This is a genomic window from Paenibacillus sp. p3-SID1389, assembly GCF_025151705.1.
Lineage (GTDB): Bacteria > Bacillota > Bacilli > Paenibacillales > Paenibacillaceae > Fontibacillus > Fontibacillus phoenicis.
In genome coordinates this window covers 1-198,931 of record NZ_JALXVO010000002.1, presented here as the reverse complement: position 1 = coordinate 198,931, position 198,931 = coordinate 1, and the positions used below count along the sequence as shown (strand labels likewise).

182 protein-coding genes, 5 tRNA genes, 5 pseudogenes and 4 riboswitches are annotated in these 198,931 nt (G+C 53.5%); of the genes and pseudogenes, 126 read left to right on the top strand and 66 right to left on the bottom strand.

Translation table 11 applies throughout. From position 1 onward, the window contains the following. Window positions 1-13: 13 nt before the first annotated feature. A complete protein-coding gene (locus tag M3G15_RS01850) occupies window positions 14-493 on the bottom strand; it encodes a bactofilin family protein (RefSeq protein ID WP_260069902.1) in 480 nt (159 codons plus the stop codon). Beyond that, a complete protein-coding gene (locus tag M3G15_RS01845; RefSeq protein WP_260069901.1) occupies window positions 490-1,515 on the bottom strand; it encodes a M23 family metallopeptidase in 1,026 nt (341 codons plus the stop codon). Before M3G15_RS01845 ends, M3G15_RS01850 begins: the two co-directional genes overlap by 4 nt. Before the next feature lie 220 nt (window positions 1,516-1,735). Here M3G15_RS01845 and M3G15_RS01840 point away from each other — a divergent pair, with 220 nt between their 5' ends. The 4 genes and pseudogenes from M3G15_RS01840 to M3G15_RS01825 form a co-directional block, all read left to right on the top strand. Further along, a complete protein-coding gene (locus tag M3G15_RS01840) occupies window positions 1,736-2,830 on the top strand; it encodes a ParM/StbA family protein (RefSeq protein WP_157273502.1) in 1,095 nt (364 codons plus the stop codon). Between the two features lie 291 nt (window positions 2,831-3,121). Continuing rightward, window positions 3,122-3,350 (top strand): annotated as a pseudogene (locus M3G15_RS01835) (pyridoxamine 5'-phosphate oxidase family protein); the annotation flags it as partial. A gap of 38 nt (window positions 3,351-3,388) precedes the next feature. Next, a complete protein-coding gene (locus M3G15_RS01830; RefSeq protein ID WP_036646140.1) occupies window positions 3,389-4,195 on the top strand; it encodes an AAC(3) family N-acetyltransferase in 807 nt (268 codons plus the stop codon). Window positions 4,196-4,200: 5 nt separating this feature from the next. Then, window positions 4,201-4,287, top strand: a pseudogene (locus M3G15_RS01825) (NAD(P)H-dependent oxidoreductase); the annotation flags it as partial. A gap of 199 nt (window positions 4,288-4,486) precedes the next feature. Here the strand turns inward: M3G15_RS01825 and M3G15_RS01820 are convergent. From M3G15_RS01820 to M3G15_RS01805, 4 genes are all read right to left on the bottom strand, one after another. Next, window positions 4,487-4,837: a rhodanese-like domain-containing protein gene (locus tag M3G15_RS01820; RefSeq protein WP_036646112.1), complete on the bottom strand. Its 351-nt coding sequence runs from the start codon at window positions 4,835-4,837 to the stop codon at window positions 4,487-4,489. Window positions 4,838-4,887: 50 nt separating this feature from the next. Then, window positions 4,888-5,832 (bottom strand): cysteine synthase A, encoded by a 945-nt coding sequence (cysK, locus tag M3G15_RS01815; protein ID WP_009226283.1) that lies wholly within the window; start codon window positions 5,830-5,832, stop codon window positions 4,888-4,890. 164 nt (window positions 5,833-5,996) lie between these two features. Then, window positions 5,997-6,878: a hypothetical protein gene (locus M3G15_RS01810; RefSeq protein WP_009226284.1), complete on the bottom strand. Its 882-nt coding sequence runs from the start codon at window positions 6,876-6,878 to the stop codon at window positions 5,997-5,999. A gap of 548 nt (window positions 6,879-7,426) precedes the next feature. After that, a complete protein-coding gene (locus M3G15_RS01805) occupies window positions 7,427-9,394 on the bottom strand; it encodes an ABC-F family ATP-binding cassette domain-containing protein (RefSeq protein WP_009226285.1) in 1,968 nt (655 codons plus the stop codon). Window positions 9,395-9,658: 264 nt separating this feature from the next. On the opposite strand from M3G15_RS01805, the gene M3G15_RS01800 reads away from it, so the two are divergent. From M3G15_RS01800 to M3G15_RS01730, 15 genes and pseudogenes are all read left to right on the top strand, one after another. Further along, a complete protein-coding gene (locus M3G15_RS01800) occupies window positions 9,659-10,336 on the top strand; it encodes a 5-formyltetrahydrofolate cyclo-ligase (RefSeq protein ID WP_009226286.1) in 678 nt (225 codons plus the stop codon). After that, window positions 10,323-10,787, top strand: a complete 465-nt coding sequence (moaC, locus tag M3G15_RS01795) for a cyclic pyranopterin monophosphate synthase MoaC (RefSeq protein WP_260069900.1) — start codon at window positions 10,323-10,325, stop codon at window positions 10,785-10,787. Before M3G15_RS01800 ends, moaC begins: the two co-directional genes overlap by 14 nt. A gap of 134 nt (window positions 10,788-10,921) precedes the next feature. Further along, window positions 10,922-11,407 (top strand): MogA/MoaB family molybdenum cofactor biosynthesis protein, encoded by a 486-nt coding sequence (locus M3G15_RS01790; RefSeq protein ID WP_009226288.1) that lies wholly within the window; start codon window positions 10,922-10,924, stop codon window positions 11,405-11,407. A 164-nt stretch (window positions 11,408-11,571) separates the two neighbouring features. Then, the gene (locus M3G15_RS01785; RefSeq protein ID WP_036646116.1) at window positions 11,572-11,793 is read left to right on the top strand and encodes a twin-arginine translocase TatA/TatE family subunit; all 222 of its coding nucleotides are present in this window, start codon (window positions 11,572-11,574) and stop codon (window positions 11,791-11,793) included. Window positions 11,794-11,900: 107 nt separating this feature from the next. After that, window positions 11,901-12,659, top strand: coding sequence for a twin-arginine translocase subunit TatC (gene tatC / locus M3G15_RS01780; RefSeq protein WP_260069899.1), 759 nt, complete (start codon window positions 11,901-11,903; stop codon window positions 12,657-12,659). 1,297 nt (window positions 12,660-13,956) lie between these two features. Further along, window positions 13,957-14,238, top strand: a complete 282-nt coding sequence (groES, locus tag M3G15_RS01775; RefSeq protein ID WP_016313170.1) for a co-chaperone GroES — start codon at window positions 13,957-13,959, stop codon at window positions 14,236-14,238. Window positions 14,239-14,295: 57 nt separating this feature from the next. Then, window positions 14,296-15,915 (top strand): chaperonin GroEL, encoded by a 1,620-nt coding sequence (gene groL / locus M3G15_RS01770; RefSeq protein ID WP_260069898.1) that lies wholly within the window; start codon window positions 14,296-14,298, stop codon window positions 15,913-15,915. A gap of 214 nt (window positions 15,916-16,129) precedes the next feature. Continuing rightward, complete coding sequence (locus M3G15_RS01765; RefSeq protein ID WP_260069897.1) at window positions 16,130-17,122, top strand: helix-turn-helix transcriptional regulator; 993 nt, start codon at window positions 16,130-16,132, stop codon at window positions 17,120-17,122. A gap of 135 nt (window positions 17,123-17,257) precedes the next feature. Beyond that, entirely contained in the window at window positions 17,258-17,851 is a 594-nt protein-coding gene (locus M3G15_RS01760) for a hypothetical protein (protein WP_260069896.1), read from the top strand. A gap of 2 nt (window positions 17,852-17,853) precedes the next feature. Then, window positions 17,854-18,258: a hypothetical protein gene (locus M3G15_RS01755; protein WP_260069895.1), complete on the top strand. Its 405-nt coding sequence runs from the start codon at window positions 17,854-17,856 to the stop codon at window positions 18,256-18,258. Between the two features lie 17 nt (window positions 18,259-18,275). Then, a complete protein-coding gene (locus M3G15_RS01750) occupies window positions 18,276-19,334 on the top strand; it encodes an SIR2 family NAD-dependent protein deacylase (protein ID WP_260069894.1) in 1,059 nt (352 codons plus the stop codon). A gap of 405 nt (window positions 19,335-19,739) precedes the next feature. Next, window positions 19,740-20,729 carry a Gfo/Idh/MocA family protein gene (locus M3G15_RS01745; protein WP_260069893.1) on the top strand — a complete coding sequence of 330 codons (990 nt, stop codon included), beginning with the start codon at window positions 19,740-19,742 and terminating at the stop codon, window positions 20,727-20,729. Between the two features lie 35 nt (window positions 20,730-20,764). Continuing rightward, window positions 20,765-21,799 carry an AraC family transcriptional regulator gene (locus M3G15_RS01740; RefSeq protein WP_009226294.1) on the top strand — a complete coding sequence of 345 codons (1,035 nt, stop codon included), beginning with the start codon at window positions 20,765-20,767 and terminating at the stop codon, window positions 21,797-21,799. After that, complete coding sequence (locus M3G15_RS01735; RefSeq protein WP_009226295.1) at window positions 21,796-22,884, top strand: Gfo/Idh/MocA family protein; 1,089 nt, start codon at window positions 21,796-21,798, stop codon at window positions 22,882-22,884. Before M3G15_RS01740 ends, M3G15_RS01735 begins: the two co-directional genes overlap by 4 nt. A gap of 317 nt (window positions 22,885-23,201) precedes the next feature. Beyond that, window positions 23,202-24,151, top strand: a pseudogene (locus tag M3G15_RS01730) (ABC transporter permease). On the opposite strand, the gene M3G15_RS01720 reads toward M3G15_RS01730, so the two are convergent. Both M3G15_RS01720 and M3G15_RS01715 read right to left on the bottom strand, forming a co-directional pair. Beyond that, window positions 24,152-25,774 (bottom strand): response regulator, encoded by a 1,623-nt coding sequence (locus M3G15_RS01720; protein WP_260069891.1) that lies wholly within the window; start codon window positions 25,772-25,774, stop codon window positions 24,152-24,154. A 53-nt stretch (window positions 25,775-25,827) separates the two neighbouring features. After that, a complete protein-coding gene (locus M3G15_RS01715) occupies window positions 25,828-27,549 on the bottom strand; it encodes a cache domain-containing sensor histidine kinase (RefSeq protein ID WP_260069890.1) in 1,722 nt (573 codons plus the stop codon). A gap of 325 nt (window positions 27,550-27,874) precedes the next feature. On the opposite strand from M3G15_RS01715, the gene M3G15_RS01710 reads away from it, so the two are divergent. The 6 genes from M3G15_RS01710 to M3G15_RS01685 all read left to right on the top strand — a co-directional run bounded on the left by M3G15_RS01710 (window position 27,875) and on the right by M3G15_RS01685 (window position 36,058). Further along, window positions 27,875-29,218 carry an ABC transporter substrate-binding protein gene (locus tag M3G15_RS01710; RefSeq protein ID WP_260069912.1) on the top strand — a complete coding sequence of 448 codons (1,344 nt, stop codon included), beginning with the start codon at window positions 27,875-27,877 and terminating at the stop codon, window positions 29,216-29,218. A gap of 101 nt (window positions 29,219-29,319) precedes the next feature. Continuing rightward, window positions 29,320-30,258 carry a carbohydrate ABC transporter permease gene (locus M3G15_RS01705; RefSeq protein ID WP_260069889.1) on the top strand — a complete coding sequence of 313 codons (939 nt, stop codon included), beginning with the start codon at window positions 29,320-29,322 and terminating at the stop codon, window positions 30,256-30,258. A gap of 12 nt (window positions 30,259-30,270) precedes the next feature. After that, window positions 30,271-31,110, top strand: coding sequence for a carbohydrate ABC transporter permease (locus tag M3G15_RS01700; RefSeq protein ID WP_009226435.1), 840 nt, complete (start codon window positions 30,271-30,273; stop codon window positions 31,108-31,110). 35 nt (window positions 31,111-31,145) lie between these two features. Next, complete coding sequence (locus tag M3G15_RS01695; protein WP_260069888.1) at window positions 31,146-33,029, top strand: DUF2264 domain-containing protein; 1,884 nt, start codon at window positions 31,146-31,148, stop codon at window positions 33,027-33,029. Window positions 33,030-33,071: 42 nt separating this feature from the next. Beyond that, entirely contained in the window at window positions 33,072-34,892 is a 1,821-nt protein-coding gene (locus tag M3G15_RS01690; protein ID WP_260069887.1) for a heparinase II/III-family protein, read from the top strand. Window positions 34,893-34,921: 29 nt separating this feature from the next. Then, window positions 34,922-36,058 (top strand): glycoside hydrolase family 88 protein, encoded by a 1,137-nt coding sequence (locus M3G15_RS01685; RefSeq protein WP_260069886.1) that lies wholly within the window; start codon window positions 34,922-34,924, stop codon window positions 36,056-36,058. A gap of 82 nt (window positions 36,059-36,140) precedes the next feature. Here the strand turns inward: M3G15_RS01685 and M3G15_RS01680 are convergent, their stop codons facing one another. Beyond that, complete coding sequence (locus tag M3G15_RS01680; protein ID WP_260069885.1) at window positions 36,141-37,049, bottom strand: ArsR/SmtB family transcription factor; 909 nt, start codon at window positions 37,047-37,049, stop codon at window positions 36,141-36,143. Between the two features lie 188 nt (window positions 37,050-37,237). Here M3G15_RS01680 and M3G15_RS01675 point away from each other — a divergent pair, with 188 nt between their 5' ends. Together M3G15_RS01675 and M3G15_RS01670 are read left to right on the top strand one after the other, a co-directional pair. Continuing rightward, window positions 37,238-38,734, top strand: coding sequence for an alpha-N-arabinofuranosidase (locus M3G15_RS01675; RefSeq protein WP_260069884.1), 1,497 nt, complete (start codon window positions 37,238-37,240; stop codon window positions 38,732-38,734). Window positions 38,735-38,740: 6 nt separating this feature from the next. Further along, complete coding sequence (locus tag M3G15_RS01670) at window positions 38,741-39,013, top strand: DUF6171 family protein (protein ID WP_260069883.1); 273 nt, start codon at window positions 38,741-38,743, stop codon at window positions 39,011-39,013. Window positions 39,014-39,123: 110 nt separating this feature from the next. Here M3G15_RS01670 and M3G15_RS01665 read toward each other — a convergent pair whose 3' ends face one another. Next, entirely contained in the window at window positions 39,124-39,795 is a 672-nt protein-coding gene (locus tag M3G15_RS01665) for an SOS response-associated peptidase (RefSeq protein WP_009226442.1), read from the bottom strand. Between the two features lie 215 nt (window positions 39,796-40,010). Here M3G15_RS01665 and M3G15_RS01660 point away from each other — a divergent pair, with 215 nt between their 5' ends. Beyond that, window positions 40,011-40,808 carry a patatin-like phospholipase family protein gene (locus tag M3G15_RS01660; RefSeq protein WP_009226443.1) on the top strand — a complete coding sequence of 266 codons (798 nt, stop codon included), beginning with the start codon at window positions 40,011-40,013 and terminating at the stop codon, window positions 40,806-40,808. Window positions 40,809-41,300: 492 nt separating this feature from the next. Here the strand turns inward: M3G15_RS01660 and M3G15_RS01655 are convergent, their stop codons facing one another. From M3G15_RS01655 to M3G15_RS01645, 3 genes and pseudogenes are all read right to left on the bottom strand, one after another. Then, a complete protein-coding gene (locus tag M3G15_RS01655) occupies window positions 41,301-42,245 on the bottom strand; it encodes a glycine betaine ABC transporter substrate-binding protein (protein ID WP_009226444.1) in 945 nt (314 codons plus the stop codon). Window positions 42,246-42,260: 15 nt separating this feature from the next. Beyond that, a pseudogene (locus M3G15_RS01650) lies at window positions 42,261-43,092 on the bottom strand (ABC transporter permease); the annotation flags it as partial. Further along, on the bottom strand, window positions 43,052-44,299 hold the full coding sequence (locus tag M3G15_RS01645) for a quaternary amine ABC transporter ATP-binding protein (protein ID WP_260069882.1): 1,248 nt from the start codon (window positions 44,297-44,299) through the stop codon (window positions 43,052-43,054). The gene M3G15_RS01645 and the pseudogene M3G15_RS01650, both read right to left, overlap by 41 nt. Before the next feature lie 346 nt (window positions 44,300-44,645). On the opposite strand from M3G15_RS01645, the gene M3G15_RS01640 reads away from it, so the two are divergent. Further along, the gene (locus M3G15_RS01640) at window positions 44,646-45,203 is read left to right on the top strand and encodes a GbsR/MarR family transcriptional regulator (protein ID WP_016313133.1); all 558 of its coding nucleotides are present in this window, start codon (window positions 44,646-44,648) and stop codon (window positions 45,201-45,203) included. 74 nt (window positions 45,204-45,277) lie between these two features. On the opposite strand, the gene M3G15_RS01635 is transcribed toward M3G15_RS01640, so the two are convergent. Then, window positions 45,278-47,764: an alpha/beta hydrolase family protein gene (locus M3G15_RS01635; RefSeq protein ID WP_260069881.1), complete on the bottom strand. Its 2,487-nt coding sequence runs from the start codon at window positions 47,762-47,764 to the stop codon at window positions 45,278-45,280. Window positions 47,765-47,951: 187 nt separating this feature from the next. After that, window positions 47,952-49,304 carry an amino acid permease gene (locus M3G15_RS01630; protein ID WP_260069880.1) on the bottom strand — a complete coding sequence of 451 codons (1,353 nt, stop codon included), beginning with the start codon at window positions 49,302-49,304 and terminating at the stop codon, window positions 47,952-47,954. 211 nt (window positions 49,305-49,515) lie between these two features. Here M3G15_RS01630 and M3G15_RS01625 point away from each other — a divergent pair, with 211 nt between their 5' ends. The 6 genes from M3G15_RS01625 (at window position 49,516) to M3G15_RS01600 (ending at window position 57,342) form a co-directional block, all read left to right on the top strand. Further along, window positions 49,516-50,496 (top strand): ABC transporter permease, encoded by a 981-nt coding sequence (locus tag M3G15_RS01625; protein WP_397376577.1) that lies wholly within the window; start codon window positions 49,516-49,518, stop codon window positions 50,494-50,496. 19 nt (window positions 50,497-50,515) lie between these two features. After that, on the top strand, window positions 50,516-51,409 hold the full coding sequence (locus tag M3G15_RS01620; protein ID WP_260069879.1) for a carbohydrate ABC transporter permease: 894 nt from the start codon (window positions 50,516-50,518) through the stop codon (window positions 51,407-51,409). Between the two features lie 82 nt (window positions 51,410-51,491). Beyond that, window positions 51,492-53,183, top strand: coding sequence for an extracellular solute-binding protein (locus M3G15_RS01615; RefSeq protein WP_260069878.1), 1,692 nt, complete (start codon window positions 51,492-51,494; stop codon window positions 53,181-53,183). 181 nt (window positions 53,184-53,364) lie between these two features. Further along, window positions 53,365-54,195 carry a response regulator transcription factor gene (locus M3G15_RS01610; protein WP_260069877.1) on the top strand — a complete coding sequence of 277 codons (831 nt, stop codon included), beginning with the start codon at window positions 53,365-53,367 and terminating at the stop codon, window positions 54,193-54,195. A gap of 10 nt (window positions 54,196-54,205) precedes the next feature. Then, entirely contained in the window at window positions 54,206-56,020 is a 1,815-nt protein-coding gene (locus M3G15_RS01605) for a cache domain-containing sensor histidine kinase (RefSeq protein ID WP_260069876.1), read from the top strand. Between the two features lie 71 nt (window positions 56,021-56,091). After that, window positions 56,092-57,342, top strand: coding sequence for an MDR family MFS transporter (locus tag M3G15_RS01600; protein WP_260069875.1), 1,251 nt, complete (start codon window positions 56,092-56,094; stop codon window positions 57,340-57,342). 321 nt (window positions 57,343-57,663) lie between these two features. Here M3G15_RS01600 and M3G15_RS01595 read toward each other — a convergent pair. Next, a pseudogene (locus M3G15_RS01595) lies at window positions 57,664-58,216 on the bottom strand (hypothetical protein). Between the two features lie 121 nt (window positions 58,217-58,337). On the opposite strand from M3G15_RS01595, the gene M3G15_RS01590 reads away from it, so the two are divergent. The 6 genes from M3G15_RS01590 (at window position 58,338) to M3G15_RS01565 (ending at window position 62,937) form a co-directional block, all read left to right on the top strand. After that, entirely contained in the window at window positions 58,338-58,937 is a 600-nt protein-coding gene (locus M3G15_RS01590) for a TetR/AcrR family transcriptional regulator (protein WP_260069874.1), read from the top strand. Window positions 58,938-59,080: 143 nt separating this feature from the next. Beyond that, complete coding sequence (locus M3G15_RS01585) at window positions 59,081-60,202, top strand: LolA family protein (protein WP_260069873.1); 1,122 nt, start codon at window positions 59,081-59,083, stop codon at window positions 60,200-60,202. 209 nt (window positions 60,203-60,411) lie between these two features. Next, on the top strand, window positions 60,412-61,593 hold the full coding sequence (alr, locus tag M3G15_RS01580; RefSeq protein ID WP_260069872.1) for an alanine racemase: 1,182 nt from the start codon (window positions 60,412-60,414) through the stop codon (window positions 61,591-61,593). A gap of 247 nt (window positions 61,594-61,840) precedes the next feature. Continuing rightward, window positions 61,841-62,122, top strand: a complete 282-nt coding sequence (locus M3G15_RS01575; protein ID WP_016313120.1) for a CopG family ribbon-helix-helix protein — start codon at window positions 61,841-61,843, stop codon at window positions 62,120-62,122. Between the two features lie 3 nt (window positions 62,123-62,125). Continuing rightward, window positions 62,126-62,476, top strand: coding sequence for a type II toxin-antitoxin system PemK/MazF family toxin (locus M3G15_RS01570; protein ID WP_009226461.1), 351 nt, complete (start codon window positions 62,126-62,128; stop codon window positions 62,474-62,476). A 173-nt stretch (window positions 62,477-62,649) separates the two neighbouring features. Beyond that, complete coding sequence (locus tag M3G15_RS01565; RefSeq protein ID WP_009226462.1) at window positions 62,650-62,937, top strand: hypothetical protein; 288 nt, start codon at window positions 62,650-62,652, stop codon at window positions 62,935-62,937. Window positions 62,938-63,250: 313 nt separating this feature from the next. Here the strand turns inward: M3G15_RS01565 and M3G15_RS01560 are convergent, their stop codons facing one another. From M3G15_RS01560 to M3G15_RS01550, 3 genes are read right to left on the bottom strand one after another with little or no spacing between them, the layout of a single operon-like run. After that, window positions 63,251-64,423 carry an ABC transporter permease gene (locus M3G15_RS01560; protein WP_260069871.1) on the bottom strand — a complete coding sequence of 391 codons (1,173 nt, stop codon included), beginning with the start codon at window positions 64,421-64,423 and terminating at the stop codon, window positions 63,251-63,253. Further along, window positions 64,420-65,121, bottom strand: a complete 702-nt coding sequence (locus M3G15_RS01555; RefSeq protein WP_260069870.1) for an ABC transporter ATP-binding protein — start codon at window positions 65,119-65,121, stop codon at window positions 64,420-64,422. Before M3G15_RS01555 ends, M3G15_RS01560 begins: the two co-directional genes overlap by 4 nt. Beyond that, on the bottom strand, window positions 65,121-66,545 hold the full coding sequence (locus M3G15_RS01550; protein WP_260069869.1) for an efflux RND transporter periplasmic adaptor subunit: 1,425 nt from the start codon (window positions 66,543-66,545) through the stop codon (window positions 65,121-65,123). Before M3G15_RS01550 ends, M3G15_RS01555 begins: the two co-directional genes overlap by 1 nt. A gap of 229 nt (window positions 66,546-66,774) precedes the next feature. Between M3G15_RS01550 and M3G15_RS01545 the strand changes: the two genes are divergently transcribed. Further along, window positions 66,775-67,128 (top strand): DUF4190 domain-containing protein, encoded by a 354-nt coding sequence (locus M3G15_RS01545; RefSeq protein WP_036646263.1) that lies wholly within the window; start codon window positions 66,775-66,777, stop codon window positions 67,126-67,128. Window positions 67,129-67,277: 149 nt separating this feature from the next. Further along, a complete protein-coding gene (locus M3G15_RS01540) occupies window positions 67,278-69,512 on the top strand; it encodes a Tex family protein (RefSeq protein ID WP_311202243.1) in 2,235 nt (744 codons plus the stop codon). Between the two features lie 119 nt (window positions 69,513-69,631). On the opposite strand, the gene cmpA is transcribed toward M3G15_RS01540, so the two are convergent. Both cmpA and M3G15_RS01530 read right to left on the bottom strand, forming a co-directional pair. After that, complete coding sequence (gene cmpA, locus M3G15_RS01535) at window positions 69,632-69,772, bottom strand: cortex morphogenetic protein CmpA (RefSeq protein ID WP_260069868.1); 141 nt, start codon at window positions 69,770-69,772, stop codon at window positions 69,632-69,634. Between the two features lie 580 nt (window positions 69,773-70,352). Continuing rightward, entirely contained in the window at window positions 70,353-70,703 is a 351-nt protein-coding gene (locus M3G15_RS01530) for a hypothetical protein (RefSeq protein WP_009226473.1), read from the bottom strand. Window positions 70,704-70,824: 121 nt separating this feature from the next. Between M3G15_RS01530 and M3G15_RS01525 the strand changes: the two genes are divergently transcribed. Continuing rightward, on the top strand, window positions 70,825-71,295 hold the full coding sequence (locus M3G15_RS01525; RefSeq protein WP_260069867.1) for a SprT family protein: 471 nt from the start codon (window positions 70,825-70,827) through the stop codon (window positions 71,293-71,295). A 236-nt stretch (window positions 71,296-71,531) separates the two neighbouring features. On the opposite strand, the gene M3G15_RS01515 is transcribed toward M3G15_RS01525, so the two are convergent. Together M3G15_RS01515 and M3G15_RS01510 are read right to left on the bottom strand one after the other, a co-directional pair. Beyond that, on the bottom strand, window positions 71,532-72,089 hold the full coding sequence (locus tag M3G15_RS01515) for an ArsR/SmtB family transcription factor (RefSeq protein ID WP_036646271.1): 558 nt from the start codon (window positions 72,087-72,089) through the stop codon (window positions 71,532-71,534). A gap of 89 nt (window positions 72,090-72,178) precedes the next feature. After that, a complete protein-coding gene (locus M3G15_RS01510; protein WP_009226476.1) occupies window positions 72,179-73,462 on the bottom strand; it encodes an MFS transporter in 1,284 nt (427 codons plus the stop codon). A gap of 255 nt (window positions 73,463-73,717) precedes the next feature. Here M3G15_RS01510 and M3G15_RS01505 point away from each other — a divergent pair. From M3G15_RS01505 to M3G15_RS01490, 4 genes are all read left to right on the top strand, one after another. Next, a tRNA-Asn gene (locus M3G15_RS01505) sits at window positions 73,718-73,793 on the top strand. Between the two features lie 7 nt (window positions 73,794-73,800). Beyond that, window positions 73,801-73,889: transfer RNA gene (locus M3G15_RS01500), tRNA-Ser, on the top strand. A gap of 161 nt (window positions 73,890-74,050) precedes the next feature. After that, window positions 74,051-74,125 (top strand) — tRNA-Glu (locus M3G15_RS01495). Between the two features lie 30 nt (window positions 74,126-74,155). Further along, window positions 74,156-74,238, top strand: a tRNA-Leu gene (locus M3G15_RS01490). 70 nt (window positions 74,239-74,308) lie between these two features. Here M3G15_RS01490 and M3G15_RS01485 read toward each other — a convergent pair. Next, window positions 74,309-75,160, bottom strand: a complete 852-nt coding sequence (locus M3G15_RS01485) for a Cof-type HAD-IIB family hydrolase (protein ID WP_260069865.1) — start codon at window positions 75,158-75,160, stop codon at window positions 74,309-74,311. Window positions 75,161-75,258: 98 nt separating this feature from the next. On the opposite strand from M3G15_RS01485, the gene M3G15_RS01480 reads away from it, so the two are divergent. Both M3G15_RS01480 and M3G15_RS01475 read left to right on the top strand, forming a co-directional pair. Beyond that, window positions 75,259-75,579, top strand: a complete 321-nt coding sequence (locus M3G15_RS01480) for an AzlD domain-containing protein (protein WP_036646274.1) — start codon at window positions 75,259-75,261, stop codon at window positions 75,577-75,579. A gap of 38 nt (window positions 75,580-75,617) precedes the next feature. Beyond that, the gene (locus M3G15_RS01475) at window positions 75,618-76,358 is read left to right on the top strand and encodes an AzlC family ABC transporter permease (protein ID WP_009226479.1); all 741 of its coding nucleotides are present in this window, start codon (window positions 75,618-75,620) and stop codon (window positions 76,356-76,358) included. Window positions 76,359-76,377: 19 nt separating this feature from the next. On the opposite strand, the gene M3G15_RS01470 is transcribed toward M3G15_RS01475, so the two are convergent. Beyond that, window positions 76,378-77,010 (bottom strand): nitrogen regulation protein NR(II), encoded by a 633-nt coding sequence (locus M3G15_RS01470; RefSeq protein WP_009226480.1) that lies wholly within the window; start codon window positions 77,008-77,010, stop codon window positions 76,378-76,380. A gap of 230 nt (window positions 77,011-77,240) precedes the next feature. Between M3G15_RS01470 and M3G15_RS01465 the strand changes: the two genes are divergently transcribed. The 16 genes from M3G15_RS01465 (at window position 77,241) to M3G15_RS01390 (ending at window position 91,579) form a co-directional block, all read left to right on the top strand. Further along, window positions 77,241-77,558, top strand: a complete 318-nt coding sequence (locus M3G15_RS01465) for a helix-turn-helix domain-containing protein (protein ID WP_050769818.1) — start codon at window positions 77,241-77,243, stop codon at window positions 77,556-77,558. Between the two features lie 68 nt (window positions 77,559-77,626). Next, window positions 77,627-77,709, top strand: a tRNA-Leu gene (locus M3G15_RS01460). A gap of 242 nt (window positions 77,710-77,951) precedes the next feature. Beyond that, window positions 77,952-78,227: a hypothetical protein gene (locus tag M3G15_RS01455; protein ID WP_260069864.1), complete on the top strand. Its 276-nt coding sequence runs from the start codon at window positions 77,952-77,954 to the stop codon at window positions 78,225-78,227. Window positions 78,228-78,341: 114 nt separating this feature from the next. Further along, window positions 78,342-78,767: a thiol-disulfide oxidoreductase DCC family protein gene (locus M3G15_RS01450; RefSeq protein WP_009226483.1), complete on the top strand. Its 426-nt coding sequence runs from the start codon at window positions 78,342-78,344 to the stop codon at window positions 78,765-78,767. Between the two features lie 133 nt (window positions 78,768-78,900). Beyond that, window positions 78,901-80,118: a nucleotide-binding protein gene (locus tag M3G15_RS01445; RefSeq protein WP_260069863.1), complete on the top strand. Its 1,218-nt coding sequence runs from the start codon at window positions 78,901-78,903 to the stop codon at window positions 80,116-80,118. Next, on the top strand, window positions 80,087-81,307 hold the full coding sequence (locus M3G15_RS01440; protein WP_260069909.1) for a TadA family conjugal transfer-associated ATPase: 1,221 nt from the start codon (window positions 80,087-80,089) through the stop codon (window positions 81,305-81,307). Before M3G15_RS01445 ends, M3G15_RS01440 begins: the two co-directional genes overlap by 32 nt. A 24-nt stretch (window positions 81,308-81,331) precedes the next feature. After that, window positions 81,332-82,144, top strand: a complete 813-nt coding sequence (locus M3G15_RS01435; protein WP_009225755.1) for a type II secretion system F family protein — start codon at window positions 81,332-81,334, stop codon at window positions 82,142-82,144. 15 nt (window positions 82,145-82,159) lie between these two features. Next, window positions 82,160-83,035 carry a type II secretion system F family protein gene (locus M3G15_RS01430; RefSeq protein ID WP_260069862.1) on the top strand — a complete coding sequence of 292 codons (876 nt, stop codon included), beginning with the start codon at window positions 82,160-82,162 and terminating at the stop codon, window positions 83,033-83,035. Window positions 83,036-83,057: 22 nt separating this feature from the next. Then, on the top strand, window positions 83,058-83,252 hold the full coding sequence (locus M3G15_RS01425) for a Flp1 family type IVb pilin (protein ID WP_009226011.1): 195 nt from the start codon (window positions 83,058-83,060) through the stop codon (window positions 83,250-83,252). A gap of 2 nt (window positions 83,253-83,254) precedes the next feature. Beyond that, window positions 83,255-83,917, top strand: coding sequence for a TadE/TadG family type IV pilus assembly protein (locus M3G15_RS01420; protein ID WP_260069861.1), 663 nt, complete (start codon window positions 83,255-83,257; stop codon window positions 83,915-83,917). Between the two features lie 22 nt (window positions 83,918-83,939). Then, window positions 83,940-86,153, top strand: a complete 2,214-nt coding sequence (locus M3G15_RS01415) for a hypothetical protein (RefSeq protein WP_260069860.1) — start codon at window positions 83,940-83,942, stop codon at window positions 86,151-86,153. Continuing rightward, entirely contained in the window at window positions 86,122-87,198 is a 1,077-nt protein-coding gene (locus M3G15_RS01410; protein ID WP_260069859.1) for a pilus assembly protein, read from the top strand. Before M3G15_RS01415 ends, M3G15_RS01410 begins: the two co-directional genes overlap by 32 nt. A 19-nt stretch (window positions 87,199-87,217) precedes the next feature. Next, window positions 87,218-87,721, top strand: coding sequence for an A24 family peptidase (locus M3G15_RS01405; RefSeq protein WP_009226015.1), 504 nt, complete (start codon window positions 87,218-87,220; stop codon window positions 87,719-87,721). Between the two features lie 20 nt (window positions 87,722-87,741). Next, window positions 87,742-89,388: a DUF6382 domain-containing protein gene (locus M3G15_RS01400; protein ID WP_260069858.1), complete on the top strand. Its 1,647-nt coding sequence runs from the start codon at window positions 87,742-87,744 to the stop codon at window positions 89,386-89,388. A 122-nt stretch (window positions 89,389-89,510) separates the two neighbouring features. After that, window positions 89,511-90,548 carry a FecCD family ABC transporter permease gene (locus M3G15_RS01395; RefSeq protein ID WP_260069857.1) on the top strand — a complete coding sequence of 346 codons (1,038 nt, stop codon included), beginning with the start codon at window positions 89,511-89,513 and terminating at the stop codon, window positions 90,546-90,548. Next, complete coding sequence (locus tag M3G15_RS01390) at window positions 90,545-91,579, top strand: FecCD family ABC transporter permease (protein WP_009226018.1); 1,035 nt, start codon at window positions 90,545-90,547, stop codon at window positions 91,577-91,579. The genes M3G15_RS01395 and M3G15_RS01390 overlap by 4 nt, the downstream gene beginning before the upstream one ends. Window positions 91,580-91,654: 75 nt before the next feature. Here the strand turns inward: M3G15_RS01390 and M3G15_RS01385 are convergent, their stop codons facing one another. After that, window positions 91,655-92,578 carry a TIGR01777 family oxidoreductase gene (locus M3G15_RS01385; protein WP_260069856.1) on the bottom strand — a complete coding sequence of 308 codons (924 nt, stop codon included), beginning with the start codon at window positions 92,576-92,578 and terminating at the stop codon, window positions 91,655-91,657. Window positions 92,579-92,661: 83 nt separating this feature from the next. Continuing rightward, window positions 92,662-93,135 (bottom strand): DUF2621 domain-containing protein, encoded by a 474-nt coding sequence (locus M3G15_RS01380; protein WP_260069908.1) that lies wholly within the window; start codon window positions 93,133-93,135, stop codon window positions 92,662-92,664. Between the two features lie 176 nt (window positions 93,136-93,311). On the opposite strand from M3G15_RS01380, the gene M3G15_RS01375 reads away from it, so the two are divergent. The 4 genes from M3G15_RS01375 to ppnP all read left to right on the top strand — a co-directional run bounded on the left by M3G15_RS01375 (window position 93,312) and on the right by ppnP (window position 98,111). Beyond that, a complete protein-coding gene (locus tag M3G15_RS01375) occupies window positions 93,312-94,424 on the top strand; it encodes a deoxyribonuclease IV (protein ID WP_009226021.1) in 1,113 nt (370 codons plus the stop codon). Window positions 94,425-94,463: 39 nt separating this feature from the next. Next, on the top strand, window positions 94,464-95,363 hold the full coding sequence (gene purU / locus M3G15_RS01370) for a formyltetrahydrofolate deformylase (protein WP_009226022.1): 900 nt from the start codon (window positions 94,464-94,466) through the stop codon (window positions 95,361-95,363). A gap of 312 nt (window positions 95,364-95,675) precedes the next feature. Next, window positions 95,676-97,700 carry a transketolase gene (tkt, locus tag M3G15_RS01365; RefSeq protein WP_260069855.1) on the top strand — a complete coding sequence of 675 codons (2,025 nt, stop codon included), beginning with the start codon at window positions 95,676-95,678 and terminating at the stop codon, window positions 97,698-97,700. An 81-nt stretch (window positions 97,701-97,781) separates the two neighbouring features. Beyond that, entirely contained in the window at window positions 97,782-98,111 is a 330-nt protein-coding gene (ppnP, locus tag M3G15_RS01360; RefSeq protein ID WP_009226024.1) for a pyrimidine/purine nucleoside phosphorylase, read from the top strand. A gap of 99 nt (window positions 98,112-98,210) precedes the next feature. Here ppnP and M3G15_RS01355 read toward each other — a convergent pair whose 3' ends face one another. Continuing rightward, on the bottom strand, window positions 98,211-99,098 hold the full coding sequence (locus M3G15_RS01355; RefSeq protein WP_260069854.1) for an NAD(P)-dependent oxidoreductase: 888 nt from the start codon (window positions 99,096-99,098) through the stop codon (window positions 98,211-98,213). A gap of 238 nt (window positions 99,099-99,336) precedes the next feature. Here M3G15_RS01355 and M3G15_RS01350 point away from each other — a divergent pair, with 238 nt between their 5' ends. From M3G15_RS01350 to M3G15_RS01335, 4 genes are all read left to right on the top strand, one after another. Continuing rightward, the gene (locus M3G15_RS01350) at window positions 99,337-100,692 is read left to right on the top strand and encodes a glucose-6-phosphate isomerase (protein WP_260069853.1); all 1,356 of its coding nucleotides are present in this window, start codon (window positions 99,337-99,339) and stop codon (window positions 100,690-100,692) included. 99 nt (window positions 100,693-100,791) lie between these two features. Continuing rightward, window positions 100,792-101,424 carry a YigZ family protein gene (locus tag M3G15_RS01345; protein ID WP_009226027.1) on the top strand — a complete coding sequence of 211 codons (633 nt, stop codon included), beginning with the start codon at window positions 100,792-100,794 and terminating at the stop codon, window positions 101,422-101,424. Window positions 101,425-101,429: 5 nt separating this feature from the next. Then, entirely contained in the window at window positions 101,430-102,026 is a 597-nt protein-coding gene (locus M3G15_RS01340; protein ID WP_009226028.1) for a TetR/AcrR family transcriptional regulator, read from the top strand. 335 nt (window positions 102,027-102,361) lie between these two features. After that, window positions 102,362-103,426, top strand: a complete 1,065-nt coding sequence (locus tag M3G15_RS01335) for a sulfate/molybdate ABC transporter ATP-binding protein (RefSeq protein ID WP_009226029.1) — start codon at window positions 102,362-102,364, stop codon at window positions 103,424-103,426. 60 nt (window positions 103,427-103,486) lie between these two features. Here M3G15_RS01335 and M3G15_RS01330 read toward each other — a convergent pair whose 3' ends face one another. The 3 genes from M3G15_RS01330 to M3G15_RS01320 form a co-directional block, all read right to left on the bottom strand. Next, a complete protein-coding gene (locus tag M3G15_RS01330) occupies window positions 103,487-104,317 on the bottom strand; it encodes a carbohydrate ABC transporter permease (protein WP_009226030.1) in 831 nt (276 codons plus the stop codon). A 24-nt stretch (window positions 104,318-104,341) separates the two neighbouring features. Beyond that, window positions 104,342-105,229: a carbohydrate ABC transporter permease gene (locus tag M3G15_RS01325; protein ID WP_260069852.1), complete on the bottom strand. Its 888-nt coding sequence runs from the start codon at window positions 105,227-105,229 to the stop codon at window positions 104,342-104,344. A gap of 107 nt (window positions 105,230-105,336) precedes the next feature. Further along, window positions 105,337-106,614 carry a sugar ABC transporter substrate-binding protein gene (locus tag M3G15_RS01320; RefSeq protein WP_260069851.1) on the bottom strand — a complete coding sequence of 426 codons (1,278 nt, stop codon included), beginning with the start codon at window positions 106,612-106,614 and terminating at the stop codon, window positions 105,337-105,339. 474 nt (window positions 106,615-107,088) lie between these two features. Between M3G15_RS01320 and bglX the strand changes: the two genes are divergently transcribed. From bglX to M3G15_RS01305, 3 genes are all read left to right on the top strand, one after another. Beyond that, window positions 107,089-109,254 carry a beta-glucosidase BglX gene (gene bglX, locus M3G15_RS01315; protein ID WP_260069850.1) on the top strand — a complete coding sequence of 722 codons (2,166 nt, stop codon included), beginning with the start codon at window positions 107,089-107,091 and terminating at the stop codon, window positions 109,252-109,254. A gap of 29 nt (window positions 109,255-109,283) precedes the next feature. Further along, window positions 109,284-112,637: a GH36-type glycosyl hydrolase domain-containing protein gene (locus M3G15_RS01310; protein ID WP_260069849.1), complete on the top strand. Its 3,354-nt coding sequence runs from the start codon at window positions 109,284-109,286 to the stop codon at window positions 112,635-112,637. A 504-nt stretch (window positions 112,638-113,141) separates the two neighbouring features. Then, complete coding sequence (locus tag M3G15_RS01305) at window positions 113,142-114,107, top strand: LacI family DNA-binding transcriptional regulator (protein ID WP_009226035.1); 966 nt, start codon at window positions 113,142-113,144, stop codon at window positions 114,105-114,107. 277 nt (window positions 114,108-114,384) lie between these two features. Here the strand turns inward: M3G15_RS01305 and M3G15_RS01300 are convergent, their stop codons facing one another. The 3 genes from M3G15_RS01300 to M3G15_RS01290 are packed head-to-tail and all read right to left on the bottom strand — an operon-like array spanning window position 114,385 to window position 117,653. Beyond that, window positions 114,385-115,482, bottom strand: coding sequence for an ABC transporter permease (locus M3G15_RS01300; RefSeq protein ID WP_009226036.1), 1,098 nt, complete (start codon window positions 115,480-115,482; stop codon window positions 114,385-114,387). Next, window positions 115,479-116,492, bottom strand: coding sequence for an ABC transporter ATP-binding protein (locus tag M3G15_RS01295; protein ID WP_009226037.1), 1,014 nt, complete (start codon window positions 116,490-116,492; stop codon window positions 115,479-115,481). Before M3G15_RS01295 ends, M3G15_RS01300 begins: the two co-directional genes overlap by 4 nt. A gap of 3 nt (window positions 116,493-116,495) precedes the next feature. Beyond that, on the bottom strand, window positions 116,496-117,653 hold the full coding sequence (locus M3G15_RS01290) for a COG1470 family protein (protein ID WP_009226038.1): 1,158 nt from the start codon (window positions 117,651-117,653) through the stop codon (window positions 116,496-116,498). Between the two features lie 162 nt (window positions 117,654-117,815). On the opposite strand from M3G15_RS01290, the gene M3G15_RS01285 reads away from it, so the two are divergent. The 3 genes from M3G15_RS01285 to M3G15_RS01275 all read left to right on the top strand — a co-directional run bounded on the left by M3G15_RS01285 (window position 117,816) and on the right by M3G15_RS01275 (window position 120,310). Beyond that, entirely contained in the window at window positions 117,816-118,424 is a 609-nt protein-coding gene (locus M3G15_RS01285; RefSeq protein WP_036645957.1) for an RNA polymerase sigma factor, read from the top strand. Then, on the top strand, window positions 118,402-119,397 hold the full coding sequence (locus M3G15_RS01280; RefSeq protein ID WP_260069848.1) for an anti-sigma factor: 996 nt from the start codon (window positions 118,402-118,404) through the stop codon (window positions 119,395-119,397). Before M3G15_RS01285 ends, M3G15_RS01280 begins: the two co-directional genes overlap by 23 nt. A gap of 130 nt (window positions 119,398-119,527) precedes the next feature. After that, the gene (locus M3G15_RS01275; protein WP_260069847.1) at window positions 119,528-120,310 is read left to right on the top strand and encodes an MBL fold metallo-hydrolase; all 783 of its coding nucleotides are present in this window, start codon (window positions 119,528-119,530) and stop codon (window positions 120,308-120,310) included. Window positions 120,311-120,760: 450 nt separating this feature from the next. Here the strand turns inward: M3G15_RS01275 and M3G15_RS01270 are convergent, their stop codons facing one another. From M3G15_RS01270 to lplA, 3 genes are read right to left on the bottom strand one after another with little or no spacing between them, the layout of a single operon-like run. After that, window positions 120,761-121,564: a Cof-type HAD-IIB family hydrolase gene (locus M3G15_RS01270; protein ID WP_009226042.1), complete on the bottom strand. Its 804-nt coding sequence runs from the start codon at window positions 121,562-121,564 to the stop codon at window positions 120,761-120,763. Window positions 121,565-121,591: 27 nt separating this feature from the next. Next, window positions 121,592-122,563: a DMT family transporter gene (locus M3G15_RS01265; protein WP_260069846.1), complete on the bottom strand. Its 972-nt coding sequence runs from the start codon at window positions 122,561-122,563 to the stop codon at window positions 121,592-121,594. Continuing rightward, window positions 122,553-123,557, bottom strand: a complete 1,005-nt coding sequence (gene lplA / locus M3G15_RS01260) for a lipoate--protein ligase (protein WP_016313063.1) — start codon at window positions 123,555-123,557, stop codon at window positions 122,553-122,555. Before lplA ends, M3G15_RS01265 begins: the two co-directional genes overlap by 11 nt. Before the next feature lie 228 nt (window positions 123,558-123,785). Here lplA and cobD point away from each other — a divergent pair, with 228 nt between their 5' ends. From cobD to M3G15_RS01165, 19 genes are all read left to right on the top strand, one after another. Beyond that, a complete protein-coding gene (gene cobD / locus M3G15_RS01255; protein ID WP_260069845.1) occupies window positions 123,786-124,877 on the top strand; it encodes a threonine-phosphate decarboxylase CobD in 1,092 nt (363 codons plus the stop codon). Between the two features lie 136 nt (window positions 124,878-125,013). Continuing rightward, entirely contained in the window at window positions 125,014-125,757 is a 744-nt protein-coding gene (locus M3G15_RS01250) for an adenosylcobinamide amidohydrolase (RefSeq protein WP_311202242.1), read from the top strand. After that, window positions 125,757-126,725 (top strand): adenosylcobinamide-phosphate synthase CbiB, encoded by a 969-nt coding sequence (cbiB, locus tag M3G15_RS01245; RefSeq protein WP_260069906.1) that lies wholly within the window; start codon window positions 125,757-125,759, stop codon window positions 126,723-126,725. The genes M3G15_RS01250 and cbiB overlap by 1 nt, the downstream gene beginning before the upstream one ends. Window positions 126,726-126,761: 36 nt before the next feature. After that, window positions 126,762-127,448: a histidine phosphatase family protein gene (locus M3G15_RS01240; RefSeq protein WP_260069844.1), complete on the top strand. Its 687-nt coding sequence runs from the start codon at window positions 126,762-126,764 to the stop codon at window positions 127,446-127,448. Then, window positions 127,445-128,350, top strand: coding sequence for an MsnO8 family LLM class oxidoreductase (locus M3G15_RS01235; protein WP_157273485.1), 906 nt, complete (start codon window positions 127,445-127,447; stop codon window positions 128,348-128,350). The genes M3G15_RS01240 and M3G15_RS01235 overlap by 4 nt, the downstream gene beginning before the upstream one ends. Window positions 128,351-128,580: 230 nt before the next feature. Beyond that, the gene (locus M3G15_RS01230; protein WP_260069843.1) at window positions 128,581-129,933 is read left to right on the top strand and encodes a sugar ABC transporter substrate-binding protein; all 1,353 of its coding nucleotides are present in this window, start codon (window positions 128,581-128,583) and stop codon (window positions 129,931-129,933) included. A 127-nt stretch (window positions 129,934-130,060) separates the two neighbouring features. Continuing rightward, entirely contained in the window at window positions 130,061-130,951 is an 891-nt protein-coding gene (locus M3G15_RS01225; RefSeq protein WP_016313056.1) for a carbohydrate ABC transporter permease, read from the top strand. A 17-nt stretch (window positions 130,952-130,968) separates the two neighbouring features. Further along, on the top strand, window positions 130,969-131,793 hold the full coding sequence (locus M3G15_RS01220) for a carbohydrate ABC transporter permease (RefSeq protein ID WP_009226052.1): 825 nt from the start codon (window positions 130,969-130,971) through the stop codon (window positions 131,791-131,793). Window positions 131,794-131,870: 77 nt separating this feature from the next. Further along, on the top strand, window positions 131,871-133,643 hold the full coding sequence (locus M3G15_RS01215; protein ID WP_009226053.1) for a sensor histidine kinase: 1,773 nt from the start codon (window positions 131,871-131,873) through the stop codon (window positions 133,641-133,643). Continuing rightward, window positions 133,640-134,851: a response regulator gene (locus M3G15_RS01210; protein WP_009226054.1), complete on the top strand. Its 1,212-nt coding sequence runs from the start codon at window positions 133,640-133,642 to the stop codon at window positions 134,849-134,851. The genes M3G15_RS01215 and M3G15_RS01210 overlap by 4 nt, the downstream gene beginning before the upstream one ends. 258 nt (window positions 134,852-135,109) lie before the next feature. Further along, a complete protein-coding gene (locus tag M3G15_RS01205; protein ID WP_127576432.1) occupies window positions 135,110-136,690 on the top strand; it encodes a methyl-accepting chemotaxis protein in 1,581 nt (526 codons plus the stop codon). 80 nt (window positions 136,691-136,770) lie between these two features. After that, a riboswitch (cobalamin riboswitch) is annotated at window positions 136,771-136,981 on the top strand. Window positions 136,982-137,227: 246 nt separating this feature from the next. Next, window positions 137,228-138,238 carry an ABC transporter substrate-binding protein gene (locus M3G15_RS01200; protein ID WP_260069842.1) on the top strand — a complete coding sequence of 337 codons (1,011 nt, stop codon included), beginning with the start codon at window positions 137,228-137,230 and terminating at the stop codon, window positions 138,236-138,238. Next, the gene (locus M3G15_RS01195; protein ID WP_260069841.1) at window positions 138,235-139,284 is read left to right on the top strand and encodes a FecCD family ABC transporter permease; all 1,050 of its coding nucleotides are present in this window, start codon (window positions 138,235-138,237) and stop codon (window positions 139,282-139,284) included. The genes M3G15_RS01200 and M3G15_RS01195 overlap by 4 nt, the downstream gene beginning before the upstream one ends. Then, window positions 139,281-140,072: an ABC transporter ATP-binding protein gene (locus tag M3G15_RS01190; protein WP_036645964.1), complete on the top strand. Its 792-nt coding sequence runs from the start codon at window positions 139,281-139,283 to the stop codon at window positions 140,070-140,072. The genes M3G15_RS01195 and M3G15_RS01190 overlap by 4 nt, the downstream gene beginning before the upstream one ends. Window positions 140,073-140,110: 38 nt before the next feature. Continuing rightward, window positions 140,111-141,190, top strand: coding sequence for a nicotinate-nucleotide--dimethylbenzimidazole phosphoribosyltransferase (gene cobT, locus M3G15_RS01185; protein ID WP_009226059.1), 1,080 nt, complete (start codon window positions 140,111-140,113; stop codon window positions 141,188-141,190). Further along, a complete protein-coding gene (gene cobU, locus M3G15_RS01180) occupies window positions 141,190-141,780 on the top strand; it encodes a bifunctional adenosylcobinamide kinase/adenosylcobinamide-phosphate guanylyltransferase (RefSeq protein ID WP_016313048.1) in 591 nt (196 codons plus the stop codon). Before cobT ends, cobU begins: the two co-directional genes overlap by 1 nt. After that, on the top strand, window positions 141,777-142,637 hold the full coding sequence (gene cobS, locus M3G15_RS01175) for an adenosylcobinamide-GDP ribazoletransferase (protein WP_009226061.1): 861 nt from the start codon (window positions 141,777-141,779) through the stop codon (window positions 142,635-142,637). The genes cobU and cobS overlap by 4 nt, the downstream gene beginning before the upstream one ends. A 319-nt stretch (window positions 142,638-142,956) precedes the next feature. Continuing rightward, complete coding sequence (locus tag M3G15_RS01170) at window positions 142,957-144,612, top strand: cobyric acid synthase (RefSeq protein WP_397376576.1); 1,656 nt, start codon at window positions 142,957-142,959, stop codon at window positions 144,610-144,612. A 23-nt stretch (window positions 144,613-144,635) separates the two neighbouring features. Beyond that, a riboswitch (cyclic di-AMP (ydaO/yuaA leader) is annotated at window positions 144,636-144,778 on the top strand. A 161-nt stretch (window positions 144,779-144,939) separates the two neighbouring features. Next, complete coding sequence (locus M3G15_RS01165; RefSeq protein ID WP_260069840.1) at window positions 144,940-146,109, top strand: KamA family radical SAM protein; 1,170 nt, start codon at window positions 144,940-144,942, stop codon at window positions 146,107-146,109. Between the two features lie 64 nt (window positions 146,110-146,173). Here M3G15_RS01165 and M3G15_RS01160 read toward each other — a convergent pair whose 3' ends face one another. Beyond that, entirely contained in the window at window positions 146,174-147,865 is a 1,692-nt protein-coding gene (locus tag M3G15_RS01160; protein ID WP_260069839.1) for a methyl-accepting chemotaxis protein, read from the bottom strand. A gap of 258 nt (window positions 147,866-148,123) precedes the next feature. Beyond that, window positions 148,124-149,209, bottom strand: a complete 1,086-nt coding sequence (locus M3G15_RS01155) for a M24 family metallopeptidase (protein WP_009226065.1) — start codon at window positions 149,207-149,209, stop codon at window positions 148,124-148,126. Between the two features lie 202 nt (window positions 149,210-149,411). Here M3G15_RS01155 and M3G15_RS01150 point away from each other — a divergent pair, with 202 nt between their 5' ends. Together M3G15_RS01150 and M3G15_RS01145 are read left to right on the top strand one after the other, a co-directional pair. Beyond that, window positions 149,412-150,935 (top strand): MDR family MFS transporter, encoded by a 1,524-nt coding sequence (locus tag M3G15_RS01150; RefSeq protein ID WP_260069838.1) that lies wholly within the window; start codon window positions 149,412-149,414, stop codon window positions 150,933-150,935. 6 nt (window positions 150,936-150,941) lie between these two features. Next, window positions 150,942-151,523, top strand: coding sequence for a PadR family transcriptional regulator (locus M3G15_RS01145; protein WP_260069837.1), 582 nt, complete (start codon window positions 150,942-150,944; stop codon window positions 151,521-151,523). Between the two features lie 62 nt (window positions 151,524-151,585). On the opposite strand, the gene M3G15_RS01140 is transcribed toward M3G15_RS01145, so the two are convergent. The 7 genes from M3G15_RS01140 to M3G15_RS01110 all read right to left on the bottom strand — a co-directional run bounded on the left by M3G15_RS01140 (window position 151,586) and on the right by M3G15_RS01110 (window position 157,413). Continuing rightward, window positions 151,586-152,584 (bottom strand): 2-hydroxyacid dehydrogenase, encoded by a 999-nt coding sequence (locus M3G15_RS01140; RefSeq protein WP_260069836.1) that lies wholly within the window; start codon window positions 152,582-152,584, stop codon window positions 151,586-151,588. Between the two features lie 59 nt (window positions 152,585-152,643). After that, entirely contained in the window at window positions 152,644-153,141 is a 498-nt protein-coding gene (queF, locus tag M3G15_RS01135) for a preQ(1) synthase (RefSeq protein WP_009226069.1), read from the bottom strand. A gap of 501 nt (window positions 153,142-153,642) precedes the next feature. Continuing rightward, window positions 153,643-154,404 carry a 7-carboxy-7-deazaguanine synthase QueE gene (queE, locus tag M3G15_RS01130; protein WP_260069904.1) on the bottom strand — a complete coding sequence of 254 codons (762 nt, stop codon included), beginning with the start codon at window positions 154,402-154,404 and terminating at the stop codon, window positions 153,643-153,645. Then, a complete protein-coding gene (gene queD, locus M3G15_RS01125; protein ID WP_009226071.1) occupies window positions 154,397-154,891 on the bottom strand; it encodes a 6-carboxytetrahydropterin synthase QueD in 495 nt (164 codons plus the stop codon). Before queD ends, queE begins: the two co-directional genes overlap by 8 nt. After that, a complete protein-coding gene (gene queC / locus M3G15_RS01120) occupies window positions 154,888-155,556 on the bottom strand; it encodes a 7-cyano-7-deazaguanine synthase QueC (protein WP_009226072.1) in 669 nt (222 codons plus the stop codon). Before queC ends, queD begins: the two co-directional genes overlap by 4 nt. A gap of 199 nt (window positions 155,557-155,755) precedes the next feature. Next, a riboswitch (PreQ1 riboswitch) is annotated at window positions 155,756-155,799 on the bottom strand. A 465-nt stretch (window positions 155,800-156,264) separates the two neighbouring features. Then, window positions 156,265-156,738, bottom strand: coding sequence for a DinB family protein (locus M3G15_RS01115; protein WP_009226073.1), 474 nt, complete (start codon window positions 156,736-156,738; stop codon window positions 156,265-156,267). A gap of 129 nt (window positions 156,739-156,867) precedes the next feature. Further along, entirely contained in the window at window positions 156,868-157,413 is a 546-nt protein-coding gene (locus M3G15_RS01110; RefSeq protein WP_260069835.1) for a hypothetical protein, read from the bottom strand. A gap of 59 nt (window positions 157,414-157,472) precedes the next feature. Here M3G15_RS01110 and M3G15_RS01105 point away from each other — a divergent pair, with 59 nt between their 5' ends. The 4 genes from M3G15_RS01105 to M3G15_RS01090 all read left to right on the top strand — a co-directional run bounded on the left by M3G15_RS01105 (window position 157,473) and on the right by M3G15_RS01090 (window position 160,749). Further along, entirely contained in the window at window positions 157,473-158,153 is a 681-nt protein-coding gene (locus tag M3G15_RS01105; RefSeq protein WP_260069834.1) for a hypothetical protein, read from the top strand. 57 nt (window positions 158,154-158,210) lie between these two features. After that, window positions 158,211-158,894 carry a copper amine oxidase N-terminal domain-containing protein gene (locus tag M3G15_RS01100; protein WP_260069833.1) on the top strand — a complete coding sequence of 228 codons (684 nt, stop codon included), beginning with the start codon at window positions 158,211-158,213 and terminating at the stop codon, window positions 158,892-158,894. A gap of 153 nt (window positions 158,895-159,047) precedes the next feature. After that, window positions 159,048-160,079, top strand: a complete 1,032-nt coding sequence (locus tag M3G15_RS01095; protein WP_260069832.1) for an ABC transporter substrate-binding protein — start codon at window positions 159,048-159,050, stop codon at window positions 160,077-160,079. 262 nt (window positions 160,080-160,341) lie between these two features. Next, window positions 160,342-160,749 (top strand): NusG domain II-containing protein, encoded by a 408-nt coding sequence (locus M3G15_RS01090; RefSeq protein WP_260069831.1) that lies wholly within the window; start codon window positions 160,342-160,344, stop codon window positions 160,747-160,749. A 176-nt stretch (window positions 160,750-160,925) separates the two neighbouring features. Here the strand turns inward: M3G15_RS01090 and M3G15_RS01085 are convergent, their stop codons facing one another. After that, the gene (locus M3G15_RS01085; protein WP_009226080.1) at window positions 160,926-161,153 is read right to left on the bottom strand and encodes a hypothetical protein; all 228 of its coding nucleotides are present in this window, start codon (window positions 161,151-161,153) and stop codon (window positions 160,926-160,928) included. 216 nt (window positions 161,154-161,369) lie between these two features. Here M3G15_RS01085 and M3G15_RS01080 point away from each other — a divergent pair, with 216 nt between their 5' ends. The 5 genes from M3G15_RS01080 (at window position 161,370) to M3G15_RS01060 (ending at window position 165,556) form a co-directional block, all read left to right on the top strand. Further along, window positions 161,370-162,590 carry a GTP-binding protein gene (locus M3G15_RS01080; RefSeq protein ID WP_260069830.1) on the top strand — a complete coding sequence of 407 codons (1,221 nt, stop codon included), beginning with the start codon at window positions 161,370-161,372 and terminating at the stop codon, window positions 162,588-162,590. Between the two features lie 26 nt (window positions 162,591-162,616). Then, the gene (rpmG, locus tag M3G15_RS01075) at window positions 162,617-162,766 is read left to right on the top strand and encodes a 50S ribosomal protein L33 (protein WP_009226082.1); all 150 of its coding nucleotides are present in this window, start codon (window positions 162,617-162,619) and stop codon (window positions 162,764-162,766) included. An 87-nt stretch (window positions 162,767-162,853) separates the two neighbouring features. Then, on the top strand, window positions 162,854-163,561 hold the full coding sequence (locus tag M3G15_RS01070) for a metal ABC transporter ATP-binding protein (protein WP_009226083.1): 708 nt from the start codon (window positions 162,854-162,856) through the stop codon (window positions 163,559-163,561). Further along, the gene (locus tag M3G15_RS01065) at window positions 163,507-164,400 is read left to right on the top strand and encodes a metal ABC transporter permease (RefSeq protein ID WP_260069829.1); all 894 of its coding nucleotides are present in this window, start codon (window positions 163,507-163,509) and stop codon (window positions 164,398-164,400) included. Before M3G15_RS01070 ends, M3G15_RS01065 begins: the two co-directional genes overlap by 55 nt. A gap of 25 nt (window positions 164,401-164,425) precedes the next feature. Then, a complete protein-coding gene (locus M3G15_RS01060; RefSeq protein WP_260069828.1) occupies window positions 164,426-165,556 on the top strand; it encodes a metal ABC transporter substrate-binding protein in 1,131 nt (376 codons plus the stop codon). A gap of 69 nt (window positions 165,557-165,625) precedes the next feature. Here the strand turns inward: M3G15_RS01060 and speD are convergent, their stop codons facing one another. Then, window positions 165,626-166,432 (bottom strand): adenosylmethionine decarboxylase, encoded by an 807-nt coding sequence (gene speD, locus M3G15_RS01055; RefSeq protein WP_009226086.1) that lies wholly within the window; start codon window positions 166,430-166,432, stop codon window positions 165,626-165,628. 239 nt (window positions 166,433-166,671) lie between these two features. After that, window positions 166,672-166,854, top strand: a riboswitch (Lysine riboswitch). A 119-nt stretch (window positions 166,855-166,973) separates the two neighbouring features. Here speD and M3G15_RS01050 point away from each other — a divergent pair. The 3 genes from M3G15_RS01050 (at window position 166,974) to M3G15_RS01040 (ending at window position 169,344) form a co-directional block, all read left to right on the top strand. Continuing rightward, the gene (locus tag M3G15_RS01050; protein ID WP_260069827.1) at window positions 166,974-167,798 is read left to right on the top strand and encodes a transporter substrate-binding domain-containing protein; all 825 of its coding nucleotides are present in this window, start codon (window positions 166,974-166,976) and stop codon (window positions 167,796-167,798) included. A 70-nt stretch (window positions 167,799-167,868) separates the two neighbouring features. Then, window positions 167,869-168,582, top strand: coding sequence for an amino acid ABC transporter permease (locus tag M3G15_RS01045; protein ID WP_036645970.1), 714 nt, complete (start codon window positions 167,869-167,871; stop codon window positions 168,580-168,582). Between the two features lie 18 nt (window positions 168,583-168,600). Beyond that, a complete protein-coding gene (locus tag M3G15_RS01040) occupies window positions 168,601-169,344 on the top strand; it encodes an amino acid ABC transporter ATP-binding protein (RefSeq protein ID WP_009226089.1) in 744 nt (247 codons plus the stop codon). 83 nt (window positions 169,345-169,427) lie between these two features. Here M3G15_RS01040 and M3G15_RS01035 read toward each other — a convergent pair whose 3' ends face one another. Next, a complete protein-coding gene (locus M3G15_RS01035) occupies window positions 169,428-170,099 on the bottom strand; it encodes a LysM peptidoglycan-binding domain-containing protein (protein ID WP_260069826.1) in 672 nt (223 codons plus the stop codon). 158 nt (window positions 170,100-170,257) lie between these two features. Then, window positions 170,258-170,932, bottom strand: a complete 675-nt coding sequence (locus M3G15_RS01030; RefSeq protein ID WP_009226091.1) for a uracil-DNA glycosylase — start codon at window positions 170,930-170,932, stop codon at window positions 170,258-170,260. Window positions 170,933-171,089: 157 nt separating this feature from the next. On the opposite strand from M3G15_RS01030, the gene M3G15_RS01025 reads away from it, so the two are divergent. Both M3G15_RS01025 and M3G15_RS01020 read left to right on the top strand, forming a co-directional pair. Further along, window positions 171,090-171,572: a MarR family winged helix-turn-helix transcriptional regulator gene (locus M3G15_RS01025; protein WP_009226092.1), complete on the top strand. Its 483-nt coding sequence runs from the start codon at window positions 171,090-171,092 to the stop codon at window positions 171,570-171,572. Window positions 171,573-171,729: 157 nt separating this feature from the next. After that, the gene (locus M3G15_RS01020; RefSeq protein ID WP_260069825.1) at window positions 171,730-173,148 is read left to right on the top strand and encodes a DHA2 family efflux MFS transporter permease subunit; all 1,419 of its coding nucleotides are present in this window, start codon (window positions 171,730-171,732) and stop codon (window positions 173,146-173,148) included. A gap of 40 nt (window positions 173,149-173,188) precedes the next feature. Here M3G15_RS01020 and gndA read toward each other — a convergent pair whose 3' ends face one another. The 3 genes from gndA to zwf form a co-directional block, all read right to left on the bottom strand. Beyond that, window positions 173,189-174,601: an NADP-dependent phosphogluconate dehydrogenase gene (gndA, locus tag M3G15_RS01015; RefSeq protein ID WP_260069824.1), complete on the bottom strand. Its 1,413-nt coding sequence runs from the start codon at window positions 174,599-174,601 to the stop codon at window positions 173,189-173,191. Window positions 174,602-174,649: 48 nt separating this feature from the next. Continuing rightward, window positions 174,650-175,315 (bottom strand): fructose-6-phosphate aldolase, encoded by a 666-nt coding sequence (fsa, locus tag M3G15_RS01010; protein ID WP_260069823.1) that lies wholly within the window; start codon window positions 175,313-175,315, stop codon window positions 174,650-174,652. Window positions 175,316-175,382: 67 nt separating this feature from the next. Further along, on the bottom strand, window positions 175,383-176,915 hold the full coding sequence (zwf, locus tag M3G15_RS01005; protein ID WP_260069822.1) for a glucose-6-phosphate dehydrogenase: 1,533 nt from the start codon (window positions 176,913-176,915) through the stop codon (window positions 175,383-175,385). Between the two features lie 189 nt (window positions 176,916-177,104). Between zwf and M3G15_RS01000 the strand changes: the two genes are divergently transcribed. After that, window positions 177,105-177,995 carry a LysR family transcriptional regulator gene (locus tag M3G15_RS01000; protein ID WP_260069821.1) on the top strand — a complete coding sequence of 297 codons (891 nt, stop codon included), beginning with the start codon at window positions 177,105-177,107 and terminating at the stop codon, window positions 177,993-177,995. A gap of 51 nt (window positions 177,996-178,046) precedes the next feature. Here M3G15_RS01000 and M3G15_RS00995 read toward each other — a convergent pair whose 3' ends face one another. After that, entirely contained in the window at window positions 178,047-178,496 is a 450-nt protein-coding gene (locus tag M3G15_RS00995; RefSeq protein WP_260069820.1) for a MarR family winged helix-turn-helix transcriptional regulator, read from the bottom strand. Window positions 178,497-178,646: 150 nt separating this feature from the next. Here M3G15_RS00995 and M3G15_RS00990 point away from each other — a divergent pair, with 150 nt between their 5' ends. Beyond that, the gene (locus M3G15_RS00990; RefSeq protein ID WP_009226099.1) at window positions 178,647-179,150 is read left to right on the top strand and encodes a CarD family transcriptional regulator; all 504 of its coding nucleotides are present in this window, start codon (window positions 178,647-178,649) and stop codon (window positions 179,148-179,150) included. 81 nt (window positions 179,151-179,231) lie between these two features. Here the strand turns inward: M3G15_RS00990 and M3G15_RS00985 are convergent, their stop codons facing one another. Both M3G15_RS00985 and M3G15_RS00980 read right to left on the bottom strand, forming a co-directional pair. Continuing rightward, window positions 179,232-179,801 carry a DUF4256 domain-containing protein gene (locus M3G15_RS00985; protein WP_397376575.1) on the bottom strand — a complete coding sequence of 190 codons (570 nt, stop codon included), beginning with the start codon at window positions 179,799-179,801 and terminating at the stop codon, window positions 179,232-179,234. Between the two features lie 34 nt (window positions 179,802-179,835). Continuing rightward, entirely contained in the window at window positions 179,836-181,005 is a 1,170-nt protein-coding gene (locus tag M3G15_RS00980; protein ID WP_260069819.1) for a DUF4317 domain-containing protein, read from the bottom strand. 180 nt (window positions 181,006-181,185) lie between these two features. Here M3G15_RS00980 and M3G15_RS00975 point away from each other — a divergent pair, with 180 nt between their 5' ends. The 4 genes from M3G15_RS00975 (at window position 181,186) to M3G15_RS00960 (ending at window position 182,848) form a co-directional block, all read left to right on the top strand. Next, window positions 181,186-181,584: a helix-turn-helix domain-containing protein gene (locus tag M3G15_RS00975; protein ID WP_260069818.1), complete on the top strand. Its 399-nt coding sequence runs from the start codon at window positions 181,186-181,188 to the stop codon at window positions 181,582-181,584. Next, a complete protein-coding gene (locus M3G15_RS00970) occupies window positions 181,581-181,889 on the top strand; it encodes an IS3 family transposase (RefSeq protein ID WP_260069817.1) in 309 nt (102 codons plus the stop codon). The genes M3G15_RS00975 and M3G15_RS00970 overlap by 4 nt, the downstream gene beginning before the upstream one ends. Before the next feature lie 22 nt (window positions 181,890-181,911). After that, window positions 181,912-182,286, top strand: coding sequence for an IS3 family transposase (locus M3G15_RS21585; RefSeq protein ID WP_397376574.1), 375 nt, complete (start codon window positions 181,912-181,914; stop codon window positions 182,284-182,286). A gap of 289 nt (window positions 182,287-182,575) precedes the next feature. Continuing rightward, a complete protein-coding gene (locus M3G15_RS00960) occupies window positions 182,576-182,848 on the top strand; it encodes a hypothetical protein (RefSeq protein WP_009226103.1) in 273 nt (90 codons plus the stop codon). A 220-nt stretch (window positions 182,849-183,068) separates the two neighbouring features. Here the strand turns inward: M3G15_RS00960 and M3G15_RS00955 are convergent, their stop codons facing one another. Continuing rightward, window positions 183,069-183,254 carry a helix-turn-helix domain-containing protein gene (locus M3G15_RS00955; protein ID WP_050769797.1) on the bottom strand — a complete coding sequence of 62 codons (186 nt, stop codon included), beginning with the start codon at window positions 183,252-183,254 and terminating at the stop codon, window positions 183,069-183,071. 31 nt (window positions 183,255-183,285) lie between these two features. Here M3G15_RS00955 and M3G15_RS00950 point away from each other — a divergent pair, with 31 nt between their 5' ends. Then, window positions 183,286-184,119 carry an HD-GYP domain-containing protein gene (locus tag M3G15_RS00950; protein ID WP_232282332.1) on the top strand — a complete coding sequence of 278 codons (834 nt, stop codon included), beginning with the start codon at window positions 183,286-183,288 and terminating at the stop codon, window positions 184,117-184,119. A 711-nt stretch (window positions 184,120-184,830) separates the two neighbouring features. On the opposite strand, the gene rlmD is transcribed toward M3G15_RS00950, so the two are convergent. From rlmD to M3G15_RS00935, 3 genes are all read right to left on the bottom strand, one after another. Beyond that, entirely contained in the window at window positions 184,831-186,282 is a 1,452-nt protein-coding gene (rlmD, locus tag M3G15_RS00945) for a 23S rRNA (uracil(1939)-C(5))-methyltransferase RlmD (protein ID WP_009226105.1), read from the bottom strand. Beyond that, window positions 186,269-186,580 (bottom strand): CLC_0170 family protein, encoded by a 312-nt coding sequence (locus tag M3G15_RS00940; protein ID WP_009226106.1) that lies wholly within the window; start codon window positions 186,578-186,580, stop codon window positions 186,269-186,271. The genes rlmD and M3G15_RS00940 overlap by 14 nt, the downstream gene beginning before the upstream one ends. A gap of 222 nt (window positions 186,581-186,802) precedes the next feature. Next, the gene (locus tag M3G15_RS00935; RefSeq protein WP_260069816.1) at window positions 186,803-187,060 is read right to left on the bottom strand and encodes a spore germination protein; all 258 of its coding nucleotides are present in this window, start codon (window positions 187,058-187,060) and stop codon (window positions 186,803-186,805) included. Window positions 187,061-187,249: 189 nt separating this feature from the next. On the opposite strand from M3G15_RS00935, the gene recQ reads away from it, so the two are divergent. Both recQ and M3G15_RS00925 read left to right on the top strand, forming a co-directional pair. Continuing rightward, a complete protein-coding gene (gene recQ / locus M3G15_RS00930; RefSeq protein WP_009226108.1) occupies window positions 187,250-189,082 on the top strand; it encodes a DNA helicase RecQ in 1,833 nt (610 codons plus the stop codon). Between the two features lie 12 nt (window positions 189,083-189,094). Then, window positions 189,095-190,906: a B12-binding domain-containing radical SAM protein gene (locus M3G15_RS00925; protein WP_260069815.1), complete on the top strand. Its 1,812-nt coding sequence runs from the start codon at window positions 189,095-189,097 to the stop codon at window positions 190,904-190,906. Window positions 190,907-190,987: 81 nt separating this feature from the next. Here M3G15_RS00925 and M3G15_RS00920 read toward each other — a convergent pair whose 3' ends face one another. From M3G15_RS00920 to mnmL, 4 genes are read right to left on the bottom strand one after another with little or no spacing between them, the layout of a single operon-like run. After that, the gene (locus M3G15_RS00920; RefSeq protein ID WP_260069814.1) at window positions 190,988-191,938 is read right to left on the bottom strand and encodes an alpha/beta hydrolase; all 951 of its coding nucleotides are present in this window, start codon (window positions 191,936-191,938) and stop codon (window positions 190,988-190,990) included. A gap of 36 nt (window positions 191,939-191,974) precedes the next feature. Next, complete coding sequence (locus M3G15_RS00915; protein ID WP_260069813.1) at window positions 191,975-192,373, bottom strand: VOC family protein; 399 nt, start codon at window positions 192,371-192,373, stop codon at window positions 191,975-191,977. A gap of 16 nt (window positions 192,374-192,389) precedes the next feature. Further along, window positions 192,390-192,986 (bottom strand): tRNA 5-(aminomethyl)-2-thiouridylate-methyltransferase MnmM, encoded by a 597-nt coding sequence (mnmM, locus tag M3G15_RS00910; RefSeq protein ID WP_260069812.1) that lies wholly within the window; start codon window positions 192,984-192,986, stop codon window positions 192,390-192,392. 6 nt (window positions 192,987-192,992) lie between these two features. Then, window positions 192,993-193,946 carry a tRNA modification radical SAM protein MnmL/YtqA gene (gene mnmL, locus M3G15_RS00905; RefSeq protein ID WP_009226113.1) on the bottom strand — a complete coding sequence of 318 codons (954 nt, stop codon included), beginning with the start codon at window positions 193,944-193,946 and terminating at the stop codon, window positions 192,993-192,995. A gap of 334 nt (window positions 193,947-194,280) precedes the next feature. Between mnmL and trmB the strand changes: the two genes are divergently transcribed. Beyond that, the gene (gene trmB / locus M3G15_RS00900; RefSeq protein WP_260069811.1) at window positions 194,281-194,991 is read left to right on the top strand and encodes a tRNA (guanosine(46)-N7)-methyltransferase TrmB; all 711 of its coding nucleotides are present in this window, start codon (window positions 194,281-194,283) and stop codon (window positions 194,989-194,991) included. A gap of 67 nt (window positions 194,992-195,058) precedes the next feature. On the opposite strand, the gene M3G15_RS00895 is transcribed toward trmB, so the two are convergent. Next, a complete protein-coding gene (locus tag M3G15_RS00895) occupies window positions 195,059-196,198 on the bottom strand; it encodes an MGDG synthase family glycosyltransferase (RefSeq protein WP_260069810.1) in 1,140 nt (379 codons plus the stop codon). Window positions 196,199-196,248: 50 nt separating this feature from the next. Continuing rightward, a complete protein-coding gene (locus tag M3G15_RS00890; RefSeq protein ID WP_036645980.1) occupies window positions 196,249-196,776 on the bottom strand; it encodes a phosphatase PAP2 family protein in 528 nt (175 codons plus the stop codon). 620 nt (window positions 196,777-197,396) lie between these two features. On the opposite strand from M3G15_RS00890, the gene M3G15_RS00885 reads away from it, so the two are divergent. Next, window positions 197,397-198,638, top strand: coding sequence for a glycosyltransferase family 2 protein (locus M3G15_RS00885; RefSeq protein ID WP_260069809.1), 1,242 nt, complete (start codon window positions 197,397-197,399; stop codon window positions 198,636-198,638). Window positions 198,639-198,931: the final 293 nt, after the last annotated feature.

Here is a 198,931-nt window from a genome sequence, read left to right as displayed (position 1 = left end):
TCGATTCCTGGTATCACCAGGTTTTATAAACGTCGTCGTTTTCCTGCTTGGCGTTATTTTTGGCAGGAGGGGTTATGTCGGAAGCAGCAACTGCAGCCGCAGTTTCTTTCAATGCCTCGTTGTCGACCTTGTCCGATCCGCCCATTTTACTGGTCCCTTCAAACACGCTGCCTTCTTCAATGGAAAGGGAAGAGGCGACCATGTTCCCGAACAGCTTGCCTTTGGATGTGATCGATAGCTTGTTTTTCGCATGAACGTTGCCGTTGACGGTGCCGGCGATGATGATATTGCGGGCCAAAATATTAGAATGGACCACGCCCTTCTCCCCAACCGTCACATCGCCTTCGCATTCGATGTCGCCGGTGATTTGCCCTTCGATGCGCACACCGGCGTCCGAGCGGATTTTTCCTTCAAAAATGCTGCCTTCCCCGATCAAAGTATCTGTCGTGTTCGGGTCCAGCTTCACGGATTTTGCATTATTCCTTAATTTCATGGATCACTCTTCCTCTCCGGGTTTTCTAAGTAATTGGCCGGATCGACCGTACTGCCGTTCTTGACGACCTCAAAGTGCAGATGGGGTCCGGTGCTGCGGCCGGTGGAGCCTAGCTCCGCAATGATCTCGCCTTGTTTGACGGTGGCGCCAACCTTGGTCAAAATTTTGCTCAAATGCATATAGTTCGTTTTCAATCCCGAGGGATGGGAAATCGTGACATAGTTGCCGCGAGCGCTGGTGCGTCCGGTTTCGATGACCTTGCCGTTGGCTGCAGCATAAATGGGGTCGCCGATGCTCCCCCCGATATCCATTCCGGCATGCTTCGTTAACCGCCCGGTAAATGGATCTTCCCGTTCACCGTAATCGGAAGTGACCCGGGTGGAATCTGTAGGCCAATAGGTTGGCAAGATCGCCATCAGCGCCTTGTATTCCTCGACGGCCACTTTGGTCTGCTCCAGCCGCTGCTGTAAACCGGGCATCTCCTTCAGCGAGGTAGTAATGCTCTCCTTCGTCTCCTGAACCCAATTCGCGATGTCCTGATCGGTCAGCGGAATCGATTCTCCGCCAACTCCGCCTTCGTCAGCGAGGGAGGCCTTCGCCGGAGTGCTGGTAGCGGCTGCTGTTTTGTCCTTCGCTTTGCCGGCCCCACTGTTCGTTAGCGATTGAAGCTCGGCTTCCAATTGCTCCAGTTCGCTCATTTTCGATTCGATCGTTTTCGATTTTTCCGACAGTTCCATCAGCTCATTTAACAGCCGGTCAATCTCCTGCTCCTTGTTGACGACGGTGTTCCTGAACTGGTTCGACGAATCCGACAGCTGGGCTTCAAGCGTCCCAATCCGGTTCGTGTGGGTGCGGTTCATCGCATATAGGACCAATACCGAAGTGAGCAGCGCAGCTGCAGCGACCAGAATGGCCAATAAGTAGAAAAAGCGAAATTTTAAACGGAACACGGGGCTGGTACCTTCCGGTACAATGAGCAGTGTGTAGCGCCGGTTCACGTTTTTTTTGAATCGAAACTTCATTTCTTCCTCCTGATCATCTTGAGTTGAGCCTGTCATTATGTAGGACCAAGATCATATCTTTCTAATGCCAATACAACTATTTCGGCAAATTGTGGCAAATCCCTTTTTCATTTAAAAAAATTTTGTAACTATTTTCACGGGTAAAGCAGGAATTTGTCGAAGGGAAGCGAAATGAGAAATGATTGGAAATGTCTTATTTCCTAGATGTGAGGAGGTAATTATGATCAGAATTGCCGGAATCGACGTTGGCAATGACAGCGTTAAGGTAGTAGTTGACGGTTCGCAACGACCGATCATTATTCCGAGTATCGTTTCTCCCGGATATGATAGACATGTGCTGCAAGAAGAGGACTCTCCGCTGAAGGCGCTGGATGTTCGAGTCTATAGCCCTAAATTAAAGAGAAATAACCAGCGGTATTTCGTAGGCCTATTAGCGATGGAGGACCAGGACAACTCCGAACTGGAGGAAACGGACAACAAAGCGACCAGCGATCAGTCTCTGGTCGTGGCGCTGACGGCGTTAGCCTATGCGGCCCTTGCCGGACAAACCTATCCGACCACGGGAACCGGGATCGAAGAGGTGGAATACATTCTTGGTACCGGGTTGCCGGTACGCACTTATGTGGCCTTTCACAAAGCGTTCGAGGAGCGGTTAACCGGGGAGCACGAAGTGACGTTCCTGTCCACGCCGGAGCTGCGCGGGCGTACGGTGCGCATTAACATCCGCCGTACGATCGTTTCGGTCGAGGGGGCGGCTGCCCTGTTCCATTTGGCCACAAACGATACGCTACAAGTACGGAACGAAGAACTGCATAACGGCTGCATCGGGATTTGCGAGATCGGCGCCTTGACCACCGATTTCCCGGTGGTGAAGCGGATGAATATCGATAATCAGTTCAGTACCGGTGAGCAGTTTGGCCTCGCTACATATCTGGATTCGATTATCCGCGATGTTGAGGATCAGTTCGGTTATCGCTTCCCGAGCCGTACGAAGCTGATCGGGCGCATCCGCAACCGTGAGTTCATCATCCAAAGAGTAGGGGAAGGACAAGCGGACATCCGGCCAATTGTTGACATGTATTTTAGCCGGGCGGCCCAGAAGCTGGTCGATCTGATCCGCAAGCGGTGGAAGAAATACCCCGATATCGAATGCTTCTACGTGCTTGGCGGCGGCGCGGCAGCGCTGAAATCGTACCTGATCGAAGCGGCTGGCCCGATGCGTTTGCGGTTTGAAGAGAATAGCGAGATTCTGAACGTGCAGGGTTACTTGAAGCTGGCCAAGAACAAGGCAGGGCAACAACCTAACCCGGCGTAAAACTCCTAGTCATTGTCCCGGCGGTGTGTGTACCGCCGGATTTTTTTTGGTTTTGAAGCTCCTGGAACCGGTGATATTCTTTAAATTTAATCCTTCAGGTATAATAAGGAAAAACCGAAGGAGGCTGGGAGCCGTGAGCTACTAAAATACCTTTATTCGCTTGTCGGCTGATTGCCCCGTGGACGCGGGATCGTCCCGATGTCGACGAGAGCTGCGAAACCAGCCCATCTCATTCAATATGAGCTGCAAGCTGGTTTGGATATACACAAGAGTCCTGATGGAGGGATCACAATGGGGAAAATGTTTGATTCGTTGTTGCCGGAGCATGAAGCGTTTTATTCGCCGGCAGCATCTCTTTTTTGTGGTCTCAGCACCGCTAAGTGCCGAGGGGCATGTTAATCTGTCGCCCAAAGGGGAAGATGCGCTTCGGATTCTGTTGCCTAACGAGGTTGCTTACTTGGATTTGACAGGCAGCGCGAACGAAACGGCAGCCCGTCAGCCTGGACGGCTTGCCGTCGTCGTTCGCTGAGTAGAGCAATATAGGAGAGATGAAACATGATGGAGGAAATTCAAGGGGAATTGTACACGGTGGAGACGATGCAGGCGGATTTGAGGGCTCTAGGCGTGAAGGAAGGAGTTACGCTGCTCGTCCATTCCTCGTTTAAAGCGTTAGGAAAGTGGGTGTGCGGCGGTCCTGCGGCGGTCGTCCTTGCTTTGGAGGCGGCGCTGGGCGAGCAAGGCACCTTGGTGATGCCAACCCATTCGAGCGACCTTGGGGATCCGGCCCGCTGGCAGAATCCGCCGGTGCCTCAGGCGTGGTGGGATACGATTCGCGAGCAGATGCCGGCCTACGATCCTGACCTGACCCCGCTATGGTATATGGGCGTCATCCCAGACACGTTTCGCCGGCAGAAGGGCACGATTCGCAGCGGTCATCCGCAGGTGTCGTTTGCAGCCAGAGGCCGAGAGGCCCTGAAGATCACGGCAGATCACGGCTTGGAGTTCGGGCTGGGTGAGCGCTCGCCGCTCGCGCGGATTTACGAGCTGCGCGGAGAGGTTTTGCTGCTTGGAGTAGGGCACGAGAACAATACGTCGATCCATTTGGCGGAGTGCCGGGCGAACTATCCAGGGAAGCAGACCTACACGGCCAAGGCGCCGTTGCTGGTGAATGGGGAAAGACGTTGGGTAGAATTTACCGAGCTGGAGTACGATTCAGAGGATTTTGAGCGGCTGGGCGCCGACTTTGCGCGGGACACCGGGTTGGTGAAGCAGGGACAAGTAGCCGGGGCCACCGCGCTGCTGATGCCCCAACGGGAATTGGTAGATTATGCGGTAGGATGGTTGGAGCGCCACCGGGTTTCATAGGATACCGGATTGTGTTCCAGTTCCCATTTTATTGGTATAGCTGCCCACCTCTGCTGAAGAAGTGGTTTGACGATGTCCTGACTTTCGGCTTTCGTTGCTTACAGTGTCAAACATGCGAGTGAGGCGGATCTGGCACATGAAGCAGAAAAGGATGGGGAATTTATCCGGTCGCCAAGAGCCGTACTCGTCCATTGATTCTAAAATAAAGGGACAGCCTCGTAGAGCTTGGAAGCTCTCTCGGGACTGTCCCTATTGTATTGCTCGATGATGATGTTCCGCTGGATTCTGCGGTTAACGTGCTGCATCCTCGTCGAATCCGTACTCGACCTCAAGGTCCCAACCAAGCATCCCGCCCAGAAAATTGTGAACCCGTTCAAAGCCCTGCGCCTGCAAGTAACGAGCTACCTCGTAGCTGCGTGAACCGCTGCGGCACACAAACACATATTCCTGCTTCGGATCGAGCTCATCCAGCCGGTCCGGAATTTCACCCATTGGGATTAATGGAATCCCGGGAATATGACCGGCTTCGTATTCAAACGGCTCGCGCACGTCGATTACGATCGTTTCGTTGGCGGGATCCTGAAGCAAGGCGTGCAGTTCGTCCTTATCGATATGGGAGATGCCTCCGATCATTTGGGGCATGGTATCAGTCCTCTTTTCCATAGAGTAGGATAGTAGATTACTTCTTTCGTTTAACCTTCGGCGCCTGTCGGCTCGTTAAAAATCCCCATGCTCAAGTATCTCTCCCCGGTATCCGGTGCGATGCATAATACGCGTTTGCCAGGGCCTAACCGTCTGGCTAATTGGATTCCTGCCCACACCGAAGCTCCGGACGACGGCCCAACTAAGATGCCCTCGCGAGCGGCCAAGCGCCGCGTCGTCTCCAGTGCATCTTCATCGCTGACTTGGACGATCTCGTCATAGATGGCGGTATTCAGCACCGGCGGGATAAACCCGGGGCTGGTTCCCACCAGCTTGTGCGGCCCCGGCTCTCCGCCGGACAGCACTGGCGAGCCTTGCGGCTCAACAACGGTGATATGGAGGTTTGGGATCTTACTTCGCAAATATTCCCCGGTCCCGGTAATCGTGCCGCCCGTGCCAGCCGTTGCGACAAACCCGTCGAGCCGGCCTTCCATTTGCTGCACGATCTCCGGCCCGGTGGTAAGCCGGTGAATTTCCGGATTCGCAGGGTTCTGGAACTGCTGCGGCATAAAGCTGCCGGGGATTTGGGCCAGCAGTTCTTTGGCTTTGGCGATCGCACCGGGCATCCGCTGCGCTGCAGGCGTCAACACGACTTCAGCTCCGTAAGCCTGCAGCAGGCGAATCCGTTCCTTCGTCATGTTGTCCGGCATGACCAGAATGATCCGATACCCTTTGGCTGCGGCGTTCATAGCCAGCCCAATGCCCGTATTCCCGCTGGTCGGCTCGATGATCGTGGCGCCGGGAGTGAGCAGACCTGCTTGTTCGGCCGTCCTGAGCATGTGGGCAGCCGCCCGGTCCTTGACGCTTCCGCTTGGATTGGCAAACTCCAGCTTGACGTATACGTCCGCATCCTGCGGTGAGACGAGCCGGTTTAATTTGACGACCGGAGTCTCGCCGATCAAGTCGGTGACGTTACGGACCGTTTTACGAGTCATGGCGGTTTGGCCCCTCTCTCTTAAATTTAAAGTTATTTTATTATTCTACTCGGGAACCTCTTATGGTTTCAAGCAAGCGCCCCTTGGAGAGCAGAATAAAGCCGGGCAACCCAACGCGTGGGGCCCGGCAGAATAGGATCGAGCTGGATTTTCAGACCTTTGCGTTACCAAGTGGATAAAGCGGTCCGTTTCCAGGTGTCTTTCGCAACGCAGACGTAAATATAGTTCTCATCCCAGGCGATATCTCCGGGGTTCCCTGGAGCCTTGGAGGAAGCCGGCGTGCGGGACTCGCGAATACGGATGCCGTCCCCCTGGATATCCAGTGCACTTTGCGGATCCTCTGTGCCGATACCAACTTGGCCGTTCTCGCGTTTGACCGTAAGCGCACTGTCGATCGCTTCTCCTTTATCCGAATAACGGATCAGGTTAAAATCCGCTCCGGCGTTGTTGCCGCTGAGCTCAGCGCTGTTGGCGCGCAGGCTCCAGAGCGGAGCCGTGGCATTATCCTTGCCGGTGACGGCGAATTGTACATCCCGATTACCTTCGCCAGCTACCCGCAAAATGCCGTCCATGACGTTGAAGTTGGACGAATGGGTGCGAATCTCTGCGACGTCGGTATCATAAGGGATTTCCAGGCGGGTAAACAGCTGATCCTTATATTCCCCAGTCGGCGACATCGTGGTTTCGATCGAAATATGCTTATGATCATGTTGTTCCGGATTGTTCGCTTTATCATGCGAGATAATCGCCGTTTTGTCTTTGCCTTCCTCATCGGCCCAAGCGATTGCCGGTTTGGCGCGGTCTCCTGTCCATTGCAGACGGATCAGGTCGGACAGATGGCCTTCACTTTCGATCCATTGCTTATTCGTTGACAGATGGAGCCGTTCGTTTTCCGGAAGGGCCAGACCTCCGCCAGGCAGCTTGGATTCCGTAAAAGGGGAAGTCGTGGAAGAAGCGCCTTTGGATGTGCCAAGCATTTGGCATCCTCCCACAAAGATGAGGCTGACGCCCAGTGCGGCGATTGAAGCGCATTTGACAAATTTCATTCCATTCTCTCCTTTTCGGTGAATATTTGACGGCGAATGTGTTTTTTCGGCCGCAACTCTACTAGAGATCATAAAGATTTTAAAATACGCAGGGCAATAGGCATTTCGAATGGTTTCAAGAGGCGCAGCTGAGAGATCATCACGAAATGAAAGAAAAATGGGAAGGAAGCATCAGAAGCTTGGGATGGTTGTGAAGCAAAACATCAGCTTGGAGAAAGTTGAGGAGATAGACCTAAGACGAAAGTTTTGTCAAGTTGTGGACAAGCTTATCCACAACTTGTTAGCTATCTTTGTGAAAAAAGGATGAAAGCTTGGTGTACCAGTGAATTGAGCAGGTTTCAGAAAATGATTTGTTGTGTTTTCAGAAAACTGTGGATATTGTGAATAATTTAGTGGATAAAACTAGCATGCGACAAAAAACGACGATATCCCCGCGAAAAAACGGCCCAGCGGGCCGTCTTGAAGTTTTGTTGATTCTGCATAATGGGGATAAAGTTGTGAATAACTTGAACGAGAAAAAATGAACAATTGTTTAAAAAATTGTGACCTTACCCCTCGGCCAGCGCTTCCCATTCTTCATAGGCGGAGGAGAGCTGTTCTTTCCTACGGTCGATCCCGTCTTGCCGTTCTTGAACCGCCGTATAATCCTGATACACCTCGGGGAGGGCCAGTTCGTTTTCGAGCTCGGCGATTTCTTCCTCCAGCTTGGAGATCAGCGCCTCCAGCTGCTCGATGCGGCGTTGGCGGTTTCGCTCCTCCCGTTTGGCCTGCTTATCGGCTTCATAGGAAGCGGCGCCGGACTTGGCGGCAGGTGCCTCCGGCTCGGCTTGTTTTTGAGCGGAATTTACGGATGCTTTCGCGGTCCCGGCGTTCGTCTGATCGGCGGCGAGTTCGGCAAGCTCCTGTTTTTTTGCCAAATAATCATCATAATTACCCAAGAAATGTTCTGCACCGTTCGGATGCAGTTCGACAATCCGCTCGGCCATCTTGTTCAGGAAGTAACGGTCATGGGAAATGAACAGCAGCGTCCCGTCGTATTCGATTAATGCGGACTCCAGCACTTCCTTACTGAATAGGTCCAAATGGTTGGTCGGTTCGTCCAGGATCAGCACGTTGGCCTTTAACAGCATCAGCTTGGCCAGCGCAACCCGAGCTTTCTCACCGCCGCTTAACGCCGCTACCTTCTTGAGCACGTCGTCGCCGCTGAACAGGAAATTGCCCAGTACGCTGCGAATCCGGGCTTCTTCGATGTGGGGAAATGCGCCCCACACTTCCTCCAGCACGGTGTTGGCCGGGTTCAGATGCGTTTGTTCCTGGTCGTAATAACCGATCTTGACCTTAGCTCCCCAGGTGATGGTCCCATCCGTTGGCTGCAACTCGCCGGTCAGGATTTTCAGTAAAGTCGACTTCCCGATCCCGTTAGGTCCGATCAAGGCAACCGTTTCACCGCGGTACAGGTCGAAGTTAACGTTTTGGAATAACGGTTTGGATTTGTCCGCAAACGCGTAGGACAGGCTGTTGACGTGCAGCACTTCCTTGCCGGTCATCACTTCGGCCTCGAAGGAGAAGCTTGCGCGTTTCGGATCGCCGAGCGGTCGGTCCAGGATTTCCATCTTCTCCAACGCTTTGCGCCGGCTTTGCGCCCGCTTCGTTGTGGAAGCCCGAACGATGTTCTTCTGAATAAATGCCTCCATCCGGGCGATTTCATCCTGCTGTTTCTCATATTGCTTCAGCTGGCTTTCGTATTCCGCCGCCTTCAGCTCGATATACCGGCTGTAGTTGCCCGTGTAGCGGCGCGATTGATGGCGTTCAATCTCTACGATAGCCGTGACAAGCCGGTCTAAGAAATAGCGGTCATGCGAAACGACCAGCAGGGCGCCGGAATAATTGCGCAAATAATCCTCGAGCCAGGTTAACGTTTCGATATCGAGATGGTTGGTTGGTTCGTCCAGCATTAGCAGGTCAGGAGCTTGGAGCAAAATCCGGGCAAGAGCGAGCCGGGTCTTCTGCCCGCCGCTTAACGTTGCGATAGGGGTGTCCGGCGCAAAATCGCCAAATCCCATGCCGTGCAGCACCATCCGGATGCGGGTTTCCATTTCATAGCCGCCGTGGTCTTTGAACCAATCGGATTTCAGCGCATAGCGGTCGAGCAATTCCTGGTGCGCTTTCTCATCCCGGGCCAGTTCCGGATCGGCAATCTGCTCCTCCATCCGGCGCAGCTCGCGTTCCGTTTCGATCAGCGGGGCGAACACGGCCAGCATCTCTTCCCAGATGGTGCGGTCCGATTGCAATCCGCTGTTTTGCGCCAAGTACCCGATCGTTGTCTCTTTGGCTTTGAAAATTTGTCCTCCGTCATAAGAGAGTTCGCCCGCCAAAATTTGCAGAAACGTCGATTTGCCCGCGCCGTTGACGCCTACGAGACCGATCCGGTCCCGTTCGAGCACCTGCAGGTTAATGCCTTCCAGCACGGGGGTCACGCCGTACAATTTCGTAATGTTCGAAGCTTGAAGCAGCATAACGGTTTCGATCCTCCAAAAAAAGATTTGCAGTCTGTGCATGATAAATAGAACAGATTCGGTGAAACACGTACCTTCAGTGTACATGAAACCAACGCGAAATGCATCGCTGATTGCTTGAAAGTTCAGCTTTTGCAAAGTGGATGCTTTAGTTTTCATTTTGATATAACAATGATACACTAAGGAAGAGATCAGCCGGGTTCGTCCAAGCCTCTTGAACGAGGGCCGGCTAACGTGAGCCGGGAACGGAAAGGGAGGTTACACATGGAGCCAGCGGATGCCAAAAAGGAGCTGCGCCAGCAAATGCTGGCGGTTCGCGCTCAAATCCCGGACGCTTCCCGGTCAGAACAATCACTGGCTGCCAGCCGGATCGCGGAGCTGGAGGTGCTAAAGCCCTTGCGGGCACGGCGCGGCGGGAAGCTGAACGTGTTCTGCTATGTTTCTTTCCGGGACGAGCCGGATACTCGGCCTTTACTGGCCAGCTGCCAGGCCCAAGGGGACCGGTTGCTTGTGCCGAAGATTGGTGCACAGCGGAGCCTAACCTTGCATGAGTTGACGGGGATGGCTGACTTAGTACCTGGCACCTGGGGAATTCCGGAGCCGGCAGCGCATACGGCCATTTGGCCTCCCGAGCGCTACCCCGAGATCGACGTCATTGTGGTTCCGGGGCTGGCTTTTGACCCGAAGGGGGGGCGCATTGGATTTGGCGGCGGGTATTACGATCGCCTGATCGACGAATTGTCCCGTCGCAGCGGCGGCTTAAGTCAGGTCGTCCTAGGCGCCCTCGCCTTGGAGGAGCTGATCCTGCCGGAGGCGATTCCGATGGAATCGCATGACTTCCGTTTGGATCTGCTGTTTACGGCAAAAGGAACGATATATATGAAGGAAAGTAGTGATAAGCTTGGCAAACTCGGAATCAGGGCAAGGCATGACGCATTTTAATGAACAAGGACGCGCCCGCATGGTGGACATTTCCGGGAAATCGGCGACCGTCCGCGAAGCCGTGGCGGAGACGAAAATCTCCATGCTTCCATCAACCCTCGAGGCAATTAAGGAAGGGCGGATCGGCAAAGGGGATGTGCTGGCCGTAGCCCAGGTCGCGGGGATTCAAGGGGCCAAGCGGACGTCCGATTGGATTCCGATGTGTCACCCGCTTGCGCTCACCGGCGTCAACATTACGTTTGACGATAACGGCCGGGACGAGCTGTATATTGAAGCCACGGTGAAGACGGAAGGTAAAACCGGCGTGGAGATGGAGGCGCTCACCGCAGTGTCTGCCGCGGCGCTGACCGTGTATGACATGTGCAAAGCGCTGCAAAAGGACATGGTCATCGGTCCGACGCTGCTGCGCTCGAAGTCAGGCGGCAAAAGCGGGGATTACGTGCGTTCGTAATATTTGCGGCGGCTGCTGGATTTTGATATAGATAAAGAAGATAGTTTGCAGTTGGAAATCAGCATGAATCGACATGATCCGGCATTACGTTGGACTTCAAAGGGAGTTCCTATATGGATGAGGAGGGTGACTTCATGGTTTGGAAAACAGCGATCCTTACCGCCAGCGACAAAGGAGCAAGGGGAGAACGTGAAGATACGAGCGCCCAAGTAATCCGTGAGCTGGTGGAGGAGGAATTGGGCGGCGAGATCGTGGAATATCGGATCGTCCCCGATGAACCGGATGAAATTATCGCCGCACTGATTGAAATGACCGATTATTTTCACGCTGATTTGGTGCTGACAACGGGGGGGACGGAGCTGGCGATTCGGGACGTGACGCCGGAAGCCACAAGGCGGGTGATCGAACGTGAAGTGCCCGGGATGGCGGAGGCCATGAGGTACCGGTTGATGCAGAAGAACCCTGCGGCGATGCTGTTTCGGGGAATCGTCGGCATTCGCGGACGGACGCTGATCGTGAATTTGCCGGGAACGCCCAAAGGCGTGCACGAAAATTTGGCAGCGATCATGGATCAACTGCCGGAAGCGTTGCTGATGGTGACGGGGCAATTCCGTTTATAATTCGATTTTCGTTTACACATTTACGGGCTTTATTTTTCTACTACTTCGCGAAGTTGTTAAAGAAATAGACTGTAACTGTGATATTCGTTATGGTATGATGTGGGCGAGTGATTTTATCGGAAGACCTTGTCGATTTCTATGCCGTAACGAAAGGAGAATTACCCATGAGCGCAGGCGGATTTTTGTTGATTGTGATCGCGGCGTTGCTGCTATTTGGTCCAAATAAATTACCTGATCTGGGGCGGGCGGTTGGACGCACGTTCCGTGAATTCAAAGAGGCGACCCGGGATATTGTGGATGATCAGCCGGAAGCCAGAAGAGCGGAACCCGCACCGCAACCGCAGGCAGAGGGCCCCAAACCGGACGACCGCCGTCTTCCCGAATAACCGGGAGCAGCAAGTCAGTTGCATAGGCGTAACCTTGATCCCTTCCTTAGCGGAGGGATTTTGCTTGAGATGGGACGGGAAGCCCGGCGGGGAAAGGAGAACCTGAGATGTCGGAGAAAGACAAAGCGCAAAGTCTCGTAGATCATTTGACAGAACTGCGTCGGCGATTGGTAGCGGTTTGCATCGTGTTTGTCGTGGTGCTGGTGGCGGCATTTTTCGTCGTCGATCCGATCTACCACTTTTTGACGAGAAACGCCATATCCGGCGTGACCATCGAATTAAACGCTTTTTCGTTCTGGGACGGCGTTGGCGTGTATATGAAAATTGCGATGCTGGTTGCATTTGGGATCACGCTGCCCTTTACGTTATACCAGGTGTGGGCGTTTGTCAGCCCTGGCCTGAAGCCCCAGGAACGCAGAGCGACCGCGAAGTACATCCCTTATGTGTTCGTCTTTTTCCTGGCGGGCCTAGCCTTTGGTTATTACGTGGTGTTCCCGCTGGCGATGACGTTTACCGGTTCGCTGAACAAGGAGCTGGGACTCGTCGAGACCTACGGAATGGCTGACTATTTCAAATTTCTGACCAACATCGTGTTGCCGATTTCGTTGTTGTTCGAGCTGCCGTTGATCATTTTGTTTCTAACGCAGCTGCGAATCTTAACGCCGCTTCGGCTGAAGAAGATGCGCCGGGTCGCGTATTTCGCGCTGGTGGTCATCTCGGTGATGATCACGCCGGCGGACTTGTTCTCCGCCTTCCTGGTGCTGATCCCGCTCATTCTGCTTTATGAGCTGAGCGTGCTCTTGTCCAAGCGGGTTTATGCGAAGCAGCAGGCGGTGGATGCGGTACGGGCGGAAATCTATAAATGAGAGAACGCGCCTTCGCATAAGCGGGGCGCGTTTTTCTTTTGCCCGCTGGGGGCTTTGGCGCTGGGGTTCGTGTGGGCCGCAGTTGTAGAGGTGGAGTCGCCGCTCAGCCGCTGTTGTCCGCTCTTTGCCCTGATTGGAGCGAAGAGAAGGTGGTAGCAAATGGCTCCCAAAGCACTAGCGTTGCAATAAAACGCGTTACAAAGTCATGTCAGTCCCGGTGCGGGTTTGCTGTTGCGGTGAGCGAGTGCTGTCACGTGAGCAAGCCACTGTAACTTGAGCGAGCCACTGCCATGTGAGCGAGTCGATCTCGCGGTGAGGGGGTCGCTGACTCGGTGAGGGAACTTGTGTGCGTTGATGGGCTCCGGCGAACACCGTTGAGGCGAACCTGCGCTCTAACGCTTGCCAGCAACGCTATTGGGCCCAAAACGGCAGCGTAGAGAATCTAACGCTTATGAGAGAGCTTATTTGCCCGTTTCGCCCTCGAAACGGGGCCCTTTGGCGCAAATAAGCTCGCTGACAAGCGTTAGAATTGAAATCCCCCTCATTTGGTCCAAATAAGCGCTGTGGCAAGCGTTAGCCGGAACTGTTCACGTCGCCCGGTGGGTTAGGAGCAGGAGCGCAGTTAGGCGCAATGCAATGAAGAGGAGACGTAGTATTAAGAGCAGTTAGAAGTAGTTAGGAGTAACTATGAACAGTTAAAAGTAACTTGCGCGACGGCAGCGTCAATAGTTGGCAACAGGGAACTCGCGGAGTAACTAAATTAGCGACCCCAGAGTCACTTGCGGAACAACAACAGTAGAACTGCAGCAGTAGTGACAGTAGTGACTGTGGCAACAACAGCAGCGACAGCCGAGACACCTGCAGCAACAGCGAACCTGCGCTCTAACGCTTGCCAGCAACGCTATTGGGCCCAAAACGGGGGCGTTGTGAATCTAACGCTTATGGGGGCTACAAACTCGACCTTTTCGCCGCCCAAACTCCCAAAGGCGGACGTAAACGCTGCTCGGCGACTTCCCCACTTTTTATGCGGCCCCAAGCCCCGGCACCAGGCCGCCGTAATCCTGCGGGCCATGCTCGTCCATTCCTTCGGAATATTTATCCAAGCTCAAGGATACAATGAGGAAGGCGCGCACTTCATCCCATGAAACAAAGAAAAAAATTTGTACAAAGGAACTTGAAATCTATTCGCAACTTGAGTAATATAAAAGTGGTTGTTAGCACTTAGGATGATTGAGTGCTAACATATATAACAACATCTACACATAACACCACATATTTAAAAGGAGGCTGTTTTTTCATGATCAAACCTTTAGGTGAACGCGTTCTCGTGCAACCGATCGAGCAAGAGGAGACAACGGCATTTGGCATCGTGCTTCCAGACACAGCCAAAGAAAAACCGCAGGAAGGTAAAGTCATCGCCGTTGGCAGCGGAACTTTGAAAGATGGCGTCCGCGTTCCGTTGGAAGTTAAAGAAGGTGACCGCGTTATTTTCTCCAAATATGCTGGCACTGAAGTGAAATATGAAGGCAAAGAATATTTGATTATGAAAGAAAGCGACATCCACGCGATCATCGGCTAATCCGCCGATTCGTATCCGAACGAATATCTACACAACTATATGGGAGGTAATTGAACAATGGCAAAAGAGATTAAATTCAGTGAAGACGCCCGCCACGCGATGCTCCGTGGGGTTGACGCTTTGGCAAACGCAGTAAAAGTAACGCTCGGTCCGAAAGGCCGCAACGTTGTGCTGGAAAAGAAATTCGGCAGCCCGCTCATCACCAATGACGGCGTAACGATCGCAAAAGAAATCGAACTGGACAACGCCTTCGAAAACATGGGCGCTCAGCTCGTCAAAGAAGTTGCGACGAAAACAAATGACGTAGCCGGTGACGGTACGACAACGGCAACGGTTCTGGCGCAAGCGCTGATCCGTGAAGGTCTGAAGAACGTTACTGCCGGCGCTAGCCCAATCGGCCTGCGTAAAGGGATCGACAAAGCGGTTCGCGCTGCAGTCGAAGAACTGAAGAAGATCTCCAAAACGATCGAAGGCAAACAATCGATCGCTCAAGTTGCTGCAATCTCCGCTGCTGACGAAGAAGTTGGCGAACTGATCGCTGAAGCCATGGAGAAAGTAGGTAAAGACGGCGTAATCACGGTTGAAGAATCCCGTGGGTTCGCAACCGAGCTTGAAGTGGTTGAAGGGATGCAATTTGACCGCGGTTATGTATCTCCTTACATGATTACGGATACGGACAAAATGGAAGCCGTACTTGAAAATCCATACATCCTGATCACCGACAAGAAGATCAGCAGCACGCAAGAAATCTTGCCAATTCTGGAGAAAATCGTACAACAATCCAGACCGCTGCTCATCATTGCCGAGGACATCGAAGGCGAAGCTCAAGCCATGCTGATCGTGAACAAACTGCGCGGTACGTTCAACGCGGTAGCTGTTAAAGCTCCTGGCTTCGGCGACCGTCGCGAAGCGATGCTGCAAGATATCGCTGCTCTGACTGGTGCCCAAGTGATCACTGAGAAACTGGGTCTGGATCTGAAGAGCACGACGATTGAGCAACTGGGTAACGCACGTCAAGTTATCGTTACGAAAGAAAATACGACGATCGTGGACGGCAGCGGCGACAAAGCCGACATCCAAGCTCGCGTCAACCAAATCCGTGCGCAACTGGAAGAAACCACTTCCGAGTTCGACAAAGAAAAACTGCAAGAACGTCTGGCTAAACTGGCTGGCGGCGTAGCCGTTATCAAAGTTGGTGCAGCTACGGAAACTGAACTGAAAGAACGCAAACTGCGCATCGAAGACGCACTGAACGCTACGCGTGCAGCTGTTGAAGAAGGTATCGTATCCGGCGGCGGTGTTGCCCTCGTGAACGTATACAACGCAGTAGCTGCGGTTGAAGCAACTGGCGACGAAAAAACGGGTGTCAACATCGTGCTTCGCGCTCTGGAAGAGCCGGTTCGTACGATCGCTGCAAACGCTGGCGAAGAAGGCTCCGTTATCGTGGATCGCCTGAAGAAAGAACCAGTCGGCATCGGCTACAACGCGGCTACTGGCGAATGGGTGAACATGATCGAAGCAGGTATCGTTGACCCTGCGAAAGTTACTCGTTCCGCATTGCAACACGCAGCTTCCGTTGCAGGCCTGTTCCTGACAACTGAAGCGGTGATCGCTGACAAACCAGAACCAGAAAAACCAGCTGCTCCAGACATGGGCGGTATGGGCGGCATGATGTAAGATAGGCTGTAGAGCCTTGTAGGGCAAGGGTTTCTTTTCGGAGAAACCCAGATTGCCCACATTTTGCCCCATGCGTAAAAGAAGACATCTTAGAGAATACGGGTCATACATCCGTGATTAGCTAAGATGTCTTTTTTTATGCGAGTAGCGATCTGTTGAGCGAGCTCTTCAAGTAACATTTTATTAATTTCACTGAGTTGGGGTGAGTAATCTGATGAAGAAAATACCTCCTGCTCTAAGATTATTAGCAATTCAAGAACTCTTTAGAAAATACACGGATGAAGATAACGAAATCACGATTCAGGAATTAATTGGATTGTTGATGCAGAAATTTCCGAATCACAGTACTCCTAGCTTAAATACAATTGAATCGGACATTACACATTTAAATGAGGCAGGATTTAAAATCCAAATTCGGCGTGGGGCGCATAATCAATTTTTTTATAAATATGTTCCTGATATAACCAGCTCTGAGTTAAGAATGATCATAGATTCAATAGCATCCGCTAAGATACTAACGGTTGATCAAACGGATAAATTAGTCAAGAAGGTCAGAGGGTTGAGTAGCCTATACTTCCAGAATGAACTTTCGAATACTGTGAAGTATGAAAATCGGATTAAAAGTACGGATGAAGGGATCATGTACCATATCATATCTCTTCATAAAGCAATAATTGAATCTAAAAAAGTACTTATCACATATGGTAGATTTAATGTCGCCAAACATTTCGTTCACTCCAACAAGGGAGAACCGTATTTGATCGAACCGTATGAATTGTATTGGAATAGCGATTACTATTATCTGATCTGCAAATATAAAGGAAGTTGGCGGCATTTTCGATTGGATAGAATTGTGGATGTAACTGTTATGTCTGAAAAATTTAAACGTGACCCTAATTTTTCGGTTGAAGAATATACTCATACCCTTTTTAACATGTATCCTGGAGACGTTAGAATAGTCGAAATTCGGTTTGAATCGCATTTAATAAATGCCGTACTGGATCGGTTCGGACTGCAAGCGGATATACAAAAAGATGGTGATAACCATTTTATCTTAAAGTTTCGGGGCGCAATTAGTGAAGGGTTGAAAAGGTGGATTCTAATTTGGGGCAGTGATGCTGAAGTTTTGTACCCGAATGATTTGAGAACTGCAATGCAAGAAGAAGCGGACAAATTTTATAAAACTTATCATAAACAACAACTTTGAAGATTATCTGTTCAAAAAGTTGTTGTTTTGTTTTTCCAGTCTCCAGATCCATTGAATTTTGAGATCAAGCGAATTTCTTTGCCTTAATAACATGATATGCTTTGATTAGCATGAATTATTTGGAGGGATGTATTAATGGGAAAACCGGTTGTATTTGGTGAATTTGTTGAGAAAAATGGTCTTACTTTGCGAAAATCCACTTACATAAAATTCGGGGAAAGCAATCGGTCCATTGGATCAGCGTTGCTTCTCAATCCCGGTTCTGCTTCTTACAGCGATGCTCAGAAGAAGGAAATTAAGCCTGATCCAACGATGCACCAGCTTATTAAAATTATTCATGGTATTTATGGTGAAAACATAACCGGCAGGTTCAATATCTATAATTTGTTTACTATCCAACAAGCCCGATCCGATCAGGCGATTGAGGAACTCGAAAAGCATGTAGAACTAAAGCGATATGATATCTATGAAGCTATTCCCTCTCTTGATGAGCTAAAAAGTCAACCCTGGATACTTATTGGGTGGGGGGTAGATCACCTAAAGCGTTGGACAACTCTGTCAACAGCAAAAAATCTTTGGAAACAGGCGATTTCTGAAGCAGGTATTCCCAGTTTCGGATTAATCCATCCCAAAAAAAAGGAATATCGCCATCCATGCCCTCATTTGGTGCAACAAAGAGAAGAATACCTTTGTGAAATCCTGAAGGAATACGATAGTAAAGTGAAGTGATCATGTCGCTATTAAACTTGATTGAAAAATTATTGCTGAGATGGGGAGCGTATAAAACCGAAAAATACAGCACTTATAAGCCTGATCCATTGAAGGGTTATTGGTTTAATAAAGGAACGGTATATAACGAGGAATGGGAATGGGTAGAATCAAATGTCACGACTCCATCCGTTAAGTATGTCGCCGTTTCGGAGTTAGTAAAAGGGAAGTATTTGATTTGTATCGTCTGCAAAGAAGATATAGAAGTAAGATCTTCCAGTTTCATTGAGTATGTAGATTGTAAAAGGGAAAAGGAATGTTACTGGGCAATAACTATGTACAAAGCGTATTATGACATTCTAGGCAAAGTTGAGACGGATGAAGAATGTGAGAAAATAATTCAACAGTTCGATGCGAATGTAAATTAATATAAGGGAGTACCTCGATGAGTGATGAACTGATCTTATCTGTAGCTGGTGAAGGTGGAGGTTATCGGTTATTTGGAACACGGGACGAAGACAGCTGGCGTTTTTTCTCAAAAAGAAATGAATCAGTAATGGGTGAGCTTTTGGATGAAGAAGATAATGATTTGCAGCCATTTTTAGAAACACAGTCTTCAGATATGGATGCTGATTTATTTGGTGCGCTTGAACAAATCAGGGGGAATTGGTATCGATTAAATCCCAAATTTATTCATCCGTTATTTGCACTGGATATATTACATTTTTTACATAGGAAAAATGGGGTCGACCTAGAGAAATGGAGATCTGCAATATTTAATCATAATCCGATAATCGAAGCAGCAAAGCAAATTAAACAATCCAAACGTCTCGTTGTTGTAACTGGTGCTGGAATGTCGGTCGATTCAGGAGTGAACGACTTCCGTTCCCGTTCGGGTTGGTGGAGACAGATCGATCCCCAAACAATAGCAAATGTTGAAGCATTAGAAAATAATTATGAGTTATTTCATGCTTTTTATAAAATGCGCATTGAACAGCTGGAACTCATAAAACCGCATGCAGGGCACGACGTTTTATGGAAGTGGGAAAAAGAAGGTAAGCTCAAGCTTATCTCAACCCAGAATGTTGACGGATTACACCAACGAGCCGGCAATCGATTTGTTGAGGAGCTTCATGGTTCAATCTTGTCTTATCGCTGTTATCAATGTGGAAAAGGCGCCTCAAAAAGTCAATTCTTAGATCGAGAGGTTTGTTCCTGCGGTGGTTTCCTGCGGCCCAATGTCGTTCTATTTGGAGAATCCCTGCCTCAACAGGCTTGGGAGAACTCATTGAGATTCATTGAAGAGGCAGATGTGGTATTGGTAATCGGCACAAGCCTGCAAGTTTATCCGGCAAGCCAACTTCCAACATTAACGAAAGGAAGGACAATTCTGCTTAACCATGAAATGATAGAGGCACAAAACCGGTTCGATACAGTGATTATAGGAAGAGCATTGGATTGTATCGTGGAAATTGATCGCTGGATGAATGCAGATGATTTGTAGATAACAAATAAGGCCGACTGGAGATGTATAATATTCACCCCCAATCCGTAATTTTTAAACATCAAACTTCTGGGAGGCCTCTTTTTTCACCAATCTTCATTTCTTTGATCTCATCCGAAAAAATTGAACCCACCAAAGACAACATCCGTTTGGCGTAAAAAATACCCAATTTTCAAGTTGACCTCGATTTGCAAATTCTAACCTAATCCCTCACCCGAAGTGATAACTCCTAATCCAATCATATTCCTTCTGATAAATAAAACATAGGCTAGTCTATGTTTTATTTCATGTCGTCAATTTATAGTTCAAATGGCACGAAAACTCATTATAATGGCTATAAAAGTTGTGTAATCTGTGTATGTTGTCGTATATTTTAAGTCAAATACCAAGGAGGCTTACTACCGAATGATTCGCATTGGCAAAATCAGCTATTGGCACGTTCATGCAGAAGATTACACGAAGCAGGCACTAGAGCATCCCGAGACGGAGCTGGCCGCGATCTGGGATGAACTTCCCGAACGCGGGCAGGCCAAAGCGGCGCAGTACGGAGTACCGTATTATGCCTCGCTGGATGAGATGCTCGCGCAGGACGACATCGATGCGGTCATCGTGGATGCACCAACGAATATGCATCGCGAGGTCATGGTGAAGGCGGCGGAGGCGGGCAAGCATATTTTCACGGAGAAAGTGATCGCTCCTACGGCGAAGGAAGTATCGGACATTCTTGCTGCGGTTCGAAAAGCAGGGGTGAAGCTGATGGTTTCCCTGCCGCGCCTGTACGACGGCTATACGCAGACGATTGACCGCGTGCTTCAAGGCGGCAAGCTCGGCAAGCTAACCATGGCGCGAGTGCGGCTGTCGCATAACGGCGCGACCGCGAACTGGCTGCCCGAGCACTTCTTCTCGAAGGAGCAGTGCGGCGGCGGCGCCCTCATTGACTTGGGTTGCCATCCGATGTACCTGGTACGGCGTTTTTTGGGTATGCCCGAAAGTGTAAGTGCGAATTTCGGTTATGTGACGGGCAAGGAAGTCGAAGACAATGCCGTAGCCATCCTGCGTTATGCGGAAGGCGCGCTTGGCATCGCCGAAGCGGGCTTCGTGAACAGCCACTCGCCGTTCTCCATCGAGCTTCACGGAACGGAAGGCACGCTGCTGTACGGGTTCCCGGATGAGGTTCCTGTCGTTCGTTACAACGGCGGGAGCGGACAATGGGAGAAGCTGGCGCTGGAGGACCGATTACCTTATGCGTTCAGCCAATGGGTGGAACATATCAAGCAAGGCACCGAGGCGACGGAAAACATCGCAGCGGCTGTCGATCTGACCAAACTCATGGAAGCTGCGAATCGCTCAGTGGCGGAAGGCCGCCCGATCCGGATCGACGAGCTGGCGGAATAATAACGGATTATCATCGAAGGAAAAGAGGGATCAAGATGCGGGCAGATCATCGCGAATCGACAGGGAAGAAGCCGGTTGACCGTAAAGCGGCGGGGAGCGCAAGTCCTTTTCCGTACGCCAGAATGGCGGAAAGGCAGGATGCACTCGACCGGCTGGAGCTGCAATTCCGCTGGGGTGGTTACGGAATTCGCGTGCTGCGCTGCCATCTGGCCTCGTTTCCTCCTGGACATATCATTCAATTTCATAAGCACTCGGGCTATGAATTCCATTATATTCCGAAAGGCAAGGGCAAAGTGATTCTCGTTGACCAGACTTATGATCTCCACGAGGGGCTATTCTATTTGACCGGACCGGATCTGGTGCATTACCAGGAATCGGACCCGGAAGATCCGATGTATGAGCTTTGTCTTCATTTGGAGATCGAGCCGCTGGAGGCGGACGCCCAGCCCGGCGGCTGGGGAGACGAGTTGGAGGCAGCGGAGGCGGAGGAGTGCATCACCTCGTTGGATCGTTTGCCCATCGCACCGGTCGTTGACCGGTTCCATGCGATGAGCGGTTTTCTGGAGGCGTACCGTATTTTGGAGGAGCAGCCGATCGGCTTCTACACGCTGCTGAAGCAGGAAATCGTGCAGATTTTGCTGCGCACCGTTCGCGTGCTGGACCGGGCCGACGACAGAAGGGGAATTCCAGAACGGGATATGAGCTTCCATCGCTACAAGTTGGCCACGCAATACATTCAGGACAACGAGAGCATGCCGATCTCGCTGGAGCAGGTTGCGGAGGCAATCGGGATCAGCCCGCGGCAGCTTCAGCGGATCTTCCGCAGTGAAGGGAGAACGACGTTCCGCGATTATTTGGAGCATACCCGGCTGACTGCGATCTGTTCGGATCTGCTCCTTACGGACAAAGCGATTGAGGAGATCGCCATTGCCCACGGTTTCGCGAATCCCAATTATCTGTATCCGGTGTTCAAGAGCAAGTACGAAGTGACGCCAAGCGCGTACCGCAAAATGCATGCGGGCGAGCATTCGGCGCCCCATTCCAAACGAGAGAAGGAAGCGAGCATATGAGTAAACAATTGCGTATCGGCATTATTGGAAGCGGCGGAATTGCCAAAGCCCACGTAGCGGCTTACCGGAAGCTTCCGTTCGTAGAGATCGTGGCAGTCGCCGACGTGATTCCGGGCAAAGCCGCGGATTTCGTGGAGGCGCTGCAATTGGTTGGCGCAGCAGCCTATGACGGCCATCGCAAGCTGCTCGAGCAAGAGTTGGATGCCGTCAGCATCTGTACGCCAAACGTCTCGCACCATGAGACAACGGTCGATTCGCTGAAGGCGGGCAAGCAAGTGCTGCTGGAGAAGCCGATGTCCGTCACGTTGGCGGAGGCGCTGGAAATGACCCAGGTTGCGCGCGACACCGGCAACATGTTGTCCATCGGGTTCCAGCCCCGCTATGACCCGAATATGAAGCTGCTGCAGGAAATTGTGCAATCCGGGCGTTTAGGCAAGGTCTACTACGCCGAGACGGGCGGCGGCCGTCGGCGTGGCATGCCGGGAGGCACGTTTATCAGCAAGAAGCTGGCGGGAGCCGGGGCGATGGCAGACATCGGCTGCTATTCGCTGGACATGGCGCTGAATACGCTGGGGTATCCTCGTCCGCTTTCGGTATCTGCTTTTACGTCGAACCATTTTGGCCGTAACCCGCTCTATCATCCTGAAGCGTCCAGATTCGAGGTAGAGGACTTTGGCGTGGCGATGGTTCGCTTCGAGAACGATCTTGTGTTGCAGTTCAAAATCTCTTGGGCGATGCACATGGACACGTTAGGCGCAACGATGTTCCTTGGTACCGATGCGGGGCTCAAAATCACGCCGGCAGGCAGCGGTCCATGGTCCGGCGTATGGGACGGCTCGGTAGGTTCAGTTACGCTGTACCACGACGAATACGGCCGTAACACCCAGACCCCGATTCCACTCATCGAGCACAAATTGAACCTGTTCGACGAGAAGGTCCGAGACTTCGCAGAAGCGGTTCGCGACGGTCGTCCTGCGCCGATCCCCGGCGAGCAAATTTTGATCCAACAGGCGATTATCGACGGCGTGCTGCGTTCCGCTGAATTGGGCCGCGAGGTGTCTGTAGAACTGCCGCGAAATGATTAATCTATCATCGATATAAAGCATATCTCAACAGTCCCTGCGCTTCTTGGCAGGGGCTGTTTATGTTATGTCCCAGAAATGAGGGGGGAGGCAGGATTCAAGAGACTTCTTGTCGAACTATAGAACTATATAAGGGATTTTATGGAAAAGGAGGGATATATATGATTGCAAATCGATCTTTTATCTAACATATCGTGAAAACTATGAAAATTTAACATTCGATTTACAATGATATAAGCCATCTTTCATTTCATCTATGTTAGAATAAGTGACAAATTAGGGGTTCAGGAGGATGCGGATGTGGACTTATCTGATTCGCCGTGCCATTTTATTCGGTGATTGTGTTATTTATCGTCATGAGCGTATGTTTTTGTGCGATGCGCCTGATGCCAGGGAATATGTGGACCCTTAGCATTGGGATGACCGAAGAGCAAATTCAATATGCGAACGAACAGAAGCATCTCTTTGGTCTGGACTTGCCGATCTACCAGCAATATTTCCGGTGGATCAATGACCTTCTGCGTGGAAACTTTGGTCTGGATTATTATCACACACCGATTAGTAGTTATATCTGGGGATATTTCTGGAATAGCTTTTACTTATTGGGTACGTCATTTCTCATTGCTTTGATGATCGCTATTCCGTGGGGAATCTATAACAGCAGACGGCAGGATGGGCTATCGGATAAACTTGGCCTGATCCTAAGCCTGGTTGGGTACAGCATTCCCGCGTTTGTGCTGGGGCATTGGCTGCAGGAGATTTTTGCCTTCAAATTGTTTTGGTTCCCGCCAAGCAGCATGCATACCCCGAACAAAAAAGGAGAGCTGGACGACCTCATCTACCACATGGTACTCCCGGTTGCTACAGTCACGATCGGATTGATTGCTTATTATATGAAAATGGTCCGCACCAGCCTGATCGAGGTGCTGCCTTCTGAATTTCTGAATCTGGCTCGCGCCAAAGGGGCTTCGGAACGAAGAGTCACCTATCGACATGCGTTAAGAGTTGGTTTAATCCCCGTCATTACCATCATCATGCTGGATTTACCGACCCTGATTTCGGGTGCCGCGGTGGTAGAGAACGTTTTAACTGGGAGGGTCTAGGAAGCTTGGCGGTCTATTCTGCGCAATCCCGGAATTATCCCTTGCTTCTTGTGATCATCCTGATTATCTCCGCCTTTGTAGTGGTCGCCAACTTTCTGGCGGACTTGCTCTACACGATCGTTGATCCTCGGGTGAAGATCCATCGAAAGGGCATCCTGCGGCAATGATCAGCCGGAAGGCAACGAGCTGTTCAAGCGCTGCATGAACTCCCGCGGCGATATGCCCTCTACTTTTTTGAACACTTTGCTAAAATAAAACGCACTTTCATATCCCAGCTTTTGCGAGATTTCATAGATCCGGCCTTCCCCGCGAACCATCATTTCCTTGGCCGCCGCAATTTTCGTCTCCGTGACGTATTCCACGAAATTGATTTTGGTCGTTTTGGAGAACAGATGGCTTAAGTAATTGGGGCTGAAGTTAAAAACGTCCGCCACCTGATTTAAGGACAGCTTGCTGCTCAAATTCCGTTTCACATAGTCCTGCACGTTTCGGACGATTTGTTCTTTGTAGCTCTGCTTGCGGGAAGACAGGATTTCGCAGCAACCGTCCCGGAATTGCACGAGCCAATCGATCACACCTTGGGTGGTTTGCTTTTTATAGATCGCGCGGTACCCCTCCGGCTCGTTCTCGAAAATTTGCTCGACTACGTTCTCACCGTCTGCCAGCAAAGAGGTGGCCATATATAAAATATTGCAAGCCGCATCGGTAGCAGGCACAAGCAGCTCGGGCCGGCCGTTAAACCGGTCGATGAGATTCGTGATCATAGTATGCAATGCGTGGGTATCCAGCTCCTCAAAGGCGCGGCGGATCTCCGAGCGAGAGATGATGGCGTCTACTCCTGGGGAAGCCAGATGGGCCGCTTCGCTTTGGGTGAAGAAAACAAACGATTGCTGGTCAAGGGCAAAAGGCAGCGCCCGGCGGGCAGCCAGGTAGCTCTCGTGCAGCATGTACGGGTCCTCCACGGCATTCCCAACCGCGCCGATAATTTTCACGTTGAAATAGGAATGAAGAACCTCTGCCATATGGTGCAGGAGCTCCTCTACCTCCGGCATCCAACGCTGCGGGTCTGGATCCGAGAGGAGCAGCACAATCGCGAAGTTCCGTAAATCCAGGCTGGTCACGAAGCAGGGTCGCGACGACGCGAGCGTATCCTTGGCCATCTGCACCGTGCTGGAGCACAAAGCGACCAGCTTATCCCCGCGCGGGGGAACGCTCTCCGGCCCCTGAATCCGGCAAGAGCAGACGAGGTAGGCAGGAGCGGATAAATCCAGTTCGAGATCGTCTCTTTGCAGAAGGAACTGATTTTTGTTCTCGAACAGCTGATTAAACAGGCGGATAAAAAATTTATCACGCAGCGCATGCAAATTGCTGCGGTACAGCATACTGGGGTAGCTCTCTGCGGTTTTATATTCCCCCAGTATGGCTACGGCCTTCTGGACGGATTCGGCCAGGATCTGCGGGGTCAGCTCCAGCTTGACCAAATAATCCGCCGCCTGCAGATGAATGGCGCGACGCGCATATTCGAATTCCTCATAGCTCGTTAAGAAGATGAAGAGCGGAATCCGGCCATTTTTGCTGCGCACGGATTCGGCGACCTGCAGACCGGTTTTGACCGGCATCTTAATGTCGGAAATCACAAGGTCGGGACGCAGCGACTCGATCATCTCCTCAGCCTGGGCGCCGTTGTGGGCGATACCAACGATTTCGATCTGATAATCTTCCCATTTGAGCATGGACTGCAGGCCGATGCAGACAAGCGCCTCATCATCGGCAATCAGCAATTTAATCATACGATCACTTCCTTCCGGGGCTTACGATAACGACAAGTTGTAAAAGACGGAGGTCACGACTTCCGGTAAGGCAACAGCAAGTGCATTCTGGTAAATTCGTTTAGCTTGCTTTCGATGGAGAGACCGTATCGATCCCCAAAGGTCAGACGCAGACGGTCGTGTACGCTGCGGAGTCCGATATTTTCAAACAGGCCTTTGGAGCCGGGTTCTTCTTGCTTGGACAAGATCGCATCAATTTGGGCTTCACTCATCCCCACGCCGTTATCCTCAATCGTAATCCGCACGTCGTACCCGGTTTTGGCTACCATCACCGTAATGTTACCGCGTCCCTTCGGCTCGATCCCATGAAAAATCGCATTCTCCACCAGCGGCTGCAGCGTAAAGCGGGGAACTAGACTGGAAAGGAGCTCCTCGTCTTCAACAATCTGTTCCATTGTAATCGTACCGCCGTAGCGATATTTTTGAATGAGGAAATAGTCGTTCATCAAGCTAAGCTCTTCCCGCAGCGGAACCAGCTTGCGTTGATCCTTGGCGATGCTGCGCAGCAGCCGCGATAAGGAGGTGACCATTTCCGCGATTCCCGTAGCGTTCTGAATTGTAGCCATCCATCTGATCGAATTAAGTGTATTATAGAGAAAATGAGGGCTGATCTGGCTTTGCAGCATCCGATATTCCAGCTCCTGCTTCTGCTTCTCGTCCGCTACTCGGGATTCCATCAGCATCAAAATGTCTTGGGACAACCGGTTGATGCCGCGTCCCACATCCCCCAGCTCGCTGTTCCATTCGATATTCCGGTCGATAAAGAAATTGCCTTGCGCGATCTTATCGATCCGTTTCCGCAGCTTTTCCACGGGCAGGCTGATCGTGCGAGTTAAATACAACATTATAAAACCGCTTAATGCGATCACCAGCACGGATGCGCCAATCATCAGCAGCAGCCAAGCGTTCAGCTGCGGAGCAAATTGCTTCTTGTCCAGCGTCTGGGACAGCATAACGCCTTCCCGGACCGGATAGGACACGGAGATTTGACGTTCTCCGTCCTGCTCCATCCATTCGAGCTTGGTGAGCGCCCCGGTGGCCTCGCTTTTGTCGTACGGCAACACGGTGTAAGGGCTTTCGAGCGGCTGCACTTTGTCCCCTTCAATGCGGTATGTTTGGCTGCCGAGGGTAAGCAGCAATTCAGAGCCCTCCGGCAGACTGTATCCTTTTAGCTTATCGGTGATCACGGAGGTGTTAGCCAGAAGATAGACCGTCCCAATGCGTGCAGCCCGTTCACCGTAAATCGGCAGCACGATCGGGATGCCGCTGGAGCGGGAGAATGGGTCCTGGATCACGCGTTCCCAAGCTTCCTTCGCATCTGCGGACAGGCCGGGCAACTGGGTAATATTATGGATATTCAGCGGAACTGAAGCGCTTCCAGAATTGTCAACCTGAATAAACTTGTCTTGGTGATCCGTGATGATCAGGCGACGCACGTAGCTGTTGGACCGGTTAACCCGGAAGTCCTCCTGCATCGATAAGAAGACATTCAGCCTGTCTTTGGCGCTGGCGTCCGGCGAGATGAAATAGTTCTGAATCAGTTGATTGGTAGGCGAGTTCGTGCTGCTGGTTAAAGCCAAGGTGTTCAAGTTATTGAGATCTTGATCGATGATGTGAGAGACGAGCTGCAGGTTGAATTCCGTCGCCTGAATGGTCGTTTTACGCTGAAAATACGAGATCAGCTCATAGCTGAAAAAAGACAGAATCCCTGCGATCAGCAAGGCAAACATGGTCATGATCAGGATGATCCGGCTTTTGATAGTGGCTTTTCTTGCGCGCGTGTCGATCACCTCGTCCGGAGTAAGATCACTGCGAGTTTTTACCGATATAAACTACAATAACATGAGTTGACTTCATCAGCAGCGGCCCGGATCATAAACAACCATTTTTACATCTTTTGAGTATGATTTTACAGCTTTTCATCCGTTTCTTGAAGAAGCGAATAGAAAAGTGTAGGAAATGAACGCAAAAATGTATGCCCTTACATTTCGAATTTCGATACCATGTACCTAAGGATTCGGCGTTGCCGATCTGGAAAACAGGAGGAAAAGGGGTTTGAAGATGAGACGAAAGAAAGTATTCGGTATTACCTTGGCGGCCGTTCTCCTTATGGGTCTGCTGGCAGGCTGTTCCGGCAACAACGGAAACTCGGGCAAAGCGAATACCACAGAGCCTCAAACGAACAATTCTGCAAGCGTTTCCAATGAGACGGGCGACAAGCCGGTCACGCTGAAATGGGCGCTGTGGGACTGGGAGGCAACCGCTTACTACCAGCCTTTGATCGACGCTTATAAGAAAGACCATCCGAACGTAACGATCGAATATGTTGACCTTGGCTCTACCGACTACATGACGATGCTCAGCACACAGCTCTCTGGCGGTGCAGCCCTGGATATTCTGACCATCAAGGACATACCGGGCTACGTCAACCTGGTGAAGCAGAACCACCTAGAGCCGCTCAAGAGCTTCATTGACACCCAAGGCATTGATACTTCCCTCTACGGCGGAACGGTTGAGCAAATTCAAATGAACGGCGATGTGTACGCGCTGCCTTTCCGCAGTGACTTCTGGGTCGTTTATTATAACAAGGACCTGTTTGATAAAGCCGGAGTTCCTTATCCAACCAACGATATGACGCTGGATCAATACGACGAGTTGGCCCGTAAATTGACGTCCGGCAGCGGCTCGGAAAAAGTATACGGCGCGCATTACCACACTTGGCGCAGTGCAGTTCAGTTGTTTGGCATCCTGGACGGAAAGAACACCATCGTGGATGGCAACTATCAATTCTTGAAACCGATTTACGAACGGATTCTGAAACAGCAAGACGACGGCATCGTGATGGACTACGCTACGTTAAAGACCTCCAGCACTCACTATTCCGGCGTATTCTACAATAATTCCGTTGCGATGATGAACATGGGCAGCTGGTTTATCGCTACGCAAATCGACAAGGTGAAGAGCGGTGAATCCCAGGCTACAAACTGGGGGATCGTGAAATATCCGCATCCGGACGGCGTACCCGCCGGGACAACGCTGGGAACGATTACTTCCCTGGCCGTGAACCAAAAGTCCGCCAACAAAGAAGCGGCTTTAGAATTCCTGAAATTCGTCACCGGTGAAGAAGGCGCAGCGGTGATCGCATCCACGGGTACGATTCCGGCGATCAAAAACGATGAAGTGGTCAACTCCATCGCTTCCATGGACGGCTTCCCGACGGACGAGAACAGCAAAGAAGCTTTGACGACCGAAAGAACCTATCTGGAAATGCCGCTGCATGAGAAGAGTGCGGACATCGATGTCATCCTGAACGAAGCACACGACAACATCATGACGAAAAATGCGACCATCGACGAAGGGTTGGCAGATATGGAGAAACGGGTGCAAGAGGTACTCAATAACTAATCGCTGATCTCGCAGGAGATTTTGATGCTGCCAGGGGCGGGCTTGAAAGCCCGCCTTTTTTTACCAAATGCTCTAGCACAAGTTGGTTTGGAGGAGAAATCATGCAGAATGAACCCGTGTTAGGAACCAAAGTGGTTAAAAGAAGCGCGTTATCCAAGAACGTCAAAGATCATTTGGTGGCGTACAGCTTTATTGCCCCCAACTTCATCGGCTTTGCCGTGTTTACGCTGGTGCCGATGGTTTATGCGTTTGTGCTCGCCTTTGTGAAATGGGACGGGGCCAACCCGATGGAGTACGTGGGGCTGCGCAATTTTTCCCGGTTGCTAAATGACAGCACCTTTCACAAAGCTTTCTGGAACACCATTATTTATACGATTGGCGTTGTGCCGTTAACGATGGTCTGTGCGCTGGCGCTGGCGATCCTGCTGAATCAGAAGCTGTTCGGCCGCAACTTTATGCGGACCGTGTTCTTCTTCCCCTATGTCGCTTCGCTGGTTGCCGTGGCAGCCGTTTGGAATTTCGTGTTCAGCCCTACGATGGGGCCGGTGAACAATCTGCTGCACGCGATCACCGGGATCCCGATTGAGGATTTGCCCCGCTGGGCCGCAGATAAAGATTGGGCGATGTTTACGGTCATTCTTTTTACAGTGTGGAAAAATATGGGTTACTACATGGTCATTTATTTGGCAGGTTTGCAGGGAGTAAATCCCGAGCTGTATGAAGCTGCCGAGCTGGACGGGGCGGGACCATGGAAAAGATTTGTCAACGTGACAATCCCGCAGCTGGCACCTACCACGTTCTTTGTACTGATGATCCTGATCATCAATTCGTTTAAAGTGTACGACATCTTTATCAACCTGTTTGCCGGTGCTGATAATCAGCTGAACAACTCGACCCGGGTACTTGTCTATCAAATCTATAATACCGCGTTCCGCTCGCTGGATTACGGGTACGCCAGCGCTATGGCGATCGTGCTGTTCCTGCTCGTTCTGGGGATCACCTTGATTCAATTTCAGGGCGAGAAGAAGTACGGACAATAGGAGGATGCAAAAATGACAGGAGCTAACAAACAAGTCAAAGTCGTTGCCAAGATTTTTGCGTACCTGGTGCTCGCGGTCGTTGTGCTGTGCATGCTTGTTCCCTATGCGTGGATGCTGTCTTCCTCGCTTAAATTAAATAAGGATGTGTTCTCGTTCCCGATGCAGTGGATCCCGGATGCTCCAAGGTGGCAGAACTACGTGGAAATCTGGACGCGGATCCCGCTCGGCCGGTTTATATACAACACGGCGAAGCTGTCGGTGATCGTTACTTTGCTTCAGCTGCTGACTTCCAGCTTTGCGGCGTATGCTTTCTCGAAGCTGCGGTTCAAAGGGAGACATGCGCTGTTTCTTGGCTATATTGCCACCATCGCCATTCCGTGGCAAGCGTATATGGTTCCGCAGTTTATCATGATGCGTTCCATGGGGCTAAACAACACCCATCTTGCGATTATTTTTCTGCAGGCGTTCTCGGCCTTTGGCGTGTTCTTGATGCGCCAGTTCTATCAAGGCATCCCGGATGAGCTCTGCGAAGCGGCGCGCATTGACGGATTAAACGAATACGGGATCTGGGCGAAAATCATGCTTCCGCTCTCGAAGCCGGCGCTGTCCACGCTGACGATCTTCACGTTCGTCAATACGTGGAACGATTTCCTCGGGCCGATGATTTACCTGACCAAGACGGAACTCAAAACGATCCAAATCGGGCTGCGGATGTTCATTACGCAGTATTCCGCTGAATATGGCTTAATTATGGCCGCCAGCGTCATTTCTATCATTCCGGTGCTGATCGTCTTCCTGGCGCTGCAAAAATATTTCGTGCAGGGCGTGGCCTCGTCCGGTATTAAGGGGTAATAGATCATGGTCCCGGATAAAAAGGAGTTGAGGAAATGAAAGTAACGGTTAATGCTCCGCTCCAAACGCGCAGCGATATGGTGAACGTTTTGGAAGAGCTGGTGCGTCCCCTTCGGCCGTTCTATAGCGAAGGCGGCGCCCGGCTTGTGCTTGGCAAGAGCGGGGTGTCCTACCCGGCGGCTGTAGCGGAGATGGAAGGGTTCTCCCGGGTGCTGTGGGGATTGGTGCCGCTGCTTGCCGGCGGCGGCAGCAGTGAGTTATGGGACGTCGTCCTGGACGGCATTCGCTGCGGCACGAACCCGGAGCATCAGGAGTATTGGGGCGAGGTTGGCGATTATGATCAACGGCTCGTGGAGATGGCGGTTTTTGGATTTGCACTGGCGTTGATCCCGGAACACATCTGGGAACCGCTTCGCCCGGAAGAGCGTGACCGGCTGTACAGCTGGCTGAATCAGATGAACCAGCATCCTTGTTACGATTGCAATTGGTTGTTCTTTAACGTACTGGTGAATGTGGGCTTCCGCAAAGCCGGCTTGCCTTACGATACGGAGCAGCTGGAGCGGAATTTGGACCGGCTGGACGCGTTTTATCTGGAGGACGGCTGGTACAGCGACGGTGTCGGGGGACACAGCGACTATTACGTCCCGTTTGCCTTTCACTATTACGGGCTGCTCTATGCGCGTATCATGGAAGAGGAAGATCCGCAGCGTTCGCAAGTGTATAAAGAGCGGGCCGCGTTGTTCGCCGACGATTTTCTCGCTTGGTTCGCCCCAGACGGGGCAGCGCTGCCGTACGGACGCAGCTTAACCTACCGTTTCGCCCAATCCGCTTTCTGGAGCGCACTGGCTTATGCCGGTGTGGACGTGTTGCCAATGGGGGTATTAAAGGGGCTGGTGCTGCGCAATTTGCGCTGGTGGTTAAGCCAGCCCATTCGCAGTTCCGAGGGGCTGCTTACGGTGGGTTACGCTTATCCAAACCTGGTGATGGCGGAGAACTACAATTCGCCCGGTTCGCCGTATTGGGCGCTGAAAGCGTTTCTGCCGCTGGCATTGCCGGAGGACCATCCGTTCTGGACGGCGGAGGAGCTGCCGCTGCCGGAGCTGCCGGCGCTGAAGGTCCAGCGCCCGGCGCATCTTGTGCTGGCCCGCGATCCTGCGACCGGTCATGTAGCGGCCTTCAACACCGGCCATCGCGGCACGAACGAGCACACCCATACCTCGGCCAAATACGAGAAACTTGTGTATTCCACCGGGTTCGGGTTTAGTGTGCCGCGCGCGGAGTGGGGCTTGTCCCAAGGCGCGTTTGACTCCATGCTGGCGCTCAGCGAAAAGGGAGATAACCTGTACCGGGTAAGACGCCGGAACTTGGACACGTCAATTCAGGATAACGTGCTGTATGCGTTATGGAAACCTTGGTCTGACGTAGAGGTGCGCTCCTGGATCGTTGCCGGACTCCCCTGGCATGTGCGGATTCATCGCATCGAGACGAAACGACCGCTCGACATCGCGGAGGGAGGATTCGCGCTGGGGGTGGAAACGGAGTTGACGGAGTGGATCGAGGGGACGGAACGGACAGGGCTGGCGGAGCTAAAAGAGAAGAGTGGAGAGGGCCGGATCGCTGCGGGAGCAGCAAGCCCCTTTGGAGCCAGCGGGGTGCAAAGCTTGCTTGGCTTCGAATCGGTCGAGCTGATTCGCCCGAACGCCAATACCAATGTTCTGTATCCTCGCACCGTTCTTCCCACGCTCCTCGCTTCCCTGGAACCGGGGGTACACCTGCTCGCGTCGGCGGTTTACGGCGATCCGTCGCCGGGAGCCTCATGGCAACCAATTACGCTTGATGCGTTAAACCTCGCGATAGGAGAGCGGGAGATCGTGATAACGACCTGCTCGGGGAACGAAATCCGTATTGAGCTGGCTTAGTCAACGCCGCTGTTTTGGGCTGCGGTGGAAGGAGGAATGCTGATGAACGTTCGCGAGGGCTGGGAGCAGCTGGCCGAAAGCCTGATCCCTTTGAAGGCTGATGATTACTATCCGCACGGCAGCGGGCTGGCGTTTTGGGAATCGCTGCGCGAGGCGCCGGAGGCCCGGGCCGAGCTTGAAGTGATCCGGAGTGAGGGGGAGCGGCTGCTGAAGTCCCCAGCGGAAGAGCTGACCTATTCGTTGTTTTCTTTATTTGCCGTTCAGGGTTCGCGGCTGGAGTATGAGCGGGTGTATTTTGAGAAGCGGCGGCGGCTGAACACCTTCGCCTTTCTGTCGCTGCTTGAACCGGAGTCGGCGGCGTACGAAGCGGCGCTGCGGGATGCCATCTGGGCGATCTGCAGCGAGTTTACCTGGTGCTTGCCCGCGCATGTGGATGCGAAGCGTCCGGTCTCGGAGACCATCGACCTGTTCTCGGCGGAGACGGGGTTTGCGCTAGCCGAGTTATCTTTGCTGCTAGGCACGCGTCTACCGGAGCTGCTGCGGGTGCGGATCGCCGAACTGGTGGATGAACGGTTGTTCCGGCCATTCCTTGAGAAAGGCCCTTACCATTGGGAGGAGCTGACGAACAACTGGTCGGCGGTTTGCGCTGGCTCGATTGGTTCGGCTGCGCTGCTGCTGATGACAGAACAGCGCGACCACGCCCGGCTGGCTCAGATTTTGGAGAAAACCGAGCGCAGCATGGGCTTCTATTTGCAAGGCTTCGGCGAGGATGGCGGTTGTCCGGAAGGGCTGGGATACTGGAACTACGGGTTTGGCTACTTTGTGTATTATGCCGACCTGCTGCTTAAGCGAAGCCGGGGGCAACGGGATTGGTTCAACGAGGACAAGGTACGGCGAATTGCCGAGTTCCAGCAAAAATGCTTTCTGGGCGGCCGGCTGGTCGCTAACTTCTCCGACGCGCAGCCATATGGGAGCGTCCAGCCCGGGCTGTCGCATTACCTTGCGAAGCGGTACGCGGAGGTGGAAGCTCCGCCTGCCTTGCTCCATGCGGATTACCGCGAGGATCACTGCAGCCGCTGGGCGCCGGCGCTGCGCAACCTGATTTGGCGGGACTGCAAGGCGGCAGGCACGGCGGAGTGGAGAGACGGCGACTTTGTGTTTGAGGACGCCGGCTGGTTGATCTCGCGCTTTACAACCGCAGGGGATACGTTTGGTTTTGCCGCAAAAGGCGGGCACAACGGTGAATCGCATAACCACAACGACCTGGGCCATTTCATGTTGGCGGGCGGAGGCGCGTTTTTCCTGTCCGATCTCGGGTGCGGGGAGTATACACGGGATTATTTTGGCGAGGGCAGGTATCGTTATGACTGTAACGGCTCACAGGGGCATTCCGTGCCGATCATCAACGGCTGCTTGCAGCGGGAGGGACGGGAAAGAGCAGCTTCGATGATTCGCTGCGACACGTCTGCGGAAGCGTGCGAGTTCACCTTGGAGCTGTCCGGCGCCTATGAGGACGAAAATCTGCAGTCCTTCAACCGAAGTTGGGTTTGGAACAAGACGGAGCTGCCTAGCTTGGCGCTTCGGGACGACTTCCGGTTTACGGAAGCGCCGGACAGTCTGACAGAGCGGTTTGTGAGCCCGATTCAGCCGGAGATGGCCAGCCCGGGGCTGCTTCGTTTCGTTCGAGGCCGGCTGGCGCTGGAGCTGTATTACGACCCGAATCAGCTGGAGGCGGAGATTAAGGCACGAACCTACCGGGATCATTACGGGAAGGATGCGGTTTGGTACGCGTTAGATTTTCGGGTCAAGCAGCCGGAAGCGGGTTTTGGCGTGGAGCTTCTGTTTAAATTCGCCCGGCAATAAGGAGAATGGAGGAACGAGGTCATATGCATATGGGAAACGAAAGGGCATGGGTGGAAGAGGCCTGGACGAAGTCGCTGGACAAAACGCTGCGGAACACGGCGAGAATTGGCTCCGGGTTTCCGCACGCCAGCAAAGGCGGGGTTTATGATCTGGCTGAGCCGGCCTGGTGGACAGCGGGCTTCTGGCCGGGTTTGCTGTGGCTGCTGTATGAGGGAAGCGGCCGGGAGGAATTGAAAGCGCTGGCACAAGAATGCGAGACCAAGCTGGATGAGGTGCTGGACGGCTACGTGCGGCTTGATCACGATCTGGGGTTTATGTGGACGCTGACCAGCATCGCTTCCTATAAGCTGACGGGGAGTGAAACCTCACGGCTGCGGGCACTGAAGGCGGCGAACTATTTGGCGGCGCGCTTTAATCTGAAGGGGCGCTATATTCGGGCCTGGAATCCGTGGAAGGAAGGGGAGCGGAATGAAGGCTGGGCGATCATCGATTGCTGCATGAACCTGCCGCTGTTATTCTGGGCGTCCCGGGAGAGCGGCGATCCCCGATTCGCGCATGTCGCTGAAGCGCATTTGGACACCGTGCTCCATCATTTTGTTCGCGACGACGGCTCGGTCTATCATATCGTGGTCTTTGACCCGGTCACAGGCGAGCGGGTTGGGCCGCAAGGCGGCCAAGGCTACGCGCCGGAGTCGGCCTGGTCGCGCGGGGCTGCCTGGGCGATCTACGGCTTGACGCTGGGCTTCCACCACACCGGTAAGCCGGAGTATCTGTCCGCTGCGCAGCGGGTCGCGGATTTCTTCCTTGATCAACTGCCGGATGATCAGGTGCCGGCTTGGGATTTCCGCGCACCGGAAGAGCTGCGTGAGCTGCGGGACTCGTCAGCCGGTGCTTGTGCGGCCAGCGGGCTGTTGCTGCTGGCAGAGAAGCTTGGCGGTGAAGGAACAGCTGCCGCAAAGTATCGTGAAGCCGGTGAACGCATCCTGAAGTCGCTGTACGAAAATTACGGCGCATGGGACGACCCGGGGGAAGAAGGGTTGATCCTGCACGGGACGAGCAACTATCCGCAAGGGACAAACATCGATGTTCCGCTGATCTACGGCGATTATTTCTTTGTGGAAGGGCTCGCCCGGCTGAAGAGCGGCGGGCCGACGTATTGGGAATGAGGCGGACGCAGATATGAAAACAGGGTTGCTATACAATCGCATCTGATAGCGATTGGAGCAACCCTGTTTATTTTTTCTATGCCTATTTCTCCACATAAAACACTTCCGCGCTTGGATGCTCACCATAGTTCCCGAAGCCCTTGCCGAATAACGTCAAACCGCCTGGATAACGGGCGTCCGGCTCCACGGATAGACGCAGCGTCCATTGCTTCTGCCGAATGTCAATGTCGTGAAGGGTGACGTCGGACATCTTCAAGCCGTCCATATACGTCCCGTCCAACGTAATTCGTAGACGTTTCAGCAGGCCATATTGATTCGCCTGTCTTGGCCACCACTCAGGGGTATATTTTCCAGGCAGCTCTCCGTAATCGCCAGGGCTCGTCCAGATGCCCAAAAGCTTGCCGTTTAAGGTAAACGTAATATCCGATGGATAATCGTCCTTCGTTCCCGGGGCTTCGGACGCGATTTCCATCGTAAAGACCAGCTCCTCGGGCTTCTGGGAGGACAGCAAGTAATTGGGGGATTTGTATTCGATATATCCCGTACCAAACCATAGAATCGCAGCATGAATCCGTTCCGGGTCCCAGAAGTACCGGGGATCGTCAAAGCTGCCGATGATTTTGTCAGTTGTTGCAATGCCGCAGGTTGGCTCGATGTGAAAATCGGAGTAATGGCCAACCGGGATTTCAACCCGGTGGCTTTTGCGCTCGACTGCCGTTTGGGCAGGAAACTGAATTTCTGCGCCGGAGACAGCGAGTGAACAAATCTTCTGCAAACCGCTCTTGCCAGGCGCCATATGGGTGGCGACGAGACCGCATTCAGACAGCTTGCGCACATGCATGGTCATGATCGCGCTGGACAGCCCGACCGCAGCGGCTAACTCCTTAATGTTCATCGGGCGGTTGGCTAACAGACGCAGAATGTGCAGACGAACCGGGCTCGCCAGCGCCTCATACACGGGCAGCGATTGTTCAGATAAATCAAGTTTCATGATGCCTCCACCTCACCCGAATTTTAGTTAATCATTATATTAACGAAAAGTTATAAGTTTGACAAGCATCTTCCATGTCATTGATTAATCTTGGAAGTTTCATTGACGAGTTTGTGGTCAGACGCCTATAATATTAGTCGAATAGTTATTTAATTAATATTTATATTAACTAAGGAGTGAAATGACGGATGCCACTGCAAGGAGTGTTAAACGCCGATTCCGGCAAAGGAACGATTAACCGCAATATTTACGGTCATTTCTCTGAACATTTAGGCCGCTGTATTTACGAGGGGATTTGGGTTGGCGAGGATTCCCCGATTCCAAATACCCATGGCATTCGCAACGATGTTGTGGAAGCGCTTAAGCAAATCCGGATTCCGGTGTTGCGCTGGCCGGGCGGCTGCTTTGCCGATGAATATCACTGGAAGGACGGCATCGGTCCGAAGAAAGCGCGCAAGCGGATGGTGAATACCCATTGGGGCGGCGTGGTGGAAAATAACCATTTCGGGACCCACGAGTTTATGGAGCTTTGCCGGCAGCTGAGCTGCGAGCCCTACATCAACGGCAACCTTGGCAGCGGAACGGTCCAGGAAATGTCGGAGTGGGTAGAATATCTGACCTTTGACGGCGTATCGCCGATGGCGGAGCTGCGGGAGCAAAACGGACGCAAGGAGCCGTGGAAGGTGACTTATTTTGGCGTTGGCAACGAGAACTGGGGCTGCGGCGGCAATATGCGCCCGGAATATTATGCTGACGAGTACCGCCGGTATCAGACGTACGTCCGCAACTATGGGGATAATCGGATTCACCGGATCGCTTGCGGTCCAAACTCAGACGATTATAACTGGATGGACGTGCTGATGCGGGAAGCCGGACGGTTTATGGATTCCATCACGCTGCACTACTATACGCTGCCAACCGATAATTGGCAGGATAAAGGGCCGGCGACCGGGTTCGACGAGTCCGCCTGGTTTGCCACGCTGCAAAAAGCGCTTCGCATGGATGAGCTGATTACCCGCCACCGCACGATCATGGATAAATACGATCCGGAAGGCCGGGTCGGATTGATTGTGGATGAATGGGGCACCTGGTACAATGTGGAGCCGGGGACCAATCCGGGATTTTTGTATCAGCAAAATACGATGCGTGATGCGCTTGTCGCCGGGCTTACGCTGAACATTTTCCACAAACATAACGAGCGCGTGCGGATGGCAAATATCGCCCAGACCGTCAACGTGCTTCAGGCCGTCATCCTGACGGAAGGCGAGAAAATGATCTTGACCCCAACGTACCATGTATTCGATATGTATAAGGTTCACCAGGACGCCGAGCTGCTGGATCTGTCGCTGGAAACAGGCAGCTACAAGCTGGAGGGCAGCGAGATTCCGGCGGTGACCGCCACTGCGTCGCGGGATGCCGAAGGGAAGATCCATCTCAGCTTCTGTAACCTGCAGCCTCATGCGAATACACAGGTGACGATCGACATTCGGGGCTTGGCAGGCAGCAGCTTGGCGGTGACCGGCACCACGTTGACCGGCGATTCGATCGATGCCCATAATACGTTTGCGCAGCCGGAGGCCGTAAAGCCGCAGCCGTTTGAGTCGTTTCAACTGGATGGCGGCAAGCTGACGGTTGATTTGCCGGCTAAATCGGTGACGACGCTAGAACTGGCGGCGAGGGATTAACGTCGGATGGCGGATACGTCATGCAGAGTGTGCCGGGACGATTTCCGGGTGACGGAGGAGCAGATCCAACGTTTGTTGAAGACGACGGCGTTTGCGCCCGAGCGCAGGGTAAGCGAGGAGCAGTATCAGGATAGGCTGCGCGTTTGCGAAGCGTGTCCAAAGCTGATGGACGGGATGACCTGCACGGTCTGCGGTTGTATCATCCCGGTGGTCGCCTGGCTGAAGGAGCGGCATTGCCCGCTGCCGGGCGGCGGATTGTGGGCGAGCATCGAGGCATAACATGAAAGAGGCTTCGACTTTATGGCAGCAGGGTAGAACCTTGCTTGCGCGTAAAGGCGAAGCCCTTTTTTCGGATGGAGAGATATCGGTATGGGGGAGTTCAGGTCAGGCTATTTCGCCTCCTCCAACAGTTCCTTCGTATTGTTGCGCACGTTCCCAACGGCTGGGGATACGGGGTAAGCCCGCATTTTTGCGGCATCGTAAGGTTGAAGCAGCTTTAGCAGCGATCCCGTATCCGTGTTGTCCCGGGCCAGCCACTCGGCTTCATGTTCAGGTTGCAGGATCACGGGCATCCGGTTATGGATCTCAGCCATCAGCGAGTTGGGCTCCGTGGTGATGATCGTGCAGGTTGCCAGCTTGTTTCCTTGCGGATCGCTCCAGATGTCGTACAGGCCGGCAAAGGCGAAGGGGCTCCCGTCCTTCATGACGATCCGATAGGGCTGCTTGCCTCCGGCCCGCTGTTGCCATTCGTAGAATCCGTCAGCGGGGATGAGGCAGCGCCGGGTTGTCAGCAGCTTCCGAAACGCCGGTTTGTCCGGGAGCGACTCGGCGCGGGCGTTGATCATGCTGGCGCCGATCTTATCCTCCTTCGCCCAGAACGGCACCAGGCCCCAGCGCAGCTCGCCCAGCCGATTGCCCTGCTTGCCCGCAATGACGGCGGGGATGAATTGCATCGGCGCTACATTATAGTTCGGGGCGAATTTCGCCAGCCGGTTTTCCATGATGAGATACCGGACTATCAGTTCGTCCAGAGGAAGCGTAATCGTAAAACGGCCGCACATGGGGAGACCTCCATTGTATGGATCTATTCGTGGTATTCGTGATTCGTGGATTCACATTTTGTTGTATCCATTGTAATCGATTTGCTTACAGGCCTGCCAGCCCCGGGTCGATGTCTCTATCGATTCGGGGCTGCTTTGTTTAGCCGGAAGGAACTTCCGCCTAAGCTAAAGAATATGTATTTTTAGTAAAAAGACGACAAGCGGGGAGATCATCCATGGAACAAGTAGGTTTGGTGTTAGGCGGCGGGGCCGTACGGGGACTCGCTCATTTGGGCGTGTTGAAGGCGTTCGAACGGCACGGAATCCCGGTGGACGCGATCGTTGGTACAAGCATGGGCGGTGCGATCGGAGGCTTGTATGCTGCAGGCATTCCAGCAGAGGACATCGAGGACTTGCTGTATCACACGCCAAAATACCGGCTGATGGATCTAGGAATTCGCCAACGCGGGCTGATCGGCGGGAACAAAATCTACCAAACCGTCAACGATCTCTTGAGGCAACATGGGAAGGATGGGCTGAAGATTGAGGATTTCCCCATTCGGTTTAAGGCGGTTGCCGTGGATTTGATGCAAGGCAAACAGGTGATTTTGGATAAGGGCGATTTGGGAACGGCGCTGCGGGCAACGACGGCGTTTCCGGGGGTATTTGCTCCGCTGGTACGGGACGATCAGGTGCTGGTCGACGGCGGGGTGCTAAACAACTTGCCCGTCCAGGAGCTGAAGCGGAAGGATGTGGGACTGATAATTGCGGTGGATGTGACGCGCGAGCATGAGAAGAAGCCGCCCCGCAATATGATTGAGGTCGTTTACCGCTCTTACAGTTTGATGACCGCCGAACGGAAGCATACCAGCCTGCGGTTAGCGGATATCGTCATCCGACCGGATGTCGGTCATGTGTCCGCGTTTGATTTTTCCAAAATGGCCGATTGCATCAAGGCAGGGGAGGAAGCGGCTGAGGGCATGATGGATGAGCTCAAGGCTGAGGTGAAGCGGGTGAAGCCGGATTTCCTCTGAAGGAAGCTGGTGAATTCCGAATATTTGTTTTGACCGATTTAGAAGAACAAAAATGGGGGAGTTCCATGCGCTGCATCCGATACGACAACCATGGGCGACGCTGATTGCGATTGGGGCCAAACGGTTGGAAACGAGGAGCTGGAGAATTTTTAAGCTGATCTTCAGGTTTCTGTAATGTTCCTTTAAGAAACCGATGCTATTCTTTAGATACTCCCTCTTCTTTAATTGATATAGATATGAAGAAGCCACTCCGTACCAGGGGTGGCTTCTTCCATTTCCTTAGGCGTAAAAAAGCTAACGGAACGAGGAGACCTTATTTCTATTCCTACCAGGCTTAAAACAGATGTAACGGAACCAGATGACCTTATTTGGGCTATAGGCAGCGAATTCGCTGGTATTAGCATCAAATAAGGTCTTTAAGTTCCGTTACAGCGGGAAATCACCGGGAAATAGTACAATAAGGTCTCTGAGTTCCGTTACGGGTAAAGGTGATTACTTCAAATCCTCGATCGAGTTAATGTCCATGTAAACTGGAACGACCAGGCCGGTTTTGACGCCAGTCATGTTCGCGCCGAGATCCTCAACTTGTTCGCCGTATTTATCCCAATAATCCGCATGGGTGAGCGGCAGCCATGCGGCTGCAGTTGCATCAACGTCACCGCTGGCGACACCGGTCCACATTGGACCCGCTTCGACTTGGAGGGACTCGACGTCATAACCCAGCTTGCTTTCGAGTACATATTCCAGCAGGTTGGTGCTGGCGATTTCCGAATCCCATGCCACATAGCTCAGCTTGAGTTTGTCGCCGTTCACCGGTGTCAAGCCTTCGGTCCAGCTGTCCACGCGGTCGGCATGGCTGTCTGCCCAGGCTTTGGCGGCTTCCGCCGGGTCCTGACCTTCCTGAATCGCCGTCATAATCTCGCCCATTTCATCCGAAGTCCACTCGAAGCGGTTGAGGAACTCATAGGCGGTCGGATGGTCTTCCTTCAAGCCTTTCCGCGCCAACGTGTGAATTTCTTCGGCTTCCCCGTAAACCTTCTGCGGATCCTCCAAATATTTCAGATCGTATTTGGAGAACATCCAGTGCGGGGTCCAGCCGGTAACAATGATCGGTTTTTCGGATTTCACCGCTTTGTCCAGCATCGCCGTCATGGCTGCGCCGGAGCCCTCAATCAGCTTCCAGCCGTCCAAGCCGTAGGTTTCGATCGCTTGACTTGTCGCCTTCATAATTCCAGCACCAGGGTCAATCCCGATGATTTCGTAGTTGACTTGCTCGCCGACGGCTCCGGCTGAGGTGTTGCCTCCGTTCGCCGAAGCATCCGGCGTGTTGTTGGCACCGCCGGCCGAAGGATTGTTCGCTTGCCCGCAGGCGGACAACGCCAACATGCTCACTAATCCTGCCAGTACCATCAACTTCCTCGTCTTCTTCAATTTCATCTCAATCTCCCCTTTGTGTTTTGGATTTAAACAGGTTTTGCGTAAAGCGGTCGAGCACGATGGCTAGGACAACCACGGCCAAACCGGCTTCAAAGCCTTGCCCGATCTTCAGTTGGGTGACCGCCCGGTAGACGGTGGCCCCGATGCCCTGCGCGCCGATCATGGAGGCGATGACGACCATCGAGAGCGACAGCATGATCGTTTGGTTAACCCCGGCCATCAACGTTGGCATGGCGAGCGGAAGCTCGACTTTAAACAGCTTCTGCCAGACCGTGGAGCCAAAGGCGTTCGCCGCTTCCGTCAACTCGCCGTTCACCTGCTTGATCCCAAGATAGGTGAGCCGGATCGTCGGCGGGATCGCGAAGATCACCGATGCGATAACCCCAGGGACCACCCCCAGGCTAAAAAAGGTTACAGCCGGCAGCAGATAAACGAATGCCGGCATCGTCTGCATAAAATCAAGTAGTGGCGAGATGACCCGATGGACCATTTTGCTGTAGGCGCTCCAGATGCCGATCGGAATCCCGAACAGGATCGAGATCAAGCCGGAGGTAATGACCAGGCCTAAGGTGTTCATGGTCTCGGTCCAATAGCCAAGGTTATCGATCAGCAGAAAACCGATTACGGTGAACAAGGTCAGCTGCCATTTTCCAATCAAATAAGCGATGATTCCGACGATGGCAATAAACAGCAGCGGATGCGGCAGCAGGAACAATCCGGCGAAAAAGTTAACGATGGTCTCAATCGTCATGGACAATCCGTCGAAAAATCCTCCAAGCGACCGCTCCATGGCGTCAACCAGCGATTCAATCCACTCGGCCAGCGGCAATTTCGGGATGAATTCCATCTGGGTTCACCTCCTCCTTCAGTTCATGATGTTCTCCGGCGAGGGCTCCCAGTACGGCGCCGCGTACGATAACGCCCAGCAAACGCTCCTGCTGGTCAACGACGGCCAGCGGAACCTTGGATGAGCTCATGACTTCAAATAGGTCACTCAGCACGGTATCCGGGGCCACGCGAGGGCCGTCCGTAATCAGAATTTCCTCCAGGCCGATGCCGGACTTGGCGGCACGGGATGCGTCTTCGGCTGTAATGACGCCCAGCAGGCGTTTGCCCCAGCCGATGACGAACAGGTTGGAGATGCCCCGTTCACGCATTAGTTCGAGGGCGACGCGAGGACCCTTATCCAACGTAACGGTTTCCGGCCGGCGCATGACGCGGGCTGCGGTCAGCACCTTGGACAGGTCCACGTCCTCGATGAACCGTTCTACATATCGGTTGGCCGGGTTCATCAGCATTTCTTCCGGCGTGCCGATTTGGACGAGCGCGCCATCCTTCATCAGGGCGATCCGGTCGCCAAGACGCAGAGCCTCATCCAAATCATGTGTAATGAAGACGATCGTCTTCTTCATCTTCTCCTGCAGCTCAAGCAGCTCATCTTGCATGTCACGACGAATGAGCGGGTCGAGAGCACTGAACGCTTCGTCCATCAACAGGATTTTCGGGTCATTGGCCAGCGCCCGGGCCAGGCCAACCCGCTGCTGCATACCGCCGCTCAGCTGATCCGGCATCTTCTGCTCCCAGCCTTGTAAGCCGACGAGCTCGAGGGCCTGCATCGCTTTGTCGCGGCGTTCTTTTTTGGCCACTTTCTGAATTTCCAGTCCGTATTCCACATTCTGCAGGACCGTGCGATGCGGGAATAAAGCAAACTTCTGGAACACCATGCTGATCGATTTACGCCGTACTTCGCGCAGTTCAGCTTTGTTCATTTTGCGGAGATCCCGTCCATGCAGCAGAATTTCCCCCGCAGTAGGTTCGATCAAACGATTCAACATCCGAACCAGTGTCGATTTGCCGCTCCCCGACAAGCCCATAATGACGAAAATTTCACCTTCATGGATGTCCAAGCTGACTTGGCCAACGCCGACAGTTACGCCTTTTTCCTTGAGCAGACGTTCTTTGGTATAGCCCTGCTTCAGCAATGGAATGGCCTGCTCAGCATGGGGACCAAATAACTTGCTAACATCTCGGACTTGTAATATTGGTTGATTCATAGATTCACTCCTTTTCTATAGCTTGAAGTTCCCCCTTCGATCTCGGCTTCGCTTAGAAAAATGCCCAGCGAGGCAATATCGCCATCAATCCGTGAGGTAAGTGTAACAAATGGAATGAAAATTACGCAAAGATGAAAACCGTACGTAAGGAACGTACAGAAAAAACTGAACATAACGAATCAACAGATAGCTCCGATATCCTCCCAAATGCTCCCTAAGCTGCTTCTTTACTTTTGGGGTTGACTTTCTTAAGATAGAATAAGCGTTGAGCCGCAAAGAGCTTAAGCTGTGCGGGCGACGCGTTACAGCGGAGGTTGTTTTTGCATATGAATAGGAGGTTGCAAGCATGAGCTTGGACCAGCTCACCGATGAGCAACAGGCTTTATTAATGAAGGTACGCAAACGCGTAATTGAGGCGATCGGCCGAAACATGGACTTGTACGGGATCTCTTTGTCTACAGGGCACTTGTACGGGCTGCTGTTCTTTGCTGACAAGCCGATGACTTTGGACGAGATGGGCAAGGAAATGAAAATGAGCAAAACCAGCATGAGTACGGGCGTCCGCACGTTGCTGGATCTCAAAATGGTCAATAAAGTGTGGGAGAAAGGCTCCCGCAAGGACTTATATGAAGTGGAATATGACTGGTACCAGACGTTTACGGACTTCTTCGCGATTAAATGGAGAAAAGCGGTGGAGAGCAATATCCTTGTGCTGCGTAGGTCCATTGATGAATTAACGAAGGTGATGGCGGTGGAGGAGGACGAGCCGCTTCGCAACGTATTGGAAGAAGACATCCGTAAGATGAAAGAATCTGTGAAATATTACGAATGGCTGGACCGTCTGATCGACGCGATGGAAAGCGGAGAGATCTATAAGCTGGTCCCCAAGGAAACCGAATCCTGATAAAAAGTATAACGCTTATTCCCAAGCACGTTGGCATTTGCGCAGCCTGGGAAATAAGCGTTTTTTTTGGCGTATCAATAGACTCCGATGTCATCCAGCATCAGCTTGGCGGCGCCGCCGCTGAGAAGGAAGGTCAGCCGCTGGATTCCGGTGTCCGGATTGAAGCTGGGGTTGGCGGCCGCAAAGTCTGCCAAAGCTAGACGATACGTCTGATATACCGCTTCCGTCGGATGCTTGTATTTGCCGCCCGACAGGTGGCGCTCCAGCCAGGGGTGGATCGTAAACGAGGTGACGGGCAGCGGTTCGACCTCCATAAACCTCGTGAGCGGCAGACGGACGGAGGTACCGTTGCCGTCGGTAAGCTCTACCTCAACTGTGACGGAACCCGCAGCCAAAGCCGCATCGGGCGTATTGTCATCCTGCAGCTCGAAGCTGCGGTCCGTGAGCGAAAAGGCGAGCTCCTCCAGCTGGCCGCTGGACGGGAGGGGAGCACCTTGCTCCCAGCTTAACGTATAAGTGGACGGCTCATTGCCGCTAGGCTTACGCTCCAGCACGATTCCCCGGGACGGCTTGGTGCCGTTTTGCCGGTTCTTTGCCTCTTCCTCCTTCCAGGTGAGGTTGCTGCCCGCTGCTTTCCCTCCCCCAGGGAGACTCAACCGGTTCAAATCTTCATCGTAGCGGGCCCAAGCAGTAAACGTGCTGCTCTCGAAACGATTGTAATACACTGTGTCCGGGAGCCAGGCTAAGCCAGTTCGGTAATCCTGCAACAGCGGAAGATAGCGGCCGAGCTTGGCGCTGGTGTTCGTTACCGAAGCGGAGCCGGACACAGCGTGGAGAGTGGTTGTTGCTCCGTTATTCCCCGCTCCCGCACCATGCAGCGTTTCCTCAAAGAAAGCCGAGATGTACACCTTCGCGATGCTCCGTTGTTCGGAAGGCGACAGCATCCCGTTCCGGCTGAGCAGGATGCCCTTCGGATAACTGACGTCCCGACCGCCCCAGCTGCTATTGAACTGGCTATGGTTGGCGTCTCCGATGTACAGCGAGGCTTTGAACCGATCTTTGCCTGACGAAAAACTTGTGCGCATGTACTGGCGGTCGCCTTCGAAGTCGCTGACGTCGCCATCCCGCGCGCCTTGCAGTGTCAAATAGCTGACATCCTTAAGCTGTGTGTATTTTCCGTCCACCTTTTTGTCGGTGGGGGCGATGGCGGCAACGGCTTGGATCTTGTAGTCTTCTAAGCTCGACATGAGCTCCGCGTCGTCCGCGAACCAATCCTTGTAACCCGCGGCCATCGCTACTGCTTGCCCGCCGCGGGAATGACCAACCAGTCCGATGCGGGTAAAGTCGATTTTTTCGTATAACGGATTATCCGGTTCTGCGGCAAATGTGCCGATCTGTTGCAAATGCTTCAGCAAAATCCAGGCTCGAACCTTCATATCGTTATCGGGAATTCCCGTCCATAGAGAGTAATTCAAGAAATTCTCATCGACGGATACGGCGGTGAATCCACGGCTGGCCAGCAGCTCTCCAAGATAAGCGTATCCGTCATCGGAGAAATCCTCCATCAGGTGGTTGCCGTGAACGATCAGCACGAGCGGGTAGCGGGTTTGGCTTTCGTCAGTGCTGTCCCCCGGGGCAGCACTTTCCTCTTCCGCTGCGACGGGCATCCAGACTCTTCCGTTCAGCGGAAGTGCCCGCTGATTAAATCCCCAATAGGCGGTCCGGTAGACGGACCACTTTTTAATATAGGCGGAGGCATCCACCGTTTCGGAGGTGATGTCGACCGCTTCCCCGTATTCGGGCTGCCAAGCGTCGTTCCCGCTGCCGTAGGTGAAGGTCGACACCTCATACGGCCCGGGTTCGGCGGGGCTGTCCAGCAGATCGGCCAAGCTTGGCACGGCCGCTGAACCGACGGCGGCGTCGCTGCTTGCGCCATCGCGCGCCTTGTCATCTTCGGCTTCGCCGGCTTTCCATATCCCGGCGCTTTGCACGCCTTGATAGGCCGGTACGGCGGAGCCGCCCCCTGGTCCCGCCGCGAACGGCCAGATCGCGGCGGCGGCCACCAGCAGCGCCGCCATCAGGGCGGCTGCCGCTTTATGGCGCAGCCGCAGCCTCCGGCTGGCGAGCGCCCCATAAAGCAGCCCGGCGGCGATTCCCGCCAGGCTGATCACCGCGGCCACGACCGCAGCCGCGGGCATCGCTACTTCGTTATAGTAGAAAATAACGAAGGCTGCGACAAAATCGAACAGGACCGCCCCCGTAAACAGGCGGGGGATCGGCAGGCCGATCAAAGCCAGCAGCAGCGCGGTGATGTGGGCGGTCAGGTACAGGCCCAGCGTTCCCGCGAGCAGGAACAGCAGCAGATCGACCGGACTCCCCAGCCCGGTCGGCATCCCGAGCGCCAGTAGGCCAAACGCGAACATGCCGGCCCCCCAGGGGCCGGCAATGGCGGATCGCCAAAAGGCGGTATCGTATCGGTAAGCATTCCGGATGCGGCGAGCGATCCGGTAACGCAGCGTCGGCTTGCTCATCAAAAGTTCAGTAACCACCTGAAGTTCCATGGCTTCCCCCAAAATCGTAGTCTCTCCTCTTCCCTTATTGTAACATGGGCCAAGGACCGGGAGAAACAGGGGAATACAGGGGCCGACCCAGCTGACCGAACGGGATAATCATGTAAAAGCGTCTGCTGCAGCACCATCAGCCGGCTGAGTCAGCGGGATAATCCCGTAAAAGCCAGCTCCAACACCTCTACCGACTCTGGCCGGGGCGCGGGCGGAAACGGACCCACGACCAGACGATCAGCAGGAGCAGCACCGCCAGGCAGGTCCCGATACTGATGCGGTTCTGCGCGTCGAACAAGAACAGCAGCGCAATGACAACGAGGCTGATCACGGTCAGCACCGTAATATACGGGAAGCCCCAGACTTTAAAGCTAGGTGCCGCCGGATAACGCTGGCGCAGCTTTAACTGGGACAAGCAGATGGTGATCCAGACGAGCAGCACGACAAAGCCGGGTACCGCCATCAATAGACGGAACAAGCCTGCCTGATTAAAGACGGCCAACATGGAGCCGAGGATCAGAACAACCCCGCAAAGAATTAAGCTGTTGACCGGAACGCCCTTGGCGGAGATCCGCGCCAGCTTCGCCGGGGCTTCCCCGCCGGCGGCCATCGAGTGGAGCATCCGGGTCGCGCCATAGATGCCGGAATTGGCAGCGGACAAGACCGCCGTAATCAGAATGAAGTTCATCAGATGCGCCGCCCCCTGCAAACCAACCGAGGACAGCACCTGCACGAACGGGCTGGTCTGCTCACTGAGACTGTTCCACGGTATCAGCCCGCAAATGATCAGAATCGGTAACGTGTAAAACAGCACCACGCGCAAAATAAAGCTTTTGACCACCCGAGGCAACACTTTTTCCGCATCCTTGGCCTCCGACAAGGTCAGTCCGATCAGCTCGGAGCCGCCGTAGGAGAACATGACGACCAGCAGCGCCGAGAAGATTGCCGTCCATCCGTTCGGGAACAAGCCGCCGTAATCCCGGTAATTGTGCGGGAACGGAGCGCTCGCCCCAGGGATCAGGCCAAACAGCATGGCCGCGCCCAGGAGAATAAAGACAATGATCATCGCGATTTTAATCCCGGCCAGCCAAAACTCAAACTCGCCGTAACCGGCTACGCTCATTCGATTGATGGCCAAGATAAAGGCGGCACTGGCTAGGCTAAGCACCCAGAGCGGCACGTCCGGCAACCAGAACTGCAGGAAACTGCCGGCGGCAATCACCTCAATGACGCATACGGCCAGCCACATGAAGCAGTACATCCACCCCAGAATGAAGGAGATGCGCTCGCCAAACGCCTCCCGGATGAAGTCCTTCATGTTGCGGCCAGGATACACTGTCGCCATCTCGGCAATAGCGCCCATGACGACCAGCAGCAGCAATCCGGCAAAGGCATAAGAAAAAATCACGCCAGGCCCGGCCAGGCTGACGGTCTCGGAGCTCCCTTTGAAGATCCCGGTGCCGATAACGCCGCCCATGGCCATGAAGCTGATGTGGCGGGGCAGCAATTTTTTCTGCAAAGTTGAGGAATCGGATTTCACGTAAATAAAGCCCCCTAAATCTGAGTTGTATCCATTGGAAGTTGGATAAGCAATACGGACTTTATCTTACACTAATTCGCCCGCGGGAGGAAATGAAATCATACCCGGTTGATTAGTATCACATTTCGTTGATTGGTCAGATAGGCAAGGGCCCGGCGGCCAATATACAATAACTTTCAAGATCAAAAAAGCGTAAAGGGGAGAAGCGTTTATGGCCCGATTATCCACGGATCGGGAAATGCAACCCGAACCCGCCATGCCGCACATGCCTTATAAAAGAAGGAAGAGCGGGATCGAGCGTTTTTTTCGGCAAATCGACCTGCAGTTGATGGTTCTCCCGGCGCTTGCCCTCATCTTCGTGTTTAGTTATATCCCGATGTATGGTGTCTTGATCGCCTTTCAGGACTACAAGATCGGGCACAGCTTTACGGGAAGTCCGTGGGTGGGCTGGAAGCATTTTGCTTACTTCTTTAACTCCCCGGATTTTTACACGGTTATGCGTAATACGATCGTCATCAGCCTGCTGAAGTTTGTCATCGGGTTTCCGGCGCCGATTCTGCTGGCTTTAATGCTCAACGAAGTGCGGAAAATGGTGTTCAAGCGAGTCGTTCAGACGATTACGTATTTACCGCATTTTATGTCCTGGGTCATTCTCGGCGGCTTGGTCGCTTCGCTGCTCGCCACGGATAACGGCAGCTTAAACATGCTGCTGGAACGGCTGAATCTGATTCAGGAGCCGATTAATTTTCTGTCGCTCCCGGAATACTTCTGGACCATTCTGATCACGACCAACGTCTGGAAGGAAATCGGCTTTGGCTCGATCGTCTACCTGGCGGCGATCGCCGGGGTGGATCCCCATACGTATGAGGCCGCTTCGATTGACGGGGCCAGCCGTTTTAAGCAGATTTATTTGATAACGCTTCCATCGATTATGCCGGTGATTTCGATTTTTATGATTCTGGCCATCGGCAATTTGCTGAGCGCCGGCTTCGAGGATATCCTCGTGTTGGCCGTGAACCCGGCGCTGCGCGATGTATCCGACGTCATCGATACGTACGTGATCCGGGTCGGGATCAACAATTACCGCTATTCCTACGCTACCTCCGTCGGGTTGTTTAAAGCGGTTGTAAGTGTCGGACTGTTGACCCTCGCTAACTATGTAGCCCGCCGATCCGGCAACAGCTTATGGTAATCAGGAGGAGGTGCTCGCGATGTATAGCAGCAGAGGCGACCGGGTCATGGTTGCTTTCATCTACGTCTTCTTAACCATTTTTTCCCTCTCCACGTTATATCCGTTCCTGAATGCCATTGCTATCTCGCTGAACGAAGGGCTGGATACCGCAAAAGGCGGGATTACCCTCTGGCCGCGCTCCTTTACCCTGGAAAATTACGAGGTCGTCTTCCAGGATGAACGGCTGATGTCGGGATTTATCATCTCCGTTCTTCGGACCGTCGTCGGCACGGTCAGCGCCATCTTGGCCACGGCGATCTTCGCTTACGGGATGACCAAGCGCGAGCTGATGGGACGTAAATTTTATATGCTGATGTGTATTTTTACGATGTATTTTTCCGGCGGATTGATTCCAACGTTTCTGTTGATCCGGAACCTGGGGATGTTTAACTCCTTCTGGGTATATATCATTCCTTCGCTCATTGGGGTCTGGAATATGATCATCTTTCGTACCTTCTTCCAAGGGCTGCCCCAAGGCTTAGAGGAATCGGCCAAAATCGACGGCTGCGGCAATTGGGGCACCTTGTTCCGCATCGTGCTGCCGCTGTCGGGACCGGTTATCGCAACGTTGTCGCTGTTTACCGCGGTTGGGCACTGGAACGAGTGGTTCATCGCCAGCATCTACATTTCGAAGGAGGAGCTGCTGCCGATTCAGACCATTCTGAAGCAGATTCTCGCGTCCAATATCGTCTCCGAGCAGACGGCTAACCTGGATGCAGCGGCGCAAGCCCATATGGCGCAGGCCAAAACCGTCACCAGCAAATCGCTGTCGATGGCCACCATGATGGTCGCAACGATCCCGATCGTCCTGGTGTATCCGTTTGTGCAGAAGTATTTTGTCAAAGGGGTGCTGGTCGGGTCCTTGAAGGAGTAGTTGAAGGAACAACTGGCGGCGTTTAAGGCAGATCGTTCTGCTTTGAACATAAAAATGAAAGGCGAAAGGGGATAACAGTCGTATGAAAAAGCGGGGAACACGGTTAAGCCAACTGTTGATCATCATCATGGCGATTGCCGTCATCCTGGCCGGATGCTCCGGCGGCGGGGGCAACAGCGCGAGTGGCGGTAATCCTGCCGAAGCGCCGAAGGAGAACGGCAGCAATGCGGAGACGAACCAGGCGGAGTCTGCGGAACCGCAGCTTTTCGAGCTGGGGAAGGAGCCGCTGGAATTCACGCTTTACGGCAACTATGACTGGTACACCATGCCCAAATGGGGCGCCGACGAAACGACAGCTTGGGTGAAAGAGAACAAGAAGGTGAACATCACAGAAATTCCAAACGGCGGAAATACGGTGCAAAAGCTAAACACGATGATTGCCTCCGGCGATCTGCCGGACGTCATTTGGGGGGAGCGGGGTGCGGACGTCGAACGGCTGCGCGAAGCAGGTTTGCTGGTGCCATTGGACGATTATATCGAGAAGTATCCGAATTTGAAAAAATGGCTGGATCCGAAGGCAATGAACATGTTGCGATCCCCTGACGGCAAGCTGTATCAATTCCCGAACTGGTACACGAACCGTCCGAACGGCAATGCCGGATGGGTGGTCAACAAGAAGATTTATAAAGAGCTCGGTTCGCCTAAACTGGAAACAACCGATGATTTGTATGCTTACCTGAAGCTGGTGAAGGAGAAATATCCGGACGTCATCCCGCTGGAGACGGATTTGGCCAGCGAAGGTCACGGTCTTGATCAGATTTACTCCGCGTTTAAGGAGAACAATTTGAGTTTTCCGCGTTATTTTGCCGTACCCAACGGGGATAAAATGACTTCGATTTACAAGGACGAACCGTTCCGGGAATCGGTGGTCTACGCAGCGAAGCTGTTCCGCGAGAAGTTGATGACGCAGGACGCCATGACGCAGACCAGAGACCAGGTGCAGGAAAAGCTGATGAACGGCCGGGTGGCGGTGTACACTTCCTCCAATCCGACCTTGTATGCGATGCAGGCCCACGCAGCCTTGACCCAAAAGGATCCGGACGCCGGATATTTCATGATCTGGCCGATTCACAAGGAAGGGCTGGACAAAAACAAAATTTATCCCGGCACTTATAACATGCTCGGTTGGAACGCAGCGGTCATTACGACCAGCGCCAAGAATCCGGAAGCGATCTTCGCTTTCTTGGATTGGTGGACCGGTCCTGAGGGGATGACCCTGCAGATGTGGGGGGTTGAAGGCGAGTTCTGGCAAGGACGGGAAGCGGACGGCATCACGCCGAAGTTCACGGAGAAATATACGAAGGAAAAAGAAAAGCTCGCCGATTATCAAGCGAAGATGGACCCGTTGATGTGGGTTGGCAATACCGTGTACGTTGACGATATTAAAGGGAGATTCGAAGCAACGCTGCCGGAGAGCGAACGGAACTGGTCAACCTATTGGCAGTACGAAATTACATGGAAAACGCAGGGCGACGCTACGGAATTCATCAATTTGTTCCCGCTGCCGGATACCGAGGAGGGCATCACCTTCCAAAGCGGCAAGGACATTTGGCAGAAAGCGAGAGCGCAAGCGCTGTATGCGAAGACGGACGAGGAAGCGTTGGAGATCCTCGACAAAGCGCATGAGGACACGATGGCCATTGGGTTCGAGAAGCTGCTGGATTACTATACTCAGCGCTGGCATGAGAATTTGAAGATGATCCAAGGCAATTAACCGAGACAGGCAAGCTATTTGGCAAGGGGGCCCGATTCATTAGGCTCCCTTTTCCTGTAGCGCAGGGCGGGGAGGATTAGAGGATTTTCTCCGTTCTCAACGAACAGGGAGGCCGGGTATACTTAGGGGAAACGGAGCTGAAACCGAACTTCCGCAAGGAAAAAAGGGGGCTGACACGATCGTGTACAAGGTACTGCTTGCTGATGACGAGCATCTTGACCTGGAGGGCATGAGGACGTTTATTCCCTGGTCCGAGCTGGGGATGGAGGTGGTGGGCGCCGTTAGCAACGGCTTCTCGGCCTGCGAGCTGATGGAACGGCAGGCGATCGACATTCTGGTCACGGACGTCAATATGCCGCATATGTCCGGGCTGGAGCTGGCACGCCGGGCGATGGACCGGAAGCCGGACGTCCGCGTCGTGTTTGTCAGCGGACACCAGGATTTTCATTATGTCAAGCAGGCGCTCTCGCTCAAAGCCTGCAGCTATGTGCTGAAGCCGATGGACGACGACGAGTTGGTCGCCTCGCTCCGGCAAATTACGCTGGAGCTGGAACATGAAGCGAATCGGAAGCGGACGGAGGAGCAGTATCTGAAAATGATGCAGGCGTTGCAAGCGCAAGGCGTTGAGAAGCTGGAGGACGAGCAGGAGCGGCAAGCTGCGGCGCGGTTGACCGAGGCGCGCCCTGCGCCGGGTTGCAGCCGGCTGATCCGGGAAATCATCGCGACGATGCAGGCGCGCCTCCACGAGAATCTCACCTTAAAGAACATCGCTCAGCAATTCGCCTTTTCGCCGAACTATCTAGGGCATCTTTTTAAGGAGGAAACCGGCCAAGGCTTCAGCGAAATGCTGACTGAACTGCGAATGGAACGGGCACGTAAGCTGCTCAAAGACCCGAAGGTGAAAATTTACGAGGTCGCCGGTCAAGTAGGTTACCGCTATATCCCTTACTTTAGCCGGCAATTTAAGGAGACCTTCGGGATGACGCCGATGGAATTCCGCAAACGGGAGTGAGGCCGACTTGATGAAAATCCACCGCGTGACGCCGCCCCGAGCGCTGCGTTACCTTCCGTTTGGCTACAAGCTGATGTTGACCTATCTCGTATTTATTTTGATTCCGGTGCTGGCGATCGGCTATTTTTCCCATTCTCTCTATCAGGAATCCATACGCAATCAAACCCGCAGTAATATCCAGGGGACGCTGCTGCAAATCCGGGACAACGTCGAATACAAACTGGCGGATGTCGAGCGCGTCTCCTCGATGCTCTATCACGATTACATGTTGATCACGCAGCTGCGCAGCTATGAGGAGGGCTGGAGCAGTTATGAACGGACGACGATGGTGCTTCAGCCCAAGCTGCATATTGCGATGAATGCGACCGGTCTGAAGCTCGCCATGTACGTTTTTCTGGAGAATGATACGCTGCCCGAGATTTATCACGGTTCCTTTGTGAATGAGAATCCGGATGCGCTTGAAGGCAACTATAATATCTATCATTTAAGCAGGCTTCAGGATAAAGCGTGGTACATAGATTTTCCTGAGGAGCGATACGGAGAGACGCTCGTTTGGCGAAAGGTGGAGAAGGACCGGGAACAGGGCAGAATCTCGCTGCTGCGCCGGTTGGTCGACAGCAACAAGCCGCTGGATTTGCGGGAAATCGGCTTCTTGCGGCTCAGCGTTCGGATCGGCGAGCTGTTCGGGGCGCTGGATTACCGCAAAATCGGCGAAGGCAGCCAGTTGCTCATCCAGGATGGGACGGGGGAGACGTTATACGAGTCCGGTGGGTTTGCAGCATCCTCTGGAACAACCGAGTATTTGACGATCCAAGAGGAGCTTGATGGCCCAGGATGGGTGCTGACGGCCCGGGTTCCGCTCACGATCATGGAACGGGACTCGGCGAAGGTGCGCTGGTTTGTGATCTTGATCTGCCTGTTGTGCCTGATTGTGTTTACGTTTGCCGGCATGTTTATCTCCCGTTATTTCTCGATCCGGGTGACGAAAATCGTCTCGGTCTTAAACGCCTTCCGTGAGGGGGATTTGCATAAACGGATGCGCTATCGGGGGAAAGACGAGTTCTCGCAGATCGCTTCCGCCCTGAATGAGATGGGGCACAATATCAAGCAGTTGATTGAGCAGGTCTATCTGACCCGGCTTGAGAAAAAAGAGGCCGAGCTGGAGACGCTGCAGGCGCAGATTAATCCGCATTTCCTCTATAATACGTTGTCCTCGATCAGTCGGCTGGCCAAATTCGGGGAGACTGACAAGCTGCAGCGCATGGTGCTGGATTTGGCGAAGTTTTACCGCTTGTCGCTCAGCGATGGACGCACGATCATCCCGATCCATAGCGAGCTGGCGCAGGCCGAAGCTTATATTAACATTCAGCGTACGAAGTTCGGAGAGGCGGTGTCCTTCGACTTTGAGGTTGATCCTGCCATCCTGTCTTTGGCTACGGTGAAGCTTGTGTTGCAGCCGTTTATCGAGAATGCGCTGGAGCATGCCTGGTTTGGCGACCCGATCCACGTTCGGATTCAAGGATATACGGAAGGGCGGGAGGTGTGCTTCAAGATTATCGACGACGGGATTGGCATGACGCAGGAACGACAGCGTCAAGTGTTCAACCCGGCCCCCGGAGCAGATGGCGGCTTTGGCATTCGGAATGTCCATAGCCGCATTCAACTGCATTTTGGGTCGGAGTACGGGGTGAAGCTGTATAGCCGCCCCGGCATCGGCACGACGGTGCTGATCCGGTTCCCGGCCGTCCCTGCCGGTGGAGAAACGCCGGGCTCCTCCCGAACCTCTGCCAAAACGTCAAGCATTAGTCCTTCTGACAAGTCTTGACAACTATTGGATTCGCGGTTTTAATAGGGAGATAGTTTTGAACATCTTGTGAACAAAGAAGGCGAAACCAAATGATCGCACAACTCAAGAGCATTCATCCCTTGTCGTGGACCATTATTATTGGGACGATTTTTGGACGTATGGCTTCGTCCATGAGTATTCCGTTCTTATCTATTTACTTGATCAAATCGCTGGGAGCATCTCCCTCCGAAACCGGGATCGTCATTGCGGTCAGTTCGCTGATTGGGGTGTTCGCCAGCTTCTATGGCGGCTACATCTCGGACGTCATCGGACGCAAGCGGGTACTGTACATTTCGATCTTCGGTTGGGTGCTGGTGTTTATCGGCTTTGGGCTGGCGAATCAAGTGTGGCTTTTCTTTATCATGAACGCCCTAAACGGATTATGCCGGGCGCTGTTCGAGCCAACCTCCCGGGCGCTGCTGGCCGATATCACCCCGCAGGAAAGCAAAATGCTGGTATTTAATTTGCGTTACGCCGCGATCAATCTCGGCGTTGTAATTGGGCCGATCCTTGGATTGCAAGTGGGTGCTTCCGAGACGGGACTGGCCTTCTATTTCGCGGGTCTCGTGTATTTGGTGTACGGGTTGGTTCTGGTCTTCCAGTTTATGCTGCACAAGGAAATCGGGATCGCGGGTCATGGAGCAGGCGAGCGTTTGACGTTGAAGGGCGCCATGCAGGTGACCGGCAGGGACCGCACCTTTTTGTACGTGCTGATAGGCATGATTTTCTGCGTGCTCGGGTACGGCCATTTCAGCTCAACGCTGGCACAGTACCTGGAGATGACGCCGGGCATCCAGGACTGGGCCACGCTGTTTGGTTACATGCTGTCGCTGAACGCCATTGTTGTGTTGGCGGTGCAGTTCCCGATCGTCAAGTTTGCCGGTCGCTTCTCGCCGATTGTGCCGCTGGTTGCGGGCAATCTCTTCGTGTCCGGCAGCCTGCTGCTGTTCGGCTCGGTGCATGCGGTCTGGGCGTTCCTGGTGGGCGTAGTGATCTTTACGATCGGCGAAGTGCTGATGTTTACGATGACGGACGTGCTGGTTGACCGGATTGCTCCTGCCTCGCTGCGCGGGACCTATTTCGGCATGTTTGGCTTCAATCAATTAGGCAACGTGCTCGCACCGCTGGTGGGCGGTTTCCTGTTGGATGCCTTTGGCGCCCTGCAGTCTCTGCTCATCTTTGGGATCATCGCGCTGACGACCGCTTGCGGCATGCCGTTCCTGCTGCTGGCGAAGCGTCACTTGACCGCAAAGGAAGCGGCGGTTGGGAAGGCGGAGGCGCAGGCGGGAGTGCCTAGCTGATCAGCTGATAAGGGGAGCCTTTTGCCTTTTGAAGTCTGGCAGAGGGTCTGGCAGAGGATCAGGATCGCCGGACGGGATCGACTAACTGGATTTTCTACCGTTATTTTTGGACATTTTGGGGGAGCGGGGTAATTTAACTGGAAATCCTACTGTTAATTTGCCGGAATCGTCGCTTACAGGCGGTTTCGGGCAAAATTAACGTCAGGATTTCCAGTTAATTTGAACACATCGGGTGTATTTAAAGAAATTAACGGTACTTTTTACAGGTAAGCGTGATATGGGGATGGCAAGTACATACCACGACAAAACGGATCGGGCGATTCAAGCCCGGTCCGTTTTATGTTTCGGCTGCTTGGGCCAGATGAACGCGGAGATCATAATGAGACCATCGATGACGAACACGATACTCCAAACTCGCAGGATCCCGCCCAGCGCTTCGGTCCGACTCGGATCGTTGATGAAGGTGATCATGCCAAAGAGCAGTGCTCCGCCAATCAGGAAAGAGAGGGCATGGCGCAGAAATCCCTTCAGCTCGTGCTTGGCATACTCCAGGCCATAACGTTTGGGCGGTCTAGCGTCCTTCTCCCCGACGAACAGATAACGGTACCAACGATCGGCCCAATCGATCATGCTCTTGCCGAAAGCGATCGAGACCCCGATATATACGGCGGCGATTCCATGGGCTGTCGTTGCTACGGCACCGTTATACAGGTCCACCCCGGTGAGGACGAACAGCAGCAGATCGATCACCGGCGTTAAGGCCAGCAAAGCCATCCTTTGGTCGCTTTAGTCCATAACGAACGGATAATCCTGCAAGAATCACGATCCAAAAGGCGATCTCACAGGCCACAATCATCCAGGCAATAAAGTTCATAATGACCTCCAGTAACAGATGAAATGTAAAAAGGTTGAGTGTATTGTAACATCCTGTTTCAATTAATACAACTGTACTAAATAAATTGTGTGATCCGCCCTGGAGGTGCTAAACTAGAGGCATGCCAAAACTAGTAGATCATGAACAAAGAAAACAGATTATAGCCGAAGCAACCTGGCGGGTGATTTTGAAGCAGGGGATGGAAGGGGCCACCGTTCGCAATATCGCTAAGGAGGCGGGGCTTTCACCGGGGGCGTTGCGCCATGATTTCAACTCGCAGGAGGAGCTGCTGCGCTATGCGATGAACCTGGTGAAGGAGAGAGCGACGGAACGAATTATCGAAATCTCCGCGTTGGATCTACCGCCGCTGGAGAAGGTGCTGAGGATTTTGCAGGAGGTCGTGCCGACCCGTGAGGAGACCCGGGCGGAAGCGGAGGTGTGGATGGCGTTCACGGCCTATTTCAGGCATAAGCCGGGGAAGTTTGATGCGCGCCATGACGGGTTGTACGACTTGATGCAGCGGTTGATCACCACCATGGATCAGCATGGTTTGCTGCAAGCCGGGCTGGATCGGGAGATGGAAACGGTGCGGCTGCACGCGTTGATCGACGGCATCACCTTACATGCCTTGCTTGATCCCTTACGGGTGGATCCAGACAAAATCAACCGCGTTCTGAAGGCTCATCTAGACTCGATTACGAATGCAGCCAAGGATGAATAGCCTGCAATAGCCTACAACCGCAACGGGTTGCCCCGAATCCGGTAACTTGTCTTTTCCCGAGCAGGGCTAGTCTGCATAATCGGCCAAGTTCCCTCATAGACATGTATCAGTTTAGGAAATCAAACTGCAGAGGGGATGATCTCATGCGCCGTTTCACGTGGATGCTGACCATCGTGATAGCCTTAAGCTTCGTGCTGGCTGCATGCGGGAAAAAGGACGCCGACGGCGTCGTCAAGGATTTGGACAAATTGGTTGCCCAGTTGGAGAGTTATCAGGGCTCCGGCACGATGACGCTTTATACGGGTGACAAGCCTCAGGAGTACAAGGTGGAGGTCTGGTACCAAAATCCGTCGTTCTACCGGATCGCGCTCACCAATGCTCAAAAGGACGTTACGCAAATCGTGCTCCGCAACGAACAAGGCGTATTCGTACTGACGCCAAGCCTGAACAAGAGCTTCCGCTTCCAAAGCGACTGGCCGGAGAACCAAGGTCAAGTGTATCTGTATCAAACGCTGGCTCGCAGTATCTTAAGCGACAGCTCGCGGCAATTTGAAAGCGACAAGGATAGCTACATCTTCGATGTTGCGGCTAATTACAACACCCATGCCTTAGTCCGGCAAAAAATCTGGCTGGCCAAGGACAACTATGCGCCGAAGCAAGTTCAGGTATCCGATGCCGAAGCGAAAGTTGTTGTCGAAGTGAAATTCGATAAATTCGACTTTGGCACCAAGTTCGACAAGAACTCGTTTGACATGCAGCATAACCTCGATACAGCTGCCCAGAATTCCCAAGGCACGTTGCTGGAAGTTGACGAGAACGGCATGCTTGTGGAGAAGACGCCAACCGATGAGGCAGCGGGCGCAAACGGCGATGCAGCAACCGATGAAGCCAGTGGCAACACATCTTCGGCTGCACCGGCGTTGACGGAACCCTTTGGCGTAATTATCCCAACATATTTGCCGGATGGGGTCTTGTACCAGGATGACAGAGCCGTGGAAGGTACCGATCGTACGACTGTACTGCTGCGGTATGACGGTACATATCAATTTACGCTGACGGAGACGCGTTCGCCGGACCGCACTGCATCGCTCGTACCGGGTGAATTCATCGATATGGGCTTTACGTGGGGGCTGCTGACCGGCGATACTCTGCGGACACTCACCTGGACAGTGGACGGATTGGAATTCCGGATTACGAGCGAGAATCTGCCGGTGACCGAAATGGTTAAAATTGCCGCTTCGATGCAGGACCAAACCGGTAAGTAACACAAGGAACAGGCGGATTGCGGCTGTGCCGGAGGGGAGGAGCGTTCCCCAGGCCCCGTGGATTCGCCTCTTTCTTCTATAAGGGTGTATTAAGCGCCTCCTCAGGAATTGGGTTCTTTTGCAGAATTGACAGCCGCATTCATGAACATTACCATTAGGATATTGCTCAGATATTTGAACTCTCAATCTTTGGAGAAGGTGACCCGAAAGTGCAAGTGATGTATCGACCAACCCATGCGGAAATTGATTTGGACGCGCTGCGCAGCAATTTCGAAGAATTGCGGAGAAGACAACCGAAGGACATGAAAATGCTGGCATGTGTAAAAGCTAACGCGTATGGGCATGGTGCTGTACCTGTGGCGAAGGAGTTGGAACAGATCGGCGCGGATTATCTCAGCGTCGCCTTTCTGGACGAAGCGCTGGAGCTTCGGAAAGCCGGCATTCAGCTGCCGATTCTCGTGCTAGGATATACGCCGCCACACGGGGTTCGCACCGCTTGGGAGCATGATGTCACGCTAAATGTCTTCAGCAACGAAGTGCTGGAGGCGATTGAAGCGCTGAATCCTGCTGAATTCCCGCATAAGCTGAGAGTCCATATCAAGATCGATTCCGGCATGGGCCGCGTCGGACTGCTGCCTGGAGATGAGGCGGTCGCCTTCGTACGCAAGGCTATGCAAGTGCCGCATGTGGAAGTAGAAGGCTTGTTCACCCACTATGCCACGGCGGACGAGGAAGACAAAAGCTATACATTGGAACAATATCGCCGGTTTCAGGGCGTGGTGGAAGCGCTGCGGGAGCATAATATTCGCATCCCGATCATACATACGGGAAATAGCGCAATCGCCATTGATATGCCGGAACTGTCGGTGCAAATGGTCCGCATTGGCATCGCACTGTACGGCTTGTATCCATCCGACGAGGTGAGACGCGATCAAGTGAAGCTCACCCCGGTTCTCTCGCTGAAAACGGAAACGGTACGGGTGAAGACGTTGCCTGCCCATTCCGCCATTAGTTATGGAGCGAGATACATCACCGAGCAGGAAGAGCGGATTGCCACGCTTCCGATCGGGTATGCCGACGGATATTCACGGATGTTAAACGGCAAGGCGCAGGTACTAATACGCGGCCGCCGTGTCCCTGTAACAGGCGTCATATGCATGGACCAATGTATGGTATCGCTTCAAGCTTTGGCTGAGGAAGCCGAAGAAATTCAAGCCGGCGAAGAGGTTGTGCTCATCGGCCGGCAAGCCGGCGAGGAAATTACCGCCGGGGAGCTGGCTTCCGCCATGGGAACGATCCATTACGAGTTGATTTGCATGCTGGCCCACCGAGTGCCCCGGGTATACAAACGAAAGGGCGAATCGGTCTTATTGCTGAACCCGCTGCTGTGACGGAATTGGCGCAGCAGACAAAATTCAACAAAACTTTCCCTGCGTGAAGGAATTTATGCCAGGTCTATCGAATATTAAACATGGAAATGATCAGGTATGTACGGCACCACTGTTTTTGTTTATAATGAATTGCAGCATACTTGATATACGCTCGGCATATATTTCTTTTGTATAAATTTCCTTGAATAATGCTATACTGATTATCAGGAAACAGGGGCGAGTAGGTTTTGGGGGTGGAAGTTTTAAGATGGCTAATATGCACAACACCAAAAGAATCATGATCAGTTTGCCGGATCAGCTATTGCAGGAAGTTGATGGAATCGTGGCGATGGAGAACTCCAATCGCAGCGAGTTGATCAGGCAGGCCATGAAGCTGTATCTGAACGAGCGGAAGAAACGTTTCATCCGCGAATCGATGCAGCGCGGCTATATGGAGATGGCCAAAATTAATTTGTCCATGGCCTCCGAAGCGTTCCATGCGGAAGAAGATGCAGACATCACTCTGGACCGCCTAGTAAGCGGGGTGTAAACATTGATCGTAAAGCGCGGCGACGTTTTTTTTGCAGATCTCTCCCCTGTGGTAGGTTCTGAGCAGGGCGGGGTCAGACCGGTGCTTATCATCCAGAATGATATCGGAAACCGATTTAGCCCAACGGCCATTGTTGCTGCTATTACGGCACAAATCCAAAAGGCGAAATTGCCGACCCATGTTGAGATTGACGCGGCAACTCACGGATTTGACCGGGATTCCGTCATCTTGCTGGAGCAAATTCGAACGATCGATAAACAAAGACTAACGGATAAAATTACGCATTTGGATGAGGAGACGATGAAGAAAGTGAACGATTCGCTGCTCATCAGTCTCGGTTTAATTGATTTTTGAACATTTATCACTCATGTGTGCGTTTTTAGAATGACTTTTTACGCTCCGGACGTTGTTCCGGGGCGTTGTTTATTATGCGATAAAATTCATAAAGGATCTTATAATTTTCCTATTTGTCGCGAGGGCAATTCGAGTACGATGAGAGTAATCACGGATAAAGGAGAGGTTGCCGTTTGAGCGCTCAATATGAAATCTATGACGATCCCTTCAAAATGTTGATTTTGCTGGCGACGTTCGTGGCCGAGCAGCAAGGCAGCGAGCTGGATTACGAGAACATCGTGCCCTTCGAGAACGACAAATTTTCACTGACGAACGGCCGGTTCCTGTACAAAAAAGATCAGGTCGAGATCACCTGGTACCAGTTCCTTGGACGCGATATCCATTGCAATAAGGATCTGACCCGCCAGGAATACAACCGGATGTTCGTCGATTGCATGGCATCGGTTTACGGAGTGAGCTAGGCTAGCGAAACGAGCAAAAGTGCAAGCGCAAGGGAGTTCCTTGGCGGCTTGCACTTTTTTATTGTTGCTTGGACGGTTGGGTGGTAGGGGGCAGTCTGGTAAGGTGGTGCGGCTCGGCTCGGCGGAATGTATTCGATTTTTCATATAGAATTGTGTTGATTTCGGGGATTAGGGCGGATTCTATTCGATTTTTCATATAAAAAAACGGATTCCGGCACCCGCAGGGCACATTCTGTATGAAATTTCATATATAATTCGCTAAAACCGGTGAATCTGGTGAATTGTATTCGATTTTTCGAACACAATGGTTGACTTAATCGGTCCGCAGCGCGTAAATCGGGCGCAGCTTGGCTGCCTTGTTCGCTGGAATCATCCCAAAGATGATGCCGATGAACAAGGAGAAGCCAAAGGCGATCAGGACGATCGGGAGCGATACGGTGGTCGTTAGCGACGAATAGTGGCCGATCAACGCGCTGGCGCAGTAGCCCAGCCCGATGCCAATCAAGCCGCCGAAGCCGCTAAGTGCCGTCGATTCGACCATGAATTGCATCAGGATGTCACGCTTTTTGGCCCCGATCGCTTTGCGAACGCCGATTTCCCGGGTGCGCTCGCTGACGGAGACGAGCATGATGTTCATGATCCCAATGCCGCCGACGAGCAGCGAAATGCCGGCAATGCCGCCGAGCGCCAGCGACAGTATTTGGGTTGTCGAATTTAGCGTGTCCAGCATCTCCTGGGAGTTAAAGATACTGTAGGCGTTGTCGGCATTTTGGAACTTTTTATCCAAGGTAGCTTCCAGCAACGCTTTGACGGTTTCAATCTGCTTGGTGTCCTCAACCTGTACCGTAATCGAACGCACACCGCGGCTTTGCAGAAAGCGCTCGGCCGTAGCGATTGGGATCAGCAGCTTATTATCGTTGGAGGCGGTCAGGCTGGAACCTTTCGATTCCAACAAGCCAACGATTTTGAAGCTGCTGCCGTTAAGCTGAATCGTTTGTCCAATCGGGTTATCTGTGCCAAAAAAAGTCTCGGCAGCTTCGGTCCCGATCAACGCCACCTTCATGCGGAACTCATTGTCCATATCGATGATGTAACGTCCGGCTTGGACGTGGAAATCCTGGACCTCCTCGTAGGAAGGCGCGATGCCTTCTACCGAAAGACTGTCATTTACCGTTCCTTTCTTGGCCGTTACAGAGCCGTTGATCACGGGGGATACGGCCTTCACCCCTTCGATCTCCCCCAGAGCCATCGCTTCCTCAAAGGAGAGTGAGGTGGAGCTGCCCCGGCCCATGATGTTCACCGTAAGCAGGTCGGTTCCCAAGCCTTCGAGTTGGTCCGTAATCTGCGATGTGGTGCCTTGCCCCACAGATACGAGCGTAATCACCGAGGAGACGCCGATAATGATGCCTAGCATCGTAAGAAAAGAGCGGATCTTCGCTCCGGCGATGCTTTTCCAGGCCATTTTGATGCTTTGCAGAAGATTCATGCCCGGCTCCCCCGATCTTCAACAATTCGTCCGTCCTGGATTCGGATGACCCGTTTGGCTTGCTCAGCGATGGACAGATCGTGGGTGATAATAATGATCGTGTGGCCGAGTGCATTCAGTTCCTTCATCTTATCCATCACTTCGATGCCGGTCTTGCTGTCCAGCGCGCCGGTCGGTTCGTCCGCGAGCAGGAGCGGCGGGGAGCCGGCGATTGCACGGGCGATGGCCACCCGCTGCTGCTGCCCGCCTGACAACTCGGAAGGACGATGGTGCATCCGGTCTTCCAAACCAACGAGACGGAGCGACTCTTCGACTGATTTTTTTCGCTCCTTGTGCGGGACGTTGCGGTAGATGAGCGGCAGCTCAACATTTTCGTAGGCGGTTAATTTGGGCAACAGATTAAACTGTTGAAAAATAAACCCAATCTTCTCATTGCGAATCGTGGCCAGCTTGTTATCGGACAGCTTGCGTATGTCCTGCCCGTCAAGCAAATACGTCCCTTCGTTGGCGACGTCCAGACAGCCCAGCATGTTCATCAGCGTCGACTTCCCGCAGCCGGACGGGCCGATGATGGCGACGAATTCGCCATGCCGGACCTGAAAGCTGATATCGCTGAGCACGGTCATCATCTCTCCGGCCATACGGTAGCCGTGTCCGAGGTTCTGCACGTCGATCAGTGGGGGAGATATTGCCGCCATTATCGGCCACCTCCGCCGCTGAACCCGCCTCTTCCGGATGGAGCCGCACCGCCCCCGCCAGAAGCGGCGCCTCCGGCTCCGCCAAATCCGGCACTGCCTCCGCCGAACCCTCCCTGCATTCTCATTTGCTGTTGGATGGAGGAACTCGAAGAGTTGCTGATGATCGTCGGGATCACAACCTCCTGGCCTTCGGTTAGTCCGCTGACAATCTCGATATACGATTCGTTATGCACGCCAACCTCAACGACCTGGATACGGCCGTTCATGCCGCTGGTGCCTCCGGCAGCACCAGCTGCGGCATCGGGCTGTGCAGTGCGGCCTGTGCTGGGCGTGCTGCCTTCGGCCGGCGCGCTGCCCGTGGTCGGCGCACTGTCAGCGGCCGGTGCGCTGCCCGTGGTCGGCGCACTGTCAGCGGCCGGTGCGCTGCCTGTAGCCGGCCCGCTGCCCGACCCTTGCGGACTGGCTGCGCCACCTGCCGCACTTGTTCCGTCGCTCCCCGTTTCGGGCAGCATGACGAAATACCGGCCGGCCCGCTGCTGAACCGCCTCGATCGGCAGGGTTAAGATATCCTTTTTCTCCTCGGTGATGATCGTTGCTTCCGCTGACATGCCTACCCGCACGCCTTCAGAATTGTTCAGGGCGATCGTGACATCAAATAACGACACACCGCCCGAGGCAACCCCTTCATTCGCGATGTCAGAGACAACACCTTCAAAAGTCTGATCCGGAAAAGCGTCAACTTGAACGTTCGCCTTCATGCCCTTTGTGACGCTGGGGATATCCAGCTCGTCAACCTGAATTTTGACGCTGAGCTTCTGGTAATCGTTAATGACAAACAGCTCGCTACCGCTTTTGGCCTGTTCCCCGGCGGTGATGTTGACTGCGGTGACCGTGCCGTCAATCGGGGAGGTTAACGGATCGGGAGGAACCATTGCCTCCTGCAGCTTAGCGATTTCCGCTTCCGTATTGCTGATGTTTAGCTCTTGCTTGGCAATTGATTTTTTCGTGGCGTTTAGTGTTTGCTCGTCGGCGCCTTCTTGCACTTGACGTTTAAACTGATTTTGCAAATCAACCAGGTCCAGTTTCTGCATTTCCAGGGAGGATTGCTGTTCCTTGATGTTGTCGGTATTATCCGTGCCCTCAAATGTCAGCAGCACCTGGCCTTCTTCCACGACGTCTCCCGTCTTTACAAGAACTTCGCTTACTTTCCCCTCGTCCTTCGTACGTACGCTTTCGCTCTCGGTTGAGACGATCGTACCTGATCCGGACACGCTAACGGTAATGTCGCCCTTGCTGACCCGGGTCGTATTCTGAACGGGCGCCGCCGTCTGATTCTGCTTGTCCGGCAGCTTTAGAACAAGGATGAGGGCAATGGCGATCAGAACCAAGGCTCCGCCCCCAATCCACAACCATTTCTTCTTCATCGAATCCCTCCAACGATGATGTATTCTACCGGCAGACGGCAGTGCTTGTACCGGTTCTCTGCAAATCAAAACCATTTTAGAAGATGAAGATGAGGCGAACCTTAAGTGAAGCTGAAAGTTTTCTGAATGATTTTTCATAAAAAGACCAATTCACGGGAAATAGCCATGGCGCCATTCACAACGATCAAGTACAATGGATGTAACATATTTTGGGGAGGACTTTTTTTTCATGGATCAACGTCCGTCTGAAACATCTTATTCGTATTCCACGTTTAACCAATTTCCGCCGCCACCACCGCCGACGCCGCCCAAAACAAACGGCAAATCCATCGCATCGTTGGTGCTGGGCATTCTCTCGATCGTCATTCCGTATGTCGGCTTTATTTTGGGGATCGTTGCGATTGTGTTCGCCAGCTTGTCGTTTAAGGAGATCAAACGGAAGGGCGAGCAGGGCAAGGGACTTAGCATCGCGGGTCTCGTTTGCGGTATCATCGGTACGGCACTGTACGGTATCATTATTGTGATTGCCATTATTGCGGTATTGGTCTTTGCTTCATCGCCAGACATCTACGGCACGTTTTAAAGAACTGAATGAAAGCACCGTTGCCTTGGGCGCGGTGTTTTTTTTTCGTCAACTCTGACTTCGATGGGTTTGGACATGCTGGAAAAGGCGCGCAAAGTTTGTGATAATAGAAACAATCGCAATTTTTAGAATGAAAGAGGGATTTGGCCATGACGCAAACGGAGACGAACGGAACAGAGGTGCAAAGTATGGCCGATGCGGGGGAACAGGAGCGGATCTTCGCCCAGATCGCGAAGGAGCTGGGACTCTCCCTGAAGCAGGTGCGAACAACGATCGGGCTGCTGGATGAGGGCAATACAATTCCGTTTATCGCCCGTTACCGGAAGGAAATGACCGGGGAGCTGGATGAAAACCAGCTGCGCAATATTGAAGAGCGGACGCAATACCTCCGCAACCTGGAGGAACGGAAACGGGAAGTCGTCCGGATCATCGACGAGCAGGGCAAGCTGACGGACGAGTTGGCGGCCGCGATCGCGAAGGCGGTGAAGCTGCAGGAAGTAGAGGACTTGTATCGACCCTTCCGGCAAAAACGCAAAACCCGCGCGAGCGTAGCGAAGGAAAAGGGTCTGGAGCCGCTGGCGGAGTGGCTGTTGTCGCAGCCGAAGCAAGGCGATCCACTCACGGAAGCCGCGAAGTTCACCCAGGCTGCCGGGAAGGAAGGAGGCGTAGAAACGGCCGAGGAGGCGCTGCAAGGGGCGATGGATATCGTCGCCGAGCAGGTGGCGGATGAAGCGCCGACCCGGGCTTGGGTCCGGAAATATACGATGGACCACGGAATGATGGTGTCCGAAGCGAAGTCACCGGAAGAGGAATCCGTCTACGAAATGTACTACAACTATCGGGAACCGGCCAAAAAAATGCCGCCCCACCGCATCCTCGCCATGAACCGCGGCGAGCGGGAGAACGTGCTGAAGGTGTCGCTGGAGGTAGACGCCGAGGCGATCTGCCGCCACATCGCCGGCCAGGTGATCCGCGGACGTTCCGCAACGGAGGACGTGCTGCGCGCGGCGATCGAGGATGCTTATAAACGCTTGATCGCCCCGTCGATCGAGCGGGAGGTGCGCGGCGAGTTGACGGAAAAAGCCGAAGCCCAGGCGATTTCGATCTTCGCCGGCAATTTGCGCAGCTTGCTGCTGCAGCCGCCGGTACGCGGCAAAACGGTGCTTGGCGTTGACCCAGCCTACCGCACCGGCTGCAAGCTCGCCGTTGTTGACGACACCGGCAAGCTGCTGGAGGTGGCGGTCACCTACCCGACGCCGCCAAACAACAAGAAAAAGGAAGCGGCAATCAAGTTCCACGAGCTGATCGACAAATACGGGATCGAGCTGATCGTGATCGGCAACGGTACGGCCTCGCGGGAGACGGAGCAATTTGTCGCCGAGGTCATCGCCGAGCGCAAGGGCAAGGACCGCGAGCTGGCGTATCTGATCGTCAACGAGGCGGGCGCCAGCGTGTATTCGGCCTCCAAGCTGGCGCAGGAGGAATTTCCGGATTTGGACGTGGCGGAGCGAAGCGCCGTATCCATTGCACGGCGGGTGCAAGACCCGTTGGCGGAGCTGGTTAAAATCGAGCCGAAGGCGATTGGCGTTGGTCAATACCAGCACGACGTGTCGCAGAAGCATCTCGACGAAAGTTTAAAGAACGTGGTAGAGTCGGCGGTAAACCATGTTGGTGTGGACGTCAATACCGCTTCGCCGGCGCTCTTGTCCTACGTATCTGGGGTTAATGCGACGATTGCGAAGAATATCGTTAAGTTCCGCGAGGAGAACGGACGCTTCAAGAGCCGCAAGCAGCTGCAAAAAGTACCGCGACTTGGCGCCAAAACTTTCGAGCAGTGCGTAGGCTTCCTGCGGATCGACGGCGGCGAGAATCCGCTGGACAAGACGCCGATCCACCCGGAATCTTATGACGTGGTGCACCGATTGTTTGCCGAGCTGGGGGTATCGATGGATCAGCTGGGCTCCAAAGAGCTGAATGAGAAGCTGGCTGCGTTGAATCCGGACGAACTGGCGCCTCGCCTCGAGGTGGGCGTTCCAACGCTGCGCGACATTCTCGAAAGTCTGCAGCGCCCGGGGCGTGACCCTCGCGAGGAGCTGCCGCCGCCAATCTTCCGCACCGATGTACTGAAGATCGAGGACTTGGTGCCCGGCATGGAACTGCAGGGGACGGTGCGCAACGTCATCGATTTTGGGGCTTTTGTTGATATTGGCATCAAAAACGACGGGCTCGTACACATCTCCCAACTGAGCAACGGGTACGTCAAGCATCCGATGGACGTCGTCTCGGTCGGCGACAATGTCACCGTCTGGGTGCTGAACGTGGATGTGAAGAAAGGCCGGGTTGGTTTGACGATGCGGGGGCCTTCTGAGGTAAAGGCACAGTAAACTCATAGAGAGCCGGTGATACGGGTGGGCCGTGTAACCCGGCTCTTTTTTACGAGAGCGAGGGCCGTTCTCCAAGCAGATTTGCTGCTGTGGAGCCGGCCCCTTTTTTTGATCAAGTGCTATTGCATGTGGTTGGTGGTTTCGGTCTGTTTTTTTTGGCGGCTATAATAAAAAAACCAACAATCGTTTAACAGCCGAATTTGACGGCGATCTCTCTTGTTAAAGGCATGCATGATCTGATTGCTAAGCCAGTTTGGCAAGCGTATCCCCTCCTCCGGAAACCCATTGGTATGGTTAGGGTATGGGGAATTCCCCCAATCCGTGCAAGTCCCCTGCAAATCGCCGGTAAATTCTGGATTTTGAACACGGTGGGGGAATGGAGAGGCAGGGGTGCGGTTTGGCCTTAACTGACCGGGTGGGGTCTGCCGGGGCTGACGCCACTCCAATGGAAGTCAGAAAAGGTTGGTGCTGCCTCTGCGCTGTTGGGTCTATTCTAACGGAACTCAGAGACGTTATTTGCTCGAAAACGGGCATGATCCGTTTCTAACGGAACCAGGAGACCTTAATTGGTGCGTGGACAGCGAAATGGCCGCAAAAACCGTGCAATAAGGTCTTTCAGTTCCGTTACAGCGGGAAATAGCCGGGAAATAGGCAAATAAGGTCTCTACGTTCCGTTAGAGCAGCGGCGGGGGTGTGACGACGAGCTATGCCCGGAAGAGCGCCGCTGCGGGGTGTGCTAGGCTCCTCCGACCAAAGTGAAAAAGCCGACCAATTCCCTCTACCTTACGGAAAGGGATAATCCTGGCCGGCTTCATTGCTTCCTTGGCAGCAGCCTTAGAGTTACGCGCCTTCTTCTTCGTACCATTGCTCCAGCTGAGCCTGGAGGGCACGGATTTCGGTGAGCAGCGAAATCAGGGGATAATTTTCCTCACGGATCGCGGAGAAAGCGGACTCCAGTCCGTTAATATAATCCAGCCCGCTCGTGATCTGCAGCGATTCCTGCAGGAGCTCGAGCTGGTCGCATTCGGCAATCGCACGCGGCAAGGTCGGAACCTCGGCAGCCGTCAGTTTATCGATTTCCTTGTTCAGCCGCAAATTCAAAGCGCTAAGCTGGTAGGCGTAGTCACGGGGCATTTCAACGAAGATCAGATCCTGGTCCTGCTGTAAAATGACGTATCTCATTAGGGACATGCTTAACGATTCTCCTTTTCTATCCATCCTACTTGACAGTGTAGCGTAAGGAGAAGTTAAAATTCAAGTAACGAATCTAGCAGATTTTCATGCGCTTCTACGAACAGGAAGGGGAGAGACGATGACGGATGAGCAGCTGCAAGCCTGGATCGAGCAAATCTCGCTGCGTTCCTTCGGCGTGCCTTTCCGGCATAGGGCCCGTTTTAACAGCAGGTTAAGAACAACCGGAGGGCGTTATTTTATGAAAACCCATCATATCGAGATCAATCCCGCCCAACTGGCCGCCTATGGGGAAGAGGAAGTCGAGCGTATCATCAAACATGAATTGTGTCACTATCATCTTCATCTGGCGGGACGAGGATACCGGCATCGCGACGCGGACTTTAAGGCCCTGCTCCAAAAAGTTGGCGGCAGCCGCTATTGCAACGCCTTGCCCGGGGCAAAACAGCGCAAAACCTTGCCGCAACGCTATAAGCTGGTATGCGCCGATTGCGGGATGACGTATCTGCGTAAACGTCGAGTAGACCCAAGCCGCTACCGCTGCGGCCGATGTGCGGGGAAGCTGCGGCTCTATGCATTATCCGGCGGTTAAGGTGTGCTATACTTAAATCAAACAACCTAAGGAGGGATGTCAGATGGCCCAATCTCAAGCCAAGAAGCATCGGCAAAAGCTCATCCGAGAAGGCAAACGTAGCCCGGAGCTCAGCCGCAGTCCATTTGCGTTCCAAGATCTGCGAACCCGCAAGACGAAAACAAAGCAGGAACAACTTCATCGGCAAAAATATAAGAACCACGCTTCCATGTATGGAGACGATGGTTCTTATTATTTTAATCCTCGGAATCTATGCTTTTCGATACGGTTAAAAAGATCTCGTACATCGTACTTTCCTCCGACGTTTTGGTCTGGTGCTGCTTGAGAAACGCCGTGACCCAGTCCTGAAATTCCTTCGCCTCCTGCGGGGTCAGATACACGTGATCGGTGGTCAATTGCCCGGAAGACGTTTGCGAGCGGGATGCTTTCAAAAACCGCTTTTTGCTTTCATCATATAAATTGCTTAGCAGCTTCTCGGTTTCTGTCAAAGCAACCTGCCTCATGGAATCATCAAAATAACTCTTCTTAATCTGAATAGCCCCCTCATAGGGCTCATAGTACTTCGCCGTAATGCCGTTGATGATCTTCGTGTCCACGAGCTGCAGCAGGCCGATGCTCTCCAGTTTTTTGGCGTGATAATAGACCTTGGCTGGAACTTCCCCCATCTTATCTGCCACTTCCTTCATCGTTGCCGGACGATTTAATTGCTTAAATGTATCCAGGATTTGAAGGCGATACGGGTCAGAATAGATCCGAATGTCCTCCAGGGTTTTTAATTCCTTCACATTGTCCACCAGTAAGCCCCCCACCCGAACCTTAAACGGTTGTCGTCATTGTTTTAGTATAGCCTGGGTCTATCAAATGCGCAAAGCAGAGGAAGGCGTCAAATTTCCATAAAGCTTCGCTGCTTCAACAAGAGCAGTATCGGGATGAGCAGGAGGCACCCAAAGCTCACATACAAGAGATGGACGGGCATCCATTCCCCTATCACCCCGGCCAGCGCACTGCCCGCAGGGATCGCGCAGGTGCAGACCATGGAGTATAACGCTCCGACGCGGCCAAGCAGTTCCTTGGGGACACTTTCCATAAAGTAGGTCGTGGATGGGGTGTTGCACAATGAGACGGAAAGTCCCATGCCAAAGGAAAATAACGCAGCCAAAACAAGCGGTTGAACCGGAATGACTGCAGGCAGGTACATCAGCGCATAGTTGGCTCCAAGCAGCAGGTAACCGGTGAGGATGAGCCGGCTTTTTTTGTAGGCGGAGCCTTTCTTGCCAATCCATAATCCGCTGACAATAGTCCCGCAGATTAAGCTAAACCCCATCAAGCTTAGGCCGGCAGGACCTGAACCTAAAATTTCATCAACATAGACGGCGTTTAGGACGTTAAACGGGGATAAGCAGAAGTTCACGAATGCCGCAGCCATCACGATGGTTATCAGTAGCTTATTGGATACGAGATATTTTAACCCTGCTTTAAGTTCTTGAACAAAGGAGTTATCTGGTTGTGCAGCTTTGAGGTGAGGTGCAGGCGAAGTTGGGTTGGCGTTTGGGCTGGTGTTACGGATCAGCAGGATGAAGCCGGCCGCAAGGGTGAACGTAATTCCGTCAATCAAAATTGCAGCGGAGATGCCCAAAGTTGCAATAATGCCGCCGACGGTGGCCATGCCCGCTAATTCAGCCGCCCGCGAAGCGGAGGTGCTGAAGGAATTGCCGCTGAGCAGCTTTTCCTTGGGCAGCAGTTGGGGAACCAAAGCCAGTTCGGCAGGAGAGGCAAAGCATTCCAGCGTGGAGGTCAGAAAGGTCAGCATATAGAGATGCCAGGGGGCAAGCCAGCCTTGCCAATAGAGGAAGGCCGTGAAGCAGACGATGAGGCCGCGTCCCAGATAGGTGAACGCCGCGACCTTTTTCTTGGACCAGCGATCCACCAGTGTTCCCGCGAAAAAGCTGAAGGCGATGTTAGGGATGAAATTGAGGGCAAACAAGGTGCCCATCATCAGTGTGGAGCCGGTCAGTCTGTATACCATCCAGCTATAAGCAATCGAGTCAATGGAATCGCCAAAACGGGAAATTACACGAGCGAGCAAAAGGTACATAAACGGTTTATAAGCTGCCAGCTCACCGAACCGGATCAACGGCTGGCTTTTGACGCGCACTTCTTGAGACATGAACACTCCTCCTACACAATAAAAATGTTAATACGTTAAAAATATTTTTACGTCAAGTTTATTTTATCGTTTTTTTGATGGAATGCAAATCTTTTTTTGGCGGGCTTGTCCGACGGGAAGCGGCGGCAAATTCCTCTACCCGTTGTTCCGGTGCGAAACCAGGCAGGAGAAAGAAGGAAGGGCTTACAAAGTGCTTTGATTCTTGACTTTGCTGCGTAACTGTGATAAATTAAATGGTGTTCTCACTAATTTCGTTCCCCGATAGCTCAGTCGGTAGAGCACTCGACTGTTAATCGAGTTGTCACAGGTTCGAGTCCTGTTCGGGGAGCCATTTATATGGAGAGATACCCAAGTGGCTATAAGGGGACCCTCTGCTAAGGGGTTAGACTGCGTAAGCGGTGCGAGGGTTCGAATCCCTCTCTCTCCGTTTTGAGATACATCATGATAAGAGCCTCCGGCGATCCGGAGGCTCTTTGTTGTAAGAAGGATGAGAACTCTCGGATGAATTTTGTTAAATTAGGGCTTGCAAGCCGAAAATCTTTTTGCTATACTCAATTTTGTCGCCGCTTCTAGTGGTGATTAAGCTGTGGCCCGTTGGTCAAGGGGTTAAGACACCTCCCTTTCACGGAGGTAACAGGGGTTCGAATCCCCTACGGGTCACCATCCTATTTCTTTGATTCATCAATTTCATATGCGGTAGTGGTGGAATGGCAGACACGCTATCTTGAGGGGGTAGTGGGCGTACGCCCGTGGAGGTTCGAGTCCTCTCTACCGCATCCTAAGAAAGTGAAGAACCTTGCGTTTAGCAAGGTTCTTTCTTCATATGCCCGAAGGCATAGGCAAGGGCTAGATTTCGAGTAAGGTACGAATCGCATAAGCCACTCCATGTTCGTCATTGGTTCGGGTGACCGATGTGGCCAGGCGCTTGATTTCATCTACGGCATTTCCCATGGCAATTTTGGTTCCTGCGACTTGAAACATGGATATATCATTGTAGCTGTCGCCAATCACGACGGTATTGGTCAAATCCACTCCCAAATGACCGGCGAGAAATTGCAAAGCGTTACCTTTGTCGGTTTCCTTCGCGATGACCTCTACGATATGCTTGGCAGAGGAGGTCGTTTGCACCTGCGGCTGGCCGTTAAAATGCTGCGTGATTTCGTCGAGTTTGTCTTCGTTATAGGTAAACACCAAAAGCTTATACACAGGCCGCTCTTGCTCTATTAGCTGCAGCGGATGGTCGATTCCCTTGAAACCAAATTGAACGAATTGGATTTTGGCGCTCTCCCACAACCGGTCCCGATCGACCTCTGGATTTGCGCTGACCAGCATATCCATTTCAGCCAGCAGCTTTTGCTCGCCGTTTGAAGGGGAATAGATGGCTTCCGGACAAAAGATTTCGAAATAGACGTCCTGTTTCAGCAAATAACGAACGGCTTCCGCGGCAGCGTCCGGGTGAATTGGCGTTTCCCGCAGCAGCTTTCCTTCCCGGTCGAAAACCTCCGCGCCATTGGATGCGATAATGGGGATGGACAGCTCCCCGGTTAAATGTCTGGCGTCAAAGCTTGCTCTACCGGTACAAAGCGTTACGGTATGCCCCTGGTCCACGGCATGTGAAATGGCGTCCAAGCCTTGGGAGCTCGGGCGGCTGTTCGAGGTAAGCAGCGTTCCGTCCAGATCTACAGCGATCAGTTTCATTGTTTGTTTCCTCCTATCCTTCCATCATTGGTGAGGGTTATCTTTTGGTTATGAGTATAAATTATGAAATGCATTTCAGGTCAAGGAGAGATCAAAACGTGGCAACTCAGCTTTGGATAATTGTTCTGATTGGAGCAGGAACCTATTTATTACGGGCAGGTTCCTTGGTATTAGGCAGCCGGATCCGATGGTCTGATTCTACGAAGGAATGGCTGGCGTACGTGTCGCCTGCCGTGCTTGGCGCGCTGATCGGGCCGCTGCTGCTGCTCGAAGATGGAAAGTGGATTCCGCTCTCGGATAACCTGATGCTGTTTGCCGCTATTCCTACGATGATCATCGCCTGGTGGTCACGCCGTCTTCTGTTAACAGTAACCGCCGGCGTGCTGTTTTATGCTGGTTTTCACGCTTGGATTGGCTAAACAGGATAGAAAGATAGATAGAGGGAGAGGAAGCAGTCATGAACCGGTCGAAACGAAGTGAAGAGATTCAAAAGGCGCTGCGGGATGCGTTTCCGATTATGCTGGCTTATTTTCCATTGTCCATGACTTATGGTGTGCTTGCTGCGGCGGGAGGATTGCCCGGGGGAATGGCCGTATTCAGTTCGGTATGGATCTTCTCGGGAGGGGCCCAGTTTATGCTGCTAGGCATGTTAGCATCCGCTGCGGCTCCCGTGACGATCGTAACGACACTGCTGCTGTTAAACATGCGTCATGTCCTTTATGGGGCAACGATGGGGCCTTACCTGGCGACATGGCGGGAGTCCCCGAAATGGCTGGCAGCGATCGGCCTAACCGACGAAGGGTTCGCGGTCACTTCCAGCCGGGCAGCCCAAGGGGAGCCCATTTCGCCTTCTTATTATATAACTTTTGCGCTGGCGATTTATGGATCGTGGATTGCCGGTACAGCGGCAGGCACCGGATTGGGGAGTTTCGTCACCGCAGAGCTGGCTGAAGTCTTAACTTTTGCGCTGCCGGCGCTCTTTATCGCCTTGCTTGCCGGGGGCGAGCGTACTTTGCCATTCCTGGCCGCAGCCGGCTGCGGGGCAGTGCTCGCCACTTTGGCAGGGATGCTTCAGCTTGGGGGGATCGGCCTGATCGCCGGAGGTTTGGCCGGCGCTACACTTGGGCAGCAGCTCAGCCGAATCCTATCACGGCGTTCGAAGGCCGCCCGGGACAAAGCTGAACGTGCGATTCGCTAATGCTAAGCGTTTTGTGTAATTATTCTTGCTTGGGCGGCAAGTCCAGATTTGAGGAATATTTGGGATATAATGCCCGGATGCAATCAGGACAAATGTCGTGCGTAAATTCCGCGTGCGTATGCTTGATCAAGTAAGCTTCGGTGGTGCACCACATGTTGTCTTCATCCTTGATCTTCTTACATACGGCACAAATGGGAAGCAGTCCCCGGAGCGTGCGGATATGTGCGAGTTCATGCTGGATTTGAAGTTGCAGACGCTTCAGCCGGGTGATGTTGGTACAGGTGATCACGATGCCTTGAGGCGAAAAGGGGTTTTCTTCCGCATATGGGGTTAATTCGGCAAGAAACCATAACTCAGCATCTTTGGTAGGGGCCTTGAATTCAAATTCAAACCTCTCGGTTTCCCCGCTTAAGATTTTCGAAAATTGCTCCAACAGCAGATGGGGGTTAAAATAAGTATGATCATGCGGCCCATGCTGAAAAAACTGAAAAACATTTAATCCGGGCCGTGCCCAGCCCGGAGCAACGCCCAAAAAGGCGGCTCGGTTGGCCCAAGTTCGGTTGACAGAGATGATCGTTCCATTTGGTTCTATGATTGCAACGCTCTGATTCAAAGAATGATAGGGTGCCTTCCATTGGGGATTGTCATTCATGGCGGGTACGCTCCTGTCATGAAACTGAGGGCAGTCTTCCGACCTATTAAGTACTTGCCGGCGCTGTGTTAAGATATAGACATAGTTCCAGCATTTCACTTTATTATAAACGTATTTAAGTCGTTTCACAACTTTTAAATTACTTAAAAACGTCATCAAAGCTGTTGAGGAAGGTTGGAGAGAAGTTGTCAATCTACGAACGTATTGAACTGCTGATCAAAAACGCCGGAATGACGAAAAAGGCGTTTTGCCTCGAATTGGGGATCAGTACCGGGAACTTCGGGGATTGGAAGCGGGGAAAGTCCACGCCAAGTACAAATAAATTGATTGAGATCGCTGCTTTCTTCGATGTCAGCCTGGACTGGCTCATGACTGGAAAAGAGAAACAGGCGGAATACGTGCAGGACCAAAGAACGGAATATATCTCCACCGATAAAGACTGGATTTCGTTCATCGGCACGTTAACCGAAGCCGAGCGAGCTTTCGTTCGGGAATATATCGAGTTTGTTCGTTACCGGAGGCGAAAGTCCGGCCGGATGGACAAATAATTCCACTTTACTTTTGAATACTGCGAAGCTATAATAACCATGTTCGTCTGAACCTAGACTTAACATGCGCGGTAGTGGTGGAATGGCAGACACGCTATCTTGAGGGGGTAGTGGGCGTACGCCCGTGGAGGTTCGAGTCCTCTCTACCGCATTACAGAAGAACTTCTCGGAGGGATCCGGGAAGTTCTTTTTTTGCTTCTCATCGATTGGGGTGGGCGTGCGGCGTATGGGATGGTGATTTTTTGCACATTCTAATAAAATCTTGCGCAAAGTGCGTCAAATCAGGCCGTTTGGGCAGGTTTTCAAGTTGACACGCCGATAAAAATTCATTAATATGTCTAAGTACTAAAAGAGCTGCGCTCTGGAACGAAATTTGATAATACGGGTGATAACATGGCTTACAGACCGAATGTTGTAAATGTAACCAAGGCCGGCAGCAACGAAAATGACGGATTGTACGAGTTTATCGTGAATCTGGCCGATGGTACGGCGTGCCGCGTGTTTTACCACCGTAATCCCGAATGGCGGTTAACCAACGTCAGCAGGCTGCAAAAGACACCTTGCCCGGTCTGCCGTAAAGACTTCATTTGCGGATGTATGGAGAAGTTTTCGGATGAAATCAACCGTCAGATGGTAGAGGGACAGTGGCTCGACAAGCTTACGTCCTAGTAAGAACGCTATGGCCAGCTGGCGACAGCAAGCACGGGAAATGTCCCGTGCTTTTTTCATATCTTCTATAGATGAGATTTGCGTTACCCGCAAACAGGAGAGGGGGCCAAGAGCATGTCAGGTCAACCGGATGAACGGAATGAGCATGTGATCTTATTTGACGGCGTCTGCCATTTATGCCAGGGAGCGGTCAAGTTTATCATTAAGCGTGACCCGGCTGGGCGGTTCCGCTTTGCCTCTTTGCAGTCACAGGCCGGGAGCCGGCTGCTGCAAGCTGCAGGAGCGCATGAGGAATCATTGGACAGCGTCGTGTTGATTGAACGCGGAACCTATTATATCCGCTCAGATGCGGCTCTGCGCATTGCTAGAGGCTTACGGTACCCCTGGCCCCTGCTGTACGCGCTGATCGTCGTCCCGAAGGGGCTTCGGGATGCAGTCTATCAATTCATCGCCAAACATCGTTACCGTTGGTTTGGGAAGGACGAAACCTGCCTCGTGCCGACCCGGGAGCTGAAGGAGCGGTTTTTGGAGGATGGGTAGGGTTAAACGGAAACTATGAAAAAGCTCTTGTCTATCATCCATAATTGTGATATTCTTACTGTAAAATTTAGGAATATAGAAACGGAACGGTAGCACCGTCCATTACTCGATTGTTGAATCGGGTTATTGGGCGGTGCTTTTTTTGTTCTCGTTTTCCTTGAAGGAGGGGATTAAGATTCCAATCAAATTGGTGCTGGCCGTGCAAGAGGAGGAGTATATCGAACCATTTTTACAGTATGTACATGCGAGCGAGTTCGATCGGCGTTTGGTGGTGATCGCGTTTAGCCGGAAGGAGGCGTTTGCCCAATATATGCTGGAATCCGGCGGAGAGATCGATGCGGTGTTGGGTGACCCGGCATTCCTTGAGGCGGCGGAAGCCATGAAGCGCCCCGGGCTTTACTTCATTGAACTGGGTGAAGGCGGCGGATCACAGCATTCCGGTAGCTTACGCGTCGACAAGTATCAATCGTTGCATCAGCTGCTTTCTGCGGTGAGCGAGCTCGTTCAGGGAGGCTCGGGCAAGGAGGTGCGCATCGGCGGGAAGCCTTTGGTCATTGGGGTTTATTCGACCGTAGGGGGCTGCGGCAAGACAACGGTGGCCCTGCATTTAGCCCGACAGCTGGCGACTGAAGGGGGAAAGGTGTTTTACCTGAACCTGGAGACGATTGGCAGTGAACCTCCGTTTGCCGGGCAGAGCTCAAAGGAAGAGAAGCCTGGCTTAGCCCGGCTGCTGTACGACTTGAAGGCCGCGGAGGATCGGCGGGAACCGCCCCGTTATCCGATCTCCGCGTATGCCTACAGGCATCCCGTACTGCAAGGGGATACGCTGGCTCCGCCGGATAATCTGAATGAGCTGCTGGAAATGGAGCGCAAAGATACGATGGAGTTAATCGAGTACATCGCCGGCAGCGGCTTGTACGATTCGGTGATCGTGGATATGGACTCCTTTCCGGATGGCCGTACGGAAGCGGTGCTGGAGCGGGCGGACCGCGTCGTTTGGATCGTTACGGATGACTGGGGAGTGATGCGTAAAACCGGGGGATGGCTGAACCATCTGGAACGAACTCGGCCGGATTTTTACCGGTCGCTTCTGAAGAAAACTCGCTTTACGCTGAATCGGCATACAGGCAAGCAGTTGACTGATTTGCCGCGGCCGGAGATGAAATTAAAGGCCACGTTATCGTATATTCCGGCCTGGAGTCAGGGCAGCCGCCAAGGGGAATTGCTGCATTCGCCGCTGTATCAACGCGATATGATTCGGCTTTGCCGCGAGCTCCAGGGCGAGGAACCGTCATTCGCTGATGCGGGAGGGATCCATGATGGAGGAAGCGGACTTCACGGCCCTGCGTAATGAAATTCGCCAGGGGCTGGATGTCACCTCCGTTCTGAACGATGACCAGCTGATGGATTATATTGAGCGGCGCGTGTTGGAGGACCGGAGATTAAGCGGGGCGACGGCGGCTGAGAAGCGCAAATGGGTGCGCAGGCTGTACGATTCGTTTCGCGGGCTGGATGTCCTTCAACCCCTGGTTGAGGATCGCAGCGTCACAGAAATAATGATCAACAGCCATGAGGAAATCTTCGTTGAACGGGAGGGGCAGGTCCAGCGGATTCCCGTCCGCTTCGAGTCTCGGGAGCGCTTGGAGGACATTATCCAGATGATTGTATCCGGCGTTAACCGGGTAGTGAACGAATCGTCGCCCATCGTTGATGCACGCCTGCGGGACGGGTCGCGGGTAAATATCGTGCTGCCACCCATCGCTTTAAAGGGCCCAACGATGACGATTCGCAAATTCCCGGAACGGCCGTTGACCATGGAGCAGTTGGTTGCGATTGGCTCCCTGAGTGAGGAAGCGGCAGAGCTGCTGCAACGGCTCGTGCGAAGCAAATACAACATCTTTATCAGCGGCGGAACAGGCTCGGGGAAAACGACGTTTTTAAACGCCCTGTCCCAGTTCATCCCATCCGATGAGCGGGTGATTACGATCGAGGATTCCGCCGAGCTGCAAATCGTTACGGTCCCTAATCTCGTCTCGCTCGAAACCCGAAATGCGAATACGGAAGGGAAAGGCGAAATTACCGTGCGCGAGCTGATCCGATCCTCGCTGCGTATGCGGCCCAACCGGATTATCGTCGGTGAGGTGCGCGGGGCGGAAGCGCTGGATATGCTGCAGGCGATGAATACCGGCCATGATGGCTCTCTTTCGACTGGGCATGCCAACAGCACAGCGGATATGATCAGCAGGCTGGAGACGATGGTGCTGAGCGGAGCCGAATTACCGCTTCCGGTTGTTCGTCAACAGATCGCTTCGTCGATCGATGTTTTTGTTCATTTGTCGCGGTTGCGCGACCGTTCACGCCGAGTGACGGAAATCTCCGAGGTTGTTGGTCTGAGGGACGGGGAGGTGGTGCTTCAGCCGCTGTTTACGTTCCAGGAAGAAGGGGAGCAGAACGGCCGAATCGTGGGTCACTTGCAAAGCAGCGGCGCAAAGTTAATCCATACGGACAAGCTGCGTATGTCGGGATTACCAGTTGATTAATGCACAGGAAGGAGAGGATGCGGTTTGTTGCTGAAAGCAGGATCCGGTTTGCAGCGTCGGAAGTCCGGGCTGAAACCGACGGCAGACCCAGCAAGTCTTGCGGACTATCGGGTGTATCCTTTGTCTCCGCGACAGAAGGTCATCTGCACGCTGGTTGGAGGAGCAGCTTTCGTTGCATTAGGCTATATTTTCTTCCATGCTCTCCCGTTGGCATTGCTGCTTTCGTTAGGCGGCTTATACACGCCGAAGTATTGGAGCGGTTACCTGCTGCGCCGGAGAAGGGAGAACCTGAGCCTGCATTTTAAGCAAGCGTTGTATTCGCTGTCCTCCTCATTGGCCGCTGGCCGCTCGGTGGAGAACGGTTTTCGCGAGGCGATCGACGATCTAAGGCTGCTGTATCCAGACGGGGATAATGATGTCATGCGAGAGCTTGCGATCATTTGCGCCCGGATGGATTACGGTCAGCCGATCGAGGAGGCGCTGCTGGATTTCAGCCGACGTGCGGCAATGGAGGATATCGACAACTTTGCCGATGTGTTTACGACCTGCAAGCGTTCCGGTGGAGATCTGGTGGAAGTGATCCGGCGGACATCGAACTTGATCGGTGAGAAGCTGGAGATCACACAGGAAATCAGCGTAATGATCGCCCAGAAACGTTTTGAAGCGAAAGCGATGCTGGCGGCACCGGTCTTGTTCTTACTCTTTATGCAATTCACTTCCCCGGATTATATGCGCCCGCTGCATCATGGCGCTGGGTTGCTGATCTCAGGTGTGGCGTTGCTGTTATATGCAATCTGCGCCTGGCTGATGTTAAAGATCATCGATATTCGAGTATAAAGGGGCGTTGGCTGATTGTACCTTGTGGTTTCGGGATTGCTGCTGTTCGTATTAAGCGGAGGCTGGCTATATGCTTACCAGAAATCTCGCTTCCTCTACCGGGGAGATCTGGATTTGCATCTGGAAGGATTAAAGCTTGTTCGCCTCTCGCCGCCAATGTTGCTGCTTTTGGAGCGGATCAAGGTATCTCAGCGATTTCCCGGCTTCTTCTTTAAAGTTCAGCGTGCCGTGCAGAAAATCGGCGGCAGCCGGCGCAGCCGCGAAATGACGCTGCTCTGGCTATCGGAGGCGCTCACGTACAGTTACATTTGTCTCCTGTTCGGGTGTCTGATGACGTTGCTGAGCGACGCCCCTGCCGGCTTAGGGATCGGCGTCCTGTTCGCTGTGTTGGTGCCGATGGCGCTGCTCAATGACCTTCATCGCAAGGTTCAGCGGCGGGAACAGGCTGTCCTGCTGGAGCTGCCGGAGCTGCTGAACAAAATCGTGCTGCTGGTAGGTGCTGGGTCAACCGTCCAGCAGGCGATGAAGTTATGCCTTGAGCGCAAGCGGGAGCAAATCGGACATCCCTTATACCGGGAGCTGCTGCAGATGCAGAAGGAATGGGAAGGGGGGGATTCATTTCAGCAGGCGATGGAAGGATTCAGCAAACGCTGCGGCATTCAGGAGGTGTCGGCTTTTACGACGGCAGTTCTGTTAAATTACCGCCGCGGCGGGGAGGATTTTGCCCTGGCCCTGCGAGACTTGTCCCATTCATTGTGGGAGAAACGCAAAGCCGTCGGCAGAACGCTGGGCGAGCAAGCCTCGTCCAAGCTGGTGTTTCCGATGGTGCTGCTGTTTATGGCAGTACTGATTTTGGTTGGGGCACCGGCCTTTATGATTATGAATTTGTAATGCACACAGAGGAGGAGAAAACATGTTAACGGCAATTCGCAAAGAGATGAGAAGTTTTTGGCGTAATGAAGAGGGGCTTGGAATGCTGGAAATGATCTTGATTATCGCGGTGATCGTTATTATCGCTGCGATCTTCCGCAAACAGTTGAAGGCGATTATTGAGAGCTTGCTCGATAAAGCCAAGACGAAAACGGAAAACTTCATGGACGAGACTTAAGAATGAAGCTGTGGCAGGATCAACGCGGGGTCTTTACGGTTGAAGCTTCTTTGGTGCTTCCGTTGATTTTTTACACGGTGCTGATCCTTCTGTTCTTCTGTCTTTACCTTTACCAACAGGCGTTGTTGGGGCAGGCTGCCATCGTTGCGGCGGAGCGAACCGCTTATACCTGGGATAACAGCTACCGGGACGGCTTAACCGGAGCCTATGCCGATGGGAAGTACGACTCCCTCTACTGGCGCCTGGGGGATGACGGGTTGCTGCAGGCGATTTTTGGCGGGGACGGCGGCGACAGGGCAGTGAAGCTGGCATTGCCTGCGGATGCAGGTGATGGAGAGGCTCAGTCGCTTCCGCTGAAGAAGCTGAATCGGACAGGGGCCAGGCTGCCTGAAGGCATCGACGGGGAGATGCGCTATGACAACCGGCTGCTGCTGCGCAAGGTAAGTGTTGCGCTGGATCGGTTCGTCCCGCTGGCTCCGTTGGAGGCTTGGATTGACGATATCCATCAGCGCAGCCGCGCGGAGTCTTATGTGGTCGAGCCGACGGAATGGATTCGGACCGTTGAGCTTGCGCGATATTATGGCGAGAAGTTCCGAAGCGGCAAAGGTGCAGGAGGAATGGACAAGCAGGAAGCGCAGGAAGCGTTGATACGGTTTGGAAAATAACCGGAAGGAGAAGGAGGCGGAGATGTCGGTGTTTTCACGGAATCGCTCGGAGCAAGGGGCGGTTACGGTATTTTTTATCGTAATTTTTGCCGCGGTGTTTGCGTTTGTCGCCCTGTTTATCGATTTCGCCCGCATGTTCGCTTTGCAAGCACAGGTGGAGACCTTGGCGCATGCGGCTTCGAGATCCGTCCTGTCCGCATATGATCGCGAGTTGGCTGAACGGTACGGCATATTTGCATACGGGCAAACGGACGGGAATTACATCATGTCGAAGGTGCTTCAAGACCAATTTGAGCTGGTCCGGCAAACGGACGGGTTCCCTTTGCTAAACGCAAGGCTGGATTCCTCCACCGCCAGCTTCATGCATCCAATCGGGACTTACCCGGTGTTCGAGCAGCAAATTCGCGAGCAAATGAAGTATCGGGCGCCCATCGACGTTACCATCGAGCTGCTTAATCGCTTTAAACCGATGGCCGGAGTGATGAAGGAAGCCTCTAATACGGTAGATTTGCTGGGGAAGTTGCAGAAGCTTTACGACCAGCGGGAGGCCAAGCTTGATGAGCTCTTGGAGCTGCAGCGCCAAGCCGCCAAGACGGTGGAGTCTTATGCGAAGGTGCTGTCGGGAGGCGGCGGGAGCGGCAGTCTCTCCACGTTGGCCGATGCCACAGCCGAATATCCTGAATTTGTGAGCCAAGTTGAGGCGGATGAGGGCCTGGAGCCGGAGGATCGGATGTATACAGCGGAAATCAGCCGCTACCGTTCTGCAACCAGCGGGTTGTTTGCTGCATTGGATCGCGCTTTGCGTACTGCAGAGCAGAGGCATGCATCGTACCTGCCGCAGGCGAAGTCGCTGCTCGATGAAGCGCGGCGGATCAATGAGCAGATGCGGCAAACGATCGCGGAGGCGGAAAATCGCCCGGAACAAGCGGCCTATAACGAAGTATCCGTCGGAACGAGCACCCGCAGCGGCAGCTCGGATCCGGTTGGCGAGGGAGCGGCAATCACCGAGATCCGGGCTCAAGCCGATTCGTTGCTGCTGTCCGATGAGTTATTCGCCGGCCTAGCCTCAGATATGGATCGGCAGACCGCGGCATTCGCTGAACTCCGGAGCGTGGGAAGCGCGCTGCTGGCGCAAAGCGGCTCCGTATTATCCGCCACAACTCCGCCCAGCTCTTTCTCTTCGAGAGTGAATAGTGCTGTCAGAGTAAGTGATGCCTATCTGCGTCAATTCGTTACTTCCGGCTCAAGCAATGTTTTAGAAGCGAGTGCATGGAGATTGGATGCCCATCGGTCCTCTGACAAGGAGCGGAAGGCCACAGAGCAGGCGGCAAGTGCAACACTGAAGGATGCAGCCAGTTGGATCCGCAAGATCGAACAGCTCAAAAACGGATTAAGTGAACATCAAGCGAAATTCGATCAGCTGAAGGCGAAGATGGAAGCGAACCGTTCGTTGAACCGTTCCGTGGCTGGCGAGGAGGCTGGGTCTACGAGCGTAAACGATGATCCAAGCGAGGCAGGGCGCGCCTCTATGGGGGTTATGGACAACATTTATGGCGGGCTGGCGGGCCTGATGGGCGGCATGTCGGATTCCGTTTATCAAATGGAATACGTTGCGAGTTATTTTCACTTCCTCGATGTCAGTGTCTTAAACGGTCTGTTTGAGGGCAAAGGCCAAACGGACCCGCTGGAAGTGATCCGCAGACAGCTGGCACCGGAAAGTCAAGAGGTCGAGTATATTCTGTACGGCGTGCATAATCCGGCGGGGAATATCGCGGCTGCGTTCGGGGAGATTTTTGCCATGCGGCTGGCCATTCGGACGATGGAGGGCTTAGTGAAAAATGCGGCAAAAGGCAATCCGCTGCTGGTTTTTGCTGCGGCCTTGCTGTACGGAGCGCAACATGCGCTGCAGGACATGATTTCTTTAACCCGGGACGGAAAGATTCAATTAAGCGACTATCTGAAGGTCGATCTGACCTACCGGGATTATCTCAGATTATTTCTGCTGCTCCATGGCCGGAGCGAACAACGATTGTCGCGGATGCTGGCCGTGATCGCGCTTAATACCGGGGTGGATCCGGCGGAACGGTCCACATATGTCCAAGGGAAGGTAACCGTGGCGATGCCGTTATGGTTTTTGCCGGGAGTAAGCAAAGCGCTGGGGAAAGTCGGCATATTGAAAGGTCATGTGGAAGGAAGCCAGTATTATGTGGCCAAGCAAGCGGATTTTTCATATTAAGGGAACGATGTCGCGCCGCTTCCGGAAGAGATTTTCGGAAGGAAGCATCACTCTGGAAGCCGCCCTAGTCGCTCCGGTGTTTGTGCTGGTTGTATTCTGGTTTGTTTTTCTCGTCCATATGACGCTGCTTTACGGACAACTGCATCTGACCGCAGCAAATGCTGTGAAACAGATCTCTGCTCATATTTATCCGGTAGCGCTCGCAGTCCAGGCTCAGCATAGTGAGGGACAAGAGGTGCAAGCTCCAGCCGCAAAGCCGGGTGATGAGAACTCAGGAGTTTCTTCGGCTGGGGGATCCGATGTCCCAGAGATTACAACGGAAAGCGGTCCGTTTTCCTGGAAGATCCCGTCCCTGTCCCTGGAGGAATGGGCGAAGCAATATGCGTCCAACTTGCCGGAGCCGCTGTCGACATGGGTAATGGATGCTGCACTTAAAGGTGACGAACCGCTGCAGGAGCTTAAAACGAAAGTGTCCGAGGCCGTATTGGACCCGTTGGTCAAGCCGATGCTGCGCCCTTTTCTTCGTGGCACCCTGCTGGAAGAAGAACGTCTGCATGTCACCCGCGTTACGGTTCCGGATTTGAAGACGGGGAAGCAACCTTACTTTGGCCTCGAGTTAAGCTATGAGCTGCCTTTAAAGGTACCGCTTATCGGCCGGCAACTGGTGCTGCAGACAAGGGCGGAGGAGCGGTTGTGGATCGGCGACACCGGGGAGCTGGATCCCGGAGCTGGAAGCGGTGAAGATCAAACGGGTCAAGCGGCGGTCGTGATCGCTAAGCCCGACCCGGCGTACGCCGGACACCGAGCGACGGTTCTGGCTCAGGTTGCTCCGGGGTCAACCGCCAAGCTGACCGTGTATTACAAAAGCGGGGTCAGCCAAGCGAAATATTTGGGTGAGGCGACGGCGGATGACCAAGGCCAAATCAGCTGGACTTGGCTGGTCGGAGGAAACACCACGCCGGGGACGTGGAGTTTCGTGATTGAAACGGAGGAAGGCATACGTACGACGGCCACGTTCGAGGTGGTAAGCCCGCGTTCGCAATAGGAAAAGGAGTGAGGAACGGATGATTGAGATTTGGGGTTGTTTGCTGATGTTGCTTGCAGCCTTCGTAACGGATTTAAGAACGATGAAAATTCCTAACGTGATTACGGTTACGGGCATTTTCACCGGACTGTCTTATCACCTGTTAACGGACGGGTGGAAAGGCGCCTGGTTTTCAGCGGCCGGGGCGGCCACCGGGTTTGGGCTGATGTTTGCGCTGTATTTGCTTCGTGCGGTCGGAGGCGGCGATGTCAAGCTGTTTGCAGGAATTGGGGCCTGGACGGGCATCGCTTTAACTTTATCGACGATGATGTATTCGATATTGGCCGCCGGGTGCATCGGTCTGATCCTCTTGATTTGGCGCCGGGAAACCGGGCATCGTCTGCGCCGGATTGCCGGCAGCCTCCTTGGAGCGGCGATGCTGCGCAGCCCAGCCCCCATCCAGGCAGTCGCCAAACACCAACTTCAGTTTCCGTTTATGCTGGCTGTGGTGCCGGGAGCACTACTGGCGATTTACTATATGTAACGTATGGGGAGGGATGGAACATGCCGGAGCTGATTACTGATTTTGTCCGGGACGGCGGTACCTACATGATCCTGCAGACGCAGGAGGGGCTGAGGCCGGAAGATTTGAACCGCGTTCAACGCTCCATGCTGGCCGCGGTAACCGTACCAAATCTGCTGCGGCTTGATATCCGTGAAATCGATTATCAAATCAGCCTGCATTATGATATCACCGGAAAAAGAATGCTTTCCCAGTGCCTTCGCAGCGACAAGATCAGTATGCCGGAGTTTTACGGTTTACTGCTCCAGGTGGTTGCTGTACTGGAGGACAGCAAGAGGTATATGCTGTCTCCATCCGGTTTTTTATTGGATGAGACGTATATTTTTGTGGAGGAGCCGTTGTCCAGCGGGGCCATGTATTTTACATATATCCCTTGGAAGGAAGCGCCGCCCGAACCCCCGCTGTCTCAGTCGCTGCTATCGCTGATAACCCGGATGCTGACCTGTGTCTCCCGGGTCGAGGGGGATGGAATCCCGCAGTTGGTCCGATTATGCGGAGATGAGCTTTTTTCATTGGGAGAACTAAAAAAAATGCTGCTCAATTTATTGTCGGAGGAGCCGGACGCCAAGTCCATGGGCGGTGAGCGGGTTGGGGAGAGGAAATCTATTCTCAACGATCCGTCTCCAAGATTGGCAACGTCATCACCACTTTCGTCCCCCCGTTCTGCCGTCGTTAAGGAATATGTTCCTATTGGGGATCAGGCCGAATCGGGAAAATGGGCCGGGGCCGCTGCATCGAATGCCCATAATGCAACTGATGTAAGTTCAATAAGGGAAGCTTGGCCAGGTCTCGATGACGCGGAGGCAACGGGAGAGACGCGAATTAAACCAACCTACCTTGTACTAGGTCTCATTCTGGTCGATGCTTTAGGTTGGAAGTTTCTCTATCTCGATCGTCCCGGAACATTGGGGTTAGCGCTTGGCGCTATGCTTACCGTATTGTTAGGGGCGGCGGGGGTAGTGTTATGGCGTAAGTTTTGCAGCAGTTCCGCCAGCTTGGAGGAAGAAGAGGCGGAAGTTGATCACGAGGTGGCCTCCGGGCCGCTCGGAACTTCGCATTCGTTGGACTTCACGGACGAACGGCATTTTGGCTCATCATTCTTCGGCAGAAATGCCGCAATGTCGGAACGTTCGGGTTCTGCGGCGGAGGCCTCGATGGAGTCGTTTGTGCCCCGGCTAGGCCTTCCGGACATGATGATGGAGCCCTCCGGTTCCGCCATGCCTGAGCCGGAATCCGAAGCGAGGTTATCGCCGCCTACGGTTCTGCTGAGCCGGACCGGCCTGGCAGGACAGGACAGCCCGGCCCGTGAACGCGTTCCGCGCTATTACTTGGAGCGGTACGAGTCTTTCGGCGGTGCGGCGGAGCGAATTCCACTGACGCCGGGCAGCTTTGTGATTGGCCGCTCCGAAGACATTGCGCAATACGTAGAGAATACTTCTGGTGTCTCCCGTGCCCATGTGGAGATCTTGGTGACTTCGCACGGCTGTACCTTAAAGGATCTCGGTTCAACCAATGGAACCTACCTCAACGGGGAAAATGTGGCACCCTATAAAGAATATCCTTTGCAAGCTGATGACGTGTTCGTGTTGGCGGAAACGAGGTTTAAGTTTGGAGTGGAAGCGGCCTGAACTCAAATTTGAAATGACCGTAGATTCTCACCGGAAAAGCAGGTATAATGAACGAGAATTATTCTCAATTACAACTTACATACACGGCTTACTGGAAAATTGATTAAAGGATGGTTCTCGACATGTCTGCATTAACCCAATCTTCTAAGCCTCGCTTGCGCTCCCGTCCCTTGGCGGCAACGTTGATTCTGATCGGCGGCGCGGCGTTGCTGCTATTTGCGATCAGCCTCTCGATTTCCGTCGGGGCGGCGGATATTAAACTCGCGACCGTCTGGGATGCGTTGTTCCACTTTCAAGCGGAACAAACCCAGCATCAAATTATTATGGAGCTGCGTCTCCCGCGCGCCTTAGCCGCTGCTTTGATCGGTGCGGCGCTTGCGGTAGCCGGTGCGATTATGCAGGGGATGACCCGCAACCCGATGGCCGATTCGGGCTTGCTGGGGCTTAACTCCGGGGCCGGCCTGGCGCTGGCTATTTGCTTCGCATTGATGCCGGGAACTCCGTTCCTGCTGACCATGCTGTACTCGTTTATCGGGGCTGGTCTGGGCGCTGGGCTCGTATTTGGCATCGGCTCTTTGACCAAAGGAGGCCTGTCCCCGGTCCGGCTGACCTTGGCAGGCGCGGCTGTCAGCATGCTGCTGACCGCGATCAGCGAAGGCATCGCCATCTATTTTAAGATTGGACAGGATCTTGCCTTCTGGTACGCCGGTGCGATTGCTGGTGCCAACTGGTTGCAAATCAAGATGGTTTCGCCCTGGGTATTCGCAGGTTTGCTTTGCGCCTTGCTGCTGTCAAGATCCATTACCCTGCTGAGCCTTGGCGAAGAGGTGGCAACCGGTTTGGGTCAAAGAACCGGCTTAATCAAGGTGCTTGGCATGATCATCGTCTTGATCCTTGCCGGCAGCGCAGTTTCAATCGTTGGCGCGATCGGCTTTGTGGGCCTGATGGTTCCGCACGTCGCCCGTTTTCTCGTTGGCGTGGATTACCGCTGGGTTATCCCTTCCTCAGCGCTGCTTGGCAGCTTGCTGATGGTGTTTGCGGATATTTTGGCACGACTGGTTCATCCGCCGCATGAAACGCCGATTGGCGCGCTCATCGCTGTCATTGGGGTACCGTTCTTCCTCTACCTTGCGATGAAGCAGAAGGGGGGATTGGAATGAACCGGATCGAAGCTCCTTTGCATTTGCGGCAAAAAGCCCGCAAAGCTTATATCGTAATGACCGTATTTGCGATACTGATCATTGCGGTGTTCATTTTTAGCATGAACACCGGGTATATCCGGCTGTCGCCAATGGATGTATTTAAGACTTTGTTTGGAATGGGGACGGACAAACAAGAGCTGATTCTCTACGAATTCCGGTTGCCGCGGATCGTCATTTCCGTGCTCATCGGGATGGGCATGGCGGTTGCGGGCTGTATCTTCCAAGGGATTTCCCGGAACCCGCTGGCCGATCCCGGCGTGCTGGGGATTAATGCCGGAGCCGGCCTGGCGGTAACGCTGTTTATTTCTTTTTATCCGACGACGGCCAGTGCGCCCGTCTATTTGATGCCGGTCTTGGCTTTCCTCGGATCGGCCGGGGCAGCCACATTAATTTACGTGCTCTCTTTCAAAAAAAATTACGGGTTGCTCCCGATTCGGATGGTGCTGGTCGGGATCGCGGTAGCCGCTGGCATCAACGCGGCGATGATCGTGCTGCAGCTGCGGCTGCGTCCCGAGAACTTCCAGATGCTGCAGATCTGGTTGGTTGGCAGCATCTGGGGGACGTCTTGGAAGTACGTGCTGGCGCTGCTGCCTTGGCTGATCGTGTTGCTGCCCTACGTGTTCTTGAAGTCCCGCGCGCTGAATGTGCTTAACCTGGGGGATCAAACTGCAACAGGCCTTGGCACTTCGCTGGAGCGCTCCCGATTGGGCCTCCTGGCGGCTGCGGTTGGCTTGACCGGCTCCTGCGTTGCGGTGGGCGGCGGTATCTCCTTCGTTGGGCTGATTGCGCCGCACTTGGCCCGCCGATTGGTCGGGCCCAAGCATGAGTATTTGCTCCCGGCCTCCGCGCTGGCCGGCGGCTTGCTAGTGATCCTGGGCGACACGCTGGGCCGATGGGTCCTGCAGCCGGCCGAGATCCCGACGGGGATTGTGGTGGCGATCATCGGTGCACCGTATTTCTTGTACTTGTTAACGAAGTCTCGAGTGTAATAGATAGAGAGAAGCAAGATAAAGGCCCGGAGAACTGGATGTTCCAGTCCTCCGGGCCGTTTTTTTTCATTTGGATTACTTCAGATCGGCGACGGCGGATTCCAGATCGGGGAAAGCGAAGGTGAATCCTGCGTCCAGCATAGCTTGGGGGATGACCTTCTGCCCCTCGAGCAGCAGCAAGGACATCTCGCCTAAACCCGTTCGGAGCACTGGTGCCGGGAGCGGCAGCCAGAAGGGACGGTGATGCACGCGGCAGACCGTGCGTCCGAATTCCCGGTTCGTCACCGGCTGTGGACTTACCGCGTTAACCGGCCCGTGAATGGACGGATGCGTTGCACAATAATCCATCAGCCTTACCATGTCTCGCAGGTGAATCCATGGGACCCATTGCTTGCCGCTGCCGAGGCTACCTCCAAAGCCCAGCAAATAGGGCAGACGCATCAAGGGGTAAGCGCCGCCATCCCGCCCCAGCACGACTCCGGTGCGCAGCTTAACAAGGCGGACTCCACGGAACTCCCGGTCCGCCGTCTCTTCCCAGGCCGCAGTCACCTCGGCGAGAAAATCGGGAGGCGGCGATGGGATCGCGGTGCTCTCGTCAAACGCTTCGGTGAACGAGAGGCCGTAGATCCCCACAGCGGAGCCTTGCACGACAACCTCGGGCTTTCGCTTCATTCGCTCCACGGCGCGTGCTGCCGCCCGGGTGGACTCCAGGCGGGATTCCAATATCCGCCGTTTCGCCTGCTGTGACCACCGCTGGTTCAGCGTAGCTCCGGCCAGGTTGACGATCGTTGAGGCGCCATCCAGCAACGAGGGGGTCTGCTCAACCTCCGCCCATGTCACCGAGGTAAGCCTCTCATTCCTATAGGTCGCCTCACGCAGCCAGCGATTTCCCTTGGCCGTCCTCCGCGTGACGACCATAACCTCATGTCCAAGGTCCAGCCAATACTCGGCTAAAGCCCGGCCGATAAACCCCGATCCCCCAAAAATGACCGCTTTCATGCGGCAAAACCTCCTTCATGCAAAAACATCCAGCAACCTAGTGCAAAACAAGGTGCCGGATGTGATTTTGCGCGGGTAGATGTTTATTTGTTCATTAGATGTTGGTAAGGGCGATAATCGATCTGATTTTTCTCCAAAAACTTGACGAGGAACTTGTTGTCGCGTTTCGGCGTGGCTATGATATAGCCTCGGATGCAGTGCTCCTGCGTAACCTCGGAGGCGTTCTCCTGCACCGCGATTTTGCCGATCTCGGCGGCAATCGAATGCTTGGCGATATCCCGGAACGGCCCCGGAACCGGCTCAACCAACCGGTCGAGGAATGCCTTGGCCTCGTCGGTCCAGAGATGGCGGCTCTTCTCAACCCAATAGTTCTGCCAATCCAGCTTCGACATGCCGTCCGCCTTCGGGAGCACTTTCAGGAATTTGCGGAACATAAAGTAACCGCCGATCGCCATCATGCCTAGCAGCACGAAGCCCCAAAACGCAATACTGTTCATAAACCAGCGGTTTGGGCCTTGGGCGGTCAATATGTAAACGGTCGTTTGCAGCACATTCATCACCTCGGAACGGATTTCGCTTTTCGCGAAAAATTCAGCTATTATGAATAGTAGAAATTAAATCTTTCAAATCAGAGATAATCAGCTAAAATTATACCTTATTTCTTTATTTATTTCAGCATTCAAGCTAAAATAGGTTTGTTTAGCGATTTAATGTCCAAAAGGGGGAAAACACTTTGCTGAAAATTGGTTCCCATGTTTCGTTCTCGGACAAGGGCCTGCCCAGCGCTACGGCCGAGGCGGTGAGCTACGGCTCCAGCTCGTTCATGATATACACCGGGGCACCGCAAAACACGCGGCGTAAACCGATTGAATCGATGAATATTGAAGAAGGCAAAGCGGCGATGGAGCAAGCCGGGATCGGCGAAATCGTGGTCCATGCGCCTTATATTATCAATTTGGGTTCTTATAAATCCAACACCTATCAGCTCGCAGTTGACTTCCTGCAGGAGGAAATCCGCCGCACGCATGCGCTTGGTGTACGTAACATCGTGCTTCATCCCGGCGCTTTTACGGACAAGGATGCCGAATATGGGGTGAACCGCATTGCAGAGGGACTAAACGAAGTCCTGAACGGAACCAACGAAACGGATGTGTGCATCGCTCTGGAAACGATGGCCGGCAAAGGCACAGAGGTAGGGCGGAGCTTCGAGGAGATCGCGCAGATTATCGACAAAGTCCAACACAACGAGCGGTTAACGATCTGCCTCGATACCTGCCATATCCATGATGCGGGGTACGATATTGTCAACGATTTGGACGGGGTACTGAAGAAGTTCGATGACACGATCGGATTAAAGCGGATTGAAGTCGTTCATATCAATGACAGCAAAAATCCGGTAGGCGCGGCCAAAGACCGTCATGCACCGATTGGCTCCGGCTGGATCGGATTCGAAGCGATCAATCGCGTTGTGCACCACGATGCGCTGCAAGGCCGGCCGTTCATTCTGGAGACGCCTTGGGTCGGGAAGGATGCGAAGACGCAACGTCCGATGTACGAAGTGGAAATCGCGCTGCTGCGGGGGAACGTTGCCGAACGGTTTGGCGATGCCTTCCTGAGCGATGTGGAGCGTTTGGCTGACTTTTTCGCCAAGCAGGACATCCATTCGCGTTCCTTTGTGTTAGACACGTGGAATCTGCTCAAAAACGACGCCAAAGCGAAAAAAGCGGACCCGCGTGAACCGATGGAACGCTTATACGACCTTACCGTGGAAGCAAGCTTATTCCCGGATCTGACGGAAGAGCAGATCAACCATCGCCTGGTGGCCTGGTTCGCCAGCGGTAAATAAGATATAGATAACACAAGAAGCAAGGGGATCGGAAGAACAATGGATACACATGTCAAAACGGGCGGACAACCCGTAAAGCCTTATGAAAGCAATCGTGCGCGCATGCTGATTTCCTGTCCGGACGGACCGGGGATCGTTGCGGCCGTATCCCGCTTCCTGTATGAGCATGGAGCGAATATCGTGCAATCGGACCAATATACGATGGACCCCGAGGGCGGGATGTTTTTTATGCGGATCGAATTTGATTTGGACGGATTGGACGGGCGGATCGACGCGCTCAAAAGCGATTTCGAAGCGATTGCTTCGCAGTTCCGGATGCAGTGGAACATCTATCAGCTCAGCCGCAAGAAGAAGCTGGCCATCTTCGTGTCGAAGGAGGATCATTGCCTCGTCGAGCTGCTCTGGCAGTGGCAGGCCGGCGACCTGGACGCTGAAATCTCTATGGTGGTGAGCAACCATCCGGATATGAAGGAGTACGTCGAGTCGTTTGGGATTCCGTATTACCATATCCCTGTGACGCCGGAGACCAAACACGAAGCGGAGCAAAAGCAACTCGAGATCGTTAGCGGCAAGGTTGACCTGATCGTGCTGGCGAGATACATGCAAATTCTCTCTCCGGCCTTGATCGAGCCGTACCGCAATCGTTTGATCAACATCCACCATTCGTTCCTGCCTGCTTTTGTCGGGGGAAAACCGTACGCCCAAGCGTATAACCGCGGGGTAAAGATCATCGGTGCCACCGCGCATTACGTGACGGAGGAGCTGGATGGCGGCCCAATCATTGAGCAAGACGTGCAGCGTGTCAGCCACCGTGACGATGTGAGCGAGCTGAAGCGCATCGGCCGCACCATCGAACGGGTCGTGTTAGCCCGGGCAGTGAAATGGCATATCGAAGATCGGATTTTGGTGCATCAAAACAAGACGGTTGTGTTTAACTAACCGGCCGTGCAGTTTCCATTCGAGCAAAGAAAAACCGGCATCCCAGACGGCTTGTCATGGGTGCCGGTTTTTTGCTATGATTACGCTCCCCGTAATACATAGTCACCGGCAAAAACGGCGGATGAGTAACTAAATCAACTCAAAATATTTCATTCGCGAGAGAAGGTTTGGGAATAATGGTATGGAAAAGGGGAGAAGGAAGTGCTACAATAGATAAAGTCAAAATGATTTATTCAAAATGATTGTTTTGTAACCGCAGCGTTAAGGTTTCATGAGTTTCAAGATTTTTTCATCATTAAGGAGGAAATACGAATGCCACTTACAGACAACAATTCGATCGATAACCTCTCGATCACCACAATTCGTACGCTGGCGATCGACGCGATCGAAAAAGCGAAATCCGGTCATCCGGGCATGCCGATGGGCTCTGCTCCGATGGGTTATCAATTGTTCGCCAAAACGATGGTCCACAATCCAGACGAACCAACCTGGATCAACCGCGACCGTTTTGTTTTGTCCGCCGGCCACGGTTCCATGCTGCTGTACAGCTTGCTGCACCTGTGCGGTTATGACCTTCCAATGGAAGAAATCAAGCAATTCCGTCAATGGGGCAGTAAAACGCCAGGCCATCCAGAGTATGGTCACACTGCAGGCGTTGATGCAACAACCGGTCCGCTGGGCCAAGGGTTGGCGATGGCTGTAGGGATGGCGCTTGCCGAAACGCAACTGGCTGCGACCTATAATAAAGGCGATCTGAAAGTAATCGACCACTATACGTACGGCATCTGCGGCGACGGCGACCTGATGGAAGGCGTAGCCAGCGAAGCCGCATCGCTTGCCGGCCACCTGAAGCTGGGCAAATTGATCTTCCTGTATGACTCCAACGACATCTCGCTGGACGGTAAGCTGAACCTCAGCTTCTCGGAAAACGTGCGTCAACGCTTTGAAGCTTACGGCTGGCAAACGCTGCGCGTCGAAGACGGCAACGATCTGGCTGCGATCGAAGCGGCGATCGAAGAAGCAAAACGCGACACCGAACGCCCAACGCTGATCGAAGTGAAGACGATTATCGGCTACGGCAGCCCGAACAAGCAAGGGAAAGGCGGGCACGGCGGTACGCACGGCTCCCCGCTGGGACCTGAAGAAGCGAAGCTGACGAAAGAGAACTATAAATGGGTTTACGAAGAAGATTTCTATGTTCCCCAAGAAGTGCGCGAGCATTTTGCCAAAGTCAAAGAACGCGGTATTGCGGCATATCAAGCTTGGCAAGAAACGTTCAAGCAATATAAAGCACAATATCCGGAGCTGGCTGCTCAATTCGAGCGTGCGATCGCTGGTGACCTGCCTTCCGGTTGGGATGCGAAGCTTCCGAAATACAGCCCTTCGGACAAAGCCGTTTCGACTCGCGTCGCTTCCGGTAACGCGCTGAACGGACTGGCTCCGAACGTGCCTCAGCTGCTGGGCGGCTCCGCTGACCTGGAAAGCTCGACGATGACGCATCTGAACGACCTGGCCATGTATACGCCGGAAACCCGCGATGGCCGCAACCTGTACTTCGGCGTGCGCGAGTTCGGCATGGCTGCGGCGATGAACGGCATCATGCTGCACGGCGGCTTGAAAGTATTCGGCGGTACGTTCTTCGTGTTCACCGACTACCTGCGTCCAGCTGTACGCTTGTCCGCTCTGATGAAGCTGCCGGTGACTTACGTGCTGACACATGACAGTATCGCGGTTGGCGAAGACGGCCCAACGCATGAACCGATTGAACAACTAGCTTCCCTGCGCATCATCCCAGGCTTGACGGTAATCCGTCCGGCAGACGCCAACGAAACATCCGCAGCATGGGCTTATGCAGTAGAAAATAAAGCGAATCCGGTGGCCCTGGTGCTGACGCGTCAAAACCTGCCGATCCTGGAAAACACGGCTGAAAAAGCACGCGAAGGCGTGAAGCGCGGCGGTTACGTTGTATCCGATGCGAAGGACGGCAAGCCGGTGGCTCAGATCATTGCTACAGGCTCTGAAGTTCAGCTGGCGATCAAAGCCCAAGCCGCATTGGCTGAAGAGGGCATCCATGTACGCGTCATCAGCTTGCCAAGCTGGGATCTGTTTGACAAGCAAGATCAAGCTTACAAGGACTCCGTCATCCTGCCGGATGTCAAAGCCCGCGTAGCCGTAGAAATGGCGCATCCATTTGGTTGGGAACGTTTTGTCGGCGAGAAAGGCTCGGTCATCGGCATCGACAAGTTCGGGGCATCCGCGCCTGGCGACAGAGTGATCGAAGAGTACGGTTTTACGGTTGAGAACGTCGTTAGCCACGTGAAAGCTCAATTGAAATAATTTTAGTGTAAGTTCAACAAGTCGGGTTAAGGCCGACTTGTTGAACAACCTCTTGTTAGGGGATGGAAGGGAGAGGGGAACGTGACCCAGCAACTGCAAAATGTGACTGTAGATAAGCAAGCCAACATCTATTTCGACGGCAAAGTCACGAGCCGGACCGTATGGCTTCCAGACGGAAGCAAACTGACGCTGGGGATCATGCTCCCCGGGGAGTACGAATTCGGCACGGATTCGCTGGAAGTGATGGACATCTTGTCCGGGGACCTGAAGGTGCTGCTTCCGGGCGAAACGCTGTGGCGCGAAATTAGCGGGCGTGGAACGTTCACCGTTCCCGCCAAGTCTTCCTTCAAGCTGGAGGTGCGCAGCGTCACCGATTACTGCTGCTCCTACGGGGCAGGAGCCGAGGCGTAGCAGCCTCCTGGCGGGATAACCAAAAAGGCAGGTATCAGCGAATGAACGACAACGCTGAACCTGCCTTTATGTTCCTCTCCTGTTGGAGCGGCTTTCTGATTATTCGCCGATTTGCTTGCCAATCCAGGCTTCATACACTTTGACGATGGAGGAGAGGTCCTCATCGCCGAAGCCTTGGGTTTGCCCCGCTTGGAACAGGCTCTTGGCCAGGTTCAGCATCGGGGCCGGGATGCCGGAGCCGTCGGTTAGCGCAGACGCGAGCTTCAAGTCTTTGAGCATCAACGCCAGCGAGAATTGATTCGTAAAATCATGCTCTATGATTTTGCGGCCTTTGAGCTCTGCGGCTTTACTGCCGGCGGAGCCCAGCTGCACGAGCTCCAGGAAGCGGTCGGCCGGCAGACCCGACTTGGCGGCGATCGCAAAGCCTTCGGCCAGCGCCAGGTTGTTGATGCCAACGATGGTGTTGTGGGCCAGCTTGGCGACGGCGCCGCTGCCGTTGTCACCCATGTGCAGCACTTTTTTGCCCATCGTGTCAAACAGATCCGTTACTTGCGCCAGCGTCTCCGCCGAGCCGCCGACCATAAAGACGAGCGTGCCGTCGATCGCTGCCGGCGAGCTCCCGGTGACCGGGGCGTCAAGGAACGCGCCGCCAAGTGCGGCTACCTGTTTAGCCAGACGTTGCACGAGCGCCGGTGAGATGGTGGAGCAGTCGATGACGGTCGTTCCGGGCCGGATTCCGGCTAAGACGCCGTTTTCCCCTTCGTATACTTCAGCGATGGAATCATCGTTGCTGACCATGGTGATGACAACGTCCGCTCCGGCGGCGGCTTCCTTTGGTGAAGGGGCTACGGCGGCACCCAATTCGGCTAACGGCGCTGCTTTAGAGGCGGTCCGGTTAAATACTGTTACAGGATAACCTGCGCGAAGCAGGTTCGAAGCCATCGGTGCACCCATCGTCCCGAGGCCGATAAATCCGATTGTTTTCAAGTTCGTCACCAACTTCCCATAAGAATTGAACATCATTTAATTATTTTAGCACGGGTTGTGGAAACCTGTATATTGTGCCCTTGTCATCGCTGGGAAATTACAGTATCCTAGGTTTAAGTTATTTGAGGCGGCGTTCAGCCGGATATATTTACCAGATTGCAGCTACCAGCAGATATTGAACGTTTCCTCTTGGATAGGGCCAGTTAAGATAAATATTAGACGGAGGAGAGTATCAGCTATGTCCAAAAAAGTGACTTTTGACTACAGTAACGCCCTGCAATTCGTTGGACAACATGAAATCGATTATTTTGCCGAGCCTGTTCGCGTTGCTCATGAGCAATTACATAATGGCACCGGGGCAGGTTCCGACTTCCTGGGTTGGATCAACCTGCCGACCGATTATGATAAAGAAGAGTTCGCCCGCATTAAGAAGGCTGCGGCCAAAATCCAAAGCGATTCCGATGTCCTGATCGTCATCGGGATTGGCGGCTCCTACCTGGGTGCGCGCGCCGCAATCGAATCGCTGTCCCATTCGTTCTATAACCTCTTGCCGAAGGACAAGCGTAAGACGCCGGAGATTTATTTTGCCGGGAACAACATCAGCTCCACTTACGTGAATCACTTGCTTGAACTGATCGAAGGCAAAGACTTCTCCGTGAACGTCATCTCCAAATCGGGGACGACCACGGAGCCGGCGATCGCTTTCCGTATTTTCCGTGCGGCATTAGAGAAGAAGTACGGCAAGGAAGAAGCGCGCAAACGCATTTACGCGACGACCGACAAAGCGAGAGGTGCCTTGAAGAAGCTGGCTACCGAAGAAGGCTACGAAACATTTGTGATTCCGGACGACGTTGGTGGACGTTATTCCGTATTAACTGCGGTTGGCCTGTTGCCGATTGCGACTGCAGGTATTAATATTGAAGAAATGATGCAAGGTGCTGCCGACGCACAGAAGGAATTCAGCAACCCGAACCTGGCTGAGAACGCAAGCTACCAATATGCGGCTGTCCGGAACGCTTTGTACCGGAAAGGGAAAGTCACGGAAATTCTCGTGAACTACGAGCCTTCCCTCCACTACGTATCGGAATGGTGGAAGCAGCTGTACGGTGAAAGTGAAGGTAAGGATTACAAAGGTATCTATCCGGCATCGGTTGATTTCTCCACCGATTTGCACTCCATGGGCCAATTTATCCAAGAGGGCAACCGGAACATCTTTGAAACAGTCATTCAAGTAACTGAGGTGCCTAGCCACATCACGATCGAATCCGATCCGGCGGACTTGGACGGCTTGAACTTCCTGGCCGGCAAAACGCTGGACTTCGTGAACAAGAAGGCGTTCCAAGGTACGCTGTTGGCGCATACGGATGGTCAAGTACCTAACTTGGTTGTCAATGTGCCGGATTTGACACCGTACTCCTTTGGTTACCTGGTGTATTTCTTTGAAAAAGCCTGCGGTATCAGCGGATATCTGCTGGGCGTAAATCCGTTCGACCAACCGGGTGTAGAAGCGTACAAGAAGAACATGTTTGCGCTCCTTGGCAAACCGGGGTACGAGAAGGAAAAGGCCGAACTCGAAGCGCGTCTTTCCAAGTAATATAGGTAATTTCTATTAAATGTTTATCAGCGCCAGAAGCAGTTCACCGGCAAGTTCCGGAGGAGCTGCTTCTTGGCACATTCATAAGGATGGTCTCATATGCTAGAAAAGTACAAGACGGTCAGGCAATCCGGAGAAAAGGAAATCGTCATCAAGAAATCAAGGTTTATCGGGCACGTGAAGCCGGTGGAAACCGAAGCTGAGGCGCTCCAGTTTATCGAGGAAATCAAGAAGAAGCACTGGAACGCTACGCACAACTGTTCCGCTTATATGATCGGGGAACGGGACGAAATCCAGAAGCAATCAGACGACGGAGAGCCAAGCGGTACGGCCGGGAAGCCGATTTTGGAGGTGATCAAAAATCAGGGCCTCAAGAACGTGGCAATCGTCGTAACCCGGTATTTTGGCGGGATTATGCTGGGGGCGGGCGGCCTCATCCGTGCGTACACCGACGGAGCTGTCGCAGCGCTCGAAGCAGGAGAAGTGATCACCCGCGTATTGCATCAAGAAGTGTTTGTTGAACTGGATTACACCTGGCTGGGCAAAGTGGAGAATGAACTGCGGAACCGCGGCATCCGTAAGGGAGAGACGGTGTTTGCGGATAAGGTGACATTATGCTGTCTGCCGCTTCATCCGGAGGCAAGCGCCTTCATGGATTGGATGACCGATTTGACGGGGGGTCAGGCCGTGATGACGGAAGGTGACAAGGTTTATTTTATTGAAGGGGAATAAGGCCTATGGCAAGAAGAGCAGTTGATCAGGAGTTGTCGAGAGAAAGAATTATGGAAGCGGCCCGTCATTTGTTCATTACCAAAGGGTACCGCGGAATATCCATGAGGAGCATCGGTCAGCATTTGGGATACAGCCACGGCTCGCTATATTATCACTTCAAGGAAAAGGCCGAATTGTTTTACGCCATCGTGGTAAAAGATTTCGAGTCGCTTACCCACCTGTGCGAGCAAGTGACAAAACGACCGCCAGCCGACGGGCTCACCAAAGCGGAACAGCTGATGCTGGAGTTTATCAAATTCGGCTTGGAGCATCCGCACCAATACGAAATCATGTTTATGCTCAGGGATGAGGAGATCCTAGCATACTGTCGCAACGAACAAGCTAAATGTTTTAATATGTTCGAGTCGCTCATTCGCAGTTTTCTGCAGGAAGAGAAGCATCCGCTGGAGAAGCATCCGTCTCTTCCGCTCAGTATGTTTTTGGGTATGCATGGATTTATCTCTTACTACATCCAAGATCGGCTGACCTTTGAAGAGATTAAGCCGGCTGCTGTCGCCCACGTAAAGTTGTTAAGCCACAGCGTTTACCGTATAACGTCATAAGGCGTTTTTGTTTTCACTTCGCACTTTATCCAATTACACCAGTATAGCATCAATACTTTATAACACTAATTGACAAAACCGGCCATTCCGAGCTGAAGTTCATCGGGAAGTGCCGGTTTTCGTTTGGGTTTTGGCGAAAAAAAGCCGTACTCCCGCTTGGTTACTACTTTTTTTCAGATTGACGGAATGCCTAGGGTTTGGTAATCTATTCTTAACATTAATCCAAGTAAATTTATCAGAATTCAACGAATGATTGAACGGATTCGGGCAGCATTGAGAGGAACGGCAGCAACTTGACTTGGGCTTTCGAAACTGGAAAGGATGTGGGGTTTGGCATGCATGTAGAAGTGCGGAACTTAAATAAGCATTTTGGCAGCTTCCATGCCGTTCGAGATGTTAGTTTTGGCATCGAAAAGGGGCAATTAATCGGCTTGCTGGGGCCGAGCGGCGGCGGTAAAACGTCGATTCTTCGTATGCTCGCAGGTTTGGAGCAGCCGGATGAAGGGGAGATTCTGTTCCATGGACAGCGGGTCAATGAATTAAAGCCGCAGGATCGCGGAATCGGCTTCGTATTCCAGAGTTATGCCCTCTTCAAGCATATGACCGTATTCGATAATATTGCTTTTGGGTTGCAAGTGAAGAAAGTACCGAAGGCAGAAATACGGAAGCGGGTGATGGAGCTGGTTGAGCTGACCGGGCTGAGCGGATTCGAGCACCGCTACCCGCATCAGCTGTCCGGCGGGCAGCGACAGCGGGTCGCTTTTGCCCGGGCCTTGGCTCCGCAGCCGCAGCTCTTGCTGCTGGATGAGCCGTTTGCGGCGATCGACGCAAAGATCCGCCAGGAGCTGCGGTCGTGGCTGCGCGAGTTGATCGAGCAGGTGGGCATCACCTCCATCTTCGTCACCCATGACCAGGATGAAGCAATTGAGGTTGCCGATGAGATTATGATCATTAATCAAGGTCGGCTGGAGCAGAAAGGGACGCCATGGGATATTTATAAGGAGCCGCAGACCCCGTTTGTCGCCTCGTTTATCGGCCAATCGACGCTGGTGGAGCGCGCCGCCGATCTGAAGGGCTTCGAGGAAGAATGTGGAGGGCTGGCGACGAAAGCCTTGATCCGTCCGGAGTATATTGAAGTGGGCACTGAGCACGAGTTTACGCTGTTATCCGCAACCGCTCCAGGTGTGGTGAAGCATCTTCACTTCCGCGGCAGCGAATGGCTGGTGGAGGTCGAGGTCGGCGGACATACACTGACGACCTTCCGCTCCCTGGAGAAGGAAACGTTGAAGGCAGGACAGGAAGTGCGCGTGCTGGTGCACCGCGCTTATCTCTTTGACGACGAACGAAGCTGGATTCTTGAGAATCCGCTGAAGCGTGAACCGCTCAGCGTGATCATTTAAATCTAAAGGGCTGTATCAAGGAAAGCGTAAACGGCTTTCCACGATACAGCCCTTTAGTTGTTATTTCATACCGGAAATCGAATAGTTTTCGATAATATGTTTTTGGAAGATGATGAAGATGATGATGATCGGAACAACCATAAATGCCGAGCCTGCCATCTGCAAGGCGTAGTCTCCGCCGTACTGGCCTTTAAGCAGCTGCAGGCCAACCGACAGGGTATATAGACTCTCGTCGTTTGCAATGATCAGCGGCCACAGGAAGCTGTTCCAGCCCGCGATAAAGGTCAGGATGCCTTGTACCGCGAGGATCGACTTGGAGATCGGCAAGGCGATCTGTACGAAGATACGGAATTCGCCGGCCCCGTCCAGACGGGTGGCTTCCAACAACTCGTCGGGAATCGTCGACATGAATTGGCGGAACAAGAAAATGCCGAAGGCCCCTACTAAGCCTGGAAGTACAATCCCAATCATCGTGTTGGTTAGGCCCATCATGTTCAGGATCAGATAGACCGGAATCATCGTGACCTGCCCGGGAATCATCATGGTGGCCAAAACGAGATAGAACAGACCATCCCGCCCCTTAAACTTGTACTTCGCGAAAGCAAAGCCGGCCAGGGCGTTCAGGAACAGACCCAGGAAGGAAAAGACAACGATGATCAACGTATTTCGCAAATAAACGCCAAACCGCATATTCTCAAACAGTTCTTGGAAGTTCTCCAGGGTGAACTGGTGGGGCCACAGGGTCGGCGGGATCTGCGCCACTTCGCTTTCCGGTTTAAACGACGACAGGATCATCCAGACGAATGGCAGCAGCATCAGCAGGCCCATCACGCCGAGCAGAATTCCGACCAGCCATTGCAGCGCTTTATCGCCCGAGGTTCTGGTTTGCATGTGTGTACACCTCCCGGGATGACATCAGACATCCGCTTCCTTGTTTTGAAATCTGAATTGGATCAACGTGATCAGGATAATGGCGAAGAACAGAATAAAGGAGCCTGCCGCAGCATATCCGAATTTGCTGAATTGAAAGCCGTTGTTATAAATAAACAAAGCTACGGAGATCGTGCCATCCAGCGGACCGCCTTTGGTCATGACAAAAGGTTCCTCGAAGAACTGCAGCCAGCCGATCATCGTGGTGATGGAGACAAAGAAGATGGCGAAGCGCAGCAGCGGAATCGTAATCGACCAGGTTTGCCGCCAGTTGCTGGCTCCGTCGATTTGCGCCGCTTCATAATACGTTTTCGAGATGCCTTTGATCGCAGCGATGAAAATAATCATGTTTAAGCCAATCGCCCGCCATACGGCCAGGATAATCAGCGAGATTTTCGCCATGACCGGATCTTGCAGCCAAGGGACAGACCCGAACCCCAGCGAGTTCAAAATATAGTTGAGCAGTCCCAGCGACGGGTTGTACAGGTAGCTCCATACGACGGCTACCGCCACGACGTTGGTAACCGACGGCATATAGAAAATGACCCGAAATGCTTTGAAAATACGGGCTTTACCGAAGTTGATCAGCAAGGCGATCAACAGGGAAATGATGATAACGAGCGGTACGCCGATAATAACGTAAAATAACGTGTTAAAAATGGATTTTTGAAACGATGGGTCCAACAGCACTTCCTTATAGTTATCGAAACCTACAAAGCTGATGTTGGAGAGGTCGGCCAACCCGGCTAAATCCATGTCGGTGAAGCTGATCACCAGGGCAATGGCGATCGGAAGCAGCGAAAAGAGCGCCAGCAAAATCAAGGTCGGCGCAATGAACAGGTAGGGTGCATTTTTTTGCGATAAGCCTTTCATCTCGGATCACTTCCTTTATTCAGCGCGTCTAAGCTAACGTCACCACCTCTGCCCGCCGGGGAGCCGGAGCTGCCGGCGGGCTGGAGGCGGTATGGTAAAGCTTTCGCTTACTTACTGAGGATTTTCTCAGCTTCGGCGTTGAAGGCGTCCATTTCTTTTTGGACATCCGCGCCGCCGCGAACGATACGTTCAAAGCTCTTCAAGTAGGTTTGAGCAATTTGCTCCCAAGTGGTGAGCAGTGGCATCGGTTCGGAATGCTCCAGCTGCTCTTGCAGCGCCTGATAGTTCGGATCGTCTTTGAGGGACGGATCTTCCCAAGCTTTCAAGTTGGTCGGCAGCGATTTGGTCAGCTGCATCCACTTGATTTGCGTTTCCGGCTTGCTCATGTATTGAATGAACTTCAAAGCTTCGTCCTGATGTTTCGTATATTGGAATACCGACAGATCGGAGCCGCCCAGCGCGGAAATATTGTTCTTCTTCGCCGGCAGCGGAGCCACCGCCCATTTGCCTTCCAAATCCGGTGCTTGCGTCTTGATGGAGTTAATCATCCAAGGGCCGCTGATGAACATCGGAACAACGCCCTCGCCGCTAAGCCCTTGTACCGGGTCCAATCCGAGGTCAATCGGCGCGGATCCGTCCTTAAAGAATCCGTTCAGATATTCCACCGCTTCAACGAACTCCGGCTGGTTAAACAGCGGCTTGTTCTGTTCGTCGAGCAGCTTGGAGCCGTTCTGGCGGGCGAACATAAACGCCAGCGATTGCTCGTTCATATCGATGCTGATCCCGTATTTCCCTTTGCCACGGTCAGCCAGCTTCTTCGCTGCATCGCGAAGTTCATCCCATGTTTTTGGCGGTTGGTCATAGCCCACTTCCTTCAACAGGTCAGTCCGGTAGAAGAGGACGCGGGTTTCGGTATACCACGGAATCCCCACGATTTTACCGTCATATTTGGTCGTGTTTACGGCGCCCGAATAAAATTGATCCTCTTTAAACTCCGGATACTTGTCCACCACCGAAGTCAGATCCATCAGCGCGCCGGCATTCGCAAACTCCGGAATCCAGGTTGTCCCCATTTGGATGACGTCCGGACCTTTCTTCGAAGCGACTGCGGTCAGCAGCTTGTCATGTGCATTGGACCAAGGCAGGGCTTGGACATCCACCTTGATGTTTGGGTTCTCCTTCATGAAGTCGTCGGCGATTTGCGGTAGCGATTTGGCTTCATCGCCCATCGCCCATACGCTGATTTGCACTTGTTTGTCGCCGCCGTTTGCGGCCCCATTCCCGCTGCCGCCATTCGCCGCGTTATCTTTCGAACCGCAGCCAGCAAGAAGGCTAGCGAGCACCAGTGAGCTGGCAATCAGGGTAGTTGCTGTTTTTTTCCACATAAGGATCGTCCTTTCTGAAAATAATAGCTGTAAGTAATATGAGACATTATTTAGCGATTTTATGCAAAACAGATGAGCCGGCCTTGAGGACAGGCAACACCTCCTTCTCAAGCATAGAAATGGGTCCCCTTGTTTGTACCAAAGATGATGCCGCAGAACAGCGACAATAGACAGGTGAAACGTTTCGATTAAGAAAAATATGAACCTAGTTCCCGGAAAATCAGAACTAAGTGAAACGTTTCGATTCATTATAAAACAGATTGTAATCGTATTCAATATCTTTTTTTCGGATCATAACCCGGAGCTGATTTTGTTAAAACGACTTTATTGAAACGTTTCTACAAATTTTGAAATCGCATTCCATGAAAATTGACGGATTTTTTGATTCGATATATAATCCAACTATTCAAATAATCGAAACGTTTCACCATCATGCTATAACAATAATCTTACATCGAAAAAGGTGGGGAACCCATGACACAACAACCCATAGAGAATTATCTGAAGCAGATGACCCTGGAGGAAAAAATCGACCAGTTGCTGCAGCTCGCCGTCCCGTTCTTTGAAGGAGCCCGGACCGAGGGAGAAATCACTGGTCCGATGCAGGAGCTGGGCGTATCTGAGGAAACAGTGCGTAACACAGGTTCGGTTCTCGGATTATCCGGAGCGCAGGAAGCGATCAACGTGCAGCAGGCTCATTTAAAGAAGAACCGCTTAGGCATTCCGCTGTTGATGATGGCCGATATCATTCACGGCTTTAAAACGATCTTCCCCGTACCGCTGGCCATCGGCTGCTCTTGGGATTTGTCTCTGGCTGAGCGAAGCGCAGAAATTGCTGCCAGAGAAGCCGCAGTGTCAGGGGTTCATGTCACGTTTGCCCCGATGGTCGATCTGGTGCGTGATCCCCGGTGGGGGCGGGTGATGGAGTCGACCGGCGAAGATCCGTATCTGAACAGCGAATTCGCTCGGGCGTTTGTCCGCGGCTTCCAGGGCCGCGATTTGCGGAACGATACAAGCCGGGTGGCTGCCTGTGTAAAGCATTTCGCCGCCTATGGCGCTGCCGAGGGCGGACGGGATTATAACACCGTCGACATGTCGGAATGGCGGTTGCGTGAAACCTATTTGCCGGCTTACAAAGCCGCGTTGGAAGAAGGCTGCGAAATGGTTATGGCCTCGTTTAACACGGTGGACGGCATTCCGGCAACCGGCAATCGGCGCTTATTACGTCAGCTGCTTCGCGAAGAATGGGGCTTTGACGGCGTGATCATCTCAGATTGGGGCGCAGTGAAAGAACTGATTCCGCACGGAGCTGCGGCCGACGAGAAGGAAGCGGCCCGCCGCTCGATCGAAGCGGGCATCGACATCGAGATGATGACCACCTGCTATATGAAGCATTTGGCGGAGCTGGTGAAGACCGGGGTGGTCGAGGAAAAACGGATTGACGAAGCGGTGCTGCGGATCCTGCAACTCAAAGAGAAGCTCGGACTCTTTGACAATCCTTATCGCGGCGCAGATCCAGAGCGGGAAGCGGAGATCGTCTTCTGCGAGGAACACCGGGCCGCCTCCCGCGAGCTGGCAACTAAATCCTGCGTTCTGCTCAAAAACGAAGGCGTACTGCCGCTGCGGCGGGATCAATCGATCGCGTTGATTGGCCCGTTTGCGCAAAGCGGTGACATTCTTGGCCCGTGGTCATGGCAGGGGTCGACGGAAGCGGCGGTTCGCCTTTATGACGGCCTAGTCGCAAAGGCAGGCGCGAGCCGGATCGTTGTTGCGGAGGGCTGCGGCATCGAGGAAGCCGATGACCGCCGGCTTCAGGAAGCTGTGGCCGCAGCGGCTGGCGCCGACGTGATCGTGCTGGCGTTAGGCGAAAGCTCGGAAATGAGCGGTGAGGCGGGCAGCCGGGGAGATATCCGGCTGCCGCAGGCGCAGCTGGCGTTGATCGAACGTCTCGCTGAGCTCGGCAAGCCGATGGCGGCCGTGTTGTTTAACGGCCGGCCGCTGGACCTGCACGGCGTAGCAGATCGTGTTGGTGCCGTGCTTGAAGCCTGGTTCCCAGGCAGCGAAGGCGGCCATGCGATCGCCGACCTGTTGTATGGGGACGTACAGCCGTCGGGACGGCTGTCGATGTCTTTTCCATATGCAGCAGGGCAGATTCCGGTGTACTACAACCACTTCAACACCGGGCGCCCGAAGGGAGCGTCGGACGCTCAGATTAGATACGTTTCGCAATATCTGGACATGCCAAACGAGCCGCTTTTCCCGTTTGGGTTCGGGCTCAGCTACACCACGTTTATGTATAGCGAACCGGAACTGTCGGCAACGGTTATGACACCAGAACAGCCGCTGACAATCAAGGTGAACGTGACGAATACCGGATCGGCAGCCGCTGAGGAGACCGTGCAGCTCTATATCCGCGATATCGCGGGGGACGTGGTTCGGCCGGTCAAGGAGCTGAAGGGATTCCGCAAAATCCTGTTGCAGCCGGGGGAAACTCAGGAAGTCACTTTTGAAATTACCGAGGCGCAGCTGCGATATCACCATAGCGATTTGACTTACAGCAGCGATGCGGGCGAGTTTGTGGCCTTTGTGGGTCCCAACAGCCGGGATGCCGCGGGCGTGCGATTTATTTTGCAAAAATAGAAATCATAAGGATCAAAGGAGTGGAAAGGATGACGACAGCAACGGAGGCGTGGAAAGTTCTTCAGTCGGGGGACTTGACCTTTACGTTATGGAACAGCGGCGATCTGTACGAAATGAAATACCGGGACATCCTGATGAATCAGCTGTTATCCGGCCCGGTGGAGGGTTCGCTGAACAATCTGTATTTACGTCTGCACCTCCCCGAGGGGATTCGGGCCATTCCCTTGCTTGGCATTCGCTCGATCAGCCGGCTGAGCTTCGGGGCGGATACTGCGGTTTGGAAGGGGGAAGCCGAAGGGATTCAGTACGAGGTCGTGTTGAGACTGGATTCCCGGGGCATTTGGTTCTGGGACGTTCGGCTGGAGGGACAAACCTCGGTTGAGATCGACGTTGTCTATGGTCAGGATATCGGGCTTGCCGAACCGGGAGCGGTACGCAGCAATGAAGCGTATATGTCTCAATACATCGACCATACCGTATTCCGGCATGAGCGGCGGGGCACGGTCATTTGCTCGCGGCAAAACCAGCCGCAGCGCGGAAAATTCCCTTATATGCAGCAAGGGGCGCTCACCGGAGCTGCGGGATATTCGACCGATGGCTTTCAATTTTTTGGGTTGTCCTATAAGGAGACGGATCACCCCGAAGCGCTGATGCGCAAGGAGCTGGCGAACGAAGTATATCAATACGAATTTGCGTATGCGGCGCTTCAAACAGGTCGTCAGGTGCTGAATGGGCAAGCGCGGGTTGTCTTCTACGGGCTGGTGCGGGAGGATCATCCGGAAGCGATCGAGACGCTGGAATTCCAGGAGTTGATTGAAGATGCGTGGCGTGAATTCGAGGCCGCCCCTGTAAATGCGGTTGAGGCTGCAGCTCCAGTAACCTTAGCGACGGAATTGGGCGAGCCGCTGTGGGGTTTACCGATGGACGACGCCGAAATCGAGGCGCTATTCCCGCATCGTCAGCATGAGGAGCGGGATGGCGGGCAGCTGCTATCTTTCTTCACGGATACGCACGAGCATGTCGTTTTGAAGGAAAAAGAGCTTCAGGTCGAGCGTCCGCATGGCATCATCTTGATGTCCGGCGGGAACGACCGGGTGGGCAGCGAAGTGATCACGACAACTTCATACATGTACGGCGTATTTAATTCCCAGGTGGTCGTGGGCAACACCTCATTCCACAAGTGGGTTTCCAACGTACGCAATGCGCTGAACGTCTCCAAAGCGTCCGGACAACGGATCTACGTGGAATTGGACGGGGTGTACCGGCTGTTGACGATGCCGTCGATGTTTGAGATGGGCTTTAACTACGCCCGCTGGACCTATAAAATGGCGGAGGATACGATCGTTGTCACCAACTATACCGCAACGGATTCCCCGGAACTTGCGTTGAACATCGTGTCTGCGAACGGCAGAGCGTACCGCTATTTGGTGACAAATCAAATCGTTATGAATGATTTGGAGTTCCAACGTTCTTTTCTCATGGAGCAAAAAGAATCGGTGCTGACGTTCCGGGCCGACCGCGAAGCGCTGTCTGCTTCCGTATATCCGGACCTAGCTTACCGGATGCACGTATCGGGAACAGGCTTTAACGTATATGATGAACGCCGGCTGGCTCCGGGTGCAGCGCCGGGCAGCTCGTCGCTGGTGGTGCTGGAAACGGAGCCTTGCAGCAATTGGACACTCACGGTGCAAGGTTTGCTGCATGGCGGGGAATCGAAGCCTGCGATTCGGGAGGTACAGGAAGAAGCCGTTCGGTACCGTGAGTTTTTGGGCCGGGTGATGAACGGCTTCCGGTTATCGCTGGAGGAAGCGTCAGCGCCTGCAGCTCAGGAACTGCAAAAGCTCAATACGTTGGCTTGGTGGTATACGCACAATATGCTTGTCCATTTCTCGCTGCCCCATGGGCTGGAGCAATATGGCGGGGCCGCTTGGGGCACCCGCGATGTTTGCCAGGGACCGGCGGAATATTTTTTGGCGACGCAAAAATACGGGGTGGTCAAAGACATCCTGAAGACGGTGTATGCTCACCAATATGAGGACGACGGAAACTGGCCGCAATGGTTTATGTTTGATCGTTACTTCCGGATTCAGCAGGAGGAGAGCCATGGCGACATCATCGTCTGGCCGCTGAAGGTGCTGAGTGATTACTTGACGGCGACCGGGGACTATGGGCTGCTGGATGAAGAGGTTCCGTATACGGTCAAAGGAAGCTTTGAACTGTCTGCCACGCCGGCGACGATCCGCGAGCATGCGAAGAAGGAAATCGGCTATATCCGCAGCCATTTCTTGCATGATACTTATTTGTCTTCCTACGGCGACGGGGATTGGGACGATACGCTGCAACCGGCGAATGCCCAGCTCAAGCGCTTTATGAGCAGCAGCTGGACGGTGGCGTTAACGTATCAGACGTTCCGTCAGCTGGCGGAGGCGTTGCCGGAAGAGGAGCAGCATTGGGCAAATGAACTTGCGGAGCTGGCCGAGGGCATCAAGCGTGATTTTAACAAGTATATGCTGGGCACGGAAGTTATCCCCGGTTTCGTCTATATGGAACAACCGGGGCAAGCCGAATTGATGCTGCATCCGACGGATACAAAAACGGGGATCCATTACCGGCTGCTGCCGATGACACGCAGCATGATCGCCGAGCTGCTCACCGCTGAGCAGGCGGAAGCGCATTACGGCGTCATTAAAGAGAAGCTATACCATCCGGATGGCGTGCGCTTGATGGATCGGCCGGCCAAATACCGGGGCGGCGTTAGCACACACTTCAGACGGGCGGAGCAGGCGTCCAACTTCGGGCGTGAGATCGGGCTGCAGTACGTTCATGCCCATATCCGCTTCATCGAAGCGATGGCCAAGCTCGGCAAAGCCGAGGAAGCTTGGAGCGGGCTGCACAAGATTAACCCGGTGGGGCTTAGGGACGTTGTGCCGAATGCGGAGCTGCGGCAAAGCAACGTCTACTTCAGCAGCTCGGACGGCAAGTTCGCCACCCGTTACGATGCGGAGGAACGGTTTGATGAGTTGCGGAGCGGGAACGTGCCGGTGAAAGGCGGCTGGCGTATTTATTCCAGCGGCCCTGGAATCTATATGAACCAGCTGATCTCCAACTGCCTAGGCATCCGAGTGCGAGGGGAGGACCTGATCATTGACCCTGTGTTGCCGCCGCATTTGGATGGGCTGCGGTTTGATTTTGCGTGGATGGGCCTCCCGACCACGTTCATCTACCACATGAACGGCCAAGGCCGCGCAGTGCGGATCAACGGCCAAGAGATTCCGATTCGGGAGAATCCGGGATTTTACCGTAGCGGCGGCGTTCGGATCAGCCGGCAGGATTTTGCGGCGTTCGGGTCGAATGATCATAACGTCGTTGAAATCTGGATGTAAGTTGAATTCAAGATTCGACGTCGAAATTGCATCTGGGGAACACCTCGTGATCGGAAGACCATTTTTTGAACTACCGAATAAGATAGAGGTTCAAAAAGTGGGGTTTCCAGCACCGAGAAGGTTGGATGAAGCTTAGGGACTGAGTAGCGGAGCGTAGGCAAAACCTACGTGAGCAACGGAAGTCCCGGCTGAGTCCAAGATTCGACGTCGAAATTGCATCTGGGGAACACCTCGTGATCGGAAGACCATTTTTTGAACTACCGAATAAGATAGAGGTTCAAAAAGTGGGGTTTCCAGCACCGAGAAGGTTGGATGAAGCTTAGGGATTGAGTAGCGGAGCGTAGGCAAAACCTACGTGAGCAACTGAAATGTTTCCGAAGGAAACATGCATCGGAAGCATACGCTTTCCCGGCTGAGTCCAAGATTCGACGTCGAAATTGCATCTAGGAAACACATCGTGATGGAAAGAACACTTTTTGAACTACCGATAAGGGGAGTAATGTTGTGGTAAGCATTAAGGACATTGCCAAAAAAGCCGGAGTCTCCATCTCCACGGTATCCTACGCACTGAATGGAAGTCCGAAAATTACCGACGAGACGAGCGCAAGAATTTTGGCGATCGCGGAACAACTGAATTATGTGCCCAATGCTGCCGCACGTTCCTTAAAAACCCGTGAGTCGAAGATCATCGGCGTGTATTTGACCGACTTCAGCGGCGCTTTCTACGGCGACCTGTTGCAGGGCGTAAAAGAAGTGCTGAACCAGAAGGGGTACGACATGGTCGTATGCAGCGGCAAGCAGTCCCATCGACTGCTGCCTGAGCGGATGGTAGACGGGGCGATTATTTTGGACGCTACGTTCTCTAGTCAGGAGCTGCTCAAGTACGCCGACATTGGGCATAAAATCGTGGTGCTCGACCGCGAGCTCAACCACCCGAACATCAATCAGGTTCTGTTGGACAACAAGGCGGGAGCGACCTTGGCGGTCGAGCACTTGATCGAGCAGGGGCACCGCAAGCTTTATGTCGTCACGGGGCCCAAGGGCTCCTATGACTCGAAGCAGCGGCTGAAAGCGGTGAAGCAGACGGTCGCCCGTTTCGATGGAGTGGAGCTGACCGAAATCGAAGGAAACTTCAATAAGGATGCCGGAGAACGGGCGGCTGAGCAGATCCTTCGGGACGTGACCACACCGGTGGGCGTATTCTGCCTGAACGACGAGATGGCGATTGGCCTCTACAATGCGGTGAAACGGACCGATTATGTGATCGGCAAAGACATCCATATTATCGGTTTCGATAACATCGAGTTAGCCGAATATACGGTGCCGCGTCTGGCGACGATCGACTATTCTAAGCGGAAGTGGGGAGCGCTGGCATCCGAACAGCTGCTGAAGATCCTGGCCGGGGAACCGGTCGAGCATGAGCGGGTGTACGTGACGCTGGTGAAGGGCAATTCCGTGGGTCAAGTTTAATTCGGACAAAAAGAGGAGAATAAGGGTACAAATTACCCTTATTTTCACGTTGAGCGAATAACCGGGACGAATAACGGTAAAAAATGGCCTTATTCTGCGAAAACGAGCTTGAAATCCCCCTTCTGAGCAACATTTGGCGAAAATAAGACCCTAAAATGGCCTTATTTTCCAGAAACAAGGGGTTAAGGCTGAAATAAGGCCAAAAATTACCACTATTTTGGCGCGACAAAAACACAAAGAAGCCGCTGATCCAACCAATCAGCGGCTTCTTCATATTTTATGCTCTTGACCGTACTTCCTGACGCATGAACAGGACGTAGGACAGGCCAAAGCAGATCATGGTGGCGGCCAGCAAACCGGTCAATTGCGGCCAGATGAGCAATAGGCTTTGGCCCAGTGACAATGGGCTTGCGATCGCCCCGACGAGCTGGTCCATCGTTAGCGGTCCCAAGGCGCGGACGCCGGGGGAGAGCATCGTCGAGATCGTCTCCGAGAACAACTCTGTCGGGGACAGGCGGTTCAGCGTCAGCACGAGGTTCATCTGCCGCAGCTGCGCCTCCGGCGCCGCCATTTGCGAGACGGCCGTCGCGCTGTCGATCATGTTGATGATCATGCCATAGAAGATCGTAAAGAACAGCCAGATGGCGATGGACGACAGTGCCGACGTTGCTGCCTGCCGGAAGCGGATGGAGAACAGAATCGACAAGCAAAGCCAGAAGCCGATGTAGACCACCGCAATCAGCAGGAAGATCAGGATACGGGCGAATTCCTCTGGAGTTGGCGGATATCCGATGGTAAACAACCCCAGTCCCATCACCAGCAGCCCCAGCGAAAAGACCACGACCGCAATGATCACCAAAGCAGAAACGAATTTAGCCTTGATGAAGTCATCGCGGTAGATCGGTTGCGACAGCAGGCGGCCCAACGTTCCTTTATTCCGTTCGGAATTGACGGCGTCGAACCCTAACGTGATTCCAATCAGCGGTCCTAACCAGGAGAGGAAGGTAGAAAAAGAGGGAACCGCCAGTGCAGAACTGGTTAAGGTATACATTTTCAGGAACAGGAACGTATCGCCCGCCCCGCCGCTAGCTGAACTGCTGCCCGAACGAATCGCCGAGACAGCGGAATAGATCGAGCCGATGCAGGCCAGTACGATGATGCCCATTAGGATCCCAAAGCGCCAGCTGCTCAAGTGGTCACCAATCTCCTTCTGGACCATCACCCAAAAAGAGGAAGACGAGCGCTCCCGCGGCGGATTCGCTTCTCCGCCGGGACGGAGCTCTGCCCATAGCTTGCGTGCCCGTTCCCGCCACTCATCCAGGCGCAGCTGCTCTTTGAAAGAACGGCTGCCCACGGTTTTGTTTGGCTGCATCATGACTCACCCCTTTTTTCAAAATAGCGATGGTAGATATCGTCAAGTCCGTATTCCTTGCGGCGGATGTACACAAGCTCCGCATCCTTCTGAATCACGGCTTCGGCGATTTGTGCGGTAAGGTCCCGTTCACAAACCACCGTTGCGGTAACGCCCCGCTCGATCTCGTCGTCCCCTTGCTGCGGGTAACGGATGTCACGGACGCCCTGGATGCTGGAAATGTTACGGGCTAGCTCCTCCGTCCAGCCTTTGGCGCCAACCTCTACATAGACGTTGCCGTCCGCATCCAGCTGTTTGGACAGGGTGCGGATGTCGCCGCAGGCAATCAACCGGCCTTGGACGAATAGACCAACCCGGTCGCATATTTGCTGCACTTGATGCAGATGGTGCGAGGACAGCAGCACCGTCAGCTTCTCGTCGCGGCTGAGCGAAGAGATGAGGGCAAGCAGCTCGCGCACCCCTTCGGGGTCGATCCCGAGCGTTGGCTCGTCGAGGATAATGACCTCCGGATTTTTGATGAGCACGTCCGCCAGACCTAACCGCTGCCGCATCCCGCGGGAGAACGCTCCGACCTTCTTGCCGGCGTTGTCTGCAAGTCCGGTTTTCTCCAGCAGGGCTTTGGCGCGTTGCAAAGCTTCTTGCTCCGATACGCCGTTCAGTCTTGCTGTATACACAAGATTATCCAGCGCCGTCCGATCCTCATAGAACCCGACATCATCGGGCAGATAACCCACCTTCCGCTTCACCTTCAGCGCCTCGCGCGTCGGGTCAAAGCCGCAAATCCGCGCCTGTCCCGAGGTTGGCTCGGCCAACCCGAGCATCATCAGGATCGTTGTGGTTTTTCCTGCACCGTTGGGGCCAAGCAAACCAAAGATTTCCCCGCGGGCGATGCTTAAGTTCAGATGATCAACGGCGGTGGCTTCTCCGTATTTCTTCGTCAGCTGCACGAGTTCAATGACCGGACGTTCGCCAGTAGCCGATGGGGTAGGTGTCTTGCCGGTTTCCGTAACCATGGATTATCTTCTCCCATATTTCCGGAACAGGTAATAGATGCCTCCGCAAACGGCCAGTATGATGAGAACCCCCACCCATCCCCATAATACGGACGATTTTACGGTAACCCGCAGATCAGCGTTCGCGCTTTTGTTCGCGGAGGAGGCAGTCAGACTGACGATGTAGTCCCCTGGGAGCGATTTTTTGCTGGATTTAATGGTGGCTTGAACCTGCTTGCTTTCACCCGGCGCGATCGATGTGATCGAGGAAGGCTCGAAGGACACCTCCCAATCCGTCGGAGCGGCCGAGGAGAAGGAGAGATCTTGCAGCTCAGCGGAGCCGGTATTTTGGACCACGAAGGTCAGTTTGCGTTCGGAACCTGCGCCCACGTCTGTGCTCAGCCGGTCATCCACCGTGGAAAACTTCATGTCGTACGTTCCCGTTACGACCGCTTCGATTTTGGCGTTGGCTGTGGTATCGCCGCTCGTTGCCGAAATCGGGATTTCATAGGTGCCGGCTTTGATTTGCTCCGGCGGCTTCACTTCAATCGTAATCGACTTCTCGGTGTTGGGTTCCACTTCAACCGAAGTGACGCTGTTGCCGTCAGCTTTGAAACGAACGTCCCATCCTTGCTCGGCTTGTGCGTTGAAGGCGTAGGTCTGCTTTTGCGTCGTTCGGTTGCGCAGCACCGCGCTATACGTAAACGTGGAGTCCGAATGGCCTTCCATGTTGGCTTGATCCAAGGTCAGCTCGGTTTTGAAGGTCCCTTGCTCGGAGACGTTAACGACCAGCGGCAGCGTTGCATCATCCGCTTTAAGATTGAACACGTACCGGCCTTTGTTAATTTGCAGCGGGACCTCAAGATCGAGGGTGAAGGATTGCGTTTCACCGGCCTTTACCGCCAGCCGCGATATTTCGCGCCCGCCTGCGGTGAGCTCGTATTTCCAATCCTTGCTTTGCGTCTCTAGCGAGAGATTGGCCGAAGCCGTACTGCTGCCATGGTTGACAAGATCGATCGAATAAGACACAGATTCGCCCGGTGCAGCGGACCATTCCAAATATGGCGTGAAGAGCTCCAATGAGCCCGCCGCCGAGGCTTTGCCGACCCCGGATAAGGCAACGCTTAGGGTCGTGACCAGAATGAGCAGCAAGAACGCCGCTTTTCGATAGGTTTGAAGCATCTCTTGTACCCCCTAAGAAAAATAATGATGTTCATCAAAGGTACGCACGAAACGACGCTTTGGATTTATTCGATTCTAGAAATTTTTTTGGGGTTTTCAAGCGAATTCATTTTTGATAAAACGGGAGGTAAGAAGAGGAGAAATTTTGCGGGAGGGACAAGTATGGACCTGCAAAATGAAGAGATGACCAGGCAGCTGCGTGAGATGTGCAACGGTTCCGTCCGCGCATTTGATGCGTTTTATGCCTGTTATTCTCCTTTTGTCATGCAGGTGGCCGGCCGTCTGGTTGGGGAGCGGATGGAGGCCGAGGATATTTGCCATGAGGTGTTTTTGGAGGTGCTGCGGCGGGGGCAAGACTATGACCCGTCGCGCGGGTCAATCAAAGCCTGGCTGGCGGTGATGACCCGCAGCCGCAGTCTGGACCGATTGCGGCGCAAAGCGCGGCTGAAGTATCCGGGCGATGAGGCGCTGCGCCGGGATGCGGTGGACGAAGACAGCTCCGGCGAGAACCAAGTCTTGTCCCGGCTGGAGCGGGAAGCGCTCCGCACAGCGATCTACGCGCTGCCGGAGACGCAGAAGAAGGCGATTATGGGCTCTTATTTCGCCTTGCAAACTCAACGCGAAATGGCGGAAGCCTGGAGCGTTCCGATTGGCACCGTAAAGTCTTGGGTACGTTACGGGCTGAACAATTTGCGCAAGCAGCTGGAGAAGCAAGGTTGGGGAGAACCGCTGGAAGGAGGGAATGAGCATGAACGGGCAAGACAGCGATAAGGTTCGCAACATCGGCGGGCCAGGCAACGAGAACGTCTGCATTCGGATGTACACCGAGCAGGAGTGGATTGATTGGTTGCTGGGAACGCTGGAGGAACCGCGGCACTCTGAAATGGCGTTGCACCTGGATAGCTGCACGGTCTGCCTGGAGCAGAAAACGTATTGGGAGAGCGTCCTGGGGATCGACGGCGAGGACGGTTCATTGCCGGGGCAGCTGAAGAAAACGGAGCAACCGGGGACGAAGGTGCAGCCAGAGCAAATGGAGCTGCCGGAACTGCCGGGGAGACCGGCTGTTGGCAACCGGGAGCTTACTCCAAACCTGGCGGCTGCCCCAGGACCGTCGCAGCCTCAACTGCATCAGCAGGCCGTTTCTCCTTCCGCGCAGCGCTTGGACCCGTGGGCGGGCGCTACCCCTTCCGAGCGGATACGGCGCAGCCTGCGGAGTCGGGTAAGATGGATCAGCTGGCGACGCCGAGCGTTACGGCTGTTCACCGTTCGTTGGAAGTGGACGGTGTCGCTGGCGGCCGCGCTGATCGTACTGGTCGGCATGAGGGTTGTCATCGATCACCTGAACCAACCCGAAGCCAGCTGGGACCGCTATGTGCAAACCTACGAGCCTGAAGCGCTGCCGGTCCTGTCGAAGCCGGACACGATCTCTTATCCAATCGCCATGGGCCGCATGGAGCCGGAGAACGGCATGGTGTGGTACAATGCAGGTACCCGAGAGGTGCTGATGCTGGTCGGCGGGCTCGTTCCGGATAAAGGGCAGATGGTCCGCGTATGGATCGTGAAGGAAGGGGCGCGCGACAGCTTAGGGTTGCTGCAATACCACAACAACCGGGCGCATCTCTACGTCAAGGACAAGACGCTGAGTTATGGAGACAGCCTAGAGCTGACGATTGAACCCGCTTATGGCGCGCCGGAGATGAACGGGTTTTCTAATTCGATCTCGTTGGATTTGTTGGGGCGATAGTGCCAAGCAAAGCGAGATTTGGGAGGTTTCCTAAATTTCGCTTTTTTACGCGAGAGTTGCAGGATATGGCGAGCGGGGCACGACTCGTAAAACTAAGGCGAGCGGCTCGGCAGGAGGGAGACATTTCGATATGGATCGGCTTGAGTTTATCGGCACCGGGGATGCGATGGGCGTTCCTAGAGTGTATTGTGATTGCGAGGTGTGCGGGGAAGCGCGTAGCTCCGGTGTGAACCGGAGGTATCGCGCTCTGGTGGCGGTGGAAGGTGAAGAGGGCGGCTTCCTAATCGATTGCGGACCGGATTGGCGGTCCGGGTTGGAGCGGCGAGGGCAGCGTTTTGCGGAGCAAATTCTGATCACGCACGCCCATTTCGACCATATTGGCGGACTGCCCGAATGGGCCGATGCCTGCCGCTGGCTGGGTAGACGGGGACAATTGTATGCGCCGCAGGAGGTGTTGGACACGATCCTTCGCCAGTTCCCTTGGCTGGGCAGCCATTTAGATCTGCATGCCGTTGGCGCGGAGGGCACTCGCCTAGCCCGGTGGCAGATTTCCGCGTGGAAGGTCTTCCACGGCAAAAACGGCTTTTCGTACGCCTATCGATTAGAGAAAGATGGCTTCACCTGGGCTTACTGCTCGGATTCCATCGCCTTGCCAGAGGATCAAAAGCAGCCGTTGTTTGGCCTTGATCTGCTGGTGCTGGGCACAAGCTTTTATCACGAAACCGCCGAATTTACGACCCGGTCGGTGTATGACGTGAAGGAGGCACTGGAGCTGTTGAACGAGATTCGGCCGACGCGGACGGTATTCACGCATCTGTCGCATGACATCGATCTGCGACGCGATTATGGACTGCCAGAGGGAGTGGAGTTTGCAGTGACGGGAATGCAAATGTCGCTGCAGAAGGGGAAGTAAAGGCCAAGGGGCTCCGAGGGGATTTCCAAAGGATTTTCAAGGAGATGTCCGAGGGATTTACGAGCAGATGTACAGCTGTGTTCCAACGGATGCACCGGCGGATGTACGGCTTCGTTTCCCAGCGAATGTCCTAGCGGATGTCTGAACTTCGTTGCCAACCGTTGTCCAAGCAGATGTCTGAACTTCGTTGCCAACCGTTGTCCAAGCAGATGTCTGAGCTCCGTTTCCAGTGGGCATGATAATGTATGCGAAAATTCGAATACATTTCACCCACGTGGGGTCATTTTGACCAAATGTATATGAAATTTCATGCTTAATCACCCCATTTTGACGCAAATGCCCTGAATCTATATGAAAAACCGAATAGATTTCGAGTTTTGGGCGTTTAACAGCAAATTATATTCGAAATTTCAGCTATATTAAAAAAAAAAACTAACTGGAAGGATCCAGTTAGTTTTTTGCATTCAGCACAAACTTCTCGATGACATGCTTCACGCCGTCTTCATTGTTGCTTAACGTGACATAGTCGGCGATTTCCTTCAGCGCTGGGATGGCATTACCCATCGCCACGCCTAGGCCGGCGGCTTCGAGCATCTCATGGTCGTTCCAGGAGTCGCCGATAGCGATCGTTTCTGATAAGTCGCAACCAAAATGGGCGGCCAGGAAGCGCAGAGCATGGCCCTTGGTGCCTTCCTCATGCATGATTTCCAGGAAGTTCGGCTTCGACTTGGTGATATGAACGCCGTCCCCGAGCAGCTCGCGCAGCTCCGGCGCGATTTGGTCCAGGTAATCGGGTTCGTCGATGATCAGCATTTTTGGCGTTGGCTGGGCGACCAGCTTGGCAAAATCCGGCTCCACATAATATTGCGTCCGGTTCAGCTTGGTGTAGTCGATCAGCTTCTGGTTCTCCTCGCGGGCGTACAGCTTATCGTCAATGTACGTTTGCAGGTGCAGGTTGCGCTCGATGCAGTATTCGAACAGCTTGCGTGCTGCTTCCATGGGGACGTAACGCTCGTAGAGCACCTTTTCGTCCATCAGGTTTTTGACCAGTGCGCCTTGGTACGTAATAATCGGTACGTTAAGTCCCGTTTGACGGGCGATCGCTTGAGCAGATGCGTAAGCGCGGCCGGTAGCCAGTGTGACGACGACGCCCTTGGCCACCGCTTGCTCCAACGCCTGCTGTGTTGCAGGGGTGACCTCTTTGTCATCATTAATTAAAGTATCATCAATATCGATGGCAATCAGTTTATACATGGTTTCTCTCCTTTAAGGAAGATCTCTCTATCCAACCGATTCGGGGGATTCAGATTCAACTCCACCCGATTTTAATTCCGCGAGCAGCATGCCTCCCAGAATACATAGACAGCCAAGCCCAGTGGCCCAGCCTAATTGCTCGCCGCCAAAAAGCACGCCGGTCGCTGCAGCAAAAACCGGTTCCATGGCGAAGATGACCGCGACCCGGGAAGGACTGGTGAATTTCTGGCATACTGTCTGGATCCAAAACGCAAATGCACTGGTGGGCCCGATGGAAACGAGCAGCGCAAGCCATACTTCCGGCTGCATCAGTTGACCGGCTGTTTCGCTCCAGGAAGCGGTGCGCTCGAACAGCAGCGAACCCGCCGCACTGAGGACGCCCACGACCGCCATCTGCAGCGAAGCTAAGGGCAAGGCCGGATAACGGGGGGCAAATACGCCGGTATAGGCGACGTGCAGACCGAAACCAACCGCGCACAAAAACACGAGCGCATCCCCCAGGTTCAAGACGAGGCCGGAACTGCCGGCGAACGCCAGCAGGTAAAGCCCGGCGGCAGCCAGAATTGCGCTGATCCAGGTGAAACGCGAAATTTGATGTTTTAACAGCCAAAAGGACAAAAAAGGCACGATAACAACAGACAATCCGGTAATAAAACCGGCGTTTGAGGTTGAGGTATACAGCAAGCCAACCGTTTGAAACGTATAGCCTAAAAACAGGAATAACCCTAGCAGCGCAGCATGCCCCATCATGCGCCAGGACAATTGCTTCCATTCTTGCCGGTAGAACATGCTAATGATCAAAGCGAGCAGCAGCGCTGCCCCGATAAAACGGATGCCGTTAAAAGCCAGGGGCGGGAGCACTTGCACCGCATGCTGAACGATCAGAAAGGTACAGCCCCACATGAACGCCACGAACAGCAGCGCCATATCTGCCAGGCGGGTGCGGCTCGCGGCGTTTTTTTGCGTTAGGGTAGAAGTCGGATGATCGTCATTCTTCAAGGAAAATCAGCCCGATGAATTCGTCCAGCTCAATGTTGCCGAAATAGTGCTTCACGTCAACGCCGGTGAGCGCTTCCCGTACAGCCGAATCCTCATATTTTACGCCTCTCAGCTTGTCCTCGATATCAGCGACGTCGCCGACACCAAAGAAATCACCGTAAATCTTGATGTCCTGAATATGTCCGTCCTTGATGTTCATGCGCAAATCGATAATCCCGACAGGGAATTTCTTCGCATGCTTCACATTGCTCTCCGGCGACAAACCGTAATTCCAATCCCAGTTCTTGTAGCGTTGTGCGGAGATTTCATGGATTTTCGCCCAATCCGCTTCCGTCAGTTTATATTGAGGCACTTCGTTTGGTTCCATGCCAAAAATATGCCGCAGCAGCTCTGCGCGGAACTCCTCGATCGTCATTTTGCGATCCAGGAAGTCAATGATGTTGGCCACCCGGCTGCGCACGGATTTGGTGCTCTTGGACTTGAATTTTTCCGGATTGGCGTTCAGTGCGGCTTGGACGTTGTCGAGGTTCAGATTAAACATCAGCGTACCGTGGCTGAACATGCGGCCCCGCGTAGCAAATTGAGCGTTACCGGAAATTTTCTTCTCCCCGACTTGAAGGTCGTTGCGTCCGGTCATTTCCGCATCTACGCCAAGGGATTTGAGCGCAGCGACCACCGGCTCGGTAAACTTGCGGAAGTTATGGAACGACTCGCCGTCATCTTTGGTGATAAAGCTAAAGTTCAAGTTCCCCAGGTCGTGGTAGACCGCACCGCCGCCGGAAAGTCGACGAACGACTTGTACGCCGTTCTCCTTCACGTATTCCTGATTGATCTCCTCGATGGTGTTTTGGTGCTTGCCGATAATGATGGAAGGCGCGTTGATATAAAACAGCAAGTAGCTGTCGTCCTCCAGCGGTAAATGTCTTAAGGCATATTCTTCGATGGCCAAATTGACGGACGCATCGGTAATGCCTTCGTTATCGATAAACAGCATGGTTCTCCATCCTCCTATTTTGCGGCCGGATACCTGATTCTCAGGCCCCGGGATGTAGTCATACAAGCATACGATTTTATTGTAAACCAATTGGTGTCGAAACCAAAGGGGGAGCATCGTTTTTTGCGGAAAAAGAACGCCATGTCCTTCCTTGTTGACGGAAAAAGACGGGACAACGATAATGGGGACACCTGAACTTTTTTGAAGCGAAGAGAGGAATGACACTCTATGGAGTTGGAAGTATACGGACACGGCGGCGATCTGTTGACCGCTTCGGCCCGGTATGGCGTGGCGGCTGGGGAATGGACGGATTTTAGCGCGAACATAAATCCGTTGGGACCTCCGCCTGGACTGCTGGAGGCGCTGCGCGAGGCGTTGCCCGGCATTGTGCGGTATCCGGACCCGGGGCATCGCGGACTGGTCAAGCAGTTGAGCATGCACCTTCAAGTCGAGGAGGACATGCTGGTCATTGGTAACGGGGCGGCGGAAAATATGGCATTGGCGCTGCTTGGACTCACTCCGCAGAAGGTGGGGGTGGTGGAGCCTTGTTTTTCGGAATACCGTACGCTCTCGGAGCAGTTTGGCGCCCGGGTGCAGTCGGTGTTTGGAACGGAAGCGCGGGCGTTTAAAGCCGCACCGGAGGAAGTGGAGGGGTTGATTCAGAAGACGGATTTAGTCTTTATCGGTCAGCCCAACAATCCGAACGGTGTGCAATACAGCTTGGACGAACTGCGGCGGTTTGCTGCGGCCGGAGAGCAGTACGGCACGTATATCGTTATTGACGAAGCGTTTATCGACTTTATTCCGGAACCGGAGCGTCAGACATTGCTGCCGGAGCTTCGGAATAACTCGCATCTGATATTGATTCGGTCGATGACGAAATTTTTTGCGATTCCGGGCCTTCGGCTCGGTTACGCGATCGCCCATCCGGACACGGCCCGGCGCATGAGGGACAAGCAGGTGACCTGGAGCGTCAATTCGTTGGCCTTGCTGGCGGGCGAGGTATGCTTGCGGGCAGATGCTTCGCATGAGCAGGCGACCCTTGAGTTGGTGAAGCGACAGCGTGACCTTATGCACAGCGAGCTGACGCGTCTTGGGTGTCAAACCTGGCCGGGCGAAGCGAACTTCCTGCTTGTGCGGCTGCCAGAGCCGTGGACGGCTGAATCGATGCAAACTGCGCTTGGTCGGCGCGGGGTGCTGGTGCGCAGCTGCGCGATGTATCCGGGGCTGACGAACCGGGATATCCGGCTGGCGGTGAAGGATGAGTCGGCCTGCCGCAAGCTGCTGCGGGAGCTGGAAGCCGTGATGGGGATTCGTTGACGGAAGAGAGTCGATAAAAGGAAGGTTCCTTCAAGGAAGAGGACGAGGAGCGTTGTTTGTGAAAGAACGCTGAATGGCGTTGGTTGAAGCAAGCCTTACTTCTTGGAGCGAGATGTGATGCTGGGAGGATGATAAAGTGAAGATAGAGATGCCATTTATGGAGGCACAGCCAGGAGAGGTCTATGCATCCGAAGCTTGGCCGGGGCTGAAGCTGGCGTATGGAAAACGGCATTTGCTGCTGGAGGCGCCGGAGGAGATGGACGGGCTGAGCAGCGCGGTGTTTGGCGGAGGAGCTGGGCGGCTGCGGCGGATGGTCAACATCTATGTCGACCGCCAATACCGCTGCGACGACCCGGCGCGAGACATTGCGGAGTTGCTGGAGCAATGGGAGTACCCGGCTGCTGGGACAGCGGGGCTGCTGACGGCGGTCCCGATGCGCTACGCCGCGGTGGCGGAGGAATGTGGCGAGGATTTCGCCGTCTTCTGCTGCGCGACGGCGGGGGCGTCGAACGCCGCGCGGGCGGGCGTTCGGCGGACGACGTTCCCGGCCTCATGGACGCCGGGAACGATTAATGTGCTGCTGGCCGTGGATGGGCGGCTGACGCCGGCGGCGATGGTCAACGCCGTAATGACGGCGACGGAGGCCAAGACGGCCGCGCTGGGCGATCTCGGCGTGCAGGACGCCGAGAACGGGCTTGCGGCCACCGGCACCACGACCGACGCGGTCGCGCTTGGCGTGAGTCAGCGGGCCGACTGGCCGCTGCTGCACGCTTACGCGGGCACCGCGACGGACCTGGGCGGCACGGTGGGCCGCCTGGTGTACGCCGCCGTAGGCGAGTCGCTGCGCGCTGCGGCCGCAGGCGCGGGGGCGCGCCGATGATGGCGGCGTGGTGGGTGGTGCCGGTCGCGTATGCGCTCGACCGGCTGCTCGGCGATCCGCGCTGGCTCCCCCATCCGGTGGTGGGGATGGGCAAGGCGATCGCCGCGCTTGAGGCGGCCATCCGCCGCCTCGTCCCGCCCCGCCGCTACCGCGCGGCGGGGGTGCTGCTGCCGCTGGTCGTAGCCGGCGGCAGCTTTGCCCTGACCTGGGCGCTGCTGCGCCTGCTCGCCCAGGTCAGCCCGTGGCTGGCGGCCGCGGTGGAGGCCGCCCTCATCTGGACGACGATCGCCGCCAAAGGCTTGCGGGAAGCGGGCATGGACGTGGCCGGCCACCTGCTGCGCGGTGACCTGCCCGCCGCCCGCCGTGCGCTTGGCATGATCGTCGGACGCGACACGGCGCACCTGGATGCGCCGGAGATCACGCGCGGCGCCGTCGAGACCGTCGCCGAGAACATCGTCGACGCGGTGGTGTCGCCGATCGTTTTTGCGCTGCTGGGCGGCGCCCCGCTGGCGATGGCGTACCGGGCGGTCAACACCCTCGATTCGATGGTCGGCTACAAGAACGACAAATACATCGATCTCGGCTGGGCCTCCGCCCGGCTGGACGACATCGCCAATTTCATCCCCGCCCGGCTGACGGCGCTATTGCTGTTCGCCGCAGCCTGGGCTTTGCGGCTGGATGCCCGCGGCGCGCGGCGAGCGGTACGCCGCGATGCCCCCAAGCATCCGAGCCCGAACAGCGGCTACCCGGAGGCCGCGGTGGCCGGGGCGCTGGGCGTGCGGCTCGGCGGAGAAAATTCCTACCACGGCGTCGTATCGTTCCGCGCTTATATGGGGGAGAAAACCCGCGAGCTGGTGCCCGAGGACGTAGCCAGCACGGCCCGCTTGATGTTCTGGGCCGCCAATGCCACGGTGATCCTGGGAACGGGGATCTGGATTGCGGTCACCGGGAATTGGGGTTGGATATAGTCGGAATCGTGGGCACGCAGGGGAGGTGGAAAGAGGATGAATGTGGAATGGTGGCTGGTTCGCCACGGCCTTACAGCATGGAACACGGAACGCCGATATCAAGGCCACAGCGATCCCCCGTTGCTGCCGGGAGAAGCGTCGGGTTTAACCGAACTGCGCCGGGAACTGGAAGGGGTAAACTTTGCAGCGGTGTATGCCAGCGACTTGCGGCGCTGTTTGGAAACGTTGGCTTGGGCCCGTCCCGATCTGCTGGACAAGGTGCACATCGACCCCCGGCTGCGGGAAATGAACTTTGGCCAGTGGGAAGGCCAAACCTATGAGATGCTCAAGGATGACGAGCGGTACCGAGCCTGGATCGATGACCCGCAGGCGATAACGCCGCCCGGCGGCGAATCGTGGCAGGCTTTTCAATCGCGCGTATCGGAGGTATGCCGGGATCTGCTGGAGCGTTCTGGAGCTGTGAAGGGGACGGTCTCGGGCCCCCTAAGCTGGGCCAGCGACCAACCCGCGGAGCCTCTTTCGCTAGGGCTGGCGCCGCAACCCTCAGCATCAGCGCAAGAACCTTTGCGCTTGCTGATCGTCACCCACGGCGGCGTTATGTCGTTGCTTTGTTCGCTGCTGCAGCCCGGCCTGGGGTTCTGGGATACCCATGTTGGGCCGGGCGGGATTCAACGTTTGTATTTTCAAGGGCAAGAAGAATCAGAAGGGGGGAAAGGAAGTTGAAGCTAAGTCTGCTGGATTTCGTTCCAAGGCTTCCGGGCTATTCGGCGGAGGAGGCGCTCGAACAGGCGATCCGTTTGGCCCGGGAGGCGGAAGCGCTGGGCTATCACCGCTACTGGACGTCGGAGCATCACGGGATGGAAGGACTGGCCAGCGCGGCCCCTGAGGTACTGCTGTCCGCCATTGGAGCGGCGACCCGCCGGATTCGTCTTGGGTCTGGCGCTGTATTGCTACCGCATTACAGTCCGCTGAAGGTTGCGGAAAGCTTCCGGCTGCTGTCGGCCCTGTATCCGGGGCGTGTCGACCTCGGCATCGGGAGAGCTCCCGGCGGTGAGGCGCACGTGACGATGGCTTTAAGCGGCAATTTTCTGGAACGGGTCGGCCGCTATCCGCAGCTGGCCAAGGATCTGGCTGACTTGCTAGCGGATAATTACCGCTACGACGATCATCCGGTGATCGCCCGGCCGATTCCGCGGCTTCCGCTGGAGTTGTGGATGCTGGGCACCAATGTCAAGAGCGCAGGGTACGCAGCCGAGCTCGGAACGGGGTACGTTTTTGGCCAGTTTATGAGCGACAGTAACGGAGCAGAGATCCTGCGGTCGTACCGTGAAGCCTTCCGCCCCTCCGTTCACCTGGCCAAGCCGTCGACGATCCTGGCGGTGGGTCTCATCTGCGCGGAGACCGAAGCGCATGCAAAGACACTGGCGGCGAAGACGACGGAAGGGTTCCGCGATCGCGGCGGGGCGCCTTTTCAATGGTTTGCCGGGACAGCCTTGCAAGCCCGCGAGTATTTGCAGGACCTGCAAAACCAGTGCAGGAACGACGAGTTCCTGATCGTATCCCCCATCCCTGATTACGAGGAGCGGCTTCATTCCTATCGGCTACTGGCTGAGTTAGGTATATAATCCCGAGAAGCGGTCGCTCAACCCACTCCAAGCCGATCCAACATAACGATATACAAGTTCCCCTTGGCAACCAAGATATAGGCTAGGGGGCTTTTTTTTTCCTGGGGAAGGAAACAGGGGAACATCTACACACCTAAAAAAAACCTACCGGATATCCAAAGTCCACGCCTTGTTGAAAGCGCTTAAAGGCATAATAATGGGTTTATCCTAAATACAGGGGGTATGATCCAATGGTCAATCAGAAGCTATGGAAGAGAACTTCCGCAATCGCTTTAACCGCCGTATTGGCGCTGAGCCTGTCGGCATGTGGAGGCGGCGGTGCGAAGAATAACGCGGCGGCGAATGAGCCTGCCGGAAACGGGGGGAAGAGCGGGAGCGGAGAGAAGATCACCATCACGTTCCAGAACATCTATCCGGACCCGGCTACTCCGTCCTATAAAACGATCCATGCACTGGTGGAAGAGTATGAAGCAGCACATCCCAATATCCACATCGAGCTCGACACGCTGAATACCGACCAGCAAAAAATCAAGCTCAAAACGCAAGCGGCATCCAAAGAGGTTCCGGACATCACGATCGTGAACCCGGCCGCGCAAATGAAACCGTTCGTGGACGCCGGCCTGCTGGCACCGCTGAACGACATGCTGGACCAAAACGGGCTGAAAGACACGTACCAAGAGGGTCTGCTTGATTATTACAGCTTCGACGGCAACGTTTATGCGCTGCCAGACGGGAACAACATCGAGGTCGTTTACTATAACAAGGAACTGTTCGAGCAAGCCGGCATCACGAAAGTACCGGAAACGTTCGACGAATTCCTGGCTGACGTGAAAATTTTCAAAGAAAAAGGCATCACGCCGCTGGCGATCGGGGAGAAAGATTCTTGGACCGGTTCGTTCCTGTTCATGAACATCCTGCTTCGCACCAACGGCGGCCCAGGCTTCCTGCAAGACGTTATGGACGGCAAGAAAACGTTCGAAGATCCGGCCTTCATCGAAGCCGTTGACAAGTTCCAAGAGCTGGTGCAAGCCGGTGCATTCCCGGACGGCGCGACCTCCATTGACGCTACGGCAGGCGGCAACATCTTCAAATCCGGCCAAGCCGCCATGTGGGTGATCGGTTCCTGGGAAACCGGGGCCATCGACGCTTCGTCCGTTGCAGGCAAAGTTGGTGCGTTCCCGTTCCCGACGGTGGGCGGCAAAGGGGATCCCAACGAGTTCATGCTGGCGCCGGGCAGCGCGTTTGCGGTATCGGCGAATAGCGAGCACTTGCAAGAAACGAAGGACTTCCTGAACTTCTTTACGCTGAACTTCCCGAAGAAGCAATTTGAGAACAAAAACGCTGTCGGCCTTGGCCAAAAAGTTGACGGCGACCTGAAAGCGGCCGGTTACTCCGACTTGGCCATCGAAGTCGCCGAATTGTTCAACAAGGTGAAGGGCGGCGACCTGGCGTTCGACAATACGATGAACCCGGCAACGGCGCAAGTCCACCTCAGCAGCATCCAGAACCTGTTCGTGCAGAAAGTGGATTCCGCTCAAGTGGCCAAAGAGCATCAAACCGCCTATGAAGCCAACAAGCAGTAATTCCATTAGCCAATAACCATACCTGATCTTCTAAAAAAAGTTACCTTTCCATCGATGCGAAGTAGCCCTTGTAAGCATTCGTGCTAGAGCGCTTCTTCGCATCGCATTTCTATTGGGGGGCGGAGAGATGAAAGTACTGAAGGTGCCCGCACGCACAATAGCCGTCTTCGTATTGCCTTGTCTGTTGTTGTATGTGTGCTTGGTGTTTGTTCCGATACTCGTATCGTTTGGGACCAGCCTGCTCAACTGGGACGGGATCACCACCCCGAAGTTCACGGGACTTTCCAATTTTCGAGATATGTTCTGGAACGATCCGGTCTTCTGGCCGTCGGTCCGGAGAACGCTGCTTTATGCGGTAGCCTCCATGCTGGAGATTCCGCTTTGCTTGTTTTTTGCGATTTTGCTTAGCCGTTATTTGAAAAAGGGGAACACGCTGGCGTCGATCTATTTTACGCCGGTCATTTTATCGGTTGTGATCATCGGACAACTCTGGAAAACGATCTATAACCCGACCTCGATGGGCGGCATGCTGAACGGCGTGCTTATCGCCCTGGGTCTGGACAGCTGGACGCATAACTGGCTGACCGAGCCGAAAATCGCGATGTACAGTCTGTATTTCGTGTCGCTGTGGCAGTATTTCGGCTATCATTTGTTGATTCAATATACCGGGGTGCAGAACATTCCGGACGAGATTTATGAAGCTGCAAAAATCGACGGGGCAGAAGGGTTCAAAGCAGACCGCTACATCACAATGCCGCTGATCGTCCCGATCTTTAAAATATCGATCGTCCTGGCGTTTATCGGCTCGTTGCAAGCGTTCGACCTCGTCATGGTGATGACCGCAGGCGGACCGGCGCATGCCACCGACGTCATCTCCACGCATATGTACAACAGCTCGTTCCTGTCCTTGAAATACGGGTACGGCAGCGCGATTGCCACGTTCCTGGTTCTGTTGTGCCTCACATGCACGGCGATCATCAACTCCATCTTCAACAAGCTTGAGCGCAAATACAGCTAGCAAAGGAGGCGAGGTTCATGCGAAAAATCAAAAAAGGAATCGTATACCTGCTGTTTGCGATTCCGGTGGTTACCCAGCTGTACCCGCTGTTGTGGCTGCTGCTGTATTCTTTGAAGACGAATGAGGAGATCATGGGCGGAAGCTTCTTCGCCTTGCCGAAAGAACTGCAGTGGCACAACTACAAAGACGCTTACGAGTCCGGGAGCTATTTGAAATATTTATCGAACAGCGTGATCGTTACCGGCATCACGATGATCTGCGTTATCCTGCTCAGCTCGATGGTGGCGTATGCCATTTCGCGGTTCCGCTGGCGGTATGGGAACATGGTCATGACCATCTTTTTGATGGGGATGATGATTCCGATGCAGGCTACGCTGCTGCCGTTGATGGTGATTTTTAAAAATGTCGATATTCTAAATACGCATCTGTCGCTGATTTTGCCGTATATCGCTTTTTCCACCCCGATCTCCGTCTTTATCCTCAGCGGGTTTATGAAGAGCATCCCGGCGGAAATCGAGGAATCGGCGTTTATCGACGGAGCGAGCATTTATCGAATTTTTCGCAGCATTATTTTGCCGGTGTCCGTCCCGCCAATGATGACGGTTTGTATTTTAACCTTTATCACGATTTGGAACGAATACATCTTGGCCGCCACGTTCATTTCGTCGGAGAGACTGAAGACGCTGCCGTTTGGGGTATATACATTCGTCAGCCAATATTCTGTAAACTACGGAGCCATCGGCGCTTTCCTTGTGATGGGGGCGCTACCGGTCATTTTGATCTATTTCTTCCTGTCGAACCAAATTACGAAAGGAATGGTAGCCGGAGCAGTAAAAGGGTAAAGATTGCGCTTGCAAAATAAGGACGCCATCTTATAATGAAGGAGCAGCAGGACACGGGGTTGGGAGGGAGAAAACAGTTGCGAAACAGCTTTCATTCCATAAACCATCGGTTGTTTTTGCTGTTTCTTTTTTGTATGTCGGGCATTTTGCTGATCGTCAGCGTGCTCTACTACAGCCGGACGACTGAGCAATATCACGAGAAAATTAGTGACCTATCGCAGAAAAACGTAGCTCAAACCGTCGGGCTGTTTAGCCTGCTTTATGAAGGGTACGACAGCTTGTCGAAGTCGATCACCAACAATTTTGAAATGATCCGCCTGCTGAACGAAAAAACCGACGAGCCGGCGGTTGCCTATATTAACGAACAATCGATTACGAACATTATCGGGGCGATCTTTTACTCGCGTGATGATTTGGTGGGCATTCACGTTATCACCAACCGGGGGAAGATCTACAATTACGGCAACTCGATGAATGTGCTGGATCCGTCCTATCCCCAGGAAGACTGGTACCGCCAGCTCCGCGATTCGTCCGGGAAATTGGTATGGTTAGGCGTCTATTCCCACTCGCTGATCGATTTAGCCGAGGACAGCCCGGTGTTTGCCTTTGGCCGGCAAATTTTTGATTTGAACGAGCACAAACCGATTGGCGTCGTGCTTTACGAGGTGAACCCGGGGCCGGTGCTGGATGCTTTGGATAATCTCAAGCTGGGCGAGCATAGCGAGGTCTATCTCGTCAATCAGCAAGGCCAAGTTGTCTCCTCGTTGACCGAACCGGCACCGATGCTGGACGACCTCCCGAAGCTGGATGCAGCCCGCAACTTGGTTGTAGAGCAGGAGGGTTCGGGGATCACGGTGGCGTCCCGTCTGCCTTTTTCCGACTGGTCGGTGGTCAGCGTGACTCCCCGGCAGGATTTGAATGTAGAGTTATTGGAAACGAAGCGGTATTTGCTGATCGTCATTTCGATCCTGATCATCGTCTCCGCCGTCGTCGCCAGCATTGTGTCGCGGACAATTGCCAATCCGCTGAAGAAGCTGATCCGCGAGATGCGACAGGTGGAAATAGGGAACTTCCGCGGGATGGTGAACGTCTCCTCCTACCAGGAGATTAATATTCTGGTCGCCTCGTTTAACCGGATGGTCAGCCGGATCGAGGAGCTGATTGAGCGGGTGAAGATCTCCTCGGTCAGTGAGAAGAACGCCGAGCTGCATGCGCTGCAGTCGCAGGTGAATCCGCATTTTTTGTATAACACGCTGGATATGATTTATTGGATGCTGGATGAGAAGGAGAACGACCGGTTAGGCGAGCTCGTCTTATCGCTGTCATCGATGTTCCGCTACAGCAGCGAGTGGAAGGACGGAGCGAAGGTTACGCTGCGCGAAGAGCTGGAGCAGATCAACCATTATTTGACGATTATCTTGATTCGGCTGGAGGGCCGGCTTCGGGTGGAGAAATCGATCGATGAACGGTGGCTGGACATTCGTTTGCCGAAAATGACCGTTCAGCCGATTATCGAAAACGCGGTGAAATATGGGCTGGAATCGCTCAAACGCCAAGGTGTGCTTAAGTTATATACCCAAGAGGTTGGAGATGTGCTGAAAATCGTGGTGGAGGATAACGGCAACGGGATGACGGCCGAGCGGCTAGCTTGGTTGAAGCAGTCGATCAACTGCCCGATCCCGAAGGTATCCGGCACGGGCAGCAGCGGCATTGGGCTGCAAAATCTGCACCGCCGCCTTCAACATATGTTCGGCGAACGTTATGGTCTGGAGATCGAAAGCATTCCTGATCAAGGAACCAAGGTGGCCGTCGTGCTGCCGCTTCCGATGGAGGGGGAGGTTGCCACATGAATATTTTGATTGCCGATGACGAACGGGCGATTCGCGAGGGCATTAAGCGAACGATTAAGCGGATTTATCCGGAGTACGGGGTGGAACTGGCCGAAGGGGCTGAGGAAGCGGCGAAGCTGATGGGTGAGAAGCGATTCGACATCGTGCTGACCGATATTTTGATGCCGGGAATGAACGGCCTGGAATTCATGCGTATTTTCAAACGCAGATTTCCCCGGGTGAAGTGGGTGGTCATCTCCGCGCACAGCGAATTCGCCTACGCCCAGGAGGCGGTGCGGCTGGGAGCTCGCGATTATCTGCTGAAGCCGATTGGGAAGACGCGCCTGCAGGAAATTATCAGTACCCTGGCCACGGAGGTCCGTGAAGAAAGCGAGCTGACGAAGGAAGAGGAGCTGTTAAAAGCTAATCTGAAATATTTGCGCGAGGGCGTATTTCAGCGATTGGCGTCGGGGCTGGATATCGGGAACCTGGATTTGACGCCGTTTATGGAGGACTATCAAAGCTTTTATTTGATGATGGTTCAGATGGATGCCGGGGACAAAAGCGTGCGGCTGGAGCATTTTATCGTTGAAAACGTGTTGTCCGAGCTGATCGAGCGCCATGGCCGGGGGTTTGTTGTCAGCTATGACCGCCAAAGCCTGCTGGGACTGATCACGCCGCGGGAGCCGGAGCGAATCGAACGGTTTCAGGAGGAAGTGAAGGCGCATTTGAAGCACTATTTGAAGGTGCCTTTTCAAATCGTGCATTCAGGCTTAAACAACGATTTCAAGTCGGTGCCGCAGGTGGTCATGCGCATGAAACAGGCTTCCGATTCGCCGGTTGCCTTGCTGGATCCGCCGAAGGGCAGCGGGGAGAAAGCGATCGAAGTTGCCCTCCAATATATCAAGGAGCACTACAATGAGGAGCTTTCTTTGGAAAAGGTCGCTTCCGTCGTCTTCCTGAACCCGGCGTATTTCAGCCAGCTGTTTAAGCAGAAGGTGGGACTCGGCTACAAGGAATACGTAACCTCGCTCCGTCTGGAGCAAGCGAAGCAGCTGCTGCTGAACCCGAAGCTGAAGATCGCGGAGATTGCGGAATACCTCGGGTATCAGGACATCCGCCATTTCGCGCAGATGTTCCGCAAGAAGTATCAAGTCACGCCGAATGAATACCGGCAGCAGCAGAATATTAACATCTTGCTGGCCAGCAGCGGCAAGCGGAGTAAGTAGGGAAGAGCGTTCTGTTCTGGTGTACAATGGGAGAATGAACGAATAGACGAGAGAGGATGTCGCAAGATTGCACCCAAGATATAGGATGGTATGGGTTGTTCAAAGAGGAATGTGACGTGTTGTGTTACATTCCTCTTTCTTATTTACAGAATTCCGTCGATTATTTGCACCCAACTTCGGAATGCCTAAATTTTTCCTTTCTATACCTTTAGTCCTATTCTATAATGTTAGCAAAATTTACATATCAGGGGTGGGAGTATGAATCGGAACGAAAGGTTGGGAAGAATCGCTGCTTGGCTTAGTGTCGGCTTCACGGCGGTCCTGGCTGTTTGTGCGTTATGGGCAAAGACGCCATGGTATATCCCCTGCCTTGTGCTATTTACTTTGCTCAGCTTGGGGTCTTCGTTGTTCTTTGGAACCGGCCTGCGGGCAGCACTGGGAGGCGGGGCGCTGGCGGGCAAGCGTTCTCCTTCGGGGACAGGTGAATCCCAGCGGGAGGAAACCGATTGGACGGCAGTATTCAATGAGTCGCTAGTGGCGGCGGATCGACTGCAGGCGGCGGTTGGCGAAGTGAGCGAGAGCCTCGAGCAGCTGCAACGATTAGCCGATACTGCAGCGGCCGAGGATCTGAAGCTCAAGCAAAGCAGCGAACGTTCGCTGGAACAGGTGCAGGAGAGCCTGGCGGCAATGGAAGAGGTGGCGGCCTCGGCCTCCCAAATCCATGACGCAGCGGGGCATTTGCTTACCCGCAGCGAAAACACTCGAGCCGAGGCCATGCGTATGGCGGGAGCGCTCGAAACCGTAGACGGCACCATTCGTTCTTTGGCGCAATCCCAAGAGTCGATCGTGGGGCCGATGGAGGATCTGGAGGGGAACACCCGGAAGCTGGGCGCATTGTATCGTAGCTTGGAGGAGATCGCGGCAGAGGTCGCGTTGCTTGCGCTGAATGCGTCGATCGAGGCGGCTCGTTTGGGCGAGCAGGGGAAAGGTTTCGATGTCGTCGCTGTGCGCATGCGCCAGTTGGCGGATCAAAGCACCAGGGCGATCAACTCCTCCGCCCCGTTGTTCCAGCAAATCTCGGCGGATGTCGAGCGTGTGAAGTCCACGCTGATAGAGGGACGTGACTCGGCCCTGGAAGGAATTTCGCTGATGAAGCGAATGGGGGAGGACATCCGGTTCATTGCGGATGAAGTGGCAGAGGTGAACGGGCTGGTTGCCGAGGCGGGACAGCGAAGCCGGGAACAAGCCGAGCTGACGCGGAATATGGAGGCGATGCTAAGCGAGGTGCATGAGGCTCTCAATCGGAGCATCACCCATGTGGAGGGAGCGCTGGCTCGGATGGAATCGGAGCGAGAGCATATTTCCAAGCTGCAGACGGTGGTCGTGGGCTTGGATCGGGCCCAGGGCGAACTGATGGTATCATTGAACTCCGTCCATTCCGGGGCGGATCCGGCTGCCGGTGGCGAAGACGCGGTGGCCCTTGGTCAAGCCTATGCCCGGAAGCTGCTGGAGGCAGCCGAACAGCCAGGTTTCCGCATGCTGGAGCCGGCTAGTCACCGGGCTGCACTGGAGCAGCTGTTAGCCGCAGAGCCTGGTCTAGAAGCGGCCTGGTCGAACCGCAAGGACGGCTCTTTTATCGTATCCATTCCGGAAGCCGGCTTGCTTAACGCCAAAGGACGGGACTGGTTCCGCCAGGCGATTGCCGGAGAGACGGTCGTCTCCGAAGTGTATATCTCCGCGATCACCAAGCGGCGTTGCATGACGCTGGCCGTGCCGATTGTCCGGGAAGGTGAAGTCATTGGTGTCCTGGGAGCCGATTTGTCTTTAGAACGGGGCTAAACAAAGGAATAACGGATTAGTTATTGTCAGTCCTCCGCTTTTCCCCTATAATCCAATAGAGAAGAAAGCCTTAAGACAAGCGTACAATTTGTGCCCGTAGGTCCTGGAGCAACGGTGAAGCATGCCGTACCGCTTCGGGTTAAAAGGGAAGCCGGTGCAAATCCGGCACGGTCCCGCCACTGTAAACAGGGACGAGCTCATGATGCCACTGTCGCCCGCGAAGGGAGATGGGAAGGCGAGTTTTCGTCGAGACCTGGAAGTCAGGAGACCTGCCACGGGAATTCAAGACGGTCCTTCGAGGAAAGGATAACGTTCTGCCAAGAGCATCATGGCTTGGCGCTGCCATCGTGGAGTCTCTCCGCTTTGCGTGCGCACAGCATGACTTTGTAGACGTAACCCCATCCGCTAGGATTGGGGTTTTTTCTTTGTGCCGGTAGAGGGTTAGCCAGACTTCTTCGCCGCCGGCTGCACAACGTACCGCTGGAACACAAGGCGTTTCTTTATTTACTGAAAAATAAAGCAAGGGGAGATCTGGAGATGAAAAACTGGAGAAGACTAGGAAGCCTGTGGCTGCTGGCGTTGCTGCTGGTGCTTGCGGCCTGCGGTAACAATAACGCCGTCACCCCGGGGATAGGGAACACAGCGGACGCTGCACAACCGACGCAAAACGCTGGAACGAACGCGGCGGCGGACAATTCGGCGGCACAAGAGACGACTTACCCTTATACCGTCACTGATTCTACCGGTAAAGAGTTTACGTTTGAAGCCGCGCCGGAACGTATCGTCTCGCTGGCGCCTTCGGAGACGGAAACGCTGTTTGCACTGGGACTGGACGAGCAAGTCGCTGGCGTATCCGACCTGGATGATTATCCTGAAGCGGTGAAGGACAAACCGCGGATGGGCGGGTTCCAGGTGAATGTCGAGGCAATCGTCGCGGCGCAGCCGGACCTAATTCTTGCGGCGAGCCTGATCGATGAAGCAACGGTCAAAAACTTGACGAATATGGGATATAAAGTGTTCCAGTCCAATCCGAAGACGATCAACGAAGTAATGGAGCATATTCGGACGATCGGCGAAATTACCAACCATCAGGCTGAAGCTGCTGAAGTGGTCGGCAAGATGAAGGAAGAGGTCCAAACGGTAACTGATGCGGTAGCTTCGCTAAGTGAAGACCAGAAGAAGAAGGTCTACATCGAGTTTTCTCCGGGATGGACGGTTGGCAAAGGCGAATTCATGGATGAGATGATCACGTTAGCTGGCGGCATCAACGTTGCTTCCGATGTCAAGGGATGGTCCGAGATCAATGAGGAACAAATTATCCAAGCGAACCCGGACGTCATTTTATACGCGAAAAGCGTTGTTGACGAAAATAACAAGACGTTAGCGGACATCATCAAAGGCCGTTCAGGCTGGGACCAAATTACGGCCGTGAAGGAGAACCGCATTATCGCTCTGGACGATAACCTGCTGAGCCGTACGGGCCCTCGCGTCACGCAAGGGCTGATTGAAGTGGCCAAGGCGGTTCACCCGGATTTGATCCAGCCATGAAGCGCGGCAAATTCGCCGGATACGGAGTCATCGGGCTCTTGCTCCTGGTTGTGACGCTGCTGCTCTGCATCGGCATCGGCTCCGTTTATGTGCCTGCTGGAGAAATCGCGGCGATCTTGCTGCACAGGCTCCCGGGGTTAGACCGCCTGATCACGCCGGATTGGACGATGGCAGCAGAGCAAATCGTCGTCCAGGTCCGGTTGCCTCGCGTGCTGCTCGGGATGCTGGTCGGCGCTTCGCTCGCCGTAGCGGGCGCCGGCTTCCAAGGGGTGCTGCGCAACCCGCTGGCGGATCCGTTTACACTGGGCGTATCGTCAGGTTCGGCAATCGGTGCGGCGGTGCTGATCTTTTTCGGATGGCAGTTTTCCCTGTTTGGGATCTTTACGCTTCCGATGGTTGCGTTCCTGGCGGGGGCGGTTACGTTATGGATCGTGATCTGGCTGGCTAGAGAGAACGGACGGCTGCCGATTGAAAGTCTGGTTTTGTCCGGCGTCGTGATGCAATCGTTCCTAGGGGCTGTTGTCTCCTTTTTAACGGCAATGTCGAAGAAAACCATTAATGAAATTTACTATTGGACGATGGGCAGTTTAAGCTTGCGCGGATGGTCGTATACGGCCATCCTTTTGCCGTATTTGCTGCTGGGAGCCTTATTCCTTTGGAGCCGGGCTAAACATTTGAACCTGCTGACTTTAGGTGAACGTCAAGCCTCCCATTCCGGGATGGCCGTAGAACGAACCAAACTAGCTGTGTTGCTCGTTGCTACACTGATGACGGCGGCTGCGGTATCCGTGTCAGGGGTAATCGGATTCGTAGGCCTGGTCGTTCCGCATATGATCCGTCTGATCACCGGCCCGGATTATCGGCTGATCATTCCTTTGTCGGCGCTGGGCGGCGGGATATTTATGATGTGGAGCGACTTGGCGGCTCGCTCGCTGCTGGCTCCAACGGAGGTCCCGCTGGGCATCGTCACCGCCTTTGTGGGGGCGCCTTTCTTTGGGTATCTGTTGTATCGGAAGAAGAAACAGAGGGAGGAGGAGCTGCGTTGATCAAGGTGTCTGGGGTTGCCAAGGCGTTTGGCCGGCTGGAGGTGCTTCACGGTGTGGACTGGCAGGTTGGCTCCGGTGAGTTTTGGGGCTTGATTGGACCCAACGGCAGCGGCAAAACAACCTTGCTCAACTTGATCTCCGGCGTGGAGAAGCCGGATGCCGGCGAGATTGCGTTGAGCGGACGACCGCTTTCGTCGTATTCGCGCAAGGAGCTGTCGCGCAAGGTCGCCGTCCTTCAGCAGGACGGGCTTCCGGCTGTGGCTTTTACGGTGCGTGAAGTGGTGGAAATGGGGCGGTTCGCCCATCAGGATTGGCGCGGCAAGGAGATCGGCGGGGCGAAGGCAGGCGAACGCCTCATTGATGGAATTATGGAACGTCTCGACCTGAAGGAGCTGGAGCATCGTCCGCTGAGTGCGCTTAGCGGGGGGCAACGCCAGCGGGTAGCACTTGGGAAGGTGATGGCTCAGCAGCCCGAGCTGGTGCTGCTCGATGAACCAACAACCTATTTGGATTTGCGTTACCAGATGCAATTTATGGAGCTGGTGGCCGAATGGCAGCGCGATGCCGGACTTACCGTCGTTTCAGTGATGCATGATTTGAATTTGGCTGCCTTGTTTTGCAGCCATCTCTTAGTGATGAGCGGCGGGCAAATTGTGGCGCAAGGCGCGCCGGACGGCATTTTGTCACCGGAGCTGGTTGAAACCGTATTTGGAGTTCAGGCCCACCAAGTGGTTCATCCGGATTCGGACGTTCCGCAGCTATTGCTGCGCCGGGCAAGTTTAGGTTAAGGGTACGAGTCAGTAATACAGAAAAGGGGAATATGGTTATGGCATACAATTCAGTCGAACAGCTTGCGCAAGCAATTACTCCTTTGGACGAAGCAGCGATGAAAGCGGCGCAGGTCCATTTGGACCAGTTGACGAAGCCGCCGGGAAGTCTCGGGAAGTTGGAAGGATTGGCAGTGAAGCTGGCAGGCATCACGGGAATCATTCGTCCGGAGTTTCCAAAACGGTCGGTAATCGTAATGGCGGCGGACCATGGCGTTTGTGAGGAAGGGGTCAGCGCGTTTCCGGCAGAAGTGACGCCGCAGATGGTGCATAACTTTTTGGCCGGCGGCGCAGCGGTGAATGTGCTGGCACGCCAGGCTTCGGCTGACGTCGTTTGCGTGGATATCGGGGTGAATGCAGAGATGTCACATCCGGGGCTGCTGCAACGTAAGTTGCGTTACGGGACAGGAAATATGGCCAAGGGACCGGCGATGAGCCGGGAGGAAGCCGAAGCCGCCATTCGAGTTGGGGCCGAGGTGGTGGCTGATGCGGTGTCCCAAGGCGTTCGACTGTTCGTCACCGGGGAGATGGGTATCGGAAACACCACAGCCAGCGCTGCGATCATGAGCAGTCTGACGGGGATCGCACCGCAGCAGAGCGTTGGGCGTGGAACCGGGGTCAACGATGAACGGCTTCGGCACAAAATTTCCGTCGTGGAGCGGGCGCTGGAGGTCAATCGCCCGAATGCCAACGATCCGCTGGACGTGCTAGCTAAGGTCGGCGGGCTGGAGATTGCCGGAATGACTGGCGTCATTCTGGGAGCCGCAGCTCATCGCTGCCCGGTCGTGATCGACGGCTTTATTTCAACTGTGTCCGCGCTGCTGGCGGTACGTATACAGCCGAATGTGGCCGACTATATTATTGCTTCGCACGTCTCCCACGAGCAGGGACACCGTGCGCTCCTGCAGGAGCTTGGCCTTAACCCGATGCTGGAGCTGGATATGCGGCTTGGGGAAGGCACAGGCGGCGTGCTGGCGCTCCATCTTGTAGATGCGGCTTGCCGGATCGTTGCTGAAATGGCGACGTTCGAAAGCGCGGGCGTCGCGTCCGGTGAAGGAAATGGTGGGGGGACCGAGTGATGAAGATCCTGGTGACCGGCGGAGCCCGCAGCGGCAAAAGCACATTCGCTGAACGTTGGGTCATGAAACAGGCAACATCCGCTGATTACGTTGCAACGGCGCAAGCGTTTGACGATGAGATGAAGGCCCGTATCAGGTTGCACCAGCTCCAGCGGGAGCAAAGCGGGTTCACCTGGACGACGCATGAAGCGCCGCTTGAACTAGCAGAGATGCTGCAGGAGTTAGGTAAGCGGCCCGTTGCAAAGGAGGGCGCGGCCGCCGAAGCCGCGGGTCCGGTTGTGCTGGTCGACTGCCTGACGTTATGGTTGTCGAACGTGCTGCTGAGCGCATCGGAACAGGCCGATGGTGTGGACGCCGTTTTGACGCGGGAAATTGAGCGGTTGACCGCTGCGGCCGAGGCTTTTCCCGGCACTTTGGTGATGGTTACAAATGAGGTCGGCAGCGGGATCGTGCCGGAGTATCCGCTTGGCCGGCAATATCGGGATTGGGCCGGGCTGCTGAACCGAACGATGGCGTCGATCGCGAATCAGGTGTTTCTGGTTACCGCCGGCATCCCCATCGAGTTGAAAAGCAGGGAGTATCGCTTATGACGAACGGACCAGAGCACAAAGCGCCCTCCGGGGCGGATAAGCATGGAGCTCTGCAGCCGATCTTGGCGGCCTTCCAGTTTCTGTCACGCTTTCCGGTACGGGCTGAACTGGATTTTACAACGGACTTGCTGCGGCGCAGTATCCCCTATTATCCGCTTGTCGGAGCAGCAATCGGCGCTGTCGTCTGGGCAGGCGGCTTGCTTGCCGACTGGCTGCTTCCTTCGTACCCGGCAGCCATCCTTTCCTTATTGATTTGGGTTGGATTAACTGGAGGTTTGCATTTGGACGGTTGGATGGATACGGCCGACGGACTGCTGAGCTACCGGTCACGCGACAAGATGCTTGAGATCATGAAAGACAGCCGGGTAGGCGCCATGGGCGTGCTGGCCTGCGTCCTATTGCTGATGCTCAAAGCCTCGCTGCTGACCTCGCTCTTCCAAGGGGGCCTGCTGACGTCAGGGCTGGCGATATGGCTGGCACCTCTGTGGAGCCGGTGGTTTATGACCCGGGCGATGCACCGCTGGCCCATGGCCCGGCAAGGTGAGGGATTGGCTGCGCAATTCCACGGCTTCAGCGAACGGGATGCCTGGGGGAGCACCATCATGGCGGTGACGATATCCGTTGTAGTGTTGCTGCTCACTTTGCTCGTGTTGCTGGGAGGAATGGAGGAATCGGCTTTGCTGCGATCGCTGCTGTTTATCGGCCTGTCTCCCTTTATCGCCTGGGCGGCGGGAACTTGGGCCGCTCGACGAATCAATGCCAAGCTCGGCGGTTTGACCGGCGATACCTACGGGGCGCTGGGCGAAGGGTTGGAAGCTGTCCTGTTGCTGCTTGCAGTGCTGATTTTTGCCCATTGATAACTCGCGGAGCGGAGGTGCTCTTGGGGGAGGGGACCTTCTACGGCGAGCGCTTTTGCATCATTATCCCCTTGAATCAGAACCAAGGAGAAAAGAAGAAGGTTAGAGCTGGACAGATTAATCGAGAATCCTAAGAGAAACAGGTCGACTGTTAAGTAGCGGAGAATCAAAATCGTGCATTATCACCGTATGCTGAATGAAAGGGATAATGGTGGAAAGGTCGAGCGTCATCACCACCACCTGATCGAAGGGGATAATGGTGTAAAAGGCCCTGGCAAGATACTACACTGCTGCACGGTTTGGAAAGGAGGGGAACGCGATGGGCGAAAATCATAAGAAGCTTCTGGATCAGGATCAGGAAAAAAGCGCATCAGCATCAGGTGCTGTACTCATGGTTCAAGGGACGGCGTCTGACGTGGGCAAGAGCGTGATCGTGACGGCGCTGTGCCGTATTTTTGCGCAGGATGGGCTTAGACCAGCTCCGTTTAAGTCGCAAAATATGGCTTTGAACTCGTATGTTACAGCGGACGGCCAAGAGATTGGACGGGCCCAAGGCATTCAGGCGGAGGCTTGCGGCATTGCCGCCACCACCGACATGAATCCGGTACTGATCAAGCCAACTGGGGACATGCATTCGCAGATCGTTGTTCATGGGCGTCCTTACCGCCACTTAAGCGCATCTGATTATCGTGAGGAATTTTTGCCTAAAGCCAAGCCGCTGGTGATGGAAGCGCTCAGCCGGCTCCGCGACAAGCATGGCATTGTGGTGATCGAGGGGGCTGGGAGCCCGGCGGAAATCAACCTGAAGCAACGGGATATCGTCAACATGAACTTGGCTGAATGGGCGGATGCTCCCGTGATCTTGGTGGGGGATATTGACCGCGGCGGCGTTTTTGCTTTTCTCGTTGGTACCCTGGAGCTGCTTGAGCCACACGAACGCGCCCGCGTAAAAGGGTTCATTATCAACAAGTTCCGCGGCGATTTGTCTCTATTGCAGCCCGGGCTGGATTGGCTGGAGCAGCGGACCGGAATCCCCGTACTAGGAGTGCTCCCCTTTCTGCCTGATCTGGATATCGAAGCAGAGGATTCCGTTGTCCTGGATACCTATCCTGCCCATCCAGAGCAAGCGCCAAGTAAGGAACTGGACATCGCAGTCATCCGTTACCCGCATATTTCCAACTTCACCGATTTTGATCCGTTGGCCGCCGAACCGGACGTGTCGCTACGTTATGTAAGCAAGCTGTCGGAGCTTGGGCATCCCGATGCGGTGATTTTACCGGGGACCAAGGATACGATCAGCGATCTGGAATTTTTGCGTAGGCAAGGGCTGGCGGAGGCTATTTGCAGCCTGATTGAAGAGGAGACGCGCACCCAGCTGGTCGGAATCTGCGGCGGATATCAAATGCTGGGAGAACAACTGCATGACCCCGAAGGCGTGGAGTCCAATGAACCGAGGTCTGCGTTAGGATTGGGCCTGCTCCACTTGGCAACAACCTTCCTCCCAGGCAAAAAAACGGTACGGGTGCACGGCTATACGTGCGAGGACCAGCCGATATCGCTGCACTCTAAGAACCGCCGGCTGCCGATCTCAGGCTATGAGATTCATGCCGGCTCGACCCAGCAGCTGCGGGACACTCGTCCCTTATTTATGCTTCGGGTCAATGAGGAGCCAGTACAAGGGTCAGGGACAGCCCCGGAGTTAGAACAGGCTGAGACGCAAACACATCCGGAAGGCGCAGCCCGCGCCGATGGCAGGGTGTTTGGGACGTATCTGCACGGAGTGTTCCATAATGATGCCTGGCGACGTGCTTGGCTGGACGGACTGCGTACGAGCAAAGGGCTCGAACCTTTGAGCGTCACCTTTGTTTCTTCCTCGCGGAAGGAGGAAGCCTTCGATCGGTTAGCGGAGCAGGTTCGCAGGCATTTGCGCATGGATCTCATTTACGACATCGCCGGGATCCAAGGTAAGCTTTGACAAATCGGGTGATGTTAGGGTAGGATAAAAGTACGCTTAATTTTCGATGGGTAAAGTCGAAAAGCGGGGGAACCAATCTTTTGGGGCGAATCGTTGTAGGATTAACGTAGGGAACCATCTTTCCCGAGCCCGTCAGCTAACCTCGTTTGCAGTGGATGGGTCATTTTAATATTATTTCAGTCATCAATTAATGACCCTGTTCTTTGAAGCGGGGTCTTTTTGCGTTCTGCAAGACCTTTGACCCGAGCATTCGGCGGAGTACTCGCATTCACTGCAAGTTTCGAGCTTCTTCTTTACGCATCGCACTATTAAAGGAGGAGAGGATTTATGGCTAGTCCGAAGTACATCACCGATATTGCCAAGGTGAGCCAGTTGTCCGAGCAGGAGCGGCAGGAGTTGAAACCGATTACGGACAAATTCGTTTTTCGGGTGAATGACTACTATTTGAATTTGATCGACTGGAATGATCCAGAGGACCCGATCCGCAAGTTGGTGATCCCCAATACGGGAGAGCTGAAGGAATACGGGCGTTGGGACGCTTCCGACGAAGCGGCGAACTATGTGGTGCCTGGCTGCCAGCATAAATACCGCACGACCGCGCTGCTGATCGTGTCCGAGGTTTGCGGCTCCTATTGCCGGTATTGCTTCCGTAAACGGTTGTTTCGCAACGATGTGAAGGAAGCGATGGCGGATGTCACGCCTGGCATCGAGTATATCGCCCAGCATCCTGAGATCAACAACGTCCTGTTAACCGGCGGTGACAGCTTGATTTTGGCTACAAAGAAACTGCGTTCGATTCTCGAACGGCTAAGAGCCATTGAGCATGTAAAAATCATCCGACTCGGCTCCAAAATTCCTGTTTTTAATCCTATGCGTATTTATGAAGATCCGGAATTGCTGGATCTGATTAGGGAGTTCTCCACTGTAGACCAACGGATTTATGTCATGGCGCATATCAATCATCCGCGCGAAATTACCCCTGAAGCCAAAAGAGGGTTCCAGGCGTTACACGACGCTGGGGCTATCGTGGTTAATCAAACGCCGATTCTCAAAGGCATCAATGATGATGCGGCCGTGCTTGGCGAATTGCTGGACCGCTTATCGTGGGCCGGCGTCACTCCGTACTATTTCTTTATCAATCGTCCCGTTGCTGGAAATGCTGATTTCGTGATCCCGCTGAAACGAGCATATCAACTGGTGGAGGAAGCGAAAGCCCGTACATCGGGGCTTGGCAAACGCGTGCGGCTTTCAATGAGCCATTCTTCGGGAAAAATCGAAATCCTGGCCATTGAAAACGGGCAGGCTTATCTCAAATATCATCAGTCCCGGGACGGTGAATACGGCAAATTTATGATTTTGCCTTGCCCGGATGATGCTACCTGGTTCGACGATCTGCCAGGCAGTGAAGCGTACTGGAAGAAGCCGGAATCGAAGTTGGATACGCAGTCGGATCAGCCAACGGAAGACGCTGCAAGCGCAGTGTCCATTACGGGATAAAACAAAACGTACCCTTCCGCTTCCCTGATCAGGAGAGCGTGAAGGGTACGTTTTGTTTTTAGAGTCAGATCCGGAATTTTGCGATCGACTCCTGCAGCGCCAACGCCTGCTCATGCAGCGAACGAACCGTACGCGCGTGATTTTCCATTTCGCTCAGTTGTTGCTGCGAATAGCTGCTGATTTGCTCCATGTTAGCGAGCGACTTGGCGGTAATATTGGCGGATTCCTCCACCGATGCGGTCACTTCCTCGGTACCGGCGGATACCTCTTGGGTGGATGCCGAGACCGATTGAATCGTCAAGTTCACGTTCTGAATCAGCTTAGTTAATTGTTCAAACGCCTGACCAGCTTGCTTCACCCGTTCTGTTCCGGAGACGATTTCCTCGCTGGCCCGTTGCATAGCGTTGACGGAGTTTTCCGATTCTTCTCGAATACTGAGCAGGTTCTCACCGATTTCCTCCATCGCCTGGCGGGACTGCTCAGCCAGCTTACGGACTTCTTCGGCGACGACAGCAAACCCTTTGCCGTGCTCGCCGGCCCGTGCCGCTTCGATCGCCGCATTCAGTGCCAGAATATTAATTTGCTTCGTAATTTCCGTAATGGTTACGACAACGTTTGAAATTGACTCCGAGCGATCATTCAGCGTGCGGATATGCCCCAGCGTCCGATTAGCCGCATCTTCTACATGCTGCATCTGCGTAACCGCCGTTTGTGCCAAAGTATTCCCGGCACCGGCTTCATCCGCAGCTTGTCCAATCTGTTCGGTGACTTCGGCAGACGAAGCGGCAATGTGCTGTACACCTTGCGAAATTTCTTCCATCGCACGGGCGTTTTCGGCTGCTGCGGACGCAATCGTCATGCTGCCGGCTTCGATTTCCTTCGTCGCTACATTGGAACGGGCGATCAGATCCTCAAACGTCGTAACCGAACGGGACAAGTTCTCTGAGCCGTCGACGACCGCCCGGGACGTTTGCATCACGGCAGCGAACATGTCTTTGAGCTGATGAGTCATCGTTTGGAAGCTCCCGGCTAATTGGGCGATTTCGTCATTTCCTTTCACTTCGATGGTATGGCGGAAGTCCCCGCCAGCCATTTGTTCCGTGACCGTCACGAGCTTTCGGATCGGCTTCGTGATTCGCGTACTAACAAAGTAAGCTGCCGCCATGCCCGCCACAATGACAAGCAAGGTGATGCCGATACAGATGTATAAAATTTGGTCTTTCTTCTTATCGATGAAGGTAGCGTCAAGGCCCACGGCGAGCATCGCTTTGCTGCCGGGAATCGCGATGAAAGCTGTTTTGTGCGAGCCGAATTTGTCGGTATACAACTCACTGATTTGTACCCCGCCATTGGCCGCAGCGGTCATGGCCGGCTGAAGCTCCAGCTTGTCGCCGGGGGTCATCTCCGAGTTCTCATTCGTCGCCAGAACTGTAGCGCCGTCATCTTGAATATGTAGTAAATAAGCAGTGCTCAAGTTGTAGTCCTTAGTGCTCTTCGTCAAATACGATTCCACCGCAAAACGGGAGTTATCTTTACCGCTGAGCAATTGCAGGGATTGGGTCGTATCTAACCTTTTGAAGATGTCTTGAGTACTAGTTTGCAGCACTTTATCGAACTGTGGCAGCACATTTTGCTCAATGATCCCCATAGAGATGTTATAAAAGCTGACGCTAAATAAAAGTGAGGATACGACAATAATCACCGCATAGGTACTCATCAATCTGCGGCTGATGGAGCGATTAATGACCTTGAACACGAAAATCCTCTCCGTTCCCCTTAAAAAATGTGAAGTATACGCCTGGCTGTCTCTCTTTTCTTTTTAACCAGCGGTTCATAAATATCATTTTATAGGAAAAAAGGTCCTTTGAAAACGAAAAATTCCTACATTTTTTGGTTTTCGTAAAAAGTTTCAAAAAAAACGTCTAAATCTATCGGAAAAAGCTAAAAAGAGAGCCCTGCGAATCATTTTTTGGAGATCGCCAGGGCTCTTCGAGTATGAATATTATATTACATGTTAGATATAAGTTAATTGTTTCGGATAAGATGTGAGCACTTCAACGCCGGTTGCTGTGACTAGCACATCATCTTCGATACGAACTCCTCCGATGCCTGGCACATAAATGCCAGGTTCAACCGTAAAGACGTGGCCTTCTGCGAGGAGAAATTCGTTCTCCCCATGAACCGAAGGGAACTCGTGCACGTCGATCCCCAGCCCATGGCCAAGGCGATGGATAAAATAAGGTCCATAGCCGGCAGCTTCGATTACTTCGCGGGCGGCGCGGTCAATGGAGGCGAAGGTGACGCCCGGCCGGATGGCGGCAATCGCAGCTTCATTGGCTGCCAGCACCGTTTCATAAATCCGGACGAGTTCCTCGGTCAGCTCGCCAACCGCGAAGGTACGCGTGATGTCGGAGGCGTAGCCATTCGCATAAACGCCGATGTCAAACATCAGCAGATCGCCGCGCCGGATTTGTCGGTCGCCGGGGACGCCATGCGGCAGGGCAGTTTTCTCGCCGGACAGCACCATGGAATCGAAGGAAGGCCCGTCTGCGCCGAGCTTGCGGATTTGGTACTCGACTTCCGCAACAAGCTCGTTTTCGCTTACGCCTTCCGTTGCTTTTTTCAGCGATTCGCTAAGCACCTGTTCGATCAGATGTACGGCGTGCTTGATCTTGCTGACTTCTTCTGGGCTTTTCCGCACCCGCATGTCCCGAAGCCAAGATCCAACATCTACAGATTCGGAGAACGAGAGCTTCTCCTGCATTCGCTCGAAGTTGGCCACGGAGACCTGCTCCTTCTCAAAGCCCAGCGTACCCAGCGAGCCCGCGAGGCGTTGCTTCAAGAGGGCGTAAGGGTCGTCCGTATCGCTATGGGTGATGATCTCCGTTAAGTCCGCGGCTTTGCGGGCTGCCTCTTCATCCAGCGCAGGGACGACCAGAAAAGGCTCGCTTCCCGCCTGAAGGACGGCGCCGAGGAAGCGTTCATGCGGATTGCTCAGAAAGCCGGTAAGGTAATACACATGCTTCGGATCAGTGATCAGCAGCGTGTTGACGCCGGATTCACGCATTTTGCGTTCTAATGCAGTCCATTTATCATTCATTTTGCAAAAAACTTCCTTTCGTTCAGTCTCTTGTTCTATTATAGGCCAATGCGGGGAGGAACGATAGTTAGGATCGTTGCGCCGGGCGGGCCAGGGCGGGACGGATTGCTTTTTTAGGTAAAAGGTTTACTTTTTAAATATTTTCAATAAAATAGGAAGAAGTTAGATTATTCAAATTTGAATATGAAACAAAGGAGAGAAGATGTTGGCTACTGCAACGAAAAATTCTACCCGGCTCATCTTGTTCGGATTAATGCTGGGGATTCTGATGTCGGCGATGGACAACACGATCGTGACGACGGCCATGGGGACGATTGTTGCCGATCTCGGCGGAATGGAGCAGTTCGTTTGGGTGACTTCGGCCTATATGGTGACGGTGATGGCGGGGACGCCGATTTTCGGCAAGCTGTCGGATATGTATGGCCGGAAACGCTTCTTCTTATTTGGCATCGCCATGTTCCTGCTTGGCTCTGTGTTGTGCGGGATCGCCGGAAGCATCGTGCAGCTGAGTATTTTCCGCGCGATCCAGGGGATCGGCGGGGGAGCGCTGATGCCGATTGCGTTTACGATCATTTACGATATCTTCCCAGTGGAGCAGCGGGGGAAAATGACCGGACTCATGGGTGCCGTGTTTGGCACGTCGAGTATTTTTGGCCCATTGTTGGGCGCGTTTATCACCGACTCGCTAAGTTGGCATTGGGTTTTCTATATTAATGTACCGATCGGCATCGTGTCATTGGTGTTGATTATCCTCTACTACAAGGAGTCGCTGACGCACGCGAAGCAGCAGATCGACTGGGGCGGGGCATTTACTTTGGTTGGCGCTGTGGTGTGCCTAATGTTTGCCTTGGAGCTGGGCGGCGAGAAATACGCATGGAATTCCAGCGTGATTTTGGGCTTGTTTGCGGGATTTGCCGTGTTGTTTGCCGCGTTCCTGCTGCTCGAAACGAAAGCGCAAGAGCCAATCATATCGTTTGATATGTTTAAAAATCGGCTTTACGCGACAAGTTGTTTGTTGGCTTTATTTTACGGGAGTGTATTTATCGTTGCTACGGTATATATCCCGATCTTCGTGCAGGGCGTCTACGGCGGATCGGCGACCAACTCCGGCATTATTCTGATGCCGATGATGATCGGTTCGGTGGTCGGCAGCATGCTGGGCGGGATGCTCGCTTCCCGCATACCATACCGCACGGTGATGGCCTTGTCGGTGGTTTGCTTCGTCGGCGGTATCTTTGCGCTTAGCACGTTAACGAATGATTCGTCTCGCATGCTGCTTACGCTTTACAGCATCCTGACCGGCTTTGGCGTTGGCTTCTCCTTCTCGGTGCTCAGTATGGCGTCCGTGCATCACTTTGACATGCGACAGCGCGGAGCGGCGACATCAACCAACTCGTTCCTCCGTTCGCTGGGCATGACGCTGGGGATTACGATCTTTGGTATCGTGCAACGCAACCTGATGTCGGGGGCCATGGCCGATGCGTTTGCTGGAATGGGACAAGGCGGCGGGAATTTCGGCGATACCCGGGAAGCGCTGAGTCCGGAGAAAAGAGCGCTGATTCCGCCGGCGATTTTGGACAAAATTACAGAGGCGTTGTCCATTTCGATCGCCCATACGTTTATGTGGGCCCTCATTCCGACCGTTTGCGCAGTGCTGGTCGTGCTCGCCATGCCGAAGGACCGAATCGAGCGCAAGGCGTTAAAGCCGTCGAATCAGCGGGGGTAAGCAGCAATGAAAGCTTTAGCGATCCGTCTTTGTATTTTGGGTCTGCTGCTCGAGGAGGATCAGCATCCTTATGAGATGCTCATCCGTATCCGGGATCGGTTCCTCGACCAGCACGGCAATTTCAAAATCGGCTCGCTGTATTACGCCGTCGACCAGTTGGCCAAATCGGGGCATATCGAGGCGGTGGAGACGATTTATGGCGAGGGCCGTCCGGACAAGACGGTCTATCGGATCACGGACAAGGGCCGGGAGTATTTTCAGAAGTTGCTGATCGATCGGTTCCAGGAGGAAGTGTCCGGATATCATCCGCTGCATGTTGCTTTGGTCTTTGCCAGGTATGGGGACCGGGAGAAGCTGATCGACATGTTGCAGGACCGGATTCGGAAAGCGGAGCATGAGGTCAATTTGAGCTATCAGGTTTACGAAGAACATCGGGGGATCGTACCAAGGAGCGTGCTGCACCTGATGGTCGGACGTTACGAGCATGCCCGGACGGAGCTCAATTGGCTGCGGCGGCTGCTCAAAGATGCCGAGGCCGGACGGTTGGGGGACCGCGATCCGGTTGATTTGCTAAACGAAGAGGAATAAAAGAAACTCCCCGGGCACCGTGTGCGATTTTCGCTGACGGTATCCGGGGAGTTTTTTTAGGTTTATCTATTTGAGTTTTGGTCTGGTGCATCCGGCCGCAGTTCTTTGACCAAGCTTGGCGGCGTTCGGCCTTCGAGGGCGGCCACCAGGTTTTCAGCGGCCCGCATCGCCATTTGCCGGCGAGTTTGGTCTGTCGCTGATCCGATATGCGGCAAGGTCACTACGTTTGGCAGCTTCAGCAGCGGATGGTCCGGATCGATCGGTTCCTTCTCGAACACATCCAATCCCGCGCCGTAGATTTGACGGTTCTGCAAAGCGGCGGTCAGCGCCTGCTCGTCAACGGTAGCCCCTCTGGAGGCGTTTACGAACACAGCCGTCGGCTTCATCAAGGCAAATTCCCGAGCGCCGATCAGCTTGCGCGTTTCCGGTGTGAGCGGCGTGATCAGCAAGATAAAATCCGCTTCCTTCAGCAGCTCATCCAGGGTGCAATAAACGGCACCCAGCCTAGCTTCGGCTTCCGGTTTCCGGCTGCGGTTGTGATACAGCACCTGCATCCCAAAGCCGAATTGCCCCCGATGGGCCACCGCTTCGCCGATTTCCCCCATCCCGATGATGCCAAGCTTCTTGTGGTGGACGTCGAGACCAAACAGGTTTTGGCCGTCACCGCGTTTCCATTTCCCTGCCTTCACGTATCGGTCCAGTTCCGATACCCGGCGGGCGACGTCCAGCATCAGGGCGAAAATCAAGTCGGCGACGGTGTCGTTCAGGACGGCCGAGGTGTTGGTTCCCAGCACGCCGCGGGCTTTCATCGCCTCGAGATCAAAGTTGTTGTAGCCAACGCTGATATTGCTGACAACTTTTAATTTGGGGGCATGATCCAACAGCTCCTGATTGATGCTGCGGTCCGCGGTCAACAATCCCTCGACGTCGCTTAAGCTGGCTAGAAGTTGGGCGCGGGTGATCGGTTCGTCGCCTTCCCATTTGCGGATTTCACAATGCTCGGCCAGATAATGTTCGACTTCCGGGGGGATCGGCCGGGAGATAAACACTTTTGGTTTCATGAGGTTCTCCTCTCTCAGGGGGATAGATCCATTGTTACGCACACCACGTAGACAAGGATTTAGCGATTATCGACTTTTTCCGGATACATATCATGATTAAGCAGGCGATGTTCCGCCATCGCTTCGTACTTGGTGCCGGGACGGCCATAGTTGCAGTAAGGATCGATGGAGATGCCGCCGCGCGGCGTAAATTTGCCCCAGACTTCGATGTACTTAGGATCCATGAGCTTGATCAAATCGTTCATAATGATGTTCACACAGTCCTCATGGAAATCGCCATGGTTGCGGAAGCTGAACAGATAGAGCTTTAACGACTTGCTTTCCACCATTTTGATATCGGGAATATAGCTGATGTAGATGGTGGCGAAGTCAGGCTGTCCGGTGATCGGGCAAAGGCTGGTAAACTCCGGGCAGTTGAATTTTACAAAATAATCACGGTACGGATGTTTATTGTCAAAGGTCTCTAATACCTCAGGCGCGTAGTCAAAAGGGTATTTGACGCCCTGGTTGCCCAGCAGGGTCACGTCTTGCATTTCTTCGGGTTTTCTTCCGGCCATGTGAAGCCCTCCTTATAGATATATTCATTAAAGCAATCTAGCGGACCGTACAGCCCTTATTTGCCTTTTTCCCGGACATTTCCTGTTGTAACGGACTCCAGTGACCTTATTTGGCTTTTATCGCAGCCGATGTGCTGTTTTACATCAAAATAAGGTCTACTGAGTCCGGTAGATTTGGAAAGCTCCCTCGGAGCCTCAAATAACGTCTCTGGTGTCCGTTAGCCGCGGGGTGGAGGTCTCGGCTGCATTCAAGATTCGATGCCGAACCAGCCTCCTCGAATCCGCCTCGTGATCGAAAGCCGATTGATGAACTGCCGTTTCAATGAAGGTTCAAAAATCGGGTTTGGAGCACCGAGAAGGTTGGATGAAGCTAGAGACTGGGTAGCGGAGCATAGCTAGGAGCTATGTGAGCAACGGAAGGCTCGGCTGAATTCAAGATTCGACGTCGAACCTGCACCCTCGAATTCGCCTCGTGATCGAAAGCCGATTTTTGAACTTCCGCTACACGCCGCGTTTGTTGCCCCAGACGAGGGCGTGGAGCTGCGGCAGCACCCGGACATTGTTCAGGTCCGGCGTGGCCATTACCTTGTCGATGAGCGCTTCGTAGCGGCGCAGCAGGTCGGACGCATGCTCCTGGATGTCCATCCGCTTCACGTCCGGGTTGCCCACCTGCACGTACATCGGCACGTTGGGGTAGCGAGTGTGCACCCGCTTGGCGTAAGCCAGATCGTCATCGTCAAACACGACGACCTTCAAGCTGACGGCGAGCGGGTGAGGCCGGGCAGCCAGCCTAGCGACGATATCGTCCAGCACGTCCCAGTTGGTGTCCATGCCCGAGCTTGGCGGCTTCGGCGACAGAGTCACCTGGTCGACCTCGGCCAGCCAATCCTGCCAACGCGAGCCTTGCGTCTCGACTGCGACGGTGATGCCTTCGGCGTGAAGCAGCTCCACCAAGCTGGCCAGCTGCGACAGGAGGGCGGGGTTGCCGCCGGACAAGGTGACGTGGGAGAAACGGTCGCCGCCGATGTCGCGCAGCTCGCCAAGGATTTCCGCCGGGGTCAGGCGGCGGATCATCTCCTTCGCGCTGCCGTCCCAGGTGAAGGCGGAGTCGCACCAAGAGCAGCGATAATCGCAGCCGGCGGTGCGGACGAACATCGTCTTCTGTCCGATCACCATACCCTCGCCTTGTACGGTGGGGCCAAAGATCTCCATGACGGGGATCGGCAGCTCGCGGTGCTCTTGTGTGGTCGCTTCCTTACTCATCCTGCATCCACTCCCGTCTCGCTTCCGCATAGCTGGTTGGCGTCTCATAGAGGCGGACGAACTCCGTCCGGGCCTCCAGCACCGGATTGCGATAAGCTTCCGATTGCAGCGCCTCCTCCATCTTCTCGAACAGCCACACCACCATATTTTCGGCGGTGGTATTCATCGGCGGCAGCGTTTCATTAATGTAACGATGGTCCAGATAAGCTTCAATTTCGTTCTTCCAAATCTCCTTGATCGTGCCAAAATCAACGGTCATGCCGATCTCATCCGGCCGGCCGCTGATGCCAAACACCACTTTGTACGTGTGGCCGTGCAGGTTTTTGCATTTGCCGTCATACGCATGCAGGTGGTGCGCGGCATCAAAAGTGAATTCCTTGCTCACCAGTACCCGGCGGCGGTGGTAACGTAGCTGGTCCCGGCGGATGTCCTGGTCCAGCTTCTGCAGCGCTTCAACGATGCGAAATTCCCCCGGTGTCCGGTTCATCGTGAATTCGCCTCCTGGCGTTCCAGCAAGTATTTGTCCAGTCCAGCTTTTCTCAGCTTGCAGGCCGGGCATTCGCCGCAGCCATCGCCGATGATACCGTTGTAGCAGGTAAGCGTCCGTTCGCGCACGAAATCAAAGGCTCCAAGCTCATCGGCTAGCTTCCAGGTCTCTGCTTTGTCGATCCACATGAGCGGCGTATGGATCACAAACTCGTAATCCATCGCCAAATTCAAAGTCACGTTCAGCGATTTCACAAACACGTCGCGGCAGTCGGGATAACCGCTGAAGTCGGTCTCGCAGACGCCGGTGACGATATGCTTGGCACCTACGCCTTTGGCGAGTACGGCAGCAAAGCTGAGGAAGAGATGGTTGCGGCCGTCCACAAACGTGCTTGGCAGCTCCCCCTCCTGATGCTCGATCGCAATGTCGCTGCGCGTCAAAGCGTTGGCCGTTAATTGGCCAAGCAGGCTCATGTCTAACACGGTATGCTTGATGCCAAGCTCGGCGGTAATCGATTTCGCGCATTCGATCTCCAGCTTATGGCGTTGGCCATAATCAAACGTCACGGCCTCAACCTCGCCGAATTGCTGGATCGCCCAGAACAGACAGGTTGTGCTGTCTTGACCGCCGCTGAACACAACAACCGCTTTTTCCTTTTTAAGCATAAAAAAACCCTCCGTCTTCTTTAATAGTGAAGCAGGAATCCTTCGTTCCCGGCCCATTGTGATAGAAGAAAGAGAGTTCTTGAACTGGTCACAAAAAAACAAGCCCATTTCGACCGGCAGGGTGTCCTTGGCGCTGCGACTCCGTTGCCGTTCAGCAAACGGGCATGCGAGCGCGAAGAACCCGCCGAATCAAGGCAGGGCATTTATAGTTTTTTATAGAGGGAGTTCTCGAACCTCTCCCGTGTATTCCCGTAGGAATAAGCACGGATTTCTTCTTCAATTTCGTTATGCACTGGGGAGCGGGCCTCCAGGCACAAACCCCATTATAACATATTTTGCGCAGAGGGGAAGTGAAGGCGCGATCACTCAGTTAAAATGTTACTAAGGAGGCATCGGTTCACTCACATCGAAATGTTACCGAAGGGATGTGTTTTGAAACTGAGCATGAAAACACGACGTGAAGTAATCCGTACCTTGGCTGATCAATACAAGAGAGCGAAATCGCGAAATGAAAAATCTGTAATCCTTGATAATGCCGTGAAGGTGCTGGGTTGCCAACCCGTAACGTCTGCCTCCACTGGGTAACAAAATTACGTGAGTGAACCACTATCCTTCGGTAACATTTTTAAATGAGTTGACACGGAAGGGAGGGTCGGGTGTACTATTTTTAATGAAATTGAGCTAATTTGGTTCACAAACGAGCGAAACTCACCGATAGCGGTTTGCAGCCTGTCTTTTGATGGCCTGAATGGCGCCCATATGAAGTCCTTCATGGAAGATCGTTCTCACAAGTACCTGCTCAAGGGTATGCATCCCCATATCCGTTGGCGGATACTCCTCCTCCAGCCGATCCCGGTACTGCTGCTCTATGAAGCGAGGCTGCTCCTGAAGCAGTGATATCAATTCTGACAATGACGGGGTTTCGTCCGTAAAATGCGATGGGTTCGTTCCGTAACCGAACCATTGATTAAAGCTCATCGGGACCGGCATATCCTCTTTCGTAAGCACGCGTATCCATAAATACTGATCCAGAACCACATGCCCCAGATTCCATCTGATATTGTTGTTGAAACCATCCGGTACAATGTCAGCCTCGTCTTCCGACACGTCTTCAACCACCTTCAACAGCTCTCTGCGGTATGTATGCAGCTGCTCAAACAATACCTCATGTCTTCTTTCCATCGAAATACCTCCCAGATTCTGATATCTTAATATAATTATGTGAAAAAATATAAAATCCTTTTATTTCGAAAAAATAGGAGCGCCATAAATGCGCCCCGCTAAGCCTATCGAACCTTCCGCTTCTTTTATTCAATCAACGGACTCCTGAACTGCGTCACGATTGCTCGGAAAGGTACCGATCAGATCCAGCTTGATCCAATGATGCCCATTGCTGACCTCACTCTTGTATACCTTCGTTTTAGCACCCTGATTCGCGAACACAAGATCGTTGACACCGCGGTTGAACAGATCGACAGCTGCCACGCCCCGGCTGTCATCCGTAAAGGTAATGCCAACATCCTTGGACACGTCGGTGAACACGTTGCCATCATTCAAGAATAAGGGCTTGGATTCATAGCCCGACATGCTTTTGTTATGAAATGCAGGCCAACTGGCCGCATCCTCGACGATATAACCTGGCGTAGTCGCAAGCGTCCCCATGTCGAACCAGTACTCCTCCTCCTCATCTGCCGATATAAAACCGTTCGTCACCATCAAGCTCATATTTCCGCTGTTATCCGCATCGAAGAAGCGAGCTCCCCAGGCCCATCCCGATTGCTGAATGCCCATTTCCTGTGCTCGGTCGACATACCTTCCGTTCTCATCTTCATGCCATAACTGATTTCCTTCCAGCAAATATCTTTCCTTACCTGCTGGTAGCGCTCACGGGATGCCAGGCGGTCGGCGGGTTTGACGTGGCCAAAGCGCTGGCCAACAGCGCAAAGACGACGAGCAGTGAGTCGAAACAGACGGTTACCGTCGAAGTTGTTCCGGCTGAATCGGCCAAGCTGACTGCGGAGGACCAAAAAGCAATTGATCTTATTAATTCTTTCTCTCTGAATATCGATAGTGCAAAGGTGCAGGATACCAAACATATTTCGATGAAAGGCTCCGTCGGCTTGAAGGGAGAGAAGATTCCGTTCCTCTTCTTCATGGACGACAAGGGGATTGCGCTGCAGGTTGAAGGCGCGAAGCAGCCGTTGTACATACCTCAGTCCATTGAGGGCGTGACGCTGCCTGACACGAGCGAATTGGAAGCCGGGGCGCAGGAGCTGACCGTCAAACTGGCGGAATTCGTGCTGAAGCATTTCCCGAACCCTTCGGTATTGACCGTGAAGCAAACTTCCTCGCAGGTAAACGGGGAGACGTTGAGCTTGACGAACCTGCATGCGGAAGTGCGCGGCGACGAGCTGTTTGGGCTGATTAAGCCGTTCCTCGCCAGCGCGGTGAAGGATGAGCAAGGGCTCAGAGACCTGATTGGGGATTATTACGTTCTGCTGATGCCGTTCCTGAAACTGCCGGGGGACGAAGAGGATGCCGAAATCACGCCGGAGCAGGCGCAGGAAGCGAAGAAGGAAGCCGTGGATGAACTGTAAAAGCTTCAGCAAGGTATTGAAGAGCTGCTGGCCTCTTACGACGAAACGGTAGACGAATTGTTCGAGAATACGCCGGAGCTGGCGACGGTATTCGGCAAGGATACGGTGTTGAAGCTGGACCTGTATTTTGACGGCAAGCTGAACATCCGCAAGCAGTCGATGGATTTGAACATTGCGCTTCCAGCTTCCGAGGAGCTTCCGATCTCTGCGATTAAGGTGCGCAGCGACAGCGAAATGTGGAACATCGGCGGGACAGTAACCGCGGATCAAGTGGATACGAGTGTCGGTGTTATCGACGTGACGGAAACGGAGTTGACCCCAGGGCAAATTTTGCGCAATTTCCAGGGTTCCGCTCCGCTGTACAAATTGCTCAAAGAAGACCTTAATTTGACCCATAGACAGCTTGTGCTCGATACCCAAAGCGACTACTATGGATTGATCACGAAGAACGGCATCTCCTTTGTACAGTTGCGTTACTTGGCTGAGCAGTTAGACGCCGAAGTGAAGTGGACGCCGGGGTCTGGCCAGATTGTCGTGATCGATGACCTGACCGGCAAGGAGATCGTTCTCAAGGTCGGCTCGAAGAAAGCGGCGGTGGATGGCAAGGTGGTAACGCTGAGCCAGCCAGCCTTTGTCCATAAGGACGGGTTGACTTACGTGCCGCTCCGATTCCTGGCAGAGGCGCTTAGCGCATCCGTAGACTTCGACGCTGACGGTTGGATCACTATCGTTAGAGAATAAGCGGTGCAATCAAAACGATAATGGAGGGACCTTCCCAAGCTATCCTGATGATGGCAAAGGGAAGGTCCTTTATTTTGGGCTGACGATTGATTAATTGTCCTAGCCTGTGTATAATGATAATCATTATCAGTAGAAAATGGGGGAGCAATACAAATGAAGGTGTTCAAACATCGATTTCTTGTGGTGGCAACGGTTCTGTTGCTGACAGTTGTGCTTGCGGCTTGCGGCCAAAACGGCGGCAATACGGCAAACGATGCGGCGGCGTCGAACCATAATGCAGCGGGAAGCGCGCAATCCGGCAACGGAACCAACGATTCCGCCGAAGGACAAGCGGCAACGAAGGTTTACAAGGACTATACCGGGCAAGAGGTTGAGATTCCAACCAATCCGCAGCGGATTGTATCCATTACGCATCTGGGTGATCTGCTGGCTCTCGGCGTGAAGCCGGTTGGGGCGGGCTCGCTTGCTCTGGAAAACTCGGTTCTGCTGAATAAGGAACTGGAAGGCGTGGAAAGCGTCGGTGATATCTCAGTAGAGAAAGTGCTGGAGCTTCAGCCGGACCTGATTATTGTCCCGACCTATACACCGGCCGATATCGTTGAGCAATTAAAGAAAATTGGTCCGGTTGTCACCCTGGCCACCACAGGCTGGGAGGGAATTGACCCGCTGGAGGAAGTGAAGACGGTGGGTGAAATGCTGGGCCGTGAGCAACAGGCGGAGGAATTTATTACCCGGTATAAGCAAAAAGCCGAGGAGGCCAAAGCCAAGCTCAGTGAGGTGATCGGACCCGATGAAACTGTCGGCACGTATTCGATCTGGGCGAAGAACTTCTGGGTATGGCCAAAAACCCGGGATGCCGGCTATAACCTGTACGAAATGTTTGGCTTGAAGCCGCAGGAGAAGATCGAGAAAGAGGTATTCCCGACCACAGGCGCGGATATTTCTTTGGAGGTCGTTCCGGAATATGCTGCGGACCATATGTTCGTGACGGTGTATGAGCCGGACGGCGGGAAGGAACGCGCAGAGGAAGTCATGAATGGACCGGTGTGGAAGAACATCCCTGCCGTGAAAAATAACCACGTGTACTTGCTGAACTACAAAGAGTTCTGGATGGTGGACGGACTGAATCTGGAGAAGCAGCTGGATATTCTTGTGGACCTTGTCGTCAGCCAATATCAAAAATAAAACAACCAACCCAAGAGGGCCGTTCCTCGCGTCGTTTGCCGATGCGCCAGAACGGCTTTTTCATGTCTAGCGCCAGCCGGCAAGCCAGCTTACAAGATCTGCCGGTGGATGGCCAACGCCCATTCCTCCGCGATCATGCGCTCGGGAAGGAGATCGCCAATCAACATGAGATAAGTGGATCATTGACAAAGAAAACGCTAGTTTCTAAGATATGTTTATTCGTAATGATTACGTTTAATACCCAAGAATAGGATGGATCGATATGCTAAAAATGAAACGGGGCGACGTCCTGCTGATCGTTGTTCTGGTCTTGTTGGGTTCGACGTGGCTCTTCCTGCGCCAGGTGCTGGAAAGCCGGGAGACGGTAGATCCGGCAACGCTTCGCGCCGAAATCCAGGTGGACGGCAAATCCTACCGCAGCGTCCCCTTGGACGTCGGGGAGGAGACCATCGAAATCCACTCGAAATACGGGAACAATACGCTAAAGGTCTTTGACGGGGGGATCCAAATGATGTACGCCGACTGCCCGAAAAAAATCTCCATGCAGATGGGCTTCATCTCCCGGCCCGGCGAGACGATCATCTGTGTGCCCAACCGTGTGTATGTGGAGATCGTCCGCAGCGGCGCTCCAGGCCCGGATGATAACGGCGTAGACGCCTATATCCGCTAGTTTTCCATCCCCGACAGATCCTCCCATGCTTTCACCGAATCCTCGCTAGGATAGACGTAGGGTCGTTTGTGATCTTGGAATTTCTCGGATGCGCTCCGCGTTAACGGTAAGGATCGCCTTGCCCTCCCGCGTTTGCGGCTCAATGGTTCCTTCCACCTCAAGCCAGCTGTCTTTAGTCAGCTCAACAAGCGGCTGGTCGGAGGTGACCACGAGCCCAAACGCGCTCCGATCAGCACGAAAGGCAGCGCTTCCAGCAAGATGCTGAGAAAGCTGGTTTTGAACGTTTGCAGCTCGTCAAGCGGGACCTGTCGAATCAGCGACGGGTATAGGACCGTCAGGCAGGCGAGCGCGAAAGCGGCCGGCACAAGAATCGGCAGCATTCGGGTGATGGCTTGTTTATTCATGGCGTACTCCTTTTAGACAAAATCAGGATCTAGTGCAGTATTATACTATTATTTTCCAAGGCGTTTCAGAACGAAGTTGATAGATTCGTTCGCAGATTCGTATCGATAGTTGACAAAGCCCAGGGAAGGAAGATATAGTATTGATTGTTAATCGTAATAATTACGAATAAACCAGAGCGGGCATCTGGTCTTGCATACGAAAGGGGATGAAACGAAATGAATGAACATATTGCGCGCCCGATTCCCGTTACGGTGCTGTGTGGATATTTGGGTTCGGGCAAAACAACGCTGCTGAACCACGTCTTGAGCAATCGCCAGGGGCTGAAGGTGGCGGTGATCGTCAATGATATGAGCGAGATTAACGTCGATGCGGAGCTGATCAGCGCCGGCGGGAGTTTGTCACGCACGGAAGAGAAGCTGGTGGAGTTGTCGAACGGCTGCATTTGCTGTACGCTGCGCGAGGATTTGCTCAGAGAGGTGCAGAAGCTGGCAGCGGAGGGGCGGTTCGATTACATATTAATCGAGTCAACAGGGATCAGTGAACCGGTACCAATCGCCCAAACGTTTACTTATGCGGATGCCGAGACAGGGATTGATTTGACGGGGATCGCCAAGCTGGACTGCCTGGTTACCGTAGTGGACGCCTACCGGTTCTGGCATGATTTCTCCTCCGGAGAGACACTTCTGGAACGAGGGCAGCAAGCAGGAGAAGGCGACAATCGCGATGTGGTTGATTTGTTGATCGATCAAATCGAGACCTGCGACATTTTCATTTTGAATAAATGCGACCTGGTAGACGAGGAGGAGTTGAAGGAACTGGAGGGTGTCCTGCGTAAACTGCAGCCAACCGCCAAGTTTATCCGCTCCACGATGGGCTGCGTGGATCCGCAGGAAATTTTGAACACAGGCTTGTTCGATTTCGAGAAAGCCAGCCAATCGGCCGGATGGATCCGGGAACTGGAGTTGGAAAACCATACGCCGGAAACGGAGGAATACGGTATCGGTTCGTTTGTGTACCGGCGGAGACGGCCGTTTCATCCAGAGCGATTGGCGCAGTTTATGAGCCAGTGGCCAGAGGAAGTGGTGCGGGCGAAAGGGCTCGTTTGGATCGCAACGGAGTCCGATATGGCGGCGAATTTGAGTCAGGCCGGGCCGTCGATTCAATTTGGTCCGGCTGGTTATTGGCTAGCCTCACTGTCTGATCGTGAGCGGGAGGAGCTGTTTAACGAAGAGCCGGAGCTGCGGCGTAAATGGGACGATGTGACGGGCGACCGGATCAATGAACTGGTGTTTATCGGCATTGGAATGGATCGCGCCGGGATTGAACGGGAGCTTAATGCTTGCTTGTTAAGCGACGAAGAGATGCAGATGAATTGGGCGAACTTCCCCAATCCGCTGCCGTGGATTTCGGCGGAAGAGCTGGCGGGCGCCAACTAAAGACTAATTTTTGAGGAGGAATAGACATGCGAGTGGTCATCACATTAGCTTGTACGGAGTGCGGGGATCGAAACTATACGACAACCAAAAATAAAAAGACCCATCCCGAACGTCTGGAACTGCGGAAATACTCGCCTCGGCTGCGTAAATACACGATTCATCGGGAGACGCGCTAATTGAGCTTGGGAGAGTTGGTACCGTTGGAGGGCGATTTGTCGTCTTTGTTAATCGTAAAAATTACGCTTTAGAGAAGAAGGGGTAACATGATTTTATCCTCGATGGAAAACGTCGTGTTTGGGTATGGCGACAAACCGGTCATTGACGGGGTGTCCCTCGAAATCCATGCCGGCGAGTTCGTTGGCATTACCGGACCTAACGGTGCGGCCAAGACGACGCTGCTCAAGCTGTTGCTCGGTCTGCTGAAGCCGTGGAGCGGGAGCGTGAAAATCAACGAGGAAGCGTTGGTGGAGGGCCGGCTGAACGTAGGTTACGTCCCGCAGCAAGTCGCCGCGTTTAACAGCGGGTTCCCTAGCCGGGTGCTGGAGCTGGTGAAGTCGGGGTGTTATCCCCGGCTCGGTTTGTTTCGCCGGTTTGGTGCAGAGGAGCAGCAGATCGTCGAACGCAGCTTGAAGCAAGTGGGGATGTGGGAGCAACGATACCGGAAAATCGGCGAGCTGTCAGGCGGACAGAAGCAGCGGATTTGCATTGCTCGAGCCTTGGCCGGGCAGCCTCGGGTGCTGGTTCTGGATGAACCCACGACGGGCATGGACCGGCAAAGCCGCCAAGGATTTTATCAGCTGCTGCGGCACATGACGGACCAACACGGATTGACGGTGATCATGGTGACCCACGGCCCGGAGGAAGCGGAGGCGTATCTGGACCGCATCATATCCCTGGAGCAACAGGAAAGCGAGGAATGGCAATGCTTGACTACGCGTTCATGCAGCGTGCGTTTTGGGCCGGCGCTTTGATCGGCAGCATCGCCCCGGTCATCGGCGTCTTCCTGATGTTGCGGCGCCAGGCGCTGATGGCCGATACGTTGTCCCACGTTTCGCTGGCTGGTGTAGCCCTCGGGGCTGTGCTGGGCTGGAACCCGGCCTTGGCCGGCTTTGTCGCTGCCATCCTCGGCGGGCTGCTCATCGAGCAGTTGCGTCGGAGCTACCGAGCGTATAGCGAGATGCCGGTTGCGATCGTCATGACTTCGGGGCTGGCACTCGCCGTCGTGCTGATGAGCTTACGAAGCAACCTGAGCCAAAGCTTCAGCGCGTACCTGTTTGGCTCGATCGTCGCGGTGAGCGACACACAACTGGTGTTGATGGCTGGCGTCGCTTTGCTAGGCGCCGCGTATTTCATCGTGCTGCGAAGACCGCTGTACAGCCTGACTTTTGACGAAGAAACCGCTCGAATCAGCGGGATCCCGGTGAAGTGGCTGTCGTTCTCCTTCGCGGTGTTTACCGGCATGGCGGTGGCGGCGGCGATCCCAATTGTTGGCGTGCTGTTGGTGTCCTCGCTGATCGTGTTGCCAGCCTCGCTGGCGCTGCGGTTGGCCCGCGGGTTTGCGGCAGCGATTGTCATCGCAGTTGCCTCCGGCCTAACGGGGATCTTCAGCGGGCTAACCGCTTCGTATTACTTGGATATGCCGCCCGGCGGGACGATTGCGTTGATTTTGCTGCTGTTTTTATTAGCCGGCATCGCGGGGCAGAAGGTACGGGGATCCCTAGCTCGGAGGAACGGGCGCAGCGTGAGGCAGGCGGCGAGAAGCCAAGGGGAGTCTATAACCTTGCCGTCGGAAGAAGGCGGAAGAATTTAGTGTGGAATCAAAGGGAGAGATGAGAATGAATTTACAATATGTGAAAAGGTTCGCCACTGCGGCGGCCCTGAGCTTGATGCTGGTGATCGCCGGTTGCGGCGGGGGTGGACAGCCCGCAGGGAATGCTGCCAATTCGGCGAATGCCGCAGAGAAGACAGCAGGCAATAACGAAGCGGTGAATGCGAAACAGCCGTTGCGGATTCAAACGAGCTTTTACCCGATCTACGAATTTACGAAGCAGGTGGCTGGCGATCTGGCGACGGTGGAGTTGCTCGTTCCCGGCGGTGTGGAACCCCACGATTGGGAGCCTAGTCCTCAGGATATTCGGAAGCTGACGGAATCCGATCTGCTTATCGTAAACGGTGCCGGAATGGAAAGCTGGCTGGAGCAGGTGGAGGCCTCTGCATCCGGCGGCAAGCCGGAGATCATTGAGACCAGTGAAGGGATTACGCTGATGGAAGGCGGAGAAGAAGAGGAGCATGGGCATGACGAGGAGCATGCAGCCGAAGAAGAGCATGCCGACGGGGATGAGCATGACGCAGATCACGCTGCGGATCACGACGCAGATCATGAAGCCGAAGCTGGAGAAGCCGCTCACGACTCCGATCATGATCATGGCCACGATCACGGCGGGCTGGACCCGCATGTTTGGTTGTCACCGGCGCTGGCAGTCCAAGAGGTTCGCAACATTGAAGCCGCCTTGGCGAAGGCTGACCCGGAGAACGCCGCGAACTATAAGCAAAACGCCGACGCATACGTTGCCCAGCTAGAGCAATTGGATCAAGATTTCGCCAACGCGTTCGCTAATGCGAAACGCAAGGATTTTATCACACAACATGCGGCATTTGGTTATTTGGCTCAGGAGTACGGGCTGACTCAAGTGCCGATCGCCGGGTTATCCCCTGACCAGGAGCCGTCAGCGGTGCAGATGACGGAGATCGTGAAGTTCGCCAAGGAGCATCAGGTGAAGACGATTTTCTTCGAGACGTTGGTTTCTTCCAAAGTAGCCGAGACGATTGCCCGGGAAATTGGAGCGAAGACAGCGGTCCTGAACCCGATCGAAGGACTGACGGCCGAAGACGAAGCAGCTGGCCGGGACTATCTGTCGCTGATGCGTCAAAATCTTGAAGCTTTGAAAGCTGCGTTAAACGAGTAACTTCACTGGATACGATATGTGCTCCATAAGCAAAGCAGCCCAAAGCCACATTAGGCAAGGGCTGCTTTTTTATCGAATGTTTTTACCATAGAAGATTTCATCCATTTCGGTGACCAGCATCTCGGTAATCTGCTTTTGCTCTGCGGGAGACAGATCGTCCTTCGTGTACCCAAACAGATAGTTGTTTAAATCAAATTGCTTCAACTTGCATTTCGTGTGAAAAATATGCTCCGGGTACACATTAACATCAATCATCTGATACTTCTCGATCACTTCATCGGGAATATAGTTCTGGATCGAGCTGATATCGTGGTCGATGAACAGCTTGTGGCCGTTAATGTCGCGGGTAAAACCGCGCACGCGGTAATCGATGGTCATGATGTCCGCCTCGAAGGAATGGATCAGGTAGTTTAGCGCCTTCAGCGGCGAGATCTCCCCGCAGGTCGAAACGTCGATGTCGGCGCGGAACGTGCTGATGCTCTCTTTCGGATCGTATTCAGGATACGTGTGGACGGTGATGTGGCTTTTGTCGAGCTGTATCACCACAGATTCTGGCAGCGGTCCGGGCGATTCGTCAAACGACTCGGTGGGCACCTCCACCACGGGGCCTTCAGAAATCAGCATTGTTACACTGGCCCCCTGCGGAACGTAATCCTGGTTCGCGATATTCAAAATATGAGCGCCAATAATTTCGGAGACGGTGCTGAGAATTTTCGTCAGGCGGTCGGAATTGTACTGGTCGTCGATATAGGCGATATAGGCTTCGCGTTCCTGTTTGGTCCGGGTGTAACAGACATCGTACATATTAAAGCTTAACGTTTTGGTCAGGTTGTTGAACTCATGCAGCTGAATGCGCTGCTCCGGCGTCAACTTCATGAGAGATCCCCCTTAGCATAGGTATACCCTATTGGTTATTCCCTTTTCTTCTGGAAATAAAACGTTCCGCTGCTGCTGTATCCCCATCTGGTGAATCGATGTCTAGTCTTTCGGGTCCTGAATCGAATCTGCTGGAGATGTCTTCCTTCCCTATGATTCCCACCTTATGTTAGTTTGACAGAAATAGCATTCATATTGTATCCTACAATCAAATTGAATTAGACCTCACTTTCTAGCAATGGTGGGGTAGAGGCGCGATATTTAACAGTCTTCGGTGGAGCTTGAGCAGGCGATGAGCCCGGGGAGAAGGAAATGTCGCCGAAGCGGTATACAGGCTCACTGTATGCTGCTGGGCCTGCAGTTAATAGCTGCAGGACTGTCTTGGTAGATGACCCGATCTATCAAGTTGCGCTATCTCGTCGAGGGGAAAGTGGGTGTCAGGACGGAAATGAACCCATCAAACGGCCTCGGTGTGTATCCGAAGTCGTTTTTTTGTTTCTGTTTTTATCGATTCATTATTTTGTATGGAGAGTGAAGAAAAATGAGAAAAACCTGGTCGTTATCCATCCTCATGTTATTGTCGGCGGTGCTGATCCTTGCAGGGTGCGGCTCTTCCTCCGGCGGCAAAGACGATAATACGTTTAAAGTAGGGCTCGAAGCGGGGTACGCTCCGTTTAACTGGACGCAAAACGATGATTCCAACGGCGCGGTTCCGATTGACGGCAGCTCCGAATACGCGGGCGGCTACGATGTGGAAATCGCCAAGAAGATTGCCGACGGCCTCGGCAAGAAGCTGGTGATCGTCAAGACGGAATGGGACGGTCTGGTTCCGGCGTTGACCTCCGGTAAGATCGATGCCATTATTGCCGGGATGTCCCCGACCGAAGAGCGTAAGAAGACGATTGATTTCTCGGATAACTACTATAAATCGAACCTGATTATGGTGGTGAAAAAGGGAGGCCCTTATGAAGGAGCTACCTCGATCCAAGATTTCAGCGGCGCGAAAATTACGGCCCAACTGAATACGTTCCACTATTCCGTGATCGACCAAATCAACGGGGTGAACAAGCAACCGGCGATGGATAACTTCCCGGCAATGCGCGTGGCCTTGGAATCCGGAACGATTGACGGTTATGTATCCGAGCTTCCGGAAGGCGTCAGCGCCGCAACCGCGAATGACAATTTCGCTTACGTGGAATTCCAGGACGGCTTCACCACCTCGGATGATGACACCGCCATCGCGGTTGGGCTCGAGAAGGGCAGCGACTTGACGGCGAAAATCAACGAAATTCTCGCGGGCATTTCCGAAGATGAACGGTCCGCGATTATGAACGATGCGGTTAAAAACCAACCTGCAGCGAACTAAATAAAGCACGGGACATAAGCCGGCTGCAATGGGATTGCAGTCGGTTTTATGCGGTGCGGGAGGAAATCAAATGACTTACGAGTGGATCATCCAAATTATTACCGATAACTGGCCCATGTTTTTGCGTGGAGCCGGGGTAACGTTATATATATCGCTCATCGGCACGATGATCGGTGCGGCGATTGGTCTGCTGGCCGGCGTGATCCGAACCATTCCGGTGCCGGAACGCGGGCTCAAACACTGGCTGCTGAAGATCGTTAACGGCCTGCTGACCATTTACATTGAATGCTTCCGGGGAACGCCGATGATCGTTCAGGCGATGGCGATTTTTTACGGATCGTCCCTGCTGTTCAATTACGATATGGACCGGACGTTTGCGGCGATCTTCATCGTTTCCATTAATACGGGAGCTTATATGGCCGAGATCGTGCGCGGGGGCATCTATTCGGTGGACAAAGGGCAATTTGAAGCCGCCCATGCGATTGGGATGACCCATTGGCAGACGATGCGCAACGTGGTGCTGCCGCAGGTCATTCGCCATATTTTGCCGGCGACGGGCAATCAATTTATTATTAACATCAAGGATACCTCGGTGCTGAACGTCATTTCCGTGTCGGAACTGTACTTTATGACCAAGTCGATTGCCGGGAACAACTTCCGGTACTTTGAATCGTTCTTTGTGGCCAGCGTGTTGTATTTGATCATGACGTTAACCGTAACGAAAATTTTACAGCGTATCGAAAAAAGGCTGGACGGCCCCGAAAGCTATACGCTGCAGCGCTAGCAGAAAGCAGGAGTGAGGATGGACAAGGTAATCGAAATTCGGCATTTGAGCAAATTTTTTGGTACCCACGAGGTGCTTAAGGATATCAATCTGTCGGTCAGCAAAGGAGAAGTCGTCAGCATCATCGGCTCCTCCGGTTCCGGCAAATCCACGCTGCTCCGCTGCATCAATCTGTTGGAGAAGCCGAGCGGCGGGGAGATTATCTACAATGGCAACAATATTTTGGAGGATCTGCAGAAGGCCTCGTTGTACCGCCGGCATTTGGGGATGGTGTTTCAGCAGTTTAACCTGTTCAACAATCATGACGCGCTGAGCAACTGCGTCGTGGGACAAGTCAAGGTGCTGAAGCGCTCCAAGGAAGAAGCGACTGAAATCGCGATGAAATATTTGCGGGATGTCGGGATGGAGCAATACATTCATGCCAAACCGAAACAGCTCTCCGGCGGACAAAAGCAGCGGGTAGCCATCGCCCGCGCCTTGTCGATGGACCCGGACGTACTGCTGTTCGACGAGCCGACCTCGGCGCTGGATCCCGAGATGGTGGGCGAGGTGCTGAAGGTTATGAAGGAGCTGGCCTACTCTGGACTAACGATGATCGTCGTTACCCACGAGATGGAGTTCGCTCGGGAGGTGTCCGATCGGGTCGTGTTTATGGACCAGGGGGTCATCGCCGAAGAGGGAACGCCAGAGCAGATCTTTAATGCACCGAAGCAGGAGCGGACGAGAGAGTTCCTGAAGCGGACGTTAAATCGGGAAGGGTAAGACGAGTCAAATGGAGATAGCGGCGGAACCTGGATGTAGATCTGGGCTCCGCCTTTTTTTGTCCCCATTCGTGCGGGCATCGATCAGGATCGCGGCGTTTGCTCCTTGTAATTGAAGGAATGCCAAACCCCAAAGTTATCCTTGACGTTGATCGTGCGTCTCCCGCCCATGGAGGCATCGACGTAGTAAGGGTAACGGCGGCTGGCGGTAAAATGACCGCGGTACGCGCCGGCAAACGTTACCGGCACAATCTCAAACCGGATCTCGCGGGGGGAAACACGGGTCGTCTGCGTGGAGTTGCCATAGTTGCTCTCATGCGTTTTCTGGACGCTGCTATCCGCTTTTAGCATATTGATGTCGCTTTGCATCGCGGTGATCGTTTCTCGCAGGCCGGTCACATCGGGAGCTCCGCCAATCTGCGGGATGCAGAGCCGTTGTCCCACCCGCAGCGAGTTCGGATCCACTCCCGGGTTCGCTTCCAGGATGCTGGCGACGGTAACGCCGTATTCCTGCGCGATCTGATACAGCGTATCGCCGCGTTCGATGATGCGGGACACATGATTCGGCGGGCAGGAGGGGATGCAGATCACCTGGCCGATTTGCAGGTTGTTCGGGTCAAGGCCCGGGTTCGCGGCTAAGATGCGCGTGACGCTTGATTCCAGCCGGAACGCGATGATGTTCAGCGTATCCCCAGGCTGCACCGTGTAGGGGTAGTGCTCTGCGGGGCATTGCCGATAATAATGGGAGTTAAACAATAGAACTTCCCCTTTCGTTTAGGCTTCTTCCTATACCGTATGCGATGCTTGGGCGTCGGTTACTGGAATCTCGCTGCGGACGGGCCGCTGTCTTCGGCAATCAATGGGGCTGCATTGCGGATCGACGGAGGCTTGGTGCGCAGCATCGTTTGAGTTCCTTACAAATCCGGAATCTGCCAATCGATTTCAGCTAAACCTTTCGAGCGCAAAAATTGATTGGCCCGCGAAAACGGCCGACTGCCCAGAAATCCCCGATGAGCCGACAAAGGGCTGGGGTGCGGTGACTTGATCAAATGATGCTCGCGGTTTGTGATCAGGACCGCTTTTTTCTGGGCATGGCTGCCCCACAGCAGGAACACGACCGGCTCCCGCTTCTGGTTGAGCGTTTCGATCACCTTGTCAGTGAATGTCTCCCACCCGATGTCCTTATGGGAGTTCGGGGTATCGGCCCGCACGGTCAGGACGGTGTTGAGCAGCAGAACGCCTTGCTTTGCCCATGGGACCAAATAGCCGTTGTTAGGGATACGGCAGCCCAAATCGTCCCGCAGTTCCTTGAACATGTTCTGCAGGGAAGGCGGAGCTTTGACCCCCGGTTTGACGGAGAAGCTGAGCCCATGTGCTTGTCCTGGGCCGTGGTATGGATCCTGGCCGAGAATCACCACTTTGGTGTCGGCGAAGGACGTATAATGGAGCGCGTTAAATATATCATACATATCGGGATAAATCGTTCGGGTACGGTATTCATTCGCCAGAAACTGGCGCAGCTGCAAATAGTACGGTTTCTTGAATTCGGGCTCCAGGAAGGGGGCCCAATCATTGTGAAGAATCGTCAAGCCGAGTCACCTCGCAAGTTCTAGAATGCTTAAGTAGACTTCGACATCAGCGAGCCTAGTTCCTCCTTGACGCGTGCGAAGGCGCTCGCTTGCTTGGAACACCGTGCTAGAATTCAATATAATAGAGGTAATGTACTAACGGGCGGGAGGACAGGCGATGAATAAGCAGGAACAGGTACTCCTGGAATTCAGGAATTTATTTAATAAACTGGTCTGGCTCAATAAAATGAAAATAGAAGACCGACTGAAAGGGGTTAAGCCTTCCGAAGTCCATTGTATCGAGGCGATTGGGAAGCAGGCGGAGCCCAATGTGACTCGGCTTGCTGAGACCCTCTATATGACGCGAGGAGCCATTACGAAATTAACGAAGAAGCTGATGGACAAAGGTCTGATCGAAAGCTATCAGAAGCCGGACAACAAGAAAGAAATCTATTTTAAACTGACCGCGCAAGGTCAGAACATTTTTGATATCCACGAAGAGTTGCATGAGGAACTGCAAGCGCGCGATCAAGCCGTATTTGAGCAGGTGACGGAGGAGCAATTTGATCAGATGCTGCACTTTATTGAACGATATAGCCGACACTTAGATGAGGAAATGAAGAAACAAGGGATCTCCCTGCACGACATCAGCAGGAAGTGATTTGGCACAACACATAGTTAAATTCCAGGCAGTCCACTCGATTAGGAGCGACTGCTTTTTTTTGTTTCGATAATTGTTGACAAGGAAACAATAATACGTTATGTTTTTGTTGACACAGAAACAAAATGACTATAATAACATCCGAGAGGAGAATCCCATGCAGAACGTAAAAGAGAAAGGAAGAGAGTTACCTAGAGAAATCCTCATGGCTGCCTGGGCAATTGCCCTTGGAGCCATTGCTCCTATGCTTGATTCAACGATGGTGAATATCGCGATCGATATCCTCACCAAAGATTTTCAGACGACGCTGGATATTATTCAATGGTCCATCACTGGTTATGTGCTTGCCCTTGCGATGGCGGTACCGGTCTCCGGCTGGCTGATGAACCAATTTAACGGGAAGAAGATTTTTGTCGGCGCCGTTGTTGCTTTTGGCATTATCTCCGTCTTTGTCGGCTTCAGTTGGAATGTCTTCAGCTTTATATTTTTTCGCTTGGTGCAAGGATTTAGCGCCGGGATCATTACCACGCTGATGTTCACGCTTCTAGTCAAAACCGCAGGGCCGGATTATCTGGGGCGAGTGATGGCGATCGTCAGCACACCGATGATTTTTGGCCCCATCCTGGGACCGGTCATCGGAGGCTTCATCGTTCAATGGGCGTCCTGGCAATGGATTTTTTTCATTAATGTGTTGATTGTTCTGATCTCTGCACCGCTGATGATGAGAAAAATCCCCAACTTCGAGCCGTTCAACCGAGACAGCAAACTAGATGTCATTGGGATCGCCTGCTTGTCCTTCATGAGCGCTGCTTTGATCTATGGCATTACAAAGGCGGCGGACCATGCCTCGTTTAACAATCCCGAGACTTTGTTATGGGTGGGCATCGGCCTTGCTTTAGCCGTTATCTATTTCGCATACAACCGTTTCACGAACAATCAAACCGTACTCCCTTTGAACCTGTTTGTGCATCGGAGTTTTCTGGCTTCCAGTGTTGGACTGTTTCTGGCGAATATGGCCATTATGGGACCGATGCTCATCTTGCCGTTGTTCTTTCAAAATTTCCGGCATTTCACGGCCATTGAAGCTGCGCTTGCGTTAATTCCCCAAGGCCTAGGGATGCTCGTTACCCGTCCGTTGATCGGCAAAATGATCGATCGGATTGGCGCGAAATACGTGGTGATAGTCAGCCTGATTCTATCGCTGATCGGGTCCGTTCCGCTGATCTTTATCACTGATCAAACGAGCATGGTATGGATTTCCCTTGTCTTGTTTATTCGGGGAACCAGCATCGGGGGCATTAATCTCCCGTTAACGAGTGACGCCTATACGGGACTAAACGATCATCAGCTCTCGGAATCCGGCGTTGGGATCAATATCATCGAGAACCTGGGTGCCAGCTTTGGCTCAGCGGTGATCGCCACTGTTGTTGCAACAGTCGTCCAAGGCCTGCAACCCACGGTGGCAAATAGCTTAAAGGGCTATCACGCCGGATTCCTGGTTTCCACCCTCGTCCTCATTCTGATTTTTATCCCCGGGCTGTTCCTCACCCATAAGAAGAGGGCGATGAGCGCATAAAACAAGCCGCGAGGTTCTCCTCGCGGCTTCAGTTCATTCTTTATTTATCAAGCCATTGGAAATGGAAGGTGCCTTCTTGGTCAACGCGTTCGAACGTATGGGCGCCGAAGTAGTCGCGTTGGGCTTGCAGCAGGTTAGCAGGCAACCGCTCGGAACGGTAGCTGTCGTAGTAAGCCAGAGCGGAGGAGAAGGCCGGTACCGGAATGCCGCGGGTTACAGCAGTGGCAACCACTTGTCTCCAAGCGTCTTGGTAGTTCTCGACGACATTCTTGAAGTAATCGTCGAGCAGCAGGTTTTTCAGATTCGGGTCGCGATCGTACGCATCTTTAATATTTTGCAGGAAGCGAGCCCGAATGATGCAACCGCCGCGGAAGATCATGGCGATGGCGCCATAATTCAGATCCCAGCCATATTCCTCGGAAGCGAGACGCATTTGCGCGAAGCCTTGGGCGTACGATGCGATCTTGCTGGCGTACAGCGCCTTGCGGACCGCTTCAATGAATGCTTCCTTATCGCCGTCATACGGCTGGGTGGCCGGACCGTTCAACCGTTTGCTGGCGGCCACGCGTTCGCTCTTCATTGCGGAGATGAAGCGGGCAAACACCGACTCGGTGATGATCGACAGCGGTACGCCAAGATCGAGGGCGCTTTGGCTCGTCCATTTGCCAGTACCTTTCTGGCCGGCGGAGTCCAGGATCACGTCCACCATCGGTTTGCCGGTAGCTGGATCCTTCTTGCCAAAGATGTCTGCCGTGATTTCGATCAGGTAGCTGTCCAGCTCACCGCTATTCCATTCCGTAAAAATCTTGTGCAGTTCATCAACGCTCAGCCCCAGCACATCCTTCAACAAATGGTACGCTTCGCCGATTAGCTGCATATCCCCGTACTCGATCCCGTTGTGAACCATTTTCACGTAGTGGCCGGCACCGTCCGGGCCGATGTAGGTGGAGCAGGGATCGCCGTTCACTTTGGCCGAAATCGCCGTCAAGATTGGCTCAACCAATTCGTAGGCGTCCCGTTGGCCGCCAGGCATGATCGCCGGGCCTTTCAGCGCGCCTTCCTCGCCGCCGGATACGCCGGCGCCGATAAAGCGGATGCCTTGGGCTTCCAGCAGCTTGTTGCGGCGCTGGGTGTCCGGGAAGTGGGCGTTCCCGCCGTCGATCAAGATGTCCCCTTTCTCAAGGTAAGGGACCAGTTGGTTGATCGTGTCGTCGGTTGGCTTGCCGGCTTTCACCATAATTAGAATTTTACGCGGCGTTTCCAGCGATTGCACAAATTCCTCGATGCTGTAGGTGCCAACGAAATTTTTGCCCGGCGCTTCCTCCAGCAGTTCTTTGGTTTTCTCAGGCGAACGATTATACAATGCAACGGAGAAGCCTTTGCTTTCGATGTTAAGCGCGAGGTTCTTGCCCATGACGGCGAGACCAATCACGCCGATTTGTTGTTTTTTCATATATACCTACCTCCAAACCTATCCTCTCTAATCTATGAGGTAAAGCTCTTATTTTACGGATTTCTTCCAATCGGCCGCGAACTTCTCCAGCCCTTGATCCGTCAGCGGATGTTTGGCCAGTTGTTCGATGACCGCGAACGGAATAGTAGCGATATGCGCTCCAGCTAAAGCTACGCGGGTAACGTGATCCGGATGGCGGACAGAAGCGGCGATGATTTGCGTATCCAGGGTATGCACACGGAACAGCTCCGCAACTTTCGATACTAGCTGCACGCCGTCTTCGGAAATGTCGTCCAAGCGGCCGAGGAACGGCGATACATAAGTAGCGCCTGCACGAGCGGCCAGTAAAGCCTGGTTGACCGTAAAGATCAAGGTGACGTTGGTCTCGACACCTTTTTGCGCCAAATATTTGGTTGCTTCGAGACCTGCCAGCGTCATTGGCAGCTTAATCGTGATTCGTGGATCATGGTTGTTGATTTTGATCAGCTCTTCCGCTTGGGCAATCATCTCTTCGGCTGTGACTGCATCCGGCGTGACTTCCGCCGAAACGGACTCCACGTCGGGGACGGCCTTCAAGATTTCCTCAATGCGGTCCTCGAACTTGACGCCTTCTTTGGCGACGAGGGAAGGATTGGTTGTCACCCCGGATAAGACACCGATTTTATGGGCTTTTTTAATGTCTTCCAGATTGGCCGTGTCAACAAAAAATTTCATCGTAATCCCTCCAAATTTATAAATTTTAGATTTGAACGATCAGGGGCAAAAAGTTCCGTATTCCCCCTTATTTGATGGACAAGGATTCTTGAGACGATGGGTTACCGGTGCTCTCTGCGGAGGTTGCCGCTTCGCTATCGCGGTCGAACCACCACTCGAACCCGTCTTTGGCCAGCAGCTCGTAGGCCGCTTGCGGACCGAAGCTGCCTGCCGGATATGGATATAACGGCACCTCATTCGCAGCGTAAGCATCCAGGATTGGCTGCACCCATTTCCAGGACAACTCGACCTCATCCCAATGCGCAAAGAAGGAGGAGTCGCCGCGAAGTGCGTCATAAATCAGGTTCTCATAGGCTTCAGGCACTTCACTGCCGCTCTTATGGGAGCCGATCAGCACCTTCGTGAGATCCTGTTGCTGAGCTTCGCCTTCCGTATTCAGACGCAGGTAAATGCTCTCGTTCGGGCTGATTTCGAACACGAGCAAATTCGGTTTACCGCCGTTGTTGGCTGTGGAGACTTGCTTCACCGGCTCGCGGAACTCAATGACGATCCGTGTGGCTTTCTCCTTCATGCGTTTGCCGGTACGGATGTAAATCGGAATTCCGCGCCAGAAATCGTCATCGATTTGCAGTTTGGCTGCGATGAAGGTATCGTTTTGGGAATCCTGCGGGATCCCGGCTTCGTCTTTATAACCGACAACCGGTTTCCCTTGAATGGTCCCGCTTGTATATTGACCGCGGACCACTTGGGTTGCGACGTCTTGACGCAGCAGCGGCTCCAGTGATTGCATCACATGCTTCTTCTTCGAGCGCACTTGCTCCGAATCGTCGCCTTTCGGCAGATGGGCGGCAAGCATCATCAGTAGCTGCAGCATATGATTCTGGAACATATCGCGCAAGGCACCGGAATGGTCGTAATACCCGGCTCTTTCCTCAACGCCAACGGTTTCGCTGGCCGTAATTTGCACGTTTGCGATGTAACGGTTATTCCAGGAAGCCTGGAGCACCGGATTCGTTTGCTGCAGCAGATGAAGCTTCTGTACCATCGGTTTGCCGAGGTAGTGGTCGATGCGGAAAATTTCCTCTTCGGTAAAAGCTTTGCTAAGCTGTGCATTGAAATCGCGGGCGGATTGGAGATCGCGGCCAAACGGTTTTTCAATGACAAGCCGTTTCCAGCCTTTCGTGTCGCCTAGTCCGCTGTCTTGAATATGGTTTGCAATTGTCTCGAACAGCTCTGGACCAACCGACAGATAAAATAACCGATTGGGCTCCGCCCCTAGGGCCTGTTCGCGTTCTTCAACGAGCTTCAGCAGGCTTTGATAGTCTTCCTTGCGGTCGACGTTCAGGACATGATAGCGGAAGAAGCTGAGAAATTTGTTCACAGCCTCTGCATCGCTGGCTTCCCGTCGTGAAAAGCTGTGCAGAGATCGTTCGATGTTTGCCTTAAAGGTTTCATCGGACCATTCTCTGCGGCCCAAGCCGATTACGCTAAAAACTTCCGGCAGCTTTCCATCCAAAAACAAATTAAACAAGGCAGGGTAAATTTTGCGTTTCGCTAGATCCCCAGTTGCCCCAAACAATACAAACGTATTGGCATCCATCTAGGTTCTCTCCTCTCAGCATAGCTTTTCTCTTATCCATTAATGGAATACAGGTTCTCTGTTTGTGGGATCCGGGATGTTGCCCATTCCCAACCTCTAAGCTATGGATTATTTGGAATGACTCCAATATAATACGAATATCACCATAGGTGAAATTAATATATTTGACAGGAGCTATAGACCAGGTTTATGACAAACAATTATGAACTATATAAAGTGTTTTATTGGGCAGCGAAAACCGGCAGCTTAACCCAAGCAGCCAATGCGTTGTTCCTGACGCAGCCCAGCGTCAGCCATGCCATCAAGCAGCTGGAGGAAAGCTTTGGCCTTTCGTTGTTTTACCGTAACTCCAAAGGAGTGTCGCTGACGCAGGAGGGCGCGATCTTGTACTCGTATATCGAGCAATCGCAGATCTTGATCTCCCTGGCGGAGAAAAAGATGGCCGAGCTCAAAAACCTCGAGACCGGTGTTCTGCGGATCGGCGGCAGTGACTCGTTGTTTAAGCATTACTTGCTTCCGTATTTGGAGGATTTTCATCGACGGTATCCGGACGTCGGGATTCAGCTGCTTCACGGGACAACTCCGGAGATCATGGGTTTCTTGAAGGAGGGGAAGATCGACCTGGGCGTAGCCCGGATGCCGATCGTCGATCCGCATATCGAGGTGCGGGAGGGCATTCAGCTGCAGGACTGCTTTGTGGCCGGCTGTGCCTATGCCAATCTCAAGGACAAAGTGATTTCGCTGGAAACGCTGCTGGAGCACCCGCTGATCTTGTTCTCGCGCAACAGCCGCGCCCGCATGGCGATCACCGAGCTGTTCTATGAATATGGCTACGAGCTGAAGCCTGAAATTGAGGTTGGCAGCGTCGACCTGCTGATCGAATTGGCGCGCAAAGGACTGGGAATTTCTTATGTGGCCCGGGAGTTCGTGTCGAAGGAACTGGAGGACGGCTCGCTGTTTGAAATCAAACTGGACGTAGAGCTGCCACCGTCCCAGGTGGGCATTATGAATATGCGGAACGTGCCGCTTACGACTGCAGCCCAGAAGTTTATGGAGGAATTCCAGTTATTTCGAAAATAACTATAATAACAAGAAGGGAGGGAATTGCTAGTAAGGAATCCCTTCCTTTCTTCATGTTGTGAATAGCTCGTTTAAGTTCCCCCAATCGGCTATTAGCAGCTTCTTTAACCATTCAATCTGCTCGTTTCCAAGAGCGTTCGCGACGATTTGCTCCAGCGCTGCCTTGATGGTGGCGTTCTTCTCATAACAGCTTTCGCCCAACGGCGTTAATTTCAAGCTTTTTTCCTTCTTGTTATGCTGGGCTGGAATGACCTCAACCAACCCTTTGGCTTCCAAGCTCTTAATGAATTTGTGGGTCGCCTGCCGCGAAATATCCACCTGTCTTGTTACCTGCGAAATCGTTGGATTTTGCTGATAAATCCTTGCCATGATAAACCATTCTGAGTTGGAGATATATATCTCGTTCCGTTCGTTCCACACCTGCTCACAGAGGGAGCGAAGCTGGACATGACGTTCGCTAATCAGATCGATCAGGTTCAAAGATTCAAATTTGGGATGCATGGAATCCCTCCATTTCCGTTCCTGTTGCTAGTTCTCCTACACTATACAAAGACGGCCGGAAGTTGTCAATTTAGTTGACAAATTAACGGAAAAGGAGTATATTAACAATAGTCAACTTAGTTGACAAAATAGAGGGGCGGGATCACGGCCATGTTTGATAAGGGGGATTTGATCAGTTATTCGGTGCATGGCGTTTGCCGCATCGACGAGGTTTGCGTAAAATCGCTGGCCGGTGTTTCCAAGACTTATTATGAACTGCATCCGCTGAGCAATGAGACCTTAAAAATCAGCATTCCGGTCGATAGGGCGCCCTTGCAATTGCAGAAATTGATGGGGCCGGAGGAAGCGATGGCGTTAATCGACTCTTTTATGGCACCGGGCATTCCATGGATCGATAACAATCATGAACGGCATCACAATTACAGTGCGATTGTCAAGACAGGCGACCGGGAGGGAATCGCGAAGGTTGCCAATACGTTGATGCGCAGGAAACAATGGTCTGAGCAAAATCATAAGAAACTCGGCAATCAAGACAACCAGCTGTTATTGGGCATACAGAACACTTCATTTAACGAAATGGCCATCGTGTTAAAGACCACATACGATGACGTTTTGCAGGCTGTCCAGGAGAAGGTTGCCGTGAATCAGTCATAAACGGGTTCTTTATACGAGTTATACGAGGAAAGAGAGGTGCAGCTGCACCTCTCTTTTTGGGCTTATTGATAACATTGATTTCTAAACCTTTAGCATGCCGCGGAACCCTCTGGCGCCATAATAGGATTCCGCCCCGTTATGGTACACAAAGACTGTGTCGTAACGGCGGTCGCAGAAGAGGGCGCCGCCAAGCTTACGGATGGAAGCAGGGGTTTGCACCCAACTGGAGGTCTTCAAATCAAATTTCCCCAGCTTCTGCAGTTCCCGGTATTGCTCTTCCGTTAACAGCTCAATTCCCATAGCAGCCGCCATGTTCATCGCGCTGTCTTCCGGCTTATGCTGCTTTCTCGATTCCAGGGCTTCATGGTCGTAACAGACGCTTCTGCGGCCCTTGGGCGATTCCGCCGAACAATCTACGAATAAGATTTGATCGGTTTGCTCATCGTATCCAATAACGTCCGGCTCGCCGCCGGTCCGTTCCATTTCATGGAGCGACCACAGTTTATCGGGCTGCGCCTCCAGCTTCGCTTGGATCTGAGCCCATGCCAACTCGGGATGACGATTCATGTTTGCCTCAAAACGTTTGCTTAAAACCTGGAGCAATTCTTCACTTTGTTCCGGTGCTAAAACCTTGAGTTCTTTGTTCATCATGAGCAACCTCCTCAAAACTTGTTGATTTTCACCTCTACAGTTCTTCCGTGCTTAGCGTAAAACCTTCAATCACCGCGTCCTCATCAACCTCAATCAGAATGCAGCGTTTGCCGTGATAATTGACTTGCTTCATGTACTTTAGATCTTGAGGGCTGACCGAGATCGTGGCTACCTTCGTTTCGATCTTGATCGATTTCGAAGTAAACTTCGGCACGACGCTGCTTGCTTTGATCTCATAGTTTTTGTCGTCAACAACCGTTTGGTACGCCAGCTCTACCTTTTCCGTCGTAACGTTCTCCACGCCGCTGGCTGTCAGCACGCGCTCCACATCCCTATAATCCAGCTTCGGCGGTTCTTCCTCCTCGTGGGTTTCAATCACCTGCTGAATTTCTTCGTATACGCTCGCAATCGTGGAGGCGTCAAGCTGATCTCCGGCAATTTCCTTGACGATGTCCTCAAAGATCGCTCTCTCTTCCAGCGCGGTTACCGTCTTCTCGGCGTTTAGGACCTGATCGATAAAATGCTGATTTGGATCATTCGCTTTGCCCGCGCAATAGAGTACCCGATTCACATCAGAGAAGCCGTCCGTAATGCTGGGATAGAAGAAGCCTTGCTCCGGCGAGCGCAGCTTGATGATTGGATCAACGATCACGTTGTACTTGAACTCGCGTTCGACATAGTCGAACATAAGCGTTTTTCGCTGCGGTTCGGTTGAATTGATGCTGCACAAAATAAACGGATTCGCAAACATCTCATCAGTTTCGCTTTCCTCGGCTTCCTCATTGCGCTCCTTGGTGGGCTTGTAGTATTGCCCGCGGACGAAGGTGATTACCGTATCCCGTTCATACGTCGTATCCTCCAGCATTTTCTCTACCAGCAGAAGCATCAAATCATGCCATTCGTCGGCATCACCGGTCACGAGAGCTTGATGCAGCAGCTCCTGCGAAGGCTTGTCCGTTTCCGGGTGATCCTGGAACTTTAGCTCGAACAGCTTCTGATCCAATTCTCCGGACAGCAGTCTTTTGAAATTGCCCATATGCAATTCCTGCTTTTCTCTCTCCAACAGCTCAAACGGTGTACGCTCAAAATGATAGATTTCGTTCGTTTCCTTCATAATATAGACGTTCAGAATGTCGTAAATACTTAGTCTTTCATGATCCAGTTTGAATTGCTTGCGGATATAAGCGAGTTCCTTCTTGATCAAGATAATTCCCCTTTGCAAAAATTCAATATTTGCATTGTACTATAATGCTCGTCACCTGTCATGATACGTAAAAAATGAAAAAGACCCAAACCGTTAAGTTTGGATCTGAAGTGCACCCCTTAGAATAGACATTGGAACCCCCCCTGGTTATTCCGATGAATTCTAGGGGGTGCATTTTTTATGGCAATCAAAGGACAACGATTTAAATCATACTCTGAGGAACTGAAGTTGGAGGCGATACGTCTTTATTTGGAGGCAAAATGGACGTATCGGCAGATTAATGAGCACTTAGGGATTCAAGATAAGGATCGGATGAAACGCTGGATGCGAAAATATCGCGAACAGGGGGAGTTTGGTCTACTTGACCAAAGGGGGAGACGAAAGGAATATGTGGATCAGGACCGCTATACGAAGCAGTCACAACGGGAGAATGAAATGCTAAAAAAGTGTTTGGAAATCTGGAAACAGGAGGTAAAGAACAAAGGTATGCATCCATTCGGAAAGCCTCACAAGGGTACAACATCAGCAGTTTGTGCAAGTTGTTTGGTGTCTCCAGAAGTGGATACTACGCTTATTTGAAACGTCAATTGAAGATGATTGATCGGGATCACGATGCAAAAGCCTTAATCCAAGCCGTATATAATCGCTATCATGGTATCTACGGCTATCGACAAATTCAACTCTTCCTACTGCAAGACGAGGAGGTGTGGATGAATCATAAAAAGGTTCTTCGTTTAATGCAACAATTAGGGCTACGTTCACACATTCGACGTAAGCACCGTTTTAACTATGCTTCGAATGTAGGCAGCCGCGTCGCTGAGAATACGCTGCAACGTCAATTTAAGGCGCATGCCCCTAACCAGAAATGGGTAAGACTTATTTAATAATGAAATCGTAGCGTATCACATGAGTCTACGTAATGATAATCAGCTTGTACTTCAAACCTTTGAGAAGGCCTTGAATCAAACGAAAGACGTGACGGGATTGATCGTTCACAGCGATCAAGGATTCCAGTACACGTCTCACGCCTACCACGACATGCTGCTGAAGGTTGGCGCCCGAATCAGCATGTCTAGACGAGGCAATTGTCATGACAACGCCTCTATGGAGAGCTTCTTCTCGCATCTCAAAACAGAAGGGCTCTATCCCTATCATATCCGAACTCTAGACGAGACACAAAGGCGAATTGAAGAATATATTGAGTTTTACAACAACAAACGACCACAAAGAAAACTAAACAAGCTGACGCCGAGTGAGTTTCGACGCCAGCTCGTAGCCTAGGGGCTTTTTCCAATGTCCACTAAACGGGGGCTTGACCAAAAAGCAAAGGCGGCTTAATTTTTTCTTCTCTTCAATCAATTCATTGCTGGAAATTCCGAGTATCTCGTATGCCTGTTGTACCATATCACGATCTTTATCGAATATTGGATTCGACAGGTCGTAGATTCCGCTTTTGGCTGTGACATGATGGAGGCTTTAAACCATAGGATGGAAGCTTGTCATACTCTCCTTCCCGATGTACCATCAAACTTCGATTAATTCAAAACATTTAGATGGAGGAGATGTATTCATGCAACAATTCGGTCCAGAATGGTTAAAACCGGCTTTTGATCATAGGTTTAATGAATTGGTGAGGCAAGCGGGTATGCAGCGGGAGATTGATCAATTACAAAACAGGCATCGAGAACTTGAGAATTTACTAAAAAGTGAGTTATCACAAGCCCAGTATGAGTTATATCTTGAGATGGAAGAGATCATCAATTATCGCAATACTCTCATAATACAGCAGTTATACTTTGCTGGACTAAAGGATGGGGTTCAGTTGTTGAGAGAGTTACTATAGTCTGCCATAAGGCAATTTGATAAAAGATCGTTTTGATATTGGATTTTCCTTATCAATACGATCTTTATTTTGGATTCTTCGATTGATGTTGGACTCTGACATTCAAGTTGAGTATCGGTTACGACAGCAATAGCCAGTCCTCTCTGTTATTCCAGAGAGGGGTTGGCGACAGCAAAATCCTTCCGACCATCTGTTAAAGATGTCGTTCCGCTGAGGATTGTTATTCCTTATCATCAACCTCGCCATATTCATTTTCAACAAGTTTGATCATCTCTGAAGGCGTAGTGTTAAGAGCCTTCGACAATGCAAATATCGTTGTAAGGGTCGGTTGATAAATACTTCTTTCCAACATTGAAATGTATGTCCGGTCAAGGTCACTCCTGAAGGCAAGTTCCTCTTGGGACATCTTTTTGGTAACTCTCAAGGACTTAAGAACTTTGGCGAATGATGAAGCGATATCTGAAGTTCAGTCGATTTATGAAAAGATACACCAAAATTCCAGTCAACTTTCAAATCAAGTTATCCGTCATATTGTTATGCCGAAAATTCAAGAAATTTGTTTCAATAATAACCTTTCAAACGTCATATTGGACTTAAGCAAGAAAGATCATTACACTTATCGACATTGTATCGGTGTTGCAATCCTCTCCTACTTAATTGGTAAATGGTTGGGGCTGAAAGAAGAGGAACTGAATGACCTCGCCGTAGCGGGGTTGCTTCATGACCTTGGAAAGACCAAGATCCCTGATTCGATCTTGAAAAAACCAGGCAAACTCAGTGTGGAAGAGTATTCTGAAATGAAACGCCATACTCACTTTGGGTATGAAATGGTTAGCAATCTTCCAGGCATGTCGGAACAACAAGCATTGGTTGCCCTTCAGCATCATGAACGGGAAGATGGCAGCGGCTATCCTTTCGGGGTCAGCGGTGATAAGATCACTTACTTCAGCAAAATTGTAGCCGTTGCCGATGTGTTCCATACGATGGTTTCAGAGCGGGTGTATAAGAAGCCAGTTCCCTTATACCAAGTGTTTCAAGAAATCTATCAACGTGCATTCGGATTATTCGATCCGATCATTGTTCAATGTTTTATTACCAACGTAATGAACAGAATGATCGGGGATTCAGTTCTCTTATCAGATGGTCAAGTGGCTCGCATAGTTATGCTGCATCCAGATGACTTGATCAATCCGCTGGTTGAGTTTCAAGGGCAATTTTATGATCTGCGGCATTCTAAAAATAAAATCTTGGGCTTTACCAGCAACCAGTAACGACGAGGTTGGGAAAATTCTGATATTTCGGGTGCATTAAAGGAACTCTTTAAACATGCGAATATTGCGCTGTATAAAGAGAAGCGGAAACGGGCAAAGGCATTGAACGGAAAAAGACTCGGCATTGAAAAACAGTAATTGAGATGAGAGGTATGTACAACCTATGTAATAGGGGCTGTAAAATAAACTGTGTAAACTCTCCAACCAATCTATTAAACTAGGAGAAAGGTTGGATGGAAAGTATGAACATAGTGGCCCCAAAGTTCAGCAGAGATCAAGTGAAGGCCTTCATTAAAGACAACGATTTTCCAGATTAGCAAGGTGACTTTAACAGGTGATTTGCCGGTGGCCCACTAACCATTGCACGTCCATAGCTTCGCGTGTTATACGAGATCAGAAGTGTCTCAACCAGCTTAATCATGGTTTGCGCAATAGTGGGTGAACAGTTTGTGTAACGGGCTTGTTCGCCCCAATTCTTGATCGTTCTCTCCCGACTACAGCTATCATAAATCAAAAAGAGGCTAACCAGATTAAGCTGGCTAACCTCATAATACGAAAATTCTTGACAGACTCCGAAAATGTCCATTACCCTGAGCATTTTCTACGCTCTCAACAATTTGAATTATCTTGTTGAAGTTACCAGCCTAACCCCGATGATGTTTTTAAAGGGTTAGGCTGCTTTTCGTTTTGACAACTGGTTTAGGCGCCCCATTATTTGTCAATACGATGTGTTGACACTACACACTCCACATGACTCGTCTGCGGAAACATATCCACCGGCTGCACCCATTCCAGCGCATATCCGCCGTCCAGCAGCGCTTTGCAATCCTTTGCCAGGGTGGACGGGTTGCAGGAGACGTAGACGAAGCGCTTCGGTTTCGTCTTTAGCACCGCTTCGAGGAAGCGGGGATCCAGCCCGGTGCGCGGCGGGTCAGCGACGATGACGTCCGGGGCGAATCCGGACTTGACCCAGCGGGGGAGTAACTCCTCGGCGTAACCGGTGTAAAACTGAGCGTTATCCCGGCCGTTCCGGGCTGCATTCGCTTTGGCGTCCTCGACGGCTTCGGGGATCGATTCGATGCCGCGAACCTCCTTCGCGTAAGGTGCTAGCCACAGGCCGATCGTGCCGGTGCCGCAGTAGGCATCAACGACGGTTTCTTTACCCGTCAGACCCGCAGCTGCACGCACGGATTCATACAGCTTGACCGTTTGCAGCGGGTTCAGCTGGAAGAAGGCGCGGGGCGATAGCGTGAATTCCAGATCACCCAGCGATTCCTGAATGCTGTCTGCGCCCCACAAGATCTCTGTCCGGTTGCCAAATACGAGCGAGGTGTTCTTCGGATTCACGTTCATTGCGATGCTGGTCAGCTCGGGCATCGCCAGTCGCAGCTCCTTGACCAGCTGCTCCCGGCGCGGCAGCTTGTCGTTGGCGGTGACTAGCGTGACTTGCAGCTGCCCGGATTGGAAGCCAACGCGGACGACAATCGTACGGACCAGCCCTTGGTTGCTTTTTTCCTTATATACTGGAATACCTAGTCGTTGAAGCACGTCCCGGGTCTTGTCCACCACCTCGTTCACCTTCGGGTGTTGAATGGGACAACCGGTAATATCGATCAGCTTATGGGAGTCGGCCGCATACAAGCCGGCGATCATGCCCTCTTGGGACATGCCTAATTGCAGCTGCGCCTTGTTACGGTAGCCCCAAGGGTGATCCATGCCCAGCATCGGCTTCAACCGCACGTCCTGCAGGCCGGCGTAACGCGCAAACGCCTCCCGGATGATCTCCTCTTTGCCGGCTAACTGTCCCTCGTAGGACAGATGCTGGATCTGGCAGCCGCCGCAGATGCCGAACACCGGGCATGGCGCCTCCAACCGATGCGGAGAGCGCTTCTCGATCTTTCGAATCACGGCAGCGATATATTTAGGCTCCACGCGGGTAACCTCTGCATGTATGACCTCACCGGGAATACCGCCTTCGACGAACACGGCTTTCCGCCGATAATAGCCGACGCCTTCGCCGTTAATGCCCAGCCGCTTGATCGTCACGACGATCCGGTCGCCGGTACGTATCTCATCGGCCTGTTCCCGCTTGGCGATCGGCGGCTTGGGCCGCGATTGCGTTTTGTTGCCCGGGCGGTTGCCGGAATAGTTACGTTCTTTCATGAATCCTGATTCTCCATCCTGTTAGGTTTGTACTAGACTCAATATACCATGGGAATCCAAGGGATACCATGACCTGCATCGACGAAGGGTTATGGCAGCTGCAATAACAGAAAAACCAGAAACCGGTGCCAGCAAGCGAGAGGTTGATCCAACCAAAGATTTTGGCGTATTTCTGTTCCTTTTGCTTCTGCTGAACCTTATAAATCGTTTGATCCACCAGAAGCAAGACAAGTCCGGAAAAGAGTGAGATGGAAGCGGTAAAAGCAAACACGTGATTCATCACATGCACCTGATTCATGACATGCACCTCCTAATTCGCTTTAAGCCGGCTCGACGGATCGAAACACTGAGTTTCACGGATCCCGGGATGTTCGCATACATCTGTCCCCAGTCGCTTTTCTGGTGAATGTGCTAGGATATAACAGAACAAGGGTTTCCCGAACCCCGTAGATCCCAATCGTGGAGAGCACGAGCAACAAGTACAAGCTGGCGCTGACGGCGATGCCCAGCATGACCGACTTCAAGCCAATTTAAGAGATGAACTGATTTCATCGACATCATGATAACAAACAAGAAGGGGAAGATGACAAACGGCCAATAAATCAGGTGAACATAGGCAAATTGAAGCGCATGAATAATCGTCAATGGTTTGAAAAAACTGGTCGAACAGCGCCGGGACAATCAGCGCATCCCAACTGTTCGAGGAAGAAGACGAAGGTGATGGTTTTGAAGGATGCTTCTTCTCATACGCTTCGTATTTGGATTTCCAATCCAGCATATCTGCCGCCTCCGGACGAATTGTAGGATTATTAGAGAGTGTTGGACTTTTTGGAAAAGTTTATGTAGCGTTTGCGGCGGTTGCCCAATTCTCCAAACCCCGGTAAACTAAAAAAGTGCATAAAGCCGGTCTGTCCCGAAAATCCGGGAGGACGACGGCCGATTGGGAAGTTAGGAGAAATCAAGCGAAATGAGCACGGAAGCACTTACGATGGAACATGCGCAGCAGCTGCTGCAGAAATATTACGGATATCCCGATTTCCGCGAAGGGCAGCGGAGAATCGTCGAGAGCGTATTGTCCGGCGCGGATACGCTGGGCATTATGCCGACGGGCGGAGGCAAATCGATCTGTTACCAGATCCCGGCTCTGATGTTGCCGGGTCTGACGCTGGTTGTGTCCCCGTTGATCTCGTTGATGAAGGATCAGGTCGATGCGCTCACGGCGATGGGCATCTCCGCCGCCTACATCAACAGCACGCTGTCGGGCAAGGAAGTGAACGACCGCATCCGGGCGGCGCGCCGCGGTGAGCTGAAGCTGCTCTATGTTGCGCCGGAGCGGCTGGAGCTGGACTGGTTCCGCGAGGAAATGAGCGGTCTATCGATCTCCTGCGTCGCCGTCGACGAAGCGCACTGCGTCTCGCAGTGGGGCCATGACTTCCGGACAAGCTATCTGGCGGTCTCCCCGTTTGTGGAATCGCTGCCGCAACGGCCGATCCTCGCAGCCTTTACAGCCACGGCCACTCCGGAGGTCATGGACGACATGGTCCGTCTGCTGCGCCTTGCGAATCCGGCCGTGTTCGTCACCGGCCTCGGTCGGGATAACCTGGCGATGTCGGTGCTGCGCGGTGAGAACAAGCGCGAATTCGTCCTGAATTACGCGACGACCCATGCGCATCAGCCCGGGATCGTCTACGCCGCAACCCGCAAGGAGGTTGACGACCTGTACGAGCGCCTGCGCCGCGCCGGCATCCCTGCCGGCCGCTACCATGCCGGCTTGTCCGACAAGGAGCGGGAGGAGAGCCAGGAGGCTTTTCTCTATGACGACATTCGCGTGATGGTGGCGACCAACGCCTTTGGGATGGGGATCGACAAATCGAACGTCCGTTACGTGATCCACTACAATATGCCGAAGAACATGGAGGCTTATGTTCAGGAAGCGGGCCGGGCTGGCCGGGACGGCGAGCCCAGCGAATGTATCCTGCTGTTTAGTCCGCAGGACATCATGACGCAGAAATTCCTGATCGAGCAAAACCCGCAGGATGGAGAACGCAAACGCAACGAGTACCGCAAGCTGCAGCAGATGGTTGAATATTGCTACCAGACGAGCTGCCTGCGCTGGGCAATGCTGGATTATTTCGGTGAGGCTCACGATCGCACGCCTTGCGGTGTTTGCAGCTCCTGCCGGGACGAACGGGAGCTCGTCGACATGACGCGCGACGCGCAGATCGTCTTCTCCTGTATCCACCGGATGCGGGAGCGGTTTGGCGTCTCGCTGGTCGCTTCGGTGCTCAAAGGTTCGCAGAACAAAAAGGTGCTGCAGTACGGCTTTAATCAGTTGCCTACCTATGGCATGCTGCGCACGCGCACCGAGAAGGAAATTTCTGAACTGATCAATGTGTTTATTGCGGAAGGGTATTTAGCCTTGTCCGAAGGGCAATACCCGGTCGTAAGGCTGCAGCCGTTGGCGGTTGAGGTGCTGAAGAGCCGCCATCAGGTGATGCTCCGTGCGCCGGAGACTGCCGCCGCGTCCTCATCGTCATCTAGCTCGCGGCGCCGCAAGTATGATGAAGGGCCGTCCGCCGTCAACGAGACGGTGTTCGAGCAGCTGCGCTTGATCCGCCGCGATTTGGCCGAGAAGGAGCGGGTGCCTTCCTATATTATTTTCAACGATGCGACGCTGCGCGAGATGAGTGTGGTCTGTCCGACCAGCGAAGCGGATATGCTGAGAATCAAGGGCGTCGGCGAAGTGAAGTACCGTAAGTACGGAAAGCCGTTTCTGGAGTTTTTTCAAAATATGGAGTAGGGTTGTGAGCATGTGAAAGTCATATTGGCAACGCTGAACGCAAAATTTATTCATACCTCGCTGGCGATCCGGCTGCTCAAAGCCTACAGCGGCAACGAGTTTGACATCGATCTGGCCGAATATACGATCAAGGACCCGGTGATGAATATCGTGTCGGATCTGTTTAAGCGGAAGCCGGATGTCATCGGGTTCTCCTGCTATATCTGGAATATCGAAGAGACGATTCGAGTGGTGGCCTTGCTGAAGAAAGTGCTGCCGGAAGTGAAGATTGTACTGGGCGGCCCCGAGGTTAGCTACGACACGAAATACTGGATGGAGCGCATCCCGGAGGTGGATTTTATCGTCATGGGGGACGGTGAGGAGACATTCCACCATTTGCTGCAGGAACTGTCCGGGGAGCAGAAGTTCCACTTCGTGTTTGGCGCGGCCTATCGCAAAGGAGAAGAGGTCGTACTGAATCCGCCTCGGCCAAAATCCGATCTGAACACGCTGCCGTCGCCGCATCGTTTTCCCGAGGATATTCCGAATCTCGGCAAACGGATCGTGTATTTCGAGACCAGCCGCGGTTGCCCGTTCAGCTGCCAGTTTTGCCTCTCAAGTATTGAGGTGGGCGTGCGGTATTACGATATCGAACGGGTGAAGTCGGACATCCTGTACCTCATCGAGCATGGCGCGAAGATCATTAAATTTCTGGACCGCACGTTTAACATTAACCGCAATTACGCGATGGAGATGTTCGAATTTCTGATCAACAACCACCAGGGTTGCGTGTTCCAGTTCGAAATCACGGCGGACATCATGCGGCCGGAGGTGCTGGACTATTTGGCGGAGAACGCGCCGCCCGGCATCTTCCGCTTCGAGATTGGCGTGCAGTCGACAAACGATCCAACCAACGAGCTGGTGAAACGCCGCCAGAACTTTACGAAGCTGACCCGGACCGTCACCAAAATCAAGGAAAGCGGCAAAATCGCCCAGCATCTGGATTTGATCGCCGGATTGCCGGAAGAGGACTATGCCACGTTCCGCAAAACGTTTAACGACGTGTTTGCTTTGCGTCCCGAGGAGCTGCAGCTTGGCTTCCTGAAGATGCTGCGCGGAACCGGGCTGCGGAATGACGCGGAGAAATACAACTACGTGTTTATGGACCATGCGCCTTATGAAATCCTGAGCAATAACGTGCTGCCGTTTGAGGACGTAATCCGGTTGAAGCGGCTGGAGGACGTGCTGGAGAAGTATTGGAATGCGCACCGCATGGATCACACCGTGGAGTATCTGGTCACTCACGAGTTCGATTCGCCGTTTGACTTCTTCCAGGAGTTTGGCGACTATTGGGAGGAACAAGGCTGGCAGCGGATCGGTCATCAGCTGGAGGACCTGTTCACTCGTCTTCACGCGTTCTTAAGCGGACGCACTTTGAAAGAGCCGGAGGTTGTGCTTGGTTTAATGAAGCTCGACTACCTGCTTGGACACAAGTATAAGCCGCGGAAAATCTGGTGGGAGGACCGGGTGGACAAAGACCGGCGCAGCGCGTATTTCCGTGCGCTCGCAGAAGCCCCTGCTGCTTTGTCAGAGCAATTTGCGGCATACGGCCTGGATGAACGCGGGCTGCAGAAGTATGCGTGCATCGAAGAGCTGCCGTTTGCGCTGGGCGATGTACTGCGAGCGGAAGGGTCAGAAGCGCCAGCAAGCCCGGCGAACGCAGGGGATGAGCCGCAAGGCACGCTGCTTGTTGTCCTCTACCAGCAGGAAGCAGACGAGCGGCCGGTGTATTTCCACGCCCCTTTAAGCGCTTGGTCCCCGGAGCATTGCACCCTGGTCAAGTGAGGAGAGCAATAACGAAAAAGCGAGCCTGCAAACCGGCTTCCTCTTCCCGAGGAGCCGGTTCAGCAGGCTCGCTTTATTTGTTTATTCTGCGTTCGCTGCTTCGGGCGGCAGATGCCACTCCAGCCAATTCAACACATCCGACATCACTTCGTCGCGGTTGATTTCGTTCAGCATTTCATGACGGCCGCCGGGATACAGCCGCACCTCAACGTCCTTGAGGCCCAGCTGATGGTACAGTCCGGCGAGACGCCGGACGCCGGCGCCGTTTTGGCCGACCGGATCGAGGTCGCCGCCAAAGATATAAACCGGCTTATCCTTAGGGATGGAGCGCATCTTCTCCGGGCGGTGAATCTCCTGCAGCAGGCCAAAGAAGCCGTAAAAGAAGCCGGCGCTGCACAAGAAGCCGCAGTGCGGGTCGGCGATGTATTTATCCACCTCGGCCTCGTCCCGGGAGAGCCAGTCGAAGGGCGTCCGCGCCGGGAGGAAGTTACGGTTAAAGCTCCCGAAGGTCACCGCGTTCATCAGCAGGCTGGGATGGGTCTCGCCTTGCAGCAGGCTTTGTAAGCGGGCGAGGCTTCGCCCCAGGCCCAGCAGCCCCCGGGGACCATCTGTTCCCGAGAGAATAAATCCAGTATAAGGCTCCGGGGCTAGGTACATGACCTTCTGCGTCAGAAAGGAGCCCATGCTATGGCCGAGCAGAAACAAGGGGAGATCGGGATGCTCCTGACGGATAATCTTCGTAAGCTGAATCATATCCTTCGCCATGCCGGTAAAGCCTTGTTTGCCCGGCCAGCCTAATTCCTCTGGACTTCCAGCCGTGCGCCCGTGCCCGCGGTGATCGTTCGCGTAGACGATAAAGCCGTGGGCGGTCAGCAACCGGGCCAGGCGCTCATAGCGCTTGGCCGTTTCCGCCATGCCGTGGGCGATTTGCAGCACACCGCGCGGCGGGTCGGCGGAATCAGCGGCGATCCAACGATACACGAAGACCCCATGACTTGTGTCATTGTCGAACGTAAACGTATGCTCTTTCAAGCGTAGCCCTTCTTTCCACGGAATTATGGGAAGACCTCAAGCGAGAAACGCAGGCTGGAAAAATTCGATCCGTTCGCCGTCCGGTCCGTTAAAGAAGAAGAATCGGCTGCCGTTCGGCAGACTGCGGATTTCCGGGTCGAGACCGGATAAGCCTAATTTGGAAATCCGGGCATATTCCTCTTCGATATCACTAGCGGTAAAGGCAATATGATGCACCTTGCCCTCATTCGGCAACTCTTCTCCTTCGGGGAGATTAATCAGCTCGACCTCAACGGATTCCTGGCCCGGAAAGGTTAGGAAAGCCAGACGCAGCGGGTCTCCCACCTCACCGATCGTGGATAACAGCTTCATGCCGATAATCCGTTCATAAAACTCGATGGAATCCTCCAGAGCCGAGACGCGAATTCCAATATGCTCGATTTTGCGAATGCCCATACCGATGACCCCCAGTTCAATTCGAATTGGTTGATTTCTTTTCAATCGCGATCAAATACGGGGCAGCCGGCCTTTGCGGCTGCCGGTACAGGATCGCCTGTCCGGCGGAAGCGGGCAGTGCGGCCGCCCAGGCTTCCACCGCCGCCGCTTCGGCGTCGCCGCCGGGATGGCCGGGGTAGAGGACGGCCGTCAAAATCCCGCGCGGCCGCAGCAAGGCCAGCGCGGCCTCCAAGGCGGCCAGCGTGCTGTCCGGCTGCGTGATCAGCGCCGGGTCGGCGCCCTCGGCCGGCAAATAGCCGAGGTTGAACATCACGGCGCCGAGCCGCCCGTGCACGTCCGTTGGAAGCACGGCCGCCATGTCCGCGTGGCTCGCCTGGAGCAGGGTAACGTCGGCGAGGGTATCCGCCGACTCCTTGTCCAGCCGAGCCTTCGTTAGGGCCAGCGCCTGCGGCTGGATATCGAAGGCGAACACTCGCCCCTTCGGACCGCAGGCTTTGGCCAGGAACAGCGTGTCCGCGCCGGTTCCCGCCGTGGCGTCGACGGCCGCGTCGCCGAGCCTCAGCCGTTCGCCGGCCAGTTTATGCGCGAAGCTTAATACGGAGAGGAAGCCCATAAGCGCTCAACGTCCTCTCCAGTATTTGCCCTGCCAGGAATCGCGGCGCTTCAGCTCCGCGTCGATGGCGTTGAGCACTTCCCATTTTTTGAGGCTCCACATCGGTCCGATCAGCAGGTCGCGCGGCGCGTCTCCGGTCAGCCGATGCACGATCATTTCTGGCGGCAGAAACTCAAGCGTGTCCACAATCAGCTTGACGTATTCGTCCTGTTCCAGGAAACGCAGCAATCCTGCTTCGTACTGCTTCACCATCGGCGTCTTGCGCATCAGATGGAGCAGGTGGATCTTAATGCCCTGCACGTCCATGTTCGCCACGGCGCGGCCGGTCTCCAGCATCATTTCATGCGTTTCCTGCGGCAGGCCGTAAATGATATGCGTGCACACCCGGATGCCGCGTGCGCGCAGTTTCTCCACCGCATCGAGGTAGCATTGCGTATCGTGCGCCCGGTTGATCAGCGTGGACGTCGACTCATGGATCGTTTGCAAACCCATTTCGACCCAGAGGTAGGTGCGCTCATTGAGCTCGGCTAAATAATCCACGACATCGTCCGGCAGGCAATCCGGTCTCGTGGCGATGGATAAACCGACGACACCCGGCTGCTCCAGAATCGCTTCGTAATATTCACGAAGCACCTCCACCGGCGCATAAGTATTCGTATAAGCCTGAAAATATCCAATATATTTCGCATGCGGCCACTTCAGATGCTGCCGGTCGCGGATCGTGGCAAACTGCGTTACCAGATCGTCCCGGCGGCTTCCGGCAAAATCGCCCGATCCCCGGGCGCTGCAGAACGTGCAACCGCCCTTTGCGATCGAGCCATCGCGGTTGGGACAAGTGAATCCGGCATCTAGCATCACCTTAAATACCTTGTCTCCGAACTCTTGGCGCATCTCGAAATTCCAGGTATGAAATCTTTTGTCTCCCCACAAAGCAGGAGTGTCCGTCATCAGTGTACTCATTGCGGCTCCTTCATTTTGTCACAAAATATTTTTTGCATATTTATACAACGGCGAAAGCCCCGTCCGTACGCCGCTTCCACTGAATTTATTGTATCAAATTTCACTGGAAAAGGGGAATGCTGCTTGCCTGTTTCCTTGCGGCAGGGTACGGAAATATGTTATTTTGAGAATATCAATTTCGTTGGACCCCAATTCCAAAATATATCGAAAAAGGAATCACTCGTCTCGTCTCCCCGGCGAACGGTTGGTTCCTTTTTCATTGCGCGCTTTACATTTGCAGCAAACTTCGGCACAATATTGCAAGGAATGGATACCAAGAAAGCGGAGGAATAACATGCGTTTACGCGGCAGAAAAGGAATACGGGAGCATTTGGAACAGCAACAGGATCTGGTTGTCCTGAATCCCCGGGAATATAAAGGACGCTGGGCGGAGGTGTTCGGCAACGGCCGTCCGATCCACATCGAGCTTGGCATGGGCAAAGGTCAGTTTATCAGCGGCATGAGTGTAAAATATCCAGACGTGAACTTCATCGGCATGGACATGTATGATGAGTTGATTCGCCGGGCGAGCGAGAAGGTGCGCGCGAAATGGGACGAGCAGGGCGGGCTGAAGCCGCAAACCGTTCGTCTGGCGCTGGGGAATATTGAAATGATCGAGGAGTTTTTTGCGCCAGGGGAAGTGGAGCGCATTTATTTGAACTTCAGTGATCCATGGCCGAAGAAGAAGCATTGGCGCCGGCGCTTGACGCACCCGCGGTTTTTGGAGAAATACCGTCATCTCCTGAACGAAAACGGCGAAATTCACTTCAAGACTGACTCCCGCGTGCTGTTTGAATTTTCGCTGAATGCCTTTGCCGCGGTTGGATTGCAGATGAGCGACATTTCGCTTAGCCTGCATGAAGGCGGGATTAATGAGGCCCATGTCATGACGGAATACGAAAGCAAATTCGTAGGACAAGGCATGCCGATCTACCGCTGCGAAGTAATGGTTGGCGAAGCGGCCTTACAACGTTACCATGAGCGGAAGATGGAGATGTTTAAATAGCAAAAAAATCGGAGCAGGATGAATCCTGGCTCCGCTTTTTTGTAAATCGCCTTCCTGATCAGGCTGGTTATTTTCGGATGAAATTCGTATTTCCAAGTAAATCAATGATAGCTTGAGCACTTTGCATCGGCCGGAACCGGGCGATATGGTTCAAGACCTCTTCCCGTTTGCGAACGACTTCATCGTATTGCTCAGTCAAACGTTTGATCCAATCGGTGATATCGTCCAGTGATTTCATGGGCGTTCCCCAACCTTGCTGAGCAAAATAATGTGAATTTTCCTCTTCCTGGCCGGGAAGCGGCTGGTGGAACAGCATCGGGATGCCTTTGGCCAACCCTTCCGAGCAGGTCATGCCGCCCGGCTTGGTAATCAGCAAATCGGACACTTCCATCAGCTTGTCGATTTCCTTCGTGAACCCAAGCAGATGGATGTTGGGATGAATGAACCGGGGGTCCTTTTTCATTTTCTCCAGCGACTTCTCGTTGCTGCCCAGGCAGAAAATGACTTGGATTTGCTCCCGGTAAGAGGCGAGCAGTGCATTGACCGCTTCGTCCTTCATGAAGCCCCAGCCCCCGCCCATGACCAGAACGGTAGGCATATCCTTCAGATGGAATTGCAGGCGGATATCTTCCTTCCGATGGCGCTCCCAGAAATTCGGATGGATCGGGATGCCGGTAATCAGGATTTTATTATTGTCTACGCCCCGTTCCATCAATTTCTTCTGCACCTGGTCGGTGGAAACGAGATAACAATTCACTTCCCGGCTCACCCAAGCACCGTGCACATCATAATCGGTAATGACGGTACAGAGCGGGACGTCCAGCATACCTAGCCGTTTCAGGCGGGAAATCACCGCGCTGGGGATCGGATGGGTGCAGACGATCACGTCGGGATGAAGCTGACGGATAATTTGAATTGTACGCGTATAAAAAATCCGATGAAGAGCCATCGTCGTCAATCGGTTTAAAGATTTTTTGTAGTTGCTGCGATACATCATACGGACAAGCCGAGGCTGCGAGGACACCGTTTTCTTGTAAGCGGTGATGATGATCGGCGCCACCCTAGGGTTCAAAAAACTGCCCAGCTCTAGGACTTTCGTCTGTATGTTTGGCGCAATCTTTCGTAAACTGCTGGAGAGCGCGTAGGCCGCTTGCGTATGACCGGCTCCAAACCCCTCGGATAAAAGTAAGACTCTCTGTTTTTGCACTGGTTTCACCTTATTCCTGCAAGGTTTTCCTACTGTCTACAATATCCCCTTTAAGCCCATAATGCAACCGTTCCAAGCGCTACAGAGGAGCCGATGACCGCTCCTGCCAAGGTGTCTGAAGGGTAATGTAGGCCTAAATAAATACGCGAAACTGCCACGATCAGAGCGATCGGCAACAGCACCAGAATCAAGCTTGGGACCGCGGCCATAAACGGTACCGTTATAGAAAAAATGGCCGTCGTATGCCCGGACGGAAACGAGTGGTCCGTCAGCGGGTTCCGGAACGTATTGGTGCCCGGCAGCGTTAAGTAGGGCCGAAGACGCGGGTAGGTTTTTTTGACGAGTGCTACTGGAAGATGACTGATCGCGAGCGCGACGCAGGATTGCAAGCCGATTTTGCTCCATGGCTGCGGAGCCGCAAGCCAGATGAGCAAGGACGAAAGGATGGTGAACCAAGCTCCCCCTAAATGAGTTAAATGATACAGCCAGAAATTCAGAAAACTGCGGTGCAGGCGGCCGTTGATTCCTACAAAGAGCTGTCGGTCGAGTTGTTGAAGCTTATGGAATAAACGAGTCATAATATCCCTCCGCACGATGGTTGGCCGCGTTCTAGTCCCCGGAAACTGCCTGTCCCGTGGCTGCTCTTTTCAAATAGCATGGCATTTTCAAGTTAGACTAATCATATTTTTATTCTATGGCCTTTTCAAGGACGTTTTTTTGCGCTGCAGGCCGTGCTCTTTTTGACTTTTCGTTCTTCGCCCTTGTACAATGATTCAAATCATAGCAGATCTGTTTAAAAAAAATGATGCAGATTTGTTAACTTTTTGCCAAGTGAGTTCGTCTATGTAATTGTAACGCCAACAAGGCGTCCAGCCGAGCAATAAAAATTAAAAAAAGAAATAAAAATTGCCAAAAGTGATGAGAATAGGATGTAACCGTACCTGAAAGCAGGTGCGGGGCCCCCGTATGCCAAAATTCACCGGTCTTCCAGTTTTTTGCGCAACGTAAGGGCCATAGTTGCTTTGACAAACAACGTCAAGTTGTGGAAAATCGTATTTGGTTTGAAAAAAGAGCCGGCAACGAGTCCAAAGAAAGATCTAGAAAGAAAGAGCAAGATAAGAAAGAAAGGGTCATTCACAATCTAAAACTCCGAGAGATAAAGAAAAAAACAATCGGGGTAAAAAGGGGGCAAGAAATCATGTTGGATGTCATCTTGATTTCACTGCAGGTCGTCCTGGCAGTGGTTGGGGTGTATCAATTTGGTTTGGCTTTATTTGGCATGTACAGAAAGAAGGACAAAGTGCAATACGAACCGAACAAATCCTTTGCGGTGCTGGTCGCAGCGCATAACGAGGAAAAAGTGGTCGGGGCGTTGATGGAAAATTTGAAGCAAATGAACTACCCAAAAGAATTGTACGACGTGTTTGTCATTTGCGATAACTGCAGCGATAATACCGCAAATATCGTTCGCAGCCACGGGATGAACGCTTGCGTTCGGACCAACCCGAACTTGCGGGGGAAAGGTTATGCGATCGAATGGATGCTGAAGCAGCTATGGAAGATGCCGCGTCAATACGACGCCGTTGTGATGTTCGATGCCGACAATTTGGTGCATCCGGATTTCCTGCGGGAAATGAACAACGATCTATGCGCCGGCGCGCGGGTCATCCAAGGCTATATCGATACGAAGAATCCGGAGGATTCCTGGATTACCGCTTCTTACGGGATTTCGTACTGGTATTGTAACCGCCTGTGGCAGTTGTCCCGGACGAACCTGAAAATGGCGAACTTCCTTGGCGGCACAGGAATGTGCTTTGAAACCGAGCTGTTGAAAGAAATCGGCTGGGGCGCTACAAGCTTGGTAGAAGACCTTGAATTTACGATGCGTTGCGTTGAACGCGGAGTGTATCCGGTGTTTAACTACGACGCGAAGCTGTTCGATGAGAAGCCATTGACGTTCAAAGCGTCGGCACGCCAACGTCTGCGTTGGATGCAAGGTCACTTCACTGTCGCTCGCCGTTATTTCTTCCCGCTGTTGTGGAAGAGTATCAAGGAGCGGAACATGGTGAAGCTGGACATGGCGCTTTACGGAGCCAACGTGTACATCGTGTTATTGACGTTCCTGCTGACGGCGTTTATTTGGGTTGACCAATCGTTAATGCAAGAACCGCATGTTAAAACGTTGTATGGCTACCTGCCGATGTGGGTGTCGTATGTGGCGATTGTCGCGAACGTGTTTATTTTCTTGATGGCGATGTTCCTGGAGAAGGTTAAATCGAAGAAGGTCTATGCTTACTTGGTTCTGTTCCCGATTTACCTGATTTCCTGGTGGCCAATCACGTTCTATGCGTTCTTCACCCAGAACAACAAGCAATGGAGCCATACGCAGCATACGCGGGTGGTTCGCCTCGAAGAAGTCCAAAGCAACAAGGTGAGTTAAAAATCGATTCGCTCCCAGCTTCATCCAACCTTCTCGGTGCTGAAAAGTCGATTTTTTAACTTTTGATTAAATGTTATAAAGTTTAAGAAGCGGGCTCGGTGTCGAATCTTGAATTCAGCCGGGCCCTTTGTTTGCCCAAGTTGGCTTTTCGCGCCTGCTGGGAGAATAGCGGCAAAAAATGGCCTTATTTGCTGCGAAATTGGAGTTTGCGGTAAAATAGCGGAATTTATCTCCCTTATTTTTGCCGGAAGGCGCGAAAACAAGGGATTTTGCTGCGAGTTTGTGGAAATAAG

Bases quoted from the DNA above. Each gene is read 5' to 3' on its own strand.
- M3G15_RS00935 (WP_260069816.1), bottom strand. From the start codon at position 187,060: ATGCTGGATTGGAAATCCAAATACGAAGCGTATGAGAAGAAGCATCCT.
- M3G15_RS01660 (WP_009226443.1), top strand. From the start codon at position 40,011: ATGGAACAAGTAGGTTTGGTGTTAGGCGGCGGGGCCGTACGGGGACTC.
- M3G15_RS01830 (WP_036646140.1), top strand. From the start codon at position 3,389: ATGGAGGAAATTCAAGGGGAATTGTACACGGTGGAGACGATGCAGGCG.
- recQ (WP_009226108.1), top strand. From the start codon at position 187,250: ATGAGCACGGAAGCACTTACGATGGAACATGCGCAGCAGCTGCTGCAG.
- M3G15_RS01760 (WP_260069896.1), top strand. From the start codon at position 17,258: ATGGGAAAACCGGTTGTATTTGGTGAATTTGTTGAGAAAAATGGTCTT.
- M3G15_RS01090 (WP_260069831.1), top strand. From the start codon at position 160,342: ATGCTAAAAATGAAACGGGGCGACGTCCTGCTGATCGTTGTTCTGGTC.
- M3G15_RS01145 (WP_260069837.1), top strand. From the start codon at position 150,942: ATGAAAGCTTTAGCGATCCGTCTTTGTATTTTGGGTCTGCTGCTCGAG.
- M3G15_RS01155 (WP_009226065.1), bottom strand. From the start codon at position 149,209: ATGAATGATAAATGGACTGCATTAGAACGCAAAATGCGTGAATCCGGC.
- M3G15_RS01670 (WP_260069883.1), top strand. From the start codon at position 38,741: ATGGCGGATACGTCATGCAGAGTGTGCCGGGACGATTTCCGGGTGACG.
- M3G15_RS01240 (WP_260069844.1), top strand. From the start codon at position 126,762: ATGAATGTGGAATGGTGGCTGGTTCGCCACGGCCTTACAGCATGGAAC.
- M3G15_RS01385 (WP_260069856.1), bottom strand. From the start codon at position 92,578: ATGAAAGCGGTCATTTTTGGGGGATCGGGGTTTATCGGCCGGGCTTTA.
- M3G15_RS01050 (WP_260069827.1), top strand. From the start codon at position 166,974: ATGAGAAAAACCTGGTCGTTATCCATCCTCATGTTATTGTCGGCGGTG.
- M3G15_RS01545 (WP_036646263.1), top strand. From the start codon at position 66,775: ATGGATCAACGTCCGTCTGAAACATCTTATTCGTATTCCACGTTTAAC.
- purU (WP_009226022.1), top strand. From the start codon at position 94,464: ATGGATACACATGTCAAAACGGGCGGACAACCCGTAAAGCCTTATGAA.
- M3G15_RS01220 (WP_009226052.1), top strand. From the start codon at position 130,969: ATGCGAAAAATCAAAAAAGGAATCGTATACCTGCTGTTTGCGATTCCG.
- M3G15_RS01665 (WP_009226442.1), bottom strand. From the start codon at position 39,795: ATGTGCGGCCGTTTTACGATTACGCTTCCTCTGGACGAACTGATAGTC.
- M3G15_RS01805 (WP_009226285.1), bottom strand. From the start codon at position 9,394: ATGCTGCTTCAAGCTTCGAACATTACGAAATTGTACGGCGTGACCCCC.
- M3G15_RS01740 (WP_009226294.1), top strand. From the start codon at position 20,765: ATGCGGGCAGATCATCGCGAATCGACAGGGAAGAAGCCGGTTGACCGT.
- M3G15_RS01390 (WP_009226018.1), top strand. From the start codon at position 90,545: ATGAACCGGATCGAAGCTCCTTTGCATTTGCGGCAAAAAGCCCGCAAA.
- M3G15_RS01675 (WP_260069884.1), top strand. From the start codon at position 37,238: ATGCCACTGCAAGGAGTGTTAAACGCCGATTCCGGCAAAGGAACGATT.
- M3G15_RS01330 (WP_009226030.1), bottom strand. From the start codon at position 104,317: ATGCAAACCAGAACCTCGGGCGATAAAGCGCTGCAATGGCTGGTCGGA.
- cobU (WP_016313048.1), top strand. From the start codon at position 141,190: ATGAAGATCCTGGTGACCGGCGGAGCCCGCAGCGGCAAAAGCACATTC.
- cysK (WP_009226283.1), bottom strand. From the start codon at position 5,832: ATGACTCGTAAAACGGTCCGTAACGTCACCGACTTGATCGGCGAGACT.
- M3G15_RS01525 (WP_260069867.1), top strand. From the start codon at position 70,825: ATGACGGATGAGCAGCTGCAAGCCTGGATCGAGCAAATCTCGCTGCGT.
- M3G15_RS01115 (WP_009226073.1), bottom strand. From the start codon at position 156,738: ATGGAAAGAAGACATGAGGTATTGTTTGAGCAGCTGCATACATACCGC.
- M3G15_RS01165 (WP_260069840.1), top strand. From the start codon at position 144,940: ATGGCTAGTCCGAAGTACATCACCGATATTGCCAAGGTGAGCCAGTTG.
- M3G15_RS01285 (WP_036645957.1), top strand. From the start codon at position 117,816: ATGGACCTGCAAAATGAAGAGATGACCAGGCAGCTGCGTGAGATGTGC.
- M3G15_RS01425 (WP_009226011.1), top strand. From the start codon at position 83,058: ATGTTAACGGCAATTCGCAAAGAGATGAGAAGTTTTTGGCGTAATGAA.
- M3G15_RS01635 (WP_260069881.1), bottom strand. From the start codon at position 47,764: ATGGAACTTCAGGTGGTTACTGAACTTTTGATGAGCAAGCCGACGCTG.
- M3G15_RS01615 (WP_260069878.1), top strand. From the start codon at position 51,492: ATGAAAAAGCGGGGAACACGGTTAAGCCAACTGTTGATCATCATCATG.
- M3G15_RS00985 (WP_397376575.1), bottom strand. From the start codon at position 179,801: ATGATGAACAAAGAACTCAAGGTTTTAGCACCGGAACAAAGTGAAGAA.
- M3G15_RS01700 (WP_009226435.1), top strand. From the start codon at position 30,271: ATGACAGGAGCTAACAAACAAGTCAAAGTCGTTGCCAAGATTTTTGCG.
- M3G15_RS01040 (WP_009226089.1), top strand. From the start codon at position 168,601: ATGGACAAGGTAATCGAAATTCGGCATTTGAGCAAATTTTTTGGTACC.
- mnmL (WP_009226113.1), bottom strand. From the start codon at position 193,946: ATGAGTACACTGATGACGGACACTCCTGCTTTGTGGGGAGACAAAAGA.
- M3G15_RS01450 (WP_009226483.1), top strand. From the start codon at position 78,342: ATGTCAGGTCAACCGGATGAACGGAATGAGCATGTGATCTTATTTGAC.
- M3G15_RS01440 (WP_260069909.1), top strand. From the start codon at position 80,087: ATGGAGGAAGCGGACTTCACGGCCCTGCGTAATGAAATTCGCCAGGGG.
- M3G15_RS01810 (WP_009226284.1), bottom strand. From the start codon at position 6,878: ATGAAATTTGTCAAATGCGCTTCAATCGCCGCACTGGGCGTCAGCCTC.
- M3G15_RS01605 (WP_260069876.1), top strand. From the start codon at position 54,206: ATGAAAATCCACCGCGTGACGCCGCCCCGAGCGCTGCGTTACCTTCCG.
- cobS (WP_009226061.1), top strand. From the start codon at position 141,777: ATGACGAACGGACCAGAGCACAAAGCGCCCTCCGGGGCGGATAAGCAT.
- M3G15_RS01470 (WP_009226480.1), bottom strand. From the start codon at position 77,010: ATGAATGACAATCCCCAATGGAAGGCACCCTATCATTCTTTGAATCAG.
- M3G15_RS01350 (WP_260069853.1), top strand. From the start codon at position 99,337: ATGTCCAAAAAAGTGACTTTTGACTACAGTAACGCCCTGCAATTCGTT.
- M3G15_RS01275 (WP_260069847.1), top strand. From the start codon at position 119,528: ATGGATCGGCTTGAGTTTATCGGCACCGGGGATGCGATGGGCGTTCCT.
- cobT (WP_009226059.1), top strand. From the start codon at position 140,111: ATGGCATACAATTCAGTCGAACAGCTTGCGCAAGCAATTACTCCTTTG.
- M3G15_RS01415 (WP_260069860.1), top strand. From the start codon at position 83,940: ATGTCGGTGTTTTCACGGAATCGCTCGGAGCAAGGGGCGGTTACGGTA.
- cbiB (WP_260069906.1), top strand. From the start codon at position 125,757: ATGGCGGCGTGGTGGGTGGTGCCGGTCGCGTATGCGCTCGACCGGCTG.
- gndA (WP_260069824.1), bottom strand. From the start codon at position 174,601: ATGAAAAAACAACAAATCGGCGTGATTGGTCTCGCCGTCATGGGCAAG.
- M3G15_RS01205 (WP_127576432.1), top strand. From the start codon at position 135,110: ATGAATCGGAACGAAAGGTTGGGAAGAATCGCTGCTTGGCTTAGTGTC.
- M3G15_RS01765 (WP_260069897.1), top strand. From the start codon at position 16,130: ATGAAGAAAATACCTCCTGCTCTAAGATTATTAGCAATTCAAGAACTC.
- fsa (WP_260069823.1), bottom strand. From the start codon at position 175,315: ATGAAATTTTTTGTTGACACGGCCAATCTGGAAGACATTAAAAAAGCC.
- M3G15_RS01060 (WP_260069828.1), top strand. From the start codon at position 164,426: ATGAATTTACAATATGTGAAAAGGTTCGCCACTGCGGCGGCCCTGAGC.
- cobD (WP_260069845.1), top strand. From the start codon at position 123,786: ATGGAGTTGGAAGTATACGGACACGGCGGCGATCTGTTGACCGCTTCG.
- M3G15_RS01085 (WP_009226080.1), bottom strand. From the start codon at position 161,153: ATGAATAAACAAGCCATCACCCGAATGCTGCCGATTCTTGTGCCGGCC.
- M3G15_RS01575 (WP_016313120.1), top strand. From the start codon at position 61,841: ATGGCTAATATGCACAACACCAAAAGAATCATGATCAGTTTGCCGGAT.
- M3G15_RS01140 (WP_260069836.1), bottom strand. From the start codon at position 152,584: ATGAAACCAAAAGTGTTTATCTCCCGGCCGATCCCCCCGGAAGTCGAA.
- zwf (WP_260069822.1), bottom strand. From the start codon at position 176,915: ATGGATGCCAATACGTTTGTATTGTTTGGGGCAACTGGGGATCTAGCG.
- M3G15_RS01065 (WP_260069829.1), top strand. From the start codon at position 163,507: ATGGCAATGCTTGACTACGCGTTCATGCAGCGTGCGTTTTGGGCCGGC.
- M3G15_RS01300 (WP_009226036.1), bottom strand. From the start codon at position 115,482: ATGATGCAGCCAAACAAAACCGTGGGCAGCCGTTCTTTCAAAGAGCAG.
- M3G15_RS01280 (WP_260069848.1), top strand. From the start codon at position 118,402: ATGAACGGGCAAGACAGCGATAAGGTTCGCAACATCGGCGGGCCAGGC.
- M3G15_RS21585 (WP_397376574.1), top strand. From the start codon at position 181,912: ATGAGTCTACGTAATGATAATCAGCTTGTACTTCAAACCTTTGAGAAG.
- M3G15_RS01455 (WP_260069864.1), top strand. From the start codon at position 77,952: ATGGCTTACAGACCGAATGTTGTAAATGTAACCAAGGCCGGCAGCAAC.
- M3G15_RS01400 (WP_260069858.1), top strand. From the start codon at position 87,742: ATGCCGGAGCTGATTACTGATTTTGTCCGGGACGGCGGTACCTACATG.
- M3G15_RS01750 (WP_260069894.1), top strand. From the start codon at position 18,276: ATGAGTGATGAACTGATCTTATCTGTAGCTGGTGAAGGTGGAGGTTAT.
- mnmM (WP_260069812.1), bottom strand. From the start codon at position 192,986: ATGGGCTTCCTCTCCGTATTAAGCTTCGCGCATAAACTGGCCGGCGAA.
- lplA (WP_016313063.1), bottom strand. From the start codon at position 123,557: ATGCTGTTTATCGATAACGAAGGCATTACCGATGCGTCCGTCAATTTG.
- M3G15_RS00890 (WP_036645980.1), bottom strand. From the start codon at position 196,776: ATGACTCGTTTATTCCATAAGCTTCAACAACTCGACCGACAGCTCTTT.
- M3G15_RS01150 (WP_260069838.1), top strand. From the start codon at position 149,412: ATGTTGGCTACTGCAACGAAAAATTCTACCCGGCTCATCTTGTTCGGA.
- M3G15_RS01045 (WP_036645970.1), top strand. From the start codon at position 167,869: ATGACTTACGAGTGGATCATCCAAATTATTACCGATAACTGGCCCATG.
- M3G15_RS01620 (WP_260069879.1), top strand. From the start codon at position 50,516: ATGTATAGCAGCAGAGGCGACCGGGTCATGGTTGCTTTCATCTACGTC.
- M3G15_RS01695 (WP_260069888.1), top strand. From the start codon at position 31,146: ATGAAAGTAACGGTTAATGCTCCGCTCCAAACGCGCAGCGATATGGTG.
- M3G15_RS01095 (WP_260069832.1), top strand. From the start codon at position 159,048: ATGAAGGTGTTCAAACATCGATTTCTTGTGGTGGCAACGGTTCTGTTG.
- M3G15_RS00960 (WP_009226103.1), top strand. From the start codon at position 182,576: ATGCAACAATTCGGTCCAGAATGGTTAAAACCGGCTTTTGATCATAGG.
- M3G15_RS01640 (WP_016313133.1), top strand. From the start codon at position 44,646: ATGAGCTTGGACCAGCTCACCGATGAGCAACAGGCTTTATTAATGAAG.
- M3G15_RS01710 (WP_260069912.1), top strand. From the start codon at position 27,875: ATGAGACGAAAGAAAGTATTCGGTATTACCTTGGCGGCCGTTCTCCTT.
- M3G15_RS01600 (WP_260069875.1), top strand. From the start codon at position 56,092: ATGATCGCACAACTCAAGAGCATTCATCCCTTGTCGTGGACCATTATT.
- M3G15_RS01335 (WP_009226029.1), top strand. From the start codon at position 102,362: ATGCATGTAGAAGTGCGGAACTTAAATAAGCATTTTGGCAGCTTCCAT.
- M3G15_RS01690 (WP_260069887.1), top strand. From the start codon at position 33,072: ATGAACGTTCGCGAGGGCTGGGAGCAGCTGGCCGAAAGCCTGATCCCT.
- M3G15_RS01510 (WP_009226476.1), bottom strand. From the start codon at position 73,462: ATGTCTCAAGAAGTGCGCGTCAAAAGCCAGCCGTTGATCCGGTTCGGT.
- M3G15_RS01790 (WP_009226288.1), top strand. From the start codon at position 10,922: ATGGTTTGGAAAACAGCGATCCTTACCGCCAGCGACAAAGGAGCAAGG.
- M3G15_RS01295 (WP_009226037.1), bottom strand. From the start codon at position 116,492: ATGGTTACGGAAACCGGCAAGACACCTACCCCATCGGCTACTGGCGAA.
- M3G15_RS00975 (WP_260069818.1), top strand. From the start codon at position 181,186: ATGGCAATCAAAGGACAACGATTTAAATCATACTCTGAGGAACTGAAG.
- M3G15_RS01625 (WP_397376577.1), top strand. From the start codon at position 49,516: ATGGCCCGATTATCCACGGATCGGGAAATGCAACCCGAACCCGCCATG.
- M3G15_RS01680 (WP_260069885.1), bottom strand. From the start codon at position 37,049: ATGAAACTTGATTTATCTGAACAATCGCTGCCCGTGTATGAGGCGCTG.
- M3G15_RS01230 (WP_260069843.1), top strand. From the start codon at position 128,581: ATGGTCAATCAGAAGCTATGGAAGAGAACTTCCGCAATCGCTTTAACC.
- trmB (WP_260069811.1), top strand. From the start codon at position 194,281: ATGCGTTTACGCGGCAGAAAAGGAATACGGGAGCATTTGGAACAGCAA.
- M3G15_RS01705 (WP_260069889.1), top strand. From the start codon at position 29,320: ATGCAGAATGAACCCGTGTTAGGAACCAAAGTGGTTAAAAGAAGCGCG.
- M3G15_RS01850 (WP_260069902.1), bottom strand. From the start codon at position 493: ATGAAATTAAGGAATAATGCAAAATCCGTGAAGCTGGACCCGAACACG.
- M3G15_RS01590 (WP_260069874.1), top strand. From the start codon at position 58,338: ATGCCAAAACTAGTAGATCATGAACAAAGAAAACAGATTATAGCCGAA.
- M3G15_RS01290 (WP_009226038.1), bottom strand. From the start codon at position 117,653: ATGCTTCAAACCTATCGAAAAGCGGCGTTCTTGCTGCTCATTCTGGTC.
- M3G15_RS01270 (WP_009226042.1), bottom strand. From the start codon at position 121,564: ATGTATAAACTGATTGCCATCGATATTGATGATACTTTAATTAATGAT.
- M3G15_RS01070 (WP_009226083.1), top strand. From the start codon at position 162,854: ATGATTTTATCCTCGATGGAAAACGTCGTGTTTGGGTATGGCGACAAA.
- M3G15_RS01345 (WP_009226027.1), top strand. From the start codon at position 100,792: ATGCTAGAAAAGTACAAGACGGTCAGGCAATCCGGAGAAAAGGAAATC.
- M3G15_RS01420 (WP_260069861.1), top strand. From the start codon at position 83,255: ATGAAGCTGTGGCAGGATCAACGCGGGGTCTTTACGGTTGAAGCTTCT.
- M3G15_RS01020 (WP_260069825.1), top strand. From the start codon at position 171,730: ATGCAGAACGTAAAAGAGAAAGGAAGAGAGTTACCTAGAGAAATCCTC.
- M3G15_RS01755 (WP_260069895.1), top strand. From the start codon at position 17,854: ATGTCGCTATTAAACTTGATTGAAAAATTATTGCTGAGATGGGGAGCG.
- M3G15_RS01560 (WP_260069871.1), bottom strand. From the start codon at position 64,423: ATGAATCTTCTGCAAAGCATCAAAATGGCCTGGAAAAGCATCGCCGGA.
- queD (WP_009226071.1), bottom strand. From the start codon at position 154,891: ATGAACCGGACACCGGGGGAATTTCGCATCGTTGAAGCGCTGCAGAAG.
- M3G15_RS00940 (WP_009226106.1), bottom strand. From the start codon at position 186,580: ATGAATCAGGTGCATGTGATGAATCACGTGTTTGCTTTTACCGCTTCC.
- groL (WP_260069898.1), top strand. From the start codon at position 14,296: ATGGCAAAAGAGATTAAATTCAGTGAAGACGCCCGCCACGCGATGCTC.
- M3G15_RS01380 (WP_260069908.1), bottom strand. From the start codon at position 93,135: ATGAATGTGCTGCAAACGACCGTTTACATATTGACCGCCCAAGGCCCA.
- M3G15_RS00885 (WP_260069809.1), top strand. From the start codon at position 197,397: ATGTTGGATGTCATCTTGATTTCACTGCAGGTCGTCCTGGCAGTGGTT.
- M3G15_RS01170 (WP_397376576.1), top strand. From the start codon at position 142,957: ATGGGCGAAAATCATAAGAAGCTTCTGGATCAGGATCAGGAAAAAAGC.
- M3G15_RS01820 (WP_036646112.1), bottom strand. From the start codon at position 4,837: ATGCCCCAAATGATCGGAGGCATCTCCCATATCGATAAGGACGAACTG.
- M3G15_RS01735 (WP_009226295.1), top strand. From the start codon at position 21,796: ATGAGTAAACAATTGCGTATCGGCATTATTGGAAGCGGCGGAATTGCC.
- M3G15_RS01655 (WP_009226444.1), bottom strand. From the start codon at position 42,245: ATGAAATTGAAGAAGACGAGGAAGTTGATGGTACTGGCAGGATTAGTG.
- M3G15_RS01465 (WP_050769818.1), top strand. From the start codon at position 77,241: ATGACGAAAAAGGCGTTTTGCCTCGAATTGGGGATCAGTACCGGGAAC.
- speD (WP_009226086.1), bottom strand. From the start codon at position 166,432: ATGAAGTTGACGCCGGAGCAGCGCATTCAGCTGCATGAGTTCAACAAC.
- queE (WP_260069904.1), bottom strand. From the start codon at position 154,404: ATGAGTAAGGAAGCGACCACACAAGAGCACCGCGAGCTGCCGATCCCC.
- M3G15_RS01530 (WP_009226473.1), bottom strand. From the start codon at position 70,703: ATGTCCCTAATGAGATACGTCATTTTACAGCAGGACCAGGATCTGATC.
- M3G15_RS01225 (WP_016313056.1), top strand. From the start codon at position 130,061: ATGAAAGTACTGAAGGTGCCCGCACGCACAATAGCCGTCTTCGTATTG.
- M3G15_RS01745 (WP_260069893.1), top strand. From the start codon at position 19,740: ATGATTCGCATTGGCAAAATCAGCTATTGGCACGTTCATGCAGAAGAT.
- M3G15_RS01405 (WP_009226015.1), top strand. From the start codon at position 87,218: ATGATTGAGATTTGGGGTTGTTTGCTGATGTTGCTTGCAGCCTTCGTA.
- M3G15_RS01540 (WP_311202243.1), top strand. From the start codon at position 67,278: ATGACGCAAACGGAGACGAACGGAACAGAGGTGCAAAGTATGGCCGAT.
- M3G15_RS01210 (WP_009226054.1), top strand. From the start codon at position 133,640: ATGAATATTTTGATTGCCGATGACGAACGGGCGATTCGCGAGGGCATT.
- M3G15_RS01025 (WP_009226092.1), top strand. From the start codon at position 171,090: ATGAATAAGCAGGAACAGGTACTCCTGGAATTCAGGAATTTATTTAAT.
- M3G15_RS01685 (WP_260069886.1), top strand. From the start codon at position 34,922: ATGGGAAACGAAAGGGCATGGGTGGAAGAGGCCTGGACGAAGTCGCTG.
- tkt (WP_260069855.1), top strand. From the start codon at position 95,676: ATGCCACTTACAGACAACAATTCGATCGATAACCTCTCGATCACCACA.
- M3G15_RS01410 (WP_260069859.1), top strand. From the start codon at position 86,122: ATGTGGCCAAGCAAGCGGATTTTTCATATTAAGGGAACGATGTCGCGC.
- M3G15_RS01320 (WP_260069851.1), bottom strand. From the start codon at position 106,614: ATGTGGAAAAAAACAGCAACTACCCTGATTGCCAGCTCACTGGTGCTC.
- M3G15_RS01785 (WP_036646116.1), top strand. From the start codon at position 11,572: ATGAGCGCAGGCGGATTTTTGTTGATTGTGATCGCGGCGTTGCTGCTA.
- M3G15_RS01080 (WP_260069830.1), top strand. From the start codon at position 161,370: ATGAATGAACATATTGCGCGCCCGATTCCCGTTACGGTGCTGTGTGGA.
- M3G15_RS00990 (WP_009226099.1), top strand. From the start codon at position 178,647: ATGTTTGATAAGGGGGATTTGATCAGTTATTCGGTGCATGGCGTTTGC.
- tatC (WP_260069899.1), top strand. From the start codon at position 11,901: ATGTCGGAGAAAGACAAAGCGCAAAGTCTCGTAGATCATTTGACAGAA.
- M3G15_RS01645 (WP_260069882.1), bottom strand. From the start codon at position 44,299: ATGAATCAACCAATATTACAAGTCCGAGATGTTAGCAAGTTATTTGGT.
- M3G15_RS01475 (WP_009226479.1), top strand. From the start codon at position 75,618: ATGAACCGGTCGAAACGAAGTGAAGAGATTCAAAAGGCGCTGCGGGAT.
- moaC (WP_260069900.1), top strand. From the start codon at position 10,323: ATGACGCATTTTAATGAACAAGGACGCGCCCGCATGGTGGACATTTCC.
- groES (WP_016313170.1), top strand. From the start codon at position 13,957: ATGATCAAACCTTTAGGTGAACGCGTTCTCGTGCAACCGATCGAGCAA.
- M3G15_RS01395 (WP_260069857.1), top strand. From the start codon at position 89,511: ATGTCTGCATTAACCCAATCTTCTAAGCCTCGCTTGCGCTCCCGTCCC.
- M3G15_RS01840 (WP_157273502.1), top strand. From the start codon at position 1,736: ATGATCAGAATTGCCGGAATCGACGTTGGCAATGACAGCGTTAAGGTA.
- queF (WP_009226069.1), bottom strand. From the start codon at position 153,141: ATGGCCGGAAGAAAACCCGAAGAAATGCAAGACGTGACCCTGCTGGGC.
- M3G15_RS01550 (WP_260069869.1), bottom strand. From the start codon at position 66,545: ATGAAGAAGAAATGGTTGTGGATTGGGGGCGGAGCCTTGGTTCTGATC.
- M3G15_RS01485 (WP_260069865.1), bottom strand. From the start codon at position 75,160: ATGAAACTGATCGCTGTAGATCTGGACGGAACGCTGCTTACCTCGAAC.
- M3G15_RS01800 (WP_009226286.1), top strand. From the start codon at position 9,659: ATGGAGCCAGCGGATGCCAAAAAGGAGCTGCGCCAGCAAATGCTGGCG.
- M3G15_RS01555 (WP_260069870.1), bottom strand. From the start codon at position 65,121: ATGGCGGCAATATCTCCCCCACTGATCGACGTGCAGAACCTCGGACAC.
- M3G15_RS00955 (WP_050769797.1), bottom strand. From the start codon at position 183,254: ATGTCCCAAGAGGAACTTGCCTTCAGGAGTGACCTTGACCGGACATAC.
- M3G15_RS01200 (WP_260069842.1), top strand. From the start codon at position 137,228: ATGAAAAACTGGAGAAGACTAGGAAGCCTGTGGCTGCTGGCGTTGCTG.
- M3G15_RS01325 (WP_260069852.1), bottom strand. From the start codon at position 105,229: ATGAAAGGCTTATCGCAAAAAAATGCACCCTACCTGTTCATTGCGCCG.
- M3G15_RS00995 (WP_260069820.1), bottom strand. From the start codon at position 178,496: ATGCATCCCAAATTTGAATCTTTGAACCTGATCGATCTGATTAGCGAA.
- M3G15_RS01340 (WP_009226028.1), top strand. From the start codon at position 101,430: ATGGCAAGAAGAGCAGTTGATCAGGAGTTGTCGAGAGAAAGAATTATG.
- M3G15_RS01585 (WP_260069873.1), top strand. From the start codon at position 59,081: ATGCGCCGTTTCACGTGGATGCTGACCATCGTGATAGCCTTAAGCTTC.
- M3G15_RS01000 (WP_260069821.1), top strand. From the start codon at position 177,105: ATGACAAACAATTATGAACTATATAAAGTGTTTTATTGGGCAGCGAAA.
- M3G15_RS01195 (WP_260069841.1), top strand. From the start codon at position 138,235: ATGAAGCGCGGCAAATTCGCCGGATACGGAGTCATCGGGCTCTTGCTC.
- bglX (WP_260069850.1), top strand. From the start codon at position 107,089: ATGACACAACAACCCATAGAGAATTATCTGAAGCAGATGACCCTGGAG.
- M3G15_RS00915 (WP_260069813.1), bottom strand. From the start codon at position 192,373: ATGGGCATTCGCAAAATCGAGCATATTGGAATTCGCGTCTCGGCTCTG.
- rlmD (WP_009226105.1), bottom strand. From the start codon at position 186,282: ATGAAAGAACGTAACTATTCCGGCAACCGCCCGGGCAACAAAACGCAA.
- M3G15_RS01845 (WP_260069901.1), bottom strand. From the start codon at position 1,515: ATGAAGTTTCGATTCAAAAAAAACGTGAACCGGCGCTACACACTGCTC.
- queC (WP_009226072.1), bottom strand. From the start codon at position 155,556: ATGCTTAAAAAGGAAAAAGCGGTTGTTGTGTTCAGCGGCGGTCAAGAC.
- M3G15_RS01310 (WP_260069849.1), top strand. From the start codon at position 109,284: ATGACGACAGCAACGGAGGCGTGGAAAGTTCTTCAGTCGGGGGACTTG.
- M3G15_RS01720 (WP_260069891.1), bottom strand. From the start codon at position 25,774: ATGATTAAATTGCTGATTGCCGATGATGAGGCGCTTGTCTGCATCGGC.
- M3G15_RS01715 (WP_260069890.1), bottom strand. From the start codon at position 27,549: ATGACCATGTTTGCCTTGCTGATCGCAGGGATTCTGTCTTTTTTCAGC.
- rpmG (WP_009226082.1), top strand. From the start codon at position 162,617: ATGCGAGTGGTCATCACATTAGCTTGTACGGAGTGCGGGGATCGAAAC.